The following is a 230,686-nucleotide window of genomic DNA, read 5'->3' on the forward strand; positions in this document are numbered from 1 at the left end:
ATTGCCGACATCGAAACCATCGGCACCGAATTGGCACTGGCCGACTTGGCCAGCGTCGAAAAAGCCATCGTCCGCGAAGAAAAACGCGCCCGCTCAGGCGACAAAGACGCGCAAAAACTGGTCGAACTGTGCAAAAAACTGCTGCCGCATCTGGACGAAGGCAAACCCGTCCGCTCCTTCGGTTTGGACGCGGAAGAACTCGCCATGCTCAAGCCGCTGTTCTTGCTGACCGCCAAACCTGCCATGTACGTCGGCAACGTTTCCGAAGACGGTTTTGAAAACAATCCGCACCTCGACCGCCTGAAAGAATTGGCTGAAAAAGAAAACGCGCCCGTCGTTGCCGTTTGCGCCGCGATGGAGAGCGAAATCGCCGAGTTGGAAGACGACGAAAAAGCCGAGTTCCTCGCCGAAATGGGCTTGGAAGAACCGGGCCTGAACCGCCTGATTCGTGCCGGCTACGACCTCTTGGGCCTGCAAACCTACTTCACCGCCGGCGTCAAAGAAGTCCGCGCCTGGACCATCCACAAAGGCGACACTGCACCGCAAGCCGCCGGCGTCATTCACACCGACTTTGAACGCGGCTTCATCCGCGCCCAAGTTATCTCCTACGAAGACTTCATCGCTTTAGGCGGCGAAGCCAAAGCCAAAGAAGCCGGCAAAATGCGTGTGGAAGGCAAAGAATACGTCGTACAAGACGGCGATGTGATGCACTTCCTGTTTAACGTATAAACCCGGTAAAACGCTTTTTCAGACGGCCTTTTCTAAGATTAAGGCCGTCTGAATTTATTTTCAGACGGCCTCACGTCTTGAAATATCAACAAAACAAGACATTATCTCCATAATAAATACGGACATGGCCCGTAATTTTTCTTTCTTCAAATCTCCCATCTCTTACCGACGCCTCACCTAAAAATAGCGCAAGGTTACATCATCAATAACAATATCATTGATATGACAATAAAAAATTAAACAATACCACATCGTATTGATTCATTATAAAAACAACATATTAAATATTATGTTGAAACTATCAACTTTATTCCTACTCTAATCCATTACTATTCAAACGCATATCATCAGCAATCATTCTAAGAAGGCAAACAAACTGCCCTGTTCCGACAAACGATGGCCGACCTCCGAAATACTGCCATTCTCGGCAGGAATCACTTTTCAGACGACGCCATTAAAATAAACTAATTAAAATCAAAATATTATGAGCAAAGTTTTATCTTACCGCCCAGATATTGATACATTGCGTGCCGTTGCTGTTCTATCCGTTGTCGTTTTCCATATTGAAAAAAACTGGCTGCCTGGCGGCTTTCTTGGTGTTGATATCTTTTTTGTCATTTCCGGCTTTCTGATCACGATGATTATCCATCGTGAAATGAGCAGTGGAATTTTCTCGTTCAAAAAGTTTTACATCCGCCGTATCAAGCGGATACTGCCCGCATTTTTTACCGTATTGGCGGCAACGCTGATATGCGGCTTTCTTTTATTCACCAAAGATGATTTTTCCCTTTTATGGAGGACGGCACTGTCCACCTTGGGGTTCATTTCCAATATCTTTTTTGCAAAGGGTCAGGGCTATTTCGACCCCATACAAGAAGAAAAACCTTTGCTTCACATTTGGTCTTTATCGGTCGAAGAACAATATTATTTCGTCTTCCCGATATTGCTGTTATTGGTTGTCCGCAAAAGCTGGCGCACCCAGTTTGCCTTCCTCATCACGCTATGCGTATTCAGCATTTTGGCTTCTTTTATACCGACTTCGCTGGATAAATATTACCTGCCCCATCTGCGCGCCTGCGAAATGCTGATCGGCTCGTTGACTGCAGTGTGGATGCAATACCGGCAACAACAAGGGCTGGATACCGGCAAACCATATGCGGCGGCAGGCGCATTACTTTCCGTATGCGTACTGTTTGCCTGCCTGTTTGCCTATACGGAAAAAACCGCCTATTTCCCGGGGCCTGCCGCCATCATTCCTTGTTTGGCCGCCGCCGCATTCATTTATTTCAATCAATTTGAACACCGGCTGAAAAAATTTTTCCAATGGAAGATTACAGTCGGCATAGGCTTGATTTCCTATTCACTGTATCTGTGGCATTGGCCTGTATTGGCTTTTATGAGATACATCGGTGCAAACAATCTGCCTTCGTATTCGACTGCGGCCGCGATTGTCTTAATGTTTGCACTCTCCCTGCTTTCTTATTATTTTGTCGAGAAACCGTTTAAAAAGTGGAAAGGCTCTTTTGCCCAATCTGTGGCATGGGTTTATGCCGCCCCCATGCTTGTTTTGGCCATAACGCCTTTTCTTGCCATGAGGCTCCCGTTTATGGAGCAGTACGACCATATGGGATTGGCGCGTTCCTACACTTCTTGCCACAACAATACCGACAAACAATGTGTTTGGGGCGATACCGACAAACAGCCGGAATTACTGATTCTAGGCGATTCGCATGCCGACCAATATAAAACGTTTTTTGATACCGTCGGCAAAAAAGAAAAATGGTCGGCAACAATGGTCACTGCGGACAGTTGTGCCTATGTAGAAGGTTATGCCGCCCCCGTATTCAAGCAAAACGCTTCCTGCCGTGCCGTTTATGAGTATGCCAAAGAGCATCTGCCCCAATACTCAAAAGTGCTTTTAGCCATGCGCTGGGGCAGCCAAATGCCTGAAAACAGCCATTCCCTTGCTTACGATGCCGATTTTTTCAAAAAATTCGACCTCATGTTGCAAAAACTTTCTTCGGAAAAACAAGCGGTTTACCTGATGATAGACAACCCTAATCTATCCTACAACGGTTTGCGCGCCTATATCCTGTCTTACCGCATACCGGGATTTAATCAAAATCTTGTTATTGATGAACAAAACACTTTTAAAGGAAACGAACGCATCAAAAAATTAGCCGAAAAATATGCCAATGTGTATATTATCGATGCCGCCGCCTATATTCCGCAGAATTTCAAAATCAACGGATTGCCGGTTTATTCCGATAGAGACCACATCAACCCTTACGGCGGCAGAGAACTGGCCAAGCGTTTTTCTGAAAAACACACGCTTCTTCAGTAAGCCATAGCCATTCATCCGATGAAATTTGCTACAATTAGCAGTTTGTAAAACTGCTAATTTTTTTGGAAGACATCAATGAGCGTCATCAAAGACCTACAATCGCGTGGCTTAATCGCGCAAACTACCGACATCGAAGCCTTAGACGCTTTGCTAAACGAACAAAAAATTTCCCTCTATTGCGGTTTTGACCCGACGGCCGACAGCCTGCACATCGGCCACTTGCTGCCTGTATTGGCATTGCGCCGTTTCCAACAAGCCGGTCATACGCCGATTGCTTTGGTGGGCGGCGCGACCGGTATGATCGGCGACCCAAGCTTTAAAGCGACAGAACGCAGCTTGAATTCCGCCGAAACCGTTGCCGGCTGGGTAGAAAGCATCCGCAACCAATTGACCCCTTTCTTGAGCTTTGAAGGCGATAACGCTGCTATTATGGCCAACAACGCCGACTGGTTCGGCAGCATGAACTGCCTCGACTTCCTGCGCGACATCGGCAAGCATTTCTCCGTCAACGCCATGCTGAACAAAGAATCTGTCAAACAGCGTATCGAGCGCGACGACGTGGGCATTTCCTTTACCGAATTCGCCTACTCCCTGCTTCAAGGCTACGACTTTGCCGAATTGAACAAACGCCATGGCGCGGTTTTGGAAATCGGCGGTTCCGACCAATGGGGCAACATCACTGCCGGTATCGACTTGACCCGCCGCCTGCACCAAAAACAAGTATTCGGCCTGACCCTGCCTTTGGTTACCAAATCAGACGGCACCAAATTCGGCAAAACCGAGGGCGGCGCGGTATGGTTGAACGCGAAGAAAACCTCGCCATATCAGTTCTACCAGTTCTGGCTGAAAGTCGCCGATGCAGATGTGTATAAATTCCTGAAATACTTTACCTTCCTGTCTATCGAAGAAATCGATGCCATCGAAGCGAAAGACAAAGCCAGCGGCACCAAACCAGAAGCGCAACGCATTCTTGCAGAGGAAATGACCCGCCTGATTCACGGCGAAGAAGCCCTTGCCGCCGCCCAACGCATTTCTGAAAGCTTGTTTGCCGAAGACCAAAGCCATCTCACCGAAAGCGACTTCGAGCAGCTGGCACTCGATGGCCTGCCGACTTTTGAAGTTTCCGAGAGCCTCAACGTGGTGGAGACTTTGGTGAAAACCGGTTTGGCGTCTTCCAACAAAGAAGCGCGCGGTTTTGTCAACAGCAAAGCGGTTTTGCTCAACGGCAAACCTGCTGAAGCCAACAATCCGAACCATGCCGCTGAAAAACCTGACGATGCCTATATGCTGACCGACGAACACAAACGTTTCGGCAAATACACCATCGTCCGCCGCGGCAAACGCAACCACGCTTTGTTGGTTTGGAAATAATCTTTAAACATTAAACGCATCGTTTAAAACAATCATGCCGTCTGAAATCAGCCACGCTTTTTTCAGACGGCATTTCCTATTGATGATATTCAGTTTTCCCAAAAAGAAAGGGCAGGTTTTACACCTGCCCTTCTATTAAATAATCTAATTTTTTAAGCAACTTTTATCGCGCAATTACTGCAAACGCTCATTTTCTTGACGGACGGCATTCACCACGTCCGCACCAAACAAAGCGTTGACATCGGTTTCATCAAACACATATTTGCTATGGCAGAAATCGCAGTCAATTTGAATGCTGCCTTGTTCCGCCACCACGCCGCCGACTTCCTGACCGCCAAGCATCAACAGCATATCGCTGACTTTGCCGCGGGAGCAGGTGCAGGCAAATTCAATGGCTTCCGGTTCAAAAACGCGGGGCGGGGTTTCATGGTAAAGGCGGTAAAGGGCGTGATGAGCGTCCAAACCGGTCAATTCTTGCGGAGTAAGCGTTTGCGCAAGCGTGGTCACATGCTCCCAAGCGGCATCATCCAATTCTTCTTCCGGCAGGCGTTGCAGCAATAATGCGCCTGCGGCGTGGTCGTCGGCGGCAAGCGTAATATAAGTATCGAGCTGCTCGGAACGTTTCATATAGTTGACCAGCATTTGCGCAATGCTGTCGCCTTCCAGCGGCACAACACCTTGCCAAGGGTCGGCATCTTTAGGCTGATGGGTCAAAACGAACACGCTGTTTTCGCCCAACAGCGCAGTCAGGCTTTCATCATCACGGATTTCAGCAGTTTCGTCCCAACGGGCGGTAGCGCGGACAGTATTTTCAGAAGTCGCTTCCACCACCAACATTTTCAGACGGCCCTGACCTTGAACCTGAACAATCAGCGTGCCTTCGTTTTTAAGGTTGGCAGACAATAAAGAGCAGGCGGCCAACAACTCGCCTAAAGCGCGGCGGATGGCGACAGGATAATGTTTTTGGTTGACGATGTGTTGCCAAACCTTTTCGAGGCGGATGTGCATACCGCGGATGGGCATATCGTCAAAGATAAAGCGTGTACGGATATCGCTGTGATTTTGTGTCATGTCAGTCTCTGAAAATAAATCAATGAATGCCGCTTATATGGTTGCAGCGGCGGATAAATCAAGCGAAACCGCGCCTGATGTTTTTCTAGTTCTTTTGGAAACAAGGGTTTAACGCAAAATAACAGCAGTTTTTTTGCCAAAAAGACAGTTTTTTAATACAATCAAGCAGATAACAAGAGAATGATACGGGATAACATCTCAGAAACCGGCAATGTGCCTGCAATCGGCAGGGAATGCCTTCTGAAACGGAAGTTTGTACAATGAATTTTTTACTCCGGCTCGCAGCAGTTTGGACTTCGGTCGCCATGCTCGCGAGCGTCAATTTTTCTTACGCCGATGATTTGGAAAACCTGATTACCACCCGTCAGCGTGTTTTAAACCAATTCAACGACAACGCCAACGTTTACGGCAATACGCGTCAGGCAACCCCTGTCCATCCCATCAATACCTATCCTGCCGCAAGCAACAATACGCGCGCACCTTCGGGCAATGCAGATGAGTTAATCGGCAGCGCCATGGGCTTGCTCGGCGTGGCCTACCGCTACGGCGGCACATCAGCCTCTACCGGCTTTGACTGCAGTGGCTTCATGCAACACATCTTTAAACGCGCCATGGGCCTGAACCTGCCGCGCACTTCTGCCGAACAAGCGCAAATGGGCGTTGCCGTGAGCCGTTCGGAATTGCAGCCGGGCGACATGGTCTTTTTCCGCACCATGGGTCGCGGCCGTATCTCCCACGTCGGCCTCTACATCGGCAACAACAATTTCATTCACGCACCGAGGACGGGCAAACGCATCGAAATTACCAGCCTCGGCCACAAATATTGGAGCGCGAAATACGCCTTCGGCCGCCGTGTAAAGAAAAACGACCCTTCCCGTTTCTTAAACTGAGGTGAGCTATGGGAATGCCGCAAATGCCCAAATGGTATGACGACGACGGTCAGATCGTTTCCTGTACCGAAAAAGTCAAAGTCATGACCGAAAACTTGAACGAACTCTACCAAATGGCGCAGGACGCTTTTGAAGACGCCCTGCTGATGGGTTGCTCCGAAAAACAGTTGCGCGAATACTTCCGCGACTTAATGGCTGGGCTGGAAAACCCTTATCAAAAAAACGGTTAGTTCTTCAATCCATACAAAAAAGGCCGTCTGAAAGTTTTTCAGACGGCACTTTCTTATTCTTACTCCCTTATGGCTGCATAAAATGGCTGTAACCATACATTGATATAATCGTCAGGATTACCATTCCACTCTGCATCAAAACCTTGTTGCCGCAATAAAGAAACAATACGGTCTGCTAATTCGATGATTCCGCTTTCGTCATCTCCAATCATGCCATAGTTCAAATATAAGCAACCATATTCTCTTGCACGGTTTTTATTAGGCTCTGTATAAAAGCAGTAACCCACAAAGCGATTGCGGTCAGGCTGACGCTCTAGCCTATCAAAACATTCAGCAATACATTCACCGACAGTATAACTTGCATTCGGTATCGCAATAATATCTGCGCACTCCAGTTGCGCAAAAGCTTTTTTAATTGCCGCCGTGGTTTTTCTCCATGTTGCGGTATCAGCACGCTGATCGGGAAATTTGGGTGGTGGCGGAGGCTCAGGAAGTGGATACCCTGTCAATTTACTAAGTAGTTGTTGGACAGCTTTTTGCTCACTGAGGTTATCTATACAGTCTATAACATGCTTATGATTTCCGGCTGACTCCAACGTAGCCAAGTCTGCCCCATTATCGATAAGAAATTGTACAATTTCAGTATCAGGACAAAACTCTGCAGCTATCCACAGCGGAGAGCGAGGGTGTTCCCCTTTACTGATTTGATTGATTGGGCAGCCTGCTCCTACTAAAAATTTTACCAATTCAAAATTGACATTCCCGCAACTGTCGGCAATGAGAGCTTCATGTAGTGCGTTAAAACCGTAACTGTTTATAGTAAAAACAGATTTTGGATCGACTTGAACAATATCCTGCACAGCAGCCAAATCGCTAGCACGTGCGGCACTGCAAATGTTAGAGTATTTCGGCATAGGATTCTCCTTTTAATAATATGCAGTATATTTCCAATTCATCATCAACCCAATTTTACGAAGAACATATTTTTAACCATATCTGTTCTTGTATTACAGTAATAAATACTCAATGATTTCAGACGGCCTTTTTTATCGGACAATTGCCCTATTCTATTTCTAACATTCCACCACGCGCACGGATACGGGGACGGCTTTTTTCTGCAAGGTAACGGCCAGGCCGGCGAGTGAGGTTTCTTTGTAGGTTGCCTTCATATCGCGGCCGGTTTGCAGCATGGTTTGAATCACTTCATCAAGTGAAACTTTTTTGTCTGTGCCGTCTTCCAAAAGCGCAAGCGTGGCGAGCTTGAGGGCTTTTTCGGCGGCGATGCCGTTGCGCTCGATACAGGGGATTTGCACCAAGCCGCCGACAGGGTCGCAGGTCAGGCCCAAGTGGTGTTCCATGGCCATTTCGGCGGCGTTTTCCACTTGTTTCGGTGTTCCGCCGATAACTTCGGCGTATGCACCCGCCGCCATGGAACACGCTACGCCGACTTCGCCTTGGCAGCCGACGTCCGCGCCGGAAATCGATGCGTTGGTTTTGTACAAAATGCCGATGGCGCCGGCAGTCAGCAGGAAGTCTTCAACACGCGATTGGTTGGCGTGCGGATTAAATTTGCGGAAATAGTGCAAGACGGCAGGAATAATGCCTGCCGCGCCGTTGGTCGGTGCGGTTACGACGCGGCCGCCGGCGGCATTTTCTTCGTTGACCGCCATGGCGTACACCATCGGCCAAAGTTGGGTATTGACGATTTCGCTCTCGCGCAAGACTTTGAGTTTGGCCGCCAACTGCGGCGCGCGGCGGCGTACGTTCAGGCCGCCAGGCAATTGCCCTTCCGCACCCAAGCCGCGCTTGATGCAGTTTTCCATCACATCGGCTACGGCGGCCACACGGCGGCGAACTTCCGCTTCATCGCAACCTGCCAACGCTGCTTCATTGGCCAACACGACTTCGGAAATATTCAACTGGTTCAGACGGCATTGTGCCAGCAACTCGTCGCAGTTTTTGTAAGGATATGGCACGTCCGAATTTTCCTGCGCTTCTTGTGCAAACCCTTCGTCTGTTACGACAAAACCGCCGCCGACCGAATAATAAATCTGCTCTTTCAGCTTCTGGCCGTCTGAATGGTAGGCGATAAAGTTCAGGCCGTTCGGATGTTTGGGCAACACTTTGTCGCCGCGGATATCCAAATCTTTTTCGGGATTGAAGGCCATTTCACGGCCGTTGAATTTTAAAACGTGTTGCGTGCGGATGCGTTCCAAGCGTTGGGGGATGTCTGCCAGCGGAATATCGTGCGGCAGGCTACCCTCCAAACCAAGCAATAATGCGTCGAATGTACCGTGTCCGATGCCGGTCAAAGCAAGCGAGCCGTACACTTCAATGACAATGCGCGCCACTTGTGTATCCAAGTTTTCGGCATTCAGCAAATCGGCAAAAGCGGCCGCGGCCTTCATCGGGCCGACGGTGTGCGAGCTGGACGGGCCGATGCCGATTTTAAAAATATCAAAGATGCTGATCATAATTTTCCTATCATTGTGTGTGCGGGCTGTGTTTTTCAGACGGCCTTAAGGCCTAAAGAGGAATCTTGTGCGCCGCTTGCCAATGCAAGTACCAAATGTCCGACAGTCATCAAAGGATCGCCTGCTTCCGGCGAGGTGTATTTCAGCGTCAGCGGTTTTTTACGCAAGGGTTCGTAATGGCTGACTTCACACTGTGAGGCCTCTAAACTTGTGGAACCGGCGCGGTATCTGTATGCCAACAGCCGTAAATCGTTCAAGTCCATCTTCATGCCGTTGTCCAACAATTCGCGCAACTGGTTTTCCCAGGCAATATCGGTACTTCCGTCTTTAATGGCAATCAAGATAGACTTTTCTAGGATTTTTTTGATGTGCTGGTTCAAGGAGCGGATTGGGAAATGCCCCAGCCACAACAAATCGGTCTCTGCAAATTGTGCGGAAAACTGCTCGATAAACCAGGAATGTAAACCTCGATAATTCGGCGAATGAAACAGGGTTGATTCAACCTTGTTGCCATCTTTATCCAACATGTAATGGCAGCCGATAATCACGCTGCAAGATTCGGCAGCCCATCTGGGAATAATGACTTTAGGGGTAAAGAGCGTTTCGAGGCGTTGCTCGGTAAATTGAGTGGTGAAATCAGGGTTGTATTGCAACGATGTCGGCAAATAGCCGCGCCAAAGGTACATGCCGATCCTGTTTTCGCCGATGACATCCAAAAGTTGTTCCAGCATGATACGGCTAGGACATGAAATAAATTCGTCCGCATCCAGCGGAAAAACAAAATCTATCGCTTCATCTTTTGCTACAAGCTGCTTCATAAGCAGGTTTACCAATTGGTCTTGATTGAACTTGAGCGCTTGATATTGATAGATAAATACCGGTAAACCTTCTTCTTTCAATTGAATCAGGATTTCCCTTGTACCATCGCTGCTGCCATGATCGATGATGTGCATTTCATCCATCAGCTCGAGATTATGACGGACAAACGATTCGATCACGTCGTTTTCGTTGCGCACCATACTGATGCTGATTAATTTTTTTCCCATAAATTACGCAATGTATTGAGATGTTTTAATATTTTTCAGACGACCTCTATCCAACCGGCAATGCGTTTTTCAACGGCTTCGGCATTCAGTCCCAAATCGGCTAAGAGTTTTTTCGGGTCGCCGTGTTCGGTAACTTTGTCTTCTACACCCAGCAGCAATACCGGTTTGCAGATACCGTGTTTCGCCAACACTTCCAACACCGCGCTGCCTGCGCCGCCTTGTTCGGCGTTTTCTTCAGCAGTAACGATGTAATCGTGGCTTCGGGCGAGACGGACGATCAGCTCTTCATCTATCGGTTTGACAAAGCGCATATCGGCAACGGTCGCGTTCAGCTTGTCGGCAGCGGCCAATGATGGGGCAACCATGCTGCCAAAGGCGATAACGGCAATTTTCTTGCCTTCGCGACGGATGATGCCTTTGCCGATTTCAACGGTTTCCAGGCCGTCTAAAACAGTTGCCCCCGTGCCTGTACCGCGCGGATAACGGACGGCGGACGGCGAATTTGCCTGATAGCAGGTTGAGAGCAGCAGGCGGCATTCGTTTTCGTCGCTGGGTGTGGCAATAATCATGTTCGGCACGCAACGCAAAAAGCTCAAGTCGTATAAACCGGCATGGGTCGGGCCATCTGCACCGACAATACCTGCGCGGTCGATGGCGAACAAAACAGGCAGGTTTTGCAGGGCAACGTCATGTACCAACTGGTCGTAAGCGCGTTGCAGGAAAGTGGAGTAAATCGCCACGACAGGCTTGATGCCTTCGCACGCCAAACCGCCTGCAAAGGTAACGGCGTGTTGCTCGGCGATACCGACGTCGAAATAGCGGTCGGGGAATTGGTGTTCAAACTCAACCAAGCCGCTGCCCTCGCGCATGGCAGGCGTGATAGCAACCAAACGCTCGTCCGCCGTCGCTTGGTCGCACAGCCATTGGCCGAACACTTGCGTATAGGTTGGCTTGGCCGCGGCAGGTTTGACTTCCGGAGCAGGCACTTCGCTCGGCAGCTTGGCAACAGCGTGATATTTGACAGGATCGTTTTCGGCGAATTTGTAGCCGTTGCCTTTTTTGGTGATGACGTGCAGCAACTGAGGGCCTTTGCGGCCGCGTAAGTCTTTTAATACGTCCACCAAATTTTCAACGTTGTGGCCGTCCACCGGGCCGGTGTAACGGAAACCGAAGTTTTCAAACAAAGACAGCGACTGTTTGGCGTGTTCCGCTTCGCCTGCCAAGGTTTTGATTTTATTTTCGACTTTTTGGGCAAGCTCCATCGCGCCGGGCAATTTGTCCAACACTTTGCTCGATTGGGCTTTGATGGTGCTCAACAGGCCGTGCATATCGCGCACGACGTTGCTGGCAAGATATTTCGGCAGCGCGCCGACATTGGGGGAAATCGACATTTCGTTGTCGTTGAGGATGACCAGCAAATCGACATCCATATCGCCTGCGCAGTTCAGGGCTTCAAACGCCTGACCTGCCGTCATGGCGCCGTCGCCGATGATGGCGACGCTGCGGCGGTTGTTGCCCAACTGTTTGTCCGCAACGGCCATGCCCAAGGCCGCGCCGATGGATGTGGAAGAATGTCCCACGCCGAACGCGTCGTATTCCGACTCACTGCGTTTAGGAAAACCCGCCAAACCGCCGTATTGGCGCATGGTGTGCATTTGATTTTTGCGGCCGGTGAGAATTTTGTGCGGATAGCTTTGGTGGCCGACATCCCAGACCAAATGGTCTTCGGGCGTGTCGTACACATAATGCAGAGCCACCGTCAGCTCGACCGCGCCCAAGTTGCTGGCGAAATGGCCGCCCGTCTTACCGACGGAATCCAACAGAAATTCGCGCAATTCGGCGGCGACTTGCGGCAGCTGTTTTTTCTCCAGACGGCGCAAATCCTGAGGCGTATCGATAATATCGAGCAAAGGGCTTGGGTTCATGATTTTTGGCGGTGAATTTTTGTGTAACGGACGATTATATCAAGAGATTGCACAACTTGTTACAAATGCTTTCAGACGGCCCGAACCTTTATCCTTTATAATACTGCCAACTGAAAACACAAGGCCGTCTGAAATGACCCAAAACGCAAACAATCTCTGCTGGCTCGATATGGAAATGACCGGCCTCAACCCGGAACACGACCGCATTATCGAAGTCGCCATGATCATTACCGACTCCGATTTGAACGTACTGGCGCAATCGGACGTATACGTCATCCATCAAAGCGATGAATTGCTCGACAGCATGGACGAGTGGAACACCGCCACCCACGGCCGCACCGGCCTGACCCAACGCGTACGCGAATCCACACTGACCGAAGCCGAAGTCGAGCAAAACCTGCTGGACTTCATGTCCGCATGGATACCCGAGAAATCCACGCCCATGTGCGGCAACTCCATTCATCAAGACCGCCGCTTCATGGTCAAATACATGCCGCGTTTGGAAGCTTATTTCCACTACCGCAACCTAGACGTATCCACGCTGAAAGAATTGGCCAAACGCTGGAATCCGGCCGTTGCCAAAAGCGTGGTCAAACGCGGTTCGCACAAGGCATTGGACGACATCCTCGAAAGTATCGAAGAAATGCGTCATTATCGCGAGCATTTCCTCAAACTCCCTTCCGAACAATAATCTTAAGGCCGTCTGAAACCGGTTTGACACCGTTCAGACGGCCTGATCGGCTTCCTTCATCTCATGAAAATCACCAAAATCTTTACCTTCGATTCCTCGCACATGCTCGACGGGCATGACGGCAAGTGCCAAAACCTGCACGGCCACACCTACAAACTCGAAATCACCGTCTCCGCGCCCGTTATCCAAGGCGGTGCAAAAGACGGCATGGTGATGGACTTTACCGACCTGAAAGCCATCGTCAAACAACACATTACCGACCCGTTCGACCATGCCTTCATTTATCACGGCAACAACGAACGCGAAAGCCAAATCGCCGCACTTTTGGAAGGCTGGAACATGAAAACCCTACGCCTGCCCTGCCGCACCACCGCCGAAAACATGAGCGTAGAAATGTATGGCCGTCTGAAAAACGCCGGTGTCAAAGTGTGCAGCGTGAAATTATGGGAAACGCCGACTTCGTGTGCAGAATATGAAGGGGAATAAACCGGCATTTTGTATTTTTCAGACGGCCTGTTCCCCAAACACACCCATCCGCTAAACATCAAAAGGAATCCTCATGAAACTCCTCTCCACCCTCCTCGTCCTCTTCGTCGCTGTCGAACATTTCTACATCGCCTGGCTCGAAATGACGCAAATCCCAAGCGAAAAAGCGGCAGAACTGTTCAATATGCCTTACGAATTTATGGAACAAAAGCGCGTGCAAACCCTGTTTTCCAACCAAGGCCTGTACAACGGCTTCCTCGCCATCGGCTTGGTATGGGCGCGCTTTGCCGCACCCGACAACGCCGTTTACGGCGCGACCATCCTGTTCCTCGGCTTCGTCCTCATCGCCGCCGCATGGGGCGCATTTTCGTCCGGCAACAAAGGCATTTTGTTCAAACAAGGCTTGCCGGCATTTTTGGCCGCCGCAGCCGTCATTGCCGCTTAAATACACACCAGCCATTCTTTCCTATTGAACTGACAGAAAGAATGGCTGCCTCAACCGATTTCTCAAAACGCTTCACGACAACAATTCAATCCCGCACACCTAATATTCATGACCATTCACATCACGCCGAACAATCCCCAATACCGCATTGTCGAAATCTTTGAAAGCCTGCAAGGCGAAGGTTGGAACACAGGCATGCCCGCCGTTTTCATCCGCCTGGGCAAATGCAATCTTGCGTGCAGCTGGTGCGATACCGACTACCTCAAATTCGGCATGATGAGCCTGTCCGATATTTTGGGCCGTCTGAAAACCTACACGGCGCGCAATATCATTATTACCGGCGGCGAACCCACCATCCAACCGCATTTGGATACCCTGCTCAACGCACTCAAAGCCGAAGGCTATTTTCTGTGTATCGAAACCAACGGCCTCAACCCCGCTCCGCCGCAAATCGACTACGTTGCCACCAGTCCCAAAGCCTGTTACGCTGCCAAATATGAAAAAAGCTGCATCGAAAAAGCAGACGAAGTGCGCATTGTCGCCGACGGCGAAGTCATTGCGTTTTGTCAGGAAATGGAACGCAAAATCCGCGCCCGACATTACTATCTCTCGCCTTGCGAACAAGACGGTGCGATGAATATCTACGACACCATCCGCCAAATCGGCGTGTTAAACAGCCGAGCCGATGCCCCCGTCCATTGGCAACTGAGCGTACAGACGCATAAGTGGGCAGGAATAGAATAATTCGTTTGAAATCAATCAAAAATTAAACCTTTACAAAATATTGAATGTAAATACCATTCGATATTCGACCAAATGCACTACTGGCAAAGCGCTCAGGCCGTCTGAAACCCTATTTCAGACGGCCTTTTTTGTTATAAAACTCTTGACCGATTACATAAGATTACGTAAAGTGTGCAACAGTTTTCATAAATTGGTATAACCAATTTACCTGATAACTAACCGCATCTGAGGATGCAAATATCTATTCGAAAAACATTTATTGCTCAACACATCGTATCAAACCGCCATTACATTGACGGTTATGGTGCTTGTTGCCCCGAGGATATTCCTATGGCTCTCTTTCTCAGCATTTTCCCCATCATCCTGCTGATTTGGCTGATGGTTAAGAAAAACAGTATGCCGTCTTACATTGCGCTGCCGATTACCGCCGCGCTGATTTACGTCATCAAACTGTTTTATTTCGGCGACAACGCCATGTTGCTCAACGCAACGGCAGCGTCAGGCCTCGTCTCTACCCTGACCCCGATTACCGTGATTTTCGGTGCCATTATGTTCAACCGCATGATGGAAACCACCGGCTGTATCGACGTCATCCGCAAATGGCTGGCCACCATCAGCCCGAACCCGATTGCCCAATTGATGATCATCGGCTGGTCTTTCGCCTTTATGATTGAAGGCGCATCCGGTTTCGGTACGCCTGCCGCTATTGCCGCGCCAATCTTGATGAGCTTGGGCTTTAATCCGCTGAAAGTAGCCATCTTTACTTTGGTGATGAACTCTGTACCCGTTTCCTTCGGCGCGGTAGGCACACCGACTTGGTTCGGTTTCGCTCCGTTGAACCTGAGTGCCGAAAACATCCTTGCCATCGGCAGACAAACCGGCGTCATGCACTTCTTCGCAGGTTTCATCATCCCTGTCATCGGCTTGAGCTTCATCGTGCCTTGGGCTGAAATCCGCAAAAACTTGGGCTTCATCGGCATTGCCGTCTTCTCCTGTACCCTTCCTTATGTCGCATTGGCAATGGTCAATGAAGAGTTCCCATCTCTGGTTGCTGGCGCAATCGGCCTGATGGTTTCCGTATTCGCAGCAAACCGCGGCTGGGGCTTGAGCAAAGATTACGCCAAAGACCCGAATGCAGAAAAAGTACCTTTCACCCAAGTTGCCAAAGCACTGGCCCCTTTGGGTATGCTGATCGGCATGCTGGTGGTCACCCGTATCAAACAACTGGGCATTAAAGGCCTGTTGACCAGCAAAGAAGAATGGTTCAGCTTCCAACTGCCGTTTGATTTATCCAAAATCACCGTCAGCGACTCCCTGACCATCACCTTCGGCAACATCTTCGGTCAAGGCGTAAACGCTTCCTATCAAACCCTCTACGTTCCGGCTTGGATTCCGTTTGTCTTCACCGTTTGGATCTGCATCCTGCTGTACAAAACCAAATTCAAAGATGCATGGTCTTTCTACGCTGCAACGTTCAACCAAACCAAAAAACCGCTGCTTGCCCTGATGGGTGCGCTGATTATGGTTCAGCTGATGATGGTCGGCGGCGATGACTCCATGGTGAAAATCATCGGTAAAGAGTTTGCCGCGATGGCAGGCGAACACTGGGTGTACTTCTCCCCTTACCTTGGCGCAATCGGTGCATTCTTCTCAGGCTCCAACACTGTATCCAACCTGACCTTCGGTCCGATTCAACAACAAATCGCGCTTGATACCGGCCTGTCCGTTACCCTCATCCTCGCCCTGCAATCTGTCGGCGGCGCAATGGGCAACATGGTCTGCATCAACAACATCATCGCCGTGTGCAGCGTGTTGAACGTGAACAACGCCGAAGGCGCGATCATTAAGAAAACTGTCATCCCGATGAGCATCTATGGCGTCATCGCCGTGACTATCGCTTCAATTTTCTTCTTGTAAACCACTTCATATCAAAGGCCGTCTGAATATTCAGACGGCCTTTTTTGTATTCTTTCGCTATATTTCTTAAAGAATCATTAATGTATATATTCCGCAACAATCCGCATAGCCACTTTGCAACACCAAATTACAAACAACTTTCTATTAATAAACAATCAGGTAATCATAAGTAAACACTGTTTTGCAATTTACCTAATTGCCACTACCGACAAAACGCCTAAAATACGCTTCATCTGCAAACGGAAACCCTTTCTCACTTTGCAAGATGACACACAACCCTCATATGGAGCTTAGATCATGAAATTACTTTCTGTTATCACTGCAGCCGCATTGGCTACTGTTTCCTTCTCTGCTGCCGCTGCACCTGCCGGCTTCGTTTCTTACCGTTGTGACGGTGGCAAATCACTGAACGTGATGTACGGCTTTGACCGCAGCGGCCGCGCAGTTACTGCCGACGTAAACGCCGGTGGCAAAAAAGCCTCTTTGGTTGTCGACAAAAAACGTTCTGACAGCACTGGCACTACTTTCACCAACCGTCGCGGCTATGTAATGTCTGCCGGTTTCATCGACAAAAACACCCACACTACTTCTGAAGTAGTTGGCGTGAACGCCCCTAACGGCTCATTCCTGGTGAAAAACTGCGAACCACGTCCACGTTAATCCCAGCTTTCCTATTTAACCGAATCATCCCGGTTTAATCAAAAGGCCGTCTGAAAAACAATTTTCAGACGGCCTTTTGATTCAAGCCTATAAAAAAGAGCGTGTACCGTACACGCTCTTTTTGTTTGTTTTCCAAATCAAATACGCATCGGCATTACGATGTATTTGAAGTTCGGATTGTTCGGCATAGTAAACAGCGTTGAGCGGTTGGCATCGCCGAAGGCAAGCTGCATATCGTCGGAGTGGATATTACGCAACACATCCATCAGGTAGCCGATATTGAAACCGACTTCGAGTTCTCCGCCTTGGTAAGCGATTTCCAACTCTTCGCGCGCTTCTTCCTGCTCGTTGTTGCTACATACGACACTCAGCAAACCTGGCTGTAAGAACAGTCGCGCACCGCGGAATTTTTCATTGGCAAGAATGGCGGCACGTTCGAGCGCACCCAAAAGCTGAGTACGGGAAACGAGGAAAATCTTGTCGTTATCCAAAGGAATCACGCGGTTAAAGTCGGGGAACTTGCCGTCGATGACTTTGCTGACAATGGTTGTACCATTGCATTGGAAGCGTACTTGATTGTCCAAAAGCTCAACGGTGATGGATTCGGACGGATTGTTCAACAGCTTGAAGAGTTCCAATACCGTTTTACGCGGCAGGATGACTTCTGTTTTCGGCAGTTCCGCTTCAATTTGGCTGGCCGCATAAGCAAGGCGGTGGCCGTCGGTTGCAACAAGGCGCAGTTGGTTGCCTTCGACCTGCATCAGCAAGCCGTTGAGGTAATAGCGGATGTCTTGAACCGCCATGCTGTATTGCACTTGCGAAAGCATGGTTTTGAAGGTTTCTTGAGTCAGCGAGAAAGTTGCGCTGACATCGTTGCCGACACTCATCAAAGGAAAGTCTTCTGCCGGCAGGGTTTGCAGGGCAAAACGGGATTTGCCCGCACGCAGAGTCAAACGGTTGTCCGCCCAATCTAAGGACACCAGCGCACTGTCGGGCAGGGCGCGCAGGATGTCTTGGAATTTTTTAGCATTGGTCGTAATGCGGAAATCGCCTGCCTGACTTTCAGGGCCGGCGGTATTGATTTGGATTTCCAAGTCGGTTGCCAAAAGTTTGGTTTGTCCGTCTTTGCTTTCCAGCAACACATTGGACAGAATCGGCAGAGTATGACGACGCTCAACGATACCGGTAACGGCTTGCAACGGCTTGAGCAGACTGTCGCGGTCGGCTTGTAAAATCAGCATGTTCCATTCCTTTGAATTTGAAATCGGTTGATTTGGGTATTTTAAAATATTTTTTGTATTCAGACGGCCTCATATCGATATCAGGCCGTCTGAAATTGCATTGGGTCAGTTTTGAATCAAAATCAGCAGCTTTTCGTAGTCTTGCGCCAATTCAGGGTCTTCTTCGCGCAGTTTCGCCACTGCTTTCACGCCGTGCATCACAGTCGTGTGGTCGCGTCCACCAAAGGCATCACCGATAGACGGCAGGCTGAGCGTGGTCAGCTCTTTGGTCAGGCTCATGGCGACTTGGCGCGGTCGGGCGATGTTACGCGTACGCTTTTTTCCCAATATATCGCTGATTTTAATGCGATAATATTTGGCCGTCGCATCGATGATGATGTCGGCGGTAATGACTTTGTGTTTCTCGGCAATAATATCCTGCAAAGCCGTACGCGCCAAATCCATATCGATAACAGGACGGTTCATAAAACGGCTGCTGGCGCTGACACGGTTAAACGCGCCTTCCAGCTCACGCACATTGGAGCGGATCAAATTGGCAATAAATAAAGCGGCTTCGTCTTCGATACTGATACCGGCTGCTTCTGCCTTTTTCTGCAAAATCGCCACGCGCATTTCCAATTCAGGCGGTTCGAGTTCCAAAGTCAAACCCCATGAGAAACGGGACTTGAGACGGTCATCCATACCCTCGATTTTGGCAGGCAATACGTCGCACGTCAGGATCAGTTGTTTTTTCTCGTTGTGGAAATGGTTGTATAGATAGAAGAATTCTTCCATCGTACGGTCTTTACCTTTAATAAACTGAATATCGTCGATAATCAGCAGGTCATATTGCTTGTATTGTTGCTTGAACACATCATAAGTGTTGTTGCGCACAGCCTTCATAAAGCTGCGGATATAGTCGTCCGAGTGCATATAGCGCACTTTGGCATCAGGACGGTTTTTCAGCAATTCGTTGCCGATGGCCTGCACCAAGTGGGTTTTACCCAAACCCGTGCTGCCGTACAGAAAAAACGGGTTGTAGCCCTGCCCCGGATTCTCCGCAATCGCTTGGGCGGCGGCTGCGGCAAGGCGGTTGCCCTTACCTTCCACCAAGGTTTCAAATGTATAGTCGCGCGACAGATTAGTCTGTTCGTAGCGCGCTTCTTCCGCATCGTGTTGCGCGGCGGCTTTAGCTTTGGCAACTGCTTTAGACTCAGCCGGAGCGGCAGTTTGCACTTGAGGCTCATGCGGCAGGTTTTTCATGCGTTGCGCCAAAATCTCGGCAGCCGTCATGGCAGCGGCAGGCTTGGAAACCGTTTCAGACGGCCCATCTTCTTCCACCGCCGCAGCAGTTTGCAAAGGCATTTGAACAGGCTCTACACACTCTTCAACTTCAATGACTTCTTGCACTTGCACCGGAGCAACAGCCTGAGCCGCCATTTCATAATGCGTACCTACGCCCGGCTTAAACGCAAACGCAGCCTGCTGAGGCACCAATTCGGCACGCACGGCGTCAATTTTGGCGGCAAACTGGCTTTTGAGCATATTGCAGGCAAATTGGTTTTTACCATACACCACCCATACGCCGTTTTCTTCGCCCACGGTCAAAGGCGCAATCCATTGCGCAAACTGCCCGGCAGGCAACATTTCGTGAAGGCGGCAAAGGCACAGCGGCCAAAATTCAGCTAACGTCATGAGATTAAGCTCGGAAAATGGAAGATTTGGGAAATACAAGAAGGCAGAGCAGACAGGCAATCCGATAAAAATCAAATTTTTACAATATTCCCGCTGCTTTCAGACGGCCTTGCGCACAGAGAAAAGCAAGGTTGGGCGATTATACCCATTCCGCTCTTTTTTATCCACAACCGCCGCAAAATTTTATCCACAAATTCTATCAACGCATCAAACCCGTTGTCACACTTTAGCCGACGAAAAGTTTTTATATTGATTGACAAAAGCAACAAATTGGAGTGTAATTCACGGTTTAATTATCTACCAATTTTTAGGAAACATCATGAAACGCACTTATCAACCTTCCGTTACCAAACGCAAACGCACCCACGGCTTCTTGGTTCGCTCCAAAACCCGCGGTGGTCGCGCAGTATTGGCTGCCCGTCGCGCCAAAGGCCGCAAACGCCTGGCTGTATAATTTTGAATTACGGCTTCTCGAAGCAGTATCGCTTATTAAAAACGGATGATTTTTCATCCGTTTTTGCGTTGAAAAACCGACGCAGCCGCGATTTGCTGCAAGTCTCCCAGTCCGCAGACAACGCGCTCGGCCATCCGCGACTTGGTTTGGTCGTCAGCAAAAAGACCGCCAAACGTGCCCATGACCGCAATTATATGAAGCGCGTCATCCGCGACTGGTTCAGGCTGAATCAACACCAGCTGCCGCCGCATGATTTTGTTGTGCGCGTGCGTCAGGCGTTTAATCGGGAAACCGCCCCAGAAGCCCGCAACCAACTTGCCCAGCTGATGAAAAAACGCCGATGAACACCCTGCTTTCCAAGCTCCTCCTTGCACTCATCCGCTTTTACCAATACTGCATCAGCCCCCTCATTCCGCCGCGCTGCCGCTATACCCCGACCTGTTCACAATACGCAGTCGAAGCCGTCAAAAAATACGGCGCATTCAAAGGCGGATGGCTAGCCATCAAACGCATCGCACGATGCCATCCTTTCGGCGGACACGGACACGACCCTGTTCCATAATGCTGCTGTCAACCATTTAAAGAACACGATTTCCTTTAATTTCCCGTCGGTTTCTATATAATGCCGTCTGAAGCAGTTTTCATCTCGATTACCTATCCGTCAATTCCAGGAATCTCTTATGGATTTTAAAAGACTAATGGCGTTTTTTGCCATTTCAGTAGCAATTTTTGCCGGCTGGGAACATTTCTTCCCCAGCCCCAAACCTAATCCGGCGCAACAAGCCGCGCAACAGCAAACGGCCGCCGCCCCAGCAAAAGCCGCTGCCGAAGCCGCGCTTGCCCCGGCCTCCCCCATTACCGTTACCACGGACACAGTTAAAGCCGTCATCGATGAAAAAAGCGGTGACCTGCGCCAGCTGACCCTCTTGCAATACAAAGCAACCGGCGACGAACACAAACCTTTCGTCCTGTTTAACGATGGCAAAGAATACACCTACGTTGCCCAATCCGAGCTTTTGGACGCACAAGGCAACAACGTTCTGAAAGGCATCAGCTTTAGCGCCCCGCAAAAACAATACAGTTTGGAAGGCGACAAAGTCGAAGTCCGCCTGAGCGCGCCTGAAACCAACGGCCTGAAAATCGACAAAGTTTATACTTTCACCAAAGGCAGCTACTTGGTTAACGTCCGTTTCGACATTACCAACAGCAAAGGCCAACCCGTCAACCTGAGCGCAGACTACCGCATCGTCCGCGACCACAGCGAACCCGAAGGCCAAGGCTACTTTACCCGCTCTTACGTCGGCCCGGTGGTTTACTCCCCTGAAGGCGGCTTCCAAAAAGTCAGCTTCTCTGATTTGGACGACGATGCCAAATCCGGCAAATCCGAAGCCGAATACATCCGCAAAACGCCGACCGGCTGGCTCGGCATGATTGAACACCATTTCATGTCCACTTGGATTTTGCAGCCTAAAGACGGCCAAAGCGTTTGCGCCGCAGGCGACTGCCGTATCGACATCAAACGCCGCAACGACAACCTGTACAGCGCAAGCGTCAGCGTGCCTTTAGCCGCCATCCAAGCCGGCGCGAAAGCCGAAACCGCCATCAACCTGTATGCCGGTCCGCAAACCACTTCCGTTATCGCCAACATTGCCGACAAACTGCAACTGGCCAAAGACTACGGCAAAGTACACTGGTTCGCCTCCCCGCTCTTCTGGCTCTTGAACCAACTGCACAACATCATCGGCAACTGGGGCTGGGCAATCATCGTTTTGACCATCATCGTCAAAGCCGTGCTGTACCCGTTGACCAACGCCTCTTACCGCTCTATGGCAAAAATGCGTGCCGCTGCGCCTAAATTGCAAGCCATCAAAGAAAAATACGGCGATGACCGCATGGCACAACAACAAGCCATGATGCAGCTTTACAAAGACGAGAAAATCAATCCGCTGGGCGGCTGTCTGCCTATGCTGTTGCAAATCCCCGTCTTCATTGGTCTGTACTGGGCATTGTTCGCCTCCGTAGAATTGCGCCAAGCGCCTTGGTTGGGCTGGATTACCGACTTGAGCCGTCCGGATCCTTTCTACATCCTGCCTTTGATTATGGCGGCAACCATGTTTGCACAAACTTATCTGAATCCGCCGTCAACCGACCCTATGCAGGCGAAAATGATGAAAGTCATGCCTTTGATTTTCTCCATCATGTTCTTCTTCTTCCCTGCCGGTTTGGTTCTGTACTGGGTAGTCAACAACCTCTTGACCATCGCCCAACAATGGCACATCAACCGCAGCATCGAAAAACAACGCGCCCAAGGCGAAGTCGTTTCTTGATAAAAGCTTAGGCAACACAAAGGCCGTCTGTTGTTCAGACGGCCTTTTTTATTTCCCCAAACAAATACAGTTTGAAATTGAACCCAATCCAGTTTTAAGCGGCATGCAACACAAAAATTGTCGGGCGTTTTTTCAAATTCGGCATTTCTTTTCTTTTTCTCCACTGCGCAATCGTCTGGCTGATGATTTCCTGTGTCGGCAAGGTTAAGTCCGTGGCCACGCATAATCGCGTTTCAGGATGCAGGTTTTCCACCGCATCAGCCAACAACGCATCGTTGCGATACGGCGTTTCGATAAACAGCTGCGTTTCATTCTGCTGGCGCGAACGTTGTTCCAAAGCCTTCAAACGCTGAATCCGCTCATTTTTTTCAGACGGCAAATAACCCTTAAACGCAAAGTTCTGACCATTCGCACCCGAAGCCATCAGCGCCAGCAACAAACTGGACGGCCCGACCAAAGGTCGTACTTCAAAACCGTGTTTATGCGCCAACGCCACCAAATTCGCGCCCGGGTCGGCAACAGCCGGGCAACCTGCCTCGCTGACAATACCCATACTGCGCCCTTCTTGCAAAGGTTTCAGCAATTCCGGCAAAGTCTTCAAATCCGTGTGTTCATTCAGCGTTTGCAGATTCAGCTCGCGGATAGGCGTAGTTACGCCCAAGTATTTCAAATGCGCGCGCGCTGTTTTCTCCGCTTCCACGACAAAATCCGTCAGCCCGACAATCGCCTGTTGCTCATGCGGCAACAGGCTTGGCGTATCAGGCGCACCCAAAGGGGTAGGAATCAAATACAAAATCGGTTTCATTCTTGCAGCTCCAAAAAATCTCAGGCCGTCTGAACACATTCAGACGGCTTCAAACTATAAAACTTCCACACCTTCGTTTTTCAAAAAATCAATCAGACGGAAAATCGGAAGACCGATCAAAGCATTCGGGTCCGTACTTTCAATACGCTCCAACAAAGCAGCGCCCAAACCCTCGCTCTTCGCCGCACCTGCACAATAAACCGCATCCGGCTCGCGTTCCAAATATCGGCTGATTTGTTCCTGCGACAACTGGCGCATGGTAACCACCGTATGATCGACATGATGCTGAACCTTGCCCGTGGCAGTATTCAAAAGCACGATTGCACTGTAAAATTCAATCCGTTTTCCGCTCAAGTCCGCCAGCATCTGTTGTGCATTTGCGACGTTCATCGGTTTGCCCAACTGCCGTCCTTCGCACCATGCGACTTGGTCTGCGCCGATAATCAGCGCGGCAGGGAAAGCTGCCGCCAATGAACGGGCTTTGCCTTTAGCCAAACGCAGCGCCGTCTCGCCCGCATGCTCGCCCGCAATAGGCGTTTCGTCAAAATCAGGCGATGCCGTCTGAAAATCGATACCCAAACGGCGAAGCTGTCCGCAGCGGAAAACCGAACTCGACCCTAAAACCAAAGGCAGTTTTACTTCCATATTTTTACTTAAAAACATTGACGTTAGACCGCCGAAATTATATCATACTCCGTTTATGTCATACCCTAATTTGATTGACCCAGAAGTTTTCGCCGCCGAAGGGCAGAATCTGCAAGGCAGCTTCCTGCTCGAAGAATTGGATGAACGAGTCAGTTCGCACGATTATCCGGCCGACAAACAGACGCGCGTGTCGTTTACGCTGCAAGGTGGCCGCGACCGGCTGCAACGTCTGTTTCTCGATTTGAACGTCAAAGCCGACATGCCCCTGATTTGCCAGCGTTGCATTACGCCCATGCCGTTTCTACTCGATGAAACCAGCCGTATCGTCTTGTTTGCCGATGAAGAGAGTTTGGACGAAGCCATGCTTGCCGATGAAGAATTGGAAGGTATGCTGCTCGAAAAAGAGCTAGACGTACGAACTCTGGTCGAAGACCAAATCCTGATGTCGCTCCCTTTCTCCCCTCGACACAAAGACTGCGGCAACAATGGGACACTGGAAGAAGTCAATCGGGACAAACCAAACCCCTTCGCTGTTTTAGCAGGTTTGAAAAGCAGTTAATTAGGACACAGTTTATTTATTTAGGAGCTTGAAATGGCCGTTCAACAAAACAAAAAATCCCCTTCTAAACGCGGTATGCACCGTTCACACGACGCTCTGACTGCGCCTTCTCTGTCTGTCGACAGCGCAACCGGCGAAGTGCATCGTCCACACCACATTTCTCCAAACGGTATGTACCGTGGCCGTAAAGTGGTAAAAGCTAAAGGCGAATAATCCGTTCGTCTGACTGAAAAAGCCAGAATATTGCCATGCAATGACTGGCTTTTTTGCATTGCACCCTGTATTTTCCTCTTCGGAAGCACACCATGAAACGTAAAATCTGGTACACCTACGACGACATCCACCGCGTAATCAAAGGATTGGCGGAAAAAATCCAAAACTCCGGCACCAAATACGATGCCATGATTGCCATTGGCGGCGGCGGTTTTATCCCTGCCCGCATGTTGCGCTGCTTCTTGGAAATCCCGATTTACGCCGTGACCACAGCCTACTACGACAACGATCACGAAGGTCAAGTGACCGAAGAAGTGAAAAAAGTCCAATGGCTCGATCCCGTTCCCGATGTACTGAAAGGCAAAAACGTACTGGTTGTTGACGAAGTGGACGACAGCCGCGTTACCATGGAATTCTGCCTGAACGAATTGTTGAAAGAAGATTTCGGCACCATCGGCGTGGCAGTATTGCATGAAAAAATCAAAGCCAAAGTCGGCAAGATTCCCGAAGGCATCCCTTATTTCAGCGGCATTACCGTGGAAGACTGGTGGATTAACTATCCTTGGGACGCGCTGGACATCGACGAACACAATAAATTGGCCGCGCAAAACCGATAAATCCGGCATAACCGTCGCAACAAGCCTTTCCATCTGATTTTCAATCTATCTCTGAAAATCAGATGAGTGTGCTTGTCCGATGGTCCGAGGCCGTCTGAAACACACAAACCGGAGAACAACATGATTACACTGGCCGTAGATGCCATGGGCGGAGATGCAGGCCTTGCGATTACCGTCCCCGGTGCAGTGGATTTCCTAAAACAACAATCCGACGTACACCTGATTATGGTCGGCGATGAAGCAGCAGTCCGCCAAGCATTAAGCTCGGCAGGCGCGCCCATGGACCGCATTACCGTCTGCCATGCAGCACAAGTTGTTGAAATGGATGAAGCGCCGCAATCCGCGCTGAAAAACAAAAAAGAATCATCCATGCGCATCGCCATCAACCAAGTTAAAGAAGGCAACGCGCAAGCCGCCGTATCGGCAGGCAATACCGGCGCATTGATGGCGACCGCCCGATTCGTCCTCAAAACCATTCCCGGCATTGAGCGCCCCGCCATCGCCAAATTTCTGCCTTCCGACAGCGAACACGTTACCTTAGCTTTGGATTTGGGTGCAAATGTCGATTGCACGCCCGAGCAACTGGTTCAATTTGCCATCATCGGCAGCGAGCTGGTACACGCCCTGCACCCGGAAAAAGGCAGCCCGCGCGTCGCTCTTTTGAACGTCGGTACTGAAGATATCAAAGGTACGGATGCCGTCAAACAAACCTTTAAACTGTTGAGCAGCAGCAAACTCAACTTCATCGGCAATATCGAAAGCAACAGCGTTTTGTATGGCGAAGCCGATGTCGTTGTCGCAGACGGATTTGTCGGCAACGTTATGCTCAAAACCATTGAAGGCGCGGTTAAATTCATGAGCGGTGCCATCCGCCGTGAATTCCAAAGCACCCTGTTCAACAAACTTGCCGCCATTGCCGCCCTGCCCGCGCTCAAAGGCTTGAAAGGCAAACTTGATCCGCGTAAATTTAACGGCGCCATCCTGCTTGGTTTACGCGGTATCGTGATTAAGAGCCACGGCGGAACCGACGAAGTCGGCTTCCGTTATGCTTTGGAGGAAGCCTACCACGAAGCCAAATCCGCCGGCCTCGCCCAAATCGAACAAGGCGTAGCCACCCAGTTGGCCGCTTTAGAAGCCGCCAAAGCAGAAGCAGAGCAGGAAGAAACCGCCGCTCCGGCCACGGAAGCTTAAGGCTGATATACACAGGCCGTCTGAAACTTCAAAACGTTCAGACGGCCTGTTTTTATCTTTGAAACACCAACTTCATGCTTCATATTGGGAATTTCCCCATTTTCGCTTACAATATCCGACTATCCGAATTAACTCTCTAAAAAGGCCGTTCTCATGCAATATGCCAAAATTTCCGGCACAGGCAGCTATCTTCCTGCCAACCGCGTCAGCAATGACGACCTTGCCAAAAAAGTGGACACTTCCGACGAATGGATTACCACGCGTACAGGCATCAAATTCCGCCATATTGCAGACGAGGGCGAAAAAACCAGCGACTTGGCCGCCGAATCAGCACGTCGCGCCTTGGCAGATGCCCATTTACAGGCTGACGACATCGACCTGATTATCGTTGCCACAGCCACTCCCGATATGCAGTTCCCCTCTACTGCGACCATCGTTCAGCAAAAATTAGGCATAACCAACGGCTGCCCCGCCTTTGACGTCCAAGCCGTGTGCGCCGGTTTTATGTATGCCATGACCACTGCCAATGCATACATCAAAAGCGGCATGGCGAAAAACGCTTTGGTTATCGGCGCGGAAACCTTCAGCCGCATCGTCGATTGGAACGACCGCACCACCTGCGTCCTCTTTGGTGACGGCGCAGGCGCGGTTGTCTTAAGCGCATCTGACGAACCGGGCATCATCCACAGCAAACTCAAAGCCGACGGCAACTACCTCAACCTTTTAAACGTCCCCGGACAAATCGCCAACGGCCAGGTTTGCGGCTCGCCCTACATCAGCATGGACGGCCCCGGCGTATTCAAATTTGCCGTCAAAATGCTGGCAAAAATTGCAGATGACGTTATCGAAGAAGCCGGATACACCGCCGATCAAATCGATTGGATTGTGCCGCACCAAGCCAACAAGCGCATTATCGACTCTACCGCCAAACACTTGGGCTTGAGCATGGACAAAGTAATCTTGACCGTCCAAGACCACGGCAACACTTCCGCAGCCTCCATTCCGTTGGCACTGGATGTCGGCATTAAAAACGGCCAAATCAAACGCGGACAAAACCTCTTGCTCGAAGGCATCGGCGGCGGTTTTGCCTGGGGTGCGGTTTTGGTGAAATACTAATGGTTGGACCGTCTGAACACCTCTTTCAGACGGCCTATTCTGCTCAAACCCATGAAATCCCTAACGTTTGCACTCTGCATCAGCAGCCTGTTTTTAAGCATAACGGCTGTAATATTGCCCAAACTGGCAATCGCCTATCTCGCACTGAGTGCATACGTTTTCCTGCTTTACTACCAAGACAAACAGCGCGCACGCAAGCACGACAGGCGCATACCCGAAGCAAAATTGCACCTGCTCAACCTGCTTGGCGGCTGGCCGGGCGGTTATTGCGGCAGCCTCATATTCCGGCATAAAACCAGCAAACCCGAATTTGTCCGCACCTTCCGGCTGAGTGCCGCAACCAATATTGTCGCCACCCTCCTTCTGCTGGCAGACACCCTCAAACATTCAAACCAATAAGGAATTACCATGTCTTTCGCATTCTTCTTCCCCGGACAAGGCTCACAAAGCCTAGGCATGATGAACGGTTTTGCCGAGCAAACCATCGTTAAAGCCACATTTGAAGAAGCTTCCGCCGTATTGGGTCAAGACCTGTGGGCAATGATTAACGGCGAAGATGCCGAATTAATCGGTCAAACCGTCAACACCCAGCCCATCATGCTGGCTGCCGGCATTGCCACCTACCGCGCCTACTTGGAAGCCGGCGGAAAAACCCCTTCCGTCGTTGCAGGCCACAGCCTCGGCGAATACACCGCCCTCGTCGCCGCCGGCGCATTGGATTTTGCAGACGCAGTCAAACTGGTCCGCCTGCGCGCCGAACTCATGCAATCTGCCGTACCGCAAGGCGTAGGTGCAATGGCCGCTATTTTGGGTTTGGAAGACGAACAAGTCAAAGCCATTTGTGCCGAAGCCGCACAAGGCGAAGTCGTTGAAGCCGTCAACTTCAACTCCCCAGGCCAAGTCGTGATTGCCGGCAATACCGCCGCAGTCGAACGCGCCATGGCCGCCGCCAAAGAAGCCGGAGCCAAACGCGCCCTACCGCTGCCCGTTTCCGTTCCCTCACATTGCAGCCTCATGAAGCCCGCAGCGGAAAAACTTGCCGAAGCATTGAAAGACATCACCATCAAACAACCGCAAATCCGCGTCATTCATAACGCCGATGTTGCCTCTTATGATGATGCCGACAAAATCAAAGATGCCCTAGTACGCCAACTGTACAGCCCGGTGCGCTGGACAGAAACCGTCAACGCGCTTGTTTCCGAAGGCATCACCGAATCCGCCGAATGCGGCCCCGGCAAAGTCCTCGCAGGCCTCGCCAAACGCATTAACAAAGAAGCCGTATGCAGCGCATTGACCAATGCCGACCAAGTGGCTGCATTTATCGAAGCCCACTAAAACGTTTTCAGACGGCTTTATCCTGTCAGGCAAGGCCGTCTGAAAAATCAGCTCCACTCCAATCCGAATACATTATGAAAAAAACCATTATTCTTGCCGTTCCCTACATGTACGGACTGGATCAATGTATCGAAAAAAATCTGCGTTTTCTTGGTTTTGAGGTCATCAACCTGTGCTATGACGACCGGGATTCCTATTACCCGAACTTGGGCAGCAGACTCAAAAACCTCTACCACAAACACATCACCAAAGACGGCAACTATAAAAAATACCTCAAATACAGCCGCCACCTCGACGACATTCAGCAAAAATTGGCCTCGCTAAACGGTAAAAAAGCCGACTATGCGCTCTGTATCCGCGCCAATATTTACCCCAAAGAAATCATCGCCACCATCCGCGAATACAGCAATGTTTGCGTGAATTATCAATGGGATGGCGTAGGTCGTTTCCCAGATATTATTGAATATTTGGATTATTTTGACCAATGTTGGGTTTTCGATCCCGACGATATTCAAAAATATCCACAATGCCGTTTCAAAGCCACCACCAATTTTTACTTTGACTTTCCTGTGGCGGAATATGCGCCTACCAACAAACTCTACTTTTTGGGTGGCTATGAACTCCGACGCGAAGAGCAAACCAAACGCTTTATCCAAGAAACCGAACGCCTCAACCTACCCTTGGATTTCCATATCTACTGCAAAGATGACAGGGCCGAAAAAGCCTTCGGACACAACGGCATCCGCTATCTCAACCGCAGCAGCATCCTCAGCTTTGAAGAAAACCTCAGCCAAGTGCAAAGTTGCGGCGCAGTCGTCGATTTTGCACAATTCGAACATTACGGCTTATCATTCCGTATCTTTGATGCGTTGCGTTTCGATAAAAAACTGATTACCACCAACAAACATATCTTGGAGACCGACCTATACCACCCAGACCGCGTGTTCTTATGGGACGGCGGTAGTTTAGACGCATTGCCTGAATTTTTGGCACGCCCGTATCAGCAACCTGCCCCTGAAATCAAAGCCTATTATTCATTTACACAATGGCTGAACCGCCTACTCGGCATTGATTAACCCTATGCCGATAGCAAATATCCCTATCTGACAAAATATTATATTGAATACATTATGAGTAAGAAAAAAGTCATTCTCGCCATGCCGGAACTCTTCAAAATCCACGAACTCATTATTGAGAACTTAGAGAAATGCGGATTTGAAGTGCTGTCTCTGACCTATGAAGAAAAAGAGTTCAAATACAAAAATGTATTTCAACGGCTGAAAAAATCTGGTATCGAAATATTCTTGGACAAAAAGACTTCAAAAAACGGACCATGTTCCACGCCGTAGAAGAACGCCTCAATACCCTGTTAAGCGAACATCCCGAACAAGCGGATTATTGCTTCATGATTTGGCTGGGCGCCTATCCAAAAGACTTTATCGCCAAGCTCAGAGCGCATTCCAAATTAATGGTGTACTACAACTGGGAAGCCCTGACCTTCTTAAAAGAAGACTTCGACAACATCGAATTTTTCGACAAATTTTACTTTTTCGATCCGTTTGACCAGGGCAAACATCCCGAATACACCGAAAAACTCTTTCCAACCACCAGCTTCTACTTTGACTGCTTCAGGCCGTCTGAAAACCCGCAAAACAAAATCTTGTTTATCGGCTCGTACGCTGCCGACCGCAACAACGACATCCGCGCATTTTGCGAAGCTGCACGTTCAATCGGTTTAGAAATAGATTTCCGCTTGGCCAGCAAGAAAATCGAAGAAGAAAAAGCGGCTTTGGGCATTCCAGAAGTCGAGTTTTTCTCCTTTGAAAACGCCCTCTCCTATCGTCAAAACTTAGAAGAAGCGGCCCAATCCTCCGTATTGGTGGATTTCCTCAACCGCAAGCACTACGGCCTCTCTTTGCGGATTTTCGAAGCGATTGGTTTGGACAAAAAACTGATTACAACCAATCCGACCATCGTACATTACGATTTTTATCACCCGAACAATATGTTCTACTGGGACGGAAGCAACCTTAAAGAACTCAAAGCCTTCCTGACCTTGCCGTATGTACCGCTTGCCCCAGGCTTGAAGCACAAATACAGCTTCAGCAACTGGATCAGCTGCGCCTTTAACATCGAACCCAACATCCCCATTACCCTGCCCCAAGCGGACCCGTCCATTTTGGAGAAACAGCATGTTTGAAAAAGAAAAACTACTAACTGCCGTCCTGCCAGTCAGACAAAGGCCGCCTGAAAAAAACACACGGCACATCGTCTATGCAGCCGATCAAAATTACATCCGACATATCGGCACATCTATGCTTTCCGTATTGGAAAACAACCACTTCCCCATCCACTTCCACCTACTGGTCAGCGGATCGGAAAGCTACGACTTCAGCATTTTCAACCATCTCGAAACCATCAACCCCAACTATGCAGTAACGGTTTACCATCTCAACACCGAATACTTTACCACCCTGCAAACCAACGGCTATTTCACCATAGCCATGTACTACCGCATGTGCATACCTGCCATACTTGGCGGCATCAGCGATACTGCTCTTTATCTCGACACCGACGTATTATGCTTGGGTGACATCTCCGAACTCTTTACCATAGACCTTACAGGCCAACTCGTCGCGGCAGCTCCCGATACCATGTTCCGCGCTTATATCTGCAAGCTAAATCCTGTCGGCTTCAACGACACCGCCCCCTACTTCAATTCCGGCGTATTACTGTTCAACATCCAAAACTGGAACGATTCACAAACAGACAATATATTACAAAACAAAATAGAAGCCGTGGAAAATGCCAACATCCGCCTATCATGCCCCGACCAAGACATCCTCAACCTTACTTGTATCAATAAAATCCGCTGGCTTCCCGATACATACAACTGGATACATTGGCAAAAAAAAGCCTATGAATTAAACAAAAACCCAAATGCAATCAAGCTCGTACACTTTACCGGCCACGTCAAACCATGGCACGTCTTAGGTTTCCATCCCGTTTACGACCGCTACTATCAAAAGTCGCCTTGGAACGAAGGATATATCCATCAACCGTTAAACACATGGCTGCCCTTCCCTAAGCCTTACCAAGCCTTCAAACAAGCCGCCAAAAGACTTTCAAAGCAAGGGGATAAAAAACAAGCCTGGGCATATTACAAAGAATACCTGCTCAGAAAAATCAATCCGAACAGATTCAAAGCACCAGATTTTTAACTGTCAAATAGAAAGTTCAGACGGCCTACTTAAGAAAATTAGATTAAAAAACCTATTCGTGGTATAAGGCCGTCTGAAACCATTTTTCCAATCGCAATTAAGGAATAAAACATGAGTACACAAGATTTGAGCGGCAAAATTGCTTTAGTAACCGGCGCATCGCGCGGTATTGGTGCGGCGATTGCCGATACTTTGGCTGCGGCCGGTGCAAAAGTTATCGGCACGGCCACCAGCGAAAGCGGCACGGCTGCAATTAGCGAGCGCTTGGCGCAATGGGGCGGCGAAGGCCGTGCATTGAATTCTGCCGAACCTGAAACCATTGAAAACCTGATTGTCGACATCGAGAAAGAATTCGGCAAACTGGATATTTTGGTCAATAACGCCGGCATTACCCGCGACAACCTCCTGATGCGCATGAAAGAGGAAGAATGGGACGACATCATGCAGGTCAACCTCAAATCCGTCTTCCGCGCTTCTAAAGCCGTATTGCGCGGCATGATGAAACAGCGTGCAGGCCGCATTATCAACATCACATCCGTTGTCGGCGTGATGGGCAATGCCGGTCAAACCAACTATGCAGCCGCAAAAGCAGGCTTGATCGGTTTCTCCAAATCTATGGCGCGCGAAGTTGGCAGCCGCGGCATTACCGTCAACTGCGTCGCCCCCGGCTTTATCGACACCGATATGACCCGCGCGCTGCCTGAAGAAACCCGCAAAACCTTTGAAGCGCAAACTTCTTTGGGCAAATTCGGCGAAGCGCAAGATATTGCCGATGCAGTCTTGTTCTTGGCTTCCGATCAGGCAAAATACATTACCGGTCAGACACTTCATGTCAACGGCGGCATGTTGATGCCTTAAACCGTTTGTTTATTTAAAGGCCATCTGAATATTTCAGACGGCCCTTTTTGTCAATCAAAACACTATTTTACATTCTATCTTGATATAATCTTAATAATCCGTTAGATAACGCTCGAAACAGTAAATCTAAATAGTATGATACGGGAAATCAAATCGCAGGAATAAATTGCGTTCTGTGCGTTTTTATTTGGGTTTGCTGTCGGTTTTCGACGTGTTTCAGACGGCCTCTATATAACAATATTTACTTTTAATGAAAGGCCGCCCACTCTATGCACGAATTTTCCCTTGCTCACATTGTCATTGTTCTGTTGGTTGCCGTCATTACGGTTATCTGCTGTCGCAAATTCAACATTCCTTCCATGCTCGGTTATCTTTTGGTCGGTTTTATTGCCGGTCCGGGTATGTTCAGACTGATTCCGCAAAGCCACGCTACCGACTATTTGGGCGAAATCGGCATTGTGTTTCTGATGTTCAGCATCGGCCTCGAATTTTCCCTGCCTAAACTCAAGGCTATGCGCCGCCTCGTATTCGGTTTGGGCGGTTTGCAAGTCATCGTTACCATGCTCTCGATTATGGGCATTTTGATGGCGATGGGCACGCCGTTTAACTGGGCGTTTGCCACTGCGGGCGCACTGACCATGTCGTCCACCGCCATTGTCAGCCGCATTCTGTCGGAGAAAACCGAGCTGGGTCAGCCGCATGGTCAAATGGCCATGGGTGTTTTGCTGATGCAGGATATTGCCGTTGTACCGCTGATGATTCTGATTCCGGCGCTTGCCGGCGGCAGCGAAGGCAACTTGTGGGTAGAACTGGGCCTGGCCGGTTTAAAAATGTTGCTGACCTTGGGCATTTTGTTTGTTGTTGGCAGCCGTGTGATGTCGCGCTGGTTCAGACTGGTTGCTAAACGCAAATCGTCCGAACTCTTCATGATCAACGTTTTGCTGGTTACTTTGGGCGTAGCCTATCTGACAGAACTTGAAGGCCTGTCTATGGCATTGGGCGCATTCGTCGCCGGTATGCTGCTTTCCGAAACCGAATACCGTATTCAGGTGGAAGACGACATCCGCCCATTCCGCGACATCCTGCTGGGCTTTTTCTTCATCACCGTCGGTATGAAGCTGGATATTCAGGCGCTGATCGGCAATTGGCAGCAAATCCTGATTTTGTTGGTCATCCTGTTGGTCTTGAAAGCACTGGTCGTTTTCGTCATCGCTTTGCGCATGAAAAACCCTGTGGGCGACAGCCTCAAGAGTGCGCTTTATTTAGCGCAAGGCGGTGAGTTCGGCTTTGTGATGCTGGCCATTTCCAGCAAAATCAATATGGTTTCGCCCGAATTGGAACAAGCGGCCACCGCAGCCGTATTGCTCTCCATGATTGCCGCTCCATTCATTTTGGGCAGCAGCGATGCCATCATCGGCCGATTCGTCAAATCCGACTGGGACATGAAAGCCTTGGACTTGCACTCCATGCTGGTGGAAACCATGAGCAAATCCGAACACGTCCTGATTATCGGTTTCGGACGCGGCGGTCAATCGGTTGCCCGTGTATTGGCGCAAGAAGGCATCCCCTACTTCGCCCTCGACTTAGACATTGCCCGCGTACAAGTGGCACGCAACGCAGGCGAACCGGTTTCCTTTGGCGATGCCAAACGCCGTGAAGTTTTGGAAGCCGCCGGATTGGGACGCGCCAAGATGGTGGTCATTACGCTGAACAATATGCACGAGACCCAACATGTTCTCGGCAACATCATGTCCATGCATCCGAGTATGCCGGTTTATGTTCGCGCCACCAATGACGATTACGTCAAAACCTTCACCGAAATGGGCGCGGAAGAAGCCGTTTCCGACACCAAAGAAACCAGCCTGGTGCTGGCAAGCTATGCCATGTTGGGCCACGGCCTCTCCTACAACCACGTTTATCAAACCATAACCCATATCCGTCACAGCCGCTATGCATCGTTGCAAGACTTGTTTATCGGCAGCGACGATGACAGCTTCTCAGACGAAGACAGCAAAGCCATCTCCCGTCACGCCTTCCCGTTGCACGGCGAGGCACATGCCATCGGCAAAACCATCCGCGAATTGCCCTTGTCCGCCCATCATCTGAAGCTATTGTTTATCCGCCGCAAGACCGGAAAAATCCAAGACCTTGATCCTGATTTTGTTTTGGAAAACGGTGATATTTTGGTTGTCGCAGGCAAGCAGGAAGAAATTATTTCCTTTGAAAACTGGTGCTTGCAGGGAGATATCTAATTATCGGCAAATAAATCTTGCGCGCATCAGGATTTTTTGGTTTAATAGCGTCTTCGCAATTTTGCGCATGGGTGATTAGCTCAGTTGGTAGAGCGTCTGCCTTACAAGCAGAATGTCGGCGGTTCGACTCCGTCATCACCCACCAAGTTTCCTTTTCATTGTCTTTGACAGTGGATGCGCGGTGGTAGCTCAGTTGGTTAGAGTACCGGCCTGTCACGCCGGGGGTCGCGGGTTCGAGCCCCGTCCGCCGCGCCATTATTTAAAAATACTGATTTCTCAGTATCTCCCTTTTTCGGGTGATTAGCTCAGTTGGTAGAGCGTCTGCCTTACAAGCAGAATGTCGGCGGTTCGACTCCGTCATCACCCACCACTTTCCTTTTCATTGTCTTTGACAGTGGATGCGCGGTGGTAGCTCAGTTGGTTAGAGTACCGGCCTGTCACGCCGGGGGTCGCGGGTTCGAGCCCCGTCCGCCGCGCCATCAAGTTAAAAATAAAAAATACTGGTTTTTACCGGTATTTTTTTCGTCTGTACCCTATGCCTTTTCGTAAAGAGCCTGATTATTTAGACAAGAGAAGCCGGAAATAAACTTAAAACATACGTCTTCAATACCAAAGATAAAACCATCCATCTCAAGCTGATTCACACCAAACGCTTATTCATCCAATCCCTGAATCATCCTTCAAAATAGACATAAATACTTGCCCCTCTTACACAAAGGCCGTCTGAAACGTCAATACATTTTCAGACGGCCTTTTTTAGCTTATCAAGCCTGATACCTCATCACGCAGGAAACTTTAGCATCAATCCAATGATCCCCGCCCGGCTGAACGATTTTAGACACCAGCTTATCCAAGTCGCGTAGATAATCGGTTGATTTCTGGCTATTGATAATGACGACAACCAACAACGGTTTTTCGCCCAACCAATACCCAGCCAGTGCGCGGACATCTTTGAGCGTACCGGTTTTGAGGCGCAGGTTTTCACCGGGCTGTTTCAAGCGTGTTTTAAGCGTACCGTCTTTACCGGCAATCGGCAGCGTACTGATAAACTCGTTTTTAAACGGGCTGAAGTAGGCTTTTTCCAACATTTGCGCCATCATTCGCGCATTGAGCCGTTCTACACGGGACAGGCCTGAGCCGTTTTCCAACACCAGCCCTTCCGTATTGATGCCGGCAACCGCCAACTCGCTTTTTACGATAGAGGCAGCCTTGGCCTGCGCCTGCTTGTAATCAGATATATGTCCGGCAAATTTAAGGAAAACCGAACGGGCAATCAGATTATTGGAATGCTTGTTCATATCGGTGAGGATATCGGCAAGCGGTTTGGATAGATGGCTCGCCAACACATGCGCGTCATGAGGCGCGACACCTGTCGTCAGGCCGTCTGAAACCGTACCGTCTTGTTGGCGCCATTGGTTGACAAAACTTTTGCCAACAAATTCTTTCATGCTGTACATATTCAGATACAGCTCTTTACCCAAACAACTTTCCGGCAGCTTGCCCGATACGGTCAGCGTATTGTTTTTATAGGAAGTCTTCATGTGGTTTTTTAAAACGCTGCACTTCCCTTCCTTATCTTCAAGCGTCAATTTGTTTTGAATGTTCAGATTCGGCAGCGGCGGATTGGTACGGATGACCAAGCGTCCGTCTTCTTCTTTTTCAGCGCTAAGTTCAACGGTTTTATACGCCAACATATTGGGGTCGGGCGGCGTCATAAAGCTTTCGGCAGAATCGGAAGCAAAATCATCCGGATTCTTCACATCGCCCCAGAGGCTGCGGTCGAGTATCAGATGTCCGTCAATATGGCGTATGCCCTTATCGCGCATCTGTTGCTGCATTTGCACCAAATCATGCTGGTCAAACACAGGATCACCGCTCCCTACCCAATAAACATTGCCTTTCAGCGTATCGCCTTTGATTGCGCCGTTGGTTTTAAACTCGGTTTTCCAACGATAATCGCCGCCCAACATACGAAACGCGGTAAACGCCGTTACCAGCTTCATGGTTGAAGCAGGATTGCGCAACTCATCGGCACGGTGTTCCACAATCACTTTGCCGCTGTCCAGTTCCTGCACATAAACGGAAATCTCATTTTCAGGAATACGGCCGAAATCCAAAGCCCATGACGGACACGCCGCCACCATCAGGCTGATTAATAAAATATTTTTTAACTTCATTGTGTTACGAAAAATTGATACATCTGTACGAGGTACTGAGGCCGTCTGAACATTTCAGACGGCCTGTTATTTATTTCTGATGCGCTTTCAAACGCAAAGCAAACATAACGACAACGACACCGACAACCAAAGCGCAACCCATCGCCAAATGGATACCGTCCAGCATTGCCTGTTGCGGCATATCTGCACTGGAAAGTTTCTCGCCGATATTGGTTGCACCGACGAAAAACGCCGCGCCGATGGCACCGGCAATCGGATTGATGGTGGTCAGAATCGCCGCGCCGTGCGGATTGAGCGTTTTCGGTAATGAATTCAGACCATGGGTTTCACCAGTTACGCAAGCAGACACGGATACCGCCAACAGCGTAAACATTGCCGTCAGCATCATCACTTGCGTGTCAATCCGTAAAAACAGCCACAATACCGCCAACGACACCACCAGCATCACGGTTGCCGGCAAGACGACAAAGCGTCCGCCCTTTTTGTCCAACAATTTGCCGAACAAAGGCGCGGCAACCGCTTGGGCAATGCTGGCGGGCATCAGAATCAGGCCGGTTGCCGTACCGGTCAGCATCAGCACTTGCTGCGTGTACATCGGCACCATCAGTTCCAATCCCAAAAACAGGAATACCGCGCCGGCCAAAATCACAACGCAATATCCGAACTGCTTGTATCCAAATGCGCGAAGGTTCAGCAAAGGCGTCGCCAAACGGAACTGACGGTGCGCAAACCAACCCACCAGTACAACGGAAGCGGCAAAGAGCAGGATGAATTCCACCAGCGACAGGTGGGCGAAATTACTGCTCGCATACACCAGCCCGCCGAAACCAGCGATCGACAAAACGGCCGACAACACATCAATCTTCGGACGGCTGATGTTGCTCAAATTGACCGTCAAATATTTGCCCACCAATACCATCGCCGCCAGCATAAACGGCGCGGTAAAGCCGAACAGCACGCGCCAATGCGTGTGGTCGATGATAATGCCCGACAGCGTCGGCCCCATCGCGGGCGCGGCGGTGAACATCATGGTAATCACGCCCATCGCTGTTCCGCGCTTATTGGGCGGATAAATCGATAAAATGCCGTTAAACAGGAGCGGGACGAAAAACGCGGCAGACACCGCCTGCACCATCCGCCCCACAACCAGAATTCCGAAAGTCGGCGCAAACGCGCAAATCAGCGAACCGGCCAAAAACGTTGCCTGCGTAAACAGCACCATTTTGCGCGTTTCAAACCATTGAATCACGCCTGCCGTAATCGGCGTAAACGCGCCCATCACCAGCAAAAAGCCCGTCGTCAGCCATTGAACCGTGGTCTTATCGACTCCGAAATCCTTCATAATCGGCGTAAGCGCGACATTCAGCAGGGTATCGTTGAGATAGCCGAAAAATGCGCCGATAAACAGCGTCGCTACAATGGTTTTAGCAGGAAAATCAGGATTGTCGGCGTGGTATTCGTGCGCCGTATCATTTTCTTGAAAATCAGAAGCGTGCATAATAATTTGAAATATCAGCGAAACTGTTATTTTAGCATAAACCGTTTTGACAGGCCGTCTGAAACCTTGACCGCTTCCCTAGACAACACTAAAATCTAGAATAGTTTTCATTTTTATTATCAAACAGGAGAAAAACATGTCAAAAAAAGTCAGCATCTTGGTCGGCAGCCTGCGTAAAGGTTCGTTCGCACGAAAAATCGCACAAAACATCATTTCCACGTTCCCCGAAGGCTACGAAGCACAAATCGTCGAAATCGGCCATTTGCCTTTGTATAACTTCGACTACGACGATCCTGCCGTTACCGACTTCCCCACTCCGCCCAGCTATACCGAATTCCGCGAAACCATCAAAGCCTCTGCCGGCGTATTGTTCGTGACTTCCGAAAACAACCGTACTGTCCCTGCCTGCCTGAAAAACGCCATCGACATTGGCTCCAAACCCAATGCCGATGTTGCCTGGAAAAAAACACCGGCCGGCATCATCAGCCATTCTGTCGGTAAAATGGGCGGTTATAGCGCGCAAAAAAATCTGCGCCTTGCCCTCTCATATTTCGATATGCCGCTGACCGGCCAGCCGGAAGTGTTCCTCGGCAACTCACCCACCCTGTTTGACGACAACGGCCGACTCATCGAATCCGCGCGTGAATTTGTCCAAGGCTATATCGACCAACTGGTTGCCTTGATTGAGAAAAACCCTAAATAATCGGGATTGAAGCATACAGGCCGTCTGAAAACCGAATTTCAGACGGCCTCATCGTTTGCAAAAAATCAGTTTTTCAACCCTTCCTAAATTTTTACTAATTGAGTGCGGTTATAATCACTGTCCGCCCATCCTTTGGAGAACTTCCATGCGCGTATTATTGGTTGAAGACGATGCCATGATTGCCCAAGCCGTCAGTGCCAATCTGAAAGACGCCGGCTACGCTGTTGATTGGGTCAGCCGCGGTTCGGAAGTGGCCGCGGCAGTGGCGGCACAAGCATACGATTTGCTGCTCTTGGATTTGGGTTTGCCCGGCAAAGACGGTTTGGACGTATTGGCGCAAATCCGTAACGGCGGCTGTACCGTTCCCGTCTTAATCGTAACCGCGCGCGATGATTTGCACAGCCGGCTCAACGGCCTAGACGGCGGCGCAGACGACTACATCGTCAAACCCTTCGACATGGCGGAACTGCAAGCCCGTATGCGTGCCGTATTGCGCCGACACGGCGGACAGGCGCAAACGCTGCTGACCAACGGCATCATCACGCTCAACCCTTCCACCCATCAGGCGGAAGTAGTCGGGCAGGAACAGGCCGTCATGCTCAGCAACAAAGAATTTGCCGTCCTCCAAGCCCTGCTGCTGCGTCCGGGCATGATTCTGTCGCGCAGCGATTTGGAAGACAAAATTTACGGCTGGGGCGAAGAAGTCGAAAGCAACGCCGTTGACTTCCTGATTCACGCCTTACGCAAAAAACTCGGCAAAGAAGCGATTCAAAACGTCCGCGGGGTCGGCTGGCTGGTTGCACAAAACAATCAGGCCGTCTGAAAAATCACAACAATATCAATACACAAACCATGCAACGCCTTATCCACACCATCAAACAATCCCTGCAAGTCCGAATCAGCCTTGCCCTGATCTGCATGCTCCTGCCCCTCTCCATTCTTGCAGGCATATTTTCATATTACGATACTTATCACGAGACCCAAGAGGTTCAAGACGACCTGTTGCGCCAAGTCGCTAATTATCTCGACCCGAGCGATGCCGATGACGAGAAACACTCGCTCGACAACGACAACAAGATTTCCGTTCAATTTCCCAATACGCCCAACCCCATTATCAGCCTGCCTGAGAAGATTTCAGACGGCCTGCACACCATTCAGGCCGATGACGACGACGATTACTACCGCGTTTACACCCGCACCACCAAACAAGGCCGCATTGCCGTCATGCAGGAAAGCGACTACCGCGAAGAGCTGGCCGAAATGGCCGCCGTGCAGAGCATCCTTCCCATGCTCCTCGCCCTGCCCCTGATTATCCTGCTCACCGTCTGGATTACCCACCGCACCATGCGTTCCGTCAAAACCCTGTCCAACGATTTAGAGCAGCGCCAAATCAACGACCTCTCGCCAATGGACACGCAAGACATTCCCAGCGAAATCCAAGGCTTTGTCGTCGCCATCAACAACCTGTTGCAACGTACCGATGAAAACGTCCGCCAACAGCAACGCTTTATCGCCGATGCCGCACACGAATTGCGCAGCCCCATGACCGCCCTTTCCCTTCAGGCAGAGCGGCTCAACAATATGCAGCTGTCCGCCGAAGCGCGCGAGCAGTCCGCCCTGTTGCAACAAAGCATACAGCGCAACCGCCACCTGCTCGAGCAACTCCTCTCCCTCGCACGCGCCCAAGCGCCCGAAATCCAACGCCCCAAAACCCTGATCAGCCTGCAAAACCAGTTTCGCCGCGTATTGCAAGAACTCATGCCGCTGGCGCTGGCCAAAGGTCAAGACATCGGCGTTGCCGTTGAAAACGACTGCCAAATCCACGCCGACGACACCGAAATCTACACCCTCATCAAAACCTTGACCGACAACGCCATCCGCTATACTCCCAAAGGCGGCCGCATTGATTTGGGCTTTGACGAAACCGCCGAATACCTCAACATCTGGGTGGAAGACGACGGTCCCGGCATTCCCCCAAGCGAACGCCAACGCGTTATCGACCCTTTCTACCGTATTCTCGGCACCGAACAACAAGGCACCGGCTTGGGGCTGTCCATCGCAGACACCATCGTCAAACGCCATCAAGGCCGTCTGAAACTGGCCGACAGCCGACGCTTTGACAGCGGCTTGTTGATTATTGCCGAGTTGGATAAAAAGACGCTTTAAATAATTGACCCGCCCAAATTGGTTTATCTAGCTTTAAGCCGATGAATCAAAACGCTTTAAAACCAAAGGCCGTCTGAAAATGACTTTCAGACGGCCTTTGGTTTTAAAGCAAACCTACTTCATTCCTCACAAATATGGCTGCAAGGTTTGGCGGAGGATTTCCATATCGGTAATTTCAGTGATATTGGCTTTGCCCAAGTATTCCAAGCCGACAAAACGCATGATGCCGCTGCTGACTTTTTTGTCGTGGCTCATGTGTTCAATCCATTTTTCAAAGGAGAAAACGGGCGGCGCAGACGGGAGGGAGGCGGCTTTCATTAAAGCGGCAATGCGTTCGGTGTCGGCTTGTCGGGTTTTGCCCAAGATTTGCGACAAACGGGAAGCAAGGACGCAACCGGCGGCAACGGCTTCGCCATGCAGCCATACGCCGTAGCCCATTTCGGCTTCGATGGCATGGCCGAAAGTATGGCCGAGATTAAGCCATGCGCGGATGCCCTGCTCGGTTTCGTCTTGGGCAACAATATCGGCCTTCATTTTGCAGCAATGGTAAACGGCTTCCGCCATTTTTTCTTGATGTTGCGCCATCAGGTCGGCCATATTTTCTTCCAACCAGGCAAAAAATTCGGCATCGCCCAATGCGCCGTATTTGATGACTTCGGCCATGCCTGCGGAAAGTTCGCGCTGCGGCAGCGTTTGCAGGGCGGTCAAATCGGCCAGAACGGCTTGCGGCTGGTAGAACGCGCCAATCATGTTTTTACCGAGCGGATGGTTGATGGCGGTTTTACCGCCGACCGAGGAATCAACCTGGCTGAGCAATGTGGTCGGTACTTGGATAAAAGGTGCGCCACGCTGATAAGTTGCTGCGGCAAAGCCGACCATATCGCCTATCACGCCGCCGCCCAAAGCGATTAAAGTGGTTTTGCGTTCGGCACGGTTTTGCATCAGGCCATCGTAAATCAGGTTAAGCGTCTGCCAGTTTTTATATTCTTCGCCGTCGGGAAGGATGATGCTGAAATGCGGCACGCCCAGTCTGTCTAAGGCCGTCTGAAGCTGTTTGAGGTAAAGCGGCGCAACGGTTTCGTTGGTAATGATGGCCGCTTTTTTGCCTAAATAGGGCTGAAGCAGCGTATCGGCCTGCTCGATCAGTTTATGCCCGATAAAGATGGGGTATTGATGGGACGGGGTTTGGACAGTCAGGGTGCGCATGGTGTTCCTTTGTAAAGCGTGTTATTCGCTCAATATTTCAATCAGCCGTTTGAGCGTTTTGTGGCAGCTGTCGGATTCGATGACGAAATGGGCGGTTTGACGGTACAGCGTATCGCGCTGGTCATACAGCTCTTGCAGTTTGGCCAAAGGGTTGGCAACTTGCAACAGCGGCCGGTTGCTGTCGTAACGGGTACGCTCCAGCAAGGTTTCAGGGCTGGCATGCAGATAAACAACCGTGCCGTTTTGGCGCAGAATCTGTCTGTTTTCACTGCGTAACACGGAGCCGCCACCGGTCGATAAAACGATGTTGCGCCGGGAAGCAAGCTTTTTCAGCATATTGGTTTCGCGGTTGCGGAAGCCTTCCTCCCCTTCCATCTCAAAAATGGTCGGAATGGATACGCCCGATGAAGTGCAGATTTCGTAGTCGCTGTCGTAAAACGGGCATTCAAACATTTGGGCAAGCTGCTTGCCCAAAGTGGTTTTGCCCGCGCCCATCAGCCCGATTAAAATTAAATTGCCGTTGATTTTTTCCATGAGGGTCATTTTATACGATATGGTGGTTTCGTGGAAAAGTTCGTCGTTTTTCAGACGGCCTTTTCATCTCAGGCCGTCTGAAAACCAAAACAGGCATACCTTTACAGATATGCCTGTTTGTCATTTTAAAAATCAGTAACGCAGATTGTTACCCACATTATCCATAATGCGCGGCGTGATGAAGATCAACAGCTCGCGGCGGTTTTCACGTTTACCGCGTGATTTGAACAAATTGCCGACAACAGGAATATCACCCAAAATAGGTACTTTGTTCACCGCATTGGTGCTTTCTTCCTCGTAAATACCACCGACAATCAGCGTACCTCCATCTTCAACCATGGCTTGGGTATTCAAGTGTTTGGTGTTGATACACTTGGTTGTCAGAGAATCTACGGTACAGTCAATCGGGGTATCACGATTAATCTTCACAGTCATGATGATTTGACCGTCAGGCGTAATGTTCGGCGTTACGGTCAAGCCCAAAACGGCTTTCTTGAAGGTAATCGAAGTCGCACCGCTGGAAGAAGCCTCTTGGTAAGGAATTTCCGTACCGGATTCAATTTTGGCTTCTTTGCGGTCTTGTGTCAGCACGCGCGGATTGGAAATGGTTTTGCTCTTACCTTGCTCTTCAGACGCGCTGATTTCCAAACCCAATGCGCCAGACGAGAACGCACGCACCAGCGCAATGCTGTTGACTGCGGCTGCGGTCGGCAGGCTGACGTTTGGATCCAAGGACCAAGTAGGATAGCCGACATCACCACGGTTAAACGAAGCATTGGTGTTATGGTTGGCTTGCGCATTGCTCCAGTTGCTACCCCATGCCGTACGGCCGCTCGCACCACCGGAACCGAATTTAACGCCCAAGTTGCGGAAGAAGGTATCTTCTGCCTCCACAATACGCGCTTCCACCATTACTTGACGGGTTGGAACATCCAATTCATCAATCAGTTTGCGGAATTTCTCAATCACGCCGCGGTTGTCGGTTACGATCAGCGTATTGGTGGCCGGATCGATTAAGGCGCTGCCTCGGTTGCTCAACAGAGTGTTGCGGGTATTGGAATTATTGCTGTCGTATTCTTCCAAACGCAAAATTTTGCGGAATTCTTCCACGTTTTTGTATTTCAACTGGAAGGTTTGAGAATACAGCGGACCCAATTCGGCAATCTCTTTTTCCGCCTGCAAGAAGGCTTTGTCTTTTGCCAACAATTCATCGCGAGGTGCGATATTGATGATGTTGCCTTGACGGCGCATATCCAAATTGCGCGCCTGCATGACCAAGTCCAAAGCCTGATCCCAAGGTACCTCTTTCAGGGACAGGGTCATGGTGCCTTTGACGGTATCGCTGGCAACAATATTCACGCCGGATTCTTTTGCCAAAATCTGCAAAATGGTACGGACTTCTACATCTTGGAAGTCCAAGGAAATTTTACGGCCTTTGAACGATTTGTTTGCATTTTGGTTCAAACCGCCGGATTCGGTATTGGCGGCTTTAGGCGATACTTCAAATACAAAGCGTCCGGAAGAAGCTTTGGTATTGATGTCCCAATTTGCATTATTGTTGCGGATAATGAGCTGGGTAGAATTGCCGATACGTTTGAGCGTAACGTTTTGTACAGGCGTATTGAAGTCAGCCACATCCAAACTGCGTTGCGCTTGTGTCGGCAGCGTATGGTTTTTCAAGGTTACAACGACGCGGTCACGCTGCTGTTTAATGTCCGGCTGTCCGCTGAAACCAGGGGCGGACAATTCAATAATGCCGGAATTGCGTGCGCCTTTGCGAAAATCAATATTGGCTGCTGAAACGGCTTGATAAGTCTGAGCAGCACGCGCGGTAGACGGCGTAGCCGCACGTTCATTTGCAACGGCCGCATTGGTTTGGTCAGTAGATTCGTTTACAAATACCCAAACTTCGTTGTCGCGAATTTCGGTATTGTATTGGCTGATTTTGTTCAAACCCAAAACCACGCGTGCGCGGTCATTGTTTTGCGCCGCAGTAATTTGATGCAGCAATGGGTCGGCATATTCCAAAACAGGCTGAGGCAAACGGATATTGGTATTGGCAAAATCCAATGCAATACGCGCCGGAGTAGATGTTACAAAACCATGAGGTGTGGTGACGTCTTTGTCGAAACGGATTTTGATGATTTTTTGGTTGTCAGGCAAAGTGGAAACGTTGATATCGGTAATATTGCCTGCAAAGGCCGTCTGAACAGCGAGGGCAACGCTGAAGCCGGCAAATAATTTTGTCATGTGCTTGGTTTTCATAATCGAGTGAGACCCCTAAATTAATTTGTATTCGAACTATCTGAGCTATCGGAAGAATCCGCGTCTTTGTTGCTCAACGGCAATTCGGCCTTCCGGTACACCCAGTTGCCGTAGCTGTCTTCAACTTGCTCGGTCAGGATAATTTTATCTTCAGTAATACTTTGGATTCTGCCGTAATTCTGACCGATGTAGTTTCCGGGATAAACGGTATAAACATGGTCGTTGACTTTGATAAATCCGGAAACTTTGCCGCCGCTTTGCAGCGTTCCGACAAAAGCCATATTTTCCAAACTGAAGGCTTCCAAGGTTTCTTTCGGACGGTTTACATCCGGCGCATTGCCGCCTTTAGGGGCAGTGTCCAAACGGCGTGAATCAAACGCATTCATGCCTTTAAAGTTCGGCGGGCTATACGGCTTAGGCAATGTAACCGTCGGCTCTTCAAACGGAATAATCTTGGATTTTGCTTCCTGACGGGTTTGCGTCATCCATTGAGTCAAATCTTCATAGCTTTGCGTACAGGCTGCCAAGGGAAGAAGACTTAAGAGTAAGATGATTTTTTTCATGATTTCCCTATTCTTTTATTTTTGCTCATTCTCGGCAGGTTTGCCTTCTTCTTGTGCCTGTTGCGCAGCCAATTCGGCAGCAATCTCTTCGGCCGGACGTGCTTTGTAAGTCGTTGCAATCGCGCTCAATGTCAACTCGCCTTTATTACCTTTGCCTTCTTTGTCCTCGCCTGCGTTCACGAGTTTTAAAGAATCTAAAGTAATAATGCGCGACAAATCGCCTACATCACGGGTAAATTGGCTGATCTGTGAGTATTTGCCTGTGATGGAAATCTGATACGGCAATTTTTGGATCGGACCATCGTTTTCAGGTTGGAGCGGTGCAACGCTGTCCAAACGCAGTCCGTTGGTTGAACCTGCCTGATGCAGCTCTTGAATCAGGTTCGGAATTTCCGCGTCGGTCGGAAGTTGTTTCAACAAAACGTCAAATGCAGAACGGATCGAAGCCAATTCAGCCTTCAGATTGTTCAAGCTTGCCGCCTGAATGCTTTTACGCGTAAAGGTTTCCTTCAGCTCATCTTCTTTGGCTTCCTGCGTATTCAAGGTTTCAATCTGATCTTTAAATACGCCGACATAGCCCAAAGCCAACATACCGACAATCAATAAACCTGCCAGCAAAAGTTTTGAAGGCATATTGAGCAGGTACAGGTTTTGTACGTCCAATTGTTTCAGGTTTTTAGATGCCATTATTGAGCCTCCGGAGCAGGTTCGGCCACAGGTTCGGCCATTTCACCGCTGCTTTGGGCAGTCGGTGCAGGAGCCGGCGTATTCACTTGGTTGATTGAAGATTTCAAAGTAAATTCTTGGTAGTTATCTACTTTTTTAATGCTCAACAATTCAGGCTGCAAGAAAATACCTGTACTTGGCAGGGAGCGCATCATAACAGCGATTTTATTGTCGCTGATGGCATGGCCGCTGATTTTATAGCTGGTCGGGCTTTCGGCTTCCAACGCGGTCAAATAAGTATTATCGGGCGTAAGCGTATTCAAAGAATCAAGGATATAGGCCGCTTGATAGCGTTTTTCCTGCAATTCTTCCACTTTCAGCTTTTTAGCCAAGAAGGCTTCTTTTTCTTGCTGAAGTTTATCGATTTCGCCCAATTCCCTATCGAGTCTGTCGATTTCGGTTTGCAGGAAGTTGTTGCGCCCTTCTTGATTACTGATGGCGTTGTCAATACCGAGATAGGTTGCGGCCGCCAAGCCCAAACCCACTGCAAAGGCGCCAAACATCAATACTTTGAATTGCTGCTGCTTGCGCTGTTTAATCTCCTCCCGATACGGGAGAAGGTTGATTCTGGTTAATTCAATCATGTTCTCAAAGTCCCCTTAATGCCAATCCGAACGCCAAGGTCAGTGACGGCGCATCAATTTGAAGCTGCGGCAATTCTACTTTTGCACTGCGTTCCACATATGAAATCGGATGCAGATATTCTGTCGCCGTATTGGTTTGCGAGAAAATGCTTTCCGCCAAACCTGCCTGCTGCGCGGTAAAGCCGGTCAGCAGGATGTGTTTGATATTGGAGAAGGAATCAGTGGCTTGCGTGGTATAGTAAAATTGCAAAACACGCTGAACTTCTTGTGCAACCTGTACGTTAAAACGGTCGGCAATCTGAGATTGGTAGTCAGAAGGCTTGTTTTGAGAAGCCATCATTTGCGCGGCTTTTTCTTCCGTTACCTGATAAGTCCGCTGAATCAGCTGATTGAGCTGCTCAGTGCTGACCGGCGTTTCTTGTTTGTAAAGAATACGGCCGTTTTGCAGGATCAGGGCATACATTTGCGTCGCATGAATGCCGAACACAGCAACTTTTTCATCTGCCATCTCGGGGGCATGCGTATTCATCCAATAAACGAAGGCATTGCGTTGCGCCAGCAAGTCCAAATCCAAAGCAGACAAAGGCAGGCCCGCATTCTCAAACATTTCAATGCGCGGCTCGACATCGTCTTTTTTGGCGGCAACCGCTAAAACATGCTGACCCGAACCGACTTCTTCGGCTTGAAAGTCGTAGTTCATTTCTTCAATCGGCGCAAATTGGCCGACTTCCGCCTCGACAAACTCTTCCAAGTCCAAATCGGTATCACGCGGGTTGTAAATAATTTGTTCGACTGTCGCCAAATTTTGTGGCACGGCCGCAACAATATTTTTGCAAGAACTGCGTAATTGTGCGTAAGTATGCTGGATGTAGGTAGCAAGCTGATCGTAGTCTTGAATTTTGTTGCCTTTGACAATATTTTTAGGCAATTTGGTAATAACGTATTTTTCCAGCTGAATTTGGTTTAAACTACGGCCTGTCAGTTGTACCATCTTAATGGCATGTTGGCTGATGTCGACGCCGATGGCAGAGCGGTTGTTCAATCCGCTAGAAGCCTTGCCTGTTTTGGTATCTTTCGTGCTTTTAAATAAGCGCATGATTTGACTTCCCTGTATCATTTAGGAGTGAGTAACTGTTTCGTTATCCATAAAGGACTTCTTATTCTTTGCACAGTATTGACTGTGGCTGATAGAAATCGTTTCCCATTTTACTTTATTTATCGCCATTAATGGCAAATTATTACTTAGTCATGATTAAAAAGATTATAACGACCTGCCTGGGTCTCTTATTGGGACTGGCTCTTTTCGGTGTGGGGCTGCTTGCAATTGCAATTTTGGTCACCTATCCGAAGCTGCCGTCTTTGGACACTTTACAACACTACAAACCCAAAATGCCGCTGACGATTTATTCTTCAGACGGCCAAGTGATTGGCGTTTACGGCGAGCAACGGCGTGAATTCACCAAAATCGGTGACTTTCCCAAAGTTTTGAAAAATGCCGTGATTGCAGCCGAAGACAAACGCTTCTACGACCACTGGGGCGTGGACGTTTGGGGTGTGGCGCGCGCCGCGATCGGCAACGTCATGGCCGGCGGCGTTCAATCCGGTGCCAGTACGATTACGCAGCAGGTTGCCAAAAACTTCTACCTGAGCAGCGAGCGTTCGTTTACCCGTAAATTCAACGAAGCCCTGTTGGCTTACAAAATCGAGCAGTCTTTGAGCAAAGACAAGATTTTGGAGCTGTACTTCAACCAAATCTATTTGGGTCAACGCGCTTATGGTTTCGCATCTGCAGCCCAAATTTATTTCAACAAAAATGTTAACGAGTTAACATTGGCCGAAGCCGCCATGTTGGCCGGCTTGCCCAAAGCCCCTTCCGCCTACAATCCGATTGTAAACCCTGAACGCGCCAAACTGCGTCAGGCTTATATTCTGAACAATATGCTGGAAGAAGGCATGATTACCCTGCAGCAACGTGATCAGGCTTTGAAAGAAGAGTTGCATTACGAGCGTTTTGTACAAAACATCGATCAAAGCGCCCTGTACGTTGCCGAAATGGTGCGTCAAGAGCTGTTTGAGAAATACGGCGAAGATGCCTACACGCAAGGCTTCAAGGTATACACCACCGTCGATACTGCACACCAACGCGTGGCCACCGAAGCCCTGCGTAAAGTCCTGCGTAATTTCGACCGCGGCAGCAGCTACCGCGGCGCAGAAAACTACATCGACCTGAGCAAAAGCGACAACGTAGAAGAAACCGTCAGCCAATACCTTTCTACACTTTATACCGTCGATAAAATGATTCCGGCGGTTGTATTGGAAGCCTCCCGCAAAGGTGTACAGATTCAGTTGCCGAGCGGCCGTAAAGTCACGTTGAACAGCCACGCTTTAGGCTTTGCCGCCCGTGCCGTCAACAACGAAAAAATGGGCGAAGACCGCATCCGCCGCGGCTCCGTCATCCGCGTTAAAGGCAGCGGCGATACCTTTACCGTCGTTCAAGAGCCTTTGCTGCAAGGCGCATTGGTGTCTTTAGATGCGAAAACCGGCGCAGTCCGCGCATTGGTCGGCGGCTACGACTACCACAGCAAAACCTTCAACCGCGCAACTCAAGCCATGCGCCAACCCGGCTCGACGTTCAAACCGTTCGTTTATTCCGCCGCCTTGGCAAAAGGCATGACTGCTTCCACCATGATTAACGATGCGCCGATTTCCCTGCCGGGCAAAGGTGCAAACGGCAAAGCGTGGAACCCGAAAAATTCAGACGGCCGCTATTCCGGTTACATCACGCTGCGCCAGGCTTTGACCGCTTCGAAAAACATGGTGTCCATCCGCATCCTGATGTCTATTGGTATCGGTTACGCGCAACAATACATCCAACGCTTCGGCTTCAAGCCGTCTGAAATCCCTGCCAGCCTGTCTATGGCTTTGGGTACAGGCGAAACCACGCCGTTGCGTATTGCAGAAGGTTACAGCGTCTTTGCCAACGGCGGTTACAAAGTGTCCGCCCACGTCATCGACAAAATCTACGACAGCCAAGGCCGTCTGAGAGCGCAAATGCAGCCTTTGGTAGCCGGTGAAAACGCGCCTCAGGCCATTGACCCGCGCAACGCCTACATCATGTACAAAATCATGCAAGACGTTGTCCGTGTCGGTACCGCACGCGGTGCAGCCGCACTCGGCCGCGCCGACATCGCCGGTAAAACCGGTACCACCAACGACAACAAAGACGCATGGTTTGTCGGCTTCAACCCTAGCGTTGTGACTGCCGTCTATATCGGCTTTGACAAACCGCGCAGCATGGGTCGTGCAGGTTACGGTGGTACAATCGCCGTACCGGTATGGGTAGAATATATGCGCTTCGCCCTGAAAGGCACCAGCGTCAAACCGATGAAAGCCCCTGAGGGCGTGGTTTCGAACGGCGGCGAAGTGTATATGCGCGAACGCATGACCACCAGCTCCGACCTGGCCTTGGACAACAGCGGCGTTGCACCGCGTCCCGCTCAACCTACCCGTCGCGCGGTTCCGAATGAAAACCGCCGCCGCACTGAGAGCGGCAATGCGCCAGCCCGTGAAGAATTAGACGAAACCCCAGTTCTGCCAAGCAATACCGGCAACAATAACAAACAACAACTGGACTCTCTGTTCTAACAAATCAAGGCCGTCTGAAACGTTCAGACGGCCTTTTTTGAGAAAATTCAAAGCAAAACCATGATTGATTTACACTGCCATTCGACCGTTTCAGACGGCATGCTCTCCCCAACCGAAGTCGTCCGACTCGCCCGTCAAAACGGTTGCACCCTGCTCGCCCTGACCGACCACGACCATACCGGCGGACTGGCCGAAGCTCGCGCCGAAGCCGATACCCTCGGCCTCCCCTTCATCAACGGCGTAGAAATATCCGTCACTTGGCGCGGCCGCACCATCCACGTTGTCGGCTTGGACTTTGACGAACACAACGAAACCCTGCAAAACCTGCTTGCCGAAGTCCGCAAAGGCCGTCTGAAACGATTGGAAGCCATCGCGGCCAAACTGGAAAAAAAAGGCATCACAGGCGCGTATGAAGGCGCACTGGCATTGGCCGCCAACAAAGAAATGGCCAGCCGCACCCACATTGCCGAATTCCTCATCCGCGCAGGCCATGTCAAAAACAAACAGCAGGCGTTTACCAAATACCTGGGCGACGGCAAATCCTGTTCCGTCAGACATGAATGGGCCACACTGGAAGACTGCGTAGCCGCGATTACAGGCGCGGGCGGCATGGCCATTATTGCCCACCCGATGCGCTATGAATTATCCGCCACCGCCAAACGAAACCTGTTTCAAGAATTTAAAAACCTCGGCGGCGCAGGGATTGAAGTACACAGCGGCAACTGCTGCAAAAACGACCGCCTCAACTATGCCCTGCTTGCCGACCGCTTCGACTTTCTCGCCAGCGCAGGCAGCGACTTCCACCGCCCCAACGACTTCAGCGGCGGCATACTCGGCGCCTGCCCCGACTTACCCGAACAATGCCGCCCGGTCTGGGAACACTTTAAGGCCGTCTGAATTTTTGACAGCAATTTTTCAGACGGCCCGCCAAGTATGAGACAGTTATAAACATATCACACTCTACATATTGAAACTGCCTGCCCGATACACCATAATAACCCTATAAATACCCCAAAAATAAAGGTTAACACCATGTGCCAACTGCTCGGCATGAATTGCAACACTCCCACAGACATCATGTTTTCTTTTGAAGGCTTCCGCCGTCGCGGCGGCATTACCGACCACCACGCCGACGGCTTCGGTATCGGCTTTTTCGAAGGCAAAGGCGTGCGCTTGTTTCACGACGACAAACCCAGCGCCAACTCGCCCGTTGCCGACTTGGTACGCGCCTACCAAATCAAATCTAAAAACGTTATCGCCCATATCCGCAAGGCCTCACAAGGCCAGACCTCATTGGCAAACACTCATCCCTTCATGCGCGAGATGTGGGGCGAATATTGGCTGTTTGCCCACAACGGTCATTTAATTGATTTTTTTCCCGAGCAGGGCGAGTACTACCATGCCGTCGGCTCAACCGATTCCGAACGCGCGTTCTGCTTTATTCTCAACCGCCTGCGCAGCCGCTTTGCCACCAAGCCCGAACCTGAAGTTTTGTTTGACGCCATTGCCGGCCTGACCCATGAAATCCGCCGCTACGGCTTGTTTAATTTCGTGATGTCCAACGGCGACTGCCTGTTTGCCCACGCCAGCACCTTGCTGCACTACATCGTGCGCAAAGCCCCGTTTGGCAAAGCACGCCTGCTGGACGATGATGTCATGGTCGATTTTTCAGAAGTGACCACCCCGAACGATAAAGTTTCTGTCATCGCCACCCTGCCCCTGACGCGCGATGAAACCTGGTCGCAATTGGCAGTCAATGAATTGGTGATGTTTCAAGACGGCGACATTGTCCTCAGCGACCGCCCCGACAATCCGGTTTACATGAGCGCGGAAGAAGGTTTGGAAATCGCCCGTGCCGTCGGCGTATCGGTTTGACGTGTGATTGACTGAAAAACACAAGGCCGTCTGAAAAGCCCGACTTCGCCAAAGCTGCCCTTTCAGACGGCCTTTTTATACCTAAATTCTACGCAAAAGCCTTTACTATACGAAAATAACGCAATCCGCTACAATAATAGTTCACAAACAATAAATTCAATTGCTTAGCGACCTTGCCGAGCGTATGACAAGGAAACCCGATGAAGTGCCCGTTTTGCCAACACCCCAACACTCAAGTAACCGACTCGCGATGGCTGGAAGACACCAACAGCATCCGTCGCCGCCGCAAATGCTTGGAATGCGGACAACGCTTCAGCACTTTTGAAACCGTTGAAATGCGGATGCCGCAAGTCATCAAATCCAACGGCACACGGGTTCCCTTTAATCCGCACAAACTGCAGACCAGCCTTGAGCGCGCGCTGCACAAACGCCCTGTCACGCAAGAACAAATCGACGAAACCGTTGCCCTGATCGAGCAGCGCCTCTACCGTTTGGGCAAAAAAGAAGTCGCTTCGCGCATCGTCGGCGAAATGGCGATGGAGGAGCTGGCAAAAATCGACCAAGTCGCTTATGTCCGCTTCGCGTCCGTCTATAAAAGCTTTAAAGACGTTTCCGAATTCACCCAAGTCATCGCCGAATGCAAAGCCAAATAAGGCCGTCTGAAACCATGTTTTCCGCACTTGATACCCAAATGATGCAAACCGCCCTCGAGCTGGCCAAGCTTGGGCGGTTTTCTACTTCCCCCAATCCCCGCGTAGGTTGCGTGATTGCACACGGCGCCCAAATCGTCGGACAAGGTTTCCACGTCAAAGCAGGCGAGCCGCACGCTGAAGTTCACGCCTTGAGGCAGGCCCAAGCGGCGGCAAAAGGCGCAACAGCCTATGTCACGCTGGAGCCTTGCAGCCATTACGGCCGCACGCCGCCATGCGCCGAAGCGCTGATTCATTCCGGCGTAGCACGTGTGGTCGCCTCCATGACTGACCCTAACCCATTGGTCGCAGGCAAAGGTTTGTCCATGCTGGAAGCCGCCGGAATCCGTACCGAAAGCGGTTTGCTGGAAGCGCAGGCGCGCGAGCTCAACCGCGGTTTCCTATCGCGTATCGAACGCGGCAGACCGTTTATCCGCCTCAAATGCGCCGCCAGTTTGGACGGCAAAACCGCTCTTTCAGACGGCCGCAGCTTTTGGATTACCGGCGAAGCGGCGCGCGAAGACGTACAAATTCTCCGCGCCGAAAGTTGCGCCGTTTTGACCGGTATCGGCACCGTACTTGCCGACAACCCGAAACTCAACGTCCGCAGCTTCCCCACCCTGCGCCAGCCTGCGCGCATCGTCTTAGACAGCCGTCTGCAAATCCCTTTGGACTGCCACCTCGTGACCGATACCGACAGCCCGACCGTTATCGTTACCCTTTCCTCAGACGAAAAACGTTTGCAGGCGCTGGGTAAATTTGAACATATCCGCATCATCAGGCCGTCTGAACACATCAACGGCCGCATCAATCTTCCTTCCCTCATGCCGCAACTGGCAGAGCTTGGCTTTGGCGAAGTTCTGGCAGAAGCCGGCTCAACACTTGTCTCAGCCTTCCTGAAGGATGACTTGGTGGATGAAATCGTCCTCTACCAAGCGCCGAAACTGTTAGGCGCAGGCAAACCTCTATTCTCCCTCCCTGAAAATCCGGCCGCCCTACTTTCAGACGGCCCCTGGCTGAGTCAATCGGTAGAAATCATCGGGCAGGACATTAAATGGGTTCTACGGAAAAAATCCGTCTGATTGCTTGTCATAAATAATTTAATTATTTTCAATAGAGTTATTCTATTGTTTATATAGCAATAAATGTGATTTATTCATCAATCTATTATAATGACTATAGCGTATTTCAATTTAAAACTTTGACTTAGGCTCATTATAATTAACCTGATTGTCAACAAAATTCTTTTTTCTTCACAAAACAATAAACTTTTAAAATAAGTTAAGCCGAGAAAATTTATTAAAAGTTTTTATTCTAGAAGGGTTTTAAACGGCATAACCGACAGCTTGATTTCATGAACCAAGCATTTGACAGAAAAATATCCAAAATTAAAACATGTAGTTGCATAAAACCTTTTAAAATTAAATATTCGAAAATACCGTTTCCATACCTCAGAGGCCGTCTGAACGACCGTTAAACTTTTTTGATTGAGACGAATCTGATAAATGCTTATGATTTCGTCTGCTGGGATTATAAGTACGGTTTTGAGGCTTCACACGATACGGCAGCAGCAAACAACTCAGGCATCGGGCAAACACTCCCGATTTACTCATTCATTACACGAAAGACATCATGAAAAACATTACGATACAAAAATTTGCCGATAAGACCGCAAAAATCGGCATCGTCGGCTTAGGCTACGTCGGTTTACCACTGATGCTGCGCTATGTGGACATCGGTTACCAAGTTTTGGGTTTCGACATCGACAAAACCAAAGTTGACAAGCTCAACAAAGGCGAAAGCTACATCGAGCATATTCCTGCCGAAAAAATCGCCGCCGCTTCAAACAGCCTGTTTGAAGCAACGACCGACTTCTCCCGTATCGGCGAAGTAGAAGCCGTGATTTTGTGCGTACCGACTCCGCTGAACAAATACCGCGAACCGGACATGAGCTTCGTTATCGACACTACCGACGCGGTCAAACCTTACCTGCGCGCCGGTCAAGTGCTGTCCTTGGAATCCACTACCTACCCCGGCACTACCGAAGAAGAATTGCTGCCACGCATGGAAGAAGGCGGCTTGAAAGTCGGTCAAGACGTGTTCTTGGTTTACTCTCCTGAGCGCGAAGACCCGGGTAACCCTAACTTTGAAACCCGTACCATCCCCAAAGTCATCGGCGGCCATACCCCTGCTTGTTTGGAAGTCGGCCTGGCACTGTACCAACCCGCCATCGATAAAGTTGTTCCGGTAAGCTCCACCAAAGCGGCCGAGCTGACCAAACTTTTGGAAAACATCCACCGCGCCGTAAACATCGGCTTGGTGAACGAGATGAAAATCGTTGCCGATAAAATGGGCATCGACATTCACGAAGTCATCAATGCCGCCGCAACCAAACCGTTCGGCTTCGTTGCTTATTACCCGGGCCCCGGCTTGGGCGGCCACTGTATCCCTATCGACCCGTTCTACCTGACTTGGAAAGCCCGCGAATACGGCGTAAACACCCGCTTCATCGAGCTGGCAGGTGAAGTGAACTCCCACATGCCCGACTACGTTATCGAAAAAGTCGGCCTGGCTTTGAACGACCACAACCGTTCCATCAAAGACAGCAAAATCTTGGTATTGGGTATCGCCTACAAGAAAAACGTGGACGATATGCGTGAAAGCCCCTCTGTGGAAGTGATGGACCGCCTGCACAAATTGGGCGCTGTGGTTTCCTACTCCGACCCGCACGTTCCAGAGTTCCCACACATCCCCGGCCACCACTACTTCGATTTGAAGAGTGAAGCGCTGACCCCTGAAACTGTCGCCCAATACGACTGCGTGGTTCTGACCACCGATCACGACAAATTCGACTATGACATGATCACCGAACATGCCAAACTGATTGTCGATACGCGTGGCAAATTCCCAGTGAAAAATCCTAAAGTCATCAAAGCATAATCTTGCTTCAGACGCATCCGGCTGCCTCCGGTTTCCCCGACTGGGACGGCGGCCGGTTTCCCAAGGCCATTTGTTTTTTCAGACGGCCTTGGGAAACCGGCAACGGTAACAACGCATCTCTTACGAAAAACGCTCAGCTCGAACTTCCGGCCGTCTGAAAACAAATAATATGAACGCGAAAAAAATCCTCGGCTACGCATTGGGCCCGATAGGAAGCGCCGCTTTCGGCCTGCTTTCCCTGCCGCTCATCTCATGGTACTTCCCTGCGGAAGACATCGGCCGTATCGTACTCTTGCAGACCATTGCCGGACTGAGCATCCTGTTGCTGGGCCTGGGGCTGGACCAATCCTATATTCGCGACTATTACGCCGTTAAAGACAAGGCCGCGCTGTTCAAATCCGTTTTTTTATCGCCATTGATTCTGACGGTGGCGGTTGTGGTTTTAGTGTTGCTGATAAACGCATCATGGCCGTCTGAAATCATTTTCGACATCCCCAGTGCGAATTTGGGGATTCTTTTCCTGATTTTCTTGGCCACCACGCTGATTATCCGTTTTTTAGCCTTGATTTTGCGAATGAAAGAGCAGGCATTGGCTTTTTCACTTAGCCAGCTTGCGCCGAAATTTTTGATTTTGGTATTGGTTTTTGCCGTGATCGCTTCCGGCCTGCCCGCCAATACGACTTCGCTGGTTTTTGCCTACACCGCCGCCCAAGTGCTGACCGTTGCGCTGTTGATCTATCAACTGCGCCGAGACCTGCAAGCCGTTTCCCATGCGAAATGGTCGCCTGAGCTGCATCGGGACGGCCTGCGCTACGGCCTGCCGCTGGCATTCGGCAACTTGGCCTATTGGGGTTTGACTTCGATTGACCGTTTTGTCCTCAAAAATATCTCGGGCTTGGACGAGTTGGGTATTTATTCGATGGCAGTCAGCTTTGGCGCCGTCGCCTTGATTTTCCAAAGCGTGTTCTCCACCATTTGGGCGCCTTTGGTGTTTAAATGGGTGGAAGAAAAAACCAATCTGGACAAAATTGGCGACATCACGCTTTCCATGACCGTCTTCATCAGTGCAATGATTTGCCTTATCGGGATTTTCTCGCCGATGGCGACTTGGATACTGCCGGAAAAATACACGCAGGTTCAATTTATCCTGCTCTCGTGTATGCTCTTCCCCCTGTTTTACACGCTGACCGAAGTCAGCGGCATCGGTTTGAACGTCGTCCGCTCGACTTGGCTGATTACCGCCATCAACATCGTTGCCTTTATCGCCAATACCGCCCTGCTCTATCTGCTGGTGCCGAAATTCGGTGCAAAAGGTGCGGCTATGGCCAGCGCAACGGCTTTTTGGCTGTTTTTCATCTTGAAAACCGAATTCTCTTCACGCCTGTGGCAGCCTTTGCCGCGCCTGAAGATTTATACCAACTCAACGCTCTGTCTGATGATCTGCCTTGCCTACACTTGGCTGGGTACGCGCGACAACTATATTTGGTTTGCGCTGGCATGGGCAGTCGGACTGGGTTTCCTGTTCCTAAAATACAAACACGCATTATTTGCCGCGACCGAAAAAATCAAAGTCAAATTAAACCGTTCGGCAAAATAGCCAACCTGAGATTCACGTCTCTACGATAACAACAGCACGACTATGAAAATAAAACGTCTGAACTTATACACTTACATCCTCTACATCATGCTCGCAGCCTATATGCTGGGGCCCGCGCTGTCCTTTAAGGTCGGCGTGCCGCGTATCGACAACCCCTTGACCCTGATATTTGTACTGCTTGGTTTTGTCGTATTTTTTCTGGAAAGCAAGCATATTCCGCGCAAGATTTTCGCTATGCTCTGCGCCCTGACCGCCATGTGCATCTGGCCTGCCATCCACATGGGCATTACGTCGCTGACGCCGACGCAGTACATGGATATTTTGTTTTTTATGGCGGTTCCGGCTTTCTTCTACTTGTTTTACCAAGTATTGAAGCGCGCCGACGACCCTTTGAGGACAATTCAGAAGTTCCTCGTCGTATTTACGCTGTTTATCGCCGTGCCGCCGTTTGCAGAGCTGGCCACCGGTATTCAGTTTGTGAGTGCCAGCGATGAGTTGGCTATTGATGAAGGCTCGCTCAAAGGCTTGTTCTTTAACCCGAACAACCTTGCCGCCACCGCAGTCTGCCTTGCGCCTGCCATTTTGTTTTTCTTCCAACTCCAAGGACGGAAACACAAAGAAAAACTGCTGGGCTGGGGCTTGTTCCTGCTGTTGGGCATGGCCATTTTCGCCAGCGTATCGCGTACCGCCATCGGCTGTTACCTGTTGATTTTGCTGGTTTATACGGCCTATCGCAAAAACGGTTTTATTACGGTCGGCGTGGCAGGCCTGCTGGCGTTGGTATTGTCGATGATTCCGTCTCGCGCGATTGCGGAATTTTTGCTCTCACTCAACGGCAACCAGTTTTTGGAACGCTTTTCCAGCCGCGTGTACCTCTTCCTGTACGACTTGGGCAGCGACAACTCCGTGTCCTACCGTCAGGAGATTTACAACTACTTCTGGAACAATCCGCCCCTGCTGCTGACCGGCTATGGTCCTAAAAACTTCCGTGAATATTTCGGCGGCCATTTGAGCGGCAGCTTGGGCTTTGAAAACCCACACAGCTTCATCATCGAGCTGTATCTGGGTTTCGGCATGATTTCCCTGCTCGGCTTTATTGCCTTTGTGGCGTGTTATTTCCTCTACACCGCCTCAAACCGCGCAATAACCGGCAAATCGCGCGTTTTGGCTTGGGTTGCCTTGGGCATTTTCCTGCTGGCCGGTTTTATTCCGTCCACCATTTTGCGTATGCCGTTTATCTGGCTGCCCTGCCTGCTGATTTTTATTTACAGCGTATTTGTCGCGCCCAAGCTGAAAGATATGGCCGCTTACGCATACGACGAAACACTATACGATACGAAGAAACCATCATGAAAATCATCCTGACTACCTCCATGTCCGGCCTCGGTGGCACTGAAAACGCCACTTTCCGCCTCGGCCGCCTGCTCAAACAACGCGGACACGATATCGTATTGGCCTCTTCAGACGGCCCTTTGATTCAGGAAGCGCAAGCATTGGGCATCCGTTGGCAGCCGATTGATTTTTACCAAGGCGGTCTTTTGGGTTACATCAAAGGCATGTTTGCCTACATGAAACTGCTGAAAAAAGAGAAACCTGATGTGATTCACTGCCAAATGGCGCGTATCGTTCCGGCCTGCGCCATTGCGGCCAAGTTTGCCTCGCCGAAAACCAAAGTGTTCTACCACGCACGCGGCCTTGATCCGGAAACTTATCCGAAAATTGCCAAGCTTTTCGACAAGCTGGGCGTGTACATCATCGGCAACTGCAAACACGAACGCGAAAAACTCATCCGTTACGGTTTCCCTGCCAACCGCATCACCTACACTTACAACGCCCTGCACAAAGCGGATTACGTTCCTGAAAAAACAGTCAAAGACTATGTCCAACTGGGCACGCTTTCCCGTTTGGACACCGTCCGCGCCGTGCATTTAATGCTGGATATTTTGAAGAAAATGGTTGACCGCGGTATGCCTGTACGCCTTAACGTTGCAGGCATCGGCGAAGAAATGGACAACCTCAAAGCCCAAGCCAAACGTTTGTGCATCGAAGACAAAGTTACCTTCCTCGGCGGCGTCCGCGACTTGACCGGCTACTTCAAAGATGTGGATATTTTGGTGAACACGCCGCATTGCGTGGGCGACCACGGCGCAGGCGTCGGCAACAATATTTTGGAAGCCGGCCTTTACGACACACCTGTCGTGACCTACAACATGGCGGGCATTTCCGAAATGGTCATCACCGGCCAAACCGGCTACTGCATTCCTTTCGGCGATGAAGAAGCATTTATCGAAGCCGTCGATACACTCATCAAGCATCCAGAGCTGCGCGGTCAAATGGGCAAAGCCCTGCACAAACACGTCGAAACTTTATGCTCCGACGACGAAATCTACCGCACCACCATGGCTGCGTACGAAATGTAAGGCCGTCTGAAACATGAACATTACCATCGTCGCCCCTTATTGCTCGCTGCCGTCCGAGCCGCATTTCAACCGCTTCTGGTATCTTGCCGAGCTGTTGTCGCAGTCGCATGACGTGTTGCTGATTACCAGCAACTTCAAGCACTACGACAAATCTTTCAGACGGCCCGAAGATGCCGAGGCCGCCTCACAAGGCCGTCTGAAAGTCATGCTGTTGGAAGAAAGCGGATACAGCAAAAACGTGTCTTTAGGGCGCGTGACCAGCCATCACCGCTTCGTCAAACATTTTGAAAAATGGTTGGAAAACTGCCGTCCGGGAGAACAAGACGTCGTCTTTTCCGCCTATCCGCTGATTGCCACCAACCTGCTCTTGGGCAAACACAAAGCGCGTTTGGGCTACAAGCTGATTATCGATGTGCAGGACGTATGGCCGGAGTCCTTCTCCTCGGTCGTACCTTTTTTGAAAAAAGTACCGCACAACCTGCTGCCTTTTGCTTCACGCGCCAACCAAGCCTACCGCTACGCCGACGCGCTGGTTGCCGTATCGCAGACTTATCTCGACCGCGCCAAAGAAGCCAATCCGAATGTACCCGGCGAAGTCGTCTATATCGGCGCGGATTTTCCGAAACTCGATGCCGCGCCTGCCAAAGATTTCGGCGACGACAAAACCCGCTTCTTCTACTTGGGCACGCTCAGTTACAGCTATGACGTGGAAACCGTGTGCAAAGGTGTTCGCAAGCTGTTGGATGCCGGCGAAAACGTCGAGTTGCACATCATGGGCGGCGGCCCCGATTTAGACAGGCTCAAACAATATGCCTGCGACGGCATCAAGTTTTACGGCTACATTCCTTACGCCGAAATGATGTCGGTCGCCAAGGGCTGCGACATCTCCGTCAACGCCATCCACTCTTACGCCATGCAGTCGATTACCAATAAACTGTCCGACTATATGGCTTTGCAAAAACCGATTCTGAACAGCCAGGTCAACGACGAAGTTGCCGAAGTCCTCACCCTGCTGCCGCATGCAAACTACCGTTCCGGCGATGTGGAAAGCTTCGTTAAAGCCGCCAAAGATATTTTGAAGCGCAAAGACGATCCTGTTCAGTCCGAAGAAATCGTCCGCTGCTTCAAGCGCGACGTTGCCTATCAAAAAATCGTCAACCTGATTGAAAGATTAGCTCATGAATAAATTTTTCAAACGCCTGTTTGACATTGTTGCCTCCGCCTCAGGGCTGATTATCCTGTCGCCTGTGTTTTTGATTTTGGTGTACCTCATCCGCAAAAACTTAGGCTCGCCCGTGTTCTTCATCCAAGAGCGGCCGGGTAAAGACGGCAAGCCGTTTAAAATGATTAAATTCCGCTCCATGCGCGATGCAATCGATAAAGACGGAAATCCACTCCCGGACAGCGAACGCCTGACCGATTTCGGCAAAAAATTACGTGCCACCAGCTTGGACGAACTTCCTGAATTATGGAATGTCTTAAAAGGCGAGATGAGTCTGGTTGGCCCTCGTCCGCTGCTGATGCACTACCTGCCGTTGTACAACGACTTCCAAAACCGCCGCCACGAAATGAAACCGGGCGTGACCGGTTGGGCGCAAGTCAATGGCCGCAACGCCATTTCATGGGACGAAAAGTTCGCCCACGATGTTTGGTATATCGACCACTTCAGCTTCTGGCTGGATATTAAAATTTTGTTCCTGACGGTTAAAAAAGTCTTCGTCAAAGAAGGCATCTCAGCCGAAGGAGAAGCCACTATGCCTTATTTCACGGGTAATAAAACTGATGAAAAAAAATAACATACTGATTCTGTCGGCAGGCCGCCGCGTCGAATTGGTGCAGGACTTCCAAACCGAAGCCGCACGTTTTTCAGACGGCATCGGCGTATTTGCCACCGACCTCAATCCCCACATGTCTTCAGCCTGTCATGTCGCCGACCGCGCTTTCAGCGTACCGCGCATCGACGCAGCCGAATACATCGACAGCATTTTCGAACTGGCCAAACAACACAACATCGGCCTGATTGTGCCGACCATCGATACCGAACTGCTCAAGCTGGCCGAAGCACGCGACCGTTTTGAAGCCGAAGGAATACACATCGTCATTTCCGACGCCAAACTGATTACCCTGTGCCGCGACAAGCGCCTGACCGCAGGCCTGTTTGCACAATACGGCATCCGTTCGCCTGAAATTTACGAACGGGACCGCCTGGCCTTCCCGTGTTTTGCCAAGCCTTATGACGGCAGCCGCGCCATCGGTGCGAAAAAAATCAACACACCGGCCGATCTGACTGCCGACATTGCCGAAGATCCGAAAATGATGTTCGCCCAATACATCGATATTGAAAATACTTTTTCCGAGTTTACCGTCGATATGTATTACGACCGTCAAGGCCGTCTGAAATGCGCCATTCCTCGCGAACGCTTGGAAGTGCGCACCGGCGAAGTCAGCAAAGGCGCGACCCGGCGCAATGCCCTGTACGAAGAGTTGGTTGAAAAAATGGCCGTATTGGAAGGCGCACGCGGTTGCATTACCGCGCAATTCTTCGTCAGCAAAACCGACAATACGACCTACGGCGTGGAAATCAATCCGCGTTTCGGCGGCGGTTTCCCACTGACCTACGCCGCAGGCGGCAACTATCCGGGCTGGCTGATTCAAGAATACATCGGCGGCCAAGACATTCCCTTCTCCGACGACTGGGAAAACAATTTAATCATGCTTCGTTATGATGCTAAGGTTTTGGTAAGAGAACATGATTAAGCCGGAAGAATCCGTCATCGTTTTTGACCTTGACGATACGCTTTACTCCGAACATGACTACAAATGCTCCGGAATACGGGCAGTTGTAGAGATGATTACGTCGCTTTATCCGCAATACAATGCCGGCGTACTATATGAAATTGCCGACAATAAAAGTAAAGACTGGCTCGACAATTTGTGTCATCATTGCAAATTAAACGAATCAGAGAAACAATCACTCTTGTGGCAATATCGACTGCATCGGCCTGCCATCCGACCCTATGTCGAACCGTCTTTTTTACGGAAGCTGATGCGCCCTTTTGCCGCACGCGCCCTGATTACAGACGGCCGCAGCCTGACACAGCGGTTGAAAATACAGGCCTTGGGCCTGACCGATTTGTTTGACGACATTTTGATTTCGGAAGCCACACAATCGGAAAAGCCCGACGACAAGCGTTTCGTTTTCCTGCAAAACAAATATCCGGCCGCAAAACGTTTTATTTACATCGGCGACAACATCAAAAAAGATTTTGTCGCACCCAACAAACTGGGTTGGCTCTCCATAGGCATCATGCCTAAGCCGCACAATATTCATCAAGCCGAGCCCGAGCAATACGGCCGCGAATACCAGCCCACCCTTTGGATAAACACCCTGGAAGAATTGACTACACTGACAACTTCCGCCACCGAAAAAGCAAATGCATAAGGGACATTTCTCCATGAAAATCTTATTTATGGGTCGTAAACAGGTTTCCGCCAACCTGCTTCGTTTTTTGACCAAACAAGACCATATCGAAATCGTCGGCGTTTTGACCGACAGCCATCTGCAAGGCTCGCCGACCGCGGCTGCCGCGCAGGAATTGGGTCTGCCCCTGTACACCTTCGATACGGCTTTGGAAGCAATGCGTGAAGGCCGTCTGAAATACGATTTGGGCTTGTCCGTCCTTTACTGGCGCAAGCTGCGTGATGAATTCCTGAGCATTCCGACTTTGGGCACGATCAACTTCCACCCTGCGCTGTTGCCCGAATACAAAGGCACAGGCGGCTACAACCTGGCCATCATGGACGAACTGGACCAATGGGGCAACACCGCCCACTACGTTGATGCCTCCATCGACACTGGCGAAATCATCGAAGTGGACCGCTTCCCCATCGACGCCGAAACAGAAACCGCCCAATCGCTCGAACGCAAAACCATGCAGGCGCTGGAGCCGTTCGCACAACGCATCATCGCCCGCGCCATCGAGTCGAAAACCAAATTGCCGACCACGCCCAACATCGGCGGCCGCTACGTCAGCCGCGACGAAATGGAAGCCATGAAGCAAATCCTCGACGGCGACAATATCGAGAAGAAAATCCGCGCCTTCTGGTTCCCCCCTTACGACGGCGCATACGTCGAAATCAACGGTCAGAAATACACCCTGATCAACCGCCAACTGCTGGAAGAAATCGCCCCCAAAGGCTCAACCAGTCTTTTTGCAGGAAAAACAAATGCTTAATACATCACTCTCCCCATGGCCAAGCTTTACTCAAGAAGAAGCCGATGCCGTTTCCAAAGTCCTGCTGTCCAACAAAGTCAACTACTGGACAGGTACGGAATGTCGCGAATTTGAAAAAGAATTTGCTGCCTTTGTCGGCACGCAATATGCCGTCGCCCTTTCCAACGGTACGTTGGCTTTGGACGTAGCCCTCAAAGCAATGGGTATCGGCCAAGGCGATGATGTGATTGTCACTTCGCGCACCTTCTTGGCTTCCGCATCCTGCATCGTGACCGCCGGCGCCAATCCGGTTTTCGCCGATGTCGATTTAAACAGCCAAAACATCAGCGCCGAAACCATCAAAGCCGCTTTGACGCCAAACACAAAAGCCATCATCGTGGTTCACCTGGCCGGTATGCCTGCCGAAATGGACGACATCATGGCTTTGGCCAAAGAACATAACTTGTGGGTTATCGAAGACTGCGCCCAAGCGCACGGCGCGAAATACAAAGGCAAATCCGTCGGCTCTATCGGCCATGTCGGCGCATGGTCGTTCTGCCAAGACAAAATCATGACCACCGGCGGCGAAGGCGGCATGGTGACCACCAACGACAAAGAGCTGTGGAGCAAAATGTGGTCGTACAAAGACCACGGCAAAAGCTATGACGCCGTGTACCACCGCGAACACGCACCCGGTTTCCGCTGGCTGCACGAAAGCTTCGGTACCAACTGGCGCATGTTGGAAATGCAGGCGGTCATCGGCCGCATCCAGCTCAAACGCATGCCCGAATGGACGGCGCGCCGCCAAGAAAACGCCGCCAAACTGGCTGAAAGCTTGGGCAAATTCGCCAGCATCCGTTTGGTTGAAGTAGCCGACTACATCGAACACGCGCAATACAAGTTCTACGTTTTCGTCAAACCCGAACACCTGAAAGACGGCTGGACGCGTGACCGCATCGTCAGCGAACTGAACGCGCGCAAAGTCCCCTGCTATCAAGGCAGCTGCTCCGAAGTGTATTTGGAAAAAGCCTTCGACAACACGCCTTGGCGTCCGAAAGAGCGGCTGAAAAACGCTGTCCAACTGGGCGACACCAGCCTGATGTTCTTGGTGCACCCGACCCTGACCGATGAAGAAATTGCGTTCTGCAAAGAAAACATAGAAGCCGTATTGACTGAAGCCACGGCATAATCATTTTCAGACGGCCTGCAACTTCAGGCCGTCTGAAAAAAACAAAACAGCCTGCTTCAAACAATCCGTACCAAGCCACATTACAACACTCAGACACGTAAAAAATAAAATGAACTTGGAAACCCTGCTGGCTCTGCCGCGCAATCTAAAAAAAACCTTCTTCGTCATTCACGATATCTTGATGATCTTCGTGGCATTTTGGTTTGCCCAAAGCCTTAAAGTGCAATACTCCGACGAATGGTTGAGTATCGCCAACTGGCTGGCTTTCGGCAGCACCGCGTTGCTGACCATCATCCTTTTCATCCGTATCGGCCTCTACCGTGCCGTTACGCGCTTCGTCAGCGTCCGCGTCCTGACCGCCGCCGCATTCGGCAGCATTATTTCAGCAGTCTTGTTCTGCCTGACCACCCTGGTTTTTGAGCAAAAACTGCACCTTGCCCTGCCCATCGTCTATTTCTTGGTCTTGGTGGTCGGCGTAACCAGCTCGCGCATGATCCTGCGCGCGATTCTGACCGACCACCACCGCAAGCAGATGACCCCCGTCATCATCTACGGCGCAGGCCAATCCGGCCGCCAATTGTTGGAAGCCATCAAACAGGTTAACGAATATTCGGCCATCGCCTTTGTCGATGACAACCCGAAAATCCAACGCACCGTCATCTATGACCTTGCCGTCTACAACCCCAACGAAATCCCGATGCTGATCAGCCGCTACGGCGTCCGCAAAATTCTGCTGGCGATTCCAAGTTCTACGCCTGAAGAACGCAAAGACATCATCCGCCGCCTCGAAGCCTACAAATGCGAAGTCCTGACCATTCCGGGCATGAAGGACTTGGTGGACGGCAAAATCAGCGTCAGCTCATTGAAAAAAATCTCCGTGGTCGATTTGCTCGGCCGCGCCCCTGTGGCACCGCGCCCTGAATTGATGAGCGCCGACATCAGCGACAAAGTCGTGATGGTAACCGGCGCAGGCGGCTCTATCGGCTCCGAACTTTGCCGTCAAATTCTCAACTGCCGTCCGACCAAACTGCTGTTGTTTGAATTGTCCGAATTCGCCCTGTACAGCATAGACAAAGAATTGCGCGAAACCCAAGCCGCGCAAGGCAGCCAAGTCGAAGTCGTACCGCTTCTGGGTTCGGTTCAAAACAAAGAACGCCTCAGCAGCGTCATGAAGGCCTACCAAGTCGATACCGTCTATCATGCCGCAGCCTACAAACACGTCCCTATGGTCGAATTCAACACCATCGAAGGCATTCAAAACAACGTGTTCGGCACACTCTGCTGCGCGCAGGCTGCCGTAGATGCGGGCGTTTCCACCTTTGTTTTGATTTCCACCGACAAAGCTGTCCGTCCGACCAATACCATGGGTGCCAGCAAACGCATGGCCGAACTCTGCCTGCAAGCGCTTGCCGCCGAGCCGGAACAAAAAACACGCTTCTGCATGGTGCGTTTCGGCAATGTATTGGGTTCGTCCGGCTCCGTTGTCCCGGTATTTGAAAAACAAATTGCCGAAGGCGGTCCGATTACCCTGACCCACCAAGACATTACCCGCTACTTCATGACCATTCCCGAAGCGGCGCAACTGGTTATCCAAGCCGGCGCAATGGGTAAAGGCGGCGACGTCTTCGTCCTCGACATGGGCGAATCCGTCAAAATCATCGACCTTGCCCGTCAAATGATTGTCCTCAGCGGCCTCAAAGTCAAAGACGAGCAACACCCGCACGGCGACATCGAAATCAAGATTACCGGCCTGCGCCCGGGCGAGAAACTTTATGAAGAACTGCTCATCGGCGACGAGGTGCAAAAAACCACTCATCCCCGGATTATGACCGCCAGTGAAGTAATGCTTCCATGGACGCAATTATCTGACATACTGTCGGAACTCCAAACCGCTTGTCTCCAAAGCGACCAAAACAGCCTGCGCCAGCTTCTGTTGCGCGCACCGACAGGCTTCGTACCTAAAGACGGTATCTGCGACTTGGTTTGGCAACAAAACAACAAGGCCGTCTGAACATTTTCAGACGGCCCGGACACCATACTGCAAGGACTACTACATGAAAAAAACGCTCTCCCTGCTTACTCTATTTGCACTGGCTGCCTGTAACAGCACGACAGTCATTCCCGGTTCGACCATCAAAACCCGAACCAAAACCATTGTTTACACCGACAACGACACCGCCGCCAATACCAACCTCGACAGCCGCGTTGCCGTTTACCCCATCACGCCCAACCTGATTGAAAAAATGCGTACGCCGCCCGTACTTTCCCAAGCCAACCAAGGCTTGGAACAAAGCAAAAGCGCTTACCGCTACCGCATCGGCAGCGGCGACGTCCTCAACATCATGGTTTGGGCGCACTCCGACCTCAATTCCCCCATCCAACAAAGCAACCCGCAAACCAACCAAGTCAGCCGCGGCGCCTGGGTGGATGAGGGCGGTTACATCACTTACCCGTTGGCAGGCAAAATTCAAGCCAAAGGCAAAACTTTGGACGAATTGCAAAACATCTTGACCAACCTTTTAAGACGCTACATCAAAAACCCTCAAGTCGCCATCAACGTTACCGAGTTCCGCTCGCAACGCGTTTCCGTTTCCGGTGCCATCAACCAAGCCGGCCAATTGCCGATTACCAATATCCCGATGACCATTTTGGATGCTATCAACCAAGCCGGCGGCGTTACCCAAAGCGCCGACACCCAGCACATCAAATGGACGCACAACGGCGTTGACCGCACCATTTCCCTGCAAAATATGCTGCAATACGGCGATATGTCGCAAAACCACCTCCTCAGCCATGGCGACATCGTTTACGTTCCTAACAGCAGCAACAACAAAATCTACATCATGGGCGAAGTCGGCAAACAAGCGACCCTGCCGATCGGCAACCACGGCCTCAACCTGACCCAAGCGCTCGGCGAAGTGGGGGGCATGAACCAAGCCTATGCGGATGCAACCGGCGTATTCGTGATCCGCCGCGTACCTGAAGATGCGGCCAAACCTATCCACATCTACCAGCTCAACCTGAAAGATGCGACCTCTTACGCAATGGGCAGCGAATTCAAACTGCGTTCCGAAGACACCGTTTACGTTACCTCCGCCCCGGTTACCCGTTGGAACCGCGTAATGTCACAAATTACCAACTCCATCAGCAACGTCAACACCCTCGACAATACGTTTAAATAAGCAGTGGCTCCTGCTGTCAGACCTTGTTTGACAGCAGGATACAAAATCACGCACAATCCGACCAAATTACATAAACGGCATATAAAAGCCGTACACACCGCACAAACGGAAAAGCAGTACCTTATAGTCTGACTCACGCTTTTTTCAGACCATAAACCGAAACAATATCATGTACCACAACATACTCATTGTCTGCCTAGGCAACATCTGCCGCTCCCCCACCGCAGAGCGGATTATGCAGAAAAAACTACCCGGCTATCAAATCAGCAGCGCCGGCATAAAAGCACTGGCAGGTAAGGATGCCGATTTCCAAGCCATTAAAACCGCACTCAAACACGGCGTTATCGTTGCAGGCCATACGGCACGCCAACTGACCGCCCAAATGTGCGAACAGGCCGATTTGATTCTCGTCATGGAGCCCAGTCAAATCGACATGGTGGCCGACATCCATCCGCCGGCACGCAGCAAAACCATGCTGTTTGCCCAATGGTTGCCGAAGAAAACCGTACCTGACCCATACAAACAAAGCAGTGAAATGTTTGAAGCCGTTTTCGAACAACTCAATGCTGCCGCAGACACTTGGAAAACCAAACTAAACGGAAAAACTCAACCGGTATAAAACCGGCATGAACAAGAAAGCAAGCAATGAAAAAAACGACCTACACACCTTATAGCGCAGACAACGACGAAATCGACTTCGGCCAACAGCTCCGCGTCATTTGGATGCACAAATACAAAATCCTCGCCGCCCTGCTTGCAGGCGGCATACTCGGCGCAGCCTTCAGCCTGGCATCCACCCCGCAATACCGCGCCGACGCCATGCTGGAAATCGAAACGCGGCAAAACCAAATCCTGACCGAAATCAACAGCATCTTCAACAACCAAACCACGCCGTCTGAAGCAGAAGTCGAGCTGGTTCAATCACGCCTGGTGCTGGGTAAAACCGTTGACGACCTCCAACTCGACCAAGAAGTCAAAGCCAAATACACGCCCGTTATCGGCAGCCTGATGCACAATCTCAGCGGCAACCCCGATCCCAAACTGACCGTCGGCAACTTTACCGTACAAGAAGAATGGTTCAACAAAACCTTCACGCTGACCGTCAAAAACAACAAAGCCTATACCCTCACCCTTCCCGACAAACACGTTGTCGAAGGCAAGGTCGGCGTGCCTCTGAAAATCAACAACCAAACCACCCTCAAAATCGATCAAATCCTGGCCGATCCGGGCCAAGAGTTTGCGTTGACCAAGTTCTCACGCATCAGCGCCATTGAAAACATCCAAAGCAAACTGGCGGTCATCAGCAAAGGTAAAACCAGCCCCATCATCAACCTTACCTTTACCGGCACCGACCCTAAACGCACCAGCGTCATTCTCAACAGCATTGCCGACAACTATGTTGCGCAAAACCGCGAACGCGACGTCCAAGTCGCATCCAGCGGCTTGGCTTTCATCAGCGAAGAATTGCCACGCTTGAAAGAAACCTTGCAAGACGCTGAAAACAAACTCAATGCCTACCGCCAACAATCAGGCTCCCTCGACATCCCACTTGAGTCCAAAGGCGCATTGGAAAGCCTGACCGGCATCGAAACCCAAATTACCCTGCTCAAAACCGAAGAAGCAGGTTTGGCCGAACTGTACACGCAGGAACACCCTTCCTATAAAGCCGTATTGGACAAACTCTCCGTCCTCGAGCGCGCTAAAAACAAAATCAACCAACAAATCGCCGAATTGCCCAATACCCAACAAGAAGTCATCCGCCTGACCCGCGACGTAGAAACCAACCAAGCAACCTACGTCCAACTGTTGAGCAAACAACAAGAGCTCAACATCATGAAAGCCAGTGCGCAAGGCAATGTCCGCATCGTCGATTATGCCTACGTCCCTGAAAATCCGGTTGCACCGCGCAAAGCCGTCATTACACTTCTGAGCGCACTTGCCGCAGGCTCGTTGACCGCTTTGTGGCTGATGATCCGCAACCGCATGAAAAACGGCATTACTTCTTCCGAAGAAATCGAAAACCTCAATTTGGAAGTCGTCGCTCTTGTTCCGCATTCCAAAACCCAGCAAAAACGTGACTTCTTCAAAAACAAATTCAAGAAGACCGGCGGCCGTTCCAACTATCTGCTGGCCAGCGAAGACCGTACCGACACGGCCGTCGAAGCCATCCGCGCCCTGCGTACCAATATCTACTTCTCCATGCTGGACGCACCCAACAACGTCCTCATGATTACCGGCGCCGCGCCTGAAGCAGGCAAGTCCTTTATCTCCGCCAACCTAGCCGCCGTAATGGCGCAATCGGGCAAACGCGTCCTGCTTATCGATACCGATATGCGCAAAGGCTATCTTGACCGACTCTTCGGCCTTACCCCCGAGTTCGGCTTGTCCGACATCCTAAGCGGTAAAGCGGCTCCGGCCAAAGCCGTACAAGAAACCGGCATTGAAAACCTCCACCTCATCAGCAGCGGCAACTATCCCAGCAATCCGTCCGAGCTTTTGATGGACAACCGCTTCAACGAGTTGCTCGCCCACGCGCGCCAACGCTACGATTACGTCATTTTGGACACGCCGCCCGTATTGGCCGTGACCGACGCCGTCATCATCGGCCAACATGCCGGCACCGTCCTGATGATCAGCCGTTATGCGCACACCCGCGCACGAGAGCTTGAGGCCAGCGTCGAACGCCTCAAACAAAACCACATCAACATCAAAGGTGTCGTCCTCAACGGCATGAAGCGCGAAGCCAACAACAGCTACGACTACTACGCCTACGATGCCTACCATTCCGGCAACAATAAATCATAAACTGAAGCAGGCCGTCTGAACTTTCAGACGGCCTGAGGCTTTTTAAACAGTACAAAATGTTTTTCACAAACGCCGCCCTTGCACCCCAAAGCCGTTTGTTTTAAAGTAAGCCCCGTTCCCATATGGAAGAGAAACATGAAAATTACCGTCATCGGCGCAGGTTCGTGGGGTACAGCTCTCGCGTTGCACTTTGCGCACCACAACAATGAAGTCGCCCTTTGGACACGCAATCCCGACCAAATCCGCACCCTGCAAGCAGATCGCGAAAACAAACGCGGCCTGCCCGGCTTCCCTTTCCCCGAGTCCCTGACCGTTTATGCCGATTTGGGCGAAGCGCTGAAAGACAGCCAACTTGCCCTGATCGTTACCTCCGTAGCCGGACTCAGAAGCAGCGCCGAGCTGCTCAAACAACATAACGCCGCCGACATTCCCGTTCTCGCCGCCTGCAAAGGTTTTGAACAAGATACCGGCCTCCTGACTTTCCAAGTACTGAAAGAAGTCCTGCCAAACAATAAAAAAATCGGCGTTCTCTCAGGCCCGAGCTTTGCCCAAGAACTGGCCGCCCAACTGCCTTGCGCCGTCGTTCTCGCCTCCGAAAACAAAGAATGGGTGGAAGAAACCACCGCCCAACTGAACACCAACGTAATGCGCCTGTACGGCAGCACCGACGTCATCGGCGTTGCCGTGGGCGGTGCCGTTAAAAACGTCATGGCGATTGCCACCGGCCTTTCAGACGGCCTCGAATACGGCCTCAATGCACGCGCAGCCCTAGTAACGCGCGGCCTTGCCGAAATCACCCGCCTTGCCATCGCCATGGGCGCGCAACCCAAAACCATGATGGGTTTGGCCGGCATCGGCGACCTTATCCTGACCTGTACCGGCGCACTCTCGCGCAACCGCCGCGTCGGCCTCGGCCTCGCAGAAGGCAAAGAATTGCATCAAGTGCTTGTCGAAATCGGCCACGTTTCCGAAGGCGTCAGCACCATCGAAGAAGTCTTCAATACCGCCGCCAAATACCAAATCGATATGCCCATCACCCAAACCCTGCTGCAACTCATCCGCAAAGAAATGACCCCGCAGCAAGTCGTTGAACGACTGATGGAACGAAGCGCGCGCTTCGAATAAACGGTCGCGCCGTCTGCCATTCAGACGGCCTGACACACAATATGACGGCCATAAGGCCGTCTGAAGGGAAACACATGAACCAATCACTGAACAATCTGGAAATCAACGTTTACCAACTTGTCCAAAAATTTGAAACGCTGGTTTCAGAAAACCGCCGTCTCAACGAAGAAATCGACAGACTCAAACTCGAGCAAGAGCAACAAAAACGCCAACACGACGCGGCCATTGACGAACTCAGCGAAGCCTTGCTGGTTCAAGTCGGCAAACTCAAAGAAGACCTGCAAAGCAAAATTGACAACCTGACTGCCGAAAAAGAAAACTACCGCAACGCGCTGGCCCAAAGTGCAGACCAAATCCGCAGCCTCATTGCCCGATTGCCCCAAGAAACACAACAATAAAAGGATGCCCCGTGAGTATCGAACAAGTCAATCTCGACATCATGAATGTCAACTTCACCATCAATACGCCGAGTGAAGAAAAAGCAACCCTCCTGCAAGCCGTTGAAATGCTCAACAAAAAAAGCGATGCGATTAAAGAAAGCGGCCGCATCGTCGGCACGGACAAAATCGTCGTCATGGCAGCCCTCAACGTCGTACACGACCTCTTGAAAACCACCCTCAACGACGATTTGGCAATCGGTGAATTTGAGCGTAAAATAACCGACATGAACAACGCGTGCCAAAAAGCACTGGCGCGCTTGGAGCAAAACTAATTTCCCCTTTTCCCTGCGGTGTTCGCGAAGGCATATATTCCTTTGAACCAATACGTTCGCTTTAGGTTGCCGGGAGTTGTAGTGGGCGCGAGCGTCCGTTTGCCGGACGCACCCGAAACTACCCGAGGTGACCGCCTTGTCAGCAAGGTTCAAGCGGATTCAGCCTAAACGGCACTCGTGGGGATTCCCTAAAAAAGCCATACCGAAAGGTGTGGCTTTCCCCTTTCTAGGTAAAGACTTTCGTAAAGATTTCCGGCCGTCTGAAAAAACCGCATATTCATGCATCAAACACGCTCAATTAAGATTGACAAAAACCAATCTCCTCTTTAAAATCCATAACTTTCTATATATATCTGGATTCCAACCATGAAAACCTTCTCTGCAAAACCCCACGAGGTGAAGCGCGAATGGTTCGTCATTGACGCAGAAGACAAAGTTCTGGGTCGTGTCGCAGCCGAAGTCGCACACCGTCTGCGCGGCAAACACAAACCCGAATACACCCCTCACGTTGATACCGGCGACTACATCATCGTCATCAATGCAGACAAACTGCGCGTGACCGGTGCTAAATTCGAAGACAAAAAATACTTCCGTCACTCTGGTTTCCCAGGTGGCATCTACGAGCGCACTTTCCGCGAAATGCAAGAGCAATTCCCTGGCCGCGCTTTGGAGCAAGCCGTAAAAGGCATGTTGCCTAAAGGTCCTCTGGGCTACGCCATGATCAAAAAACTGAAAGTGTACGCCGGTGCCGAACACGGCCACGCTGCACAACAACCTAAAGTTTTGGAACTGAAATAATAAGGACACGACATGAACGGTAAATACTACTACGGCACAGGCCGCCGCAAAAGTTCAGTGGCTCGTGTATTCTTGACTAAAGGTACCGGCCAAATCATCGTAAACGGCCGTCCCGTTGACGAATTCTTCGCACGTGAAACCAGCCGCATGGTTGTACGTCAACCCCTGGTTCTGACTGAAAATGCCGAATCTTTCGACATCAAAGTTAACGTAACCGGCGGCGGCGAAACCGGTCAATCCGGCGCTATCCGCCACGGCATTACCCGCGCCCTGATCGACTTTGACGCAGCCCTGAAACCAGCTCTGTCTCAAGCAGGCTTCGTTACTCGCGATGCTCGTGAAGTTGAACGTAAAAAACCAGGTTTGCGCAAAGCACGTCGTGCAAAACAATTCTCCAAACGTTAATACGTTTTCAGAATCGAATCAAAAGCCTTGCTCTGCAAGGCTTTTTTCATTTATCAAACAATCATTCAATCTTTTTTCACGGCAAATACATGACGAAAACCCTACTCCACTACGCCAAATCATTGCTTCAGGCCGTGATTATTTTCATTTTTCTCTCCTTGATTGTCGACTGGGTACGCAAACCCGACCAACCATTGCAATCAGCAGCGCAAACCCTCACGCTAACCAACGGACAAACCACCTCCCTCCAATCCTTCAGCCAGAACCGTGTTGCCGTTGTTTACTTTTGGGGTAGCTGGTGCGGTATTTGCTCATACACATCACCGACCATAGAAAAACTGCATCAAGACAATATTCCGACTCTGGGCGTAGCCTTACGCTCAGGAAGCGACAATGATATTGCCCGCCATATGCAAGAAAACAATCTATCCTTTCCAAACGTCAATGATTCAGACGGCCTGATGGCTCAAAAATGGAACATAGCCGTCACACCGACCATTATCATATTAAAAGATGGAAAAATGATTCATCACACATCCGGACTTTCCAGCTACATCGGCTTAAAAATCAGAATTTACTTAGCAGACATCTTCGGCTAAATTCATTGAAAATCCACTAAAAATAGAAAATCCAAAGAATTATCTCTGCCGAATATATTTACCCTATTCCACTTCATAAATAAATAAACTATCTCTTTCCCAATAACATATGATTTTGTTGAGATTATAAAGAAAATAGACTAAGATATAACCATAAGAACAATTGGAAACATTATTATCAAAACAAACTGTTAGAGACCTTCATCTAATATTGTGGCCGTGATGCTTTTGTTCCCATAGACCCGGTTGCCGACGGCAGCCTTAAAACAGCAATATTCGCCTTTATTAATTTACCTCACGCTTCAACGGTTTGATTTTTGATAACCCCGGAGACTTAGTAATGCCCAACCAATCTAAACATGCATCTATCAATATCGGTCTGATTCAGGCAAGGGAAGCATTGATGACCCAATTCCGCCCTATTCTGAACCAAGCCAATATTACTGACCAGCAATGGCGTATCATCCGGCTCTTAGCGGAAAACGGCACACTCGACTTCCAAGACTTGGCCAATCAGGCCTGCATCCTCCGTCCCAGCCTGACCGGCATTCTGACCCGCTTGGAAAAAGCAGGTTTGGCCGTGCGCCTGAAGCCTTCCAACGACCAACGCCGCGTTTATCTGAAACTGACGCCCGAAGGCGAGAAACTCTATGAGTCCACCGGCGCATTGGTTGACGAGCGCTATGACGCAATTGAAAAAGTCCTTTCCAAAGAAAAAATGGCACAACTCAAAGAACTCTTGGCAGAGCTGGCAAAAATCGAACAGGTATTAAAATAAAGCGAGCCGGATGACAGATTCAACACACACACTCAAGAGATCCTTCCGAGATGCCATGGCCTCCTGTGCCGCCGGTGTACACGTTATCACGACAGACGGTGAAGCAGGGCGCTATGGCATTACCATGACTGCCGTCACTGCCGTTACCGACGAGCCGCCGACGGTCATGCTGTGCATCAACCGCCAATCCGCCATCATCCCCATCCTGCAGGGCAACCGCAATTTGTGTATCAACACGCTCAACGACAGCCAGCAGGATGTTGCCGAACACTTTGCCGGACTGACCGACCTCTCGCCCGAAGAACGCTTCGAATACCATATTTGGCATAGAGGGCAAACCGGACAGCTCGAAGTTGAAGGCGCGCTGGCGCACCTGCACGGCAGTATTGTCGAGCAACGCGAAATCGGCACACATTACGTCTTTTTCGTCCAGATCAACGAAATCCGCAATACCGACGCGCAAGCGCCGGCATTGTTGTATTTCCGCAGGCAATTCAAATCTTTGGCATAAAAAGGAATTAATTTTTAGGTGAGAATAGCAATCCTAGGACTCGGAGTTATCGGAACAACTTATGCCTATGCTTTTCAAAAAGCAGGCCATCAAGTAAAACACATACTTAGAAACAGTAGGCGGAACAATGCTCCAAAATCTATCTCGGTTAATTTGCTAGATGGTCGCTGTAATTCCAAAGGGGAAAGCAAACATGATACCTATGAGGTTCAAGTGGCTGAAGCTCATTCAGAATATGATTTTATTTTTCTGAGTGTGCGTTATGGTTTTGTTAAAGAAGCCGTGAAAACCTTGCAAGAAAATAATATCAAAGGAACTCTAGTTTTCTTCTGCAATTTCTGGAATACTCGAAAAGAGATCCAGGAGTGGGCAGGAGAGTACGACTATATTTTAGCTTTTCCGACAGCTGGTGGACATATGACCGAGGATCATTTGGACGGTGTTCTGTTCGACCATTTAATGCTAGAAGGTGAGCAAAAAGCAAAAATTCTTAATTATGTCAATCTGACGACTTTACTGACCTCTGTAGATTTGAAGTGGGAAGTTCCTCATGATATGGTCGAGTGGATTTGGATTCATATGGCGATTAATGCGGGTGTTACTTCAACAGCTGCACGTTCGGGAAAACTGGAAAACCCGGAAGAGTTAGCCCTAAACTTGATGAATAGTTCTTCAGAATTATCATTAGCTATCAAAGCCATTCGAGAGGCTTTGAAAGTCGTTGAAGCACGTGGCGTAAATTTGAAGCTTTATAAAGCTGAGCTCTTACCTTACAAAATTCCCGCTTGGCTTGCCGGAAGAGCTATGAAAGTCATGTTTGCTAAAAATGAAATGACCCGAAAGATTATGACATTACACAATGACAAACAAGATATCTTCTATTGTTGTCAAAGTGTCTTTCAGACAGGTCAAGAGTTAGGTATTGAGATGCCCATTCTGGAAGCAAATATGAAGGGGATTTCGATCTAGAAGGTTTTAAGGGTCTCAGGCCGTCTGAAACATCGGTTTCATTTTTTCAGACGGCCTGAGACTTTTTCTGTTTCACACATTATAGGCACACCCATGAAAGCAATGATATTGGCCGCCGGTCGCGGCGAGCGTATGCGCCCGCTGACCGACCACACGCCCAAACCTTTACTCGAAGTAGCAGGCACGCCGCTTATCGGCTGGCACTTGCGCCGCCTGCAGCAGGCCGGATTTACTGAAATCGTCATCAACCATGCCTGGCTTGGCCAACAAATTGAAGACACCTTGAAAGACGGTGCGGACTACGGCGTGTGCATTGCCTATTCTCCCGAGCGTGCCGGAGGCCTGGAAACCGCCGGCGGCATTGCCACCGCCCTGCCGCTTTTGGGCAACGATCCGTTTTTAGTCATCAATGGCGATGTGTTGACTGACATTGATTTCCAAGCTGCACGACTGGCTGCCCAGCGCATACAGGAACACAACCTTCTTGCCCATTTGTGGCTGGTGGACAATCCACCCCATCATCCCGAAGGCGACTTCGGCCTGCTTTCAGACGGCCTGGTATCTGCATCATCCGCAGACGGCCAAGCCCTTACTTTCAGTGGTGTGGGCGTTTATCATCCTGCGCTTTTCAAAGACACCCCGGCACACCAGGCTGCCAAGCTTGCCCCTCTGTTGCGTCAAGCCATGAGCCAAAATCAAATCAGCGGCGAATACCACAACGGCCTTTGGTTGGACGTCGGCACAGTCGAACGCCTGCAAGAAGCCGACCGTATCGCCCAAAGCTGGTAAAACAAAAGGGACGTATCCGATACGCCCCTTTTAATACTCAAGGCCGTCTGAAAACATTGATCAAACCATTTTCAGACGGCCTCAATCCATCAATCAAATTTTGCCAATTTCTTTTCTTTCTTCATCCCCAACAGGCCATTGGCAATCATCACGCACAATCCCGACCAAATCAATCCGTAGCCGATCAATGCGCCGCCCTGCACCGGCTCGCCCAGCCACACAATCGACACAATAAAAAGCAATACAGGCTCCAAATAGCTCAACATGCCGAACACTGCCACCGGCAGCAACTGATTTGCCTTCAAATTCAAATGCATGGATATTGCACTATTAAAACCCAGCAACACAATAAAAAAGATTAAAACCGGTTTGGCCGCAATCATCGCCGGCGTATCCGTTGCCAACACAATATATGCCAACGCAAACGGCGTAATCATCATCAAATCAAAGGTCAGCCCGATTAAGGAAGGCACGCCCAGCTTGCGGCGCAGCAGATAATAAAACGGATAAGTACCGAACACCCATACAGTCGTCCACGAAAACGCGCCCGACCGCACCAATTCGCATGCCACGCCTGCACACGCCAAGATTACCGCCACCCTCTGCAACCGGTTCAAACGCTCTTTAAACCAAATCCGTCCGCCCAGCATCATCGCCAAAGGAAACAGGAAATAACCCATGGCAATGTTTACCCCTTCCCCATTGACCGGCCCCCAGACAAACAGCCACAACTGGCTGGCAAATATCGGCGTCGGCAATACAATCAGCAGCCATCGTTTCCAATCCCGGCCGACGCCATAAGCAAAACGCATTGCCGCCTGCCAACCGTTGACCATGGTCATCAGCACGCACAAAGCCGACAGCATGGCAACCATGCGCCAGGCAAACACCTCCGTCCCCGTCATCGGCCTCATCCACATACCGTACAGAAACAGCATGGAAAATAACAAATTGGACGCTACCGCAGCCAGCAAACCTTTGGATAAATTCGTCATTTCAGACTGCCTTTTGCAATCAATCAAAGTTAATATTGTAGAAAAAACGGATGAAAAAATTACTCATCTTTTTGAATGAAGTTGTACCGCAAACATCTATTTCATTAAAGGCCGTCTGAAAACCCTGTCTTCAGGTTTTCAGACGGCCTTTCATTACATCGAAGCAGTCTAATGTATCAACCCTGCTTCACAATATCCGACAGCGGCCAGCGCGGCTTAACATTGAATGCACCGACAGCCTGACGCTCGGCAAGACGCATCGCGCCGGCAAAGGCAATCATTGCGCCGTTGTCGGTACAGTATGCCATCGGTGGGAAATAGACGTTGATTTTTTCTTCCTGCGGCTTGGGTTTGCCTTTTTCAGACGGCATTTTGACGGTCAAGCGCGAAAATTCATCGCGCAATTTCCAGTTTGCACCCACACCGCCGGCAACCACCAAAGTTCTGAAGCCGGTATCCAACAACGCTTTTTTGGCTTTGGCCGCCAACACGTCAACCACCGCATCTTGGAAAGCGCGGCAAATGTCGTTGCGTGTTTGTTCCGGAATTTCATCGCAACCGGTTTCGGCACGGACTTTTTCGACAGCGGTCAAAACGGCGGTTTTCAAACCGGAAAAGCTCATCTGCAAATCGTGCGAATGCAGCATGGGGCGTGGGAACGTGAAGGCATCAGGCGTGCCGAGTTTGGCCAGCTCGGATAATTTGGCACCGCCGGGATAAGGCAGCCCCAACAGCTTGGCCGTTTTGTCGAACGCTTCGCCTGCCGCATCGTCCACGCTCTCACCCAGCAAGGTGTAATCGCCGATACCGCGTACAGCCATAAATTGCGTATGTCCGCCCGACACCAGCAAAGCGACAAATGGAAACTCAGGCTTGTCGTCTGCCAACAAGGGTGAGAGCAAATGGCCTTCAAGATGGTGGACGGGGATAACGGGCTTGCCGATGGCAAATGCCAACGCATTGGCGAAGCCCGAACCGGCCAGCAATGCGCCGCCCAAGCCCGGGCCTTGCGTAAAGGCAACCGCGTCGATGTCGGCATAGCCTACGCCTGCTTCCTTCAAGCAACCTTGCGTCAACGGCACGACACGGCGGATATGGTCGCGGCTGGCCAATTCGGGGACAACGCCGCCGTATTCGGCGTGCATCGCCATCTGGGTGTGCAAATGATGCGCCAACAGGCCGCGCTCGGTGTCGTAGAGCGCAACGCCGGTTTCGTCGCAAGATGATTCAATTCCTAATACCAACATGGTTTGAGGCCGTCTGAAAAAATGATTAAAAACGATTCAGACGGCGTTTTCTCCGAAAACGGAAAAAGGCCGTCTGAAATAAAGTGCGGAATAAGCGGTTTACAAAGTGCCGTAAGAGTGCAGGCCGCTCAAAAACATATTCACGCCGATAAAGGCAAAGGCGGTAATGACCAGGCCGATGACCGCCCACCAAGCCAACACTTTGCCGCGCCAGCCTGCCACCAGCCGCAAATGCAACCAGACCGCGTAATTCAGCCAAACGATAAATGCCCAAGTTTCTTTCGGGTCCCAGCTCCAATAGCGGCCCCACGCATCGGCCGCCCACAATGCGCCGAGAATGGTGGCAATGGTGAAGAATAGGAAACCGACGGCAATCGCTTTGTACATGACTTCTTCAATGACTTGAGATTGCGGCAGCCATGATTTTTTGCCCGCATCTTCTTTTCTGAGCGCCAAAAGTTCGGCAATACCCAGCATGGCGGCGATACAGAATGCGCCGTAGCCGATAAAGTTGGCCGGAACGTGGATTTTCATCCACCAAGACTGCAAAGCAGGAATCAGCGGCTGAATGGTATGTGCCTCGCGCGAAACGCTGTACCACAAGACAAATCCGACTACGACCGCCATAAAGCTGAAGACAAATCCGCCCAGTTTTTGTACGGCAAAACGGCCTTCGTAATAGAGGTACATCAGTGCCGTAATGACCAAGAACAAGATGAATACTTCGTAAAGGTTGGAAACCGGAATATGGCCGGCATCGGGACGCAACAGATAGCTTTCATGCCAGCGTACCAGCAGGCCGACAAAGCCCGCCATCGCGGAAACCCACGCAAACACGCTCCCCATGCCCAAAAGCGTATTGGTCGGCACATTCTTGCGCACCGCCGCTATCGCGCCGACGATATAGGCAAACAAGGCAAAGAACACAAACGCGCATTGCCACATAATCGCCGACTGGCTGCTTAACAGGTATTTGAGCAGGAAGCCGTCTGCGCGTTTGATATCGCCGCCATACAAATCAACGGCCAAATACGCCAGGCACACGCCCACAGGGATAAACCAGCGCATCGGTTTGAAAAACCAACCCAGAAAAACGGCAATACCGGCACTCGCCCACAAAATCACCATTTCGTAGATGTCCATGTGCAGACCGGCCTGGGTTTGGGCAATAAACGCACCGATGGCAATCAGCAGTGCGAATGCCCAGTCGAAGAGGTTGAGGTTTCGGATAAATGATTTGTGTGTCAGAAGCTCATGCTCGGGCAAGGCCTGATGTTTGTTATTCATGGTTCAAATCCTTGGCAAGCTGCTGCAATTGCCGTGTGTGTTGCGGAAATTCTTTCTGCAAGTCGCGTTCGTTGCGGCTGGAAGACATGGCAAAACGGATACGGCCGTCTGAAAACAGCAGCCAAGCGCGTTTTTCACGAATATAGAACATAAACACCGTACCCAACACCAGCAATACCGAACCCAGATACACCAAGAATGCGCCCGGCGAACGGGTCATCTGCAATCCGGAAGAGCGCACTTCGGAATAGCCGTCCAATTGCAGCAACATCGGCGCAGGATACTCGGTCAAACCGGTGTACGCATCCATTGCATGCAGCAGGAAGCGGTTGCGCTTTTCGTCTTGCGGCCAAGCCGGCAGGTTGTATGTACTGATCGTGTCTTCCAAAGCGGCATTCATCACGCCATAGAGCATCTCGTAGAAATAGCCCTGCATTTTTTCCTGCTGGTCTTTGGGAATATTGGTGGTAACAAATTTGTCCAAAGCCAAATAGCCGCCTTTGGCAAAAATCGACAAGGTGTTTTCCGCCGCCGCCATGAATTGTTCGCGGATTTCGGCGGGGGCGCCTTTGACGGCATTGGCAACGGTTTTACGGCGTGCCGCATCATCTTTCAGATATTGGCGCAAAGCCATAAAGGTATCGATTTGGCCGTTTTTATCCATCGGAATGCGCAACCAGCGGTATTGCTGCGCCAAGCCGCTGCGCGTGCCGGTAATGAAGAAATAGTCTTCATCTTGTTTCAGCGGCAACATATAGTTTTTATATTCGACCGCCTGCCCCGCTTTGTCGCGGATGCGGTAAACGATAGACGGGCCGATATTGGTGTATTTTTTGCCTTCTTGACGGACGGAACGAACATCGTTGATGGCGGATTTTAAGTTTTGCTCTTTTTCAGACGGCTCGCTCATGTCTTCGACGTTCATCGAAGTAAACTGGTCAAATTCCAGCTTATAAGAAGTCTTGCCCAAATCCAGCGGAAACTCGCGCATGGAAGTTGCTTTGAGTTTGACCGGAGCACGGTCGGCATCAGCCAGATTCCACGCTTTAAACGTCAAGTCCGAGCCGCCGTCGGCGAAACTTGCCTGATAAACCGTAATACCGTGCAGCGTCAAAGGATGATTGACGCGGATGGTATGTTCGCTGACTTTGCCGGTTGCCTTGTCCGTGACTTCCAAGTCGCTGGCAAAATCGCGCGGCATACCGGTATCGTAAAAGTCGATATGGAATTTCTTCAATTTGACCGAAAACGGCAGGTCTTGCACCAGCATGCCGTTATCCGCATTCAGAAACACCACGTCCGCGCTCTGCCCTTCCGAAATATTGACATTGCCCCTAAACGACAAATTGGACGCGCCCAACACGCTTTCGGGCTTAAAGTCTTTGGCGTAAACCGCCGTATTGTCCGGCACAACCCGGCCGGTGAGCATACCGATTTTCAGCAGGATGTTGCTGTCTATCAAACCACCCAAACAAATCACAATCAGCGCGGCATGGGCAAAGATATAGCCCCATTTGTTCATCGCGCCTTTTTTCGCCGCCACCAAAACCGAACCGTCTTCACGCGTAACGGTTTTGCAGCCGTAGCCCTGCACTTCCAAATAACGTTGCGCAACTTCGGGCGTTACCTGTCCGTCTAAAACGATGGAATGGCGCATTGCCGCCAGTGATTTTTCCTTGGCGTTTTCACGGAAGGAACGAATCTCACGCAAAAACGGCGGAACATTGCGAATCAGGCACAATCCGGTGGAAATCACCAAAAACATCATGATGACAACGAACCACGCCGAGGCGTACACGTCGTACAGGCCCAAAAAGCCGAAAATCTGCGACCAAAACGGGCCGAATTTCACCAAATAATCGACTTGCGGCTGGTTTTGCTGCAAGACCGTACCGATAATCGAAGCCACGCCCAACAGGCTGAGCAGGGCGACGGCAAAACGCATGGAGCTGAAAAAGGCAAACCACGGTCTGCGGATGAGTGGGACGGATGAAGAAGATTTACTCATGTCTCAAATGTCGGCTTGGGGCAACCCGATTGATGGAACGGACTGCAATGACGTGTGATGCGAAAGGAAGAATACTGCATATTGCAGTAAAAATCTTGCCGTCGCTATTTGAAAAAACCAATCAGGCTTATCGGTTTATATTGGCTAAGGCCGTCTGAAGGGTTTTCAGACGGCCTGTATCAATAAACTCGTTTCAGAACGAAATTTAGTGCAAACCTTGAATAAAGTTGGCTACTGCGTTCAACTCTTCTTCGCTCAGGCGGTTGGCAATATCGGCCATGATGGCGTTTTTACGTTGGCCGGATTGGTAAGCTTTCATTTGCTCGACAACGTAAGCTTTGTGTTGGCCGCCCAGACGAGGATAGGCTTGGATTTCAGTACCGCCGCCAGGGATACCTGCGCCGCTAGGACCGTGGCAAGACATACATGCCGGCAGTTTTTTAGCGCTCAGGCCGCCGCGATAGATTTTCGCGCCCAGCTCCGGGTTTTCTTTAGGATTGGCTTCGCCCGGTTTACCTTGTTGTTTGGCGTAGTAGGCGGCAGCGTCGCGGATGTCTTGTTCGGACAAGTTCATCACCATCGGTTTCATCACGCCGGCAGCACCGTGGGTACGGGTACCGTCTTTGATGGCCATGGTTTGGCCGTAGACGTAGGCCGCAGCCTGACCTGCCAGTTTAGGATAAGTTGCGATACCGCTGTTACCATCGGCTGCGTGACACGCCGCACAGATAGTAGTCGCTACCTGTTTGCCTTTTTCAGCATCTGCTTTAGGGGCAGCGGAAACCGCACCGGCAGCCAATACCAAGGCCAATAAAGTCAATCGTTTCATGGAGTGCTCCTGATTACAGCATTGCGTACCGCGTCAATGCCTTTTTTATACTCAAATACCGGGGAATTTTCCCGATTAAAACCGATAATTCTATAAACGTGCTATTCTATACCAAGTTTACATTAAATTACTACTCAAATTACCAAACTGCTGCAACATAAATGCCCGATACAAATTATGATGTTGCAGTTTTGTTTCCATGCAAGGGAATACTGATGAACCTTTTTCAAAACGCCAAATTCTTTACAACGGTCAACCATCTGAAAGACCTGCCCGACACGCCGGCCGAGATTGCCTTTGTCGGCCGAAGCAATGCCGGCAAATCCAGCGCCATCAATACCTTAACCAATCACGTGCGCCTAGCCTACGTTTCCAAAACACCGGGCCGCACCCAACACATCAATTTCTTTGAGCTGGAAAACGGCAACTTCATGGTTGACTTGCCCGGCTACGGCTACGCGCAAGTACCGGAGGCCATCCGTGCGCACTGGGTCAAACTCTTGGGCGACTACCTGCAACAACGCCGCCAGCTGATCGGCCTGATTCTGATTATGGACTCGCGCCATCCGCTCAAGGCTTTAGACATTCAAATGCTGGACTTTTTCCACATTACCGGCCGTCCTGTGCATATCCTGCTGTCAAAAGCAGACAAGCTGTCTAAAAACGACCAGATTAAAACTTTGGCGGCGGTAAAAAAATCACTCAAACCCTACACCGACCGCCAAAAAATCAGCGTTCAACTGTTTTCCAGCTTGAAAAAACAAGGCATGGACGAAGTCAATCAAGTGGTCGGCTCATGGTTTGACGCGCATCGCGAAGAAATCGAGAATTTTGCAGGCGAAACATCGCCTGAGTGATTGTAAAACAAGACGGAATAAGATGAATTGACCAACCGCAAATCTTATTCCGTCATTTGTTTTTCTATCATGCCGTTTTCTATCTGACTTTCAAAGGGTATGTATGCGCATCCCCTTTTTTATTGCGTTTTTTCTTATCGCAAACTCAAAACGCCATAACGATATATCAGTAAGATTCTCAAAGATATGCGGTTTCTATTCAACCAAACCATTTTTCAGACGGCCTTTGCACCATCTTCGCCGTCTACCCAACCTGATTCTTTCAACTTCCGCCGTTGCGCATCATATCGGGCTTTTTCCGCCCAATACATTGTCTGAATACAGGCATCGCCGCACTCGCTGCCGCAACACTCCCACGACTCGGGGCGGACAGGTTCATCTAAAATCGGCTCGCCCAAAATGGCTTCGGCCTTATTCTTCAGGGTCGTATCCATCGGCGATTTCCAAGCGCGCACCGTCAAACTCAATCACTTCGCCGCCACGGATTTTGGCGGTTTTACGGGTTTCGGTTTCGCCGTTGCGCAACACCAGCCCTTCGGCAATAAACGCTTTTGCCTGTCCGCCACTTTCGGCAAGACCGGCCAGTTTCAACAGGTCGCACAAAGCGATGTATTCGTTGTCTTCAAGATAGACAGTGGCTTCCATAATTCAATCCTTTTTAATGATGGCGATATTTTAACATGGCCGTCTGAAAGAAAATCCTCCTCCTGTTTTATTCATTCTGATAAACCCAAGAGCTTTGCAAAATCCTCACGCTTGGCTATCTCTCAAATTCCTTTTTCAAAATTCCTTCCAGTATTTCAAAGACTTTCAATACCCTTGGTGGTGTAACAGTTTCGTATGGGCGGTATAAAAACAGTTGCCATTTTTGAATCTCCACTTCAGGAAATAAACGAACAAGCTGTCCTGATTTTAGATAAGGCTCACACAAGAAATCACTCAACATTCCTGCTGATTTTCCTTGCAATACAGCCTGTAAATAGCTGTATACATCTGTACTTAAAAAATTAATACGGCGGGGGGGCAAGACTTGCTCACTGTTAATCGGGAAATGCCATGCTCTCCCTGTGCTGAGGTTGATTTGTCCGGCAAAAGGATAGCGTTCTGCCAAATCATCTAATGAAGTAGGTTTGCCTAGTTGTGCTATGAGCTCCGGTGAGGCAACTAATATATCGCCAATGTCCGTGATTTTTTTAACAATAAAATTTTCATCTGGTTGTAAACCAATGCGCAGACCGATGTCAACACGGTGCGTTACGGTATCAAGTTTGCTCATATCGTCACGCCAATCAATAATCAGCTCAGGATAAGGCGAAAGTGCGGTCAGTAATTGCGACAGAACACTATCATTAATTCGCCAGCTCGGCACAGTAATGCGTACCAAACCTGTCATGTCATTTTCTTGACGTTGTTTTCTGGATATAAATAAGCGTTCGCTTTGTGCCAATAAAGCTTGCGCCTCAGGTAAAAATTGCTCACCAAAATCGGTCAGCCTAACCTGTCTAGTATTACGTTGAAAAAGCGGCTCGCCTAAATAATCTTCCAATTCAGCAATGATTCGTGTAATCACGGGTGGTGAAACAGCTAAGCGATTGGCGGTTTCTTTAAATTGTAAGGTTTCCGCCAGCGAGCAAAAAATTTTTAGGCTTTCAAAGCGATTTTTCATACAGTTAATTATTCCATTTTTAGAAATTATAAATTTGTATTTTATAAATTTACTGAAAATAGTTCAATTCCTATAATGCCCACATCAACGAAACAATCACTCTCAAATTAAAGGAGAACACATGGGCAAAAAAACATTTTTCAAAACAACCGCACTTGTAGCAGTTTTAGGTTCAACATTATTAGGAGGAAACGCCATGGGCGCATTACCACAAAATGCCACAGCCGTTGAAGTACCGGCTCAAACGATTCAATTAACACAAGAATGGGACAAAATTTTCCCTAAATCCGATAAAGTAGATCATCGCAAAGTGACCTTTAAAAACCGCTACGGTTTGACTTTGGTTGGTGATTTATATGTACCGAAAAACGCCAAAGGTAAATTACCTGCTATTGCAGTAAGCGGTCCATTTGGTGCGGTAAAAGAGCAAACATCTGGTCTTTATGCCCAAACGTTAGCTGAACGTGGTTTCGTTACTATTGCCTTTGACGGCTCATACACTGGCGAAAGTTCAGGCACACCACGCAATGTACCATCACCTGAAATCAACACTGAAGACTTCTCAGCAGCGGTAGATTTTTTAGGCTCTTTAGATAATGTTAATCGTGATGAAATCGGGATTTTAGGCGTATGCGGCTGGGGAGGATTTGCCTTGAATGCAGCGGTATCAGACCCTCGCATCAAAGCCGTAGCAGCCAGTACGATGTACGATATGACCCGTGTTACAGCAAACGGCTATGAAATCAAAATGCAAGCGAATGCTGATGGTTCATACGACCGCGCACCTGCGCAAAGTGCTGATGCACGTTATAAAATGAAATTGGATATGAGCAACGCACGTTGGGAAACATCAAAAAACGGTTATGCTGACTTGTTACCACCCATCAACCTTGATCCGAAAAAAGATTTCACGGCGGAAACCCCTAAATTCGTTAAAGAATACGCCAACTTCTACCGTACCGAACGCGGCTACCACCCTCGTAGCGTAAACTCAAACCCTGATGCGTCTTGGACTGTAACGGGTATGTTACCGCTGATTAATATGCCAATTTTGAAATATGCGGCAGAATTGAAAGCGCCAGCTTTAGTGGTTCACGGTGAAATTGCTCACAGCCGTTACTTCGGTGAAGATGCTTACAAAGCATTAGGTAGCAAAGATAAAGAGCTGTACATCGTACCAGGTGCAACACACACGGATTTATACGACAACAGCACGAATAAAATTCCGTTTGATAAATTCGAGCAGTTCTTCAAAGCGAAATTGAAATAATGTGAATAAATAAAAGGCCGTCTGAAATGAGTGTTTCAGACGGCCTTTGTCAACCCTGCTACAATACAGCTTTTCTTTTTTCGCCGATTTTGCCATGACCGAGCCGACCTATATCCCCCTGCGCCTGCATACCGAATTCTCGATTACCGACGGTATGGTGCGGATTAAAAAACTGATTGCCAAAGCGCAGGAATACGGTTTGCCTGCTTTGTGCATCAGCGATTTGATGAACGAATTCGGCTTAGTGAAATTCTATAAAGCCTGCCGCGGCGCAGGGATTAAGCCCATCGGGGCGGCAGATGTATGGATAGGCAATCCGAATGCGCCCGACAAGCCGTTCCGCGCCATGCTGATTATCCGCAACGATGCGGGCTATCTGCGCTTGAGCGAGCTTTTGACGGCGGCTTATGTCGGCAAAGACCGCAATGTCCATCATGCGGAACTCAATCCCGAATGGCTGGAAAACGGCGACAACAGCGGCTTGATTTGTTTGAGCGGCGCGCATTACGGCGAAGTGGGCGTGAATCTCTTAAACAGCAATGAAGACGCGGCACGTGCGGCGGCGTTGAAGTATGCGGCGTGGTTTCCTGATGCATTTTATTTAGAGCTGCAACGCCTGCCCGAACGCCCTGAATGGGAGGCTTGCGTTTCGGGCAGCGTGAAGCTGGCGGAGGAGTTGGGTTTGCCGGTGGTGGCGACGCATCCGACACAGTTTATGAACCGCGACGATTTCAACGCGCACGAGGCGAGGGTGTGTATCGCAGGCGGCTGGGTATTGACGGACAAAAAACGTCCGCGCGATTTCACGCCAAGCCAGTTTTTCATTCCGCCGGAAACGATGCTGGAGCGTTTCGCCGACTTGCCCGAAGCCTTGGAAAACACGGTGGAAATCGCCAAACGCTGCAATTTGCACATCACATTGGGCAAAAACTTCCTGCCGCTCTTCCCGACTCCGGACGGCCTGTCGCTGGACGATTATTTGGTGAAACTGTCCAACGAAGGTTTGCAGGAACGCATGGTTCAGCTTTATCCCGACGAGGCAGAGCGTGCGGCAAAAATGCCGGAATATCAGGAACGGCTGGATTTTGAGCTGAACATCATCATCCAGATGAAATTCCCCGGCTATTTCCTTATCGTACAAGACTTTATCAACTGGGCGAAAACGCACGGCTGCCCGGTCGGGCCGGGACGCGGTTCGGGCGCAGGCTCGCTGGTGGCGTATTCATTGAAGATTACCGACCTTGATCCGCTCAAATATGCGCTGCTGTTCGAACGTTTCTTAAACCCCGAACGCGTTTCCATGCCCGACTTTGACGTCGACTTCTGTCAGGCAAACCGCGGCCGCGTGATTGAATATGTGCGCGAAAAATACGGCGCGGATGCGGTAAGCCAGATTGTTACCTTCGGCACGATGTCGTCCAAAGCAGTGATTCGCGACGTCGGACGCGTGCTGGAACTGCCGTTTATGCTGTGCGACAAACTGTCGAAGCTGATTCCGTTGGAAGCCAACAAACCCCTGAGTTTGGAAAAAGCCATGGAGGCCGAGCCGCAGATTCAGGAATTAATCGAAGCGGAAGAAGCGGACGAACTGATTACGCTGGCGAAAAAGCTGGAAGACCTGACGCGCGGTTTGGGTATGCACGCAGGCGGCGTGTTGATTGCGCCGGGCAAGATTTCCGATTACAGCCCCGTGTATCAGGCGGATGAATCCGCCTCGCCCGTATCCATGTACGACAAGGGCGACGTGGAAGACGTGGGTTTGGTGAAATTCGACTTTTTGGGTCTGCGCAACCTGACCATTATCGAAATGGCGCAGAACAACATCAAAACCACCACCGGCGATATCGTCGATGTCGGCAAGATTCCGCTTGACGACCAGGCCGCCTACCAAATCTTCCGCGATGCGAACACCACCGCCGTGTTCCAGTTCGAGTCGACCGGCATGAAAAAAATGCTGAAAACGGCGCACACCACCAAGTTTGAAGAACTCATCGCCTTCGTATCGCTCTACCGCCCCGGCCCGATGGACAACATCCCCGACTTCGTCGCGCGTATGAAGGGGCAGGAATTCCAATACATCCACCCGCTGCTCGAAGGCATCCTCGCGCCGACCTATGGGATTATGGTGTATCAGGAACAAGTGATGCAGGCGGCGCAGATTATCGGCGGCTACTCGCTCGGCGGTGCGGACTTGCTGCGTCGTGCCATGGGTAAGAAAAAGCCCGAAGAAATGGTGAAACACCGCGAAATCTTCGCCGAAGGCGCGGCAAAACAAGGCATTTCGCGCGAAAAATCCGACGAAATCTTCAACTACATGGAAAAATTCGCCGGCTACGGTTTCAACAAATCCCACGCCGCCGCCTACGCCCTGATTTCCTACCAGACCGCATGGCTCAAAGCCCATTACCCCGCCGAATTTATGGCGGCGACCATGTCGTCTGAATTGGACAACACCGACCAGCTCAAACATTTCTACGACGACTGCCGCGCCAACGGCATCGAGTTCCTGCCGCCCGACATCAACGAATCCGACTACCGCTTCACGCCGTATCCGAACATGAAAATCCGCTACGCACTCGGCGCGATTAAAGGCACGGGCGAAGCCGCCGTCGAATCCATCATCGCCGCGCGGCAAAGCGGCGGCAAGTTTACCGGCCTGTTGGACTTCTGCGAGCGCGTCGGCAAAGAACACATGAACCGCCGCACCCTCGAAGCCCTGATACGCGGCGGCGCGTTTGACAGCATCGAACCCAACCGCGCCATGCTCTTGGCAAACATCGACCTCGCCATGAACAACGCCGACCAAAAAGCCGCCAACGCCAATCAGGGCGGGCTGTTTGACATGATGGAAGACGCCATCGAACCGGTGCAGCTCATCGACGCGCCCATGTGGAGCGAATCGGAAAAACTCGCCGAAGAGAAAACCGTCATCGGCTTTTACTTGTCCGGCCACCCGTTCGGCCCGTATGCCCAAGAAGTCCGCCAAATCGCCCCGACCAAATTAGGCCGTCTGAAACCGCAAGACAGCGTGCGCCTCGCCGGATTCGTGACCGCCGTGCGCACCATGATGGGCAAGCGCGGCAAAATCGCCTTCGTCAGCCTCGAAGATTTGAGCGGACAAATTGAAATCATGGTCAGCGGCCAGACGCTGGAAAACTGCGCCGACTACCTCAAGTCCGACCAAGTGCTGATTATCGAATCCAAAGTCAGCCGCGACGACTACGGCGGTGGCGACGGTCTGCGCATCATGGCAAACCAAGTCATGACCCTGCAAATGGCGCGCGAACGCTACGCCCGCAGCCTCAGCCTCGCCCTCTCCCCCGGCCACGACATCGAACGCCTCGCCGCCATCCTCACCGCCCACCGCCTGCCCGATACGGCGCACATCCCGCTGCAACTGTCGTACAGCAACGGCAAAGCATCGGGCAAATTGAAAATTGCGCCCAAATGGATGGTAACGCCAAGCACCGCTTTGTTTGAAGAACTGGAAACATTGCTCGGCAGCAGGGCAGTCCGCGTGAATTGGTAACACTAAAGGCCGTCTGAAACCATACGTTCAGACGGCCTTTTTCAATTTCATTACAAAAGCTATTTTCCTTTATGATTTTTCTAGAATGAAAGTATTGCCATAAAATAAATACCCTGTAGTTTTAACAAATTCTATCCGGCGTATTCATTCCTAAATCAAAATATTGTACCCAAACATAAGGCTATACCATCACTGCAATAAATGTTGCAAGCACCAATATACAGAAAATCTGTCGTCGTTTGGTTTTTTGTGTAGAAATCACGACATAGCCTAGCTTTCCCGACGCGGTACTTTCAACCCCATACTCTTCACGACACCGTTCTGATCGGTTTCTTTAACCGTCAATGAAAACCCGTCAACGACAATGCGGTCGCCCTCGACGGGCTGCGCGCTGCCTCCTCTGGATTGAAACCATTCGAGCAGGCTCATACCGGCTTCGCCGTCTTCCAGCTTCAACCCGTACGCCGCTGCCAAATCGCCGGTATTGGCATACGGGTCGACGGCAAATTCGCCGAAGAAATCAAAATTTTCGCGCACATTCTGCCCGGTTTCACTGAAGTATTTCGCCATTTTGTCCACTTGGCTGTCAGGCAGGATATACCAAGCCGTATCGCCTTCCCTCAAAACCGTATCATTCTGCATTTCGATTTTCCGCCCGTCACGTATCAGCGCGAAACAGCGCAAGTCAAACGACTCCGAAATGGGGGCGACGGCATCGGGATGCTTGCCTTCCGCCTCAGATTCCTTCGTTACCTTAAAAGAAAACAAAGCCACGGCTTCGCGTTCCGACAGCCAAATGTCGTGCATTCCTTCCGGCTCGGGTTTGGGCGGCATGGCGACCTTGAGCAGACGCGCCATGACGGGTATCGTCGTTCCTTGAATCAGCAGGGAAAGTACGACGACGGCAAAGGCGACATTGAACAACAGTTCAGAATTCGGCACGCCCATGACCAAAGGCATCATCGCCAAAGAAATCGGTACTGCGCCGCGCAACCCGAGCCAACTGATGTAGGCTTTTTCACGCACACTGTATCCAAATTTCCACAAGCCGCTGAAAACGGCAAGCGGACGGGCGACCAGCATGAGGAATACGGCGATAACCAAGGCATCGACGCTTTTTTCCCAAACGCTGCTGGGCGTTACCAACAAACCCAGTACGACGAACAAAGTCGCCTGCGCCAGCCACGCCAGGCCGTCCATCACACGCCAAACGTGTTCGGTTGCGCGGGTATGCTGGTTGCCGACGATAATCCCCGCCAGATAAACCGCCAAGAAGCCGCTGCCGCCGATGGTATTGGTAAATGCGAATACCCACAGGCCGCCTGACACAATCATCAGCGCGTACAATCCTTCCGCAAGGTTCAGACGACGTACGAGTTTCGCCAACACCATTCCGCCCGCCCACCCCATCAGCAGGCCGAAGCCGATTTGGAGCAGCAGCATCCATAAAAACGCCAACACACCTGATTGTTCGGGGTTGGTAATCATGGTAATCAGGGCGGTAACTAAAAAAATCGCCATCGGATCGTTCGCACCGGATTCGATTTCCAAAGTCGCCTGTACCCTGTCATTTAGGCGCACGCCGCTGTGGCGCAGCAGACTGAACACGGCCCCCGCATCGGTTGAGCCGACAATCGCCGCCATCAGTACACCGAATTTCCAATCCAAACCCAAATAAAATGTGGCGAACAAGCCCAAAGGCAACACGGTGGCAAACACGCCCCATGTCGCCAATACCGCAGAAGGCTTCAATGCAATTCGGAAACTTGAAAGCTGGGTCCGCAACCCGCCGTCAAGCAAAATGACGGCTAACGCAAGCTGGCTGATGACGTTGGCCAAAACGAAATTGTCAAAATCGATGCGCCCGATACCGTCCTCACCCGCCAACATTCCAACCGCCAGAAACACCAACAAAAGCGGCATCCCCAGCCTTGCCGACAAAGTGGTCGAAACCACGCTTAAAAACAATAACGCCCCGCCGAGCAAAAATAGATTGTTCATCCAGTCCACGTTGCAAAAGTCCTACCGTTAATAAAAACGAGGCGAAATTGTATCATAAAATCAATAAGATTTACTGAAGGCCTAACCATTATACAGAAATAAAAAAACCGTCTGAAAGACGGCTTCGTTCATACAGAAAACCGCTTTACCCAAACGGCTTTTTCTGCCAATAAAACTTATCCCTTTTTAGACGGCCTTATTGAATAGAGCAATCATCTGAAAAGTTTATTGCAAAAAGCATTTGACTAATAAGGAAAGATAGCCAACAACAAAGAGGAGCGACAATGCCGAAACAATGCCAAGCACCCAGTAAATACATTGGTTCAGTACAGATTTTGCGGCGGTAAGCCGCAGCAGTTTGAAATTTAGGGAAAACCAAGCAAAAGGGGTGAAAATACACCCCCTTTCCCTACAGATGCCCCATATCAAAGGCCGTCTGAAAAACAGTTTTATTTAACGATTTCAACCGGGCCGTGGTCGTCGCAGTGGTCGCCGTGTTGGTGATGCAGGCGGCCGTTGACGATGTAGTCGACATGATCGCCGTGCGGTACGGCTTCGTGGCCGCAACCTTCACCGTGAACGTGGCCGTGGCAGGTGTCAACCGGATGGCAGCCGTCAGGATTGGTTTCATTGACGCTCAGGGCATGCTCGTCGTAGTGGCCGTTGTGCTCATGGTGCAGGTGGCCGTCGTGCAGATAATCGACGTGGCCTTCGTGTTTGATGGCAGTGTGGCCGCAGTTTGCGCCGTGAACGTGGTCATGATGTTCGTGGGTTTTACAGGTCATTTTTCTCTCCTAATGTTCAGTGAATAGCAATCTTTCTCGATTGATTTTTTCATCTTATCTTTTTTTGATACAAACGTAAAAAAATTTACAGTTATTAATATATTGTTACGATATATCATCTATTGATATATCAGCCTATTTTGTTTTTCAGACGGCCTTTTATTTATCATTCATTTATTTTCAGCGGGTAATTTAACCCTTTCCGCCTATGCTGAATATCGAATTTTTCAGCCGTAACGGGTAATATTGAAACCAAGGGATAAATCCTTCAAACAAACAGGTACTGCAATGGGAAAACAAGCCAGACTTTATATGGTTCGCAGCACGCAAGGTGCGCTTTATGATGTATTTTTTGAACGCGGTGTGGCGGCATTGGCCTGGCCCATGCTGGCCGAAGCGGCGGCCAAGGGTTTTGGCCGTGAGGAGCTGACGGATATTTACCGTTCGGCCGTGCCGGATGTGAAGTTGAGAACGGCGCAATCGGGTGCGGCTCAGATGTGGCGGTTTGTCAACGAGTTGGCCGATGGAGATGCCGTACTGACCTACTCGCCTGCCCTGCGCCGTTATCGGGTCGGCAGGATTACGGGCGGCGCGGTGCATTGTCCGCAATGGGACGATGAAAAAATGTCGCTGGTGCGGCCGGTTGAGTGGCTGGGCGAAGTGTGCCGTGACGATTTGAGTGCGGCGGCGCAACGGGCTTTGGGCAGCGTGGCGACTTTGTTTGCGGTATCGGAAGCGTGTGCGGCAGAAATTTTTGAACGCGTGGGTTTTCAGACGGCCTAAGAAGGGAAAGGAAACAGGATTATGTGGAACACCATGCATGAATGGCTGAACGCTTTGCCTGTCAGTGAAGAAATCATCAAATCGGCATTGATGTCGGTATTGATGATTGTGGCCGTTATTGCCGGGCGCAGCATTTTGCTCTCGGCGCATTTTCGCAGCCATCCGGATTTGAGCATTGAAAACAAACGCCGCTCGCTGGTGTTCAGCCGCAACGTAACCATGTTGCTGATCCTGCTCGGGCTGGCGATGATTTGGGCGGCGCAGATTCAAACTTTGGCCTTGTCGATGTTTGCAGTGGCCGCGGCGATTGTGGTGGCAACCAAAGAGCTGATTATGTGTTTGTCCGGCAGCATCCTGCGCTCGGTAACCAAACAATACTCCATCGGCGACTACATCGAAATCAACGGCCTGCGCGGACGGGTGGTCGATATCAATATGCTGAACACGCTGATGATGCAAATCGGCCCTAATCCGTTGATCGGCCAGCTTTCCGGCAAAACGCTCTCGTTTCCCAACAGCCTGCTTTTGAGCCATACCGTGCGCCGCGACAATATTTTGGGCAATTATGTGATTCATACGGTGGAAATCCCCGTGCCGATTCATTTGGATTCGGACGAAATCATAGGCCGTCTGAAAGATGTGCTTGAGCCGTTGTGCGCGGCCTATGTTCCCGTTATCCAACAATATTTGGAAAACGTCCAAGCGCAAAAACTCTTTATTACCCCCGCCGCCCAGCCGCGCGTGTCCCGCGTGCCGCACGATGACAAGGTGTACCACATTATCGTACGCTTCGCATCCCCCGTTTCCAAACGGCTGGAAATACAACAGGCCGTCTTAGACGAATTTTTGCGCACGCAATACCGACTGATCAACCAAACAAAATAGTACGGTGTGTTTATTGATACAATCAAATCCCTTACAATAATAAAGTTCACAATCAACAATAAGGAAAAGTCATGTTGCCCGAATCAGCCCTTGCCGAAATGTACCCCGTCATTATGACCCCCAGCCATGACGGCAAATATTTCCACAACTACACCCTCTCGCTTCTGAACATCGTCCACACCAACGCCTCCCTCGGCCTGCCGCTGCAAGTAATGATGCAGCGCGGCGAAAGCCTGATTACGCGCGCGCGCAACAACTGCGTGGCCAAATTTTTGGAAAACAAAGAATGGACGCATTTATTCTGGATTGACTCCGACATCGGCTTCTCTCCCGATTCATTCTACCGCCTGCTCTTGGCCGATAAAGACGTTGTGGCCGGCGTTTATCCGCTCAAACGCGAAAACTGGCCCCAAGCAGGCCTTCCTGCCGGCATGACCCAAGCCGATTTCGAACGTATGTACACTTCTTACACCGTCAACACCAACGACAAAAATAAAAACGGCGAAATCGTCCTGAAAGTCGATGAAGAAGGCTTTATGAAGGTTCATGACGCACCAACCGGCTTCATGGTCATCAAGCGCAGCGTATTTGAAAAAATGATAGAGGCTTATCCCGAGTTGAACTACGTCTCCGACAGCGACTACAGCCCGGAAAACAAAGGCCTGCACTACCGCTTCTTCGACTGCATGGTCGATCCCGAAAGCAAACGCTACCTGTCCGAAGACTACACCTTCTGCCACCTCTGGCGACAAATCGGCGGCGAAGTGTACGTCGATGTACAATCCAACCTGACCCACCAAGGCGCAAAAGTGTATCACGGCTCGTTTGCCGAATCCCTGCAAACCAATGTTGCCAATGCGGTTTACGCCCCCGAAGGCACCACCATGCGCCTCGAACTGGCCGCCCCGTTGCACGCCAATCCGCGCGGTCCGGAATAAGGTTGGCCGACAGGCAGGCAAAACACTTTAATTCTGCCTGTCTGCCACCATATAACGCCTATCGTTTTCTTTTCAGACGGCCTAAAGGCCGTCTGAAACCATCTTATTCAGGAGAAACCATATGAGCGACAACGTCCTGCTCCACTTGGGCGAAGAACCCCGTTTCGACCAAATCAAAACCGAAGACATCAAACCCGCCCTGCAAACCGCCATTGCCGAAGCGCGCGAACAAATCGCCGCCATCAAAGCACAAACGCACACCGACTGGGCCAACACTGTCGAAAAACTGACCGACATTACCGAACGCGTCGGCCGCATTTGGAGCGTGGTTTCCCATCTCAACTCCGTGGTCGATACGCCCGAATTGCGTGCCGTATACAACGAATTGATGCCAGAAATCACCATCTTCTTCACCGAAATCGGTCAAGACATCGAGTTGTACAACCGCTTTAAAATCATCAAAAACTCTGCCGAATTCGACACCCTCTCCCCGGCGCAGCAAACCAAGCTCAACCACGACTTGCGCGATTTCGTCCTCAGCGGTGCCGAATTGCCGCCCGAACAGCAGGCAGAACTGGCGCAACTGCAAACCGAAGGCGCGCAACTGGGTGCCAAATTCGCACAAAACATCCAAGACGCAACCGACGCTTTCGGCATTTACTTTGACGATGCCGCGCCGCTTGCCGGCATTCCCGAAGACTCCCTCGCCATGTTTGCCGCCGCCGCGCAAAGCGAAGGCAAAACAGGCTACAAAATCGGCCTGCAAATTCCGCACTACCTCGCCGTCATCCAATACGCCGACAACCGCGAACTGCGCGAACAAATCTACCGCGCCTACGTTACCCGTGCCAGCGAATTGTCCGACGACGGCAAATTCGACAATACGGCCAACATCGACCGCACCCTCGAAAACGCATTGAAAACCGCCAAACTGCTCGGTTTCAAAAACTACGCCGAGCTGTCGCTGGCAACCAAAATGGCCGACACGCCCGAACAGGTTTTAAACTTCCTGCACGACCTCGCCCGCCGAGCCAAACCGTTTGCCGAAAAAGACTTTGCCGAAATCAAGGCCTTTGCGTGCGAAAACCTGAATATCGAAGACCCGCAATCGTGGGATTTGAGCTACGCCGCCGAAAAACTGCGCCAAGCCAAATACGCCTTCAGCGAAGCCGAAGTGAAAAAATACTTCCCTATCAGCAAAGTCTTGGCAGGCCTGTTTGCCCAAATCAAAAAACTCTACGGCATCGAGCTGGCTGAAAAAACCGTCCCCGTTTGGCACAAAGACGTGCGCTATTTCGAGCTGAAACAAGACGGCCAAACCATCGGCGGCGTTTACATGGATTTGTACGCACGCGAAGGCAAACGCGGCGGCGCATGGATGGACGGCTACAAAAGCCGTCGCCGTTTCGCCGACGGTACGCTGCAACTGCCGACCGCCTACCTCGTCTGCAACTTCACCCCGCCTGTAGGCGACAAAGAAGCGCGTTTGAGCCACGATGAAATCATCACCCTCTTCCACGAAACTGGCCACGGCCTGCACCACTTGTTGACCCAAGTTGACGAAGTGGGCGTATCCGGCATCAACGGCGTCGAATGGGACGCGGTCGAGCTGCCTAGCCAATTCATGGAAAACTTCGTCTGGGAATACGACGTATTGGCGCAAATGTCCTCGCACGAAGAAACCGGCGCGGTATTGCCGAAAGAGCTGTTCGACAAAATGCACGCCGCCAAAAACTTCCAACGCGGTATGTTCCTCGTCCGTCAAATGGAATTTGCCCTCTTCGACATGGAAATCTACCATCAGGAAGATGAAGGCCGTCTGAAAGAATGGCCGCAAATCTTGGACAAAGTGCGTCAAGAAGTCGCCGTAACCCAACCGCCGGCATACAACCGCTTTGCCTTGAGCTTCAGCCACATCTTCGCCGGCGGCTACGCCGCAGGCTATTACAGCTACGCATGGGCGGAAGTTTTGAGCGCAGACGCTTACGCAGCGTTTGAAGAAAGCGACGACGTGGCCGAAACCGGCCGCCGCTTCTGGAAAGAAGTGCTGGCCGTCGGCGGTTCGCGCAGCGCAGCAGAATCCTTCAAAGCCTTCCGCGGCCGCGAACCAAGCCTGGATGCCCTGCTCCGCCACAGCGGTTTCGACAACGCAGCTTGATTTGAAAATCCGCCGTTTTAAACAGAACGGTTGCTGATTCAACACTAAAGGCCGTCTGAAATGTTTCAGACGGCCTTTTTATAATTAATTCAATATTTTCAGCAAAACAAATAAAACCATTCAGCCGATAAAACCACCCGGCACGGAACGCCGCAGCGGTTGCCATGCTCAATATTTTCCCAATGCGGAAGCCGCCCATAAAAACAGGGCATGTTCCCATGCCCTATCATTTGAATTTCAGACGGTCTTTCGGTTATCAAAACTTATTAGGAACAATGAGTGCGCCCTGCCCCTAACAAAATTTTCGAGAAAACAGAAGTCCGCATTTCAAACTCCTATCTCCCCCGGCCCATCGCTCAAATCAATTTTTGCCCTTTTTATCGCCGGCGGCCAAACGCATATTGATAAATTCCATCATCAAATCTTTTTTCGCCCAGAAAAAGGTTTTCATTTTTTCCAAAGAATAGATTTTCCGAATCATCGTCGGCAATCCTGCGTGAACAATGGCCGCGACTTCGCCATTGGTTGTTTCATTGTCCATGGCGGCTTTGAGGTTTAGATTGTGCGTATTCAGGTAGTCGCAAAGCGCTTTTCTGACGCTGCTGCTGATTTCAAATTGTTTCATGTTTTCCGTCCATAATGCTTTTATAGTTAAATAGCATAGGATTCTAGCAAGTTTTTTGCATTATGCATATCTCAATGTGCATATTATTGCGGAATTTACAATTTGGCTTTTGGGTAAAATCATGCCTGCAACACATTGTTGCGGCGCACCCTGTCGGATTGTTTTGACTATTTTGTTTCGGCCTGGGCCGCATTGCGGATAAAATAACGGTTTTAGGTGTTGAGGCCGTCTGAAATGTATTTGTGGTTTAAGCTGTTGCACATATTTTTTGTGATTTCTTGGTTTGCAGGACTGTTTTATCTGCCGCGGATTTATGTGAATCTGGCGCAATTGGAACCCGGCAGCGCGGAATATGTACGGCTGACGGATATGTCGCAGCGGCTGTACCGCTTTATGTCACCTTTGGGCTGGGGAACGCTGATATTCGGCGCGGCCATCGGCTTTGTCAACAATTGGTGGGGCAACGGCTGGCTGGCGGTTAAATTATTGTGCGGCCTGCTGCTCTTGGCCTACCAGCTTTATTGCGGCCTGCTGCTGCGCCGTTTCCAAAACGGCAGCAATGTGTATTCGCACCGCTGGTATCGGGTATTCAACGAACTCCCCGTTTTAATGATGGTGGCCGCGCTTTATATGGTGGTTTTCAAGCCGTTTTAATCTTCAGACGGCCTGTTTGGTAAATAAGGAAAGAATTCATGACGGTCGAAATTGAACGCCGCTTTTTGCTGGCGGATGACAGTTGGCGCGAAGCGGCAGGCGAGCCGCTGGTATTGCAACAGGGCTATTTGAGCGTGGAAAAAGAGCGCACCATCCGTGTGCGGATTATCGGTTCGCAAGCCTGGCTGACCCTGAAAGGCTATATTTCCGACATGACGCGCAGCGAATTTGAATACGAAATTCCTCTGGCTCACGCGCAAGCGATGATGGCGGATATGTGCCCGTTTAAAATGGAAAAATACCGCTATCGTGTCGAATTTGAAGGCTTTGTGTATGAAATCGACGAATATTTCGGCGACAATGCGCCCTTGATTGTGGCGGAAATCGAATTGCCGTCTGAAGATACCGAGTTCCCCAAACCGTCTTGGTTGGGCAAGGAAATCACGTCAGACGGAAAATTCACTAATGCGTATTTGAGCAAACATCCGTATTCGTCTTGGACGGAATAACGGGTACAACCCACATACAAAAAAGGCATGTATCAAACATGCCTTTTTTCTTTCTTTTCAGACGGCCTGATTTGCCTTACCGATATTTGCATCGAGCTGCTTTCGACATACCGTTTCAAATATCGGGCAAGCCCGTGTATTTTATCCGTGTAGTCTTATGCCGGACGGCAGGCCACCATGTAGTTAACTTCGGTCGAGTCGCACAGGGAATAACGGCCGCTCAACAAATTGTAGGTCATGCCCTTGCTGCCGACGGTATCCAATCCGGCTTGGCGGCACATGCGCGCGAGTTCTGCCGGCGTGATGAATTTTTTCCAGTCGTGCGTGCCTTTGGGGACGAATTTCAACAGATATTCCGCACCGACTATCAGATGCAGATAAGATTTGGGATTGCGGTTGATGGTGGAGAAAAACACCATGCCGTCTGGTTTGACCAGTTTCGCACAGGCTTGAACGATGGCGGCCGGATCGGGAACGTGTTCCATCATTTCCATACACGTTACCACATCGAAGCTGTGCGGCTGCTCGGCGGCGAGGTCTTCGACGCGGATGCAGCGGTAATCGATATTGGCAACGTGTTGGCTGGCCGCATGGGCAGCGGCGGTTTGCAGGGATTTTTCCGCCATATCGATGCCGGTCACGTGTTCTGCGCCGCGTTTGGCCATGCTTTCGGACAAAATACCGCCGCCGCAGCCTACATCCAACACACGTTTGCCTGCCAATCCGGCATAGCCGTCGATATAGTCGAGGCGCAAGGGGTTGATGTCATGCAGGGGCTTGAATTCGCCGTTTTTATCCCACCATTTGTCGGCGATTTGGCTGAACTTGGCGATTTCGCCGGCATCTACGTTGTCGTGTTGATTGCTCATGGTTTGCTCCTGCATAAAATCATTCGCCTGATTTTAGCCGATTGTGCTTCAAAATAAAATGTTTCAGACGGCCTTTGCCCGTTTATCGGCCCTATTTCAACTTTCATCCGCCTGCCCATAAAAAACGCACCTTGCGGCAAGGTGCGTTTCAATCGGCATGATTTAGAATTTAGCGCCAGATTCGTTGGCCATGTAGTCAACTGCGGCTTTCACTTCGTCGTCGCTCAAGCTGCTGTTGCCGCCTTTGGCAGGCATGGAATTAAAGCCTTCGAGGGCGTGCTTGTGCAAGGTGTCTTTGCCTTGTTTAATGCGAGGCGCCCAGTCTTCTTTTTTGCCTACGGCCGGAGCGCCGGGAATCAAGCCGCCGTGGCATGCTTTACAGTTCGCTTCAAAAACGGCTTTGCCGTCCACTTTGGCGGATTCGGCAGGCTTGGCTTCAGCGGCAGGTGCTTCGGCTTTCTCTTCGGGCTTGGCGGCTTCTTCAGGTTTGGTGACTTCCTCTGCTTTGCTGGCGGCGGCTTCAACCTTATCGGCAGCTTCTTGAGCAGCAGATGCAGTCGCATCGGCAGCAGAAGCGGCTTCGTTTTTCACTTCAGATGCAACGGCTTGAGCAGTCTCTTGTGTCTCCTGTTTAGCCTCTTGGGAACAAGCTGTCAAACCAGCCATCATCATTACGGCAATCAGTAATTTGTTCATGTTCTGTCTTTCCTTAATTTTATTTAAATCACTGTTTTATATAAACAGCTCAAAAATTCTAACACAGAAACTAATACTTTCGACCTACACTATAATAAATATTGGTATAAATCAGATTTTGTCACAAAAACTGAAAAACATATTGACACCACCTCTCTACTCGGATAGAAATTACCCCATTTGTCATGAAGCGCAATAACTTTCATTTTATTGTTCAAGCAGTTACTCATCTTATTTTCAAAGTTTCTTTTAAAATTCAACTTTTTACCGACTTCTCCATGAATAGCGTCAACCTGAAAGTCATCCCCATCCCAACCAGGCCGTCTGAACCCCAATCAGGTTTCAGACGGCCTTTTTGAATCATGTTAATAAACATTTGCCGCTTGGCCATGCAAAAGACACCGGCAGGCCTACTTGTTTATAGAGTTTTTCATATTCCGACTACGATTTAATCCAATACCATTAGCCTTTTGCCAAGGTTTCAGCTTCAGCCCACAAGCCCCGCTTCTGCTCCGCTGTCAATTTCTTAATCCCGATTTCCCGTTTCAGCGCCTCACTTTTAGTCAGGCCGTCTGAAACGATGCGCATCTCGACAGGCTTGTTCAAACGCGTGTATTTCGCGCCTTTTCCTGACAAATGCGCCGCAAACCGCTCTTGCGGACGGTTGCTGATGCCGCAATAAAACGCGCCGTTTTCGCACAAAATCAGATAAACACACCAATTTTCCGCGTTCATAAATTCCCTTCCTTGGCAAAACTCTCGGTAAAAATGCGCACGGCGGCTTCGGTTTTGGCAGACTGCACACGATAAGGCGTTACCAAATAAAGGCTGACCGGCGGCAATGTCCATTCGGGTAAAACGCTTTTCAGACGGCCTTGCGCAATTTTCTCCCTCACTTCGCCGCTCACCTGCAAAGACAAACCGAAACCGCTTTCGGTCAGGCTGCGCACAGCGGCCAAATGCGTGCAGGCAATGCTGTCGGCAATATCGAGAAAATAGCTTTCCCCTCCGTGTTGTAAGGTTGTGCGGACGGGCAGGAAGTGCAGCCAGCGGTGGGCATGAAGCTGCGAGGGATGGGTAATAGGCGGATGGCGGTCGAGATAATCGGGCGCGGCGCAAATGGTGTACGGCCAAGTAACAAGATGACGCGCGACCAGATTGGGATCGTCCAAAGCGCGGTCGCCGCCGCGTATGGCGATGTCGGTCTGATTGTGTTGCAGATCGTCCAAAGTATCGCTGAAATTAAGGATAGGACGGATTTTGGGAAACTCGGTTTGCAATCGCGAAAACGCCGTCTGAAAAGCGCGGGATTCGATGACCGTAGAAGTCAGGGCAATCCGCAATTCGCCGACGGGTTCTGTTTTCAGATTGTCGATAACGGTACGCGTATCGGACAAGGTAGCGGCGAGGCGGCGGCAGTATTCGCCCAGGGCGCGGCCGGCATCGGTCGGCGCAAGGCTGCGCGTGCTGCGGTTTAACAGCTTGATGCCGTGCAGGGTTTCGAGGCGGTTGATGTGCTGGCTGACCGCCGACGGGGTCATGCCCAGCGCGGCAGCGGCGGCGTTCATGCTGCCGTGTTCAAGGACGGTAGCGAAAACAAGCAGGGGTTTGATGTCTTGCATTTCGACTGATTATGTAGTTCAACTTCACAATCATAACAGCAAAACAGGGATTATCAAGCGTTTCAGACGGCCTTACAATGCACTCATCTAATCAATCACATCCCCACAAGGAGTCAAACATGAAAATCGCAGTTATCGGTGCAACTGGTTATGTCGGCAACGCAGTCGTGCAAGAATTGGCAGGCCGCGGTCATGAAGTAACCGCTTTCGCCCGCAACACGGACAAAGTGTTCCAAGCGCAAAATGTTGCCGCAGTCTCTGCAGATGTCAACGCAGCAGATTTTGCCGACAAACTGGCCGGTTTTGATGCCGTGGTCAGCGCGTTCAACCCGGGCTGGACCAATCCCAACATCGGCGCGGATTTCACGCGCGGCGCAAACAGCATCGTCGAAGCGGCAAAAGCGGCGCAAGTGCCGTATCTCTTGATTGTCGGCGGCGCAGGCAGCCTGTATGCCGCGCCCGGTTTGCAAGTTGTCGATACGCCCGACTTCCCGAAAGAAATTTACGACGGCGCCAATGCCGCACGCCATCTCTTGGCAGAACTCCTGCCGCGCCGCGACGTGAACTGGTCTTTTGTTTCCCCTCCGGCACGACTGGGCGCGGACGGCGGATTCGGCGAAGACAAAACCGGCAAATACCGTTTGGGCAAAGACGATTTGCTGATGGACGGTGAAATTCCGGCAGGCATCAGCGTGACCGATTTGGCAGTCGCCATCGCCGATGATGTGGAAAACAAAGCGCATTTGTTTGAACGCTTTACCGTCACCGCTGTTTAATCGTCTCAATTTAAAGGCCGTCTGAAACCCAAAGTTTCAGACGGCCTTTTGCTATAATACGCCCATTAAATTTACCTATACGCGAGTTCCCATGTCCGCATCCCAACCCACCATCGCCGCCATCGCCACCGCACCCGGACGCGGCGGCGTCGGTGTGATCCGTCTTTCCGGCAAAAACCTGCTGCCTTTGGTGCAAACCCTCAGCGGCGGCAAAACGCCCAAACCGCGCACCGCGCTTTACACCGACTTTCTCGGCGGCGACGGGCAGCCGATAGACAACGGCATCCTGCTCTACTTCGCCGCGCCCGCCAGCTTCACCGGTGAAGACGTGATTGAATTGCAGGGACACGGCGGCCCCGTGGTGATGGACATGTTGCTCTCGCGCTGCCTCGAACTGGGCGCACGCATGGCCGAGCCGGGCGAATTTACCAAACGCGCCTTCCTCAACAACAAACTCGACCTTGCCCAAGCCGAAAGCGTCGCCGACCTCATCGACGCCTCCAGCAAGTCCGCCGCACGCATGGCGTTGCGTTCGCTCAAAGGCGCGTTTTCCCAACACATACACGAGCTGGTGGACGACCTTATTACTTTGCGGATGCTGGTTGAAGCCACGCTGGACTTCCCTGAAGAAGACATCGACTTTCTCGAAGCCGCCGACGCGCGCGGCAAGCTCCAAGCCCTGCAAGGCCGTCTGAAAACCGTCCTCGCCAGCGCGGAACAAGGCGCGATTTTGCGCGAAGGCATGAACGTCGTCCTCGTCGGCGCGCCCAATGTTGGCAAATCCAGCCTGCTCAACGCCTTGGCGGGCGACGACATCGCCATCGTAACCGACATCGCCGGCACCACCCGCGACACCGTGCGCGAACAAATCACTCTCGACGGCGTGCCCGTCCACATTATCGACACCGCCGGCCTGCGCGAAACCGACGACGTGGTCGAGCAAATCGGCATCGAACGCAGCCGCAAAGCCGTCTCCGAAGCCGATGTCGCCCTGATTCTGATTGACCCGCGCGAAGGCGTGAACGCCAAAACCCAAGCCATTTTGAACAGCCTGCCCGAAGGTTTGAAAAAAATCGAAATCCACAACAAAGCCGACCTGACCGGCGAACCCGTCGCCGTCCGTTCAGACGGCCTCGCGCAAACCGGTGCGGACACCGTCATCAGCCTGTCCGCCAAAACCGGCGCGGGTCTCGACTTGCTCAAACACGCGCTGTTGCAGGAAGTCGGCTGGCAGGGCGAAAGCGAAAGCCTGTTCCTCGCTCGCAGCCGCCACCTCAACGCCCTGCACGAAGCCGAAGCCGAGCTGGAAAACGCCGCCCTCTGCGACAACAACCAAATCGAGCTTTTCGCCGAACACCTGCGCCTCGCCCAAAACGCGTGCAGCGAAATCACCGGCGAATTCACCGCCGACGATTTGCTGGGCGTGATTTTCTCGCGCTTCTGTATTGGCAAATAAAACGGTTTGCCATCAAATAAAAAGGCCGTCTGAATGTTCAGACGGCCTTTTTTATCACCAAAACAAGCTTTGTTTTACTCGTATTTATTTATCGGCAGCTTCTGCCATATTCTTGACGATATTGGTCGCACCCACTGTCAAACCGGACATGCCGATCAGAGAAGCCGCGGCCAATTTGATTAATTTTTTCATTCTGACTCTTTTCTGTGTATTGATTGAGGAAGCGTTGTGTGTTTTTATTTGTCGGCATCAGCCATATTGTGGGCAATATTGGTTGCACCGGCGGTCAGGCCGGACATGCCGATTAAAGAGGCTGCAGCCAGTTTGATTAAAGTTTTCATTGTTTGTCTCACTTTCTTGTCTGTCGGCCGAAAAACGGCCTAAGTTGCGTTTTCTAAAGTATTGTAATTAATTCGTTTATAATTGAATTATTTGTGTACAGCCGTTTCAATATTACGGGAGATACCGATAGCAGAAGCGGATATTCCGGACATACCGATTAAAGAAGCGGCAGCAAGCGTTATTAAATTTCCCATTTTCATTAATCCTTTTTCATAGAAACAAAATGTTATTTAACAACATACACATTTTTTCATCGGCATCTGCGCTACCGACAGGGCGAATCATACCGTTTTAAATGTAAACTAATACAGCTTAATCGTAAATATATAGCGCAAAAATCAAACATACCAATATTTTTTGTTAATTTCCATTATTTTTTGAAAATGACACCGATGTCTTACCAAATGACACCGATGTCTTGATTACATACGCACTACAAATGTGTTTCATTTCCCCCATAAAATCGCGCCTTTTTTGTTGCAAAATTGCACTATAATTAAAATATATTTTAAGATTCAATATCTTATGAATTTATATTTTTTACAACAAAAATATTTAATTAGTCAAAACCAATACCTTTGATAGCTTCTTTTAAAGAAAACACACGTTTCTAGCGCATATCCGACCATAAAATGCGTTGCAAATATATGATATAGTGAAACATTCCGTGTATTGACTATTTCCAGCATGAACACCACCCTAATCCTGACCGGCGCGGCCGCATTTTTTATCGGCGCGCTGTTTGCTTGGCTGATAACACGCTACCAAGCTCAAAGCCGACACTTTACCGTTTTGCAAGAATTGGCCGAAGCCCGCCGCCTGCATGAGTTTGCCGAGCAGGTACAGGCTCAAACTACGGCAGACTTGGCGCAAAGCCGCCATACCGTGCAGGAATTGCAAGATGAATTGCAGGAGACGGGCAACCGCTTTGCCGCGGCCGAAAAACAAATTGCCTATCTGCAAGATTGCGAGGCCGAAGCCGAAACCTTAAAACACGAATGTGCAAAATGGCAGCAAAGCGCGCAAAACCTGCAAATCAACAATGAGCGCCTAAACACGCAGCTGGTTCAAGAACAGGCCTTGAGTGCGGATAAAAATACGCTTTTGCAACAGCAGGAAACGGAAAAAGGCCGTCTGAAACAAGACTACGACACGCTGTTAGAGCAAAACCATGCGCTGCAAGTCCAAAACGAACGCCTCTCCACACAACTGACCCAAGAAAAAGCCAATATCGACGACAAAAACAGCCTTTTACAGCAACAGGAAGCCGAAAAAGGCCGTCTGAAACAAGAATACGCCGCCCTTTTGGAGCAAAACCACGCACTTCAAGTCCAAAACGAGCGCCTCAACACCCAATCGGAAAAAGACCGTCAGGCCGCCGAAGAAAAATTGGCCCTGCTGGCAGATGCGCGTCAAAACCTGAGCGACCAGTTCCAAAACCTCGCCAACACTATTTTGGAAGAGAAAAGCCGCCGCTTTACCGAGCAAAACCACGACCATCTCCAGCAACTGCTCAATCCGCTCAACGAACGCATCCACGGCTTCAGTGAGCTGATTCAGCAGACTTATGAAAAAGAAGCCAAAGAACGCCTGACTATCGAAAACGAGCTCAAACGCCTGCAAACCCTCAACACTCAGCTCCACCACGATGCTAAAGCGCTGACCACCGCGCTGACCGGCACGCAAAACAAAACCCAAGGCAACTGGGGCGAGATGATTTTGGAAAGCGTATTAGAAAATTCCGGCCTGCAAAAAGGCCGCGAATACATCGTTCAAGCCTCCAGCGTCCGCCACGAAGCAGACGGCACCCAGCGCCGCCTCCAGCCCGACGTCCTCATCAATCTGCCCGACAACAAACAAATCGTCATCGACTCCAAAGTATCGCTGACCGCCTACGTCCGCTATACGCAAAGCACCGGCGCAGAAGCAGAGCGCGAGCTTGCCAACCACGTCGCCAGTATCCGCGCCCACATCAAAAGCTTGGCAGCAAAAGATTACACCGACCTTGAAGGCGTCAAAACGCTGGACTTCGTCTTTATGTTCGTCCCTGTCGAACCTGCCTACCTCCTCGCCCTGCAACACGATCCGAACCTCTTCCAAGAGTGTTTCGACAAACGCATCATGCTGACCGGCCCCAGCACCCTGCTCGCCACCCTGCGCACCGTTGCCAATATCTGGCGCAACGAGCAGCAAAACCAAAACGCGCTGGCCATTGCCGAGGCCGGCAGCAAACTCTATGACAAATTTGTCGGCTTTGTCGAAAGCATGGACGGCATCAATAAAGCGCTTGGTCAGGCACAATCCCAGTTTCAGACGGCCTACAGCCGCTTGGTTTCCGGCAGGGGCAACCTCATCAGCAGCACTGAAAAACTGCGCAAATTGGGCATCAAAGCCGGCAAACAACTGCAACGGGATTTAGTAGAAAAGGCCGTGTCGGAAACCGAAGACCACGCCGCTTTACCCACCACACAAAATCAAGAAAATGACTGAAAAAATTTAAGACATTGCAAATAAAGGGAATTTAATCAATGAGCAACATCACCATCGTCCTTGCCGCCGATACCGGCTACGCCGAGCAGGTTCATACCCTGATGAAGTCCGTCTGTACGCACAATACAGGTGTCAATTTCTACCTTATGCACAACACCTTCAGGAAAGAATGGATCAACTATACCAACCAAAAACTCGCCGCCAGCGGCAGCCGTCTGAATGACGTCAAAATCGAAATGGACTTCAGCCAATATCGCCGCCTGTCCCATATTTCGGATGCCGCATTTTTCCGCCTGATGATGCAGCACCTGCCCGTCGACCGCGCCCTTTATCTCGACAGCGATATGGTGGTTACCCAATCCCTGCACGATTTGTTCAACCTCGATATGCGCGGCTATCCCGTTGCGGCGGTACAAGATTCCTTTCTTGCCCATACCGAATGGAGTCACCCGACCGGCCTGCACACCACACCCTATTTCAATTCCGGCATGCTGCTGGCCGATTTGTGTCAATGGCGCAAACACAATATCGCGGAGCAACTGCTGCAAACCGCCGCCACCATTGATAAAGCCGTCCCCTTTGGTGACCAATGCTTTCTAAACACCGTATTTCAAGAAAACTGGCTGCAATTGGAAGAATCTTGGAATTTCCAAACAGGCGCAGTCGAATACTTCCAAAAACGAAACCTCAGCGAAGTATTCCCCAAACCCGACACCGTCCCGCCCGTTATCCACTACACCACACGCGCCAAACCGTGGTTGTGCGATTATGGCGAAATTCCTTTTATCGAAGTCTATTGGCAATACTATTGCGCCGATTGGCCGAAAGCGTAACTTCAGGTAGGAACTTCCATTCTCTACAATTATCTTTAAACAACCCATCATCAAAAACAAAAGGCCGTCTGAAATCGTTTCAGACGGCCTTTGAGCCATAAAAAACAGGCAGAACATTCTGCCTGTTTTGTGTTCAAACCCGACCGTAAAGCAGGCTTTTTCACCTACCCTCAACCGGCGTCATCGTTATCCGATTAAATACCGCGCAACAATTCATTCACGCTGGTTTTCGCACGGGTTTGCGCGTCCACGCGTTTGACGATAACTGCGCAGTAGAGGCTGTGGCTGCCGTCTTTGGAAGGCATGCTGCCAGATACGACAACCGAACCAGCCGGTACGCGGCCTTGATAGATTTCGCCGGTAGTGCGGTCGAGGATTTTGGTGGATTGACCGATGAACACGCCCATAGAAATCACGCTGCCTTCTTCGACAATCACGCCTTCGACGATTTCAGAACGCGCGCCGATGAAGCAGTTGTCTTCAATGATGGTCGGGCTGGCTTGCAAGGGTTCGAGTACGCCGCCGATGCCGACGCCGCCGCTCAAGTGAACGTTTTTACCGATTTGTGCGCAAGAGCCGACAGTCGCCCAAGTGTCGACCATCGCACCTTCGTCAACGTATGCGCCGATGTTGACATAAGAAGGCATCAACACGACATTTTTCGCCACAAAGCTGCCGCGGCGGGCAACCGCACCCGGAACTGCGCGGAAGCCTGCGCTGCGGAATTCGTCTTCAGACCAGTCGGCAAACTTGGTCGGCACTTTGTCAAAATATTTGTTCACGCCGTCGTTGAGGATTTCATTATCCTGAATGCGGAAAGACAGCAATACGGCTTTTTTCGCCCATTCGTTGACTTTCCATTCGCCCACACCCAAACGCTCGGCAACGCGCAGTTTGCCGGAGTCGAGTTGATGAATGGTTTCCAAAACCGCTTCACGCACTTCCGGGGTAACGGTATTCGGATTGATTTCGGCACGGTTTTCAAAAGCCGTTTCAATGATGTTTTGCAAAGACATGTTGATTCCTTCAAGAGATCAGGGCCGTCTGAAACCTATTCAGGCCGCCCTATTACAAATATTTAACTCGTTATTTTGCCATGTAAAAGCGATTTCGTCAGCTATTAACATGATGAGTGCCGCGCGTTACACGGCCGGATTTCGGCTAGGCCAAGATTTTCAGACGGCCTGTTCAAGTGAATGGAATAGCATTTATTTTCTAACTAATTTTCCAGCTACGATATGCAAGCTGTCGATTCTACCGACACGCCGTGCCGATAAATCAATTACCACCAATCTTTTGTAGAAGATTTTCAGCCACCACGCCACATTCAATATTCCGCTTTAACGGTTTCGCATTTAAATCCTTCAAGGCCGTCTGAAAATCGGCAAAATCCATCAACTGCGAACCGAAACGGCGCATATGTTCCGTATCCTGCTGACAGTCTATCAGCGCAACGCCCAAATCCGCCAAAAATGGGACGGCGCAGGCAAACGCAATCTTTGACGCATCGGGACGCAAAGCAAACATCGACTCGCCATAAAACACACAGCCGATTTGCACGCCGTAAAACCCGCCAGCCAACTGCATTTCGCCTTGTTCATCCGGCAGCCAGCATTCAAACGAATGCGCATACCCCTGATGGTGCAACTTCAAATAGGCCGTCTGAAACGCAGGTTCTATCCACGTTCCGTCCTGTTCCGGACGCGGCACATCGGCGCAATGGGCAATCACTTTTTCAAAACAGCAGTTGACCGTTACCCGATACGGCTTGTTACGCAAAGTTTTGGCGAGCGAACGGCCGATATGCAGGCTTTCCGGCACAATCACGGCTCGCGGCGCAACCGCATACCAGAAAAACCAACCGTCGCGGCTAAACCACGGAAAAATCCCCTGCCCATACGCCGACAACAGCCGCCCCGTATCCAAATCGCCGCTGACACCGACCAAGCCGTCGCATTCTGCCAAAGCGTAAGACGGTTCGGGGAAACGATAATCCCGTGGCGCAAGTAAAGGAATTTTCATCGTAAAGCCCATAAAGTTTCAGACGGCCTCAAGCTGAAAACGCCCAAGGCCGTCTGAAAAATCAACATACAAACTGATTAACGTTTGGTTTTGGTTTGGCATTCGCCGCATACGCCGTACATATACAGCGCGTGATCGACGATGCGGTAGCCGTTTTCTTCGGCGATTTTGTCTTGCAGCGCTTCGATTTCCGGATTGTGGAATTCGGTTACTTCGCCGCATTTCACGCAAACGATGTGGTCGTGATGATCGCCTTTGTCCAATTCGTAAACCGCTTTACCGGTTTCAAAATGGTGGCGTTGCAAAATGCCGGCCTGTTCAAACTGGGTCAGCACACGGTAAATCGTCGCCACGCCGATTTCCACGCCCTCTTCCAACAGGATGCGGTACACATCTTCCGCACTCAAATGCTCCTCGGCATGAGTCTCGAACAAGTCCAAAATTTTCAAACGCGGACCCGTAACTTTCAAACCACTGTCTTTCAATTGCGCAATGTTGCTGAATTTTTCCATAATATTCAATATCCCTGTAAGGTAATAACCGTTATAATACGCACTTTCCGCCCGTTTGCCCACTATTGGGCCGTTAAAGGGCGGCAATCTGCCGCCGGTCTTGCAATTGAAAATCGGCGAAAAGAAAAATTAAGAAGATGATTATCGTTTGCTTTTTAAAAATATTCAAGCGATGATAAACATCTTTTCCGAAATGACACAGAAAGGTAAGCCCGTGAATAAAGCCTTATGCCTTGCCATCGCCGCTATTTTAGGTCTGGCCTCATGCAGTGCCGAGCGCGTATCCAACTTTCCATCCTACAAACTCAAAATCATTCAAGGTAACGAGCTCAATCCTCGCGCCGTGGTTTCCCTGCGCCAAGGTATGACCCGCGACCAAGTCCAACTGCTGCTCGGTACGCCGCTCCTGCGCGACGCCTTCCATGCCGACCGCTGGGATTACACTTTCAACACCAGCCGCAACGGCATCATCAAAGAACAAAGCAACCTGACCCTGTACTTTGAAAACGACGTCCTCGCACGCGCCGAAGGCGATGCCATTCAAAAATCCATCGAAGCAGTTCAAGCCGGACAAAACATCGTTCCGACCACCGAAACCAAGCCGAAATAAGGAAGCCCCATGAGCGCATTGAAAATCGCCATTGCCGGCGTCAACGGCCGCATGGGCCGCGTCTTGGTTGAAGCAGTCAACAACCATCCCGATGCCGTCCTCTCCGGCGCACTCGAGCATTCCGGTTCGGAAGTATTGGGTTTGGATGCAGGCTTCGCCTCCGGCCTCAAAACCGGCGTTGCCATTTCAGACGACGTGGATGCCGTACTGGCTCAAAGCGATGTCCTTATCGACTTTACCCGCCCCGAGCCAACCCTGAAACACCTGCAAAAATGCGTGGAAAAAGACGTCAACATCATCATCGGCACCACCGGTTTTGACGACGCAGGCAAAGCCGCCATCCAAGCCGCAGGCGAAAAAATAGGCGTTGTCTTCGCCGCCAACTTCAGCGTCGGCGTCAACCTGACCTTCCACATCCTCGACACCGTCGCCCGCGTGTTGAACGAAGGCTACGACATCGAAATCATCGAAGGCCACCACCGCCACAAAGTCGATGCCCCAAGCGGTACCGCATTGCGCATGGGTGAAGTCATTGCCGACGCCCTCGGCCGCGACCTCAAAGAATGCGCCGTTTACGGCCGCGAAGGCCACACCGGCCCGCGCGATCCGTCCACCATCGGTTTTGCCACCGTCCGCGCAGGCGACATCGTCGGCGACCACACCGCCCTCTTCGCCACCGACGGCGAGCGCGTGGAAATCACCCACAAAGCCAGCAGCCGCATGACCTTTGCCGCCGGCGCCGTACGCGCCGCAGTTTGGGCAAACGGCAAAAAAGGCCTGTACGATATGCAAGACGTATTGGGTTTGAAAAACCGATAAACCCGCATTATCAGGTTTCATCCCTGACAAGGCCGTCTGAAAGCACAACGTCGATTTTCAGACGGCCTTATTAAAAAGAAAGCCCCACCATGTCCTATCAACAAATTACCATCAACGTCAACGATGCCGTCGCCGAACGCCTTGCCGACGCGCTGATGGAACACGGCGCATTGTCCGCCGCCATTGAAGATGCCTACGCCGGTACAGAAAACGAGCAGGCCATTTTCGGCGAGCCGGGCATGCCGACCGAGCAAATCTGGCAACAAAGCAAAGTCATCGCCCTTTTCGGCGAAAGCGACGACGCCGCTTCCATTATCGAAGCCGCCGCGCAGGAATGCGGTTTGAACGATTTGAAATACACCGGCGAAATCCTTGAAGATCAAGACTGGGTACGCCTGACCCAAGCGCAATTCGACCCGATTCAAATTTCCGACCGCCTGTGGATTACCCCGTCTTGGCACGAAGCGCCCAACGGCAACGCCGTCAACCTGCAACTCGACCCGGGCCTTGCCTTCGGCACCGGCAGCCATCCGACCACCCGCCTCTGCCTCAAATGGCTCGACACGCAGCTCAAAGGCGGAGAAAGCGTATTGGACTACGGCTGCGGCTCCGGCATTTTGGCCATTGCCGCCCTCAAACTCGGCGCAGGCTCCGCCATCGGCGTAGACATTGACGAACAAGCCATCCGCGCCAGCAAAGACAATGCCGCGCAAAACAACGTCGACGCGCAGTTCTACCTGCCGGACGGCCTGCCGCAAGGCCAATTTGATGTCGTTGTCGCCAACATTCTGGCCAACCCGCTGCGTATGCTCGGCGAAATGCTTGCCGCACGCACCAAACAAGGCGGCCGCATTGTCTTGTCCGGCCTTTTGGACGAACAAGTCGAAGAACTCAGCGGCATTTACAGCCAATGGTTCGACATCGAGCCTGCCGAAATCGAAGAAGGCTGGGCGCGATTGAGCGGCGTCAAACGCTAAAGCTGTTTTCCGATACAAAGGCCGTCTGAAATTTAAGCTTTCAGACGGCCTTTTTGTACTTAAAACGCTGAATATTCCAGCAAAATCAGGTATAATTGCCTATTATTTTGACCTTTCGGAACACATCCGCCGCGCCCGTTTGACATTTCATTGCGCGCACGGAAAAATTCCTTGAAATTCAGCAAGAAAAGACCATGACTGACCAAAAACACGAAGAATACGGCGCCGACAGCATACAAGTGCTGGAAGGCTTGGAAGCGGTACGCAAACGCCCCGGTATGTATATCGGCGACACGCAGGACGGCAGCGGCCTGCACCACATGGTGTTCGAGGTGCTCGACAACGCCATTGACGAAGCGCTCGCCGGACATTGCGACAAAATCACCGTAACCATCCATGCCGACAATTCCGTCAGCGTGGCCGACAACGGCCGCGGCATGCCGACCGGCATCCACCCGAAAGAAGGCCGCTCCGCTGCCGAAGTCATCATGACCGTCTTGCACGCAGGCGGCAAATTCGACAACAACAGCTACAAAATCTCCGGCGGCCTGCACGGCGTAGGCGTCTCCGTCGTCAACGCACTGTCCGACTGGGTAACGCTGACCATCTACCGCGACGGCAAAGAACACTTCGTCCGCTTCGTACGCGGCGAAACCGAAGAGCCGTTGAAGGTTGTCGGCGATTCCGACAAAAAAGGCACGACCGTACGCTTCCTTGCCAGCGCGGAAACCTTCGGCAATGTCGAATACAGCTTCGACATCCTTGCCAAACGCATCCGCGAACTTTCCTTCCTGAACAACGGCGTGGACATCGAACTGACCGACGAACGCGACGGCAAACACGAAAGCTTCGCCCTTTCCGGCGGCGTGGCCGGCTTCGTGCAATACATGAACCGCAAAAAAACACCGTTGCACGAAAAAATCTTCTACGCGTTCGGTGAAAAAGACGGCATGAGCGTCGAATGCGCGATGCAATGGAACGACAGCTACCAAGAAAGTGTGCAATGTTTTACCAACAACATTCCGCAACGCGACGGCGGCACCCACTTGACCGCACTGCGCCAAGTGATGACCCGCACCATCAACAACTATATCGAAGCCAACGAAGTGGCCAAAAAAGCCAAAGTGGAAACCGCCGGCGACGATATGCGCGAAGGCCTGACCTGCGTGTTGTCCGTCAAACTGCCCGATCCAAAATTCTCATCGCAAACCAAAGACAAACTGGTTTCCAGCGAAATCGGCCCCGTCGTCAACGAAGTCATCAACCAAGCCCTGACCGACTTCCTTGAAGAAAACCCGACCGAAGCCAAAATCATCACCAGCAAAATCGTCGATGCCGCACGCGCACGCGAAGCCGCACGAAAAGCCCGCGAAATTACCCGCCGCAAAGGCGTGATGGATGGTTTGGGCCTGCCGGGCAAACTGGCCGACTGCCAAGAAAAAGACCCTGCCCTGTCCGAACTCTACCTCGTCGAGGGCGACTCCGCAGGCGGTTCCGCCATGCAGGGCCGCGACCGCAAATTCCAAGCGATTTTGCCGCTCAAAGGTAAAATTTTGAACGTCGAAAAAGCACGTTTTGAAAAAATGCTGGCCAGCCAAGAAGTCGCCACGCTGATTACCGCTCTAGGCGCTGGCATCGGCAAAGAAGAATTCAATGCCGAAAAACTGCGCTACCACCGCATCATCATCATGACCGATGCCGACGTGGACGGCGCGCACATCCGCACCCTGCTCCTGACCTTCTTCTACCGCCAAATGCCCGAGCTGGTCGAACGCGGCTACATCTACATCGCCCAGCCGCCTTTGTACAAAGCCAAATACGGCAAACAAGAGCGCTATCTCAAAGACGAATTGGAAAAAGACCAATGGCTGCTCGGTTTGGCCTTGGAAAAAGCCAAAATTGTTTCAGACGGCCGTACCATCGAAGGCGAAGAGCTTGCCAATACCGCCAAACAATTCCTGTTGGCCAAAACCGTCATCGAGCAAGAAAGCCGCATTATTGACGAACTCGTCCTGCACGCCATGCTGCACGCTTCGCCGGTCGACCTCAGCACGGCAGAAAGCGCAGACCGCGCCGTTGCCGAATTGAGCGGCCTCTTGGACGAAAAAGAAGTCGCACTCGAACGCATCGAAGGCCACGAAGGACACCAGTTCATCAAAATCACACGCAAGCTGCACGGCAATGTGATGGTGAGCTACCTCGAGCCTAAGTTCCTCAACAGCAAAGCCTATCAAACCCTTACCCAAACCGCCGCCGCACTCAAAGGCATGGTCGGAAAAGGGGCGAAGCTCTACAAAGGCGACAACGAATACGACATCGACAGCTTTGAAGCCGCTTTGGACATCTTGATGAGCGTTGCCCAAAAAGGCATGTCCATCCAACGATACAAAGGCTTGGGTGAGATGAACCCGGAACAACTTTGGGAAACCACGATGGATCCTACCGTCCGCCGCCTCCTGAAAGTCCGCATCGAAGACGCCATCGCCGCCGACGAAGTGTTCGTCACCCTGATGGGCGACGAAGTCGAACCGCGCCGCGCCTTCATCGAAAACAACGCCCTGCTGGCACAAAACATCGACGCCTAAGCATGGAAAGATAAAAGGCCGTCTGAAAAACGATTTTCAGACGGCCTTTTTGTTTTTTTGTATTTTATTCACAATATTCTTTTTATAATCCAAAGTCCGATAACTTTTTGTGTTTACTTTCAAGTAAATCATGAATAAATTGCGGTTCTATTTCTAATAATGATTTTACAGTATCATGGATTTCCCAATACTGTTTACTTGGATAGTCAATAATATGCTGTAGATACTCCTTAACGAGCGGTACATACTCTATAAACTGCATTTTCGTGACCAGCCAAAACAACTCACTGATAGAAAAATCTGCCGATGATGCTTTACGAATAATTCTAGCCACAGGAGGAAAGATTTTCTGACGTGCATCATCACCTTTTTGCTGACTCTGATCTGCTTTAGATGCCCAGTAACTGATAAAAGCAGACAAGATATGCCGATCTGTATCATCATAACCATGTAAACGATGATCAATCATTCCCTCTGCCTCCCCTTTCTCAAACATCAAAACCAAAGTATCAAAGCCTTCATCAATACCCCAGTGAGCAAGCAGGCGCGCTGAATCAAATTGCAATACCTCATTTTCATTGGATAGCAATTCGATTAATCCATCTATCCTCTCTTGCGGCACATCCTCCAAGTCAAGCTCTTCTGGAATCGTCGTATAGTCCACATTTTCCGGTACGCTATACAGCAAAAAATCTATTTTTTTCTCATCCATTAATTTGACCCTTAGGCAACTTACTTAAGCCGCGTATTCTAGTAGAACGTTCCAACTGATTCAGATTCGGGACAACCCAAATACCCCATTTGAAACGCTCCAATCCGTTTCCGATTTATTCCGCTTTTCCCAAAATCATCGCATCGCCATAGCTGAAAAAGCGGTATTCCTGTTCCACGGCATGGCGGTAAACGCTGCGGATATGTTCCATGCCCGAAAACGCGCTGACGAGCATCAGCAAGGTTGATTTGGGCAGGTGGAAGTTGGTAATCAATCGGTCGGCAACATTGAAGCGGTAGCCCGGCGTAATGAAAATATCGGTATCGCCGCGACCGGCTTCCAGACGGCCTGTTTCGCATGCGGCGGATTCCAAGGCGCGCATGGAGGTTGTGCCCACTGCCCACACTTTATTGCCGCGCGCTTTGGCGGCTTCAACGGCGGCAACGGTCTCGGCCGGTACGTCAAACCACTCGCTGTGCATTTTGTGTTCTTCAATTTTATCGACGCGCACGGGTTGGAATGTACCGGCACCGACGTGCAGGGTTACTTCTGCGGTTTCTACGCCTTTGGCTTTCAGACGGCCCAATAATTCATCGGTAAAGTGCAAGCCTGCCGTCGGTGCGGCCACTGCGCCTTGATATTTGGCGTACACGGTCTGATAGCGGCTGTCGTCTTCATCATCGGCCGCGCGTTCGATATAAGGCGGCAAGGGCAGATGGCCGTTTTGCTCTAAAAGTTCGTAAACGGTTTGCGCGCCTTCAAATTTCAGGTAAAACAATTCTTCCGCGCGCTCCAGCATGACGGCGCGGATATCGCCTTCAAAAATCAATTCTGTACCCGGTTTCGGCGATTTGGACGAACGGATATGCGCCAATGCGGTATGCGCGTCCAATACCCGTTCAATCAGGGCTTCGATTTTGCCGCCGCTGGCTTTTTGGCCGAACAGGCGCGCCTTCATCACTTTGGTATTGTTAAACACCAGCACATCGCCCGGTGCGACATAATCGGGTAAATCGCCGAAATGTTTGTCTTCAATCGGCAATGTGGGCAAGGCAACCAGAAGCCTGCTGCTGCCGCGCACTTCCGGCGGATGCTGGGCAATCAGTTTTTCGGGCAATTCAAAATCAAAATCGGAAATATCCATCGTCGTGCATAATTTAAAAAAACAGGCGCCATTATACGCGCAAAGTAGGTTTTCAGACGGCATGTTTTGTCGAAAAACCAATAAATTAGAATAAACGCTCTTGGGGAAATCACTTTTTAACGAAAATCAGCGTTCCTTTCTTTTTTCGCCGAAAAACGCCTTTTTTCTATCTTTTACTGGACATTTACCGACAAGTTCGGGAAAATAACCGGATTCATTTTTCAGGCTCCGCCCTGTTCCGACATTATTTAAACGCCGGATGGCAAACCTGCCTTCCGACGTATCAGGAAATCATCTAAAACCACTGCGGCGCATACCTAATATGCACTTTATATGCCGCGCAAAAAAGGAAAAGCAATGGATTTGCGTAAATTAAAAAAACTGATTGATTTGGTCGAAGAATCAGGCATTGCAGAAATTGAAGTTACCGAAGGCGAAGAAAAAGTCCGCATTACGCGCACCACTGCCGCCGCAGCTCCCGTTTATGCTGCTCCGGCACCTGCCGCAGCCGCTCCGGTTGCCGCGCCTGCCGCTGCTCCGGCTGCAGCCGCTCCGGCCGCCGCCCCTGCCACTCGCGATTTGTCCAACGCGCAAAAATCGCCTATGGTCGGTACGTTCTACCGCGCCCCCGGCCCGAACGCCGCCGCTTTCGTCGAAGTCGGCCAACAAGTCAAAGCCGGCGATACTTTGTGCATCATCGAAGCCATGAAGCTGATGAACGAAATCGAAGCCGAGAAATCCGGTGTCGTTAAAGAAATTCTGGTTGAAAACGGTACTCCGGTCGAATACGGCGAGCCGCTCTTCATCATTGAATAATCCGTTTTTTCAGACGGCCTTTATCTTTAAGGCCGTCTGAAATTCCTTTTTCTGTTCATCAAGGACAAACCATGCGTCTGATTTTGGCTATTTTCTTGCCATGGCTTCAGTTTTTCACCATCGGCCGTCCGTTTGCAGGCATCATCTGTCTGATTCTGCAATGTACGCTGATCGGCTGGATACCCGCAGCCATGTGGTCGGTTTACGCCTTGAGCCAATACAAAACCGACCAAAAAATCCGCAACGCATTAGGCGGCCGCTGAGACCGTCTGAACCATCCGGAAAGATTATCATGCTGAAAAAAGTATTGATCGCCAACCGGGGCGAAATCGCCCTGCGCGTCCTGCGTGCCTGCCGTGAAATGGGCATCGCCACCGTCGCCGTCCATTCCGAAGCCGACAAAGACAGCCTGCACGTCAAACTCGCCGACGAATCCGTGTGCATCGGCCCTGCCGCATCCGCACAAAGCTACCTCAACATTCCCGCTCTCATTGCTGCTGCCGAAGTAACCGAAGCCGACGGCATCCACCCCGGCTACGGCTTCCTCGCCGAAAACGCCAATTTTGCCGAACAAGTCGAACAATCCGGCTTTGTCTTCATCGGCCCTAAAGCCGACACCATCCGCCTGATGGGCGACAAAGTATCCGCCAAACACGCCATGATCGAAGCCGGCGTGCCTTGCGTTCCCGGCTCTGACGGCGCATTGCCGGACGACGGCGAAGAAATCCTCAAAATCGCCGATAAAGTCGGTTATCCCGTCATTATCAAAGCCTCCGGCGGCGGCGGCGGCCGCGGTATGCGCGTCGTCGAGAAAAAAGAAGACCTCCTCCAGTCTGTCGAAATGACCAAAGCCGAAGCAGGCGCGGCATTCGGCAACCCGATGGTTTACATGGAACGCTACCTGCAACGTCCACGCCACGTCGAAATCCAAGTGATTGCCGACGAACACGGCAACGCCATCTACCTCGCCGAGCGCGACTGCTCCATGCAGCGCCGCCACCAAAAAGTCATCGAGGAAGCACCTGCTCCGTTCATTACTGAAGAAGAACGCGCCAAAATCGGCAAAGCCTGTGCCGACGCTTGCAAACGCATCGGTTATCGCGGCGCAGGTACATTTGAATTCCTGTACGAAGACGGCGAATTCTTCTTTATCGAGATGAACACACGCGTTCAGGTTGAGCATCCGGTTACCGAGCTTATCACCGGCGTGGACATCGTCCAAGAACAATTGCGCATCGCATCCGGCCTGCCTTTGCAATACAAACAGGAAGACATCCACGTTGAAGGCCACGCGTTTGAGTGCCGTATCAACGCCGAAGACCCGTACAACTTCATTCCAAGCCCGGGCCTGATTGAAAGCTGCCACCTGCCCGGCGGCTTCGGTGTCCGCGTCGACAGCCATATTTACCAAGGCTACCGCATCCCTCCTTACTACGACAGCCTGATCGGCAAAGTCTGTGTCGTCGGCAAAAACCGCGACCAAGCCATGGCCAAAATGCGCGTAGCCCTCGATGAGCTGGCGATTACCGGTATCAAAACCAATACGCCGCTGCACCGTGACTTGTTCAGCGATCCGGGTTTCCAAAAAGGTGGTGTCAGCATCCACTACTTGGAACACTGGCTGGAAGAACGCAAAGCCAAACAGGCTAAATAATCCCTTGTCTTGACTAAAAATCAGGCCGTCTGAAACGCAAAATAAAGTTTCAGACGGCCTTTTTTATAACACCATCATTTATAAAAACAAACAATATTAGATTATTAATTAATAATATTTATTCTAAATCGGTTTCATAGTTCCAATAGTTAAAACCTTTCTGTATACTTCAATTCATAGCTTAACGCAAACTATATTTAAATATCGATATTGAAAATTTATTATATTTTGTATAGAAGCATTCCATCCTGGAAACCATTTCATCAACCTATAACAACTTCACAAAGGAAATCACTATGTCTATCTCTAAATGCCCAGTCACCCATCTGACCATGAACAACGGCGCCCCTGTTGCCGACAATCAAAACAGCCTGACCGCCGGCCCACGCGGCCCTCTGCTGGCGCAGGATTTGTGGCTGAATGAAAAACTCGCCGACTTCGTGCGCGAAGTCATCCCCGAACGCCGTATGCACGCCAAAGGTTCGGGCGCGTTCGGTACGTTTACCGTGACGCACGACATCACAAAATACACCCGCGCCAAAATCTTCAGCGAAGTCGGCAAGAAAACCGAAATGTTCGCCCGTTTCACCACTGTGGCAGGCGAGCGCGGCGCAGCCGATGCGGAACGCGACATCCGCGGCTTTGCGTTGAAGTTCTATACCGAAGAAGGCAACTGGGACATGGTCGGCAACAACACGCCTGTGTTCTTCCTGCGCGACCCGCGTAAATTCCCCGACTTGAACAAGGCGGTCAAACGCGACCCGCGCACCAATATGCGCTCCGCTACGAACAACTGGGACTTCTGGACGCTGCTGCCCGAAGCCCTGCACCAAGTTACCATCGTCATGAGCGACCGCGGTATCCCCGCCAGCTACCGCCATATGCACGGCTTCGGTTCGCATACTTACAGCTTTTGGAACGAAGCGGGCGAACGTTTTTGGGTGAAATTCCATTTCCGCAGCCAGCAAGGCATTAAAAACCTGACCAACGAAGAAGCCGCAAAAATCATCGCCGACGACCGCGAAAGCCATCAGCGCGACCTGTACGAAGCCATCGAGCGCGGCGAGTTTCCGAAATGGACGATGTATATCCAAGTCATGCCTGAAGCCGATGCGGAAAAAGTGCCGTATCATCCCTTTGATCTGACCAAAGTTTGGCCGAAAAAAGACTATCCGCTGATTGAAGTGGGCGAATTCGAGTTGAACCGCAATCCCGAAAACTTCTTCGCCGATGTGGAACAATCCGCCTTCGCGCCGAGCAACCTGGTTCCCGGTATCGGCGCCAGCCCCGACAAAATGCTGCAAGCCCGCCTGTTCAATTACGCCGACGCGCAACGCTACCGCCTGGGGGTGAACTTCCGCCAAATCCCCGTCAACCGCCCGCGTTGCCCTGTTCACAGCAACCAGCGTGACGGACAAGGCCGTGCTGACGGCAACTACGGCAGCCTGCCGCACTACGAACCCAACAGTTTCGGCCAATGGCAGCAACAGCCCGACTTCGCCGAACCGCCTTTGAAAATCAGTGGCGACGCGGCGCACTGGGACTACCGCCAAGACGATGACGACTATTTCAGCCAACCGCGCGCCTTGTTTAACCTGATGAACGACACGCAGAAACAGGCTTTGTTCGGCAATACCGCCGCAGCCATGGGCGACGCCCCCGACTTCATCAAATACCGCCATATCCGCAACTGCTACCGTTGCGATCCGGCATACGGTGAAGGCGTGGCGAAAGCCTTGGGGCTGACTGTCGAAGATGCCCAAGCGGCACGAGCCAACGACCCGGCTTTAGGTCAACCTGGTTTGCTGTAAGGAGGCATTATGTGGATAGAAATTGAAGAAATCTTGTCTCAAGCTGTCCGATACAGCCGTTTGAGCAAAAAGTAACGAACGGTTTAGATCATTAATCAGGCCGTCTGAAACACAAAATAAAGTTTCAGACGGCCTTTTTTGATGATGAAGTTTATTTAACTGCTTCTGATTCAATGGAACTGGCTACCCTTATTTCTCCGTAAATCATGGCATGCCCCTCACTATCTCACGCCTCTACCGGCAAATAAAAAAACCGCACGGCTGCTTGCCGTGCGGTTTTGCTTTTTGTCTGAAGGTTTCAGACGGCCTTACATCATGCCGCCCATACCACCCATGCCGCCCATATCAGGCATAGCAGGTTTTTCTTCAGGGATTTCAGCGATCATGCAGTCTGTGGTCAGCATCAGGCCGGCGATAGATGCGGCGTGTTGCAGCGCGGAACGGGTTACTTTGGCAGGGTCGAGTACACCCATTTCGATCATGTCGCCGTATTCGCCGGAGCCTGCGTTGTAACCGTAGTTACCTTCGCCTTCCAACACTTTGTTCACAACCACGCTAGGTTCGCCGCCTGCGTTGGCAACGATTTGGCGCAGCGGAGATTCAACGGCGCGCAAGACGATTTGTACGCCTGCGTCTTGGTCGGCATTGCCGGTGTGCAGGTTTTCCAAAGCAGCACGGGCGCGCAACAGGGCTACGCCGCCGCCTGCAACCACGCCTTCTTCAACGGCTGCGCGGGTAGCGTGCAGCGCGTCTTCCACGCGGTCTTTTTTCTCTTTCATTTCCACTTCGGTAGCGGCACCGACTTTGATTACTGCCACGCCGCCGGCCAATTTGGCAACGCGCTCTTGCAGTTTTTCTTTGTCGTAATCGCTGGTTGCGGTTTCGATTTGTTGGCGGATTTCGGCAACACGCGCTTCGATTTGGGCTGCGTCGCCGAAGCCGTCGATGATGGTGGTGTTTTCTTTACCGATTTCGATGCGTTTGGCTTGACCCAAGTCTTCCAAAGTGGCTTTTTCCAAAGACAGGCCGACTTCTTCGGCGATTACAGTACCGCCGGTCAGAATGGCGATGTCTTGCAGCATGGCTTTACGGCGGTCGCCGAAGCCTGGGGCTTTCACGGCAACGGTTTTCAGGATGCCGCGGATGTTGTTCACCACCAAAGTCGCCAAGGCTTCGCCTTCTACGTCTTCAGCAATAATCAAGAGCGGACGGCTGGCTTTTGCCACTTGTTCCAAAACAGGCAGCAGGTCGCGGATGTTGCTGATTTTTTTGTCGAACAGCAATACAAACGGATTGTCCAGCGCGGCGATTTGTTTTTCTGCGTCGTTGATGAAGTAAGGGGACAGGTAGCCGCGGTCGAACTGCATACCTTCGACGACATCCAATTCGTTTTCCAAAGATTTGCCGTCTTCAACGGTAATCACGCCTTCTTTGCCGACTTTTTCCATCGCTTCGGCAATAATCGCGCCGACTTGTTCGTCGGAGTTGGCGGAAATCGAGCCGACTTGGGCGATTTCTTTGGAAGTGTCGCAAGGTTTGGCGATGTTTTTCAGCTCTTCAACCAAAGCGGCGACGGCTTTGTCGATACCGCGTTTCAGGTCGGTCGGGTTCATGCCGGCGGTCACGTATTTCATGCCCTCGGCAACGATGGATTGTGCCAATACGGTTGCAGTAGTGGTACCGTCGCCGGCTACGTCGTTGGTTTTAGACGCAACTTCTTTCACCATTTGCGCGCCCATGTTTTCGAATTTATCTTTCAATTCGATTTCTTTTGCAACAGACACACCGTCTTTAGTGATGTGCGGGCCGCCGAAAGCGCGGTCGAGTACCACGTTGCGGCCTTTAGGGCCCAAAGTTACGCGTACGGCGTTTGCCAATACATTGACGCCGTTTACCATTTTTTGGCGAACTTCATTGCCGAATTGTACGTCTTTTGCTGCCATTTAAATTCTCCAAATCAATATTAAAAATCTGTTCGAGGCCGTCTGAAAACTTCATGTTTGATTCAGACGGCCTTTGGTTCTGAAACTTAATTCAACAATTATTCAACGATACCGAAGATGTCTTCTTCACGCATTACCAACAGCTCTTCGCCGTCGGCTTTTACAGTTTGACCGCTGTATTTGCCAAAGATCACTTTGTCGCCGACTTTGACATCCAGCGGACGGCGCGCACCGTCTTTACCGATTTTGCCCGCACCCACGGCGATTACTTCGCCCATGTCGGGTTTTTCAGCAGCCGCACCCGGCAAAACGATGCCGGAGGCAGTTTTTTCTTCAGCTTCTAAGCGTTTGACGACTACGCGGTCGTGTAAAGGGCGGATGGTCATGTCTTAATGCTCCGATAAATAAATAGATTGAAAACAATTGTCTGTCGGACATGACAGACACGGTTTGCTTGGAAATAGCGACACGCTTATGGAAAGCCTGCCGTAATGGCGGATAGATTTGGGTTGTTTGCGACAAATTCAAGGGAAAAAGTAAAAAATTCTATGCAGTCTTTCCAAATATTTTCATACGCAAAAATGCCCGATCACTTATTTTTCAGACGGCCTGATATACCAACTGCAAAGTTCGTTTAAAAACAACCCACTTCCTTAACAAATTCAATACAACTCTTTACAACTGTTTCTTTTATATGCATTATTATAAATGATGATTATTCTTAATTGCATATTTTAAAGATAATTTCTCTTTATTTGCTTTTATTTTTTTATTACTGTCATTTTATTAAGGACATTTCTCAATGAATACGCCCCTGTTTCGACTGAGCCTGCTGTCACTGACACTGGCAGCCGGTTTTGCACACGCAGAAAATGAAGCCAAAGACAATGTTGTACTCGATACCGTTACCGTCAAAGGTCAAGCCACAAGCGCCACACACCGCGTAACGACGAAACGTATGGAAGAAACGACTTCCACTGATTTAAAAGACGTATTGTTCAACGAACCCTCTATCAGTTTCGGCGGCGGCAACGGTCAGTCGCAGTGGGTGACCATCCGCGGCATGGGACAAGACCAAATAGACTATAAAGTTGACGATACTTACACCGACAGCCAGATTTTCCACCACAACGGCCGCTTTATGCTTGACCCCGCATTGGTAAAAGTCGTTGCCGTGCAAAAAGGTACGGGTTCGGCCTCCGCAGGTATCGGCGCAACCAGCGGCGCGATTGTTGCCGAAACGGTTGAAGCCAAAGACTTACTGAGAGAAGGTCAAAACGTCGGTTTCAAAGTCAATGCCGGCATCAGCAGCAATAAAGGCTATTCACGCGGCGCAAGCGTTTACGGTCAGGCAGGCGGTTTTGATGCTTTGGTTTCAGGCAATTTCGTACGCGACAAAGAATACACGGCAGGCAAAGGCTACCGTAATCTGCTCGGAAGCGATAAGGTTTTAAACAGTGGATTGGGTTCACGCGGTTTGCTGGGCAAAATCGGCTATCGTTTCAACGAGGACAACCGTATTGAATTAAGCCACCGCCAAGAAAAACAATATGGAGAACGCGCCCTACGCGAAGAGTTCGATTTCTCGCAAGTCTTCCAAACCGACCGCCGCACAGGTCAATACGTTTTGGATGCCAACGGCAACCGCATTCCGAATACCGCCAACAACTCGCCGCGTTACCGCACGCTGACCCAAGACACCACCAACTTGGAATTCAAAGGCGGAAACTTGGGCTTTATCGACAAAATCAAAGCCAATGTTTACCGTTTGAATACCAAACGTGATGAAGTCCCCAATCCAAATTATGAATTGGACGGCGAAGTACGGACATACGGAGCCAATCTGAATCTCGACAGCCGTCTATTTGACCGCCATACCCTGAAATACGGAGTAAACTGGCGCACTCAAAAAAGCAGCTCAAACGGAGAAAACAGCGAGAAGAAAAACGATGCCGGCGTATATGTAGAAGGCATTTGGGATTTCTCTCCGGTTACGCTGACCACAGGTTTGCGCTATGACCGTTGGAAAATGAAAACCAGCAGTAATACAGAAAATTCAGACGGCAACCTCAATCCAAGCATCGGGTTGGTTTATGACATTACTCCTGATTTCTCCATCAACACCAGCCTGAACTATGCAACCCGCAGCCCCCGCCTGTACGAAGCAGCTTTAGCAAACAACAGGCCGATTGTTTCATCGCCTGATTTGAAAGCAGAACGCTCGCGAAATGCAGAAATCGGCTTTAACTACCACTGGAATTCTGCCCTGACGCTCTCCGGCAGCTATTTCCATCAGCAAATCAAAGATGTACAGGCCATTCGTCAAGAAGGACGAAACTACGTCTGGTATAACGGCGGCAAGCTGAAAAACAGAGGTTACGAACTGAACGCAGCCTACCGCTGGAAAGGTCTGACCGCCCGTGCAGGCGTAGCATACAGCAGACCGAAACTGAACGGCGACACCGCCGACATCGTGACAACCGCCATCCCGATGGGACGTACATGGACGACAGGTCTGTCTTACCAATTCGACAATCCGAATCTGGAAATCGGCTGGCGCGGACGTTATGTCCAAAATGCAGGCTATGCGCCGACCTCGCGCGGCTCTGACGTGGCTCTGAATGTCGTCCGTGCAGGCTACGGCGTCAACGATATCTTTGCCAACTGGAAGCCGACAGGCAAAGACGATTTGAACGTCAACTTCTCCGTCAACAATGTCTTTGATAAAAACTACAAGCCGCACAGCCAACGCGCAGGTGCCAATTCTCTGCCTGAACCAGGCCGCGATGTCCGCCTAAGCGTGAACTACCGCTTCTAAGCAATCAGCTTGAAAAAGCCGTCTGAAAACAAAAGTTTTCAGACGGCATCTAGCTTTATAATCCGATACAAGTTATCATTTCGATTTACTTTATTCCCGACCACGGAGAAACCCCATGTTACGTTTGACCGCTTTAGCCGTATGCTGCACCCTTGCTTTGGGTGCGTGTTCACCGAAAGATTCTGCTTCCAACCAAGCCCAAACTGCTTCCGCTTCTGCCGCCCAAACCGAAGGCGCAGGCCTGACCGTGAAAACGGCGCGCGGTGAGGTGAAAGTACCGCAAAATCCGGAGCGTATCGCCGTTTACGATTTGGGTATGCTCGACACTTTAAACAAACTGGGCGTAAAAACCGGTTTGTCCGTCGACACAAACCGCCTACCCTACTTGGACGAATATTTCAAAACGACCAAACCTGCCGGCACGCTGTTTGAGCCTGACTACGAAGCCTTAAACGCTTACAAACCGCAGCTCATCATCATCGGCAGCCGTGCAGCCAAAGCGTTTGATAAGTTGAACGAGATCGCGCCGACCATCGAAATGACCGCCGAAACCGCCAATCTGAAAGAAAGCTCAAAAGAGCGCATCGACGCGCTGGCGCAAATCTTCGGCAAACAGGCCGAAGCGGACAAGCTGAAAGCGGAAATCGATGCTTCGTTTGACGCGGCGAAAACTGCGGCACAAGGCAAAGGCAAGGGTTTGGTGGTATTGGTCAACGGCGGCAAGATGTCGGCTTTCGGCCCTTCTTCACGTTTGGGCGGTTGGCTGCACAAAGACATCGGCGTTCCCGCTGTCGATGAATCGATTAAAGAAGGCAGCCACGGCCAGCCCATCAGCTTTGAATACTTGAAAGAGAAAAACCCTGATTGGTTGTTCGTCCTTGACCGCGGCGCGGCCATCGGCGAAGAAGGCCAGGCGGCAAAAGATGTGTTGAACAATCCGCTGGTCGCTGAAACGAACGCCTGGAAAAAAGGACAGGTGGTTTACCTTGTTCCTGAAACTTATTTGGCGGCCGGCGGCGCGCAAGAATTGCTGAACGCTTCCAAACAGGTTGCCGACGCATTCAACGCGGCGAAATAGTTGTTTCGGCGGGCGGCAATGCCCACCCTTCCGTTTCACGGCATCCGGACGGCCTTTGCCCAAGCTGTATTTTGGTCATCAGGCCGTCTGAAACGGGCAAGAATGCCCGTTTGCTTCGTTATCTTTTAAAACGATACAACTATAAAATAATGCCTTTGTTTCTTTTACGACCTTATCGTTTATGTTTCACAAGCCCTTTTATTTGAACCTTATCAACGGCATCGCGCTTCTGATATTGTTTGCCGTCAGCCTGTCGGTCGGGGTCGCCCAATTCGACTGGTCCGCCCTGTTTTCGCTCTCCGACAGCCAACAGGTTATGTTCATCAGCCGCCTGCCGCGCACGTTTGCCATTGTGCTGACAGGCGCATCGATGGCCGTGGCCGGCATGATTATGCAGATTTTGATGCGCAACCGTTTTGTCGAGCCGTCAATGGTGGGCGCAAGCCAAAGCGCGGCTTTGGGTTTGCTGTTGATGACCCTGCTGCTTCCGGCCGCGCCGCTGCTGGCAAAAATGTCAGTTGCCGCCGTTGCCGCGCTGATCGGGATGTTGGTCTTTATGCTGCTGATCCGCCGCCTGCCACCGACCGCGCAACTGATGGTGCCTTTGGTCGGGATTATTTTCGGCGGCGTGATTGAGGCGGTGGCCACCTTTATCGCGTATCAAAACGAAATGCTGCAAATGCTGGGCGTGTGGCAACAGGGCGATTTTTCCGGCGTGTTGCTCGGGCGGTATGAGCTGTTGTGGGCAACGGGGGTTTTGGCTTTGTTTGCCTATTTGATTGCCGACCAGCTGACGATTTTGGGTTTGGGCGAAACGGTGAGCGTGAACTTGGGGCTGAACCGGACGGCGATTCTGTGGTCGGGGCTGATTATTGTGGCGCTGATTACGTCTTTGGTGGTCGTGACGGTCGGCAATATTCCGTTTATCGGCCTGGTCGTGCCGAACATCATCAGCCGCCTGATGGGTGACAAGCTGCGCCAAAGCCTGCCGGCAGTGGCCTTGCTGGGCGCGTCTTTGGTGTTGCTGTGCGACATTGTCGGACGCGTGATTGTGTTTCCGTTTGAAATTCCGGTCTCTACGGTTTTTGGCGTAATGGGGACGGTTTTATTTTTGTGGCTTTTATTAAGGAAACCAGCTCATGCCGTCTGAAAAAAATATCGATTTTATGGCAGGAAGCAGCCGTCCGTTGTGGGTCGCCTTTGCGCTGCTGCTGGTTTCCTGCGCCCTGTTTATGACGCTCAACGTCAAAGGCGATTGGGACTTTGTTTTAAACCTGCGCCTGACCAAACTTGCCGCGCTGCTGATGGTCGCCTATGCGGTCGGCGTGTCCACGCAACTTTTCCAAACGCTGACCAACAACCCGATTCTGACCCCTTCGATTTTGGGTTTCGATTCGCTGTATGTGTTTTTGCAGACCTTGCTGGTGTTTACGCTCGGCGGCGTGGGCTATGCTTCCCTGCCGTTGACGGGCAAATTCGGCTTTGAGCTGGTCATCATGATGGGCGGCTCGCTGCTGCTGTTTTACACGCTCATCAAACAGGGCGGACGCGATTTGTCGCGCATGATTTTAATCGGCGTGATTTTCGGGATTTTGTTCCGCAGCCTGTCGTCGCTGCTTTCGCGCATGATTGACCCCGAAGAATTTACCGCCGCGCAGGCGAATATGTTTGCCACCTTCAATACCGTCCACTCGGAATTGTTGGGCATCGGCGCAGTCGTGTTGCTCATCAGCGCCACCGTGATCTGGCGCGAACGCCACCGCCTCGACGTTTACCTGCTCGGCCGCAATCAGGCCATTAATTTGGGCATCAACTACACGCGCAATACCTTATGGCTGCTGCTATGGATCGCCGCGCTGGTTGCGACCGCGACCGCCGTTGTCGGCCCCGTGAGCTTTTTCGGCCTGCTGGTTGCCGCGCTGGCCAACCATTTCTCCCCGTCGGTCAAACATTCCGTCCGCCTGCCGATGACTTTTTGTGTCGGCGGCATCCTGCTGGTCGGCGGGCAAACCATCTTCGAACACTTCCTCGGCATGCAGGCCGTATTGAGCGTGGTCGTCGAATTTGCAGGCGGATTAGTATTTTTATATTTGGTGTTGAAAAAGAAATAAATTAAATGTGCCCAAACAGCTTCAGGCCGTCTGAAACCCGTGTTAAAAAATATTTAACCATTGAAATGAAACTAAATTTCTGACATGTACTCATAGTAAACATCACTAAATTTACTAAAATTACAAAAAATGAGTACGACATTAAAATACCGTCCCGACTTGGACGGCATCCGAGCTTTGGCCGTCTTGGCCGTTATTATTTTCCACATCGACGCCGCTTGGCTGCCCGGCGGCTTTCTCGGCGTGGATATGTTTTTCGTTTTGTCCGGCTATCTGATTACCACCATTATCAGCCGCGAAATGCAAAACGGCAGTTTTTCGTTTTTAGAGTTTTACAAACGACGCGCGAAACGCATTTTGCCCGTTTTCTCTTTTGTACTTGTGTGTACAACCGCGGCGGCCGCCCTTTTCTTTTTGGCATTCGACCTGCGCCAATACGTCAAATCGGCAGTGTTTGCGTTGCTGTTTTCGGCCAACCTGTTTTTTGCACGGCGCGGCGGTTATTTTGATGCCGACGCGGCAGAAAAACCTTTGCAACACATTTGGTCTTTATCGCTGGAAGAGCAGTTTTACTTTGTTTTTCCGGTTTTGCTGATTGCCTTTTTCCGCTTCAGCAAAGGGCGCAGCATCCGCCAATTCATCCTTTTGCTGATTGTATTGAGCCTGCTGTCCGTCTTTTTGCCCACCTTCGGCATGGACCCTTATTTCCTGCCTTATGTGCGCGCATACGAGCTGCTGATCGGCGCGCTTTTCGCCTTTATTCCGCCCTCGCAAAACAACGACCGCTTCAGCACGCCTTTGGTCGGCTGGGCGATGATGGCGGTGATTGCCGCCATGTTGCTGCTTCCTTACGGCGTGTTGCCCGGTGAAGGTAATATCGAACGGCTGCTGTGCTGTACGGCGGTCGGCGGCTTGATTTACTCGGGCAAAACCCTGCAGACGCAAAACGGCTTCAATACCGCCAAACTGTTGAGCCTCAAGCCTGTTGTGTTTATCGGTTTGATTTCCTATTCGCTGTATTTGTGGCATTGGGTGGTCTTGGCCGTCATGCGCTATGTTTACATGGACAATGCTTTGCCGATGTCCGCGATTGTATTGGCCGTGGTGCTGATGTCGGGCTTGTCCGTTTTGTCCTATTACTTCGTCGAAACACCGGCGCGACGGATAAAGAATTTCACCACCCCAAAATTCATCGGGGTAATCGCCGCCTATTTCGCTCTGCTGATTCCTGCCGCCGGCTACCTGCTGACGGCCAAACCGGCCGCATACGAGGCAAACCTATATACAGTTGACGAAAGTAAAATCTGCGCGGATACCTTGATCAAAACCGACTGCGCTGTCGGCGCGGAAAACCAAAGCAGCAAAGTCCTGCTGATGGGTGATTCCCACGCCGCCCACCTGACGCCCTTTATCGATATGGTGGGCAAACGGGAAGGCTTTGCCGCCGACGTTATCTCGTCCAACAGCTGCGGCGTTGCCTTCGGCTTTATGTTGCCGCAAAGCGACCGCCGTGCCGACCGTTGCAACCCTTACAACCGCTTTATCGCACAAAAGATCGAAAACTATCCGGTGGTCTTTATCTCGCAACGTTGGTTCCTGCATACCGACAAGCCCGGTTTTACGGAGCATTTCGGCAAAATGCTCGACACCCTGATTCAACAGGGCAAGCAGGTTTACGTCTTTGCCGACACGCCGATGAACGCGCAACTGCCCCTGCGCCATTATTACCTGAAACAACGCCTCGGCCTCGACATGCAATACGTTTCCGAGCATAAAAAAGCCGAAATCGCCCGCTCCGCCGAAGCCGACAAGACCATAGAAAACATTGTCAAACAGCGGCCTGCCGTGCATTGGGTCAACATCATGGGGCCGATTCCGGCAGATAAAACCATAGACGGCCTGCCGATATATTTCGACACCAACCACCTCAACACCCACGGTGCGACAAAACTGGCCGAAAAATTTATACAGGACAAACAAATACTCTTAAAATAACATTCATGCCCAAGGCCGTCTGAATATTTCAGACGGCCCGGGCAAACCCGCAAAGGACAACCCTCATGACACAAGAACATTTCCCATCATTCTTCAACCAAGCCCCGACCGTCACCGTCCAAGACGCATTGGCCGACTTCCTCGGTGCAGCCGAACACGGCATCCTCACTTACCACTACGCCGATGCCGTACGCCTGTGCGGCCACTCCTGCCCGACTGTCGCCGGTGCCTACCTGATGGTCATCAAAGGCCTGGAAGCCCTTTACGGCGAAGAGTTGCCGCAACGCGGCGACATCGAAGCCTTCATGCAGGGCGAGCGTGACGAAGGCACAACCGGCGTTACCGCTTCCGTTGTCCAACTCCTTACCGGCGCAGCACCCGAAACCGGCTTTGGCGGCGTAGGTCCTGCCGGACGCTTTGCCCGCCGCCATTTATTGTCCTTTGGTGCAGGCGAAATCAACGGCACACTCGCACTCCGCCGCCGCGATACCGGCAAAACCGTTGCCGTCAGCCTCAACGCCGCGCTCCAACCCTTCGCGCCGCAAATGCGCGACATCATGCCCAAAGCCGTCAGCGGCAGCGCAAGTGCCGACGAACTCAAACAATTCGGCGAGCTTTGGCAAGAACGAGTCCGCGCCTTCCTGATAGATCAAGCCGACAATCCCGAATTTGTGACCGTCAGCGAAATCTAACCATTCCATACAGAAATAAAATTCAGACGGCCTCACGCTGAAAGGCCGTCTGAAACCCCAAGTTTTCCATACTCGAATCCGCCTATGATTACCATCCGCAACGTCAGCCACACCATCGGCAGCAACCCCATCCTCAACGACGTCAGCCTCGACATCCCCGAAGGCGGCATTACCGCGCTAATCGGCCCGAACGGCGCAGGCAAGTCCACCCTCCTCTCCTTTATGGCGCGCCTACAGCCCTTGGTACACGGCGACATCAGCTACGCAGGCAAAGACATCAAAACCACCCCCACCGCCGAACTCGCCCGCACGCTCTCCATCCTCACCCAAGAAAACAGCATCATGAGCCGCATTACCGTGCGCGACCTGCTCATGTTCGGCCGCTATCCCTACCACCAAGGCAGGCCGTCTGAAACGGATAAAACCATCGTCGAAGAAGCACTCGCCGAGTTCCACCTGCAAGGCTTCGCCGACCGCTACCTGACCGAGCTTTCCGGCGGTCAACGCCAACGCGCCATGATTGCCATGGTATTCTGCCAGCGCACCGACTACGTTTTATTGGACGAACCGCTGAACAACCTCGACATGTATCATGCCCGCTCCCTCATGCAGATCCTGCGCCGGCTGACCGACGAGTACAAACGCACCACCGTCGTCGTCCTGCACGACATCAACCAGGCCGCCGCCTACGCCGACCACGTTGTCGCCATGAAAAACGGCCAAGTCGCCATGCAGGGCGCACCCAACGACATTTTCACCGCCGAAAACATCAAATCCCTATTCGATATGGACGTCAACGTCCTCGATTACGAAGGCAAAAAACTGGTTATCCACCACGTTTGAATCCAATAAAAAAGGCCGTCTGAAACCCGATTCTCCACGTTTCAGACGGCCTTTGCCTATTCAAAGCATTTATTTTTTATCGTACAAACCGCGCACCACGCGACCGATCGCGGCGATGCCTTTTTCCAGCGTTTCCGCGTCCTGCGCAATGCTCATGCGGATGCACTCGCCCGCGTGCGGATAATCTTGCGTATCGATGCCGACAAAGAAATGCTCGCCCGGAATAATCAGCGTGCCCTCAGCCTTGAGCATTTCGTACAAGGTTTGCGACGAAACCGGCAGGTTTTCAAACCAAAGCCACAAGAAAATCGCACCTTCGGGCTTGTGGATTTTTAACGGATACGCACCCAATTCGCGTTTGAGCAGGGAAACCGCCGTTTGCGCCTGCCGACGGTAAAACGGCTGAATCACTTGGTCGGCCAACTGTTTCAGACGGCCGTCGTTTAACAGCGGCGCCGCAATCGCCGCGCCGAAACGGGTTGGCGACAGGTTCACAATCGCATTCAAACTGCTGACGGCTTTAACCACTTCCGGCGCAGCGACAATAATGCCGGTACGCACGCCGGGCAGGCCGATTTTAGAAAGGCTGAAGCAGAGGATGATGTTTTCGTGCCAGTTGAGCGTCACATCGCTGTAAATAATATTCGGGAACGGCATTCCGTAAGCGTTGTCGATAATCAGCGGAATCCCGTGTTCCTGCGCCAACGCGTCCAAACGCGCCATCTCGCCGTCAGTCAGCACATTACCGGTCGGGTTGGTCGGGCGAGAACAGCAAATCGCACCGATTTTGCCCGCTTTCAATTCAGGCAGGCTCTCCAGCGCGTCAAAGTCCACGCGGTATTTGAAGAAACCTGCTTCGCCTTCGTGTTCGACAGCTTCGATTTTCGGTTTGACGGAAACAAAGTGCTGCCCTTCGACATGCACGTCGGCATAGCCGATGTATTCGGGCGCGAGCGGCAGCAGGATGGCTTTCTCTACGGAAAGGTCGTCTGAAACCTTGAATTTGCCGCCGAAGAGGTTGAATAAATAGAAAAACGCGTTCTGCGAACCGTTGGTCAGCGCGATATTGTCGGCGGTCAGGTTCCAGCCGTATTCGCGGTTGAGAAAGGCGGTCAACGCGTCAATCAGCGCCGCATCTCCCTGCGGATTGGAATAATTGCCGATATTCTCAACAGCATGTTCCGCCGCCAGTTTGGAGAACACATCGGCGAACACGGCATTGACTTCCGCAATTTTCGCCGGATTGCCACCGCCAAGCATATTGACGGGTTTGTCGCTTTTGAGCGCGTCGCCCAAATCGTCCATCAATTGCAAAATACCACTGTGTTGCGTGAATTTTTCGCCGAATGCTGAAAACTGCATGGAAACTCCGTTGCTGGGTGTGTGAAAACAATAAACCGCTATTATAAGAACAAAGGCCGTCTGAAAACCAGTTATCCTGATTTTTCAGACGGCCTTTACTATCCAATCTTTCCTTCAACGGCCAAAATTCTCACGGCGTTCGCGCCAGTCTTGGCGGATGGAGCTGCTTTTGCCGACCGGTGTATCTTGTTCGACTTCCCAAATAAAATTCGTTCCACCGCCTATCGGATGCGAGCCGCGCAGGCCGATGTGGCTGCCTTGGTCGGCAATGGCGGTGCTGCTGCGTGTTTGGCCGCCGAAATGGGTTTGCGAGGTTTCGATGCCGCTTTTGATGCTGCCGTAAAGCTGTACGTCGGCATGTGCGGCGAGTGCGGCGGTGGAAAGTGCGGCAGTGAGGAGAAGTTTCAAGTTCATGGTTTATCCTTTTTTGGAGAGGAATTGTGGGGCGATTGTATCGGCCTTGTGCGTAAACAAGTTACAATTCTTGCAAAATCTGACAGGAGTTTTGATGATGCGCTCTTTACGCGCCGCCGCTGTGCAAATGGTGTCGTCCACCGACCCCGAAACCAATATTGCCACGATGAAACGCCTTGTCCGCGAGGCGGCCGAACAAGGGGCGGATTGGGTGTTGTTGCCCGAATATTGGCCGCTGATGGGCAAAAACGATACGGACAAGCTGGCATTTGCCGAGCCTTTGGACGATGGACGCGTTGGCGAAACCTACGACACCCGTTTTCAGACGGCCTTAAGCGAAACGGCAAGGGAATGCGGCGTGGTGTTGTTTGGCGGTACGGTTCCGCTGCAAAGCCCAGACGCGGGCAAGGTGATGAACACGATGCTGGTGTATGACCGCGACGGCAACCGAATCGGGCTTTACCACAAAATGCACCTTTTCGGCTTTTCCGGTTTGGGCGAACGCTACGCCGAAGCCGATACGATACTGGCGGGCAGCGATGTGCCGAAGTTAAGCGTGGACGATGTTCCGCTGGCGGCCGGGGTCTGCTACGATTTGCGCTTTCCTGAGTTTTTCCGCGCGCAGCAGCCGTTTGATGTTTTGCTGTTGCCGGCTGCGTTTACCTACACGACCGGCAAGGCGCACTGGGAATTGCTGCTGCGCGCCCGCGCGGTGGAAAACCAATGCTACGTCATTGCATCGGCACAAGGCGGACTGCATGAAAGCGGCCGCCGCACATTCGGCCACAGTATGATTATCGACCCTTGGGGCGATGTGTTGGCGACGTTGCCCGAAGGCGAAGGCGTGATTTGTGCCGATTTGGATACCGCGCGCCTGCAAAGCGTGCGCACGCGCCTGCCTGCCCTGAAACACCGATTACTTTAAACACGCACTATGTCCCACTCCCAACCCACACGCATTCTCGGCATCGACCCCGGCAGCCGCGTGACCGGCTTCGGCGTTATCGATGCCCACGGCCGCGAGCATCATTATGTTGCTTCCGGCTGTATCAAAACGCCAACCGGCGCGTCGCTTTCCGAACGCATCGCCGTGATTGTCCGCCATATCGACGAAATTATCCGCCACTATCAGCCGCATCAGGCGGCCATCGAACAAGTGTTTGTCAACGTCAACCCGGCCGCGACTTTGATGCTCGGTCAGGCGCGCGGAGCGGCGATTGCCGCTTTGGTCATGCACGGCTTGCCCGTGTTTGAATACACCGCGCTTCAGGTCAAGCAGGCGGTGGTCGGCAAGGGCAAGGCCGCTAAAGAGCAGGTGCAGCATATGGTGGTTCAAATGCTTGCACTTTCAGGCACGCCGCAAGCCGATGCCGCCGACGGACTCGCCGTCGCCCTCACCCACGCCCTGCGCAATCACGGATTGGCTTCGCAACTCAATCCCGACGGCCTGCAGGTCAAACGCGGCCGTTTCCAATGGTAAGCCGACATTCAGGCCGTCTGAAATCGTGTTCCAGCCCGTTTTCAGACGGCCTTTCGGTTATAATAGCCCTTTGCCCACATACAGCGAGCCTGCATGAAAGCCGCCTTCCTTTTTCTCTACCTTATCCGCCTGCTGCCCTTTTGCGTGTTGCACAAAATTGCCGACGCGATCGGCATTCTCGCTTATTACGCAGTCAAACCGCGCCGCAAAGTCGGCGAGGTCAACCTCAAAAAATGCTTTCCTGAGTTGAACGACAGCCAGCGCACCGCCCTGCTCAAACGCCATTTTCAACACATGGCAAAGCTGATGCTCGAATACGGCCTCTACTGGTACGCGCCTGCGGACAAACTGCGCTCGTTGGTGCGCTATCAAGACAAACACCATCTCGACGAAGCCCTCGCCGCCGGCGAAAAAGTCATCATCCTCTATCCGCACTTTACCGCATTTGAAATGGCGGTTTACACGCTCAATCAGGATGTACCGCTGACGAGTATGTATTCGCACCAAAAAAACAAAGCCCTGGACGAGCAAATCCTGAAAGGCCGCCACCGCTACAACAATGTTTTCCTGATCGGCCGCACAGAAGGCCTGCGCGCCATCATCAAACACCTGCGCAAAAGCGATGCGCCCTTTCTTTATCTGCCCGACCAAGACTTCGGCCGCAACGATTCCATTTTCGTCAATTTCTTCGGTATTCAGACGGCCACGATTACCGGCCTCAGCCGTATCGCCGGCATGACCAAAGCCAAAATCATTCCCGCCATCCCCACGCGTGAAGCCGACAATACCGTAACCCTGCGCTTCTATCCGGCTTGGGACAATTTCCCGACCGAAAATGTCGAAGCCGACACCCAGCGCATGAACGACTTCATCGAAGAGCGGGTACGCGAGCATCCCGAACAATATTTCTGGCTGCACAAACGCTTCAAAACCCGTCCCGAAGGCGAAAGCAGCTTTTACTGACTACATAAAATTACAATTTAAGCATGAAAAAGCGGCAAAACCTTTCTTTTGCCGCTTTTTCATTTTAATTGTATCAAACCCAATCTCGGCTTCAATTTCAAACAATCAAATCAAATTCCACTTTAAATGCTTTAAAAACAACTTTTTTCAAGGCAATTGAAACTTTCAAACAACCTTATATTTTTTCTCAAATAAAAAATGCTCTATTCAATACCCTTTTCATTTATATGTTAAATTTAATTTCATTTAAAAACAAAATGTTATAAAATAACCTTTAAAATAAAACAAATTTTAATCATTCAAAATATGAAATTAAATTAAATTTAAAACAAGAAACACAAAATAAACATCTAATTTTAAATTAATTATGAAATTTAATTGCAAAAATATGACAATAACCGCAATTTACCCTAAACCAAATCTTCAGAAAAAAATACTTGGCAAACTGTAAAATTTCGCGTAAATTTCACTACATCAAATTACAAAGCATTCAGACGGCCTCAGCCGGTTTTAGATGTTTTTGTAAGCAGTTTTCTGATATTGCAAGCAATTGCAGTATTTTTAGAGGATTTCGGCGCAATACCCGAAATGAAAGTTTACCGGTGCAGAGTTGAGCTGCATCTGTAAAGCCGCAGGTGAAAGCCTGTATTGTTTGTGAAGCGTAAATCTCTGATTTGAGGTATTGGGGCAATCCTGTGGGGGATTGCCTCTTTTTTTATCTGCGCCGTCATGCCACAATGGCATCATTCCTTATCCAACCCGATCACGCCATGACCCCGATACTCGCCTTCGACATCGAAACCATTCCCGACGTAAACGGCATCCGCCTGCTTTACGATTTGCCTGCCGATTTGCCCGACAACGAAGTCGTCCTGTTTGCCCAACAGCAACGCCGCGCCAAAACCGGCAGCGACTTTATGCAACACCATCTGCACCAAGTCGTCGCCATCTCCTGCTGTATGCGCTGGGGTCAGGACAAAATCCGCGTCAGCACCATCGGCGATCCCGAAGACAGCGAAGAAGTCATGATTGCCAAGTTTTTCGAGGTCATCGAAAACTATACGCCGCAACTCGTCAGCTGGAACGGCGGTGGTTTCGACCTGCCCGTCCTCCACTACCGCGCCCTGATACACGGCATCAGCGCCGCCCGCTATTGGGACATGGGCGACGGCGATTTTGGCGACAGTCGCGACTTTAAGTGGAACAACTACATCAGCCGCTACCACACCCGCCATTGTGACCTGATGGATTTGCTCGCCCTCTACCAACCGCGTGCCAGCGTGCCTTTGGACGATATGGCCAAACTCTGCGGCTTCCCCGGCAAACTGGGTATGGACGGCAGCAAGGTTTGGGACGCTTATCACGCAGGCCGTCTGAAAGACATCCGCGACTATTGCGAAACCGATGCCGCCAATACCTACCTGATGTATATGCGCTTTCGCATGATGAGCGGCGCGCTCGATGCCGACGAATACGAAGTCGAAATCAAACGCATCAAACACTATCTGGCCGCACAAGCCGAAGAAAAACAACACTGGGCGGAGTTCGTCGCTGCTTGGCGTTAAACCAGGCCGTCTGAACAGACAAACCAGAAAACCAAAAGGGCGTGATCGACACGCCCTTTTTTATATTCCGACAAACCATGCCCGCTAAGCAGGCAAACGCCCCAGCGTAACCCTGTCCAATCCTGCCAAATCCTGTTCGGTTGCCACTTCGGCAAAACCGTTCTCCAGCATAATGTTCCGCACCGCTTCGCCTTGGTCATAGCCGTGTTCAAACAGCAGCCAACCGTTGGCTTTCAGGTATTTGGGGGCTTCTTGGGTAATGTGGCGTATATGGCTGAGGCCGTCTGAAAAGTCGGTCAGCGCGTTTTGCGGTTCAAACCTCAAATCGCCCTGCGACAAATGTTCATCGCCATCCTCAATATACGGCGGATTGGAAACAATCACATCGTATCGGCCTTCAGACGGCCTGTCGGTATCAAACCACGAACCCTGCGCAAATTCAACTTTTGCACCCAATTCTGCCGCATTTTGACGGGCGGTATCCAAAGCACCGACGCTGATGTCGGATGCGCGAACATCGGCATCAACGCGTTCAAGCGCGACGGTCACGGCAATGGCGCCGCTGCCCGTTCCCAAATCCCACACGCGGCCTTGCGGCGGCAAGCGTTTGAGCACGGCTTCCACCAAATGCTCGGTTTCAGGACGTGGAATCAGCACATGCGGATTGACGGCAAAGCGTCGTCCGTAAAACTCGCGTTCGCCCAACAGATAGGCCATCGGCTCGCCTTTCAGACGGCGTTGCGCCAAAGTCTCCAAGGTTTGCAGGGCAGATTCTGCCAAATCGTCCGTACCGCGTGTAACCAGCTGCGCGCGCGTGTAACTCAGCGCATATTGCAACAACATCCGCGCTTCGTTTTTGGGCAGTGCCGATTGGCGCAACCATTCATCAAGCGTCATTTTTCGTCCCATCTGCCAGCGTTGCGGCTTTTCTTTCCTTATTCTTTCCGGCAAACGTGCCGATGGTGGCAACAGCAAATGCGGCATACCACAAATAAAATCCTGCACCGTAACGCACGATATCCGCCGTATTTCCTGCTTCATCGACGTGTACGGCTTTCACACTAAAAGCCACCAGCGCCAAGCCCCAAAGCGCCGCATGGACAGGCACGACCTTCTTCCGCAATGCCAGCAACACAATGGCCGCCAACCAAACATAATTTGCATAGGCCGCACAATACCTGATATCCAAAGAAGCAAATATCGACCCCAAAATCAAAACGGTCAAACCCTTCATGCTTTCATGATTGCCCAAATAAAATGCAACATTGGACAAAGACGCCATCCAAAGGGCAACCGACACCAGCAACATTACTATGGGAAAACTTGATTTCCGATTCTCTTCCTGCATGGTTTTATCCTAATGTAAAAGGCCGTCTGAAACCTTTCAGACGGCCTGCCGTTTAAATTTCGCTACCGCCGACGGTCAGTCCGGCATCAATCCTCAGGGTCGGTTGTCCGACGCCGACGGGAACGCTCTGCCCTTCTTTGCCGCAGACGCCGATGCCGCTGTCGAGCGCGGAGTCGTTGCCTATCATGGAAACGTGTTTCAGCACTTCGGGGCCGTTGCCGATGATGGTTGCACCTTTGACAGGGTATTGCAGCTTGCCGCCTTCCACCCACCACGCTTCAGATGCGCTGAACACAAACTTGCCACTGGTAATGTCCACTTGTCCGCCGCCGAAGTTGACCGCGTAAATGCCCTTGTCGATGGACGCGATGATTTCTTCCGGATCATAGCCGCCGTTTTCCATAAAAGTATTGGTCATGCGCGGCATAGGCGCGGAAGCGTAACTTTCGCGGCGGCCGTTGCCGGTTGATTGCGTGCCCATCAGGCGGGCGTTGGTCTCGTCCTGCATATAGCCGACCAAAATACCGTCTTCAATCAATACCGTGCGGCGGGTTTCGTTGCCTTCGTCGTCGATATTGAGCGAACCGCGTCTGTCGGCAATATCGCCTTGATCCACAACGGTCACGCCTTTGGCGGCCACGCGCTCACCGATTCGGCCGGAGAAAACGCTGGTTTCTTTGCGGTTGAAATCGCCCTCCAAACCATGTCCGACCGCTTCGTGCAACAACACGCCCGGCCAGCCGTTGCCCAAAACGACGGTCATCTCGCCGGCAGGCGCAGGACGGGATTCGAGATTGGTCAGCGCTTGTTTGACGGCGGAATCGACAAACCGATGCACCAAGTTTTCATCGAAATACGCCAAATCATAACGTCCGCCGCCGCCCGCGCTGCCCTGCTCGCGACGCTCGCCCTGCTTGGCAATGACGGTTACATTCATGCGCACCATCGGGCGGATATCGGCAGCGTGTTTACCGTCCAGACGGGCGATGTACACCATATCGTATTCGCAGGTCAAACCGGCCATCACTTGCACGATACGCGGATCGGCGGCTTTGGCCAGCGTTTCGACTTTGTTTAACAGCGCAACTTTGGCAGCGGAATCGAGGCTGGCAATAGGGTCAATCGCCATGTGGACAGGCTTGCCGTAGGCAGGTGTCGGCACTTTGACGCTGGCCTCGCCACCGGCCGCACCAATCACGCGAACGGCTTTGGCAGAGCGGTTGATCGAATCGATACACAGGCTGTCGGCGTAGGCAAAAGCGGTTTTATCGCCCGAAACGGCACGCGCACCCACGCCCTGATCGATTTGGAAGCTGCCCGATTTGACGATGCCTTCTTCCAAATGCCAGCTTTCATAGGCAGTACGCTGACAATAGATGTCGGCATAATCGACATGGTTGGCGCCGATAATGCTCAGGCTTTGGGCGAGCAAATCGGGGGAAAGGTGGTTGGCTTCGAGCAAATCTCGCTGTACAGCGGCATAGGTTTGTTGCATAATTTTTCAGACGGCCCGACAAACAGGCAAAGTTAATTTGGCCTTGATTATACGGTATTTTATATGGCTTTGGATATGTTGATTGCTTGGGTTTATGAGTGATTGAAACAAATCAAAAGGACGTCTGAAACATAGGAATATAGGGCTAAAACGTTTGCCTTGCCCTATTTCAACGTCAGCCGCGTAAAGAAGATAACAAATCATCGTATGATTGATGCAGCGGCAGGCTGATAAAGATTCAAATAATAAATAGATTGGACTTAAAATGAAAAAATTACTTGTTGTATTGCTAGGACTGGCAAGTCTTAATGTTTGCGTTGCCAATCCTACCTATGATGCGACTAGGGGCGCATTACAAAATGACCCTGGTTTATGTCAATACGGATACAATCCTAACTGCGCGTCATCTCGTCAGCACCAACGGAACCAGCCTACGGAAATTATTCATATTAAAGTCCCTTCAAAATATGGAGCATGGGCAAATAATCCCAAAACAGGTATGTCAGGTGGAGCACTTGAGATGGATTCACTTGCTGCCGCGAAAAGACAAGCTATTAAAACCTGCGAACGAGATGGACAAAATAAACCATGTAAAGTTGAGGCCTGGGTTCGAAATGGCTGTATCGCTGTCGCTCAAGGAAAAGATGGTAAAAAATGGAGAAATTTTTTCGGTATAACCGATCCAGGACTTGCTGAAGCAGAAGCCTTAAAGAAATGCCAAGAGTCTGGGCTACCACAATGTAGGATTACCACTACCGAAGGCTGCTCACTACCTAAATTCTAATAGTCAAAAGGCCGTCTTTATTCAGACGGCCTTTTCAATCACAGCAAAGCCGATACCGAAATTTAACTTCCAAAAGAAGATAACAAATCATAGTATTATTTATGTAACATCAGACTAATAAAGATTCAAATAATAGATTGGAATTGAAATGAAAAAGTTACTTGTTGTATTGCTAGGACTGGCAAGCCTTAATGTTTATGCCAACGGCTGTGGCGGTGAATACCAACCTGCAACTGGAACTTGCCGTATTATCGACAGCTCAGGCAGACAAATTCTATATAACGTTGGCAGACCTCAATCTTCTAATAATGGTTCGGCTCAGAGCCAACCAAGCGTTGTCAATATCGATGTTCCTTCAAGATACGGTGCATGGGCTATTAATCTTAAAACAGGCATTTCTGCAGATGCCATAAATGCTCCCTCTCTTGAAGTAGCAAAAAAAGGAGCAATTAAGGCCTGTGAGCAAAATGGGAAAAACGCACCATGTAAAGTAAAGGCATGGGTAAGAAATGGGTGTCTTGCTGTTGCAAAAGGAAAGTTAAATGGCCAATGGATGTCTTTTCCTCGCTCAGAAGCTCCCGGTCTTGTAGAGGATAAAGCCTTAAAAGCCTGCCAAACTTCAGGATACTCACAATGTACCATAGCAGTTCCAGAAGGTTGCTCACTACCTAAATTCTAATAGCCCCATAAGCCGTCTGTTATTCAGACGGCCTTTTCAATCACAGCAAAGCCAATACAGAAACTTAATTTCCATATAAAACAATCTATTATAGAAAAACCCCTTATTTTTTTAGTTTTGCTATTGATAATAGTTATTATTAGCGTATAATCAAACCCACTCGGAAGACGTCCTAATCCGAGCCATTAAACGACAGATTTTATCCCCCTCTTCCCCATTATCTCTTGATACTCGGAGTGCGCATATACGAAACATACCTGTTCCCCTTTATATCAGATACTCAAAACCGAAAAACACGAAACCCACTGCCGATACAGTGGGTTTCGTGTTTTGTGGCGTTCGGTTTATCAGGCTTGGCCGACTGCTGATCAGGCCGTCTGAAACTGAATAGACCTGATTATCGGCAGGTTTTCATGTTCAACTTGCCATAACGGCCGACAATGTTTCTGATGTCTTGGGCATCGCGCTCGTCGACCGCCATAAAGACCACGGTCATGCGCGCTACGCTCAAACCGGTATCGGGTGCGCTTCTGTCTTCCTGTTCGACAATGCGCGCGCCGCCGAAACCTGCGCTGGACAAGCGTGAAATCAAAACTTGGGCGGAAGAGCGGCTGCGTGTTACGTCAATGCTGATTTCGCCGTTGTGAATGCTGCCGCTAAAACCACGGCTGCCCAAGGCATCAAGCTGGGCGGAAGTGTCGCCGTCGGCAGGCAAGACCACGCGGAAGGTTTTGGAAGAAGTTTCGCCACCGGATGCGCCGTTGCGTTTTTCGATACTGCGGCTGGCCGCATGGGGCCATTTGCCCAACAGGCCTTTGATGCGGTGGTAATCGTCTTCATCCATCACCACGGTGGCGCTGCTGGTACACAAGCGTTCCACACCGGCCGCGTCCATCTCTTCTTCGGCTGCGCGGCGTTCTTGCGCCTCTTTCTCGCGGCGCATTTTTTCTTTTTTCTCTTTCAACTGCTGCGCTTCTTGCTTTTTACGCAAAGCTTCCGCTTCTTCGGATTCGGGTTCTGCCATCATCAGGCCGTCTGATTCATCCGCCACCCAATCGGGTTGCGATGCCTGCTGAGGCTCGGCTTTGGGCGCGTCCAAAGAAGACGGGCGCAATAATTCGTGCGTGCCGCCTTCCAAGGCCGATTCGGGTTTGGCGGTTTTATGTTGTGTCCGATAGGCAACCATGCTGCCAAAAACAATGATGTTGAGTGCGACCAAGACCGCAAACAGCCATTTCATGATGCGTTTTCCTTTTTATTGTCCGTTGCGATGGGCAATCCAATGCAAGAGCCCGTGAATCACGAGATTATCGACGATTTTCACTTGATTGTCATGAACAAATGCCTCGGGCAAGGCTTGCACGACTCTGGCCGCGCCGCCGCCCGTGATAATAATATCGACCGGTTTGCCCCCGCCCGTTTTGTCTTTCAGACGGCCATGCATCATCATCAGCGCGCCGCAAACGGCATCCATCATGCCGCTGGCAATGGCGTTCGGCGTTGTGGTTGGGAACGGATATACCTTGCCGATGGGGCGGTTGAGGTTGGCGGTTTTGAGCGCCATCGCCTCTTTCATCAAGTGGAAACCGGGCATGATGGTGCCGCCGAGATAATGATTGTCTTCCGTCAGCGCGTCGGTGGTTACGGCAGTACCGCAGCTGACGACGACGCAGGCGTTTTGCGTAAAGCGGCGGCTGCCCAGCGCATTAAACCAGCGGTCGGAACCATGTTCTTCAGGGCGGCGGTAATGGTTGCGGATGCCCAAAGCCTGCGGCATGGAAGACAGCCATTCGACCGGACGGGTTAATTGTTCTTCAACCATCGCTTTTTTTACCGAACCGCACACGGCGCAACCGACAATCTTCACACCTTCATCGGCAAATCGCAGCCATTCTTCGCCCAGCTGGGTCAAATCACGATACGGCGCGCGGCCGACTTCAGAAAATGTGCCGTTCTCCACCCACGCCCATTTCAACTGACTATTGCCGCCGTCCAGCAACAAAAAGCGTTCCGGTTTCGCAGCGGCAGGTTGTGCCGGGCGGTTATCCGGGCGCAAGCTGATTTCGCCGCTGACGATGGTTTTCTCACCCTCGCCCGTCAGTAAACGCAACGCGCCTTGTGCGTCCACGCCTTTGACTATGCCTTCGTGGACAACGCGCCCTTCTTGAAGCAGCAAGACCGGCCTGCCTGTGTCGCGGTTGGCGGCATCGTATTCGCCGACACATGACGCGAATCCGTTTTGCGCGTATTCGTTCAGCAGCGCATCGAGTTGCGCCAACACCGCATTCAATAAGGCTTCGACGCTTACGCCCTGCTTAGAGGCCGTCTGAAACAAAGCCTGCACGGAAGTAGCGTTTTCCACTTCTTTCGGCAATACAAAATTAATGCCGATGCCGATGACGGCGACGGTTTTATTCTCCACCCGCGTCGTTTCAATCAACACGCCGGCCAATTTATCGTTGGCCACGACCAAATCGTTCGGCCACTTGATGTTCACGTTCAAACCGATATCGGCAAGCGCGCGGCGGCAAGCCAATGCCACCACCAACGCCAGCGAACCCAGCTCATACTGCGGCTTGTCAAACGCCCAGCCCAAGCTGAACATCAAGCATTCGCCCTGTCGGTTGACCCAGCTTCGCCCCTGCCGTCCGCGCCCTTTGGTTTGAAAATGCGCCACACACAAGGCCTTGTGCGCCAAACCTGCCGACCGGCGCGCCAACGCCATGATTTCATCGTTGCTGGACGAGCATTCGTGTTTCAACTGCGCGCGAAAACCATGTTTCCCGGCCATTTGTTGCAGAGATTCTTCGGCAAACACAGCCAATGGGCGCACCAAGCGCCATTGCCCGTCATGCTGGCGCAGCAAACCGCGGATATGTCCCGGCATCTGCTGCCAAAATCCGTTTAATTGTTGCGGCTTCATCCCGGCCGCACGCGCCAGCTGAGAAACGTGTTGTGGCAGGCCGTCTGAAAGCGCGGCGAGCAAGGCCCAATGGCGGCTGTTCAAATCCGTCATGCGCCTCCTCCGGCTTCGCGGATTTTCGCCAACGTTTTGGTGGTCGAAGTCTGGTGTAAAAACGGAATCGAAAATACTTTGCCACCGCGCGCAAACGTCTCGGCCGCACCGACAATTTTATCCACAGGCCAATCACCGCCTTTAATCAATACATCGGGTTTGACCATTTCAATCAGCGCGGCCGGCGTGTCGTCATCAAACCATGTAACCAAATCCACGCTCGCCAATGCCGCAGCCACTGCCGCGCGGTTTTCCAAAGGATTAATCGGACGATCGTCCCCTTTGCCCTGACGGCGCACCGAAGCATCGGTATTCAACGCCAATACCAAAGCCGCACCGGCCGATCGCGCCTGTGCCAGATACGTTACATGGCCTCGGTGGAGAATATCGAAACAGCCGTTGGTAAACACCAGCGGACGGGGCAACGCCGCCAAACGCTCCGCCAGCTTTTCGGGCGGACAAATTTTGGATTCGAATTCTGGAGCTGACCATTCGGACATGATGCGGTTCCTTTGGAAATAAAACAGAAAATAATCGGGGTATTATAAAGGATAACGGCGAAACGCCATAAAAAGATACCGAACGGTACGATATTCGGGTTTGACTGCGTATTCATCGGCATTTGACAGACACCGCAGACGCCGTTTTTGCCGCTGCCATGATGGAACGGTTTGATGAACACTGTTTTTGAAAACCAATAAACTTGAATAAAATTCAGGGTATAAACGGAAAAAAGCCTGCATATAATATGCAGGCTTTCATCTGGGGTGGCTGATGGGGCTCGAACCCACGACAACTGGAATCACAATCCAGGGCTCTACCAACTGAGCTACAGCCACCGTAAAAATTGGCACGCCCGACAGGAATCGAACCTGTAACCCCCGACTTAGAAGGTCGGTGCTCTATCCGGTTGAGCTACGGGCGCTCATGCCGATTCGTGCTTAGAATTTTGTGGTCGGGGCGGTGGGATTCGAACTCACGACCCTCTGCTCCCAAAGCAGATGCGCTAACCGGGCTGCGCTACGCCCCGACTGAAGACCCGAACTATACAGACCCTTTTCAGCCCGGTCAACACTTACTTTGCTTTATTTTTCTATTTTTTATTTATCTTATTATTTTTAATCATTATTTATTTTTATGTTTCGTCATCGGGGTCACTCTTTTGTGTCAGGCCGTCTGAAAAATGCGATAATTTGAACGCAATATTTGTCCCTATTTAGAAGGAAAATCATGACTGCTCAACTTATAGACGGAAAAAAAATCTCCCAGCAACGCATCGAGGCGGTCGCGCAGGCGGTAAAGGCGCGCCAGGAAAAAGGTTTGCACACGCCTTGTTTGGCGGTGGTATTGGTCGGCGGCGATCCTGCCAGCGCGGTTTATGTACGCAATAAAAAACTGGCCTGCCAAAAAAGCGGCATTGAATCGCGCTCTTACGAGCTGCCGTCTGAAACCACGCAGGACGATTTGTTGAAACTGGTGGACGAATTGAACGGTGATTCTGCCGTCGACGGTATTTTGGTGCAACTGCCGCTGCCGGCCCACATCGACAGCCAGGCGGTTTTGGAACGTATCGTGCCGCATAAAGATGTGGACGGCTTCCACCCTTACAACGTCGGCCGCCTGGTCGTCAAAATGCCGCTGATGCGCCCGTGCACACCCAAAGGCGTGATGACTTTGTTGGAAGCCTACGGCATCGACCCGAAAGGCAAAAAAGCCGTGATTGTCGGCGCGTCCAATATTGTCGGCCGCCCGCAGGCGTTGGAATTGCTGCTGTCCCGCGCGACGGTAACCATCTGCCACAGCGCTACGCAAAACCTTGCCGATGAAGTTGCCGCCGCCGATATTTTGGTGGTCGGCGTGGGCATTCCGAATTTTGTTAAAGGCGAATGGGTCAAACCCGGCGCCGTCGTTATCGATGTGGGCATCAACCGCTTGGAAGACGGCAGCCTGTGCGGCGATGTGGAGTTTGATGTCGCCAAAGAACGCGCGTCCATGATTACGCCCGTTCCCGGCGGTGTCGGCCCGATGACGATTGCCACTTTGTTGGAAAACACGCTACACGCGGCCTCATTGCACGATTAACCGCCGTCATTAAATTAGGCCGTCTGAACATGGTTTTCAGACGGCTTGACCTGCTTTTTTGTTTTTTACCTTATCGGCTTCACATGTCCTTACTCGCTTCACACACCGACAACCCGAATTTCCGCAACGCTTCCTATATCCTGATGGGTTTGGCTTTGCTGATTGTCTTGCACTACCATTTGCTGCCGCTGCTGCTGTCGGTTATCCTGACCTATATCTTTATTACGCGCACCAACGGCGTCATCCTCAAACTCCGCCGCCGTGTTTTGCCGCGCAACACGCGGCTGCATAAATCGCTCAATGCGCACAATATCAACCTGATTTCCACTACGCTGACACTGGCCATCGTGTTCAGCATCATCACGATGATGTCTTTGGGCATTTACCACCTGATACACGGCGGCCATGTCGGTTTTATGCTGGCAAAACTGGCGGCGATTTTGGAAGACACCAAAAACAGCCAAGACCTGCCTGCGGCCATTCTCAATATGCTGCCCAACAATATGGCCGAAATCAAAGCCTCGGCGATCAAGCTGATTGACGAATACCGCGCCGCGCTGACCCGCATCAGTAAAAACAGCATCACGTCCTTCGTGTACATCCTCATCGGCATCATCATCGGCGCCATGCTCAGCTTCCACCGCCTGAAAATGCGTAAAAACCGCCGTAAAATGCCATTGTTTAAAGCCGAATTGGTGCACCGCATCGTCAATTTTGAAACCAGCTTTGAACGCGTGTTCCTCGCCCAAGTCAAAATCTCGCTGATCGACACTTTCCTGACCGGCCTGTACCTTTACTTGGTTTTACCGCTGTTCGGCGTTGAGCTGCCGTTTAAAATGACCGTCCTGATCGTCGCCTTTATCGTCGGCCTGATTCCGGTGGCGGGCAACCTGATTTCCAACACCATCATCATTATTTTGAGCCTCGGCGCATCGCTTTACGTCGCACTCGCCTCGCTGGTGTTCCTCGTTGTCATCCACAAGCTCGAATATTTCCTCAACGCCAAAATCATCGGCTCGGAAATCGAATCCAGCGCATGGGAATTGCTGGTGGCAATGGTCGTCTTTGAACGCATTTTCGGCATCGGCGGCATCATCGTCGCGCCGGTTTATTACGCCTATTTGAAAAACGAATTGAAACTGCGAAAATTGATTTAATCAGTTGCATTTATACACATCAAAGGCCGTCTGAAAACGACAATCGGGTTTTCAGACGGCCTTTGCTTTACCTTTTCTTACACTTTACGGCATAATGGCAGCCACGCATTTCTAGAAGAAAGACAAACAATGTCAACCAAAACCCCTTCCCTATTCGGCGGCGCGATGATTATCGCCGGTACGGTTATCGGCGCAGGCATGCTTGCCAACCCGACCGCCACGTCCGGCGTCTGGTTTGCCGGCTCGCTGGTCGTGTTGCTGTACACCTGGTTTTCCATGCTCTCCAGCGGCCTGATGATTTTGGAAGTCAACACCCATTATCCGCACGGCGCCAGCTTCGACACCATGGTCAAAGACCTGCTCGGCCCGGCTTGGAACATCATCAACGGCGTTGCCGTCGCCTTCGTTTTATACCTGCTCACTTACGCCTACATCTTCGTCGGCGGCGACCTGACCGCCAAAGGCATCGGCAGCGCGGTAGGCGGCGAAATCTCGCTCACCGTCGGCCAACTCGTCTTCTTCGGCATCCTCGCCTTTTGCGTTTGGGCATCCGCACGCTTGGTTGACCGCTTCACCAGCATCCTCATCGGCGGCATGGTATTGACCTTTATTTGGGCAACCGGCGGCCTGATTGCCGACGCCAAAATGCCTGTCCTGTTCGACACCCAAGCCCCTGCCGGCACCCACTACTGGATTTATGCCGCCACTGCCCTGCCCGTCTGCCTTGCCTCATTCGGCTTCCACGGCAACGTCTCCAGCCTGCTCAAATACTTTAAAGGCGACGCGCCCAAAGTGGCCAAATCCCTATGGGCAGGAACGCTGATTGCGCTTGTGATTTACATCCTCTGGCAAATCGCCATCCAAGGCAACCTGCCGCGCAGCGAATTCGCACCGGTTATCGCCGCAGAAGGACAAGTTTCCGTCCTGATCGAAACGCTGTCCAAGTTCGCCCAAACCGGCAATATGGACAAAGTGTTGACCCTGTTCTCCTACATGGCGATCGCAACCTCCTTCCTCGGCGTAACGCTCGGCCTGTTCGACTACATTGCCGACATCTTCAAATGGAACGACAGCATCTCCGGCCGCACCAAAACCGCCGCGCTGACCTTCCTGCCACCCCTGATTTCCTGCCTGCTCTTCCCCACCGGCTTCGTTACCGCCATCGGCTACGTCGGCCTGGCCGCCACCATCTGGACAGGCATCATCCCAGCCATGCTGCTCTACCGCTCGCGCAAAAAATTCGGCGTCGGCAAAAACTACCAAGTTTACGGCGGATTCCGGCTGATGGTTTGGGTTTTCCTCTTCGGCGTCATCAACATTGCCGCCCAAATATTGAGCCAAATGGAGCTTGTTCCCGTATTTAAAGGTTAAATTCCCTTAAGGCCGTCTGAAACACCCTCTTTCAGACGGCCTAATTCATTATTTTCCGCTACAATACCCCCTTTCCCCCAACGAACCCCGTCCATGTACGACAATATCCGTTTCCACCTCGACGAAGACTATCCCGACCAGCTCCCGCCCGAAAACGCCGCCACCCACATCGGCATGTACTGGCAGTGGGCGGCAAAATCAGGCCTCGTCAACCCCGTCTGGCAAACCGCCCCCGAAACCGCGGCCGACTTCGCCGCCATGACTGCAGGCACAATCAGCGGACGGCACTTCCTGCTCAAACACATGGACGGCGCATTGACGGCGGACGACTTTACCGAACTCGGCCAACGGTTTACCGAGTTCTACTACACCGACGAAGAAGACGGCTACGGCGCATTTATGGAAGACTACGTCCTCGCCCTCGACACGCCCTCGCTCGGCGGCTTCTACCACGTCAAAAACACCCCGGAAACCTTCGCCAAACTGACACCCGTTTTTCAGACGGCCTTTGAAAAATGGCAAAGCAGTTTGAAAGCAAAAAAATAAGGGCCCGAACCATGAAACTCATCATCCTCGACCGCGACGGCGTCATCAACCAAGACCGCGACGATTTCGTCAAATCCGTTGACGAATGGATTCCCATCGAAGGCAGCATGGATGCCATCGCCTTTTTAACGCAGGCAGGCTACACCATCGCTGTGGCCACCAACCAATCCGGTATCGGCCGCAAATACTTTACCGTGCAAGACCTGACCGAAATGCACGCGAAAATGCACCGCCTTGCCGTTCAAGCCGGCGGCACCATCGACGGCATATGGTTTTGCCCGCATACCGCCGTTGATAACTGCGAATGCCGCAAACCCAAACCCGGCATGATTCTCGACATCATCGAACGCTTCAAGGCCGATGCCGCCGAAACCTGGCTGGTCGGCGACAGCCTGCGCGACCTGCAGGCCATTGATGCCGCTGGCGGCAAATCTGCGCTCGTCCTGACCGGCAAAGGCAAAAAAACGCTGGCCCAACATGAGCAAGACCTGCCCGAACACACCCAAATCTTCGACAACCTGCTCGCTTTCTCGCAATACATCATGCGCGAAAACACACAAATCGAAGAAACCGCGCAAGCCATCTTATAAACAAACAACAAGGCCGTCTGAAACCTGATCACACCGGCGTTCAGACGGCCTTCCAACGACAGACTTTTCCCCGATATGCTGATTATCCGCAACCTGATTTACTGGTTCATCCTTTCCTCCAGCATTATTTTGCTGTTCCCCTTTATGCTGCTTGCCCTGCCCTTCCAAGGCGGCGCACACAAAATGGCGCAAATTTGGGTACGCATCCTCAACTGGTCGCTCAAGCACGTCATCGGCTTAAACTACACCTTAAGCGGCGCGGAAAACATTCCCGACCACCCCGCCATCATTTGCGCCAAACACCAAAGCGGCTGGGAAACCCTCGCCCTGCAAGAAATTTTTCCGCCGCAAGTCTATGTTGCCAAACGCGAACTTTTCAAAATCCCTTTCTTCGGCTGGGGCTTGAAACTGGTTAAAACCATCGGCATCGACCGCAGCAACAGCCGCGAAGCCAACAGGCAGCTGATAGAGCAAGGCCTTGCGCGTAAAAACGAAGGCTATTGGATTACCATTTTCCCCGAAGGCACACGCTTGCCGCCCGGCGAAAAAGGCCGCTACAAACTCGGCGGCGCGCGTATGGCCAAAATGTTTGAGATGGACATCGTCCCCGTCGCGCTCAACAGCGGCGAGTTTTGGCCGCGAAATTCCTTCCTCAAATACCCCGGCACGGTCAGCGTCATCATCGGCAAACCCATTGCCTACAGCAGCGGCAACGAAGCCGAACTCATGGCCCAATGCGAGCAATGGATAGAAAGCCAACAGCCCCTGATTACCGGACAAGGTCCGTTCGCGCCACAAACCAAATAAATCATTCCATCGGGTGGGTCGCCATGCCCGCCCCTTTCCCTCAAACACCATGCCCCGCCTCCATACCCACACCCTTTCAGACGGCCTGACCATTCATATCCAGCTCAAACGCAGTGCCAAGAAAAACCTCATCTTGCGCCCCGTTTCCGCCGATACCGTCAGCATCAATATCCCGCCGTTTGTGACCCAGCGCAACTTTACCCAATGGCTGAACGACAACGAGGCCATCCTGCGCCGCACCCTAAACAAAACACCAGCCCAGCAAAAATCCACCGACACGCTTCCCGAATGGATTTGGTATCAAGGCGTTCAGACGGCCTTGTCCGTCCACACAGCAAACCACATCCAAATCAGGCCGTCTGAAATCCTGTTGCCCGAAAAAGAAACCGCCGCCCAACTCACCCATTTGCGCCGCTTCCTGCTCGAACGTGCGCACGAATATCTACTGCCGCGCCTCGAAAGCCATATCCGAAGCACCCGCCTGACCCCGAGCGCCATTTCCCTTTCCAACGCCAAAACCTTCTGGGGCGTATGCCGCCACACCACCGGCATCCGCCTCAACTGGCGGCTCATCGGCGTGCCCGAATATGTCGCCGACTACGTCTGCCTGCACGAACTCGCCCACCTGCGCCACCCCGACCACAGCCCTGCATTTTGGGCGCTGACCCGCTCGCTCACACCGTATGTCGATCAAGCCAAACAATGGCTGAAGGCACACGGCGGCGAATTGTTCTTTCTCGGCTAAGCCTTTACTTTCAGTATTTTTCTGCAAGCAAACACCGGCCCAAAGCAAAGAATCAACGCCTTCCAAACAAATCATGTAGCCGCGCGTAAAATCGAGTTTATCCGCTTGCCGCCCTACAGGCATGCCGATAAGATGATGTCGTTCTCCAAACCCTTTTCAGAAAGGAAAACCGATGACCAAAGCAAAATCGTTACTGGCCACCGGCATTTTGGCTCTTTTCTCCGCCACGGCATTCGCCTCCCCGCTGCCTTCCGAAATCTACCGTCCGGCAGGCTCACACACCATCAAAGCCGACCATCAAGGCGACGGCGAGTTTGAATACGAAGCCGAACTTTCCGGCCGACACAATTCCATTCCTTCCCTGGCCAAAAAAGTGATCGCCCACGCGCGCAGCAAAGGTTTCCATGTGGTCGAGTCCGAAATCAAACACGACGATGCCGATCTGAAATTCAAACGCGGCAAACAAGAGCTGGACGTTTCCATCGAAGACAAAGGCCAAGGCCGTATCGAATACAAAGCTGATTTAGATTTGGACAAAAACTAAATCCAAACCGTAAACAAAGGCCGTCTGAAATCCCATCAGGTTTCAGACGGCCTTTTGTCGCCTTGATTCAGATAAAATGACCGTCAGTTTACAAAATTTCCAACTCAAAACATTGTACAATCTGCCCACTTATACCGATAACATCCCCAACATTGCCATGAAAAAACGTCTGCTCCTCCTTACCATCCTGCCCCTTTCCCTTTACGCCGCCGATGTGCCGCCCAACGTAAAACCCGAGCTTCAAGTCAACACAGCCGAACCCCTGCAACCCGAAGCGCACAACATCCCTGCCGAACAGACAAACAGGCCGTCTGAAAAAATCATCAACGTCGATGCCGACACCCTGCTTGCCAACACCGAATTACTGGCACGCGCCATGTATTCCGCCGTCGTCGCCCACAATATCCCCGGCATCAAAGCCGTTTTGCCAATTTACGAACAATGGCCAGAACACGACCGCGCCATGGCGCGCTATGCCAAAGGTTTGCTTGCCCAATCCGAAGGGCGAGCCGCCGAAGCCATCGGCCATTACCGCCGCTTTATCGCCGAGCAGCCCGACGCTTCCGCCGTCCGCTGGCAGCTTGCAACCGCCTTGTTTGAAGACAAACAAAACGAAGCCGCGGCCGACCAGTTCGACAAACTGCAAACCGAATCCCTCCCGCCCGCCTTGCAAGAACGCATCGAAACCTACCGCAAAGCCCTGCGCGAACGCGACTCATGGCAATTCAACGCCGGCCTGAACATCACGCGCGAACAAAACATCAACCAAGCTCCCGGCCAACGCCGTCTGGGCAACCACCTGAACGACGAACAATGCCGCGCCGTGCGCCTTGTCTATCCTGACGACGACTGTTTCCGAGGCTGGACATTCCCCGAACCCATCGATGCCACCGCCGTCCATTACCAAATCGGTGCAGAAAAAAAATGGTCGCTGCCCCGCGGCTTCTATGCCACGGCAGGTGCAGACCATTACGGCAAAATCTATCCCAAACACACCAACTACAACGACCTCACCACACGCTTCTCGGCAGGCATCGGCTACGCCGACCAGCGCAGCGATATCGGCATTACTCCGTTCCACGAACGCCGCTTCTACGGCAACGACCCCTACACCTACACCAACGGCGCACGCCTTCACTACAACCATTGGTGGCAACCCAAGCTGCAAACCCTCAGCGCATTTGAAGCAGGCCGTCTGAAAAACAGCCGCCGCGAACATTCCGACAACACCAGCCAACTGCTCAGCAATTCCATCATTTACTACCGCAACGCGCGCCAATACTGGGTAGCCGGTATCGACCTCTACCGCGAACGCAACCGCGACGACAAAAGCGACAGCTTCAACCGCTACGCCCTGCGCGGCACATGGGGACAAGAATGGCCCAAAGGCCTCTCCACCGTCCTACGCCTCAGCGCCGCCCAACGCCGTTACCAAGCCCCCGGCTTCTTCAGCAACGAACAAAACCGCCGCGACAAAGAAGCCTCCGCCTCCCTGAGCGTATGGCACCGCGCCCTCCATTTCAAAGGCATCACCCCGCGCCTGACCATTGCCCACAACAAAACATGGAGCAACGACAAATTCTACGAATACGGCAAAACCAAAATGTTTGTCGAATTGAGCAAAACGTTCTGACAAGTAGAAACCAAAGCCATATTGCCCACACTGTGATGCAATCTCTATTTTGACTGTTTTAAACTCACAAGGCCGTCTGAACTTTTTCAGACGGCCCATATTTTCGATAAACCCTTAATTTTTCCATTGTATAAACGAAATTTTATAACAGCATTAAATATCAATTTGAACAAATAAACTGATTTTAAATTTCATAAAATAATTAAAATAAAGAAATTTTAGAATAAAATTGCTAAAACAAAAAATCAAGCCTTGTTTAATTCTGCTAAAACCTGTAACCTGTATCAAAAATAAACAAGAGAGTCCATCATGTCCCAACACCACCCTACTGACGATATTAAAATTAAAGAAGTCAAAGAGTTATTACCTCCAATCGCGCATTTGTATGAGCTGCCTGTTACGCCTCAGGTTGCCAATTTGGTTTATAAAACACGTCATGAAATTTCGGATTTGGTTCACGGCCGCGACAACCGTTTGCTGGTCATCATCGGCCCATGTTCGATTCACGATACCAAGGCGGCGGTAGAATATGCGCAAAAATTGCTGCCCTTGCGCAAAAAATATGAGAAAGAGCTGCTGATTGTGATGCGCGTGTATTTTGAGAAACCGCGTACAACCGTTGGCTGGAAAGGCCTGATTAACGATCCGCACTTGGACGGTACGTTTGACATCAACTACGGCCTGCGCCAAGCGCGTCAATTGTTGCTGACTTTGAACGAAATGGGTATGCCTGCTTCGACTGAATTCTTGGACATGATTACGCCGCAATACTACGCAGACCTGATTTCTTGGGGCGCGATTGGTGCGCGCACGACTGAAAGCCAGGTACACCGCGAATTGGCCAGCGGCCTCTCCTGCCCTGTCGGTTTTAAAAACGGTACGGACGGCAACCTGAAAATCGCCATCGACGCCATCGGCGCCGCCAATCATCCGCACCACTTCCTGTCTGTAACCAAAGCCGGTCATTCCGCGATTGTCCACACCAGCGGCAACCCTGACTGCCATGCGATTTTGCGTGGCGGTAAAGAGCCTAATTACAGCGCGGAACACGTTAAAGACGCGGTTGCGCAGCTTCAAAAAGCCGGCGTGAGCAGCAAACTGATGGTGGACTGCAGCCATGCCAACAGCCGTAAAGACTTCCGCAAACAAATGGATGTGGCGCGCGATGTTGCGGCACAGTTGAAAGCCGGTGAAGAAAACATCATGGGCGTGATGGTGGAAAGCCACTTGGTTGAAGGCCGCCAAGACAAGCCTGAAGTTTACGGTCAAAGTATTACGGATGCCTGCATCGGTTGGGATACGACCGAAGAATTGCTGGCCCTGCTTGCCGAAGCGAAAGGTTACCAAGCGTAAGTGCGAAAACATTAAAAAGACCGGATATGTTCCGGTCTTTTTTGTGTCTGTCATTTTGATTTCTTCACTCGAGATACCGAGCAAATTTTAGTCAGGTTTAACATCAAAACAGTATGTTAGAGAATATTCAGGCCGTCTGAAAACCCGATCATTCAGGTTTTCAGACGGCCTCTACTACTTTTCTTTTCAATTAAAACGTGTGTTTAACCGTCGCAGTCACACTACGCGGCGTGCCGTAGACGTGAATATCCGGCATGGTGCGGTAGCGTTTGTTGAACACGTTTTCAAAGTCCAAACCGATGCGGGTGGATTTGCCGATTTTGTAATGCGCGGTCAAGTCCAGCGTGGCGTATGGGCGTTGGGTCAACGCGGCCGCGGCAGCCGGATTGATGTCTGCAGGGTATTCGTCCAGTGTGTGGCTGCGGCTTTGCCAGTTGACGTTGGCACCCAAGTTCAAACGGTCGGTCACGTCATACGCGGTAAAGAGTTTAAACAAATGAACCGGGTAAGACGGATGCAGTTGAACCCCTTCGCTGTCTTTGATTTTGGAACGTGCATAAGACGCATTCAACAGCCATTTATCGCTCAGGCGGCCACCGACAGAGAGTTCCACACCTTTTGTCGTGGTGTTGTCGGCTGCACGGTAGTATTCCTCGCCATTTGCGAATTTACCTGCGACAACGCCCAAATGGTCGCGTTTGTTCATAAAGACGGAGGCGGAAGCATTCAGACGGCCGTCAAACCATGACGCTTTCAAACCGGTCTCGTAGGTTTTGCCGCGCTGCGGTTTGAGCGCCGCGCCGTCCTTAGTCAGGTAACGCACTTGCGGACGGAAAATGGTGGTGTAGGATGCATAGGCGGTCAGATTGTCGCCGATGTCGTAGGTTACGCCCAAATAAGGAATGAAAACGTTTTGTTTGTGGCTGCTGTGTGCGAATTTGTTACGGCTGGTGCTGTAACGGTAACGCCAATCCACAAAACGGCTGCCGCCGATAAAGGCGAGTTTGTCGGTCAGTTTGAAACGGGTCGAGCCGTAAACCGACAGGTTTTTCATGCGTGAAAAACCATCGCGCAGATACGGCATATCGGGTTTGGCGATGTTGCCGTCAAATTTACGCAAATCGGGAATCATCGACTCGCCTTCTTCATAGAAAGACAGGTTTTCTTTGTTGTCCTGATAGCTGATGCCGACATTGAACTCGTGCGAGCGGCCCAGCGCTGGATAATTGCCGTCCAAGGCCAGCGCAAAATTCTGATCGCGGTATTTGCTGCGGTCGCGGTCTGAAGTGAAAAGTGCAGAGTAATCGGGATTGATTTCAAATGTACCGGCAATGCCTGAAACGATGTCGTTTTTACCCGAAACATGGCTGTAATCACCAGTCAGTTTCCAGCCGTTGTCAAACTCATGGCTAAGGGAAGTGAATACTTCGGCACTGTTGTCTTTGCCGTATGCCCAGCGTGCGGAAGAATTGCTGCGTGGCGAAGATTCAAACGGTTTGAATCCGTCTTTGCGATTACCTGCTGCTGTCAGATAGCTGAAACGCGAGCTGCCGGTATTGCGGAAACGATGCAGCTCCGTACCGAGGCGCCATTGGGTTTGCGGCGTGATATCGTAAGACAACGTACCGTAGAAAGTGTGATTATGGCGCGATGTGTTCGGCAGGTAATCGCCTCCATGGTCGCTGACCAAAATAGCGCGGCCGCGCAAGGTATTGTCTGCATTCAGAGGATGATTGGCATCAAGGACGAAGCGGTAGTGGTTCCACAAACCGACACCGGCTTCTACGCTGATGGCAGGTTTGGCAGTCGGTTTTTTGCGTTCCAACGCAACCGTACCGCCCGGCTCGCCCATACCGCCGTTGGACAAACCGCTTGCGCCGCGCACGACGACGACTTGTTCGTACAACGTGCTGTCCAGATTATTGGTGCCGCGGCGGATGGCTTTACCGTCGTAAAGGAATTTGGGCGCGCCATCCACGGAAATGCTGTCAATCGCCTGACTGCGCGAAATAAATTGGCTATGGCCGGAGACGTTGTTGCCCATTTTGCTGTGGAACACGCCCGGTGTTTGTTTCAATACGTCCTGCAGGCTGTCCAAGCCTTGGTCTTCGATTTGTTTTGCCGTTACGACAGACAGGGACTGTGGCGTTTCACGCTGGGTCAGGCGGATGCCTGTCGCGGCGGAAGATGCGGGAATGGTGTAGTTGGAAGTAGTCTGTTTTCCGACACCTTGGACGGTAACTGTCGGCAAATCGACATGTTCTTGCAGCTGGGTATTTTCTACTTCAGTTGCGAAAGAATACGCCGAACACAAAGCCAGACTGACGGCAAAGCTTAATTTGCCATAGGGAAATACGGGTAGTGACATAGCTTCTCCAGTTAGCTGATGTTTTAATTTAGTGGCAGATTCTATCAAAAAGATGTAGTCCGATGAAACTATGTTCCAATCCCTATTTTCTAAGTAGTTTGTTTAATTAGAAATATTTATTTGTTTGCTAGTTATAAATAACTAAAAAGGCCGTCTGAAAACTGAATCATCAGGTTTTCAGACGGCCTCAATCTTTTTATCACAAAAAATCAGTCTGCCAATTTTCGTGCCAATTCTGCCAAACGTTTACCTTGTGCAAAGGCAATGTCGTTTTCTTCGGCGGTCAATGCCGGCTTGCTGTCGTGGCCGGAAACATGGCTTGCGCCGTAAGGCGTGCCGCCGCTTTGGGTATTGCTGAGCGCTGACTCGGTATAGGGAATGCCGCTGATGACCATGCCGTGGTGTAACAGGGGCAGCATCATGGTCAGCAGGGTGCTTTCTTGGCCGCCGTGCAGAGAAGATGTGCTGGTGAATACGGTGGCAGGTTTGCCGACGAGTTCTGCACCGAGCCAAAGGGGAATGGTGCCGTCGATAAAGTATTTCATCGCGGCGGCCATATTGCCGAAACGTGTCGGGCTGCCGAGCGCGAGGCCGGCGCAATTTTTGAGATCTTCGGCAGTCGCGTAGGGCGCGCCTTCGTCGGGAACGGCTTTTTCAACGGCTTCGCAAACGGTGGAAACTTTGGGAACGGTACGCAACACGGCTTCGCAACCGTCCACGCTTTCGATACCGCGCGCGATTTGGCGGGCAAGGTTGCGCGTGCTGCCGTTTTGGGAATAAAAGAGGACGAGGATTTTCAGGGGATTTGGGTTCATTTGGAGTTTCCGTTACAATGCTGTCAGGTTTCAGACGGCCTTTTGAATACTCGGGCCGTCTGAAAAGAAAAATTTCTATTCAAAAGTGGGAAAAGGTTATGCCGTTTTCGCAATGGTGGCAAGATTTTTTGAAAAGTAAGGGCGTGGCGTTTGCTTGGTTTGTCGTGCGCCGTTTTGATGACGAGCGTGTGCCGCAGGTGGCGGCAAGCATGACGTTTACGACGCTTTTGGCTTTGGTGCCCGTGTTGACGGTGATGGTCGTCATCGCTTCGGCCTTCCCCGTTTTCGACCAATGGTCGGGGGAATTTGTCTCTTTTATCAACCGCACCATTGTGCCGCAGGGCGCGGATATGGTGTTTGACTACATCAATGCGTTCCGCGATAAGGCCACCAAGCTGACGGCCATCGGCAGTGTGATGTTGGTCGTAACCTCGCTGATGCTGATTCGGACGATAGACAATGCGTTCAACCGGATTTGGCGCGTCAATTCGCAACGGCCTTGGATGATGCAGTTTTTGGTGTATTGGGCGTTGCTGACGTTTGGGCCTTTGTCTTTGGGCGTGGGGCTGTCGGTCGTAATCGGCCAGGTGCAATTGGTGGGCGGCTCGGAATGGCTGAGGGTTATCACTGCGGTTTCATTTATTACGGTGCTGCTGTGGGGCTTGTACCGCTTTGTGCCCAACCGTTTCGTACCGGCCAGCCATGCTTTGGTCGGCGCGGCCGTAACGGCGTTTTGCTTGGAAACGGCACGCTTTTTGTTCGCTTGGTACATGGGCAACTTTGACGGCTACAAATCGATTTACGGCGCATTTGCCGCAGTACCGTTTTTCCTGTTGTGGCTCAACCTGTTATGGACGCTGGTATTGGGCGGCGCGGTTTTAACCTCGTCCCTGTCCTACTGGCGCGGCGAAGCGTTCCGCCGCAGTCTGGATGCGCGTGGCCGCTTTGACGATGTATTGAAAATCCTGCTGCTGCTCGATTCTGCCCAACAAAACGGCAAGGCGTTGCCGGTGCAGGAGTTCAGACGGCATATCAATATGGGCTTTGACGAATTGGGCGAGCTTTTGGAAAAACTGGCGCGACACGGTTATGTCTATTCCGGCCGCCAAGGCTGGGTCTTGAAAACTGGGGCGGAGTCCATCGACTTGGCGGAGCTGTTCAAACTCTTTGTCTACCGCCCGCAAACGCTCAACAAAGACAAGGTCAATCAAACGGTTGACCACATCATGCAGCCCTGCTTGGAAACCTTGAACATGACGCTTGCCGAGTTCGGCGCCCATACAAAAAAACAATCCTCTTAAACCTGATGCCGTCTGAAAGCAAAAATATCAAGTTTCAGACGGCCTTTGCTATAATCGGCACACTACTGAATACAATATTCAACCTACAAGGAAAAATAGATGAAAACACCAGCCCTACTCTCTCTGCTCGGTTTGATTCCATCTGCCGCCTTTGCCGCCCACGGCGTAGGCCTCGGCCAACCGCCCAAATATCCGGCCAACTTCACCGCTTTCGAATACGTCAACCCCAACGCCCCCAAAGGCGGCACATTTACCACGCCTTTCCTCGGTGCTTTTGACACGCTCAACCCCTTTACCCTCAAAGGCAACCACGAATACGGCATCAGCATGCTGACACTCGACACCCTGACCGAGCAAAGCATGGACGAACCTTACGCCGTTTACGGCCTGATTGCCGAAGACATCGCCCTGGCGCCTGACGGCCTTTCCGTTACCTTCAAAATCAACCCCAAAGCCAAATTCCACAACGGCGACCCTGTTTTGGCCAAAGACGTTGCCGCTTCATTTAATATCCTGACCAAAGACAAAGCCGCCGCCCCCATGTACCACTTCTACTGGAGCGACGTGGCCAAAGTAGAAACGCCCAACGACCGCACCGTCGTGTTCCGCTTCAAGCAACGCAACTCAGAATTGCACATGATTCTCGGCAGCCTGCCCGTCTTCTCGCATAAAAGCTATCCCAAAGGCCTGGCCGCCGCGCCCAACAGCCTGCCCATCGGCTCCGGTCCCTACCGTTTTGCCAAAGCCGAAAATGGCCGCATCAGCGAGTTTGTCCGCGACAAAAACTACTGGGCGCAAAACCTGCCCGTACGCAAAGGCCGCTACAACTACGACCACATCCGCATCAAATACGTCAAAGACGAAGTCGTCCGCATCGAAGGGTTAAAAGGCGGCCAATATGACTTCGTACAAGAAAACGTCGCCCGCAACTGGGCGCGCGCCTACTCCGACGAAGTCCTCAAAAAACGCAACCTGTCCAAACACGAATGGCTGCAAAACAGCACCGCCGGCATGCAAGGCTTCGTCATCAATATGCGCCACAAGCCCTTGGACAATATTTACGTCCGCCGCGCCTTGATTGAAAGTTTCGACTACGAAAGCGTCAACAGCCGCATCTTCTACGGCGCATACCGCCGCACCGACAGCTTCTTCACCAACAGCACCATGGCCGCAACCGGCAAACCCGACCGTGCAGAAACCGCATTGCTCAAATCATTGGGCACCAAGCTGCCCGACGGCGTATTGGATCAAGACGTTCCTATGCCGCCGGTTACCGACCCCAAACTGGGCGTGCGCCCGAACCTGCTCAAAGCACGCGCCCTGCTTGAAAAAGGCGGCTATCAATACAAAAACGGCAAAGCAGTCGACAAACAAGGCAAACCGCTGACCTTTGAATTCCTCGCCCCAAGCAAAAACTACGAACGCATTACCGCCAAATGGCAGCGCGACCTCGCCAAAATCGGCATTACCATGAACGTGCGCACCGCCGATTCCGCCGTGTACCAAAAACGCATGAACGACTTCGATTTTGACGTAACCACCGGCTACTACGGCAACAGCGAAAGCCCCGGCAACGAGCAATACGACTACTTCAGCTGCGCCGCCGCCAAAACCGAAGGCAGCCGCAACCTGTCCGGCGTCTGTCATCCCGCGGTTGAAAAACTGCTGACCCATTTCAACAGCTTCACCAACCGCCAAGAGCTGCAAACCACCTCGCGCGCGCTCGACCGACTGATCCGCCACCAATACACCATCGTTCCAAACTGGTTCGCCGACCGCTACCGCGTCGTGTACCGTAACGATGTGGGCATTCCGTCCAAGCTGCCGAAATACTACGATCCCATCACCTTCGCCATGACCGCAGGCTGGAAGAAAAAGTAGTCGCATTTCGACAACACGCCCAAGCGGCCGAAGCCCTTGACGCATAGCTTTTGGCATAAAAACCCATTATTCGTTTAAAACCAATTAATCCATCCAAACCAAATAACCGCAAAAGAAAAAACAACTTAAAGCCAAATCAAAGGCCGTCTGAAACATCCGTCAGCAAAATCATCTGCAACGGAACATTTCAGACGGCCTTTTCGTCTCTTTTCAATCCAGTTTCGCAACCGAAACAAAATATCAAAAATTAACAAAAAAATTGCAACACAATACCCTCAAAATTTACAGAACCGTGTACACTTCCAACTTAAGATTTTGAATTATAAGAATAATCGTAATAAGAACTACAATCATCCCAATTTAACCAATATCAAGCGTTCATATAATAAAAGGAACAAAAACATGGAAATCAAACGTCTCTCTACCATTCTCAAACTGATTGCCAACCCCGAACGCATGGCCATCCTTTTCCTGCTGCTCGACGACGACCGCAGCATTACCGAACTGGCACAAGCACTCGGCTCTTCCCCGACCGGCATCGCCAACCACCTCGCACGCCTGCGCACCGAAGGCATCATCGATTTCACGCGCTACCACCGCATCATCGAATATCACCTCATCTCCGAAGAAGCCGCCACCATCCTCAATACCCTGCGTACACTCAAAGACCCAGCCGAATAAACAAATTATTCCACATCACAACAACAAGGCCGTCTGAAACATCAGCTTTCAGACGGCCTGCCCCTTTCAGCCCATATCGAAAAATAAACCAATCCGCTATACAATACCGCCCATGCCCACAGGCGCAATCCACCGCCCTCCCACCCAACAGCACACACGGAAACATCATGAAAATCGCCACTTGGAACGTCAATTCCCTCAACGTCCGCCTGCCCCAAGTACAAAACTGGCTGGCCGACCACCAAGCCGACATCCTCGCCTTACAAGAACTCAAACTCGACCAAGACAAATTCCCGGCCGCCGCCCTGCAAATGATGGGCTGGCACTGCGTCTGGAGCGGCCAAAAAACCTACAACGGCGTCGCCATCATCAGCCGCCACGAACCGCAAGACGTACATTGCGGCCTGCCCGCCCTCCCCGACGACCCGCAACGCCGCGTCATTGCCGCCACCATCAACGGCGTGCGTGTCATCAACGTCTATTGCGTCAACGGCGAAGCACTGGACAGCCCCAAATTCCAATACAAAGAACAATGGTTTGCCGCACTGACCGAGTTCGTCCGCGCCGAAATGGCCGCCCACCCCAAACTCGTCCTGCTCGGCGACTTCAACATCGCCCCGGCCGATGCCGACTGCTACGACCCCGAAAAATGGCACGAAAAAATCCATTGTTCCTCCATCGAAAGACAATGGTTTAAAAACCTGCTCGACCTCGGCCTGACCGACAGCCTGCGCAAAGTCCACCCCGAAGGCGCGTTCTACACCTGGTTCGACTACCGCGGCGCCATGTTCCAACGCAAACTCGGCCTGCGTATCGACCACATCCTCACCAGCCCCGAACTTGCCGCCAACCTTACCGACGTCACCGTCGACCTAGAAACCCGCGCCCAAGAACGCCCCAGCGACCACGCACCGGTAATCGCCGAGTTTGACTGCTAGATTTTGAAGCAATATAAACAATAAGGCCGTCTGAAAACTTTAAATGGTTTTCAGACGGCCTTATTGTTTGGCGTAGCCACTCAAGCATGGTTAGCAGAAATACATGGCTAATGAGTACCCACTTTACCTCACTGTGTTTTACTTATGCCACCATTTAAAGCGTATCTTCTCCCTCACTTTCCACGCAACGGATGATCCAATCTTCAAACTGTCGCCATTGGGCCTCTTCGGCATAGGTGGCGGGATTGGCAGCATCGTGGATAAAAATATCGAAGTTAGGTTCGGTACGGGAAAGGTCGAAGCCGAACCAATCTCCCATGCTGTGATGCGCTCCGATAATAAAGATTTCGCCTATGTCGGGGTGTTCGTCAGGCGGCAGGTCGTCAAGTTCTTCGCGCAATAGTTGTTGGTAATAGAGATTTTGTTCTTGCAGTTGGACGAGATTGTAGATTTCTATTTTGGGCGTTTGCGATACGGTTTGATCGATCATGCTGATGTACCACGAATAGAAAAAATCCCCCGTGCCACATTGCTGTAAAAATAAATAATAGCTTTCAGGCAGCTTGTTCTGCGTATATCCGCGTATCGCCTGCAATTCATCAGTTGAAAGGGGATGTACATTAAAATTCAGATGGTTGGCGTGAGATGCTTGGCTGTTTGCGAGCCAATATTGAAGTTGTTGCAAGGCTTGCGGATAGGTCATGATGGTCGGATTCTTTTTTTAAATGGATTATCGTTGGGCTTTGAATCAACTGGTGGGAATCAGCCTATGCGTTATTATATTCGTTGCCTGAAATGAAACAAAGGTCGTTTGAAAACGGATTCACGGTTTTCAGACGACCTTTGCTCTAAGAGTTTTTCAGACGACGTTTGAGGTCGTCTGAAAGTTTGAACCAATGGTTTGAACGGCAAAAAACGCGTGCGTGCGTACCGCACACACCCTACACCTCGGTTTTAAAGTTTGTGCCGTTCGCAGGTAGGGTGGCACGCGGTTGGTAGAGAAGCGGACTACGGCTTGCTGCTTTTTAATAACAAGTTACAAATGCTAATTCATCAATCACAATATATTTTTTATTATTTTGCGATATTTTTAAATTTCCCAAACATAAAATATAAGATCCCACTAAATCTTCCACATCATTGATATCAAATCGTTCGAAGAAAATTCGTTGCATTTGTGACGGCAAGCATAGACTAACATCATCTCGCGTACCAGAATTAAGCCAAATAGCCTCATAATTTCCCTCTTTAACATCAGCAATTTGCCCCCAGTATCCACAAAACCGGCCTATATGAGTTTGGTTAATCTCATGGAATGAGACAAAAAAATTAGATATAGTTCGAATTTCATCTTCAATTTCAATCTCTTGTTCTGAAACTCGAAACACTGGATTAATAACTAGGCTTCTTAACATAGTACTTAAACGGCGATGGGCTACTGCATTAGGACGATTACCATTTCCTCTAAATCGTACTCCTCTCCCTGCTCCATTTTCATTCATATCATCATTAATATGATTTACTGCTTCTGCTGCACCATAGTTAAGGTCTAATACAATCCGCTGCCCATCATTATGCAAAACATCTTCATCATCATTTTCTCCATTGATCAATCTACTTAATGGAGCACTTTCAATACACCCATCATTATGAGGGCGAGCTCCAAAACAGGCAGCCTGCCCATTTCTAGCCGCTTTTCTAAAAAAAGCGGGAGCATGGCAAGTCGGACATTCAAGGAATCTCCTTAATTGAGAGATAGTCCCTATATCAAGTTGAGAAAATTGATACGCATTGTAAGTTTGGTTATTTATAGTACAAAAAGCATTATCCATCACAGCTCCTCTAATTTATTTAGATTGAAGATCATCTGTATATAAATTGGACTATTTACATAAATTTCAAGAATAATATCAAACTTATCCGTCACTCTGCCCCAAACAACAAATTCTCTTTAATCCCCCGAATCCTATCCCGCAACACAGCAGCCTCTTCAAACTGCAAATCCCTAGCCGCCTGCTGCATGGCTTTTTCGAGTTTGGCGATTTCTTTAATCGCGTCTTCTTCGTTGTGGATTTCGCCGACTTTAACCTTGTTTTTGCCTTTCAGACGACCTTTACCGCTGTCTTCTTCGTGGTACACGCCGTCGATGATGTCTTTGACTTGTTTTTTAATCTGCTGCGGCACGATGCCGTGTTCTTCGTTGAATTTAATCTGTTTTTCGCGTCGGCGTTCGGTTTCGTCGATGGCGGCTTTTATGGAGTCGGTGATTTTGTCGGCGTACAGGATAGCGACGCCGTTCACGTTGCGCGCGGCGCGGCCCATGGTTTGAATCAGGCTGCGGTGGGAGCGCAGGAAGCCTTCTTTGTCGGCGTCGAGGATGGCGACGAGGGAGACTTCAGGGATGTCCAAGCCTTCGCGCAAGAGGTTGATACCGACAAGTACGTCAAACAGGCCGAGCCGCAAATCTCTAATGATTTCAACGCGCTCTACGGTGTCGATGTCGCTATGCAGGTAGCGCACTTTGATGCCGAGTTCGCTGTAATAGTCGGTGAGTTGCTCCGCCATGCGTTTGGTGAGGGTGGTAACGAGCACGCGTTCGCCTTTTTGGATGCGGTCGTTGATTTCGCTCATTAAGTCATCGACTTGGGTGGCGACGGGGCGGATGATGATTTGGGGGTCGACCAGCCCTGTGGGGCGGACGACTTGTTCGACGACTTGTCCAGCGTGTTCTTCTTCGTATTTGGCGGGGGTGGCGGAAACGAAGATGGTTTGCGGCATGACTTTTTCAAATTCGTGGAATTTGAGCGGTCGGTTGTCGCGTGCGGAAGGCAGGCGGAAGCCGTAATCGACGAGGTTTTGCTTGCGCGATGCGTCGCCTTTGTACATGCCGCCGATTTGGGTAACGGTAACGTGGCTTTCGTCGATGAACATGATGGCGTTGTCGGGCAGGTAGTCCATCAACGTGGGAGGCGGTTCGCCTTCTTTTTTGCCGGAGAAGTGGCGGGAGTAGTTTTCGATGCCTTTGCAGAAGCCCATTTCGTAGAGCATTTCGAGGTCGAATCGTGTGCGCTGTTCGATGCGTTGTTGTTCGACGGGGCGTTGTTCGCGGGCGAAAAATTCGATGCGTTCGCGCAGCTCTTCTTTGATGGACTCGCAGGCGCGCAATACGGTTTCGCGCGGGGTAACGTAGTGGCTGGACGGGAAGACGGTATAGCGGCCGACACGTTGGATAAGGCTACCTGAAAGCGGATCGAACATATCGAGGCGGTCAATTTCGTCGTCAAACAGGCTGATGCGTAGGGCATTTTCGGAGCTTTCGGCGGGGTACACATCAATCACGTCGCCGCGCACGCGAAAGCTGCCGCGTTTGAAGTCTAAATCTCCGCGTTCGTACTGCATGGAAACGAGCGTAGCGATGATGTCGCGCTGCTCGATGGTGTCGCCTTCTTTGACGGACAACACCATTTGTTGATATTCGGTCGGGTCGCCGATACCGTAAATGGCGGACACGGTGGCGACGATAATCACGTCGTCGCGCGTCATCAAGTTCTTGGTGGCGGAAAGGCGCATTTGTTCGATGTGTTCGTTGATCGCGCTGTCTTTTTCGATGAACAAATCGCGGCTGGGCACATAGGCTTCGGGCTGATAATAGTCGTAGTAGGAGACGAAATATTCCACTGCGTTTTCGGGGAAAAATTCACGCATTTCGGCGTAGAGCTGGGCAGCAAGGGTCTTGTTGTGCGCCATAATGATAGCGGGTCGGCCGCTTTGGGCGATGACGTTCGCCATGGTATAGGTTTTGCCCGAACCGGTTACGCCGAGCAGAGTTTGATAGGCCAGGCCGTCTGAAAGCCCTTCGAGCAGGCCGGCAATGGCAGTAGGCTGGTCACCGGCTGGGGGGAAGGGTTGGTGGAGTTTGAAAGGGGAATTTGGGTATTGGATGACTTCCATAAGACGACCAGTTTTATGTTCAGGGAAAGAGAAGATTATAACAAAGGGCCGTCTGAAAATTGATAGTGTGCCAATCTGATAAGACTAAATATTTCATCTCCTCTCTTTGCTACTTGAGGTTTATTCTGTTAGATCTCTCCTCTTCAATTCTCCTACCCCATAAAAGGCTTACACTCCGCATCATTACCCCTAAATATCTCCTCGCCGTCCGTACAACTGCCCTTCCCTTTCATCTTCCCGCACACCACCGCCGTCAACGACTCGTTCAAGCGCAGCACCCTCGGCTCCGCCTCCCTGTCCAGCGCCACCGCCTTCAAGGTAAACTTACCCTCCAGGATACCCTTAGCCTGGCCGCTCATCCTGATACAGAAACCGCCCGCCTCCTTCACCGGCAATTCCGGCCACTTCGTCGACGTCAGCTTAAAGCTGCCCTTTTTCGCATAGAACTGCTCCATAAAGCGCGCATTTTCCAGCAGCGCGGCATGCGCCGCACGCAGGTTGGCCGAGCGGACCGATTCCCGATAGGCCGTAAAGGCCGCCGCCGCCAAGATCGAAACCAGCAGCATCACCACCAACAGCTGTACCAAAGAATACCCCCTCTGCACAGTTGCCCCATTCCGTTTTCCGTCAAATGCCTTTAAGTACATATCTTTCTTCCCTTTATCTTTTATATCCCTATCCAATAGGCGTCCTATCCGTTTATCCCTTTACCCAACGGAAGCCCCCACTGGTTCAAGCTTCATCCCCGCCCCCAAACAAAGCCGCCCCGGGCCCAACCGGCAAACGGTTCGGCCGCAGGGCGGCATATAGGCAGAGTCCGGCTTATTTTTTCACGGCAGGCTGGGCGGCCTTAGGCGCGGCAGAAGAAACCGTCGCCTCCGCCTTCAACTTGTTCAGCACCGCATCACCGATGCCCTTCACGTTTTTCAGCTCCTCCACCGATTTGAACGCACCGTTCTTCTGACGGTATTCCACAATCGCCTTCGCCTTAGCCGGGCCGATACCCGGTAATGCCTCCAGTTCCGCAGAAGAGGCGGTATTGACGTTCACGGCAGCCAAAGAGAACGCCGTACACATGGCGGCAAATACACCAAATAAAAATTTCTTCATCAGGGTTTTCCTATAACGTGTCAGATTGAATCAACCGGGCCGTCTGCAGGACGGTTTTACCCACCCCGCCGACACTGCCACATCGACAGTAGAACACGGCCCCATTCCATATAAATGCATACGACATATTAACGCAAATACCGTTCGATTTCAAACATTCCAAACGGTTAACCGTAACTTTCGGTACTTTTGTGCAAGAATAACAACAGGATAAATATTTCCGATTCCAATACCAAGATGCACAAATACTCCATAAACACCGGTACATCACTATCCCAATGTTTGACCCCAACACCCATTATCCCAATTCTGCCGCCAAACCGACAGAAACGACAGGCATGTAAAAAGCCCCCGACATCAGTCGGGGGCTTCGGAATGGGTGTTTGGCGGTGACCTACTTTCACATGGAAGAACCACACTATCATCGGCGCTGAGTCGTTTCACGGTCCTGTTCGGGATGGGAAGGCGTGGGACCAACTCGCTATGGCCGCCAAACTTAAACTGTTACAAATCGGTAAAGCCTTAATCGGTATAAATGGTGATGACTGAATCAGTCAGTAAGCTTTTATTATTTGAAGTTCTTCAAATGATAGAGTCAAGCCTCACGAGCAATTAGTATGGGTTAGCTTCACGCGTTACCGCGCTTCCACACCCCACCTATCAACGTCCTGGTCTCGAACGACTCTTTAGTGTAGTTAAACCACAAGGGAAGTCTCATCTTCAGGCGAGTTTCGCGCTTAGATGCTTTCAGCGCTTATCTCTTCCGAACTTAGCTACCCGGCTATGCAACTGGCGTTACAACCGGTACACCAGAGGTTCGTCCACTCCGGTCCTCTCGTACTAGGAGCAGCCCCCGTCAAACTTCCAACGCCCACTGCAGATAGGGACCAAACTGTCTCACGACGTTTTAAACCCAGCTCACGTACCACTTTAAATGGCGAACAGCCATACCCTTGGGACCGACTACAGCCCCAGGATGTGATGAGCCGACATCGAGGTGCCAAACTCCGCCGTCGATATGAACTCTTGGGCGGAATCAGCCTGTTATCCCCGGAGTACCTTTTATCCGTTGAGCGATGGCCCTTCCATACAGAACCACCGGATCACTATGTCCTGCTTTCGCACCTGCTCGACTTGTCGGTCTCGCAGTTAAGCTACCTTTTGCCATTGCACTATCAGTCCGATTTCCGACCGGACCTAGGTAACCTTCGAACTCCTCCGTTACTCTTTGGGAGGAGACCGCCCCAGTCAAACTGCCTACCATGCACGGTCCCCGACCCGGATTACGGGTCTGGGTTAGAACCTCAAAGACACCAGGGTGGTATTTCAAGGACGGCTCCACAGAGACTGGCGTCTCTGCTTCAAAGCCTCCCACCTATCCTACACAAGTGACTTCAAAGTCCAATGCAAAGCTACAGTAAAGGTTCACGGGGTCTTTCCGTCTAGCAGCGGGTAGATTGCATCTTCACAACCACTTCAACTTCGCTGAGTCTCGGGAGGAGACAGTGTGGCCATCGTTACGCCATTCGTGCGGGTCGGAACTTACCCGACAAGGAATTTCGCTACCTTAGGACCGTTATAGTTACGGCCGCCGTTTACTGGGGCTTCGATCCGATGCTTGCACATCTTCAATTAACCTTCCAGCACCGGGCAGGCGTCACACCCTATACGTCCACTTTCGTGTTAGCAGAGTGCTGTGTTTTTAATAAACAGTCGCAGCCACCTATTCTCTGCGACCCTCCGGGGCTTACGGAGCAAGTCCTTAACCTTAGAGGGCATACCTTCTCCCGAAGTTACGGTATCAATTTGCCGAGTTCCTTCTCCCGAGTTCTCTCAAGCGCCTTAGAATTCTCATCCTGCCCACCTGTGTCGGTTTGCGGTACGGTTCGATTCAAACTGAAGCTTAGTGGCTTTTCCTGGAAGCGTGGTATCGGTTACTTCATGTCCGTAGACACTCGTCGTCACTTCTCGGTGTTAAGAAGACCCGGATTTGCCTAAGTCTTCCACCTACCGGCTTAAACAAGCTATTCCAACAGCTTGCTAACCTAACCTTCTCCGTCCCCACATCGCATTTGAATCAAGTACAGGAATATTAACCTGTTTCCCATCGACTACGCATTTCTGCCTCGCCTTAGGGGCCGACTCACCCTACGCCGATGAACGTTGCGTAGGAAACCTTGGGCTTTCGGCGAGCGGGCTTTTCACCCGCTTTATCGCTACTCATGTCAACATTCGCACTTCTGATACCTCCAGCACACTTTACAATGCACCTTCATCGGCCTACAGAACGCTCCCCTACCATGCCAGTAAACTGGCATCCGCAGCTTCGGTTATAGATTTGAGCCCCGTTACATCTTCCGCGCAGGACGACTCGACCAGTGAGCTATTACGCTTTCTTTAAATGATGGCTGCTTCTAAGCCAACATCCTGGCTGTCTGGGCCTTCCCACTTCGTTTACCACTTAATCTATCATTTGGGACCTTAGCTGGCGGTCTGGGTTGTTTCCCTCTTGACAACGGACGTTAGCACCCGCTGTCTGTCTCCCGAGGAACCACTTGATGGTATTCTTAGTTTGCCATGGGTTGGTAAGTTGCAATAACCCCCTAGCCATAACAGTGCTTTACCCCCATCAGTGTCTTGCTCGAGGCACTACCTAAATAGTTTTCGGGGAGAACCAGCTATCTCCGAGTTTGTTTAGCCTTTCACCCCTATCCACAGCTCATCCCCGCATTTTGCAACATGCGTGGGTTCGGTCCTCCAGTACCTGTTACGGCACCTTCAACCTGGCCATGGATAGATCACTCGGTTTCGGGTCTACACCCAGCAACTGTTCGCCCTATTAAGACTCGGTTTCCCTACGCCTCCCCTATTCGGTTAAGCTCGCTACTGAATGTAAGTCGTTGACCCATTATACAAAAGGTACGCAGTCACACCACAAGGGTGCTCCCACTGTTTGTATGCATCAGGTTTCAGGTTCTATTTCACTCCCCTCCCGGGGTTCTTTTCGCCTTTCCCTCACGGTACTGGTTCACTATCGGTCGATGATGAGTATTTAGCCTTGGAGGATGGTCCCCCCATATTCAGACAGGATTTCACGTGTCCCGCCCTACTTTTCGTACGCTTAGTACCACCATTGAGATTTCGAATACGGGACTATCACCCACTATGGTCAAGCTTCCCAGCTTGTTCTTCTATCTCGACAGTTATCACGTACAGGCTCCTCCGCGTTCGCTCGCCACTACTTGCGGAATCTCGGTTGATTTCTTTTCCTCCGGGTACTTAGATGGTTCAGTTCTCCGGGTTCGCTTCGCTTATCCTATGTATTCAGATAAGGATACCTCCTAAGAGGTGGGTTTCCCCATTCGGACACCGCGGGATCATAGCTTTATTGCCAGCTCCCCCGCGCTTTTCGCAGGCTTACACGTCCTTCGTCGCCTATCATCGCCAAGGCATCCACCTGATGCACTTATTCACTTGACTCTATCATTTCAAGAACCTCTCTGACTTCGTTTGCCTACCCGTTGACTAGGGAAGCAAACTTGAAATTCCTACTTTGATAAAGCTTACTGCTTGTTGTGTCTTAATCCTGCCTTTTGTGTTTCAGGATTAAGTCGATACAATCATCACCCAAATACTGTGTTTGTTTTCTTTTCTCTTGCGAGAGATTCTTTATCCTTTGCAAAGAATAAAAAATCAAAACAAACGCATTGTCTTTGTTTGTTGATTTCGGCTTTCCAATTTGTTAAAGATCGATGCGTCGATATTTCACTTCGCAAATCAAAATAAGCTGCTAAGTATAGCAGGCTTCCTTTAATTTGTAAAGTGCTTGGTGGAGGCAAACGGGATCGAACCGATGACCCCCTGCTTGCAAAGCAGGTGCTCTACCAACTGAGCTATGCCCCCGTTCTTGGTGGGTCTGGGAGGACTTGAACCTCCGACCCCACGCTTATCAAGCGTGTGCTCTAACCAGCTGAGCTACAAACCCGGATTCTCTTCTTAAGCGAATCTTGTCTTCACTCAAGCTTTCCTCTTCCGCATCTTTACAGTTTACCGATAAGTGTGAATGCATCAGACCTCTTCTTTCTCTAGAAAGGAGGTGATCCAGCCGCAGGTTCCCCTACGGCTACCTTGTTACGACTTCACCCCAGTCATGAAGCATACCGTGGTAAGCGGGCTCCTTGCGGTTACCCTACCTACTTCTGGTATCCCCCACTCCCATGGTGTGACGGGCGGTGTGTACAAGACCCGGGAACGTATTCACCGCAGTATGCTGACCTGCGATTACTAGCGATTCCGACTTCATGCACTCGAGTTGCAGAGTGCAATCCGGACTACGATCGGTTTTGTGAGATTGGCTCCGCCTCGCGGCTTGGCTACCCTCTGTACCGACCATTGTATGACGTGTGAAGCCCTGGTCATAAGGGCCATGAGGACTTGACGTCATCCCCACCTTCCTCCGGCTTGTCACCGGCAGTCTCATTAGAGTGCCCAACTTAATGATGGCAACTAATGACAAGGGTTGCGCTCGTTGCGGGACTTAACCCAACATCTCACGACACGAGCTGACGACAGCCATGCAGCACCTGTGTTACGGCTCCCGAAGGCACTCCTCCGTCTCTGGAGGATTCCGTACATGTCAAGACCAGGTAAGGTTCTTCGCGTTGCATCGAATTAATCCACATCATCCACCGCTTGTGCGGGTCCCCGTCAATTCCTTTGAGTTTTAATCTTGCGACCGTACTCCCCAGGCGGTCAATTTCACGCGTTAGCTACGCTACTAAGCAATCAAGTTGCCCAACAGCTAATTGACATCGTTTAGGGCGTGGACTACCAGGGTATCTAATCCTGTTTGCTACCCACGCTTTCGAGCATGAACGTCAGTGTTATCCCAGGAGGCTGCCTTCGCCATCGGTATTCCTCCACATCTCTACGCATTTCACTGCTACACGTGGAATTCTACCTCCCTCTGACACACTCTAGTCACCCAGTTCAGAACGCAGTTCCCAGGTTGAGCCCGGGGATTTCACATCCTGCTTAAGTAACCGTCTGCGCTCGCTTTACGCCCAGTAATTCCGATTAACGCTCGCACCCTACGTATTACCGCGGCTGCTGGCACGTAGTTAGCCGGTGCTTATTCTTCAGGTACCGTCATCAGCTGTCGGTATTAGCAACAGCCTTTTCTTCCCTGACAAAAGTCCTTTACAACCCGAAGGCCTTCTTCAGACACGCGGCATGGCTGGATCAGGCTTGCGCCCATTGTCCAAAATTCCCCACTGCTGCCTCCCGTAGGAGTCTGGGCCGTGTCTCAGTCCCAGTGTGGCGGATCATCCTCTCAGACCCGCTACTGATCGTCGCCTTGGTAGGCCTTTACCCCACCAACTAGCTAATCAGATATCGGCCGCTCGAATAACGCAAGGCCCGAAGGTCCCCTGCTTTCCTCCTCAGAGAATATGCGGTATTAGCTAATCTTTCGATTAGTTATCCCCCATTACTCGGTACGTTCCGATATGTTACTCACCCGTTCGCCACTCGCCACCCAAGAAGCAAGCTTCTCTGTGCTGCCGTCCGACTTGCATGTGTAAAGCATGCCGCCAGCGTTCAATCTGAGCCAGGATCAAACTCTTATGTTCAATCTCTAACTTATAACTTCTGGTCTGCTTCAAAGAAACCGACAGGACAATGTCTAAAACATCATCTTGTCTGTCTTTCAAACAGTGTGAGGCCTAATGCACTCACACTTATCGGTAATCTGTTTTTTAAAGAGCGAATCGAATTATACAGTACAATTTTCAAAAGTCAACTAAAATTATCGAAAATTTCAACCAACTGTGTTATACTGTCTGCTTCGTTTTCTTCACCGCGTCAGCAGCGAAAAACCGAACTATACGCCTCCCAACAAAACCAGTCAACACCTTTCGCAAAATTATTTTCAAAAATTTAATCACTCCCCTGTTTTAACAGGTTTTTTATTTTTCTAAAAACACCTCAAATCTTCCCTATTCGCTTCCCAAATCCAACCCGGTTCAATACTAAGGCCGTCTGAAAGAGTATTTCAGACGGCCTTTTTGTATGGTTTCTATTTATCCAATACGGTGCAGGATAATTTCTAAGACAAATTTACTGCCTATATAGGCAAAAATCAGACTGACAAATCCGACAATAGTCCAAACGGCAGCTTTTTTACCCCGCCATGCGGTCATGCTGTGTTTCAACAATAATGCGCCATAAATCAGCCACGACATAATACTGAAGATGGTTTTATGCGTGAAGGTCATGGGTTTGCCGAAAACAGCTTCTGCAAAAAACGTACCGCTGATAACGGAATAGGTCAATAAAATGAAACCTGCCCAAATACCTTGGAACATAAGTTTCTCCAAACTCAATAAAGGCGGCAAGAAGCTGACCAATGCGGAAAAACGGCGTTTGTGCAAATTACGGTTGATTAAAAGGATTAGGATGGCAAATAAGGTAACGATGCCAAACAATCCGTATGCGAGCAATGATGATGCAATGTGCGACAGCGGCAATAAGTCTACGATTTGACGGCCTGTGAAATCTCCCGGGAAAAGGAAACCCAGCAATAAGGTCAATGCGGCACAGGGATACAATAGGAGTTGCACACCGCGCAGACAATAAAAGAAGCTGCCCAAGCAGTACATCATCAGCATCAGCCAGACTATCAGACTGAGCGAATAGCCGAAACCGGTAATCAATACCCTATCCTGCAATACCGGGAACATCAATGCTGCGCCATGTACCAATAATGCGCCGCTCAAAATCAGCAGCTCGGTTTTCAGCGGGTAAGATTTATTATTGTGCTTTTTATGTTGCAACCAGGAAAATGCGCCCAATCCGGCATACACCAGCATCAGGCAGATTAAGACAATCGGCATAAATATCTTTCTCAATAGATACTATGAACACTTGACGTACGGCCGGCAGGGTTTCAGACGGCCTGTGCGTGTTTGTGTTCTTGAAGCATAACTTCGGACTATCGTGTAAAATAATCCCAATTTTATTTTAACAAAGAATGCCCTGTATTGGGCAGCTATTCTCATTATCAAGGATAAGTATGTTAGACAACCTGACCAACCGCTTCAGCAAGGTACTTAAAAATATTCGCGGCCAATCAACGCTGACCGAAGACAATATTAAAGAAGCCTTGCGCGAGGTTCGTCTTGCCCTGCTGGAAGCCGACGTTGCATTGCCCGTCGTTAAAGAATTCGTCAACACAGTCAAAGAACAGGCCCTCGGTCAAGAAGTCGTCGGCAGCCTGACACCTGACCAAGCCTTTATCGGCGTGGTCAACCAAGCCTTAGTCGAACTGATGGGCAAGGAAAACAAAACGCTGGATTTGTCGGTTTCACCGCCTGCCATCGTTTTAATGGCCGGTTTGCAGGGTGCCGGTAAGACAACAACCGTCGGCAAACTCGCGCGCCTACTGAAAAATGATCAGAAGAAAAAAGTTTTGGTGGTATCTGCCGACGTTTACCGCCCTGCCGCAATTGAACAGCTGCGTCTGTTGGCCGAACAGGTCGGCGTGGACTTTTTCCCATCCGATACCAACCAAAAACCAGTTGAAATTGCAACTGCTGCCGTCGATTACGCCAAAAAACATTTTTACGATGTATTGATGGTCGATACCGCCGGCCGCCTGGCAATCGATGAAGAGATGATGAACGAAATCAAAGCGCTTCATGCGGCGGTCAACCCGGTTGAAACTTTGTTCGTTATCGATGCCATGCTGGGTCAGGATGCTGTGAACACTGCTCAGGCATTTAATGAAGCCCTGCCACTGACCGGTGTCGTATTGACCAAGATGGACGGCGACTCGCGCGGCGGTGCGGCATTGTCCGTACGCCATGTGACCGGCAAACCGATTAAATTTATCGGTGTCGGCGAAAAAATCAACGGCCTCGAGCCTTTCCACCCCGACCGTCTTGCCAGCCGTATCCTCGGCATGGGCGACGTATTGACCCTGATTGAAGATGTTCAAAAAGGTATTGATGAAGAAGCCGCCGCCAAAATGGCGAAAAAGCTGCAAAAAGGCAAAGGCTTTGACCTCAACGACTTTAAAGAACAAATTCAGCAAATGCGCAATATGGGCGGCTTGGAAAACCTGATGTCGAAAATGCCGGGCGAACTGGGTCAAATCTCGAAACAAATCCCCGAAGGAACGGCTGAAAAAGCGATGGGCAAAGTAGAAGCCATCATCAACTCGATGACTCCAAAAGAACGTGCCAACCCTGCCCTGCTCAAAGCCAGCCGCAAACGCCGTATTGCGGTGGGTGCGGGCACGACCGTGCAGGAAGTGAACAAATTACTCAAACAGTTTGAACAAATGCAACAAATGATGAAGATGTTCAGCGGCAACGGTTTGGGCAAACTGATGCGTTTGGCCAAAGGCATGAAGGGAATGAAAGGCATGTTCCCAGGTTTGTAAGCTAATTTGACAGAAAACGCCGTCTGAAAAGTTTCAGACGGCGTTTTTATTTTTACTCTAGCAAGAATTACTATTCACATATAACTATGAAATCTATTCCTTTTAAGGATTTTCATAGCGTACCGATGCCTCTTCCAACATTTCCCATTGGCCACCACTACCATGGTAGGTTTCGGCATCAAGCCTGAAAACGGCATTGCAGTGCGTACATTGAAAATAATGTACCACGAAATCGTTCCAACCATATATGTCACGATTACCCTGAGAATCAGTATGGGTAATGTAACCGCTATTGGCAATGGTTTTAGCAAAATCAAGGCTGGGACCATAAACTTTGCCGTAGGCTGGGGTAATGTCGATGAGCGTGCCGTCTGCTAAACGATCAGAGGCTCGCAGTAACATTTGCGATAATTCTTTCGGAACCCTGATACGAACAGTAGATCGCAGGTCAGAACAGTAATCACACATAATTTGGATCTTTCAGCACAGTAAAGGAAAAAGAGATAAGGGATGCAAAACCTTTACTCATTCAGCCTTCAACTTATTGCGGTTTTTTCTGCTCTTCGCGTACTTTGTCCACCAACTGGTCAATCGTGGTCATGCCGGACTGCCAGTCTTTAAATTCGACTTGGTATTTGCCGCCGACGATCACGGTCGGTGTGCCGCTGATTTGGAATTTATTGGTCAATTCTTCCATTTGAGCCGCACGTGCTTGGCTTTCGGGCGCTTCAAATGCAGCCAATACTTTTTTGCCGTCAAACGCAGTTTGCTCGGACAACCATTTTTTCAGGGTATCGGTATCGGCCAAGTTGATTTTTTGGTTAACCATCGCATCGAAAATATGGCTGTTGGCTTTATCTGATTCACCGGCCATTTCCACTGCGGCCGCCAAACGTGCCAAAGGTTTCATTTCATCACCCCACACAACATGCTCCCGGCGCATATAGGTATCGTCTTTAAACGTTTTGATGTGTTCGCTCAAAACCGGCTCCAAATGGGCACAATGCGGGCAGAAGTAGCCGAAGAATTCCAATACTTCGATTTTGCCGGCCTGCTGTTGCGGAATCGGGTTGGACAAGACGGTGTAATTGACACCTTCAGTCAATGCGGCAGGGGCTGCCGGAGCGGATGTGTTGCTTTGGGCGCTGTCTGCCGGAACGCTGGTTTCCGCCTGTTTGCCGCAAGCGGCCAATGCCAACAGGGTCAATGAAGTCAAGGCTAAGGTTTTCAGTTTCATAGGTATCTCTTTACATTCAAATCAATGGGCGGATTTTATGGCATTTTGTTGGAGGTGTGTTCGATTTGAGTGAAAAAATGTGTTTAGTTTTATTTCAACCTTTATAAAGGCCGTCTGAAATACATATCGGTTTCAGACGGCCTTCGTTTATTAATATTAATAGATATTGCTACACTACTTACTCAACAACATTTCCTGCATCAGCTTCATGCCCCATTGCCAACCGCCGAGTGCGCCGTTTAACCGGCCGGAATGCGGCGATTGAAGCAGGCGCGCCTGCCAGCGGTCGGCCTGTTCTTGCGCCCAATCGCGTGGCGTACCGTTTGTTTCAGCGATGACCAACGCCGTACGGCAAGGGCAACGGACGCGTTGGAACGTATGGATTTCGTCTTCGGGAAAAGCTTCGGGACGCGGCGAGACCAAAATAATATTGGTCAGGCGTTTTTGCGTCAGGATGTCGGCTTGATACAGCCATGCCAAAAATGCGGACACACCAACACCATGAGCCACGACGGCAATATTTCTGCTGACGATATGGTCAAAGGCCGTCTGAATGGCGTGTTGCCATTCGGAAACGGTTTGCCGACTATCGGCTTCGGCAGTTTGAACAATCGGATAGCTGACCGCCCAGCGGTCTATCCACATTTCCGCTTCATCCGCATCGCGTATCAGAAACAAAGCCATTTCTTCGAGTTCGAAGCTCTGCATTTTCAGACGGCCTATTTGAGCAAGTCGTTGAGTGTAAATGCGATCAACAAGGCGGCAGGCACGCTGAGAATGGCACAAGTCGCCAGACAAAGTACGATGTTGGCAATCAGCCGCCAGCCCTTCCAAGCAAAGCATTTGGCCGCAATCAGCAGGCAAGGTAGGGAAAACAGCAGCCATACCAACGCCCATGTCGGATTGGCCTTGGTCGGCGCAACCCAACCGGACATCCGCGCCAGCATGAATATTGCCCACACCAGCATGGGCAGCACAAATGCCGCCACAACCCAAACCGCACCTACGCCGGTTTTACTGTTTATATTCCAGTCGTACTTACCAAAAAACTTATTCGGCAACATAGTCATACTCCACAACTAAAGGGGCGTGATCCGAGAATTTTTCATCTTTATAAACATGTGCGGAAACGGCTTTGGCGGCCAACTCCGGCGTAACCATCTGATAATCGATGCGCCACCCGACATCTTTCGCATACGCTTGTCCGCGGTTGCTCCACCAGGTATAGCCCGGCACATCGGGATAAAGTGTGCGCCACATATCCGTCCAACCGAGCTTGTGGATGACTTTGCCTATCCATTCGCGCTCTTCTGGCAAGAAGCCCGAATTTTTCTGATTGCCCTTCCAGTTTTTCAAGTCGATGTTTTGGTGGGCAATATTCCAGTCGCCGCAGACGACGATGTCGCGCCCTTCGTTTTTCATGGCTTCGAGCATGGGATAAAACGCGTCCAAAAAGCGGTATTTCACTTGTTGGCGCTCTTCCGCGCTGCTGCCGCTGGGCAGATACAGCGAAATTACCGACAACTTGCCGAAATCGCAACGGACAAAACGGCCTTCCCTGTCAAATTCTTCAATGCCCATGCCGATTTGCACATTGTCAGGTTTGCGTTTGCTGTACACCGCCACGCCGCTGTAACCGCGCTTTTCGGCGCAATGCCAGTAGCCGTGCATACCGTGCGGATTTTTCATATCGTCTGACAGATCGGCTTCTTGAGCTTTCAGTTCCTGCACGCAGACAATGTCCGCGCCCGATGCGGCGATATATTCGTAAAAACCTTTTTTATAGGCGGAGCGGATGCCGTTGACGTTGGCAGAGATGATTTTCAACATAAGATTTGAGTGATGTTTAAAAACGGATAATAGGATTGAAGTTTTCAGACGGCCTGCAAGTCATAAACAAATACTTTGGAATTGCGGCCGTTGGCATTGTATTCCTGCCGGCGTTCGGCAGGCAGGTCATCGGCCGAGGCCGTCTGAAAGCCCCGTTCGACAAACCATTCGCCCGTGTGCGTGGATAAGGCGAAAAGCGTTTTGATATTTAAGGCGCGCGCTTTTTGGAATAAATGTTCCAACAGCAATTCGCCGTAGCCGCCGTCACGCGCTTCGGGCGACACCACCAGACAGGCCAATTCGCCGCAGTCCGGCTCGGCAAAGATTTTCAGCGCCACGCAGCCGTAAATGTTTTGATCGTGTTCCAATACGGAAAAACTGGAAATATGGTTTTCCAAATACTCGCGGCTGCGGTGTAACAAGATGCCTTGTTCCGCCAACGGACGGATTAAGGCAATGATGTGCGGAATGTCGTCGCTGCGTGCCTGACGGATGGAAACAAACGGCCCTCGGGCAATAGACGTACCGCTGCCCTCTCGGGTAAACAGCTCGCGCAACAGGCTGCCGTCTTCGCGGCCGTTGAGAATCTGCACCCGCGATACGCCGTTTTCCAACGCGCCTACCGCCGCATGCAACAAATCGGCCGGCGCATCGGGATTGTCGTGTATCAGTTCCCGCACTTCACCGACAGACAAAGTATTGGCCAACGAGCCGTCGGCACGGCGGATACCGGCTTCTTCGGTCAAGAAAACCAGCTTCTCCGCCTGCAAAGCCATGGCCACTTCCTGCGCGGTTTCGCACATACTCAGATTAAAGGTTTTGCCGCTGTACGAATGCCCCAAAGGACTGATCAGCACCACGGCGCCGCTATCCAAGCGCAAACGGATTTCTTCCGCGTCGATTTTGCGGACGGTACCGGTATAGCCCATGTCCACGCCGTCGATAACGCCTAACGGACGGGCGGTAATAAAGTTGCCGCACGCGATAACCGGCGGCTTGCTCCGTTGCTGTGCAGATACGCTGCTGAACAAAGCTGCTTCAACATCGCTGCGGATAATCCCCGCCACCTGCTTCACTTCCATCAGGGTCGCTTCATCGGTAATCCGTCGGCTGCCGCTGTATTTCGGAACAAAATTCCGACCCGAAGCCAATTTGTCGAGCAAATGCCGCGAACCGTGCACCAAGACCAAACGCAAGCCCAAGCTGGCCAACAGGTTCAAATCTGCGGCCAAACGGATCAGGGTTTCGCCTTCCAACAGGCTGTCGGTCACGCCGACCACCATGGTTTTGCCGCGCAAATATTGGATATAGGGCGCGGCTTCGCGAAAGCTGGCGACAAAATGGGCGATATTACTCATAGCAGGGCAAGATAAAAGAGTTGCATAATCAAAACCGTCAGCGCAATCAACGATGCCAACGTCCAGTTGAACCCGTCCTTGCGCGTTTTGACCGCTACCTGCTCTTCCACCTTAGGCTCTTCCTTGAGCGCGCTGTTGAGCAAATCGGAAATTTCTTTGCGCGAGAGTTTGGAATGCTTGAGGATTTGCGCGCCGATGTTATGCACGAGGCGCACATCCGTTACCGCCACAGGCAGATGGGCCGGATCGGCCGGCAGGTTGCCCGACAGATAATCCTTGGCCTTAAACATCCCCGAACAACGCGTGCAGACCACGAAACCCTGCGCCACGTTCAACTGGGCATCTTTCACCCAATGCGGTGTTTTACAATGAGGACAAGAACAAGCAGGCATGAGTATTTTCCGTAAGTGTATTGAATCAAAAATATATTTTAGCCAATGTTTCAGGCCGTCTGAAACAGTTTTCAGACGACCTGAGCATGATGTTATGGTTTAAACCGCGCCGTAACGTTCGCGATAGGCTTTGACCGGCTCGAAGAAGCCGCCAAATTCGGCATTGTTTTGCAAGAGCGTGAACAAGTCGTTCAGGTTGGCAATCGAAACCACCGGCAGGCCGTATTGTTTTTCGACTTCCTGCACCGCCGACAATTCGCCCGTGCCTTTTTCCATGCGGTCGAGCGCAATGGCCACTGCGGCAGGCGTTGCGCCTTCGGCCTCAATCAGTTTGACCGACTCGCGCACGGATGTACCGGCGGAAATCACATCATCGATAATCAGCACGCGGCCTTTCAAAGGCGCGCCTACCAACACACCGCCTTCGCCGTGGTCTTTGGCTTCTTTGCGGTTGTAGGCAAACGGTACGTTTACGCCTTTTTCCGCCAACATCATCGCTGTCGCCGCCGCCAAAATAATGCCTTTATAGGCTGGGCCGAACAGCATATCGAACTTCACGCCGCTGGCAATAATGGCTTCGGCGTAAAACTTCGCCAGCTGCAAAGTCGATGCGCCGTCATTGAACAAACCGGCATTGAAAAAATAAGGCGACTGACGGCCGGCCTTGGTCGTAAATTCGCCGAATTTCAACACGTTTTGTGCCAAAGCGAATTTGAGGAAGTCTTGACGGAAATCGGACATTTGGGTTCTCCCGAAAGATGTTGATTTATCAAAGAAACGATTATAAAGGATTCATGCGGAAAAATCAGGCCGTCTGAAAGCAGGTTCAACCCCACGTTAAACCGACCTGCCCTATTTTCTTTCAAACCGACAAGGCGGCATTACCTTTTTATCCCAGCAATCAAAACGGATTATTCCCGATGATAAGGATGGTTGTGCAAAATCGAAACGGCACGATAAAGCTGCTCGGTCAGCAAAACGCGCACCATGCCATGCGGCAGGGTCAGGCTGGAAAGGCGCATCATCATGTTTGCCTGTTGTTTCAAACGGTCGGTCATGCCGTCTGCGCCGCCGATAATAAAGCAGACGTGTTCGCCGTTTTGCTGCCAACTTTTCAAATGTTGCGCCAATTCGACCGAAGTCGGCGCTTTGCCGCGTTCGTCCAATACCACCAAAAATGCACCCTGTGGTATGGCTTCCAGCAGGCGTTTTTCTTCAGCCACCATGCCCTGAGCCGCATTCACACCCGCGCCGCGTTTTTCCGGCTTGATTTCTTTCAGCGCATAATTGACATCGCGCCCGAAGCGTTTGGCGTACTCGCCGACGGCTTCATCGACCCAACGCGGCATTTTCGTGCCGACAGCCAAGACGGTGATATTCATGGGGTATCCTTTTACTATCGAATTGTCGGTTGGGCATTATGGTCAAGCAAGTTCTCAACCTTTTCAAACCATGAGCCAATGCCCACGCAACCGACTGAAAATAAAAGGCCGTCTGAAAGCCGAATGTATCCCGTTCGGCTGTTTCAGACGGCCTTTCAATGATTAGCAGTGAACCAGCGTACCTTCGTTTTCGCCGGTTACCACGCGTTTGAGCGAGCCTTCTTTAGCAATACCGAAAACCACGATATTGAGTTTGCGTTCGCGGCAGAGGGCGAAGGCGGTGGCATCCATCACTTTGAGGTTTTTCAACAAGGCTTCGTCAAAAGTAATGGTTTCATAGCGTGTTGCCGATGGATCTTTTTTCGGGTCTGCGGTGTATACGCCGTCCACGTTAGTAGCTTTGAGCATCACGTCGCAGTTCATTTCCGCACCGCGCAATGCGGCGGCAGTGTCGGTTGTGAAGAACGGATTACCGGTACCGGCGGCAAAAATCACGACTTTGCCTTCTTCCAAATATTGAATGGCTTTAGGACGGGCGTAAGTTTCAGCGATTTGCTGCATAGACAGTGCGGATTGTACGCGCGCTTTAATGCCCAAGGTTTCAAATGCGTCTTTGAGTGCCAACGCGTTCATCACGGTTGCCATCATGCCCATGTAGTCGGCAGTGGCGCGGTCCATGCTGCCTGCTTGTGCAGATACGCCGCGGAAAATGTTACCGCCGCCGACAACGATACCGACTTGCACGCCCATTCTCACGATTTCGGCAATTTCGCCGACAGTTTGAACGATGGTATCGTGATTGATGCCGAATGGATCAGAGCCCATCAGGGATTCGCCGGAGAGTTTCAGTAATACGCGTTTGTATTTGATTTGCTGTGTCATGGGATACCTTGCTTTCTTGAATGTCGTCGGTCGGAGTTCGGGCCGTCTGAATTTTCAAACGGTCGGAATATTAATGATAGAGTGTGTCGGTTTATTATTGTTTTGGTTTTCAGACGGCCTGAATATTCGGCCGTCTTAAATTAGGTACCGTAAACGGTTTTCTCAAAAAAAAGCACCCTGATTCGTTTGGAATCTAGGTGCTTTCTTTTTCATAAGTGCCTTACACTTTAGCAGCGGCAGCAACTTCGGCCGCGTAGTCAACAACGGCTTTCTCGATACCGTCGCCTACTTTGTAGCGTACGAAGCTGATTACTTCAGTGCCGTTTTCTTTAGCGAATTGGGCAACAGTTTGGTCAGGGTTCATCACGAATGCTTGGCCGTTCAGAGTGATTTCAGCCAAGAATTTGCGGATACGGCCTTCAACCATTTTAGCGGCGATTTCGGCAGGTTTGCCGGAAGCAATGGCTTGCTCGGTGTAGATGTGGCGTTCTTTTTCGATGGTTTCGGCATCTACTTCGGCTTCAGATACGCATTGAGGTTTGGCGGCAACGATGTGCATACCGATTTTGCGTGCTACGTCTTCAGAGCCTTTGTACTCAACCAATACGCCTTCGGTAGCCAAAGCACCGTGGATGTAGGCAACCAGTTGGTTGGCAGTGTCGATCACTTGGAAGCGGCGAACAGACATGTTTTCGCCCAATTTAGCGATGATGGCTTTACGTTCTGCTTCAACCAGTTCGCTCAGTTCTTCAACAGAAGCCGGTTTTTTCTCGGCAGCAGTTTTAGCAACGAAGTTGGCAAATTCTACGAAGCCCGCGTCTTTGGCAACGAAGTCGGTTTCGCAGTTTACTTCAACCAATGCGCCGACATTGCCGTTGATCGCGTAAGCCAATACGCCTTCGGCAGCAGTACGGCCGGCTAGTTTACCGGCTTTCGCACCGGATTTAATACGCAGGATTTCTTCGGCTTTGTCGAAGTTGCCTTCGGCTTCAACCAAGGCTTTTTTGCATTCCATCATGCCCAGGCCGGTAGCGGCGCGCAGGTCGGCAACCATTTTTGCAGTAATTTCTGCCATTTTGAATCTCCTAGATTTTTGGGAACACGGCCATTGCCGTGTTTGGAAATAGTGGCCGTCTGAAACGGATTTCAGAACGGGATTTGAGAAAAGGGGCATAACGCCCCTCTTCCGTGTACCGAATTACTCGGCAGCAGCTTCTTGGGCAGCGGCTACAGTTTCTTGCAGCGCTTGGTTTTTACCTTCCAAAACTGCGTCGGCGATGCCGCGGCAGTACAGGCGGATGGCTTTGGCGGAGTCATCGTTACCAGGGATAACGTATTTCACGCCGTCAGGGCTGTTGTTGGTATCGACTACGGCGATAACAGGGATGCCCAGTTTTTCAGCCTCAACCAGAGTACCTTTTTGGTAGCCGGTATCGATAACGAAAATCGCGTCAGGCAGGCCTTTCATGTTTTTGATACCGCCCAAAGAACGTTCCAGTTTTTCAACGTCGCGTTGCATTTCCAGAATTTCTTTTTTGTTGAAACCGCCTTCAGCAGCGTTTTCCAGGGCAGCAGTTTTTTCTTCCAGGCGTTTGATGGATTGCTTAACGGTTTTGTAGTTGGTCAGCATACCGCCCAACCAACGGTGATCAACGAAAGGCATACCGGCACGGGTAGCTTCTTCGCGGATGATGTCGCGGGCTTGGCGTTTGGTACCTACGAACAATACTGTACCTTTGTTGGCAACCAGACGGCGTACGGCTTCTTGCGCCTCTTGGAACATCGGCAGGGTTTTTTCCAAGTTTACGATATGGATTTTGTTGCGCGCACCGAAAATGTATTGGGCCATTTTCGGGTTCCAGAAACGGGTTTGGTGACCGAAGTGAACACCGGCTTCAATCATCTGACGCATAGTAATTTGAGACATGTTATTTCCTTGAAAGGGTTAAAGAGCACACATTCAATCGCATAGAACTTGATAGGCGGCGCCTATTGTCAAGCACCCTTCGGCGAAAGTGGGCATAAGTTTTAAAAAAATAAAAGCGTGTTTCCGAAATGGAAAACTGACGGATTATAGCGGATAAGAGGCCGTCTGAAAAGGGATTTTATACCTTCCCGTCCTGTTTTTCACCCGCTTGTACCGCCTTTTGGCGGGCCGCTTCAAACTCCGCCTGCTCCTGCCGTTTCATCAGGCGGTTGCGGCGGCGGATGGTCACGACAAAGACCGTAAACACAGTGGGTAACACTGCCCAAAAAACCAAATAAATCAACGCGCGCGCAATACTCGGCTGCGCGGCGGAAAACATCACGGCAACAAAAAGATAGCCGATGGCGACAATGTGCCACATCGTGTGCGTCCTGTTTGAATGTTAACAAAATCGTTATAATCGCAACATTCTACCGCAATCCCGAAAGGCCGTCTGAAAATGAGGAATCCCGAAAAATCGGCACTACGCAAACAGTTCCGCCGCGCACGCGCCCAAATGAGCGCCGACGAGCGTAACGCCGCCACCGAAACCATCAACCGCCTGCTCAAGCCCTACATCAAAAAAGGACGGAAAATCGGCGTGTATTGGCCGATGGGCAAGGAATTGCGATTGGACGGCTTTGTCCGTGCCGCACAAAAACGCGGCGCAAAACTCTACCTGCCCTATATCGAACCTCACACGCGGCGGATGTGGTTCACCCCCTACCCTGCCGACGGCGCCAAACAAGAACGCAAACGCGGCCGCGCCAAATTGCACGTCCCCCAATTCACCGGCAAAAAAATCCGCGTCCACCAACTCAGCCTATTGCTGGTCCCCATCGTCGGCATCGACAAACGCGGCTACCGCCTCGGACAAGCCGGCGGCTATTACGACGCCACCCTCTCCGCCATGAAATACCGCCTGCAAACCCAAACCCTGGGCGTAGGCTTCGGCTGCCAACTGACCGACACCTTGCCGACCGAACCCCACGACATCCCCCTAAACGACTTTGTCTCCGAGCTTGGCGTATTGAAATTCAGACGGCGTCGATAGGACAATTATCGGTTTATTAAAATGATTAGAGGCCGTCTGAAACCTGATTTTTGGGGTTTCAGACGTCTTTTTATCTTTAGTTTTTTTCAAGATTTAAAATCTGGATAGTATCTTTTAAGGCAGATACAACATCAGCCTCATCGCTAAACTCACAATCATTTTCTATGTTGAAGAATTTCTTACGTATGCATTCTCTCCACATTTCTTCATCAGGAAATCTTTCATAATTAGAATATTTACTTTCTTCTTTATAACTTACTAATTCTCCCATCTTCGCTGCATATAGAATTAACATTGCCGCAAGTATGTTTGCCGTTGTAAATGCAGAATCAATATTCCATTCATTAAAATACTCTAAAGAATTAATGTTAAATAATTGGGCAAAGTCTCTAGCATATATTAGATCTTTATCAAGATTATTAGCTATTTTTGGAAAAAAACAAAAAATAAATACACCTGTAAAACGTATAATTGCATCTTTCCGTACAGTTTCGCTACTGAATTCACCATTCAAAGAGTAATATATCTCTAAAAACCGGACTAATCGTTCCGTTTCCCTAAGCGATATATTGTTCCGTTCTATCATATCGCTAATAAAATATATTGTTTCATTATGTTCTTCAATTAAACCTCGTAGTTTATCAGCCATATGACTATTCCGTATCAACTGTTTGAAATATTCAACTGAAACCAACGCCCATCCTGCCTCAACCTGAGCCACAACCTTCTCTGGCAAGGCAAAGCTATATTTTAAAAACTTATCCAAGTATTTTTGCGCATCCACCTCTGCGCCGTACCGATGATTAATCGCCGCGCGCAGTTGCTTGGTATTCGTAACCAGCACGACTTTGACGTTTTCAATATCAAAGACATGCTTGATAACTTCCAGCATATCAACCGCATAATCGGGACGGCAACGATCGAGTTCATCGATAAACAGGATAATCGGTTTGTCCGCTGCCAATTCTTTCAGGCAGGCTTTGAGCGTTTCCAGATTTTTTTCCGCTTCGATTTGCTCTTTCAATAAGGCTTCGACGGTTGCATCAATAGTCACATCAATGGAATGACTGGCAAGTGCGGTGGCAGCGCCAGCTACAGTTGCTGCCGCATTTTTTGCTTCTTGCCCATCATTTATAATTTGGCTCATTCCTTCCTCTAAATCTTCCAAATTTTGCTTTAGGACATGACCAACCGCTGCTTTAGCAACGGTTTTCATCACGAATCCTGCTGCTCTTGCAACTTTCCTCGTAATATTTTTGCGTTTTTCAGACGGCTGTCCGTCGGTATCTTCAGGTGTACAGGTTTTGATGATTTCAGCAAGCAATGCCAGCAGAGGCTCTCCGCTGTGGTCTGAACGGAAGGCATCGATATAGACAGGCTGGTAATCGGGATGTTGCTGCTGCATAAGCCGAATCAGTTTTTGGCAAAATTCGGTTTTGCCCGTTCCCCAACCACCGTCGATAACCATAGGAGAAAGGTCGATGGGCGATGTCAGCAACTTGATGATGTTTTCGGCTATCGGCTTACGGTTAAATTCGTCATGTGTATCAAACGTTTTTTCTAAAATTTGAGTTTCCATATTATCCCTTTGTCTGTCATAGGTTTTGTGCAACGTATTTTACCCTGTCATCAGTTTTTATGTTTTTGCTCTTTAAAATTCAAAAAGGCCGTCTGAGACTTTCAGACGGCCTTTATTCAAATTAACCCTTACTTGGCATCTTTAAACCCGCGTTTCAAATGCACCATCAGCAACGCCACCGCCGCAGGGGTTACGCCGGAAATTCGGCTGGCTTGGCCGACGGTTTCGGGTTTGTGCTGGTTGAGCTTTTGCTGCACTTCTGCCGATAGACCTTTGACTTTGCTGTAATCGATGTCGTCGGGCAGCTTTAAGGTTTCAATGTCGCGGCGGCTGTCGATTTCTTCGTTTTGGCGGTCGATATAGCCTTGGTATTTGACTTGAATTTCTACTTGTTCGACCACGCTGTCGGCAAGTGCGGTTTCAGGTTGTGCGTCGGGCAGGGTCATCAGTGCGGCGTAGTCGAGGTTCGGGCGGCGCAGGAGGTCGTGCAGGTTGGCTTCGCGGCTGAGTTTTTGGCCGAATACGCGGATTTGCTCGTCTTCGGCGAGTTTTTGCGGCGTGTACCACGTTGTTTTCAAACGTTGGATTTCGCGTTCGATGGCTTCGCGTTTTTCGTTGAACATGCGCCATTGTTCTTCGCCCACCAAGCCGATTTTGTAGCCGTCTTCGGTCAGGCGCATGTCGGCGTTGTCTTCCCTGAGTTGCAGGCGGTATTCGGCGCGGCTGGTGAACATGCGGTAGGGTTCGTTCACGCCTTTGGTGATGAGGTCGTCCACCAATACGCCGAGATAGGCTTGTTCGCGGCGCAGCAGGAGCGGGTCTTGTTCGCGGACGTATTGTACGGCGTTCGCGCCTGCGAGCAGGCCTTGCGCTGCGGCTTCTTCGTAGCCGGTCGTGCCGTTGATTTGTCCGGCGAAGAAGAGGCCTTGGATGGTTTTGGTTTCGAGGCTGGCTTTGAGGTTGCGCGGGTCGAAGTAGTCGTATTCGATGGCGTAGCCGGGGCGCAGGATATGGGCGTTTTCGAGGCCTTTCATGCTGCGCACGAGCGCAATTTGGATGTCGAACGGCAGGCTGGTGGAGATACCGTTTGGATAGTATTCGTGCGTGGTCAGGCCTTCGGGTTCGAGGAAAATCTGGTGGCTGTCTTTGTCGGCGAAGCGGTTGATTTTGTCTTCGATAGACGGGCAGTAGCGCGGGCCGACACCTTCGATTTTGCCGGTGAACATGGGGCTGCGGTCGAAGCCTGAGCGGATGATTTCGTGGGTTTGCGTGTTGGTATGCGTAATCCAGCAGGACACTTGGCGCGGGTGCATATCGGCGCTGCCGCGTACGGACATTACGGGCACAGGCGTGTCGCCGGGCTGTTCGGTAAGCTGGGAGAAGTCAATCGTGCGTCCGTCGATGCGTGGCGGCGTGCCGGTTTTCAGACGGCCTTGAGGCAGGTTCAATTCGCGCAAACGGCCGCCCAAGGATTTGGCGGCAGGATCGCCGGCGCGGCCGCCTTCGTAGTTTTCCAAACCGATGTGGATTTTGCCGGACAAAAACGTGCCGGCGGTCAACACGACGGCGCTTGCTTTAAACTCCACGCCCATCGCGGTGACCACGCCGCTGATGCGTTCTCCGTCGAGCGTTACGTCTTCGACGGCTTGTTGGAAAAGCTCCAGATTTTCTTGGTTTTCCAGCATTTCGCGGATGGCGGCTTTATATAGGATACGGTCGGCCTGCGCGCGCGTGGCTCGCACGGCCGCGCCTTTGCTGGCGTTCAAGCGGCGGAACTGGATACTGGATTTGTCGGTGGCCAACGCCATTGCGCCGCCCAATGCGTCGAGTTCGCGCACAAGGTGGCCTTTGCCGATGCCGCCGATGGAGGGGTTGCACGACATTTGACCGAGGGTTTCGATGTTGTGCGAAAGCAGCAGGGTTTGCGCACCCATGCGTGCGGCGGCAAGCGCGGCTTCGGTACCGGCATGGCCGCCGCCGACGACAATCACGTCGTAGGTTTTGGGGTAAATCATGTAAGTCATTTTTATGTGTTCTGTAAAGGTTTCAGACGGCCTTTTGTTGATCAGGCCGTCTGAAAAGTGGAATCAAATCTTAAAAAACCAAGCTTAGAAGGTATAGCCTGTTTCCAATTCGTCATCGCCGACCAATTCGACCAGCAATGCATAAAGCGGCGCCAAATCGTTGTAACGGCGGGATACGCGGCGCAGGTAGTTCAAGAAGCGCGGGATTTCCGGGCGGTATTTGTCTTTGCCGTCGCGGTAGTACAGGCGGGCAAAAATACCGGCCACTTTCAAATGGCGTTGTACGCCCATCCATTCAAACCAACGGTAGAACTCGTCAAACTCGGCAGGCACAGGCAACTCGGCAGCGCGTGCTTTTTCCCAGTAACGGATGACCAAGTCCAATACAAATTCTTCTTCCCATTCGATAAACGCATCGCGCAGCAGCGACACCAAATCATAGGAAATCGGGCCGTAAAGCGCGTCTTGGAAGTCCAACACGCCCGGGCGACCTTTTGCCAGCATCAGGTTGCGGACGATAAAGTCGCGGTGGACATACACTTTGGGCTGCGCCAACAGGGGCGGCAGCAGCGTATCGACGGTTTGCTGCCACAACTGGCGTTGCTTGAAGGTCAGCTCGCGGCCCAATTCTTTGGCCACAAACCATTCGGGGAACAAGTTAATCTCGCGCAGCATGACTTCGCGGTCGTATTCCGGCAGTTTGCCGGGCTGGCTGGCCTTTTGCAGCTCGATCAGTTCGTCGATGGCTTCGAGCAGCAGGGCTTTGTGGGCGGTTTCGCTGTTTTCCTGATTCATGGCGGTCAGGAATGTGGTGTTGCCCAAATCGTTCAACACCATAAAGCCCAATGCTTCATCCACATGAAGCACTTGCGGCACATTGACCATATTAAACAATTTTTGCACTTTCAAATACGGTGCAACACTCATCTTCTCAGGAGGCGCATCCATACAGATGACGGTTTGGCCGTCTGAAAACGTCGCGCGGAAATAACGGCGGAAGTCGGCATCGGCTGCCGCAAAGCTCAATTCGAACGGCTGGTTCGGGTAAACAGACTCCAGCCAGTTTTGTAATTCGGTTTGTCGTTGCATAGCGGTATCGCAGAATTTCAGGTTACAATAACCGCTATTCTAACTGGCAAACCGATTTAAGGGGCGATTTTGGCTCGTTTATTTTCACTCAAACCCTTGGTACTCGCCTTAATTATGGGCTTTGGCGCAACAACCGTGCGCGCGGAAGATGCTTCTGTTCCGCAGGCGGAAGACTATACCCCTGCCCACACCGCCGCATCCAAACCGGCAAAAACCGGCCAAAGCGAAGCCGATCCGCTTTCCTTGGGCAGCACTTGCCTGTTTTGCGACCACAAAGATGCCAAGCCGGCCGAAACCGCCGAAATCAAACGCAGCGGCGAGCCTGCCCTGCCTGCCGATTACACCCGCGTCAACGCCGATAAAATAGAAGGTCAGACCCAAGTCGGCGTCCGTGCCGAAGGCGACGTCATTGTCGAGCGCAATGCCGATGTTCTCAACGCCGATTGGGCGCAATACGACCAAGCCGCCGATACCGTTACCGCCGGCGACCGCTTTACCCTGTATCAAAACGGTTCGACCGTATCCGGCGACCAATTGGTTTACAACCTCAAAAACCAAACCGGTTCCGGCACTGCCGTGCGCCTCAATACCGAGCAAGGCAGCAGCCGCCTTCAAAGTGTCAGCGAAAAAGCCGAACTCAAAGGTAAAGGCCTCTACAAACTCATCAACACCAAATTCAATACCTGTTCGCCCGGCGATGCCAGCTGGTATATCCAAGCGCAAAGCATCGAAGCCGATGAATCGACAGGTATCGGCGTGGCCAAACACGCTTCGCTGGTATTCGGCGGCGTACCCGTCCTCTACACGCCTTGGGCGGACTTCCCCATCAACGGCAACCGCAAAAGCGGCCTGCTCGTTCCGACCATTGCCACCGGTTCAGACGGCCTTGAGCTGAGCCTGCCCTACTACTTCAACCTTGCGCCGAATTTGGATGCCACCATCCGCCCGGGCATCATCAGCAAACGCGGCGTGCAACTGGGCGGCCAAGTCCGTTATCTGCAACCGAATTACAGCGGCGAAGTCGATGGCGACTGGATGCCGAACGACCAAAAAAGCGTCCACAACAACCGCTACCAGTTCAAATGGAAACACCAGCAGCAGCTGAACAGCAAAATCAGCGGCGGCATCAACTACAACCAAGTTTCCGACGACGATTACTACCGCGACTTCTACGGCCGCGAAGACATCGCGCGCAACGTCAACCTCGACCGTCAGGCATGGCTCAATTACAGCGACAAACTGCTAGGCGGCAGCTTTGACGGCTCGTTGCGCGTACAAAAATACCAAACGCTGGCCAACCAAGACGGCTATAAAGACGAACCTTATGCCATCATGCCCCGCCTGACCGGCCGTTGGCAAAGCCATCTCGGCAAAGCGCAACTCAACGTGTTCGGCCAATTCACCCGTTTTGACCACGATACCAAGCAAGACGGCAGCCGCGTGGTACTCTACCCGAGCGTCAAATGGGATTTCCACAACCAATGGGGCTACATCCGACCTAAAGTCGGCGTACACGCCACTTATTACAGCCTCAACAGCTTCAACGGTCAAAGCGGCCGCAATGTCAGCCGCGTCCTGCCGATTATCAACGTCGACAGCGGCCTGACTTTCGAGCGCAGGGCCCGGCTCTTCGGCGGAGAATACCTGCAAACACTCGAACCACGCCTGTTTTACAACTACATTCCGACCAAGTCCCAAAACGACCTGCCCAATTTTGACAGCTCCGAAAACAGCTTTACCTATTCGCAACTGTTCCGCGAAAACCTGTATTCCGGCAACGACCGCATCAATTCGGCCAACAGCCTGACGCTGGCCACACAAAGCCGCATCCTCAACCCCAACACCGGTGCGGAACTCTTCCGTGCAGGTATCGGCCAAAAATTTTATTTCAAAAAAGACAACGTCCTGCCTGACGGCAACGTCAGCAATTATCCGCGCAGCCAATCCGACTGGGTAGCCTTTGCACACGGCAACATTACCCCGAGCATCCGCATCGACTTGGACATCCACTACAACCAAAACCAAAGCCGTGCCGAAAGCTACGCCGCAGGGATTGCCTACAACCCCGAACCCGGCAAAGTCTTAAGCGCGCGCTACAAATACGGACGCAACGAGCGTATCTATCTGCAAGCCAACGGCGACTATTTCTATGACAAACTCAGCCAAGTCGACCTTGCCGCCCAATGGCCGTTGAGCAAAAACCTGTACGCCGTCGCCCGTTACAACTACGAAATAGAAGCCAAAAAACCGCTGGAAATGCTCATCGGTGCAGAATACAAAAGCAACTGCGGCTGCTGGAGCGCAAGCTTGGTCGGCCAACGCTATGTTACCGGCGAAAACAGCCACAAAAACGCCGTATTCTTCAACCTCCAACTCAAAGACTTGAGCAATATCGGCAACAACCCATTCGAAAAACTCCGCTTAGCCATTCCCGGTTACAGCAAAACCAACGAGGTAGTCAAACAATGAACTTCAAACCCCTGATTCTCGTCGCCGCACTCACTCTCGCAGTAGGCGCACACGCCGCCCCTAAAGCCAAAGTAGGCAAAGCGCGCGCAGCCAAAGCCCCTGCCGTCAGCGCCACCACCATGCCTGCCGTACAAAGCGGCGTACATCTTTCAGACGGCATTGCCGCGGTTGTCGATAATGAAGTCATTACCCACCGTCAAGTAGAACAAGCCGTGGCACAAGCGCGTCAAACCATGCCGAAAGGCACACAAATGGACGCCAACGAGCTGCGCCAACAGGTCTTGGCACAAATGATCAACCAATCCCTGATCCTCCAAGCCGGCAAACGCCGCAACATCCAAGCGACCGATAGCGAAATCGAAGCCGTCATCGCGCACAACCCCAACATCAAAAATCCGTCTGCCGCCGTCCGTCAAGACATCGCCGACAGCATTATTGTTGAAAAAGTGCGCCAACAGGCCATCATGCAAAACAGCCGCGTGAGCGACTCCGAAGTGGCACGCTACATCGAGCAGGCCAAACAACAAGGCATCACCCTGCCCGAAGCCGACCCTGTGCGCCAATATCATGCCCAACACATCCTCATTAAAGCCGACAACGACAATGCCGCCGTCGGCGCAGAAAGCACCATCCGCAAAATCTACTCACAAGCCCGCAGCGGCGCAGATTTCGGCGGTTTGGCACGCCAATACTCGCAAGACAGCAGCGCCGGCAATGGCGGCGATTTAGGCTGGTTTGCCGACGGCATGATGGTTGCCCCATTTGAAGAAGCCGTCCACAAACTCAAACCCGGCCAAATCAGCGCCCCTGTCCGCACCCAATTCGGCTGGCACATCATCAAGCTGAACGACGTCCGCGAAGCAGGTACGCCTGAAGAGCGCCAACAAAACGCCGTCCGCCAATACCTGTCCCAACAAAAAGCGCAACAGGCGACCACCAACCTCCTGCGCGAACTGCACAGCAGCTCCTACGTTGACGTACGCTAATTGCGCGTATTGTTAAAAAGGCAGAAATCCGTACAATAAGGCCGTCTGAAAACCATTGTTCAGACGGCCTTTTCCCTTAAGCAACCATTGATTAAAGCACCCCATCATGTCCATCCGTCCTAACTGGCAAGCCGCCACCCTGCTGCAAGCCGAAGAAACCGCCCTTACTTCCGCCCACACCGGCCGCACCTACCGCATTCAAGCCGCGGCACTCGGCGAACGTCCGGCAAGCGGCTATCCCGTGCTGTATATTCTTGACGGGGATGCCTTTTTCCCCGCCATCCTCAATATGGCGCAATCCCTGCTCATCAACCCCATCACCAAAAGCCATGCCGCCTGTCTGATTGTCGGCATCGGCTACACCGGCGGCACCATCCGCGACTTAAGCCAACGCGCCCTCGACTACACGCCGCCGCTGCCCGATAACGCGCCCGAATCCGAACGCAAACAATACGGCCAGGCCGACCGCTTCAGCCACTTTATCGATGACGAACTCTCCGCCCTGCTCGACAGCAAATACCGCATCGATACCCAAAACCAAGCCGTCTTCGGCCATTCGTTCGGCGCACTGTACGGCCTCTATTCCCTGTTCACCCGTCCCGAACGATTCCGCCATTATTTACTGGTTTCGCCGTCTATCTGGTGGCAAGAGCGCCGCGTACTCGATTGGCTGCCCGACGCTTTGCCGCAAGGAATCGGCATCCGCCTTGGCGCAGGCGAACATGAAGGCAGAAACAACCGTCCCGACCAAACCAGCCGCGGCATGGTCGCACAAGCCAAAATCCTTGCCGGCACTTTGCACCACCTCGGCGCAGATGTCCGCTTCACCCTCTACCCCAACGCCAATCACGGCAACGCCCCGTTTTACGCCCTGACCGACTGCATCGAATATTTGCGCAGCGCATGGCAGCGTTGAAGCAGGTTTGCCAAACATCGCGGCCGTCTGAAACGCAAACTTAGAAGCGTATTGAACCTATTGGATCAATCTAAAATCCAATTATAAAAAGGCCGAGACCTTTGCAAAGGTCTCGGGGCATGAAAAAGGGAGAGGCTACCTGAAAAATAGATTTTCAGGTAGCCTCAAACTGGTTTGGCATGCATCCGAAACGGAAAATTTGAGCGGTTACATACCTTGGGTTGGTGGCAGTGTTATTTCAACTTGGCTGCCAATTCGTCGAATTTTTGTTTGATGTCGGCCTTGAAGGCTTCCACTTTCTCTTTGCGTTCGGCTTTGCGCTGTTTTTTCCACGCTTCGTGTGCCTGACGTGCCACTTCTTCCTGCGCTTCTATTGCTGCCAATACGTCCTGTTGGGCAACGGCTACATCTTGTCGGAGAATAACGGTTTTGAAACGGTGGAAGAAAGCATCCAATACAGCTTCGTTGGATTCTTGCGCCAAAATAATGATCGCAGTACTGCCGTTATCCAGTTTTTTGGCTGTATTTTCTAGCAACGCCCCCTCTCCCAATGTTTGGGCAGTGCCTACATCACTGCCGATGAGTGCGCCAGTAGCTCCACCCAACAGAACACCGATAGGACCGCCGAGGATGCCGACCAGCGAACCAATGAGGCCGCCCGTCCATGTGCCTTCGACCGTATTGGCGGTAAAGTCGGTGCTTTCTGCTGGGATAATCAGACCATTTTCCTTTTTAACCAAAACGGCTTGTGCCACCAAAGCATCTGTTGTCTGCGAGTAAGCTTTCAATTCAGAAAAGGCTTGATAAGCTTCGCTGGAGATGTTGAATAAAGCAACGATGATGTTTTGTTTCATAAGTCCACTCCCGTAGATTGAAAGATTTAAGAACATACTAGTTGTATGCAGTGTCATTGTAAATTACAAGGGGGGGGGAGCAATGCGGCAAACAGAACTTTACCTATATAAAGCCTGTAGAACCGGCAAACGGATAACGAACAATACCCAGCCTTTTGCCTGTAGGAAATCGTCGCATTGTTCACACCACAAGTTGAGAAAAATAAGCCTGCAAGACCTCAAGCGTCGTCTGAAATCCGTTTCCACTCCAACGCTAAATCGTACAAGGTTTTTTTGCTTTCGCCGGTAATCTTGGCGGCAAGCTCGGCGGCTTGTTTGGTCGGCAACTCGGCCGCAAGGATTTTCATGGTATTTTGCGCCGCCTCGGGCAAATCGCTGTGCTTCTCTTTCACGGCAGGATGCAACACCAGCACCATCTCGCCACGTGTTTGGTTGCTGTCGTTTTTGAGGGCGGTTTGGATTTCGGCAACCGTGCCGCTGAGGAAAGTTTCAAATGTTTTGGTGATTTCGCGCGCCAAAGTCAAACGGCGTTCGGGGAACTGCGCGGCCATATCCGCAAGGCTTGCTTCGATACGGTGCGGCGTTTCAAACATCACAATCGGAAAATTGGCTTCCGCCCATTTGGCCAGCAGCTTTTGGCGTTCGCCGGCCTTAGGCGGCAGGAAACCATTGAAATAAAAATCGGATTCCGTCACACCGGCCACGCTCAACGCCCCCATGACCGCGCTTGCGCCGACCACAGGCACTACTTTAAATCCGGCTTCGTGCACGCGGGCGGCAAGTTTCGCACCGGGATCGCAAACAGCAGGCGTACCCGCATCCGAAACTTGGGCGACGCTCAGGCCGTCTGAAAGATGGGCGATGATTTTATCGGCCATTTGTTGCTCGTTGTGTTCGCGCACGCTCACGAGTTTGCCCTGAATGCCGTACGCACTCAAAAGCTGGGCGGTAACACGGGTGTCCTCGGCGCAGATAATGTCAGCCTTTTGCAGCACGGCCAGCGCGCGCAACGTTATGTCGGCTAAATTGCCGATGGGTGTGGCGACAACGTATAATGTCTGTTTTTCGATGCTGTCGACGGCTTTTTGCAGGTGTTTTGTGTACATAGATTCAAGGCCGTCTGAAACGGCGTCTCTTTAAAAACAATAATTATATAACGGGTAAACTTTTCATGCGCTTAAACCACAAACAGGGGGCGGCGGCCGAAGATGCGGCGCTGGCATTCCTGCTGGGCAAAGGCTGCTCGCTGCTGGCGCGGAACTGGCATTGCGCCTACGGCGAAATCGATTTAATTGTCAAAAACGGCGGTATGATTGTGTTTGTTGAAGTAAAATACCGCAAAAACCGAGGTTTCGGTGGTGCCGCATACAGCATCTCGCCGTCCAAATTATTGAAATTGCAACGAAGTGTAGAGTATTATCTGCAAAAGCACGGGTTAAACCATGCGCCCTGCCGCCTGGACGCGGTACTGATCGAGGGCGACGGCCAACCCGAATGGATTCAAAATATTACAGGTTAACCTCATGACAACATTACAAGAACGCGTTTCCGCGCATTTTGCCGAGAGCATCCGCGCCAAGCAGGAAGCCGAAAAAGTACTGGTCGAGCCGACCGCACAGGCTGCCGAGCTGATGCTGCAATGCCTGATGAACGACGGCAAAATCCTGGCCTGCGGCAACGGTGGTTCGGCTGCCGACGCACAACACTTCGCCGCAGAAATGACCGGCCGTTTTGAAAAAGAACGCATGGAATTGGCCGCTGTCGCGCTGACGACAGACACTTCCGCCCTGACCGCCATCGGCAACGACTACGGTTTCGACCATGTATTCAGCAAACAAGTGCGCGCGCTCGGACGTGCCGGCGACGTATTGGTCGGCATCTCCACCTCCGGCAATTCCGCCAACGTCATCGAAGCCATCAAAGCGGCACACGAGCGCGACATGCACGTCATCGCCATGACCGGCCGCGACGGCGGAAAAATCGCCGCCATGCTCAAAGATACCGACGTTTTGCTCAACGTCCCTTATCCGCGTACTGCCCGCATTCAGGAAAACCATATTTTGCTGATTCACGCCATGTGCGACTGCATCGACTCCGTCCTGCTTGAAGGCATGTAACCCTTTCTTTTCAGACGGCACATCCCTTAAAGGCCGTCTGAACGCCCAACCGTCCATACCCAAGGAAAAGGATATGAAGAATATCAAACGCTACGCCCTCCCCGTTCTGACCGCGACCCTCTTGAGCCTGAGTCTGAGCGGCTGCGTCGGCGCACTGATCGGCGGTGCAGCCGTCGGCACCAAATCCGCCGTCGACCGCCGCACCACAGGCGCGCAAACCGACGACAACGTTATGGCACTGCGCGTCGAAACCACCGCACGCTCCTACCTGCGCCAAAACAACCAAGTCCAAGGCTACACGCCCAAACTGAACGTTGTCGGCTACAACCGCCACCTGCTCCTGCTCGGCCAAGTGGCTACCGAAGGTGAAAAACAATTTGTTGAACGCATCGCCCGTTCCGAACAAGCCGCAGAAGGCGTGTACAACTACATCACCGTGGCCTCACAAGCGCGTTCGCTCGGTGACGTGACCAACGATACTTGGGGCACATCCAAAGTCCGCGCGACCCTATTGGGCCTCAGCCCGGCCACCCAGGCACGCGTTAAAATCGTGACTTACGGCAACGTGACCTATGTGATGGGTATCCTCACCCCTGACGAGCAAGCCCGCGTGACCCAAAAAGTCAGCACGACCGTCGGCGTACAAAAAGTCGTGACCCTCTATCAAAACTACGTTGCCAACTGATTCACAGGCAACCCGGGGCCGTCTGAATATTCAGACGGCCATTCCTCCAACGATTACCCAACCCATCATGTCAAAGAATAATAAAACCCCTTTCCAACTTAAGCCCAAACACCTAATCCGCGCTTTATTCCTTGTCAGCTTTATCGCCGTTGCCGCCCTTGTCGCCGGCGTATTCAGTACCCTAAACTCAGGCAAAACCGACGTACCCGAAAAAAGTCCTGCCGAACAAACCGACACACGCATCGAAGTTTGGCGCCCCAACGGCGCAGTCGAACCTGAAACCGTTCAGCCTACCAAAGACGGCGACGCAAAAACCGCCTCCGGCAATCCTGTCGTTCCACAAAACGAAAAAGGCGAAAAAGCGGAAGAAGGTGTAAAAAACGACCGCCCCGCTGCACACCGCGGCAAACGCACAGAAAACAAACGCACTGAAACCGACAAATCAGAAAACACACAATCCGACAACAACAGCTCTGCCACTCAAAACAAACCTAAAGCAGACAGCCAGCCGGTAGAAAACAAAGCCGCAAGCAACAAACCTACCGCACAAGCAGCAGAAAACAAACCGGCAAAAGCCAAAGCCCCCGAGTCCAAACCGACTCCGAAAGCCGAGCCTGAGGCCAAACCACAAGCCAAACCGCGCAATAAAGACAATCTCGACAACCTGTTTTAAACAGACGGCATACCCGTCCCGTTCAGACGACCTCCATGCCGTCTGAAACAAGAAGGAAACCTCATGGACAAAGTCATCATCAAAACCCCCGAAGAAATCGAAAAAATGCGCGAACTCGGCCGCTTGGTCGCCGAAGCCCTCGATTACATCGGCCAATTCGTCAAACCCGGCGTAACCACCAACGAAATCGACAAACTCGTTTACGACTACCACGTCAACGTCCAAGGCGGTTATCCGGCCCCCCTCAACTACGGCAACCCGCCCTACCCGAAATCCTGCTGCACCTCCGTCAACCACGTCATCTGCCACGGCATTCCCGATGACAAGCCGCTGAAAGAAGGCGACATCGTCAACATCGACCTAACCATCAAAAAAGACGGTTTCCACGGCGACTCCAGCCGTATGTTTACAGTCGGCAAAGTCTCCCCGATTGCCCAACGCCTGATCGACGTGACCCACGCCTCCATGATGGCAGGTATCGAAGCGGTCAAACCCGGCGCTACCCTCGGCGATGTCGGCTATGCCTGCCAACAGGTTGCCGAAAATGCCGGCTACTCCGTAGTACAGGAATTCTGCGGACACGGCATCGGCCGCGGTTTCCACGAAGCGCCGCAAGTGGTCCACTACGGCCGCAAAGGTGAGGGCCTCGTCCTCAAACCGGGCATGATTTTCACCATCGAGCCGATGATCAACCAAGGCAAACGCCATCTGCGTATCCTGAACGACGGTTGGACAGTGGTCACCAAAGACCGCTCCCTCTCCGCCCAATGGGAACACGAAGTTTTGGTTACCGAAACCGGCTACGAAATCCTCACCGTCAGCCCTGCCAGCGGTAAGCCTTAACCTTGAAAAAACCTTCAGGCCGTCTGAAAACATAGATTCAGACGGCCTAAAATTTATTCGCATTCTCAATCCAGAAAACCGAATAAAAACTCGAAATTAAGTTTTTACCCATATTGAATTGTTTAATTATGTAAAAATTTGCTTATGCCATATCTAAGATAAACGCATAATTTAATGATTTATATAACAAAATTTTACTGAAATAATGAATTAAGAAATATTTACACAAATTATGGCAGACAGCAGAAAACTTCTTTCGAATATACTGTCTAATTATCTAGATCAGCCATTTGCAATACGCCCACATATCACCCCAAAAAACAATAGGGAAAAGGATGCCGGCATTCTTGCAGACCTTTTTTATGCCTAATGGCATACACTAAATACCACAATAAGGAAGATTCATGAAATCGTTCGAAAAAATTGAAAATATCCGCGATATCCGTAAAAAACTCGGCCTGAACCAAATGGACTTCTGGAGTCGCATTGGTGTGACTCAATCCGGTGGTTCCCGTTACGAATCCGGCCGCAATATGCCTAAACCTGTACGCGAATTGCTGCGTTTGGTACACATCGAGCGCGTAGATTTGGCTAAAGTCAACCGTGACGACTTGGCCGTTGCGTCCTTGCTGAAAAACCGCGACCCTGAGTTGTACGCTTCTCTGAAAAAAGAAGCCAAAGCCGACAACAAAGGCAAATAATCAAGCCATTCAAAAGGCCGTCTGAAACTTGTTTTCAGACGGCCTTTTTACTTTCTACACTCTAAGGACATGTCGCATACATGTCCTTTTCCATTTACGGCTGATACTGTTTGAAATAGTCCAACACGGTTTGCGGCAGCCATTGCAGATTCAGACGGCCCCGATCGCGGCTGACAAAGCCGACATGACCGCCATATGCCGGTTGCAGCAGCGTAACGGCCGAGGACACGTCCCGCCCGGTCGGCAGGACTTCCGGCGGCAGGAAGGGGTCGTTGACGGCATTGAGCAGCAGCAACGGCGTATCCACGCCTTTCAGAAACGGCTTGCAGGAATTGCGGCGGTAGTAATCGTGGCGGTCGGCAAAACCGTGAAGCGGCGCGGTAAAGCGGTCGTCAAAATCGCCAAGCGTTTTGCAGTTTTGCCGGCTCAAGGCCGTCTGAAACTGAGGAATCGCTCGGGCTTTCGGCAGCAGCGAATTCAAAAAATAACGCGTGTAAATCAGTCGCGTCATGCCCTGATCAAAACGCGTACCGGCCGCCACGGCATCAACCGGCGCGGAAACGACGGCAGAAGCGCGCGGAACGGCATTGCTGCCCTGCTCACCCAAATATTTGGCCAAGGCATTGCCCCCCAAAGAAACGCCGACGGCGTAAATGGTTGAATAGCGTCGGGCAAGCGTGTTGAGCATAAAGGCGATTTCGGGCGTATCGCCGAGGTGGTAGAACACGGGCGCGGTGTTTGCGATGCCGCCGCAACTGCGGAAATGGGCAACCACGCCGTTCCAACCGCGCTGCTGCACGGCTTTCATCAGCTCGACCGCGTAATGGCTCTCGCTGCTGCCTTCCAATCCGTGGAACAAAACCACCAGCGGCGCATCGGGGTCGGCGCTGTCGACAAAATCGTAGGCAACTTGGGTTTTGCCGGTGCTGTCGGGCAGAAGCTCGCGGCGGTAGTCGGGCGCCTTGCCTTGCAGCAACTTGGCAAACAGAGTGTCGGCGTGGCCGTTTCTGAGCCAATAAGGCGTGTTGGGTGAACGTGTATTCATAATTATTTCTTCTATTTTTCAGACGGCCTGAAGATGAGCATATACACCAGCAAAGCAGTCAGCGTGCCGTTTGTCCAGCCCGCCCAAACGTCGGTGGGATAATGCACGCCCAAATAAACGCGTGAAAACCCGGTCAACAGGGCAAAGGCAATACCGGCCACCCAAGCGGCGCGGCGGTAGCACGTGCGGCGGCAAAGCAATATCAGCATGACGGCAATGGCGGCGGAAAACGTACTGTGGCCGCTGGGGAAGGAAAAATTGCTCTCTTCAATCAGGCGCGGCCAAAGCAGCGGGCGTTCGCGGGCAAACCATACCTTCACAATCAGCATGTTCACAGTCGGCACCAATGCCGCCAACACGCAAAACAGTGCTTCGCGCTTCTTATCGGCAAAATACAGGGCGGCGGCAACCGCGCCGATCAGCGGCACGGCAATCGCGGTTTTGCCCAGATAGTGCAACACGGTGGCAATCGGATCAAACCATGTGCCCGCATGGGCATGGACAGCGTGCATCAGCGGCGGCTCGAAAGCAAAGCCGCCATATTGCGCCAGCCAAATGCCGATGATGAGGGTCGGCGGCAAAAACAGCAAAGAGGCAAAAGTCAGTGCGCGTCTGGATTGGGCTGGGGATAAGTGCATTATTCCACCGTTTCTTTCAAAGTCGCGCCAATCGCCTGCAAGCCCTGCAACGCATCTTCCCACGCAGCATCCAGCAAGCGGCAGGCCTCGCCTTCCGCTTTGATGCCGAACTCGATATGCGGCGGAATATAACGGCCGTCTGAAGCGGTACGGCCCACGGTGGGCAGACTGTACGAACGGATACCGGCGTAGGTATGTTCAAGATGTTCCATAATCGGCGTAATGCGCGATTCGGGTTGGTCGAACACATACACGCTGCGGCTGCCGCGTTCGGTTTGGTTGAAGCGGTCGGCGTAATAAGTCTCCAATACCCATTCGGCCATCGGGTGCGCCATCACGGGGAAGCCGGGGAAGAAATAATGCCCGCGGATGGAAAATCCGGCGATGTTGTTAAACGGATTGGGCACCAATTCCGCGCCTTCGGGAAAATCCGCCATTTTCAGGCGTTGGGCGTGTTCCGGCGAATCAAGCGGCTCGCCGCGTTTCAGGGTTACGCCTTCGATAAACTTGGCGGCTTCAGGATGACGGACGACGGGCAAATCCAAAGCAGCCGCGGCGGCTTGGCGCGTGTGGTCGTCAGGCGTAGAGCCGATGCCGCCGGTAACGAAAGTCGGCAGGCCGTCTGAAAAGCTGCGGCGCAGTTGTTTGACCAGCAAATCGGGCTCGTCAGGCAGGTATTGCACCTGATTGAGTTTCAGCCCGTGCGATTCCAATAAAGATTTGAAAAAGGCGAAATGCTTGTCTTGGCGGCTGCCGTGCAGGATTTCGTCGCCGATGATGATGAGGTTAAAAGCGTTCATGATGAGGTTTCTTTAATGCGGCCTTCGAACATTCAGACGGCCTATTGCTGACAATGTATTCCATTTATAAGATAATGGTTTCAACTTTTCAAGTCTGGAGAAATTCCCATGAGCCAAAACCATACCATTTTACAAAATCTCCCCATCGGCCAAAAAGTCGGCATCGCCTTCTCCGGCGGCCTCGATACCTCCGCCGCGCTGTTGTGGATGAAACTCAAAGGCGCGCTGCCTTATGCCTACACTGCCAACCTCGGCCAGCCCGACGAAGACGACTACAATGCCATTCCCAAAAAAGCGATGGAATACGGTGCGGAAAACGCCCGCCTGATCGACTGCCGCGCGCAGTTGGCACATGAGGGCATTGCCGCCATCCAATGCGGCGCGTTCCACGTTTCCACCGGCGGCATCGCCTATTTCAACACCACGCCTCTAGGCCGCGCCGTTACCGGCACCATGCTCGTTTCCGCCATGAAAGAAGATGATGTGAATATCTGGGGCGACGGCAGCACCTACAAAGGCAACGACATCGAGCGTTTCTACCGCTACGGCCTCTTGACCAATCCCACGCTGAAAATCTACAAACCTTGGCTCGACCAACAATTTATCGACGAACTCGGCGGCCGCCACGAAATGAGCGAATTTCTGATTGCCAACGGCTTCAACTACAAAATGTCGGTTGAAAAAGCCTACTCTACCGACTCCAATATGCTGGGTGCCACCCACGAAGCCAAAGACTTGGAATTCCTCAACAGCGGCATCAAAATCGTCAAACCCATCATGGGCGTTGCCTTCTGGGACGAAAACGTCGAAGTCAAACCTGAAGAAGTCAGCGTGCGCTTTGAAGAAGGCGTGCCGGTTGCATTAAACGGCAAAGAATACGCCGACCCCGTCGAACTCTTCCTCGAAGCCAACCGCATCGGCGGCCGCCACGGCTTGGGCATGAGCGACCAAATCGAAAACCGCATCATCGAAGCCAAATCGCGCGGCATCTACGAAGCCCCGGGCATGGCGTTGTTCCACATCGCCTACGAACGCTTGGTAACCGGTATCCACAACGAAGACACCATCGAACAATACCGCATCAACGGCCTGCGCCTCGGCCGCCTGCTCTACCAAGGCCGCTGGTTCGACAGCCAAGCCCTCATGTTGCGCGAAACCGCCCAACGCTGGGTTGCCAAAGCCATTACCGGCGAAGTAACCCTCGAACTGCGCCGCGGCAACGACTACTCGATTCTGAACACCGAATCGCCTAACCTGACCTACCAACCCGAACGCCTGAGTATGGAAAAAGTCGAAGACGCAGCGTTCACCCCGCTCGACCGCATCGGCCAACTGACCATGCGCAACCTCGACATCACCGACACCCGCGCCAAACTGGGTATTTACTCGCAAAGCGGTTTGTTGTCCTTGGGCGAAGGCTCCGTATTACCGCAGTTGAATAATAAGGAGTAGAATAAGGGGGCTTTAAAGCCCCCTTATTTTCAAGGAATAAAATGAAAGAATATAAAGCCGTCATTTATCAAGAGAACCTGCTGTCCAGTTTGGTTTTCGGCAGCGCCAAAATCAATCCGGTCAAATTCAGCGATTTCCTCAACAGCCACGCTTCGCAAGGCTGGAAGGTCGTTACCATGGAAAAAGACCAGCGCCGCATGCTGCTGTTTTTCGTGCGTGAAGCCTACGTCGTCATTTTGGAAAAAGAACGTGTTTAAACTCGGCGTCTATGCCTGTCTCGGATTGTTCGGAAGATTGGAGCCATGACAATCAACGATTTTTGGAACATCATTGATCAAGCACGTCCTGAATCTCGCAATATTGGAGAATTCAACCAAAATTTGAATCGGTTATTGGAATCTTTACCAGATGAGGATTTATTATATTTTGATTATTTCTTTAAGATGTACGAATGCACAATTATTGCCAGTCCCAATAGATTAATTTGGTCTGCGCTATCTTTGGTGTACGGTGGTAAGCATAAATACAATACTTATGGCTTCGCAGCTTGGCTGATTTTGCAAGGTAAAAGCCACTATCTTGCTGTTTTACACGATGCCGATCGGCTGGCTGATACTGAAGCTACTCAAAACTATTGCAGTGGTAACTTGAAGGGGCATGAGCATGAGTTTCCTGAACAACGTTACTTGGCAGGCAGAATATACAGCAAGAGAAACCGTATCGGTATTCGCGCATTCGAAAAAACTACCAAAGAATTCGCCCCAAAAGCCAACACAGAGTGGCAAAAAATCGAACAGCAAGAATTAAACTCTCCCACCTTTCAGTCCAATAGAAATTGGACACTGGAAGATCTTGCCGTGATACTACCCAATACCTATCAAAAATATATATGTGTATGAATGTACAATTAAATACATATCCGAAAAGAAAATGAAAGACGACGGATTTATCAACTGATACTACTTCGGGAAGCACCATGTGTGCTTTATCCGAAACCTTGACACAACATTCTTGTTTAATAGACAAGGCCGTCTGAAATATAAGTTTCAGACGGCCTGATTACCCCCTCATATTTATCAAATACCATGAAATTCTTTTCCCACTTTTATCTTGAAAACCATATGTATTTCAACGACTACTTGAAATACATCCTGATTTTCGCCGCCCTCGTCGTCCTACTGCTCGCCGTATCGCAATATCTGCGCCACCGCATGGACACCAAATACCGCGACCTGAGCATAATTGCACTGTTGCTGCTCATCCTCATCTGCGGCACGCAATATCTTTCGTACAGCGAACGTCAAAACTTCGCCGCCGACACTTCGCGCATGGTTGGCTTTCTCGATGCCTTGATTGAAAACCAAAAGGTTAAAAAACAAGACATCATCGTCAACAGCACGCGCCTGTCCAACGGCATGATTATCGGCATCAAAAGCCAATACTATGAAGTCCATTTCAATCAAGACTTCTCCGCCTATACGCTGACGCCCATCAATTTGGTCAACAACAATATCGAACTCATCGATAAAGAATAACAGGATACACACATGGAAGCATACTCCCTGCTCGCCCTCAAACTGCTGATGGGTATTTTAGGTTTGATTTTGCAAATCAACCTCTTAGGCAAAGGCAACCTCGCGCCGACCTCCGCCATGGACCAAGTGCAAAACTTTGTACTCGGCGGCATCATCGGCGGCGTGATTTACAGCGACAGCGTCGGCCTGCTGCAATTTTTCCTCGTACTGATTTTGTGGACGCTGTTGGTCTTGAGCCTGAAATTCATCAAAAACCACAACCGCTGGGTCAAATCCGTGATTGACGGCAAATCCGTTTGGATCATCGTCAACGGCAAAGTCCAAGCAGAAGAATGTATGAAAAACGGCATCAGCGCACACGACCTCATGTTCAAACTCCGCGCCGCCGGCATCTACGAAATCTCTGCCGTCAAACGCGCCGTGATGGAACAAAACGGCCAGCTCACCGTCATCCAGTACGGCGACGAGAGCCTGCGCTATCCGTTGATTACAGACGGCCAAGTCGACCCCGACATCCTCGAAATCATTAAGCGTGACGAAGAATGGCTGCAACAAGAACTCGACCGCCTCCACCTTGAAGCCTCGCAAGTCTATATCGGCGAATACATAGACGGAAAATTGGTGGCACACCCTTATCCTTCTTGATTTGAAAATAGCAGGCCGTCTGAAACCTTGATTTCAGACGGCCTTTTTGTATCCGGTGCAAATACTGTTTTTCAATCGCGATATTCAAACGATGCGCCCAAAAATTGAGCCAGTGCGGAGACGTGGGAATGTCGGGGATCTTTGACGGCGGTCAGCAACAAAATATTGCCGTGTTGTTTTTCCAAATCCAGCAGCCGCTTGATGGCGGCCTGCTCGACATCGCCTTGCAGCTCTTCGTGATAACGGCTGACAAAACCGTCAAAATTTTGAGCCGGATTTTCATGATACCAGCGGCGCAGGTTTGCACTGGGCGTAATGTCTTTCAGCCAAAGCGCAGTGGAGAAAATCTCTTTGCGGACGCCGCGTGGATAGAGGCGGTCGATAAAGACGGCGGTTTGTTTAGAATCGGATTGATAGGCGTAAATGCGCTGTACGGTAAACATTTTTTCTCGTCTCCAATGGATTCAGGCCGTCTGAAAATTCAGACGGCCTGATGTTTTTTAGTTTAAAACAGTTTTTTGACTTCGGCTTCGATGTCGTCGGCACGCATAAAGGTTTCGCCGATCAGGAAAGTATGCACGCCGTGGCCGCGCATGAAATCGACGTCTTCTTTGTTGCGGATGCCGCTTTCGGTGACAACGGTTTTGCCGTTTAATTCGGGCAAGAGGTCGAGGGTTTGTTGCAGGGTCACTTCAAACGTACGCAGGTTGCGGTTGTTGACGCCCCACAACGGCGTGGCCATGTTGCGGCATTTTTCCAGCTCGGACGCATCGTGCAATTCCAACAATACGGTCATGCCCAATTCGTGGGCAACGGCTTCAAAACGCTCAAGCTGCCCGGCTTCCAGTGCGGCGGCAATCAGGAGAATTGCATCCGCACCCCACGCGCGCGCCTGATAGATTTGGTATTCGTCGATGATGAAATCTTTACGCAAGACCGGCAGCGCCACGGCCGCACGCGCCTGTTTCAAATACTCGGGCGAACCTTGGAAGTAAGGTTCGTCCGTCAACACGGACAAGCAGGCCGCGCCGGCTTTTTCATAGGCGGCGGCGATTTCGGCAGGATGAAAATCAGGGCGGATCAGGCCTTTGCTCGGGCTGGCTTTTTTGACTTCGGCAATAATGGCGGGCAGGTTCTGCGCGTGTTTTTCACGGATCGAGCCGATAAAGCTGCGAACCGGCGCGGCTGCCTGCGCTTGGGCTTTGATGTCTTCCAAGGAAACGGCGGCTTTTTGGGCGGCCACTTCTTCTGCTTTGGTGGCAAGGATTTTGTTGAGAATATCGGTCATGGCGTTTTTCTACTGAGCTGATTTTCGGGTTTGAATCGTGCAACATGCTGTTGCCGATTAGGTTTCAGACGGCCTGAATGCCGTTATTTTAATGGTTTGAAAAAAGGCGGGCAAGAATGCCCGCCTTTGTGCTTGCTTCAATTAGTGGTGGATGCCCAAAACGGTCGCGTTGTGGCTGATGATTTCGTCTGCCAAAGACGGATTGTCGTTCAGCTTGATGCCGTAACCGGGCACCAATTCTTTCAGACGGCCTGACCATGATTCGGCATGATCGGGGAAGCATTGGTGGACAAGTCTGATCATCAGCGGAACTGCTGTCGATGCACCGGGAGACGCGCCCAGCAATGCGGCCAGCGAGCCGTCGGCATGGGCGACGATTTCGGTACCGAATTGGAGTACGCCGCCTTTTTTCGGGTCTTTTTTGATGATTTGCACACGCTGACCGGCGGTAATCAGTTCCCAATCGTCAGGGTTGGCTTCGGGATAGTAGTCGAGCAGCGAGGCGAAGCGTTCTTCTTTGGTTTTGCGCAATTCGCCCAAGAGGTATTTGGTCAGCGGCATATTGTCCCAACCGGCGCGGAGCATGGGGTAGAGGTTGTCCATGTGGATGGACATCGGCAAATCCATGAGCGAGCCTTGTTTGAGGAAGTTGGGGCGGAAGCCTGCATACGGGCCGAACATCAAATGGCGTTGGCCGTCGACGTTGCGGGTATCCAAGTGCGGAACGGACATTGGGGGCGCGCCGACGGAGGCTTGGCCGTACACTTTAGCGTTGTGTTGCGCGGCCGTTTCGGGATTGCTGTTGCGGAAGAAGAGGCCGGAAACCGGAAAGCCGCCGTAGCCTTTGCCTTCGGGGATACCGGATTTTTGCAGCAGGGTCAGTGCGCCGCCGCCTGCGCCGAGGAAGACGAAACGGGTGCGGAGTGTCAACGGGTCGTCATCGTCTTTAGTGCTGCTGGTTTTCAGCACCCATGCGCCGTCCGATTCGCGGTTGAGGTCGTCGACATGGCGGTTGAATTTGATTTTTACGCCTTTGTCGCTCAAGTATTTGACCATCTGGCGGGTCAGGCTGCCGAAATCGACGTCTGTACCTTCGGCGGAGTAGTTGGCGGCGATAGATTGGTTTTCATCGCGGCCGTTGATGACCAGCGGCGCCCATTCGGCGATTTTGGCGCGGTCGGTAGAAAACTCCATTTTTTCGAAGAGTTTTTGGTTTTTGAACACGTCGAAACGTTTTTGCAGATAATCGCAATGATCGGCGTTCATCACCAGCGACATGTGGGGGACGGAATTGATGAAAGAGCGGTCGGCCAGTTTGCCTTCCTCGACCAAACTCGCCCAAAACTGGCGGCTGATGTGGAATTGTTCGGCAATATTGAGGGCGCGGGTCGGATCGATCGTACCGTCGGCAGTCAGGGGGGCATAGTTCAATTCGCACAGGGCAGAGTGTCCCGTACCGGCGTTGTTCCATGCATTTGATGATTCCAACGCTACATCTTCCAAGCGTTCGATCAGGGTAATTTCCCAAGATGGTTCGAGCTCCTTGAGCAATACGCCCAAAGTGGCGCTCATAATGCCGCCGCCTACTAATACGACATCGGTTGCTTCAGCCATGGTTTTACTCCTACTAAAGTCAGGCATGGTTTGCCTTGTGGTTATCTATCATTATAAACAACTGATTTCAGAGGAATTGTTTTGTTTTTGTTGTGTGTGAAACTTTTTTGCCTGCTGAGTTTCCGAGCGTAAAGGGCGGGAGGCAGTTTCGGTTTGGGTTCCAGATTTCAGGTCTTTATAATATGTTATTGAGAATTTAGTAGATTTTACGGAGAAATGCAAAGATTTTCTGTTCGGTTCATATAAAAATAAGAGATTAGGCCGTCTGAAAACGTTTTCTTACCCTTTATCCGCCAAGGTTTACCAAGAAAAAAGAATTTTTCATTTCTTTTTTAATTGACCGTTTTTGTCAGCAATTTCAGCGCTAACAAACGTGAATCAACCGCCAATCTGCTATCATTTCGACTTATCCCACAACAAGGCAAACCGCCATGTATCTGACACAAGAAAAACCCTACCGCCCCCTATTGGTCGCACTGATGTTCCTCACCCTGCCGCTGGCGATGATATTGCACAATATCGTGCAAATCGCCTTTTCAGACGGCCAAGGCCTGCTGGTCACGGTCAAAGACGGCGCATGGGCATGGCAAAGCGGCTGGCAGGATTCCGTCGCATGGTTTGTCTGCGGCATGTTTGCCTTCCTCAATCTGCCGATTGCCGGCGGGCTGACCAAGCTGGCGTATAAAAAAATGATGCGCCGGCATTCGCGTTACGCCATCTTCCTTGCCGGTGTCGCAGCGTGTGCCTCGGCGGCGGCAGGCTTGATTTTTGAAGCCATCTTAGGCAATGCCGCATTGGCCGGTATGCGCGGGCAAGGCGTGTTTTACTACACCCTCTCCGTATGGATCATCGCCATGCTGACCCTGCCCAAACAACTCACACGCGCACCGGAGCAGCCCATCGTCTTTCACAAGATGAAACGTTGATTCAACAAGCACAAACATTTTCAGACGGCATGCTTTCCGTTACCATTACATCCAACGCGTTTTAACCAATAAGGAATAACAAATGAATCAGGCGCAACAGCTCCGCGACGGCATACAGGCACTGGGTTTAGACATCGACGAAGCCAAACAGGCCAAACTGCTAGACTATGCCGCCCTGCTGCAAAAGTGGAACAAAACCTACAACCTGACCGCCCTGCGCGATCCCGCCCAAACCGTCAGCCACCACCTGCTCGACAGCCTGACCCTCTTGTCCTATATCGAACACGCGCAAACCATGCTCGACGTCGGCTCCGGCGGCGGACAGCCCGGTATACCCACCGCCATCTGCCGCCCCGACCTCGACATCACCCTCCTCGATGCCAACACCAAAAAAACCGCCTTTCTGCAACAAGCCGTCATCGAACTCGGCCTTAAAAACGTCCGCGTCATCAGCGGCCGCGTAGAAGCCGCCGCCGACTGCCGCACCGACGTCATCACCAGCCGCGCCTTTGCCGAACTCGCCGACTTCGTCAACTGGACCGAGCACCTCCTCAAAGACGGCGGCTACTGGGCGGCCATGAAAGGCGTATACCCGCAAGAAGAAATCGACAAACTGCCCGAAAGCGTCGCCGTCGAAAAAGTCGAAGCATTGCACGTCCCCCAACTCAATGCCGAACGCCATATCGTCATCATCCGCAAAAAGGCCGTCTGAAAACAACCCAAGCATACCGAATAACGGTACAATCCAGCCATCCACACTTAACACGACAGCAAAGCAAATGAGCGCACAAATCCTCGCCGTCGCCAACCAAAAAGGCGGAGTCGGCAAAACCACCACCACCGTCAACCTAGCCGCCTCCCTGGCCTCCAAAGGCCGCCGCGTCCTCGTCGTCGACCTCGACCCCCAAGGCAACGCCACCACAGGCAGCGGCATCAACAAAGCCACCATCGAAAACGGCGTTTACCAAGTCGTCCTCGGCGAAACCGACATCCCCAACGCCGTCGTCCGCAGCAAAGAAGGCGGCTACGACGTATTGGGTGCCAACCGCACACTGGCCGGCGCAGAAGTCGAACTCGTCCAAGAAATCGCACGCGAAATCCGCCTCAAAAACGCCCTGCAGCTCGTTGCCGACAACTACGACTACGTCCTCATCGACTGCCCCCCGTCCCTGACCCTGCTCACCCTCAACGGCCTGGTCGCCGCCAACGGCGTCATCGTCCCCATGCTTTGCGAATACTACGCCCTCGAAGGCATTTCCGACCTCGTGGCCACCGTCCGCAAAATCCGCCAAGCCATCAACCCCGACCTCGACGTAACCGGCATCGTCCGCACCATGTACGACAGCCGCAGCCGCCTCGTCGTCGAAGTCAGCGAACAGCTCAAACAACACTTCGGCAACCTGCTCTTCGATACCGTCATCCCCCGCAACATCCGCCTCGCCGAAGCCCCCAGCCACGGCCTCCCCGCCCTCGCCTACGACGCCCACGCCAAAGGCACCCAGGCTTATCTAGACTTGGCCGACGAACTGATTGCACGGTTGGAAAAATAAACAGGGATATGAAACAGGGATATGAATATAAAAAGGCCGTCTGAAAGTTGGGGAATACTTTCAGACGGCCTTTGGTTTAGTTGGAAAGAACATTTTTAAAAAAGACTGCGTGCGTGCTACACTCACTTAATTTGAAACAAATTAATTGAAGAAAGTCCAACCTAGCAGTAAAATCGGGCATTATAATGCCCGATTTTACTGCTAGGTTGGACTATATTATGAATCACACAATGTATACAAACCCAATACCTCTATATGCGAAAAAAAAGAGAGTGGAAGAGTTTGCGCAAGAAATATCGACTAAACTGCAATTCAACTATACAGACGACCTTTTTGTACTAGTAAAAAAATTAGGAGGGAAAATTTCTATTGGGCATACTAGCCAAGAAGATGTGCACAGTGGCTCAATTTTGGTGGATAAGGATGCTAAATTTGAAATATTTATTTCCCCTTTCACATCCATTGAAAGGGATAGATTCACAATTGCCCATGAATTAGGTCACTTTTTTTTACATTACCCTAATGTTCGGGAAAAGATGGGAAATAATGAAATTTTTAGGGCTACTAGATATGTAGATTTAGATGACAAGGATCAACAAGTTGCTGAAAGAGAAGCTAATTGGTTTGCAGCTTCTTTATTAATGCCAGAAGAAAAATTTAAGCAAATATATAAAAAAGGAACAGTAGATGCTGAGCTAGAGTTTCAGGTTAGTACATCTGCAGTAAATATTCGAGCCAAATCACTTGGCTTGTTGTAATTTAGGATTTTTATGACTCCCCATGAAAGTGTAAAACCTACAATACAGGAATCTACATCTTATGAGGTTCCTGCATATAGAGTCCGATTGTTTTTATCAGTTGATTTAACGGGTTCGACCGCATTTAAACATAGTAAGAGTAGTCCACTGGAATGGCTAAAGGCCTTTCAGCAGTTTTATGGAACATTTCCAAGAAAATTGTCAGAACTTTATCAGCAAATAGGACAGTCTGCCGGCTTATCCGATGAAGAGTTAGAATCAGGTTCTCCTAAACTTTGGAAAACTGTAGGTGATGAAATCTTATTTTGCTGTAAAATAGAAAGCGTACATCATGTGTCAGTTTGTATTGAGGCTTTCATACAAACATTACAACAATTCGGAGAGGTTATACAACAATTTAATCTTAATACGAAAGGAAATGCATGGGTTGCCTCATTTCCCACTCCTAATAGTAGTATTATGCCAATATCTGCTGAAGATTCTGCTACCGACTCCTTGAGTGGAAACAACGATTTGGTTTCGGAGGAAATGGAAGAACAGGCTGATCTGCACCCTAATAAATTTGATTTTTTAGGGAAGGGGATTGATTCAGGTTTCCGAATATCTAAGAACTCATCAATTGACACACTAACTATTTCTCCAGGTTTAGGTATTTTGTTGCTAGATGCGTGTCAAAATAAAAAACTTACTAAATTTGAACGGAAAATAAGGTTAGCAGAAATGCAATGCTTCAAAGGTGTTGCTGATGGTAACTTATATCCAGTATTAGTAATTGATGTTTTTAGGAATAAAGACTATGAAGAGCTTGTAAATGCTCAGAATAATCTTTTAGGTGTGCGATATAAACAGGACCATGAAGAATTACAAAATTTCTTGAAAGAATTTTTAAATTTTTATAAGATCGAAATTCCAGAAGTCAAGCTTTATGCAGCAGATAGTACTCCCATTTGTCCAAGCTTTTATGAAATATATAAAAATGAATGGGAACGTAGTAAAGAGGAGCTTGTAGCAAAAAATAGTCTTGAAGAGGAATCTATTAACGATATTGATGAAAAGGAGTCTAAAGAAAATCTACAGTTAGATCAGAGTGAAAAATTCGTAGCAGAATTGAGTGAAAACCTAAAAGATCAGTAGTGTAATTTCTTTATATGCCTAAAGCCGTCTGAAAATTTTCAGACGGCTTTTTTATCCTTTATTTAATTCCCTCCCACTCCTTCAACAACCTCTTCACCGACACCGGATAAGGTGTCTTCAATTCCTGCGCGAACAGCGACACTCCCAATTCTTCAATCATCCATTTAAACGCGGCGAGGTCGTCTGAAATGGGTTGTCCTTGTTTCACCAAGCTATCTGTTTTTTCCAGCCACATTTGTTCCAATTCCTGTATATCGGCTTCGCGGGCTGCGTCGCGGGCGGGGTTGCCGCTGTATTTTTCGAGGCGCAGGGTCATGGCTTTGAGGTAGATGGGGAGGCGCGGCCATTGTGCCCATGGGGTATGACTGGCAAAGCCGGGGGCAAGCAGGGTTTGCAGGCGTAGTCTTAGAAGGTGGGTCAATGGGTGTTTGCCGAGTTTGCCGTTGAGTTCGGCGTAGGCGGCGGCGGTTTCCTGCAAGTAGCGGCTGAGGGCTTCTTTGACGGCGGGCAGGCGGCTGCGGGCGCGTTTGATTTGCTCTTTAAAGGCTTTTTCGTTGCGCGGCAGCTCATCTTCGCCGATAAAGGCGCGGTCGCAGACGGCTTGGGTGAGGTCGTCGCGCAGGGTGTCGGCGTTGATGTGTTTGAGCAGCATGGCGGCTTGGGTAAAGCCTTGGATGCCTTTGTTCAAATCTTTTACCTGCTCTTTTAATTGCAGCTTCATCAATTCGATCACGCCTTGACGGTGTGCCTGCTCTGCGGCGGCGGACGTGTCGAACAGGCGCAGGGCGATGCGGCCGTCTTTTTCTTTTTGCAGGCCGAGGTAGCCGGTGAGCTGTTGTTTGCCGCGGGCGAATTTGATGGATTCAGGCAGGGTGCCGATGTCCCATGCGGTAACGTTGTCGCGCTCGAATTCTTGGGTGTTGTCGCGGAAGGTAACGGCGGCGGCTTGGCCGAGTTGTTGCTGCAACTCATGCAGTTTGCGGCCGCCGGCGAGTTCTTGTCCGCCGTCGTCGATAATGCGCAGATTCAGATAGCAGTGTTCGGGCAATTCTTGCACCGCCCATGCGTCTTGGTCGATTTGCTCGAGAATCCGCATATCGCCGGCGCTTTTGGCGATAAAGTGCGCCAACTGGGGAATGATGGCCGCTTGGCGGTCGGGATTGCTTTCGAGGAATTTGGTGATGAAATCGGGTACGGGCACGCAAATGCGGCGGATTTGCTTCGGCAGGGCTTTAATCAGCAGCTGGATTTTTTCGCGCAACATACCGGGTACCAGCCATTCGAGCGACGGCGCGTGCAGGCGGTTGAGGACGGTCAGTGGCACGGTCATGGTCACGCCGTCGAGCGGATGGTGCGGCTCGAAGCGGTAGGAAAGTTTGAACTTGCCGTCTGCGGTTTGCCAAAATTTGGGGAACTGCTCTTCGGTGATGTGTGCGGCGGCGTGTTGCATCAGATCGTCGCGGCTAAGGAACAGCAGGCGCGGATTGTCGCGCTCGGCGGTTTTGAGCCAGGCTTCAAAGGTGCGGATATCGGCAAGGGGTAGGGGTTTCAGACGGCCTTTTGGGGATATGGGCTGCTTTTTGGGTTTGGGGTCGTCTGAAACATTTTGTAGGGTGTGTGAACTCGGTTCGCGCTCGCGGTTGGACGCATCTTTGGAATCCGCGTGCGCGGCTTGCTCCACACGCCCTGCGTTGCGCTGGTTTGCTTGTCCGTTTTGTCCGGTTGTCTTGTCCGACTGGGTTTGTCCGCCCTCTTCGCTTCCCCAAACGCCGCCTTTCTCGTCTTTCCACACCAGCTCGGGCAGGCGTTCGTTATAAAACGCAAACAGTGCTTCGTCGTCGACCAATACGTCTTGCTTGCGCGATTTGTGTTCGAGTTCGGTAATTTCTTTAATCAGCTTTTTATTGTGTGCAAAAAAGGCCGTCTGAAGATTGCTTTCCTGCGCCACCAATGCGCCGCGGATAAAGATTTCACGCGCTTCTTCAGGCGCAACTTTGCCGTAAGACACGGGACGGCGCGGCAATACGGTCAGGCCGTAAAGCGTTACGCGTTCGCTGGCGACGACTTCGCCGCGTTTTTGTTCCCAGTGCGGCTCGAAATAATGGTAGCGGACAAGGTGCGGCGCTTCCTGCTCTATCCATTCGGGCTGGATAACGGCGACGTCGCGCGCGTAAAGGCGCGTGGTCTCAACCAATTCTGCCGCCATCACCCATTTGGGTTTGGCTTTGAACAGGGCTGAGGCGGGGAACAGGTGGAAACGGCTGCCGCGCGCGCCGGTGTAGTCGTTGCCGTCGGGCGACTTCATGCCGACGTTGGCGATAAGGCCGGTCAGCAGGGCGCGGTGGATTTGTTCGTAGCCGGCTTCTTTTGCGGCGCGGATTTGGGCGCGGTGTTGTTTCTTGTCCAGTTGTTTTTGTTTGAGTTTGGCCGCCAAATCTTGGTCGCCTTGACTTTCAGACGGCCTTAATTGTTCTTGGGAAGGAGGTTGTCTAAACGCGGCTTCTTTGGTGGTCAAGCCCATTTCAATCGCGGTTTGGGCAAGCTGGTGGTGCAGCTCGCGCCATTCGCGCATCCGCAGGTGCGACAGGAAATATTGGCGGCACCATTGCACCAGCTGCTTGTTGGACAAGCCTTTGTCGCGCTCGCGCTGGAAGCTGTCCCAAATATTCAGATAGGCAAGGAAGTCGGATTGCTTGTCGGTAAAGCGTTCATGCGCCTTGGCCGCGGCATCGCGCGCTTCCAACGGCCGCTCGCGCGGGTCTTGAATCGACAGCGCGGACGCAATTACCAATATTTCCGCCATGCAGTCGTGCTTCTTCGCCGCCAGCAAAATACGCGCGATTTTCGGGTCGATAGGCAGGCGCGCCATTTGTTCGCCGAGTTTGGTTAAGCGGTAGCGCGTGTTGGCACCGATATGGCCCGAACTGTTTTGCAGGCCGTCTGAAACATTGGCTGGGTTGGATCGGGCATCCATACCTGATCCGCGTACTTGGTTTTTCATATTTTGCATAGTCTTGTCGGTCGGGCATTTTCCCCGACATCATCTTAATTTGTCTTTATTGGTTTGCACGCCGCTTATTGCGGATAAACATATTCCGCCTTGCCGTCGCGAATGTTCAAGCTGCCTGCATCGCCTGTAATCAGGTTGCCCGTTACCGAGCCTTCGCTACAACCTGAAACCGGCATATCGTAGCCCAGCGTGTGAATCAGGAACGTTGAAAGCTGCTGATGGAAGGCAATCTCGCAAGGTGCAAAAGCTTGGTTGGCAGTCTGTTGCACGGCCTTATCCGGGCTGTACAACACCAGCGGCACAAGATAGCTGTCAGGCTGCACCGTGCCTTGATTGTAGGTATCTTGGCGCACATACTGGCCATGATCGGAGGTATAGGCAAACAGCCAGTTGCCGTCAGGCTGCTTTTGCAGCTGCTCGAATACGGTTTGAATCATTTGGTCGGTTTTGTGGATGGTGTTGTCGTACTTATCCACAATACTGGCTTCGCCGAATACTTTATCTTGAGGCTGCAACAATGCGCCGTATGGGACGTGCGAACCGCGTTGGTGCAACACAATAAAATGCTTGCCCTGTTGCAAATTGATTTTGTCGAACAGGGGCAACAGTTTATCGTCGGGCATATTGTCGCCGTTGCGGTAACCGAGTTGGGTCGGCTGAATCAGATGGTCGATCCACTTTTTACCGATTAAGTTCAAAATCGCCATCTCGTTTTCCGCCTGCGCGCTGTAAAAATACGTTTCATAGCCCTGCTCTTTGGCGAGGCGGAACATATTGGTATCGCCGCTGCTGATTTGTTCGTAGCCGTTGGCATGCGGTATCGCATTAAAAAAGCTGGGCAGGGACACAGCCGTCATCAAAGCGGCGGAATAGCTTTGTTTCACAATCGGCTTAAATTCGGCTTGCGACAGCTGGGTCAAAAACGGCGAAGTTTCACGCCCGTAGCCAAACAATTTCAAATGCGCCGCGCTTTCGCTTTCACCCATAATCAAAACGATATTTTGAACACTGCCCTGCCCGATTTTGCTTGGCGCAGACTGTTTGAACACAGGAATCTTGCTTAAATCAAACAACTGATACGGCAATACGCGCCCGACAAAATAGCCGAAGCTGAAATAATTGGCTTTGACGCGGCTGTATGTCGGCTTAGGCGAAATACCGTGTTCCTGCGTTGTACTGAATGAACGTCCAAAAATCAGCAACATCGCCGCAATAAATACAATATCGGCAGAAAAATGCGTCTTACGGCGGAACTTGGCAAGGCTGCAAAACAGCACGACTTCCAACACGCCCCACACCACAGGCAGCCACAACTTATCCAACATCGACGCGCCCGCGCTGCCGACTTCGGTAACCTCTTTCAGCATCAGCCAATAATTGATGCCCGTCATCCAACTTTGATAAACCGCGTAATGCACATTGTTGGCAATGATGCTGAGCGCAAAAAACAACGCAATCAGCAAACGCGTTGCCTTATAACGCGCAAACAGATACAGCGCAGCAATCACAAATGTCAGCGCAAACGTTTCCGCCATTTTCGCAGCCGGCAGGGTTTCAATCCCAAATACAAAGCGATAGGCAATTTCGCTGGCAGTCAGCAAAGACGAATACAGAAAGAGAACGAAAAGGGATTTTTTCATAATGGGAAGTTCACAATAAAAGTTGCCTGACTTCGGGAGGTCGTCTGAAAGCGGCTTCCTTGGTGGTTAAACCCATTTCAATCGCGCGCGACTTACGCATCCGCAGGTGCGACAGGAAATATTGGCGGCACCACTGCACCAACTGCTTGTTGGATAAGTCTTTGTCGCACTCGCGCTGGAAGCTGTCCCAAATGTTCAGGTAGGCAAGGAAATCAGACTGCTTGTCGGTAAAACGCTCGTGTGCTTTGGCTGCCTCCTCGCGCGCCTCTAGCGGCCGCTCGCGTGGATCTTGAATCGACAGCGCGTACGCGATCACCAATATTTCTGCCATGCAGTCATTTTGTTGTGCAGCAATCAGTATTCAGCTGACTTTGGGGTCAATTGGTAGTTGACCCATTTGTTTGCCAATAGGGGTTAATTGATAGTGCGGTTTTGGGGCTTTTAGGCTGCCTGAAAAATAACAGATAATGTTGTCTTAAAGCAATATTTAAGACGGTATTCGTTCTATCCTAAGTTATAATTCTGCTTTTTCAGGCCACCTGAAATCTTATTTTTGAAAATATGATGAATAACACACACCAACCTACTGTTTTAGATTTATTTTGCGGCTGTGGCGGCTTATCGCTCGGTTTTATTCAAGCTGGTTTTGATGTCAAATTGGGCATAGATTATTGGCAAGACGCGATTACCACCTACACCGCCACACACAAAGGCACACAAGGCATTGTCGCCGATTTATTCAACATCACACCCGAACAAATCTCCCAACAAACTCAAATTAAACAATTAGATGTGATTATTGGTGGGCCACCATGTCAAGGTTTCTCTATCGCCGGCAAACGCATGATTGATGATGAACGCAATCAACTTTATAAAGCGTTTGTGGATTTTGTCCGTTTTTATCAGCCCAAAGCATTTCTAATGGAAAATGTCCCTAATATAATGTCAATGGGAAAAGGGGCGATTAAACAACAAATTACTCAAGATTTTGAGCAACTAGGCTATATCGTCAAAAGTCAAATTTTAATGGCTTCTGATTATGGGGTACCGCAAAATCGTAAACGCGCATTTTTTGTGGGGTTTAAAAATGGCACAATATTTGAATTTCCAAAACAAACGGTTAATCAATATGTTACTGTCAAACAAGCCATTTCTGATTTACCTGATTATTCGGTTGATGATGGCGCGGCTTATCCACTTTTAGGCAGCAGCGAATATCAACACATGATGCGCCAAAATTCAACTGGCTTGTTTAATCATCAAATCACGCAACATAATGACAAGACGAAAGAAATTATCGCACTTGTCCCCGATGGCGGCAATTACAAAAGCCTACCTGAACATTTGCGCCAAACGCGAAACGTCAATATTGCATGGACACGCTTAAACAGCCAAAAGCCAAGTTTTACGATTGATACGGGACACAATCATCATTTTCACTATCAATTTAACCGTGTACCAACAGTTCGAGAAAGTGCGCGTATTCAATCATTTCCCGATGATTTTATTTTTTTAGGAACAAAAACCAGTCAATTACGCCAAGTTGGCAATGCTGTTCCGCCTATGCTTGCAAAAGCGATTGCCGAAAAAATGAAATTGTTTTTATAAGGATATAACATTATGTTTAACCCCGATATTCAATATCGTTGCGACATTATTCGCGGTAAAGCACAAAAAGAATTAGATGATTTATTGCCAACTTATTCCACGATTGTGGCGGATATTTGTCCAGCCGATGAAAACATCTTTAATCAACAATTTAACAATAGATTATCGCAATCTTTTTATCAGAAAAATTACAATGAATTAGGCAAAAATCAACAGAAAACCATTAGAAATCATATTACTGAAATTGCAGGTAAATTATTTGGTTTGTACTTCAAAAAAAATGGTTTGGTATATGAAAGCCCAAGTAATAGTAAATTAGTAAACGACCAAGACCAACCTGCATTTTTTAAAAATTTATGCTTAAATTTTCAATTCCCAAACGGTACACAAAAAATTCAAACCATCGCAGAACGTATTAACAAGCAGATTAAATTCAAACCGTTTCATTTTATTTTGGCGTTATTGGCAGAAGCGGAACAGGTAAAATTTACCATAACTACTTACCATATTGGCTATTATGTATTGAATGCGTTGGAAGTGCTGCAAGGCAAAGTTACACCAAAAGAAGTATTGGATACGATTATTTCTAATAGTCAAAAGAATTCATTAAAACGTGTTCCTGTAACATCTCACGATTTTCAGCACATTAGAGAATTGTTGAATTTATTGGTATTGGCGAATTTGATTGTGATTGATGAAAACCGAAGCAGCAAAGCCATACAATTAAATCATTATGAAAATCAGTTAATTAAATTATTTATCAAAGAATACAATACGCCACTTCAATTTGATATTTACCAATTTGATTTAAATGCAGAACACATTGGCAAACGCATTGAAATGGAATGGGCAGAATATTTTGCTCAAATCGCTCTACAAAATGCTCAAGTTTTGAATACAGTTTTGCCATATCAACATCAGGTAAGTAAAAAAATAGACAAAAATGAATTAGGTAAAATGGGCGAAAAATTGGTATTTCAGTTAGAGCAAGAACGTGTGAGAAAATACAATCAACGCTTAATCAATCAAGTTCAGCTTGTAGGTGAAATTCGTGGTTTGGGCTATGATGTAAAATCAGTTGCCGCTGATGAAAGTCCAAATAATCCTGATTTTGATAGATTTATTGAAGTGAAATCAACCATTCGTGTTACTTCACCTGATTTAGATAATCACGATTGGATAGACACTGTTAATTTAACACGCAAAGAATGGGTTGCTGCGGAGCAATTTCAGGCAGCCTACATGATTTATCGTGTGTATTTTACAGCTCACAAAATTTATATTCGCAAAATAATCAATCCTTTTGAGAAGAATAAACAGGGGATTATTTACGTTATGCCAACCATGTATCGCATCGATTTTGGGGCAAATAGCGTAGATGATTCGGTTGAAGTGGATAATGTTTTATGAGTGAAAAATTAAAAGTTGTATCGTTGTTTTGTGGTTGTGGTGGTTCTGATTTGGGATTATTGGGCGGATTTGAATACTTGGGGCAAACTTATCCTAAATTGCCGTTTGAAATTGTTTACGCTTTGGATTTTGATAAATTTGCTGTGCAAACGTATAACGCTAATTTTGAACACCCTGCGATTTGTGATGATATTAAGAATTTAAATATTCAAGAGCTTGATGATTTTGATTTATTATTAGGCGGTTTCCCATGCCAATCTTTCAGCACAGTTAATCCCAGTAAAGACACCAATGACGCACGTGCTAATTTATATAAAGAATTGGTAAAAGTATTGCAAACCAAACAGCCTAAATATTTTATTTTTGAAAATGTTAAGGGTTTGATGACTTTACAAAAAGGGAAAATTTTACAAAAAGTATTAACCGAATTTAAACAAGCAGGATATGAAGTTCAATATAAATTATTGTTGGCAGCAAATTTCGGTATTCCGCAAAAACGTGAACGTGTATTTATGGTAGGTGTTCGCAAAGATATTCAGAAACACTATACATTCCCTATGGAAACTCATGCCGAACAGCCTAATTTATATCAAAAACCTTTTGTAAAATTAGAAAAAATCATTACTACCTTGGCGATTGATAATCCTAAATATTATTTTTCAGAAAAAGCTGTTTTAGGCATGAAAAATGCGAAAAATAACATGAAACGCGGTTTATATCAGGATTTGCAAGGACAATGCTTAACTATTACGGCACATTTGGCAAAAACCAGTTTAAACTCACGAGACCCAGTTTTATTGGTTGATAAAGACAAAGAATTATATCGCCGTTTTACACCGCGAGAAGCGGCTGGTATTCAATCATTCCCTGATACCTTTCAATTTCCTGTGAGTGATATTCAGGCATATCGGCAAATTGGCAATGCCATTCCGCCTGTATTGATGTGGCACGTTGCCAATGCGTTAGCGGAAATTGTGTAGTATTCAGACAGTCTGAAAATGCAAAATACCATCTGAAATTTATTTTCCAAGCGGTATTTTTGTGTAATTTCTTTTTCTAGTTGTTTGAAATCACATTTCCTCCACCGCTCCCAATTCCAGCAATACCTGAAAACCGTCATTGATATACCGTGAATCGGGCATTTCTAAAAATGGGAATGCCGCTACGTCGCCCAGGTTCAGCGATGCCATGCGCAGGATGACGGCGGCGAGGTTGCTGCGGACGATTTCCGGGTCGGTAAATTCGGGGCGGCTATTGAAATCTTCTTCTGAAAATAAGCGGATACACACGCCTGCGGAGACGCGGCCGCAGCGGCCGGAGCGTTGGCGGGCGGCGGCTTGGGAGATTTTTTCGACATGAAGCTGCTCCACTTTCGCCCGCGCGGAATAGCGTTTGACGCGCGCGAGGCCGGTGTCGATGACGTATTTGATGCCCGGCACGGTGAGCGAGGTTTCGGCGACGTTGGTTGCCAACACGATGCGGCGTTTCGCACCGGAGGGGTGGAAGATTTTGTGCTGTTCGGCGTGCGACAGGCGCGCGAACAGGGGCAGGATTTCGTCGTTGCGGCGCAGCGTGGATTTGCGCAGGGCTTCTGCCGCTTCGCGGATTTCGCGTTCGCCCGGCAGGAACACCAAAATATCGCCTTCGCCGTAGCGCGCCAATTCGTCGGCCGCATCGACAATCGCGTCGGTCAGCTCGACTTCTGCCTCGTCTTCGTCTTTGCTGGTCAGCGGTCGGTAGAGGATTTCGACGGGATAGGTGCGTCCGCTTACTTCTAAAACGGGCGCGCCGTTGAAGTGTTGGGAGAAGCGTTCTGCGTCTATCGTGGCCGAGGTAATGATGACTTTCAAGTCGGGGCGGCGCGGCAGGAGTTGTTTCAGGTAGCCCAAGAGGAAGTCGATGTTCAGGCTGCGCTCGTGCGCTTCGTCGATGATGATGGTGTCGTAGGCGGCGAGATAACGGTCGGTCTGGGTTTCCGCCAGCAGGATGCCGTCGGTCATCAGCTTGACGCAGGCATCGCGTGAGGTGTGGTCGGTAAAGCGCACCTTATAGCCCACCGCGCTGCCGATTTCGGATTTCAGCTCTTCGGCAATCCGCTCCGCCACCGAACGCGCGGCCAAACGGCGCGGCTGGGTATGCCCGATCAAGCCTGCCGCCCCACGTCCGAGTTCCAAACAAATCTTGGGCAGCTGCGTGGTTTTGCCCGAACCGGTTTCGCCGCAAATAATCGTTACCTGATTCTCGGCAATGGCTTTTTTGATTTCGTCGAGCTTATCGTGAACAGGCAGCGTGTTGTCGAACTCAGGCTTGGGCAGTTTGGACAGGCGTTGCAGATAGAGGTCGTGCGATTTTTTGTATTTTTCCTCAACCTTGGCCAAGCCGCCGTATTTATTGGGGTTTTTAAAGGCAGAACGCAGAAAATGGCGGTCTTTGGAAAGGGTTTGGGTGAAATCGGGTTGCGGCATGATGGTGCAATAAATTGAATAATGTGAAAAGAATGGAATTATAGCAAAAGGCCGTCTGAAACTTGCTTGCTTTCAAGTTTCAGACGGCCTTTGTATGGATAAACCGTTTTAGTCGGCGGCGTGCCAAGGTTTTTGCATACCGGCGTGGAAACTCGGTTTTTCTCCGCCCCACAAGGTGTCGATGTCGTAGAAGTCGCGCACGGTAGGGAGCATGACGTGGACAACGAGGTCGCCTGCGTCGACGAGCGTCCATTCGCCGCTG

Annotated in this window: 216 protein-coding genes, 9 tRNA genes, 3 rRNA genes, 1 other RNA gene and 1 pseudogene (2 of these 230 cut by a window edge); 137 read left to right on the forward strand and 93 right to left on the reverse strand. The window is 51.0% G+C overall.

The window, feature by feature from the left end; all coding sequences use genetic code 11:
* The 3 genes from ychF to tyrS all read left to right on the forward strand — a co-directional run.
* On the forward strand, positions 1 to 729 hold the 3' portion of the coding sequence (gene ychF, locus FOC66_RS06740; RefSeq protein ID WP_003748877.1) for a redox-regulated ATPase YchF. The gene continues 363 nt to the left of window position 1, outside the view; the window shows 729 of its 1,092 coding nt (coding positions 364-1,092); the start codon falls outside the window, past its left edge; it ends in the stop codon at positions 727 to 729.
* A 484-nt stretch (positions 730 to 1,213) separates the two neighbouring features.
* A complete protein-coding gene (locus tag FOC66_RS06745) occupies positions 1,214 to 3,073 on the forward strand; it encodes an acyltransferase family protein (RefSeq protein WP_003748880.1) in 1,860 nt (619 codons plus the stop codon).
* A gap of 75 nt (positions 3,074 to 3,148) precedes the next feature.
* Positions 3,149 to 4,444, forward strand: a complete 1,296-nt coding sequence (gene tyrS / locus FOC66_RS06750) for a tyrosine--tRNA ligase (protein WP_003748882.1) — start codon at positions 3,149 to 3,151, stop codon at positions 4,442 to 4,444.
* Between the two features lie 174 nt (positions 4,445 to 4,618).
* Here tyrS and hslO read toward each other — a convergent pair whose 3' ends face one another.
* Complete coding sequence (gene hslO, locus FOC66_RS06755) at positions 4,619 to 5,515, reverse strand: Hsp33 family molecular chaperone HslO (RefSeq protein ID WP_003748884.1); 897 nt, start codon at positions 5,513 to 5,515, stop codon at positions 4,619 to 4,621.
* Between the two features lie 260 nt (positions 5,516 to 5,775).
* Between hslO and FOC66_RS06760 the strand changes: the two genes are divergently transcribed.
* Entirely contained in the window at positions 5,776 to 6,405 is a 630-nt protein-coding gene (locus FOC66_RS06760) for a C40 family peptidase (RefSeq protein ID WP_003748886.1), read from the forward strand.
* An 8-nt stretch (positions 6,406 to 6,413) separates the two neighbouring features.
* Positions 6,414 to 6,635: a hypothetical protein gene (locus FOC66_RS06765; protein WP_003748889.1), complete on the forward strand. Its 222-nt coding sequence runs from the start codon at positions 6,414 to 6,416 to the stop codon at positions 6,633 to 6,635.
* Between the two features lie 59 nt (positions 6,636 to 6,694).
* Here FOC66_RS06765 and FOC66_RS06770 read toward each other — a convergent pair whose 3' ends face one another.
* The 4 genes from FOC66_RS06770 to dxs form a co-directional block, all read right to left on the reverse strand.
* Entirely contained in the window at positions 6,695 to 7,549 is an 855-nt protein-coding gene (locus FOC66_RS06770) for an ankyrin repeat domain-containing protein (RefSeq protein WP_003748891.1), read from the reverse strand.
* A 159-nt stretch (positions 7,550 to 7,708) separates the two neighbouring features.
* Entirely contained in the window at positions 7,709 to 9,109 is a 1,401-nt protein-coding gene (locus tag FOC66_RS06775; RefSeq protein ID WP_003748892.1) for an L-serine ammonia-lyase, read from the reverse strand.
* A 35-nt stretch (positions 9,110 to 9,144) separates the two neighbouring features.
* Positions 9,145 to 10,155 (reverse strand): glycosyltransferase family 2 protein, encoded by a 1,011-nt coding sequence (locus FOC66_RS06780; RefSeq protein WP_003748894.1) that lies wholly within the window; start codon positions 10,153 to 10,155, stop codon positions 9,145 to 9,147.
* A gap of 35 nt (positions 10,156 to 10,190) precedes the next feature.
* On the reverse strand, positions 10,191 to 12,080 hold the full coding sequence (gene dxs, locus FOC66_RS06785; RefSeq protein ID WP_003748896.1) for a 1-deoxy-D-xylulose-5-phosphate synthase: 1,890 nt from the start codon (positions 12,078 to 12,080) through the stop codon (positions 10,191 to 10,193).
* A 133-nt stretch (positions 12,081 to 12,213) separates the two neighbouring features.
* Between dxs and orn the strand changes: the two genes are divergently transcribed.
* From orn to FOC66_RS06815, 6 genes are all read left to right on the forward strand, one after another.
* A complete protein-coding gene (gene orn, locus FOC66_RS06790) occupies positions 12,214 to 12,771 on the forward strand; it encodes an oligoribonuclease (protein WP_003748898.1) in 558 nt (185 codons plus the stop codon).
* Positions 12,772 to 12,834: 63 nt separating this feature from the next.
* Entirely contained in the window at positions 12,835 to 13,257 is a 423-nt protein-coding gene (gene queD / locus FOC66_RS06795) for a 6-carboxytetrahydropterin synthase QueD (RefSeq protein WP_003748900.1), read from the forward strand.
* 73 nt (positions 13,258 to 13,330) lie between these two features.
* Complete coding sequence (locus tag FOC66_RS06800; RefSeq protein ID WP_003748902.1) at positions 13,331 to 13,702, forward strand: DUF1304 domain-containing protein; 372 nt, start codon at positions 13,331 to 13,333, stop codon at positions 13,700 to 13,702.
* 108 nt (positions 13,703 to 13,810) lie between these two features.
* Positions 13,811 to 14,446: a 7-carboxy-7-deazaguanine synthase QueE gene (locus FOC66_RS06805; RefSeq protein ID WP_003748903.1), complete on the forward strand. Its 636-nt coding sequence runs from the start codon at positions 13,811 to 13,813 to the stop codon at positions 14,444 to 14,446.
* A gap of 330 nt (positions 14,447 to 14,776) precedes the next feature.
* Positions 14,777 to 16,363 (forward strand): L-lactate permease, encoded by a 1,587-nt coding sequence (locus FOC66_RS06810; protein WP_003748905.1) that lies wholly within the window; start codon positions 14,777 to 14,779, stop codon positions 16,361 to 16,363.
* Between the two features lie 297 nt (positions 16,364 to 16,660).
* On the forward strand, positions 16,661 to 17,023 hold the full coding sequence (locus tag FOC66_RS06815) for a DUF7606 domain-containing protein (protein WP_003748906.1): 363 nt from the start codon (positions 16,661 to 16,663) through the stop codon (positions 17,021 to 17,023).
* 137 nt (positions 17,024 to 17,160) lie between these two features.
* Here FOC66_RS06815 and dnaN read toward each other — a convergent pair whose 3' ends face one another.
* Entirely contained in the window at positions 17,161 to 18,264 is a 1,104-nt protein-coding gene (gene dnaN / locus FOC66_RS06820) for a DNA polymerase III subunit beta (protein WP_003748908.1), read from the reverse strand.
* A gap of 105 nt (positions 18,265 to 18,369) precedes the next feature.
* Entirely contained in the window at positions 18,370 to 19,938 is a 1,569-nt protein-coding gene (gene dnaA, locus FOC66_RS06825) for a chromosomal replication initiator protein DnaA (protein ID WP_036494014.1), read from the reverse strand.
* Positions 19,939 to 20,257: 319 nt separating this feature from the next.
* Here dnaA and rpmH point away from each other — a divergent pair, with 319 nt between their 5' ends.
* From rpmH to yidC, 4 genes are all read left to right on the forward strand, one after another.
* A complete protein-coding gene (gene rpmH, locus FOC66_RS06830; protein ID WP_002214728.1) occupies positions 20,258 to 20,392 on the forward strand; it encodes a 50S ribosomal protein L34 in 135 nt (44 codons plus the stop codon).
* A 2-nt stretch (positions 20,393 to 20,394) separates the two neighbouring features.
* Complete coding sequence (gene rnpA / locus FOC66_RS06835) at positions 20,395 to 20,736, forward strand: ribonuclease P protein component (RefSeq protein ID WP_003748912.1); 342 nt, start codon at positions 20,395 to 20,397, stop codon at positions 20,734 to 20,736.
* Positions 20,733 to 20,954: a membrane protein insertion efficiency factor YidD gene (gene yidD / locus FOC66_RS06840; RefSeq protein WP_003682178.1), complete on the forward strand. Its 222-nt coding sequence runs from the start codon at positions 20,733 to 20,735 to the stop codon at positions 20,952 to 20,954. Before rnpA ends, yidD begins: the two co-directional genes overlap by 4 nt.
* Before the next feature lie 118 nt (positions 20,955 to 21,072).
* Complete coding sequence (gene yidC / locus FOC66_RS06845; RefSeq protein ID WP_003748915.1) at positions 21,073 to 22,719, forward strand: membrane protein insertase YidC; 1,647 nt, start codon at positions 21,073 to 21,075, stop codon at positions 22,717 to 22,719.
* Between the two features lie 94 nt (positions 22,720 to 22,813).
* On the opposite strand, the gene FOC66_RS06850 is transcribed toward yidC, so the two are convergent.
* Positions 22,814 to 23,524 carry an SAM-dependent methyltransferase gene (locus FOC66_RS06850; RefSeq protein WP_003748918.1) on the reverse strand — a complete coding sequence of 237 codons (711 nt, stop codon included), beginning with the start codon at positions 23,522 to 23,524 and terminating at the stop codon, positions 22,814 to 22,816.
* Between the two features lie 54 nt (positions 23,525 to 23,578).
* On the reverse strand, positions 23,579 to 24,169 hold the full coding sequence (locus FOC66_RS06855) for a Maf family protein (RefSeq protein ID WP_172884824.1): 591 nt from the start codon (positions 24,167 to 24,169) through the stop codon (positions 23,579 to 23,581).
* 55 nt (positions 24,170 to 24,224) lie between these two features.
* On the opposite strand from FOC66_RS06855, the gene FOC66_RS06860 reads away from it, so the two are divergent.
* The 17 genes from FOC66_RS06860 (at position 24,225) to FOC66_RS06935 (ending at position 36,010) form a co-directional block, all read left to right on the forward strand.
* On the forward strand, positions 24,225 to 24,728 hold the full coding sequence (locus tag FOC66_RS06860) for a YceD family protein (protein WP_003748922.1): 504 nt from the start codon (positions 24,225 to 24,227) through the stop codon (positions 24,726 to 24,728).
* Positions 24,729 to 24,761: 33 nt separating this feature from the next.
* Complete coding sequence (gene rpmF, locus FOC66_RS06865) at positions 24,762 to 24,941, forward strand: 50S ribosomal protein L32 (RefSeq protein WP_002240035.1); 180 nt, start codon at positions 24,762 to 24,764, stop codon at positions 24,939 to 24,941.
* A gap of 92 nt (positions 24,942 to 25,033) precedes the next feature.
* Positions 25,034 to 25,558: a phosphoribosyltransferase gene (locus FOC66_RS06870; protein ID WP_003748924.1), complete on the forward strand. Its 525-nt coding sequence runs from the start codon at positions 25,034 to 25,036 to the stop codon at positions 25,556 to 25,558.
* A gap of 120 nt (positions 25,559 to 25,678) precedes the next feature.
* Positions 25,679 to 26,749, forward strand: coding sequence for a phosphate acyltransferase PlsX (gene plsX, locus FOC66_RS06875; RefSeq protein ID WP_003748926.1), 1,071 nt, complete (start codon positions 25,679 to 25,681; stop codon positions 26,747 to 26,749).
* A gap of 153 nt (positions 26,750 to 26,902) precedes the next feature.
* Positions 26,903 to 27,865, forward strand: a complete 963-nt coding sequence (locus tag FOC66_RS06880) for a beta-ketoacyl-ACP synthase III (RefSeq protein WP_003748928.1) — start codon at positions 26,903 to 26,905, stop codon at positions 27,863 to 27,865.
* Between the two features lie 51 nt (positions 27,866 to 27,916).
* Positions 27,917 to 28,264: a DUF1294 domain-containing protein gene (locus tag FOC66_RS06885; protein WP_036494016.1), complete on the forward strand. Its 348-nt coding sequence runs from the start codon at positions 27,917 to 27,919 to the stop codon at positions 28,262 to 28,264.
* 9 nt (positions 28,265 to 28,273) lie between these two features.
* Positions 28,274 to 29,200, forward strand: coding sequence for an ACP S-malonyltransferase (fabD, locus tag FOC66_RS06890; protein WP_003748931.1), 927 nt, complete (start codon positions 28,274 to 28,276; stop codon positions 29,198 to 29,200).
* 74 nt (positions 29,201 to 29,274) lie between these two features.
* The gene (locus tag FOC66_RS06895; protein WP_003748933.1) at positions 29,275 to 30,276 is read left to right on the forward strand and encodes a hypothetical protein; all 1,002 of its coding nucleotides are present in this window, start codon (positions 29,275 to 29,277) and stop codon (positions 30,274 to 30,276) included.
* A gap of 54 nt (positions 30,277 to 30,330) precedes the next feature.
* Positions 30,331 to 30,549 carry a hypothetical protein gene (locus FOC66_RS10750; protein WP_003748935.1) on the forward strand — a complete coding sequence of 73 codons (219 nt, stop codon included), beginning with the start codon at positions 30,331 to 30,333 and terminating at the stop codon, positions 30,547 to 30,549.
* Entirely contained in the window at positions 30,534 to 31,400 is an 867-nt protein-coding gene (locus tag FOC66_RS06900; protein ID WP_003748938.1) for a hypothetical protein, read from the forward strand. Before FOC66_RS10750 ends, FOC66_RS06900 begins: the two co-directional genes overlap by 16 nt.
* On the forward strand, positions 31,393 to 32,421 hold the full coding sequence (locus FOC66_RS06905) for a glycosyltransferase family 8 protein (RefSeq protein WP_003748940.1): 1,029 nt from the start codon (positions 31,393 to 31,395) through the stop codon (positions 32,419 to 32,421). Before FOC66_RS06900 ends, FOC66_RS06905 begins: the two co-directional genes overlap by 8 nt.
* A 111-nt stretch (positions 32,422 to 32,532) precedes the next feature.
* A complete protein-coding gene (gene fabG, locus FOC66_RS06910; RefSeq protein WP_003748942.1) occupies positions 32,533 to 33,279 on the forward strand; it encodes a 3-oxoacyl-ACP reductase FabG in 747 nt (248 codons plus the stop codon).
* 269 nt (positions 33,280 to 33,548) lie between these two features.
* The gene (locus tag FOC66_RS06915; RefSeq protein ID WP_003748943.1) at positions 33,549 to 35,531 is read left to right on the forward strand and encodes a monovalent cation:proton antiporter family protein; all 1,983 of its coding nucleotides are present in this window, start codon (positions 33,549 to 33,551) and stop codon (positions 35,529 to 35,531) included.
* A 69-nt stretch (positions 35,532 to 35,600) separates the two neighbouring features.
* Positions 35,601 to 35,676 (forward strand) — tRNA-Val (locus tag FOC66_RS06920).
* Positions 35,677 to 35,709: 33 nt separating this feature from the next.
* Positions 35,710 to 35,786 (forward strand) — tRNA-Asp (locus FOC66_RS06925).
* Positions 35,787 to 35,825: 39 nt separating this feature from the next.
* A tRNA-Val gene (locus FOC66_RS06930) sits at positions 35,826 to 35,901 on the forward strand.
* A gap of 32 nt (positions 35,902 to 35,933) precedes the next feature.
* A tRNA-Asp gene (locus tag FOC66_RS06935) sits at positions 35,934 to 36,010 on the forward strand.
* Between the two features lie 285 nt (positions 36,011 to 36,295).
* On the opposite strand, the gene dacB is transcribed toward FOC66_RS06935, so the two are convergent.
* Positions 36,296 to 37,708, reverse strand: a complete 1,413-nt coding sequence (gene dacB / locus FOC66_RS06940; RefSeq protein ID WP_003748946.1) for a D-alanyl-D-alanine carboxypeptidase/D-alanyl-D-alanine endopeptidase — start codon at positions 37,706 to 37,708, stop codon at positions 36,296 to 36,298.
* Between the two features lie 70 nt (positions 37,709 to 37,778).
* Positions 37,779 to 39,206 (reverse strand): MFS transporter, encoded by a 1,428-nt coding sequence (locus FOC66_RS06945; RefSeq protein WP_003748948.1) that lies wholly within the window; start codon positions 39,204 to 39,206, stop codon positions 37,779 to 37,781.
* Positions 39,207 to 39,342: 136 nt separating this feature from the next.
* Between FOC66_RS06945 and FOC66_RS06950 the strand changes: the two genes are divergently transcribed.
* From FOC66_RS06950 to FOC66_RS06960, 3 genes are all read left to right on the forward strand, one after another.
* Positions 39,343 to 39,909, forward strand: a complete 567-nt coding sequence (locus FOC66_RS06950) for an NADPH-dependent FMN reductase (RefSeq protein WP_003748949.1) — start codon at positions 39,343 to 39,345, stop codon at positions 39,907 to 39,909.
* A 145-nt stretch (positions 39,910 to 40,054) separates the two neighbouring features.
* Positions 40,055 to 40,732 carry a response regulator gene (locus tag FOC66_RS06955; RefSeq protein WP_003748951.1) on the forward strand — a complete coding sequence of 226 codons (678 nt, stop codon included), beginning with the start codon at positions 40,055 to 40,057 and terminating at the stop codon, positions 40,730 to 40,732.
* A 29-nt stretch (positions 40,733 to 40,761) separates the two neighbouring features.
* Complete coding sequence (locus FOC66_RS06960) at positions 40,762 to 42,075, forward strand: sensor histidine kinase (protein WP_003748954.1); 1,314 nt, start codon at positions 40,762 to 40,764, stop codon at positions 42,073 to 42,075.
* Positions 42,076 to 42,201: 126 nt separating this feature from the next.
* Here FOC66_RS06960 and aroB read toward each other — a convergent pair whose 3' ends face one another.
* The 7 genes from aroB to pilM all read right to left on the reverse strand — a co-directional run bounded on the left by aroB (position 42,202) and on the right by pilM (position 49,049).
* The gene (gene aroB / locus FOC66_RS06965; RefSeq protein ID WP_003748957.1) at positions 42,202 to 43,281 is read right to left on the reverse strand and encodes a 3-dehydroquinate synthase; all 1,080 of its coding nucleotides are present in this window, start codon (positions 43,279 to 43,281) and stop codon (positions 42,202 to 42,204) included.
* Between the two features lie 21 nt (positions 43,282 to 43,302).
* Positions 43,303 to 43,815, reverse strand: a complete 513-nt coding sequence (locus tag FOC66_RS10755; protein WP_036494019.1) for a shikimate kinase — start codon at positions 43,813 to 43,815, stop codon at positions 43,303 to 43,305.
* 132 nt (positions 43,816 to 43,947) lie between these two features.
* A complete protein-coding gene (gene pilQ, locus FOC66_RS06975) occupies positions 43,948 to 46,080 on the reverse strand; it encodes a type IV pilus secretin PilQ (protein ID WP_003748961.1) in 2,133 nt (710 codons plus the stop codon).
* A gap of 20 nt (positions 46,081 to 46,100) precedes the next feature.
* The gene (locus tag FOC66_RS06980; RefSeq protein ID WP_003748964.1) at positions 46,101 to 46,643 is read right to left on the reverse strand and encodes a pilus assembly protein PilP; all 543 of its coding nucleotides are present in this window, start codon (positions 46,641 to 46,643) and stop codon (positions 46,101 to 46,103) included.
* A gap of 15 nt (positions 46,644 to 46,658) precedes the next feature.
* Positions 46,659 to 47,330: a type 4a pilus biogenesis protein PilO gene (locus tag FOC66_RS06985; RefSeq protein ID WP_003748967.1), complete on the reverse strand. Its 672-nt coding sequence runs from the start codon at positions 47,328 to 47,330 to the stop codon at positions 46,659 to 46,661.
* On the reverse strand, positions 47,330 to 47,953 hold the full coding sequence (locus FOC66_RS06990) for a PilN domain-containing protein (protein WP_003748969.1): 624 nt from the start codon (positions 47,951 to 47,953) through the stop codon (positions 47,330 to 47,332). The genes FOC66_RS06985 and FOC66_RS06990 overlap by 1 nt, the downstream gene beginning before the upstream one ends.
* A 4-nt stretch (positions 47,954 to 47,957) precedes the next feature.
* Positions 47,958 to 49,049, reverse strand: coding sequence for a type IV pilus assembly protein PilM (gene pilM / locus FOC66_RS06995; RefSeq protein ID WP_003748971.1), 1,092 nt, complete (start codon positions 49,047 to 49,049; stop codon positions 47,958 to 47,960).
* A gap of 152 nt (positions 49,050 to 49,201) precedes the next feature.
* On the opposite strand from pilM, the gene FOC66_RS07000 reads away from it, so the two are divergent.
* The 30 genes from FOC66_RS07000 to murU all read left to right on the forward strand — a co-directional run bounded on the left by FOC66_RS07000 (position 49,202) and on the right by murU (position 79,195).
* On the forward strand, positions 49,202 to 51,598 hold the full coding sequence (locus FOC66_RS07000; protein ID WP_036494021.1) for a penicillin-binding protein 1A: 2,397 nt from the start codon (positions 49,202 to 49,204) through the stop codon (positions 51,596 to 51,598).
* 60 nt (positions 51,599 to 51,658) lie between these two features.
* Entirely contained in the window at positions 51,659 to 52,495 is an 837-nt protein-coding gene (locus FOC66_RS07005; RefSeq protein WP_003748974.1) for a PHP domain-containing protein, read from the forward strand.
* 135 nt (positions 52,496 to 52,630) lie between these two features.
* Complete coding sequence (locus FOC66_RS07010) at positions 52,631 to 53,473, forward strand: class II glutamine amidotransferase (RefSeq protein ID WP_003748976.1); 843 nt, start codon at positions 52,631 to 52,633, stop codon at positions 53,471 to 53,473.
* A gap of 200 nt (positions 53,474 to 53,673) precedes the next feature.
* Positions 53,674 to 54,126, forward strand: a complete 453-nt coding sequence (gene nrdR / locus FOC66_RS07015; protein ID WP_003748978.1) for a transcriptional regulator NrdR — start codon at positions 53,674 to 53,676, stop codon at positions 54,124 to 54,126.
* Positions 54,127 to 54,140: 14 nt separating this feature from the next.
* Positions 54,141 to 55,244: a bifunctional diaminohydroxyphosphoribosylaminopyrimidine deaminase/5-amino-6-(5-phosphoribosylamino)uracil reductase RibD gene (gene ribD / locus FOC66_RS07020; protein WP_003748981.1), complete on the forward strand. Its 1,104-nt coding sequence runs from the start codon at positions 54,141 to 54,143 to the stop codon at positions 55,242 to 55,244.
* A gap of 550 nt (positions 55,245 to 55,794) precedes the next feature.
* A complete protein-coding gene (locus tag FOC66_RS07025; protein ID WP_003748983.1) occupies positions 55,795 to 57,102 on the forward strand; it encodes a nucleotide sugar dehydrogenase in 1,308 nt (435 codons plus the stop codon).
* 169 nt (positions 57,103 to 57,271) lie between these two features.
* Positions 57,272 to 58,699, forward strand: a complete 1,428-nt coding sequence (locus FOC66_RS07030; RefSeq protein WP_003748985.1) for an oligosaccharide flippase family protein — start codon at positions 57,272 to 57,274, stop codon at positions 58,697 to 58,699.
* 42 nt (positions 58,700 to 58,741) lie between these two features.
* Positions 58,742 to 60,052, forward strand: coding sequence for an O-antigen ligase family protein (locus FOC66_RS07035; protein WP_003748987.1), 1,311 nt, complete (start codon positions 58,742 to 58,744; stop codon positions 60,050 to 60,052).
* Positions 60,049 to 61,119: a glycosyltransferase family 4 protein gene (locus tag FOC66_RS07040; protein WP_003748989.1), complete on the forward strand. Its 1,071-nt coding sequence runs from the start codon at positions 60,049 to 60,051 to the stop codon at positions 61,117 to 61,119. Before FOC66_RS07035 ends, FOC66_RS07040 begins: the two co-directional genes overlap by 4 nt.
* A gap of 13 nt (positions 61,120 to 61,132) precedes the next feature.
* On the forward strand, positions 61,133 to 62,305 hold the full coding sequence (locus tag FOC66_RS07045) for a glycosyltransferase (protein ID WP_003748991.1): 1,173 nt from the start codon (positions 61,133 to 61,135) through the stop codon (positions 62,303 to 62,305).
* A complete protein-coding gene (locus FOC66_RS07050) occupies positions 62,298 to 62,915 on the forward strand; it encodes a sugar transferase (protein WP_036492790.1) in 618 nt (205 codons plus the stop codon). Before FOC66_RS07045 ends, FOC66_RS07050 begins: the two co-directional genes overlap by 8 nt.
* Complete coding sequence (locus FOC66_RS07055; protein ID WP_070615868.1) at positions 62,902 to 63,876, forward strand: ATP-grasp domain-containing protein; 975 nt, start codon at positions 62,902 to 62,904, stop codon at positions 63,874 to 63,876. The genes FOC66_RS07050 and FOC66_RS07055 overlap by 14 nt, the downstream gene beginning before the upstream one ends.
* Entirely contained in the window at positions 63,869 to 64,561 is a 693-nt protein-coding gene (locus FOC66_RS07060; RefSeq protein WP_003748994.1) for an HAD family hydrolase, read from the forward strand. The genes FOC66_RS07055 and FOC66_RS07060 overlap by 8 nt, the downstream gene beginning before the upstream one ends.
* Positions 64,562 to 64,574: 13 nt before the next feature.
* On the forward strand, positions 64,575 to 65,354 hold the full coding sequence (locus FOC66_RS07065; RefSeq protein WP_003748995.1) for a methionyl-tRNA formyltransferase: 780 nt from the start codon (positions 64,575 to 64,577) through the stop codon (positions 65,352 to 65,354).
* Positions 65,347 to 66,522, forward strand: a complete 1,176-nt coding sequence (locus FOC66_RS07070; RefSeq protein ID WP_003748998.1) for a DegT/DnrJ/EryC1/StrS family aminotransferase — start codon at positions 65,347 to 65,349, stop codon at positions 66,520 to 66,522. Before FOC66_RS07065 ends, FOC66_RS07070 begins: the two co-directional genes overlap by 8 nt.
* Positions 66,523 to 66,631: 109 nt before the next feature.
* Positions 66,632 to 68,533: a polysaccharide biosynthesis protein gene (locus tag FOC66_RS07075; RefSeq protein WP_003749000.1), complete on the forward strand. Its 1,902-nt coding sequence runs from the start codon at positions 66,632 to 66,634 to the stop codon at positions 68,531 to 68,533.
* Between the two features lie 43 nt (positions 68,534 to 68,576).
* Positions 68,577 to 69,704, forward strand: a complete 1,128-nt coding sequence (locus tag FOC66_RS07080) for a polysaccharide export protein (RefSeq protein WP_003749002.1) — start codon at positions 68,577 to 68,579, stop codon at positions 69,702 to 69,704.
* 169 nt (positions 69,705 to 69,873) lie between these two features.
* Complete coding sequence (locus tag FOC66_RS07085; protein ID WP_003749004.1) at positions 69,874 to 70,323, forward strand: low molecular weight protein-tyrosine-phosphatase; 450 nt, start codon at positions 69,874 to 69,876, stop codon at positions 70,321 to 70,323.
* Between the two features lie 26 nt (positions 70,324 to 70,349).
* Positions 70,350 to 72,509 carry a polysaccharide biosynthesis tyrosine autokinase gene (locus FOC66_RS07090; RefSeq protein WP_003749006.1) on the forward strand — a complete coding sequence of 720 codons (2,160 nt, stop codon included), beginning with the start codon at positions 70,350 to 70,352 and terminating at the stop codon, positions 72,507 to 72,509.
* 135 nt (positions 72,510 to 72,644) lie between these two features.
* Positions 72,645 to 73,634: an NAD(P)H-dependent glycerol-3-phosphate dehydrogenase gene (locus FOC66_RS07095; RefSeq protein WP_003749007.1), complete on the forward strand. Its 990-nt coding sequence runs from the start codon at positions 72,645 to 72,647 to the stop codon at positions 73,632 to 73,634.
* Positions 73,635 to 73,708: 74 nt separating this feature from the next.
* Positions 73,709 to 74,032, forward strand: coding sequence for a hypothetical protein (locus tag FOC66_RS07100; protein WP_036494022.1), 324 nt, complete (start codon positions 73,709 to 73,711; stop codon positions 74,030 to 74,032).
* Between the two features lie 11 nt (positions 74,033 to 74,043).
* On the forward strand, positions 74,044 to 74,346 hold the full coding sequence (locus tag FOC66_RS07105; RefSeq protein ID WP_003681511.1) for a cell division protein ZapA: 303 nt from the start codon (positions 74,044 to 74,046) through the stop codon (positions 74,344 to 74,346).
* 7 nt (positions 74,347 to 74,353) lie between these two features.
* Positions 74,354 to 74,534: non-coding RNA, 6S RNA (gene ssrS / locus FOC66_RS07110), on the forward strand.
* Between the two features lie 178 nt (positions 74,535 to 74,712).
* Positions 74,713 to 75,144 (forward strand): 50S ribosomal protein L13, encoded by a 432-nt coding sequence (gene rplM, locus FOC66_RS07115; protein ID WP_003684605.1) that lies wholly within the window; start codon positions 74,713 to 74,715, stop codon positions 75,142 to 75,144.
* Between the two features lie 12 nt (positions 75,145 to 75,156).
* A complete protein-coding gene (gene rpsI, locus FOC66_RS07120) occupies positions 75,157 to 75,549 on the forward strand; it encodes a 30S ribosomal protein S9 (protein ID WP_003681515.1) in 393 nt (130 codons plus the stop codon).
* A gap of 89 nt (positions 75,550 to 75,638) precedes the next feature.
* Positions 75,639 to 76,148: a protein disulfide oxidoreductase gene (locus FOC66_RS07125; protein ID WP_003749012.1), complete on the forward strand. Its 510-nt coding sequence runs from the start codon at positions 75,639 to 75,641 to the stop codon at positions 76,146 to 76,148.
* A 340-nt stretch (positions 76,149 to 76,488) separates the two neighbouring features.
* Positions 76,489 to 76,926: a homoprotocatechuate degradation operon regulator HpaR gene (hpaR, locus tag FOC66_RS07130; RefSeq protein WP_003749014.1), complete on the forward strand. Its 438-nt coding sequence runs from the start codon at positions 76,489 to 76,491 to the stop codon at positions 76,924 to 76,926.
* A gap of 10 nt (positions 76,927 to 76,936) precedes the next feature.
* Positions 76,937 to 77,437, forward strand: a complete 501-nt coding sequence (hpaC, locus tag FOC66_RS07135; protein ID WP_003749016.1) for a 4-hydroxyphenylacetate 3-monooxygenase, reductase component — start codon at positions 76,937 to 76,939, stop codon at positions 77,435 to 77,437.
* Between the two features lie 18 nt (positions 77,438 to 77,455).
* Positions 77,456 to 78,406, forward strand: coding sequence for a ketopantoate reductase family protein (locus tag FOC66_RS07140; protein ID WP_003749018.1), 951 nt, complete (start codon positions 77,456 to 77,458; stop codon positions 78,404 to 78,406).
* 93 nt (positions 78,407 to 78,499) lie between these two features.
* On the forward strand, positions 78,500 to 79,195 hold the full coding sequence (gene murU / locus FOC66_RS07145; RefSeq protein ID WP_003749020.1) for an N-acetylmuramate alpha-1-phosphate uridylyltransferase MurU: 696 nt from the start codon (positions 78,500 to 78,502) through the stop codon (positions 79,193 to 79,195).
* Positions 79,196 to 79,284: 89 nt separating this feature from the next.
* On the opposite strand, the gene rarD is transcribed toward murU, so the two are convergent.
* From rarD to FOC66_RS07170, 5 genes are all read right to left on the reverse strand, one after another.
* On the reverse strand, positions 79,285 to 80,190 hold the full coding sequence (gene rarD, locus FOC66_RS07150; RefSeq protein ID WP_003749022.1) for an EamA family transporter RarD: 906 nt from the start codon (positions 80,188 to 80,190) through the stop codon (positions 79,285 to 79,287).
* Positions 80,191 to 80,366: 176 nt separating this feature from the next.
* A complete protein-coding gene (gene tsaD, locus FOC66_RS07155) occupies positions 80,367 to 81,437 on the reverse strand; it encodes a tRNA (adenosine(37)-N6)-threonylcarbamoyltransferase complex transferase subunit TsaD (protein WP_003749024.1) in 1,071 nt (356 codons plus the stop codon).
* Between the two features lie 99 nt (positions 81,438 to 81,536).
* On the reverse strand, positions 81,537 to 82,724 hold the full coding sequence (gene ccsB / locus FOC66_RS07160) for a c-type cytochrome biogenesis protein CcsB (protein WP_003749026.1): 1,188 nt from the start codon (positions 82,722 to 82,724) through the stop codon (positions 81,537 to 81,539).
* A complete protein-coding gene (locus tag FOC66_RS07165; protein WP_036494025.1) occupies positions 82,717 to 84,669 on the reverse strand; it encodes a cytochrome c biogenesis protein ResB in 1,953 nt (650 codons plus the stop codon). The genes ccsB and FOC66_RS07165 overlap by 8 nt, the downstream gene beginning before the upstream one ends.
* A gap of 268 nt (positions 84,670 to 84,937) precedes the next feature.
* The gene (locus FOC66_RS07170; protein WP_003749030.1) at positions 84,938 to 85,561 is read right to left on the reverse strand and encodes a c-type cytochrome; all 624 of its coding nucleotides are present in this window, start codon (positions 85,559 to 85,561) and stop codon (positions 84,938 to 84,940) included.
* 215 nt (positions 85,562 to 85,776) lie between these two features.
* Here FOC66_RS07170 and yihA point away from each other — a divergent pair, with 215 nt between their 5' ends.
* The gene (gene yihA, locus FOC66_RS07175) at positions 85,777 to 86,418 is read left to right on the forward strand and encodes a ribosome biogenesis GTP-binding protein YihA/YsxC (RefSeq protein ID WP_003749033.1); all 642 of its coding nucleotides are present in this window, start codon (positions 85,777 to 85,779) and stop codon (positions 86,416 to 86,418) included.
* Between the two features lie 215 nt (positions 86,419 to 86,633).
* On the opposite strand, the gene FOC66_RS07180 is transcribed toward yihA, so the two are convergent.
* The 3 genes from FOC66_RS07180 to FOC66_RS07190 all read right to left on the reverse strand — a co-directional run bounded on the left by FOC66_RS07180 (position 86,634) and on the right by FOC66_RS07190 (position 88,084).
* Positions 86,634 to 86,852 (reverse strand): hypothetical protein, encoded by a 219-nt coding sequence (locus tag FOC66_RS07180; RefSeq protein WP_003749035.1) that lies wholly within the window; start codon positions 86,850 to 86,852, stop codon positions 86,634 to 86,636.
* Positions 86,830 to 87,063 carry an RNA-binding S4 domain-containing protein gene (locus FOC66_RS07185; protein ID WP_002221492.1) on the reverse strand — a complete coding sequence of 78 codons (234 nt, stop codon included), beginning with the start codon at positions 87,061 to 87,063 and terminating at the stop codon, positions 86,830 to 86,832. The genes FOC66_RS07180 and FOC66_RS07185 overlap by 23 nt, the downstream gene beginning before the upstream one ends.
* 115 nt (positions 87,064 to 87,178) lie before the next feature.
* The gene (locus FOC66_RS07190; protein WP_003749036.1) at positions 87,179 to 88,084 is read right to left on the reverse strand and encodes a LysR family transcriptional regulator; all 906 of its coding nucleotides are present in this window, start codon (positions 88,082 to 88,084) and stop codon (positions 87,179 to 87,181) included.
* A gap of 121 nt (positions 88,085 to 88,205) precedes the next feature.
* Here FOC66_RS07190 and FOC66_RS07195 point away from each other — a divergent pair, with 121 nt between their 5' ends.
* Together FOC66_RS07195 and dnaE are read left to right on the forward strand one after the other, a co-directional pair.
* A complete protein-coding gene (locus FOC66_RS07195) occupies positions 88,206 to 89,354 on the forward strand; it encodes an alpha/beta hydrolase (RefSeq protein ID WP_003749038.1) in 1,149 nt (382 codons plus the stop codon).
* 94 nt (positions 89,355 to 89,448) lie between these two features.
* On the forward strand, positions 89,449 to 92,883 hold the full coding sequence (dnaE, locus tag FOC66_RS07200; protein ID WP_003749040.1) for a DNA polymerase III subunit alpha: 3,435 nt from the start codon (positions 89,449 to 89,451) through the stop codon (positions 92,881 to 92,883).
* Between the two features lie 270 nt (positions 92,884 to 93,153).
* Here the strand turns inward: dnaE and FOC66_RS07205 are convergent, their stop codons facing one another.
* Positions 93,154 to 94,884 carry a potassium/proton antiporter gene (locus FOC66_RS07205; protein WP_155811708.1) on the reverse strand — a complete coding sequence of 577 codons (1,731 nt, stop codon included), beginning with the start codon at positions 94,882 to 94,884 and terminating at the stop codon, positions 93,154 to 93,156.
* A gap of 449 nt (positions 94,885 to 95,333) precedes the next feature.
* Positions 95,334 to 95,669: a hypothetical protein gene (locus FOC66_RS07210; protein WP_003684489.1), complete on the reverse strand. Its 336-nt coding sequence runs from the start codon at positions 95,667 to 95,669 to the stop codon at positions 95,334 to 95,336.
* A gap of 288 nt (positions 95,670 to 95,957) precedes the next feature.
* Between FOC66_RS07210 and FOC66_RS07215 the strand changes: the two genes are divergently transcribed.
* From FOC66_RS07215 to FOC66_RS07230, 4 genes are all read left to right on the forward strand, one after another.
* Positions 95,958 to 96,452, forward strand: a complete 495-nt coding sequence (locus FOC66_RS07215; RefSeq protein ID WP_003749044.1) for a restriction endonuclease — start codon at positions 95,958 to 95,960, stop codon at positions 96,450 to 96,452.
* A 21-nt stretch (positions 96,453 to 96,473) separates the two neighbouring features.
* Entirely contained in the window at positions 96,474 to 97,337 is an 864-nt protein-coding gene (locus tag FOC66_RS07220; RefSeq protein WP_003749046.1) for a mechanosensitive ion channel family protein, read from the forward strand.
* 71 nt (positions 97,338 to 97,408) lie between these two features.
* On the forward strand, positions 97,409 to 98,275 hold the full coding sequence (locus FOC66_RS07225; RefSeq protein ID WP_003749048.1) for a hypothetical protein: 867 nt from the start codon (positions 97,409 to 97,411) through the stop codon (positions 98,273 to 98,275).
* A gap of 121 nt (positions 98,276 to 98,396) precedes the next feature.
* A complete protein-coding gene (locus FOC66_RS07230) occupies positions 98,397 to 100,433 on the forward strand; it encodes a M3 family metallopeptidase (RefSeq protein ID WP_003749050.1) in 2,037 nt (678 codons plus the stop codon).
* Positions 100,434 to 100,794: 361 nt separating this feature from the next.
* Here FOC66_RS07230 and FOC66_RS07235 read toward each other — a convergent pair whose 3' ends face one another.
* A complete protein-coding gene (locus tag FOC66_RS07235; RefSeq protein WP_003749052.1) occupies positions 100,795 to 101,058 on the reverse strand; it encodes a hypothetical protein in 264 nt (87 codons plus the stop codon).
* A gap of 234 nt (positions 101,059 to 101,292) precedes the next feature.
* Between FOC66_RS07235 and FOC66_RS07240 the strand changes: the two genes are divergently transcribed.
* On the forward strand, positions 101,293 to 101,712 hold the full coding sequence (locus FOC66_RS07240; RefSeq protein ID WP_003749054.1) for a CopD family protein: 420 nt from the start codon (positions 101,293 to 101,295) through the stop codon (positions 101,710 to 101,712).
* 38 nt (positions 101,713 to 101,750) lie between these two features.
* Positions 101,751 to 102,221: a CYTH domain-containing protein gene (locus FOC66_RS07245; protein ID WP_003749055.1), complete on the forward strand. Its 471-nt coding sequence runs from the start codon at positions 101,751 to 101,753 to the stop codon at positions 102,219 to 102,221.
* A 155-nt stretch (positions 102,222 to 102,376) separates the two neighbouring features.
* On the opposite strand, the gene ubiG is transcribed toward FOC66_RS07245, so the two are convergent.
* From ubiG to FOC66_RS07265, 4 genes are all read right to left on the reverse strand, one after another.
* Positions 102,377 to 103,090 (reverse strand): bifunctional 2-polyprenyl-6-hydroxyphenol methylase/3-demethylubiquinol 3-O-methyltransferase UbiG, encoded by a 714-nt coding sequence (gene ubiG / locus FOC66_RS07250; RefSeq protein ID WP_003749057.1) that lies wholly within the window; start codon positions 103,088 to 103,090, stop codon positions 102,377 to 102,379.
* Positions 103,091 to 103,252: 162 nt separating this feature from the next.
* A complete protein-coding gene (locus FOC66_RS07255; RefSeq protein ID WP_003749061.1) occupies positions 103,253 to 103,786 on the reverse strand; it encodes a c-type cytochrome in 534 nt (177 codons plus the stop codon).
* Between the two features lie 462 nt (positions 103,787 to 104,248).
* Positions 104,249 to 104,521, reverse strand: coding sequence for a GIY-YIG nuclease family protein (locus FOC66_RS07260; RefSeq protein ID WP_003749065.1), 273 nt, complete (start codon positions 104,519 to 104,521; stop codon positions 104,249 to 104,251).
* On the reverse strand, positions 104,518 to 105,408 hold the full coding sequence (locus FOC66_RS07265) for a LysR family transcriptional regulator (RefSeq protein ID WP_003749067.1): 891 nt from the start codon (positions 105,406 to 105,408) through the stop codon (positions 104,518 to 104,520). Before FOC66_RS07265 ends, FOC66_RS07260 begins: the two co-directional genes overlap by 4 nt.
* Positions 105,409 to 105,527: 119 nt before the next feature.
* On the opposite strand from FOC66_RS07265, the gene FOC66_RS07270 reads away from it, so the two are divergent.
* The 4 genes from FOC66_RS07270 to FOC66_RS07285 all read left to right on the forward strand — a co-directional run bounded on the left by FOC66_RS07270 (position 105,528) and on the right by FOC66_RS07285 (position 111,305).
* On the forward strand, positions 105,528 to 106,184 hold the full coding sequence (locus FOC66_RS07270) for an NAD(P)-dependent oxidoreductase (RefSeq protein WP_003749068.1): 657 nt from the start codon (positions 105,528 to 105,530) through the stop codon (positions 106,182 to 106,184).
* Between the two features lie 91 nt (positions 106,185 to 106,275).
* Positions 106,276 to 107,640: a tRNA uridine-5-carboxymethylaminomethyl(34) synthesis GTPase MnmE gene (gene mnmE / locus FOC66_RS07275; protein WP_003749070.1), complete on the forward strand. Its 1,365-nt coding sequence runs from the start codon at positions 106,276 to 106,278 to the stop codon at positions 107,638 to 107,640.
* Positions 107,641 to 108,669: 1,029 nt separating this feature from the next.
* Positions 108,670 to 110,472, forward strand: coding sequence for a DNA recombination protein RmuC (gene rmuC, locus FOC66_RS07280; RefSeq protein ID WP_003749072.1), 1,803 nt, complete (start codon positions 108,670 to 108,672; stop codon positions 110,470 to 110,472).
* A 38-nt stretch (positions 110,473 to 110,510) separates the two neighbouring features.
* Complete coding sequence (locus FOC66_RS07285) at positions 110,511 to 111,305, forward strand: glycosyltransferase family 8 protein (protein WP_003749074.1); 795 nt, start codon at positions 110,511 to 110,513, stop codon at positions 111,303 to 111,305.
* A gap of 194 nt (positions 111,306 to 111,499) precedes the next feature.
* Here FOC66_RS07285 and dapD read toward each other — a convergent pair whose 3' ends face one another.
* The 3 genes from dapD to fur all read right to left on the reverse strand — a co-directional run bounded on the left by dapD (position 111,500) and on the right by fur (position 113,902).
* A complete protein-coding gene (dapD, locus tag FOC66_RS07290; RefSeq protein ID WP_003749076.1) occupies positions 111,500 to 112,321 on the reverse strand; it encodes a 2,3,4,5-tetrahydropyridine-2,6-dicarboxylate N-succinyltransferase in 822 nt (273 codons plus the stop codon).
* Between the two features lie 262 nt (positions 112,322 to 112,583).
* Positions 112,584 to 113,327: a leucyl/phenylalanyl-tRNA--protein transferase gene (gene aat / locus FOC66_RS07295; RefSeq protein WP_036494039.1), complete on the reverse strand. Its 744-nt coding sequence runs from the start codon at positions 113,325 to 113,327 to the stop codon at positions 112,584 to 112,586.
* A gap of 77 nt (positions 113,328 to 113,404) precedes the next feature.
* Positions 113,405 to 113,902, reverse strand: coding sequence for a ferric iron uptake transcriptional regulator (gene fur, locus FOC66_RS07300; RefSeq protein ID WP_003682812.1), 498 nt, complete (start codon positions 113,900 to 113,902; stop codon positions 113,405 to 113,407).
* Positions 113,903 to 114,053: 151 nt separating this feature from the next.
* On the opposite strand from fur, the gene FOC66_RS07305 reads away from it, so the two are divergent.
* From FOC66_RS07305 to gyrB, 4 genes are all read left to right on the forward strand, one after another.
* Complete coding sequence (locus FOC66_RS07305) at positions 114,054 to 114,449, forward strand: outer membrane protein assembly factor BamE (protein WP_003749079.1); 396 nt, start codon at positions 114,054 to 114,056, stop codon at positions 114,447 to 114,449.
* A gap of 9 nt (positions 114,450 to 114,458) precedes the next feature.
* A complete protein-coding gene (gene dapB, locus FOC66_RS07310; RefSeq protein ID WP_003749081.1) occupies positions 114,459 to 115,268 on the forward strand; it encodes a 4-hydroxy-tetrahydrodipicolinate reductase in 810 nt (269 codons plus the stop codon).
* 89 nt (positions 115,269 to 115,357) lie between these two features.
* Positions 115,358 to 116,245, forward strand: a complete 888-nt coding sequence (prmA, locus tag FOC66_RS07315; protein WP_003684134.1) for a 50S ribosomal protein L11 methyltransferase — start codon at positions 115,358 to 115,360, stop codon at positions 116,243 to 116,245.
* A 194-nt stretch (positions 116,246 to 116,439) separates the two neighbouring features.
* Positions 116,440 to 118,830, forward strand: a complete 2,391-nt coding sequence (gene gyrB / locus FOC66_RS07320; protein WP_003749083.1) for a DNA topoisomerase (ATP-hydrolyzing) subunit B — start codon at positions 116,440 to 116,442, stop codon at positions 118,828 to 118,830.
* A gap of 82 nt (positions 118,831 to 118,912) precedes the next feature.
* On the opposite strand, the gene FOC66_RS07325 is transcribed toward gyrB, so the two are convergent.
* Entirely contained in the window at positions 118,913 to 119,542 is a 630-nt protein-coding gene (locus FOC66_RS07325) for a hypothetical protein (protein WP_003749084.1), read from the reverse strand.
* A 115-nt stretch (positions 119,543 to 119,657) separates the two neighbouring features.
* Positions 119,658 to 120,686 (reverse strand): tRNA preQ1(34) S-adenosylmethionine ribosyltransferase-isomerase QueA, encoded by a 1,029-nt coding sequence (gene queA / locus FOC66_RS07330; RefSeq protein WP_003749086.1) that lies wholly within the window; start codon positions 120,684 to 120,686, stop codon positions 119,658 to 119,660.
* Positions 120,687 to 121,043: 357 nt separating this feature from the next.
* Between queA and accB the strand changes: the two genes are divergently transcribed.
* The 4 genes from accB to katA all read left to right on the forward strand — a co-directional run bounded on the left by accB (position 121,044) and on the right by katA (position 124,967).
* Positions 121,044 to 121,502: an acetyl-CoA carboxylase biotin carboxyl carrier protein gene (gene accB, locus FOC66_RS07335; protein ID WP_070615885.1), complete on the forward strand. Its 459-nt coding sequence runs from the start codon at positions 121,044 to 121,046 to the stop codon at positions 121,500 to 121,502.
* A 71-nt stretch (positions 121,503 to 121,573) separates the two neighbouring features.
* Positions 121,574 to 121,765, forward strand: coding sequence for a YqaE/Pmp3 family membrane protein (locus tag FOC66_RS07340; RefSeq protein WP_003749093.1), 192 nt, complete (start codon positions 121,574 to 121,576; stop codon positions 121,763 to 121,765).
* 29 nt (positions 121,766 to 121,794) lie between these two features.
* Entirely contained in the window at positions 121,795 to 123,156 is a 1,362-nt protein-coding gene (gene accC, locus FOC66_RS07345) for an acetyl-CoA carboxylase biotin carboxylase subunit (protein ID WP_003749095.1), read from the forward strand.
* A gap of 296 nt (positions 123,157 to 123,452) precedes the next feature.
* The gene (katA, locus tag FOC66_RS07350; protein ID WP_003749098.1) at positions 123,453 to 124,967 is read left to right on the forward strand and encodes a catalase KatA; all 1,515 of its coding nucleotides are present in this window, start codon (positions 123,453 to 123,455) and stop codon (positions 124,965 to 124,967) included.
* 308 nt (positions 124,968 to 125,275) lie between these two features.
* Here the strand turns inward: katA and groL are convergent, their stop codons facing one another.
* Positions 125,276 to 126,910 carry a chaperonin GroEL gene (groL, locus tag FOC66_RS07355; protein ID WP_003749101.1) on the reverse strand — a complete coding sequence of 545 codons (1,635 nt, stop codon included), beginning with the start codon at positions 126,908 to 126,910 and terminating at the stop codon, positions 125,276 to 125,278.
* 98 nt (positions 126,911 to 127,008) lie between these two features.
* Positions 127,009 to 127,296 carry a co-chaperone GroES gene (gene groES / locus FOC66_RS07360; RefSeq protein ID WP_003744509.1) on the reverse strand — a complete coding sequence of 96 codons (288 nt, stop codon included), beginning with the start codon at positions 127,294 to 127,296 and terminating at the stop codon, positions 127,009 to 127,011.
* Between the two features lie 416 nt (positions 127,297 to 127,712).
* On the opposite strand from groES, the gene FOC66_RS07365 reads away from it, so the two are divergent.
* From FOC66_RS07365 to FOC66_RS07395, 7 genes are all read left to right on the forward strand, one after another.
* The gene (locus FOC66_RS07365) at positions 127,713 to 129,728 is read left to right on the forward strand and encodes a TonB-dependent receptor domain-containing protein (protein WP_003749103.1); all 2,016 of its coding nucleotides are present in this window, start codon (positions 127,713 to 127,715) and stop codon (positions 129,726 to 129,728) included.
* A 115-nt stretch (positions 129,729 to 129,843) separates the two neighbouring features.
* On the forward strand, positions 129,844 to 130,806 hold the full coding sequence (locus FOC66_RS07370; RefSeq protein ID WP_003749104.1) for a siderophore ABC transporter substrate-binding protein: 963 nt from the start codon (positions 129,844 to 129,846) through the stop codon (positions 130,804 to 130,806).
* A gap of 181 nt (positions 130,807 to 130,987) precedes the next feature.
* Complete coding sequence (locus tag FOC66_RS07375; protein ID WP_003749107.1) at positions 130,988 to 131,956, forward strand: ABC transporter permease; 969 nt, start codon at positions 130,988 to 130,990, stop codon at positions 131,954 to 131,956.
* Entirely contained in the window at positions 131,946 to 132,917 is a 972-nt protein-coding gene (locus tag FOC66_RS07380; RefSeq protein ID WP_003749109.1) for an iron chelate uptake ABC transporter family permease subunit, read from the forward strand. The genes FOC66_RS07375 and FOC66_RS07380 overlap by 11 nt, the downstream gene beginning before the upstream one ends.
* Before the next feature lie 129 nt (positions 132,918 to 133,046).
* Complete coding sequence (locus FOC66_RS07385; protein WP_003749112.1) at positions 133,047 to 134,912, forward strand: acyltransferase family protein; 1,866 nt, start codon at positions 133,047 to 133,049, stop codon at positions 134,910 to 134,912.
* A 65-nt stretch (positions 134,913 to 134,977) separates the two neighbouring features.
* On the forward strand, positions 134,978 to 135,604 hold the full coding sequence (locus FOC66_RS07390) for an FmdE family protein (RefSeq protein WP_003749113.1): 627 nt from the start codon (positions 134,978 to 134,980) through the stop codon (positions 135,602 to 135,604).
* A gap of 84 nt (positions 135,605 to 135,688) precedes the next feature.
* Complete coding sequence (locus FOC66_RS07395; protein WP_003749115.1) at positions 135,689 to 136,447, forward strand: ABC transporter ATP-binding protein; 759 nt, start codon at positions 135,689 to 135,691, stop codon at positions 136,445 to 136,447.
* A gap of 69 nt (positions 136,448 to 136,516) precedes the next feature.
* On the opposite strand, the gene FOC66_RS07400 is transcribed toward FOC66_RS07395, so the two are convergent.
* On the reverse strand, positions 136,517 to 137,809 hold the full coding sequence (locus FOC66_RS07400; protein ID WP_003749117.1) for a valine--pyruvate transaminase: 1,293 nt from the start codon (positions 137,807 to 137,809) through the stop codon (positions 136,517 to 136,519).
* Between the two features lie 114 nt (positions 137,810 to 137,923).
* Positions 137,924 to 138,223, reverse strand: a complete 300-nt coding sequence (locus FOC66_RS07405; RefSeq protein ID WP_003749120.1) for a porin — start codon at positions 138,221 to 138,223, stop codon at positions 137,924 to 137,926.
* A 94-nt stretch (positions 138,224 to 138,317) separates the two neighbouring features.
* Between FOC66_RS07405 and FOC66_RS07410 the strand changes: the two genes are divergently transcribed.
* The 4 genes from FOC66_RS07410 to FOC66_RS07425 all read left to right on the forward strand — a co-directional run bounded on the left by FOC66_RS07410 (position 138,318) and on the right by FOC66_RS07425 (position 142,231).
* Positions 138,318 to 139,148 carry a carbon-nitrogen hydrolase family protein gene (locus FOC66_RS07410; RefSeq protein ID WP_003749122.1) on the forward strand — a complete coding sequence of 277 codons (831 nt, stop codon included), beginning with the start codon at positions 138,318 to 138,320 and terminating at the stop codon, positions 139,146 to 139,148.
* Between the two features lie 9 nt (positions 139,149 to 139,157).
* A complete protein-coding gene (gene ruvC / locus FOC66_RS07415; protein WP_003749123.1) occupies positions 139,158 to 139,703 on the forward strand; it encodes a crossover junction endodeoxyribonuclease RuvC in 546 nt (181 codons plus the stop codon).
* Positions 139,704 to 139,781: 78 nt separating this feature from the next.
* A complete protein-coding gene (locus tag FOC66_RS07420) occupies positions 139,782 to 140,666 on the forward strand; it encodes a lipid A biosynthesis lauroyl acyltransferase (protein ID WP_256388400.1) in 885 nt (294 codons plus the stop codon).
* 770 nt (positions 140,667 to 141,436) lie between these two features.
* Positions 141,437 to 142,231 carry a 3'-5' exonuclease gene (locus FOC66_RS07425; RefSeq protein ID WP_003749126.1) on the forward strand — a complete coding sequence of 265 codons (795 nt, stop codon included), beginning with the start codon at positions 141,437 to 141,439 and terminating at the stop codon, positions 142,229 to 142,231.
* Between the two features lie 84 nt (positions 142,232 to 142,315).
* Here FOC66_RS07425 and prmC read toward each other — a convergent pair whose 3' ends face one another.
* The 3 genes from prmC to tldD are packed head-to-tail and all read right to left on the reverse strand — an operon-like array spanning position 142,316 to position 145,074.
* Positions 142,316 to 143,128, reverse strand: a complete 813-nt coding sequence (gene prmC / locus FOC66_RS07430) for a peptide chain release factor N(5)-glutamine methyltransferase (protein WP_003749128.1) — start codon at positions 143,126 to 143,128, stop codon at positions 142,316 to 142,318.
* Positions 143,118 to 143,579, reverse strand: coding sequence for a hypothetical protein (locus tag FOC66_RS07435; protein WP_003749130.1), 462 nt, complete (start codon positions 143,577 to 143,579; stop codon positions 143,118 to 143,120). Before FOC66_RS07435 ends, prmC begins: the two co-directional genes overlap by 11 nt.
* A gap of 52 nt (positions 143,580 to 143,631) precedes the next feature.
* Positions 143,632 to 145,074, reverse strand: coding sequence for a metalloprotease TldD (gene tldD, locus FOC66_RS07440; RefSeq protein WP_003749133.1), 1,443 nt, complete (start codon positions 145,072 to 145,074; stop codon positions 143,632 to 143,634).
* Between the two features lie 265 nt (positions 145,075 to 145,339).
* Between tldD and FOC66_RS07445 the strand changes: the two genes are divergently transcribed.
* Together FOC66_RS07445 and FOC66_RS07450 are read left to right on the forward strand one after the other, a co-directional pair.
* Positions 145,340 to 145,858 (forward strand): DUF4189 domain-containing protein, encoded by a 519-nt coding sequence (locus tag FOC66_RS07445; protein ID WP_081456516.1) that lies wholly within the window; start codon positions 145,340 to 145,342, stop codon positions 145,856 to 145,858.
* A 148-nt stretch (positions 145,859 to 146,006) separates the two neighbouring features.
* Positions 146,007 to 146,537, forward strand: coding sequence for a DUF4189 domain-containing protein (locus tag FOC66_RS07450; protein ID WP_081456517.1), 531 nt, complete (start codon positions 146,007 to 146,009; stop codon positions 146,535 to 146,537).
* A gap of 397 nt (positions 146,538 to 146,934) precedes the next feature.
* Here the strand turns inward: FOC66_RS07450 and FOC66_RS07455 are convergent, their stop codons facing one another.
* The 6 genes from FOC66_RS07455 to FOC66_RS07480 all read right to left on the reverse strand — a co-directional run bounded on the left by FOC66_RS07455 (position 146,935) and on the right by FOC66_RS07480 (position 150,583).
* Positions 146,935 to 147,777: a hypothetical protein gene (locus FOC66_RS07455; protein WP_003749135.1), complete on the reverse strand. Its 843-nt coding sequence runs from the start codon at positions 147,775 to 147,777 to the stop codon at positions 146,935 to 146,937.
* A gap of 15 nt (positions 147,778 to 147,792) precedes the next feature.
* Complete coding sequence (locus FOC66_RS07460; RefSeq protein ID WP_003749137.1) at positions 147,793 to 149,553, reverse strand: bifunctional biotin--[acetyl-CoA-carboxylase] ligase/type III pantothenate kinase; 1,761 nt, start codon at positions 149,551 to 149,553, stop codon at positions 147,793 to 147,795.
* The gene (locus FOC66_RS07465) at positions 149,550 to 150,056 is read right to left on the reverse strand and encodes an adenylyltransferase/cytidyltransferase family protein (RefSeq protein WP_107723979.1); all 507 of its coding nucleotides are present in this window, start codon (positions 150,054 to 150,056) and stop codon (positions 149,550 to 149,552) included. Before FOC66_RS07465 ends, FOC66_RS07460 begins: the two co-directional genes overlap by 4 nt.
* 260 nt (positions 150,057 to 150,316) lie before the next feature.
* Positions 150,317 to 150,392, reverse strand: a tRNA-His gene (locus FOC66_RS07470).
* A 9-nt stretch (positions 150,393 to 150,401) separates the two neighbouring features.
* Positions 150,402 to 150,478, reverse strand: a tRNA-Arg gene (locus FOC66_RS07475).
* A 27-nt stretch (positions 150,479 to 150,505) separates the two neighbouring features.
* Positions 150,506 to 150,583 (reverse strand) — tRNA-Pro (locus tag FOC66_RS07480).
* A 200-nt stretch (positions 150,584 to 150,783) separates the two neighbouring features.
* Here FOC66_RS07480 and folD point away from each other — a divergent pair.
* The 10 genes from folD to aroG all read left to right on the forward strand — a co-directional run bounded on the left by folD (position 150,784) and on the right by aroG (position 160,381).
* On the forward strand, positions 150,784 to 151,635 hold the full coding sequence (folD, locus tag FOC66_RS07485) for a bifunctional methylenetetrahydrofolate dehydrogenase/methenyltetrahydrofolate cyclohydrolase FolD (RefSeq protein ID WP_003749140.1): 852 nt from the start codon (positions 150,784 to 150,786) through the stop codon (positions 151,633 to 151,635).
* Between the two features lie 83 nt (positions 151,636 to 151,718).
* A complete protein-coding gene (locus FOC66_RS07490) occupies positions 151,719 to 152,792 on the forward strand; it encodes an AI-2E family transporter (protein ID WP_003749143.1) in 1,074 nt (357 codons plus the stop codon).
* 129 nt (positions 152,793 to 152,921) lie between these two features.
* Complete coding sequence (locus FOC66_RS07495; protein ID WP_003749145.1) at positions 152,922 to 154,163, forward strand: aromatic amino acid transporter; 1,242 nt, start codon at positions 152,922 to 152,924, stop codon at positions 154,161 to 154,163.
* A 93-nt stretch (positions 154,164 to 154,256) separates the two neighbouring features.
* The gene (locus FOC66_RS07500; RefSeq protein ID WP_003749149.1) at positions 154,257 to 154,709 is read left to right on the forward strand and encodes a hypothetical protein; all 453 of its coding nucleotides are present in this window, start codon (positions 154,257 to 154,259) and stop codon (positions 154,707 to 154,709) included.
* An 11-nt stretch (positions 154,710 to 154,720) separates the two neighbouring features.
* The gene (gmhB, locus tag FOC66_RS07505) at positions 154,721 to 155,299 is read left to right on the forward strand and encodes a D-glycero-beta-D-manno-heptose 1,7-bisphosphate 7-phosphatase (RefSeq protein WP_003749152.1); all 579 of its coding nucleotides are present in this window, start codon (positions 154,721 to 154,723) and stop codon (positions 155,297 to 155,299) included.
* Positions 155,300 to 155,374: 75 nt separating this feature from the next.
* Positions 155,375 to 156,106, forward strand: a complete 732-nt coding sequence (locus FOC66_RS07510) for a lysophospholipid acyltransferase family protein (RefSeq protein WP_003749154.1) — start codon at positions 155,375 to 155,377, stop codon at positions 156,104 to 156,106.
* Between the two features lie 49 nt (positions 156,107 to 156,155).
* Positions 156,156 to 156,851: a M48 family metallopeptidase gene (locus tag FOC66_RS07515; RefSeq protein ID WP_003749156.1), complete on the forward strand. Its 696-nt coding sequence runs from the start codon at positions 156,156 to 156,158 to the stop codon at positions 156,849 to 156,851.
* A gap of 172 nt (positions 156,852 to 157,023) precedes the next feature.
* Entirely contained in the window at positions 157,024 to 157,395 is a 372-nt protein-coding gene (locus FOC66_RS07520; RefSeq protein WP_003749158.1) for a hypothetical protein, read from the forward strand.
* 157 nt (positions 157,396 to 157,552) lie between these two features.
* The gene (locus tag FOC66_RS07525; protein WP_172884836.1) at positions 157,553 to 159,028 is read left to right on the forward strand and encodes a surface lipoprotein assembly modifier; all 1,476 of its coding nucleotides are present in this window, start codon (positions 157,553 to 157,555) and stop codon (positions 159,026 to 159,028) included.
* 309 nt (positions 159,029 to 159,337) lie between these two features.
* Positions 159,338 to 160,381, forward strand: coding sequence for a 3-deoxy-7-phosphoheptulonate synthase AroG (gene aroG, locus FOC66_RS07530; RefSeq protein WP_003683923.1), 1,044 nt, complete (start codon positions 159,338 to 159,340; stop codon positions 160,379 to 160,381).
* 190 nt (positions 160,382 to 160,571) lie between these two features.
* On the opposite strand, the gene FOC66_RS07535 is transcribed toward aroG, so the two are convergent.
* Together FOC66_RS07535 and wrbA are read right to left on the reverse strand one after the other, a co-directional pair.
* The gene (locus tag FOC66_RS07535) at positions 160,572 to 162,749 is read right to left on the reverse strand and encodes a TonB-dependent siderophore receptor (protein WP_003749165.1); all 2,178 of its coding nucleotides are present in this window, start codon (positions 162,747 to 162,749) and stop codon (positions 160,572 to 160,574) included.
* Positions 162,750 to 162,958: 209 nt separating this feature from the next.
* Entirely contained in the window at positions 162,959 to 163,564 is a 606-nt protein-coding gene (gene wrbA, locus FOC66_RS07540) for an NAD(P)H:quinone oxidoreductase (protein ID WP_003749167.1), read from the reverse strand.
* Positions 163,565 to 163,662: 98 nt separating this feature from the next.
* On the opposite strand from wrbA, the gene FOC66_RS07545 reads away from it, so the two are divergent.
* From FOC66_RS07545 to xth, 4 genes are all read left to right on the forward strand, one after another.
* Entirely contained in the window at positions 163,663 to 164,865 is a 1,203-nt protein-coding gene (locus tag FOC66_RS07545) for a YihY family inner membrane protein (protein WP_003749170.1), read from the forward strand.
* Positions 164,866 to 164,964: 99 nt separating this feature from the next.
* Complete coding sequence (locus tag FOC66_RS07550; RefSeq protein WP_003749172.1) at positions 164,965 to 166,746, forward strand: extracellular solute-binding protein; 1,782 nt, start codon at positions 164,965 to 164,967, stop codon at positions 166,744 to 166,746.
* A gap of 402 nt (positions 166,747 to 167,148) precedes the next feature.
* Positions 167,149 to 167,427 (forward strand): ArsR/SmtB family transcription factor, encoded by a 279-nt coding sequence (locus tag FOC66_RS07555; RefSeq protein ID WP_003749174.1) that lies wholly within the window; start codon positions 167,149 to 167,151, stop codon positions 167,425 to 167,427.
* 167 nt (positions 167,428 to 167,594) lie between these two features.
* Entirely contained in the window at positions 167,595 to 168,365 is a 771-nt protein-coding gene (gene xth, locus FOC66_RS07560) for an exodeoxyribonuclease III (protein WP_003749180.1), read from the forward strand.
* A 154-nt stretch (positions 168,366 to 168,519) separates the two neighbouring features.
* Here the strand turns inward: xth and FOC66_RS07565 are convergent, their stop codons facing one another.
* From FOC66_RS07565 to FOC66_RS07615, 11 genes are all read right to left on the reverse strand, one after another.
* Positions 168,520 to 169,068, reverse strand: coding sequence for an SMI1/KNR4 family protein (locus FOC66_RS07565; RefSeq protein WP_003749181.1), 549 nt, complete (start codon positions 169,066 to 169,068; stop codon positions 168,520 to 168,522).
* A 322-nt stretch (positions 169,069 to 169,390) separates the two neighbouring features.
* The gene (locus FOC66_RS07570) at positions 169,391 to 170,197 is read right to left on the reverse strand and encodes a hypothetical protein (RefSeq protein ID WP_003749184.1); all 807 of its coding nucleotides are present in this window, start codon (positions 170,195 to 170,197) and stop codon (positions 169,391 to 169,393) included.
* 91 nt (positions 170,198 to 170,288) lie between these two features.
* Positions 170,289 to 172,316 carry an excinuclease ABC subunit UvrB gene (gene uvrB, locus FOC66_RS07575; protein WP_003749186.1) on the reverse strand — a complete coding sequence of 676 codons (2,028 nt, stop codon included), beginning with the start codon at positions 172,314 to 172,316 and terminating at the stop codon, positions 170,289 to 170,291.
* Positions 172,317 to 172,468: 152 nt separating this feature from the next.
* Positions 172,469 to 172,963 (reverse strand): type IV pilin protein, encoded by a 495-nt coding sequence (locus FOC66_RS07580; RefSeq protein WP_081456519.1) that lies wholly within the window; start codon positions 172,961 to 172,963, stop codon positions 172,469 to 172,471.
* Positions 172,964 to 173,138: 175 nt separating this feature from the next.
* Complete coding sequence (locus FOC66_RS07585) at positions 173,139 to 173,426, reverse strand: ComEA family DNA-binding protein (RefSeq protein ID WP_003747589.1); 288 nt, start codon at positions 173,424 to 173,426, stop codon at positions 173,139 to 173,141.
* Positions 173,427 to 173,807: 381 nt separating this feature from the next.
* Positions 173,808 to 173,921 (reverse strand): 5S ribosomal RNA (rrf, locus tag FOC66_RS07590).
* A gap of 96 nt (positions 173,922 to 174,017) precedes the next feature.
* A 23S ribosomal RNA gene (locus FOC66_RS07595) occupies positions 174,018 to 176,906 on the reverse strand.
* Positions 176,907 to 177,253: 347 nt separating this feature from the next.
* Positions 177,254 to 177,329, reverse strand: a tRNA-Ala gene (locus FOC66_RS07600).
* A 5-nt stretch (positions 177,330 to 177,334) separates the two neighbouring features.
* Positions 177,335 to 177,411, reverse strand: a tRNA-Ile gene (locus FOC66_RS07605).
* Positions 177,412 to 177,515: 104 nt separating this feature from the next.
* Positions 177,516 to 179,056, reverse strand: a 16S ribosomal RNA gene (locus FOC66_RS07610).
* The 16S, 23S and 5S rRNA genes sit together here with 2 tRNA genes alongside, the layout of an rRNA operon.
* A 450-nt stretch (positions 179,057 to 179,506) precedes the next feature.
* Positions 179,507 to 180,319 (reverse strand): cytochrome C assembly family protein, encoded by an 813-nt coding sequence (locus FOC66_RS07615; RefSeq protein ID WP_003749434.1) that lies wholly within the window; start codon positions 180,317 to 180,319, stop codon positions 179,507 to 179,509.
* A gap of 179 nt (positions 180,320 to 180,498) precedes the next feature.
* On the opposite strand from FOC66_RS07615, the gene ffh reads away from it, so the two are divergent.
* The gene (gene ffh / locus FOC66_RS07620; protein WP_003749431.1) at positions 180,499 to 181,869 is read left to right on the forward strand and encodes a signal recognition particle protein; all 1,371 of its coding nucleotides are present in this window, start codon (positions 180,499 to 180,501) and stop codon (positions 181,867 to 181,869) included.
* Between the two features lie 102 nt (positions 181,870 to 181,971).
* On the opposite strand, the gene FOC66_RS07625 is transcribed toward ffh, so the two are convergent.
* The 13 genes from FOC66_RS07625 to FOC66_RS07685 all read right to left on the reverse strand — a co-directional run bounded on the left by FOC66_RS07625 (position 181,972) and on the right by FOC66_RS07685 (position 191,298).
* A complete protein-coding gene (locus FOC66_RS07625; protein WP_003749429.1) occupies positions 181,972 to 182,271 on the reverse strand; it encodes a hypothetical protein in 300 nt (99 codons plus the stop codon).
* Between the two features lie 139 nt (positions 182,272 to 182,410).
* Complete coding sequence (locus tag FOC66_RS07630) at positions 182,411 to 183,106, reverse strand: thiol:disulfide interchange protein DsbA/DsbL (RefSeq protein ID WP_003749428.1); 696 nt, start codon at positions 183,104 to 183,106, stop codon at positions 182,411 to 182,413.
* A 174-nt stretch (positions 183,107 to 183,280) separates the two neighbouring features.
* Entirely contained in the window at positions 183,281 to 183,814 is a 534-nt protein-coding gene (locus tag FOC66_RS07635; RefSeq protein ID WP_003749426.1) for an alpha/beta hydrolase, read from the reverse strand.
* Between the two features lie 11 nt (positions 183,815 to 183,825).
* Complete coding sequence (locus FOC66_RS07640) at positions 183,826 to 184,170, reverse strand: hypothetical protein (RefSeq protein WP_003749424.1); 345 nt, start codon at positions 184,168 to 184,170, stop codon at positions 183,826 to 183,828.
* Entirely contained in the window at positions 184,157 to 184,936 is a 780-nt protein-coding gene (locus FOC66_RS07645) for an exodeoxyribonuclease III (protein ID WP_003684015.1), read from the reverse strand. The genes FOC66_RS07640 and FOC66_RS07645 overlap by 14 nt, the downstream gene beginning before the upstream one ends.
* 44 nt (positions 184,937 to 184,980) lie before the next feature.
* Positions 184,981 to 186,294 (reverse strand): amino-acid N-acetyltransferase, encoded by a 1,314-nt coding sequence (gene argA, locus FOC66_RS07650; RefSeq protein WP_003749422.1) that lies wholly within the window; start codon positions 186,292 to 186,294, stop codon positions 184,981 to 184,983.
* Positions 186,291 to 186,686, reverse strand: a complete 396-nt coding sequence (locus FOC66_RS07655) for an MJ0042-type zinc finger domain-containing protein (protein ID WP_003749421.1) — start codon at positions 186,684 to 186,686, stop codon at positions 186,291 to 186,293. Before FOC66_RS07655 ends, argA begins: the two co-directional genes overlap by 4 nt.
* 99 nt (positions 186,687 to 186,785) lie before the next feature.
* On the reverse strand, positions 186,786 to 187,427 hold the full coding sequence (gene pyrE, locus FOC66_RS07660; protein WP_003682682.1) for an orotate phosphoribosyltransferase: 642 nt from the start codon (positions 187,425 to 187,427) through the stop codon (positions 186,786 to 186,788).
* A gap of 170 nt (positions 187,428 to 187,597) precedes the next feature.
* The gene (gene rlmH, locus FOC66_RS07665) at positions 187,598 to 188,068 is read right to left on the reverse strand and encodes a 23S rRNA (pseudouridine(1915)-N(3))-methyltransferase RlmH (protein ID WP_003749419.1); all 471 of its coding nucleotides are present in this window, start codon (positions 188,066 to 188,068) and stop codon (positions 187,598 to 187,600) included.
* A gap of 162 nt (positions 188,069 to 188,230) precedes the next feature.
* Complete coding sequence (pyrH, locus tag FOC66_RS07670; protein ID WP_003708812.1) at positions 188,231 to 188,950, reverse strand: UMP kinase; 720 nt, start codon at positions 188,948 to 188,950, stop codon at positions 188,231 to 188,233.
* A gap of 220 nt (positions 188,951 to 189,170) precedes the next feature.
* Positions 189,171 to 190,025, reverse strand: coding sequence for a translation elongation factor Ts (gene tsf, locus FOC66_RS07675; protein WP_003749417.1), 855 nt, complete (start codon positions 190,023 to 190,025; stop codon positions 189,171 to 189,173).
* A 123-nt stretch (positions 190,026 to 190,148) separates the two neighbouring features.
* A complete protein-coding gene (gene rpsB / locus FOC66_RS07680; RefSeq protein ID WP_002258397.1) occupies positions 190,149 to 190,877 on the reverse strand; it encodes a 30S ribosomal protein S2 in 729 nt (242 codons plus the stop codon).
* A gap of 178 nt (positions 190,878 to 191,055) precedes the next feature.
* Positions 191,056 to 191,298 (reverse strand): hypothetical protein, encoded by a 243-nt coding sequence (locus tag FOC66_RS07685; RefSeq protein WP_003749415.1) that lies wholly within the window; start codon positions 191,296 to 191,298, stop codon positions 191,056 to 191,058.
* A gap of 78 nt (positions 191,299 to 191,376) precedes the next feature.
* Here FOC66_RS07685 and FOC66_RS07690 point away from each other — a divergent pair, with 78 nt between their 5' ends.
* Positions 191,377 to 191,970: a 5-formyltetrahydrofolate cyclo-ligase gene (locus FOC66_RS07690; protein WP_003749412.1), complete on the forward strand. Its 594-nt coding sequence runs from the start codon at positions 191,377 to 191,379 to the stop codon at positions 191,968 to 191,970.
* 76 nt (positions 191,971 to 192,046) lie between these two features.
* Here FOC66_RS07690 and FOC66_RS07695 read toward each other — a convergent pair whose 3' ends face one another.
* The 3 genes from FOC66_RS07695 to amgK all read right to left on the reverse strand — a co-directional run bounded on the left by FOC66_RS07695 (position 192,047) and on the right by amgK (position 196,662).
* Entirely contained in the window at positions 192,047 to 193,549 is a 1,503-nt protein-coding gene (locus FOC66_RS07695; RefSeq protein ID WP_003749410.1) for a KAP family P-loop NTPase fold protein, read from the reverse strand.
* 128 nt (positions 193,550 to 193,677) lie between these two features.
* Positions 193,678 to 195,573: a tRNA uridine-5-carboxymethylaminomethyl(34) synthesis enzyme MnmG gene (gene mnmG / locus FOC66_RS07700; RefSeq protein ID WP_003749408.1), complete on the reverse strand. Its 1,896-nt coding sequence runs from the start codon at positions 195,571 to 195,573 to the stop codon at positions 193,678 to 193,680.
* 84 nt (positions 195,574 to 195,657) lie between these two features.
* A complete protein-coding gene (gene amgK, locus FOC66_RS07705) occupies positions 195,658 to 196,662 on the reverse strand; it encodes an N-acetylmuramate/N-acetylglucosamine kinase AmgK (protein ID WP_003749406.1) in 1,005 nt (334 codons plus the stop codon).
* Positions 196,663 to 196,731: 69 nt separating this feature from the next.
* Here amgK and FOC66_RS07710 point away from each other — a divergent pair, with 69 nt between their 5' ends.
* From FOC66_RS07710 to FOC66_RS07720, 3 genes are all read left to right on the forward strand, one after another.
* Positions 196,732 to 199,131, forward strand: coding sequence for an LPS-assembly protein LptD (locus FOC66_RS07710; protein ID WP_430224958.1), 2,400 nt, complete (start codon positions 196,732 to 196,734; stop codon positions 199,129 to 199,131).
* Positions 199,128 to 200,117 carry a peptidylprolyl isomerase gene (locus FOC66_RS07715; protein ID WP_003749403.1) on the forward strand — a complete coding sequence of 330 codons (990 nt, stop codon included), beginning with the start codon at positions 199,128 to 199,130 and terminating at the stop codon, positions 200,115 to 200,117. The genes FOC66_RS07710 and FOC66_RS07715 overlap by 4 nt, the downstream gene beginning before the upstream one ends.
* A 106-nt stretch (positions 200,118 to 200,223) precedes the next feature.
* Positions 200,224 to 201,033, forward strand: coding sequence for an alpha/beta hydrolase (locus FOC66_RS07720; protein ID WP_003749400.1), 810 nt, complete (start codon positions 200,224 to 200,226; stop codon positions 201,031 to 201,033).
* Between the two features lie 233 nt (positions 201,034 to 201,266).
* On the opposite strand, the gene FOC66_RS07725 is transcribed toward FOC66_RS07720, so the two are convergent.
* Entirely contained in the window at positions 201,267 to 201,887 is a 621-nt protein-coding gene (locus FOC66_RS07725; protein ID WP_003749398.1) for a DUF1269 domain-containing protein, read from the reverse strand.
* Positions 201,888 to 202,105: 218 nt separating this feature from the next.
* Positions 202,106 to 202,993 carry a 16S rRNA (cytidine(1402)-2'-O)-methyltransferase gene (gene rsmI / locus FOC66_RS07730; protein ID WP_003749396.1) on the reverse strand — a complete coding sequence of 296 codons (888 nt, stop codon included), beginning with the start codon at positions 202,991 to 202,993 and terminating at the stop codon, positions 202,106 to 202,108.
* Between the two features lie 65 nt (positions 202,994 to 203,058).
* On the opposite strand from rsmI, the gene FOC66_RS07735 reads away from it, so the two are divergent.
* The 6 genes from FOC66_RS07735 to FOC66_RS07760 all read left to right on the forward strand — a co-directional run bounded on the left by FOC66_RS07735 (position 203,059) and on the right by FOC66_RS07760 (position 206,906).
* The gene (locus FOC66_RS07735; protein WP_003749393.1) at positions 203,059 to 203,406 is read left to right on the forward strand and encodes a YraN family protein; all 348 of its coding nucleotides are present in this window, start codon (positions 203,059 to 203,061) and stop codon (positions 203,404 to 203,406) included.
* A gap of 4 nt (positions 203,407 to 203,410) precedes the next feature.
* On the forward strand, positions 203,411 to 204,004 hold the full coding sequence (locus FOC66_RS07740) for a phosphoheptose isomerase (protein WP_003749391.1): 594 nt from the start codon (positions 203,411 to 203,413) through the stop codon (positions 204,002 to 204,004).
* 73 nt (positions 204,005 to 204,077) lie between these two features.
* Complete coding sequence (locus tag FOC66_RS07745; RefSeq protein WP_003749389.1) at positions 204,078 to 204,689, forward strand: BON domain-containing protein; 612 nt, start codon at positions 204,078 to 204,080, stop codon at positions 204,687 to 204,689.
* Between the two features lie 67 nt (positions 204,690 to 204,756).
* Positions 204,757 to 205,362, forward strand: a complete 606-nt coding sequence (locus tag FOC66_RS07750) for a hypothetical protein (protein WP_003749387.1) — start codon at positions 204,757 to 204,759, stop codon at positions 205,360 to 205,362.
* A 42-nt stretch (positions 205,363 to 205,404) separates the two neighbouring features.
* Positions 205,405 to 206,205: a type I methionyl aminopeptidase gene (gene map, locus FOC66_RS07755; protein ID WP_225905510.1), complete on the forward strand. Its 801-nt coding sequence runs from the start codon at positions 205,405 to 205,407 to the stop codon at positions 206,203 to 206,205.
* 404 nt (positions 206,206 to 206,609) lie between these two features.
* Positions 206,610 to 206,906 carry a helix-turn-helix domain-containing protein gene (locus FOC66_RS07760; RefSeq protein ID WP_003680641.1) on the forward strand — a complete coding sequence of 99 codons (297 nt, stop codon included), beginning with the start codon at positions 206,610 to 206,612 and terminating at the stop codon, positions 206,904 to 206,906.
* A gap of 94 nt (positions 206,907 to 207,000) precedes the next feature.
* Here the strand turns inward: FOC66_RS07760 and FOC66_RS07765 are convergent, their stop codons facing one another.
* The 3 genes from FOC66_RS07765 to FOC66_RS07775 are packed head-to-tail and all read right to left on the reverse strand — an operon-like array spanning position 207,001 to position 209,389.
* Positions 207,001 to 207,951 carry a YheT family hydrolase gene (locus FOC66_RS07765; protein ID WP_003749383.1) on the reverse strand — a complete coding sequence of 317 codons (951 nt, stop codon included), beginning with the start codon at positions 207,949 to 207,951 and terminating at the stop codon, positions 207,001 to 207,003.
* Positions 207,952 to 207,962: 11 nt separating this feature from the next.
* Positions 207,963 to 208,589, reverse strand: coding sequence for a phosphatase PAP2 family protein (locus tag FOC66_RS07770; RefSeq protein WP_003749381.1), 627 nt, complete (start codon positions 208,587 to 208,589; stop codon positions 207,963 to 207,965).
* Positions 208,589 to 209,389 carry a competence/damage-inducible protein A gene (locus FOC66_RS07775; protein WP_003749379.1) on the reverse strand — a complete coding sequence of 267 codons (801 nt, stop codon included), beginning with the start codon at positions 209,387 to 209,389 and terminating at the stop codon, positions 208,589 to 208,591. The genes FOC66_RS07770 and FOC66_RS07775 overlap by 1 nt, the downstream gene beginning before the upstream one ends.
* Positions 209,390 to 209,497: 108 nt before the next feature.
* Between FOC66_RS07775 and argG the strand changes: the two genes are divergently transcribed.
* The 5 genes from argG to FOC66_RS07800 all read left to right on the forward strand — a co-directional run bounded on the left by argG (position 209,498) and on the right by FOC66_RS07800 (position 213,021).
* On the forward strand, positions 209,498 to 210,841 hold the full coding sequence (gene argG, locus FOC66_RS07780) for an argininosuccinate synthase (RefSeq protein ID WP_003749378.1): 1,344 nt from the start codon (positions 209,498 to 209,500) through the stop codon (positions 210,839 to 210,841).
* A 41-nt stretch (positions 210,842 to 210,882) separates the two neighbouring features.
* Entirely contained in the window at positions 210,883 to 211,098 is a 216-nt protein-coding gene (locus FOC66_RS07785; RefSeq protein ID WP_003749376.1) for a DUF4177 domain-containing protein, read from the forward strand.
* A gap of 45 nt (positions 211,099 to 211,143) precedes the next feature.
* Positions 211,144 to 211,740, forward strand: coding sequence for a DUF4240 domain-containing protein (locus FOC66_RS07790; protein ID WP_003749374.1), 597 nt, complete (start codon positions 211,144 to 211,146; stop codon positions 211,738 to 211,740).
* Between the two features lie 186 nt (positions 211,741 to 211,926).
* Complete coding sequence (locus FOC66_RS07795) at positions 211,927 to 212,376, forward strand: DUF3290 family protein (RefSeq protein WP_003749372.1); 450 nt, start codon at positions 211,927 to 211,929, stop codon at positions 212,374 to 212,376.
* Positions 212,377 to 212,388: 12 nt separating this feature from the next.
* Entirely contained in the window at positions 212,389 to 213,021 is a 633-nt protein-coding gene (locus FOC66_RS07800) for a DUF421 domain-containing protein (RefSeq protein ID WP_003749371.1), read from the forward strand.
* A gap of 71 nt (positions 213,022 to 213,092) precedes the next feature.
* Here the strand turns inward: FOC66_RS07800 and FOC66_RS07805 are convergent, their stop codons facing one another.
* The 3 genes from FOC66_RS07805 to FOC66_RS07815 form a co-directional block, all read right to left on the reverse strand.
* Complete coding sequence (locus FOC66_RS07805) at positions 213,093 to 213,464, reverse strand: DUF488 domain-containing protein (RefSeq protein ID WP_003749369.1); 372 nt, start codon at positions 213,462 to 213,464, stop codon at positions 213,093 to 213,095.
* A gap of 62 nt (positions 213,465 to 213,526) precedes the next feature.
* Positions 213,527 to 214,309 carry an indole-3-glycerol phosphate synthase TrpC gene (trpC, locus tag FOC66_RS07810; RefSeq protein WP_003749367.1) on the reverse strand — a complete coding sequence of 261 codons (783 nt, stop codon included), beginning with the start codon at positions 214,307 to 214,309 and terminating at the stop codon, positions 213,527 to 213,529.
* 141 nt (positions 214,310 to 214,450) lie between these two features.
* A complete protein-coding gene (locus tag FOC66_RS07815) occupies positions 214,451 to 215,923 on the reverse strand; it encodes a malate:quinone oxidoreductase (RefSeq protein WP_003749365.1) in 1,473 nt (490 codons plus the stop codon).
* A gap of 431 nt (positions 215,924 to 216,354) precedes the next feature.
* Between FOC66_RS07815 and FOC66_RS07820 the strand changes: the two genes are divergently transcribed.
* The 5 genes from FOC66_RS07820 (at position 216,355) to FOC66_RS07840 (ending at position 220,291) form a co-directional block, all read left to right on the forward strand.
* On the forward strand, positions 216,355 to 216,849 hold the full coding sequence (locus FOC66_RS07820) for a hypothetical protein (protein WP_003749363.1): 495 nt from the start codon (positions 216,355 to 216,357) through the stop codon (positions 216,847 to 216,849).
* An 82-nt stretch (positions 216,850 to 216,931) separates the two neighbouring features.
* Entirely contained in the window at positions 216,932 to 217,561 is a 630-nt protein-coding gene (rsmG, locus tag FOC66_RS07825) for a 16S rRNA (guanine(527)-N(7))-methyltransferase RsmG (RefSeq protein ID WP_003749361.1), read from the forward strand.
* A gap of 67 nt (positions 217,562 to 217,628) precedes the next feature.
* On the forward strand, positions 217,629 to 218,399 hold the full coding sequence (locus FOC66_RS07830) for a ParA family protein (protein WP_003681348.1): 771 nt from the start codon (positions 217,629 to 217,631) through the stop codon (positions 218,397 to 218,399).
* Between the two features lie 230 nt (positions 218,400 to 218,629).
* The gene (locus FOC66_RS07835) at positions 218,630 to 219,157 is read left to right on the forward strand and encodes an ImmA/IrrE family metallo-endopeptidase (protein WP_168162751.1); all 528 of its coding nucleotides are present in this window, start codon (positions 218,630 to 218,632) and stop codon (positions 219,155 to 219,157) included.
* 12 nt (positions 219,158 to 219,169) lie between these two features.
* Positions 219,170 to 220,291, forward strand: a complete 1,122-nt coding sequence (locus FOC66_RS07840; protein WP_003749356.1) for a hypothetical protein — start codon at positions 219,170 to 219,172, stop codon at positions 220,289 to 220,291.
* A 58-nt stretch (positions 220,292 to 220,349) separates the two neighbouring features.
* Here the strand turns inward: FOC66_RS07840 and FOC66_RS07845 are convergent, their stop codons facing one another.
* The 3 genes and pseudogenes from FOC66_RS07845 to FOC66_RS07855 all read right to left on the reverse strand — a co-directional run.
* Positions 220,350 to 223,265 carry a DUF3418 domain-containing protein gene (locus tag FOC66_RS07845; RefSeq protein WP_036494048.1) on the reverse strand — a complete coding sequence of 972 codons (2,916 nt, stop codon included), beginning with the start codon at positions 223,263 to 223,265 and terminating at the stop codon, positions 220,350 to 220,352.
* A 101-nt stretch (positions 223,266 to 223,366) separates the two neighbouring features.
* Positions 223,367 to 224,944 (reverse strand): phosphoethanolamine transferase, encoded by a 1,578-nt coding sequence (locus FOC66_RS07850; RefSeq protein WP_172884837.1) that lies wholly within the window; start codon positions 224,942 to 224,944, stop codon positions 223,367 to 223,369.
* Between the two features lie 16 nt (positions 224,945 to 224,960).
* A pseudogene (locus FOC66_RS07855) lies at positions 224,961 to 225,338 on the reverse strand (ATP-dependent helicase); the annotation flags it as partial.
* A 164-nt stretch (positions 225,339 to 225,502) separates the two neighbouring features.
* On the opposite strand from FOC66_RS07855, the gene FOC66_RS07860 reads away from it, so the two are divergent.
* Genes FOC66_RS07860 through FOC66_RS07870 form a run of 3 tightly spaced genes read left to right on the forward strand, consistent with a single transcriptional unit; the run spans position 225,503 to position 228,939 of the window.
* Complete coding sequence (locus tag FOC66_RS07860) at positions 225,503 to 226,549, forward strand: DNA cytosine methyltransferase (RefSeq protein ID WP_003749350.1); 1,047 nt, start codon at positions 225,503 to 225,505, stop codon at positions 226,547 to 226,549.
* A 12-nt stretch (positions 226,550 to 226,561) separates the two neighbouring features.
* The gene (locus FOC66_RS07865) at positions 226,562 to 227,959 is read left to right on the forward strand and encodes a protein NO VEIN domain-containing protein (protein WP_003749349.1); all 1,398 of its coding nucleotides are present in this window, start codon (positions 226,562 to 226,564) and stop codon (positions 227,957 to 227,959) included.
* The gene (locus FOC66_RS07870; protein WP_003749346.1) at positions 227,956 to 228,939 is read left to right on the forward strand and encodes a DNA cytosine methyltransferase; all 984 of its coding nucleotides are present in this window, start codon (positions 227,956 to 227,958) and stop codon (positions 228,937 to 228,939) included. Before FOC66_RS07865 ends, FOC66_RS07870 begins: the two co-directional genes overlap by 4 nt.
* Before the next feature lie 90 nt (positions 228,940 to 229,029).
* Here the strand turns inward: FOC66_RS07870 and hrpA are convergent, their stop codons facing one another.
* Entirely contained in the window at positions 229,030 to 230,424 is a 1,395-nt protein-coding gene (gene hrpA, locus FOC66_RS07875) for an ATP-dependent RNA helicase HrpA (protein ID WP_003749344.1), read from the reverse strand.
* A gap of 108 nt (positions 230,425 to 230,532) precedes the next feature.
* Positions 230,533 to 230,686 carry the final stretch of a ribosome silencing factor gene (rsfS, locus tag FOC66_RS07880; RefSeq protein WP_003749342.1) on the reverse strand. 233 nt of this gene lie beyond the right edge of the window, so the window shows 154 of its 387 coding nt (coding positions 234-387); its start codon lies beyond the right edge, outside the window — the gene reads right to left on this strand; its stop codon occupies positions 230,533 to 230,535.

It is taken from the genome of Neisseria mucosa (assembly GCF_013267835.1).
Taxonomy (GTDB): Bacteria; Pseudomonadota; Gammaproteobacteria; order Burkholderiales; family Neisseriaceae; genus Neisseria.

Bases quoted from the DNA above. Each gene is read 5' to 3' on its own strand.
- pilM (WP_003748971.1), bottom strand. From the start codon at position 49,049: ATGCGCTTATTTAAAAGCACGAAAGATACCAAAACAGGCAAGGCTTCT.
- pyrH (WP_003708812.1), bottom strand. From the start codon at position 188,950: ATGACACAGCAAATCAAATACAAACGCGTATTACTGAAACTCTCCGGC.
- FOC66_RS07235 (WP_003749052.1), bottom strand. From the start codon at position 101,058: ATGAAACAATTTGAAATCAGCAGCAGCGTCAGAAAAGCGCTTTGCGAC.
- FOC66_RS10755 (WP_036494019.1), bottom strand. From the start codon at position 43,815: ATGGAAAAAATCAACGGCAATTTAATTTTAATCGGGCTGATGGGCGCG.
- FOC66_RS07220 (WP_003749046.1), top strand. From the start codon at position 96,474: ATGTGGAACACCATGCATGAATGGCTGAACGCTTTGCCTGTCAGTGAA.
- hslO (WP_003748884.1), bottom strand. From the start codon at position 5,515: ATGACACAAAATCACAGCGATATCCGTACACGCTTTATCTTTGACGAT.
- FOC66_RS07640 (WP_003749424.1), bottom strand. From the start codon at position 184,170: ATGTTGCCGAATAAGTTTTTTGGTAAGTACGACTGGAATATAAACAGT.
- FOC66_RS07240 (WP_003749054.1), top strand. From the start codon at position 101,293: ATGTATTTGTGGTTTAAGCTGTTGCACATATTTTTTGTGATTTCTTGG.
- aroG (WP_003683923.1), top strand. From the start codon at position 159,338: ATGTCCCAACACCACCCTACTGACGATATTAAAATTAAAGAAGTCAAA.
- FOC66_RS06745 (WP_003748880.1), top strand. From the start codon at position 1,214: ATGAGCAAAGTTTTATCTTACCGCCCAGATATTGATACATTGCGTGCC.
- FOC66_RS07405 (WP_003749120.1), bottom strand. From the start codon at position 138,223: ATGAACTTGAAACTTCTCCTCACTGCCGCACTTTCCACCGCCGCACTC.
- dxs (WP_003748896.1), bottom strand. From the start codon at position 12,080: ATGAACCCAAGCCCTTTGCTCGATATTATCGATACGCCTCAGGATTTG.
- dapD (WP_003749076.1), bottom strand. From the start codon at position 112,321: ATGTCTTTGCAAAACATCATTGAAACGGCTTTTGAAAACCGTGCCGAA.
- fabD (WP_003748931.1), top strand. From the start codon at position 28,274: ATGTCTTTCGCATTCTTCTTCCCCGGACAAGGCTCACAAAGCCTAGGC.
- FOC66_RS07695 (WP_003749410.1), bottom strand. From the start codon at position 193,549: ATGGAAACTCAAATTTTAGAAAAAACGTTTGATACACATGACGAATTT.
- tyrS (WP_003748882.1), top strand. From the start codon at position 3,149: ATGAGCGTCATCAAAGACCTACAATCGCGTGGCTTAATCGCGCAAACT.
- folD (WP_003749140.1), top strand. From the start codon at position 150,784: ATGACTGCTCAACTTATAGACGGAAAAAAAATCTCCCAGCAACGCATC.
- FOC66_RS07095 (WP_003749007.1), top strand. From the start codon at position 72,645: ATGAAAATTACCGTCATCGGCGCAGGTTCGTGGGGTACAGCTCTCGCG.
- rlmH (WP_003749419.1), bottom strand. From the start codon at position 188,068: ATGAATATCACCGTCTTGGCTGTCGGCACGAAAATGCCGCGTTGGGTC.
- accC (WP_003749095.1), top strand. From the start codon at position 121,795: ATGCTGAAAAAAGTATTGATCGCCAACCGGGGCGAAATCGCCCTGCGC.
- FOC66_RS07435 (WP_003749130.1), bottom strand. From the start codon at position 143,579: ATGCAGGAAGAGAATCGGAAATCAAGTTTTCCCATAGTAATGTTGCTG.
- FOC66_RS07205 (WP_155811708.1), bottom strand. From the start codon at position 94,884: ATGAACAATCTATTTTTGCTCGGCGGGGCGTTATTGTTTTTAAGCGTG.
- FOC66_RS07460 (WP_003749137.1), bottom strand. From the start codon at position 149,553: ATGACGGATTTGAACAGCCGCCATTGGGCCTTGCTCGCCGCGCTTTCA.
- FOC66_RS07570 (WP_003749184.1), bottom strand. From the start codon at position 170,197: ATGGATAATGCTTTTTGTACTATAAATAACCAAACTTACAATGCGTAT.
- FOC66_RS07425 (WP_003749126.1), top strand. From the start codon at position 141,437: ATGACCCCGATACTCGCCTTCGACATCGAAACCATTCCCGACGTAAAC.
- FOC66_RS07565 (WP_003749181.1), bottom strand. From the start codon at position 169,068: ATGACCTATCCGCAAGCCTTGCAACAACTTCAATATTGGCTCGCAAAC.
- FOC66_RS06905 (WP_003748940.1), top strand. From the start codon at position 31,393: ATGTTTGAAAAAGAAAAACTACTAACTGCCGTCCTGCCAGTCAGACAA.
- FOC66_RS07000 (WP_036494021.1), top strand. From the start codon at position 49,202: ATGATTAAAAAGATTATAACGACCTGCCTGGGTCTCTTATTGGGACTG.
- FOC66_RS07625 (WP_003749429.1), bottom strand. From the start codon at position 182,271: ATGTTACTGCGAGCCTCTGATCGTTTAGCAGACGGCACGCTCATCGAC.
- dnaN (WP_003748908.1), bottom strand. From the start codon at position 18,264: ATGCTGATTTTACAAGCCGACCGCGACAGTCTGCTCAAGCCGTTGCAA.
- FOC66_RS07100 (WP_036494022.1), top strand. From the start codon at position 73,709: ATGAACCAATCACTGAACAATCTGGAAATCAACGTTTACCAACTTGTC.
- wrbA (WP_003749167.1), bottom strand. From the start codon at position 163,564: ATGAACCCAAATCCCCTGAAAATCCTCGTCCTCTTTTATTCCCAAAAC.
- FOC66_RS06760 (WP_003748886.1), top strand. From the start codon at position 5,776: ATGAATTTTTTACTCCGGCTCGCAGCAGTTTGGACTTCGGTCGCCATG.
- FOC66_RS07030 (WP_003748985.1), top strand. From the start codon at position 57,272: ATGAACGCGAAAAAAATCCTCGGCTACGCATTGGGCCCGATAGGAAGC.
- FOC66_RS07255 (WP_003749061.1), bottom strand. From the start codon at position 103,786: ATGAACAAATTACTGATTGCCGTAATGATGATGGCTGGTTTGACAGCT.
- FOC66_RS06870 (WP_003748924.1), top strand. From the start codon at position 25,034: ATGAAACGTAAAATCTGGTACACCTACGACGACATCCACCGCGTAATC.
- FOC66_RS07260 (WP_003749065.1), bottom strand. From the start codon at position 104,521: ATGAACGCGGAAAATTGGTGTGTTTATCTGATTTTGTGCGAAAACGGC.
- FOC66_RS07840 (WP_003749356.1), top strand. From the start codon at position 219,170: ATGACTCCCCATGAAAGTGTAAAACCTACAATACAGGAATCTACATCT.
- FOC66_RS07815 (WP_003749365.1), bottom strand. From the start codon at position 215,923: ATGGCTGAAGCAACCGATGTCGTATTAGTAGGCGGCGGCATTATGAGC.
- FOC66_RS07555 (WP_003749174.1), top strand. From the start codon at position 167,149: ATGGAAATCAAACGTCTCTCTACCATTCTCAAACTGATTGCCAACCCC.
- FOC66_RS07740 (WP_003749391.1), top strand. From the start codon at position 203,411: ATGACAACATTACAAGAACGCGTTTCCGCGCATTTTGCCGAGAGCATC.
- FOC66_RS07690 (WP_003749412.1), top strand. From the start codon at position 191,377: ATGAGGAATCCCGAAAAATCGGCACTACGCAAACAGTTCCGCCGCGCA.
- FOC66_RS06980 (WP_003748964.1), bottom strand. From the start codon at position 46,643: ATGAAAAAAATCATCTTACTCTTAAGTCTTCTTCCCTTGGCAGCCTGT.
- FOC66_RS07045 (WP_003748991.1), top strand. From the start codon at position 61,133: ATGAACATTACCATCGTCGCCCCTTATTGCTCGCTGCCGTCCGAGCCG.
- gmhB (WP_003749152.1), top strand. From the start codon at position 154,721: ATGAAACTCATCATCCTCGACCGCGACGGCGTCATCAACCAAGACCGC.
- FOC66_RS07580 (WP_081456519.1), bottom strand. From the start codon at position 172,963: ATGTACTTAAAGGCATTTGACGGAAAACGGAATGGGGCAACTGTGCAG.
- FOC66_RS07835 (WP_168162751.1), top strand. From the start codon at position 218,630: ATGTATACAAACCCAATACCTCTATATGCGAAAAAAAAGAGAGTGGAA.
- rpmH (WP_002214728.1), top strand. From the start codon at position 20,258: ATGAAACGCACTTATCAACCTTCCGTTACCAAACGCAAACGCACCCAC.
- FOC66_RS07050 (WP_036492790.1), top strand. From the start codon at position 62,298: ATGAATAAATTTTTCAAACGCCTGTTTGACATTGTTGCCTCCGCCTCA.
- FOC66_RS07055 (WP_070615868.1), top strand. From the start codon at position 62,902: ATGAAAAAAAATAACATACTGATTCTGTCGGCAGGCCGCCGCGTCGAA.
- FOC66_RS07725 (WP_003749398.1), bottom strand. From the start codon at position 201,887: ATGAAACAAAACATCATCGTTGCTTTATTCAACATCTCCAGCGAAGCT.
- FOC66_RS07585 (WP_003747589.1), bottom strand. From the start codon at position 173,426: ATGAAGAAATTTTTATTTGGTGTATTTGCCGCCATGTGTACGGCGTTC.
- FOC66_RS07165 (WP_036494025.1), bottom strand. From the start codon at position 84,669: ATGCGTTTTGCCGTCGCCCTGCTCAGCCTGTTGGGCGTGGCTTCGATT.
- dacB (WP_003748946.1), bottom strand. From the start codon at position 37,708: ATGAAGTTAAAAAATATTTTATTAATCAGCCTGATGGTGGCGGCGTGT.
- FOC66_RS06780 (WP_003748894.1), bottom strand. From the start codon at position 10,155: ATGGGAAAAAAATTAATCAGCATCAGTATGGTGCGCAACGAAAACGAC.
- hrpA (WP_003749344.1), bottom strand. From the start codon at position 230,424: ATGCCGCAACCCGATTTCACCCAAACCCTTTCCAAAGACCGCCATTTT.
- FOC66_RS07655 (WP_003749421.1), bottom strand. From the start codon at position 186,686: ATGCCTGCTTGTTCTTGTCCTCATTGTAAAACACCGCATTGGGTGAAA.
- FOC66_RS06950 (WP_003748949.1), top strand. From the start codon at position 39,343: ATGTCAAAAAAAGTCAGCATCTTGGTCGGCAGCCTGCGTAAAGGTTCG.
- murU (WP_003749020.1), top strand. From the start codon at position 78,500: ATGAAAGCAATGATATTGGCCGCCGGTCGCGGCGAGCGTATGCGCCCG.
- orn (WP_003748898.1), top strand. From the start codon at position 12,214: ATGACCCAAAACGCAAACAATCTCTGCTGGCTCGATATGGAAATGACC.
- FOC66_RS07005 (WP_003748974.1), top strand. From the start codon at position 51,659: ATGATTGATTTACACTGCCATTCGACCGTTTCAGACGGCATGCTCTCC.
- argA (WP_003749422.1), bottom strand. From the start codon at position 186,294: ATGAGTAATATCGCCCATTTTGTCGCCAGCTTTCGCGAAGCCGCGCCC.
- tldD (WP_003749133.1), bottom strand. From the start codon at position 145,074: ATGCAACAAACCTATGCCGCTGTACAGCGAGATTTGCTCGAAGCCAAC.
- FOC66_RS06895 (WP_003748933.1), top strand. From the start codon at position 29,275: ATGAAAAAAACCATTATTCTTGCCGTTCCCTACATGTACGGACTGGAT.
- rpmF (WP_002240035.1), top strand. From the start codon at position 24,762: ATGGCCGTTCAACAAAACAAAAAATCCCCTTCTAAACGCGGTATGCAC.
- FOC66_RS06860 (WP_003748922.1), top strand. From the start codon at position 24,225: ATGTCATACCCTAATTTGATTGACCCAGAAGTTTTCGCCGCCGAAGGG.
- FOC66_RS07630 (WP_003749428.1), bottom strand. From the start codon at position 183,106: ATGAAACTGAAAACCTTAGCCTTGACTTCATTGACCCTGTTGGCATTG.
- FOC66_RS07375 (WP_003749107.1), top strand. From the start codon at position 130,988: ATGTTTCACAAGCCCTTTTATTTGAACCTTATCAACGGCATCGCGCTT.
- dnaE (WP_003749040.1), top strand. From the start codon at position 89,449: ATGACCGAGCCGACCTATATCCCCCTGCGCCTGCATACCGAATTCTCG.
- queA (WP_003749086.1), bottom strand. From the start codon at position 120,686: ATGGATATTTCCGATTTTGATTTTGAATTGCCCGAAAAACTGATTGCC.
- dapB (WP_003749081.1), top strand. From the start codon at position 114,459: ATGAGCGCATTGAAAATCGCCATTGCCGGCGTCAACGGCCGCATGGGC.
- rarD (WP_003749022.1), bottom strand. From the start codon at position 80,190: ATGACGAATTTATCCAAAGGTTTGCTGGCTGCGGTAGCGTCCAATTTG.
- yihA (WP_003749033.1), top strand. From the start codon at position 85,777: ATGAACCTTTTTCAAAACGCCAAATTCTTTACAACGGTCAACCATCTG.
- FOC66_RS06805 (WP_003748903.1), top strand. From the start codon at position 13,811: ATGACCATTCACATCACGCCGAACAATCCCCAATACCGCATTGTCGAA.
- FOC66_RS07400 (WP_003749117.1), bottom strand. From the start codon at position 137,809: ATGCAGTTTTCAGCATTCGGCGAAAAATTCACGCAACACAGTGGTATT.
- FOC66_RS07615 (WP_003749434.1), bottom strand. From the start codon at position 180,319: ATGCCGATTGTCTTAATCTGCCTGATGCTGGTGTATGCCGGATTGGGC.
- FOC66_RS07065 (WP_003748995.1), top strand. From the start codon at position 64,575: ATGAAAATCTTATTTATGGGTCGTAAACAGGTTTCCGCCAACCTGCTT.
- queD (WP_003748900.1), top strand. From the start codon at position 12,835: ATGAAAATCACCAAAATCTTTACCTTCGATTCCTCGCACATGCTCGAC.
- FOC66_RS06885 (WP_036494016.1), top strand. From the start codon at position 27,917: ATGAAATCCCTAACGTTTGCACTCTGCATCAGCAGCCTGTTTTTAAGC.
- FOC66_RS07075 (WP_003749000.1), top strand. From the start codon at position 66,632: ATGAACTTGGAAACCCTGCTGGCTCTGCCGCGCAATCTAAAAAAAACC.
- argG (WP_003749378.1), top strand. From the start codon at position 209,498: ATGAGCCAAAACCATACCATTTTACAAAATCTCCCCATCGGCCAAAAA.
- FOC66_RS07185 (WP_002221492.1), bottom strand. From the start codon at position 87,063: ATGGAAGCCACTGTCTATCTTGAAGACAACGAATACATCGCTTTGTGC.
- accB (WP_070615885.1), top strand. From the start codon at position 121,044: ATGGATTTGCGTAAATTAAAAAAACTGATTGATTTGGTCGAAGAATCA.
- FOC66_RS10750 (WP_003748935.1), top strand. From the start codon at position 30,331: ATGAGTAAGAAAAAAGTCATTCTCGCCATGCCGGAACTCTTCAAAATC.
- rplM (WP_003684605.1), top strand. From the start codon at position 74,713: ATGAAAACCTTCTCTGCAAAACCCCACGAGGTGAAGCGCGAATGGTTC.
- FOC66_RS07395 (WP_003749115.1), top strand. From the start codon at position 135,689: ATGATTACCATCCGCAACGTCAGCCACACCATCGGCAGCAACCCCATC.
- rmuC (WP_003749072.1), top strand. From the start codon at position 108,670: ATGAACACCACCCTAATCCTGACCGGCGCGGCCGCATTTTTTATCGGC.
- FOC66_RS07215 (WP_003749044.1), top strand. From the start codon at position 95,958: ATGGGAAAACAAGCCAGACTTTATATGGTTCGCAGCACGCAAGGTGCG.
- rpsI (WP_003681515.1), top strand. From the start codon at position 75,157: ATGAACGGTAAATACTACTACGGCACAGGCCGCCGCAAAAGTTCAGTG.
- FOC66_RS07445 (WP_081456516.1), top strand. From the start codon at position 145,340: ATGAAAAAATTACTTGTTGTATTGCTAGGACTGGCAAGTCTTAATGTT.
- FOC66_RS07865 (WP_003749349.1), top strand. From the start codon at position 226,562: ATGTTTAACCCCGATATTCAATATCGTTGCGACATTATTCGCGGTAAA.
- FOC66_RS07270 (WP_003749068.1), top strand. From the start codon at position 105,528: ATGAAAATCGCAGTTATCGGTGCAACTGGTTATGTCGGCAACGCAGTC.
- FOC66_RS07800 (WP_003749371.1), top strand. From the start codon at position 212,389: ATGGAAGCATACTCCCTGCTCGCCCTCAAACTGCTGATGGGTATTTTA.
- mnmE (WP_003749070.1), top strand. From the start codon at position 106,276: ATGTCCGCATCCCAACCCACCATCGCCGCCATCGCCACCGCACCCGGA.
- hpaC (WP_003749016.1), top strand. From the start codon at position 76,937: ATGACAGATTCAACACACACACTCAAGAGATCCTTCCGAGATGCCATG.
- FOC66_RS07750 (WP_003749387.1), top strand. From the start codon at position 204,757: ATGTCAAAGAATAATAAAACCCCTTTCCAACTTAAGCCCAAACACCTA.
- FOC66_RS06850 (WP_003748918.1), bottom strand. From the start codon at position 23,524: ATGAAACCGATTTTGTATTTGATTCCTACCCCTTTGGGTGCGCCTGAT.
- FOC66_RS06985 (WP_003748967.1), bottom strand. From the start codon at position 47,330: ATGGCATCTAAAAACCTGAAACAATTGGACGTACAAAACCTGTACCTG.
- prmC (WP_003749128.1), bottom strand. From the start codon at position 143,128: ATGACGCTTGATGAATGGTTGCGCCAATCGGCACTGCCCAAAAACGAA.
- FOC66_RS07545 (WP_003749170.1), top strand. From the start codon at position 163,663: ATGCCGTTTTCGCAATGGTGGCAAGATTTTTTGAAAAGTAAGGGCGTG.
- ruvC (WP_003749123.1), top strand. From the start codon at position 139,158: ATGTCCCACTCCCAACCCACACGCATTCTCGGCATCGACCCCGGCAGC.
- FOC66_RS07685 (WP_003749415.1), bottom strand. From the start codon at position 191,298: ATGTGGCACATTGTCGCCATCGGCTATCTTTTTGTTGCCGTGATGTTT.
- prmA (WP_003684134.1), top strand. From the start codon at position 115,358: ATGTCCTATCAACAAATTACCATCAACGTCAACGATGCCGTCGCCGAA.
- FOC66_RS07770 (WP_003749381.1), bottom strand. From the start codon at position 208,589: ATGCACTTATCCCCAGCCCAATCCAGACGCGCACTGACTTTTGCCTCT.
- amgK (WP_003749406.1), bottom strand. From the start codon at position 196,662: ATGCAACGACAAACCGAATTACAAAACTGGCTGGAGTCTGTTTACCCG.
- FOC66_RS06955 (WP_003748951.1), top strand. From the start codon at position 40,055: ATGCGCGTATTATTGGTTGAAGACGATGCCATGATTGCCCAAGCCGTC.
- fabG (WP_003748942.1), top strand. From the start codon at position 32,533: ATGAGTACACAAGATTTGAGCGGCAAAATTGCTTTAGTAACCGGCGCA.
- nrdR (WP_003748978.1), top strand. From the start codon at position 53,674: ATGAAGTGCCCGTTTTGCCAACACCCCAACACTCAAGTAACCGACTCG.
- FOC66_RS07390 (WP_003749113.1), top strand. From the start codon at position 134,978: ATGACACAAGAACATTTCCCATCATTCTTCAACCAAGCCCCGACCGTC.
- FOC66_RS07010 (WP_003748976.1), top strand. From the start codon at position 52,631: ATGTGCCAACTGCTCGGCATGAATTGCAACACTCCCACAGACATCATG.
- FOC66_RS07225 (WP_003749048.1), top strand. From the start codon at position 97,409: ATGTTGCCCGAATCAGCCCTTGCCGAAATGTACCCCGTCATTATGACC.
- FOC66_RS07245 (WP_003749055.1), top strand. From the start codon at position 101,751: ATGACGGTCGAAATTGAACGCCGCTTTTTGCTGGCGGATGACAGTTGG.
- FOC66_RS07285 (WP_003749074.1), top strand. From the start codon at position 110,511: ATGAGCAACATCACCATCGTCCTTGCCGCCGATACCGGCTACGCCGAG.
- pilQ (WP_003748961.1), bottom strand. From the start codon at position 46,080: ATGAAAACCAAGCACATGACAAAATTATTTGCCGGCTTCAGCGTTGCC.
- tsf (WP_003749417.1), bottom strand. From the start codon at position 190,025: ATGGCAGAAATTACTGCAAAAATGGTTGCCGACCTGCGCGCCGCTACC.
- FOC66_RS07170 (WP_003749030.1), bottom strand. From the start codon at position 85,561: ATGAAACGATTGACTTTATTGGCCTTGGTATTGGCTGCCGGTGCGGTT.
- FOC66_RS07645 (WP_003684015.1), bottom strand. From the start codon at position 184,936: ATGTTGAAAATCATCTCTGCCAACGTCAACGGCATCCGCTCCGCCTAT.
- FOC66_RS06960 (WP_003748954.1), top strand. From the start codon at position 40,762: ATGCAACGCCTTATCCACACCATCAAACAATCCCTGCAAGTCCGAATC.
- FOC66_RS07340 (WP_003749093.1), top strand. From the start codon at position 121,574: ATGCGTCTGATTTTGGCTATTTTCTTGCCATGGCTTCAGTTTTTCACC.
- FOC66_RS06900 (WP_003748938.1), top strand. From the start codon at position 30,534: ATGTTCCACGCCGTAGAAGAACGCCTCAATACCCTGTTAAGCGAACAT.
- FOC66_RS07500 (WP_003749149.1), top strand. From the start codon at position 154,257: ATGTACGACAATATCCGTTTCCACCTCGACGAAGACTATCCCGACCAG.
- FOC66_RS07410 (WP_003749122.1), top strand. From the start codon at position 138,318: ATGATGCGCTCTTTACGCGCCGCCGCTGTGCAAATGGTGTCGTCCACC.
- FOC66_RS07230 (WP_003749050.1), top strand. From the start codon at position 98,397: ATGAGCGACAACGTCCTGCTCCACTTGGGCGAAGAACCCCGTTTCGAC.
- FOC66_RS07025 (WP_003748983.1), top strand. From the start codon at position 55,795: ATGAAAAACATTACGATACAAAAATTTGCCGATAAGACCGCAAAAATC.
- FOC66_RS07845 (WP_036494048.1), bottom strand. From the start codon at position 223,265: ATGGATGCCCGATCCAACCCAGCCAATGTTTCAGACGGCCTGCAAAAC.
- yidC (WP_003748915.1), top strand. From the start codon at position 21,073: ATGGATTTTAAAAGACTAATGGCGTTTTTTGCCATTTCAGTAGCAATT.
- FOC66_RS07180 (WP_003749035.1), bottom strand. From the start codon at position 86,852: ATGGATACGACCCTGAAGAATAAGGCCGAAGCCATTTTGGGCGAGCCG.
- gyrB (WP_003749083.1), top strand. From the start codon at position 116,440: ATGACTGACCAAAAACACGAAGAATACGGCGCCGACAGCATACAAGTG.
- FOC66_RS07735 (WP_003749393.1), top strand. From the start codon at position 203,059: ATGCGCTTAAACCACAAACAGGGGGCGGCGGCCGAAGATGCGGCGCTG.
- FOC66_RS07325 (WP_003749084.1), bottom strand. From the start codon at position 119,542: ATGGATGAGAAAAAAATAGATTTTTTGCTGTATAGCGTACCGGAAAAT.
- trpC (WP_003749367.1), bottom strand. From the start codon at position 214,309: ATGACCGATATTCTCAACAAAATCCTTGCCACCAAAGCAGAAGAAGTG.
- FOC66_RS07380 (WP_003749109.1), top strand. From the start codon at position 131,946: ATGCCGTCTGAAAAAAATATCGATTTTATGGCAGGAAGCAGCCGTCCG.
- FOC66_RS07820 (WP_003749363.1), top strand. From the start codon at position 216,355: ATGTATCTGACACAAGAAAAACCCTACCGCCCCCTATTGGTCGCACTG.
- plsX (WP_003748926.1), top strand. From the start codon at position 25,679: ATGATTACACTGGCCGTAGATGCCATGGGCGGAGATGCAGGCCTTGCG.
- FOC66_RS07455 (WP_003749135.1), bottom strand. From the start codon at position 147,777: ATGAAATGGCTGTTTGCGGTCTTGGTCGCACTCAACATCATTGTTTTT.
- hpaR (WP_003749014.1), top strand. From the start codon at position 76,489: ATGCCCAACCAATCTAAACATGCATCTATCAATATCGGTCTGATTCAG.
- FOC66_RS07085 (WP_003749004.1), top strand. From the start codon at position 69,874: ATGTACCACAACATACTCATTGTCTGCCTAGGCAACATCTGCCGCTCC.
- FOC66_RS07520 (WP_003749158.1), top strand. From the start codon at position 157,024: ATGACCAAAGCAAAATCGTTACTGGCCACCGGCATTTTGGCTCTTTTC.
- FOC66_RS07535 (WP_003749165.1), bottom strand. From the start codon at position 162,749: ATGTCACTACCCGTATTTCCCTATGGCAAATTAAGCTTTGCCGTCAGT.
- FOC66_RS07070 (WP_003748998.1), top strand. From the start codon at position 65,347: ATGCTTAATACATCACTCTCCCCATGGCCAAGCTTTACTCAAGAAGAA.
- groES (WP_003744509.1), bottom strand. From the start codon at position 127,296: ATGACCATCCGCCCTTTACACGACCGCGTAGTCGTCAAACGCTTAGAA.
- FOC66_RS07370 (WP_003749104.1), top strand. From the start codon at position 129,844: ATGTTACGTTTGACCGCTTTAGCCGTATGCTGCACCCTTGCTTTGGGT.
- FOC66_RS07860 (WP_003749350.1), top strand. From the start codon at position 225,503: ATGATGAATAACACACACCAACCTACTGTTTTAGATTTATTTTGCGGC.
- mnmG (WP_003749408.1), bottom strand. From the start codon at position 195,573: ATGACTTACATGATTTACCCCAAAACCTACGACGTGATTGTCGTCGGC.
- dnaA (WP_036494014.1), bottom strand. From the start codon at position 19,938: ATGACGTTAGCTGAATTTTGGCCGCTGTGCCTTTGCCGCCTTCACGAA.
- FOC66_RS07495 (WP_003749145.1), top strand. From the start codon at position 152,922: ATGTCAACCAAAACCCCTTCCCTATTCGGCGGCGCGATGATTATCGCC.
- ccsB (WP_003749026.1), bottom strand. From the start codon at position 82,724: ATGAATAACAAACATCAGGCCTTGCCCGAGCATGAGCTTCTGACACAC.
- FOC66_RS06880 (WP_003748928.1), top strand. From the start codon at position 26,903: ATGCAATATGCCAAAATTTCCGGCACAGGCAGCTATCTTCCTGCCAAC.
- FOC66_RS07090 (WP_003749006.1), top strand. From the start codon at position 70,350: ATGAAAAAAACGACCTACACACCTTATAGCGCAGACAACGACGAAATC.
- FOC66_RS07060 (WP_003748994.1), top strand. From the start codon at position 63,869: ATGATTAAGCCGGAAGAATCCGTCATCGTTTTTGACCTTGACGATACG.
- FOC66_RS07870 (WP_003749346.1), top strand. From the start codon at position 227,956: ATGAGTGAAAAATTAAAAGTTGTATCGTTGTTTTGTGGTTGTGGTGGT.
- rsmI (WP_003749396.1), bottom strand. From the start codon at position 202,993: ATGTACACAAAACACCTGCAAAAAGCCGTCGACAGCATCGAAAAACAG.
- FOC66_RS06815 (WP_003748906.1), top strand. From the start codon at position 16,661: ATGAAATTACTTTCTGTTATCACTGCAGCCGCATTGGCTACTGTTTCC.
- pyrE (WP_003682682.1), bottom strand. From the start codon at position 187,427: ATGTCCGATTTCCGTCAAGACTTCCTCAAATTCGCTTTGGCACAAAAC.
- groL (WP_003749101.1), bottom strand. From the start codon at position 126,910: ATGGCAGCAAAAGACGTACAATTCGGCAATGAAGTTCGCCAAAAAATG.
- ribD (WP_003748981.1), top strand. From the start codon at position 54,141: ATGTTTTCCGCACTTGATACCCAAATGATGCAAACCGCCCTCGAGCTG.
- FOC66_RS07745 (WP_003749389.1), top strand. From the start codon at position 204,078: ATGAAGAATATCAAACGCTACGCCCTCCCCGTTCTGACCGCGACCCTC.
- FOC66_RS06765 (WP_003748889.1), top strand. From the start codon at position 6,414: ATGGGAATGCCGCAAATGCCCAAATGGTATGACGACGACGGTCAGATC.
- rsmG (WP_003749361.1), top strand. From the start codon at position 216,932: ATGAATCAGGCGCAACAGCTCCGCGACGGCATACAGGCACTGGGTTTA.
- FOC66_RS07525 (WP_172884836.1), top strand. From the start codon at position 157,553: ATGAAAAAACGTCTGCTCCTCCTTACCATCCTGCCCCTTTCCCTTTAC.
- katA (WP_003749098.1), top strand. From the start codon at position 123,453: ATGTCTATCTCTAAATGCCCAGTCACCCATCTGACCATGAACAACGGC.
- FOC66_RS07785 (WP_003749376.1), top strand. From the start codon at position 210,883: ATGAAAGAATATAAAGCCGTCATTTATCAAGAGAACCTGCTGTCCAGT.
- FOC66_RS07790 (WP_003749374.1), top strand. From the start codon at position 211,144: ATGACAATCAACGATTTTTGGAACATCATTGATCAAGCACGTCCTGAA.
- FOC66_RS06915 (WP_003748943.1), top strand. From the start codon at position 33,549: ATGCACGAATTTTCCCTTGCTCACATTGTCATTGTTCTGTTGGTTGCC.
- ubiG (WP_003749057.1), bottom strand. From the start codon at position 103,090: ATGAGCAATCAACACGACAACGTAGATGCCGGCGAAATCGCCAAGTTC.
- FOC66_RS07715 (WP_003749403.1), top strand. From the start codon at position 199,128: ATGAACTTCAAACCCCTGATTCTCGTCGCCGCACTCACTCTCGCAGTA.
- FOC66_RS06855 (WP_172884824.1), bottom strand. From the start codon at position 24,169: ATGGAAGTAAAACTGCCTTTGGTTTTAGGGTCGAGTTCGGTTTTCCGC.
- FOC66_RS07515 (WP_003749156.1), top strand. From the start codon at position 156,156: ATGCCCCGCCTCCATACCCACACCCTTTCAGACGGCCTGACCATTCAT.
- FOC66_RS07795 (WP_003749372.1), top strand. From the start codon at position 211,927: ATGAAATTCTTTTCCCACTTTTATCTTGAAAACCATATGTATTTCAAC.
- FOC66_RS07265 (WP_003749067.1), bottom strand. From the start codon at position 105,408: ATGCAAGACATCAAACCCCTGCTTGTTTTCGCTACCGTCCTTGAACAC.
- FOC66_RS07190 (WP_003749036.1), bottom strand. From the start codon at position 88,084: ATGAAAAATCGCTTTGAAAGCCTAAAAATTTTTTGCTCGCTGGCGGAA.
- aat (WP_036494039.1), bottom strand. From the start codon at position 113,327: ATGAAAATTCCTTTACTTGCGCCACGGGATTATCGTTTCCCCGAACCG.
- FOC66_RS07760 (WP_003680641.1), top strand. From the start codon at position 206,610: ATGAAATCGTTCGAAAAAATTGAAAATATCCGCGATATCCGTAAAAAA.
- FOC66_RS07365 (WP_003749103.1), top strand. From the start codon at position 127,713: ATGAATACGCCCCTGTTTCGACTGAGCCTGCTGTCACTGACACTGGCA.
- FOC66_RS06810 (WP_003748905.1), top strand. From the start codon at position 14,777: ATGGCTCTCTTTCTCAGCATTTTCCCCATCATCCTGCTGATTTGGCTG.
- rpsB (WP_002258397.1), bottom strand. From the start codon at position 190,877: ATGTCTCAAATTACTATGCGTCAGATGATTGAAGCCGGTGTTCACTTC.
- FOC66_RS06800 (WP_003748902.1), top strand. From the start codon at position 13,331: ATGAAACTCCTCTCCACCCTCCTCGTCCTCTTCGTCGCTGTCGAACAT.
- ffh (WP_003749431.1), top strand. From the start codon at position 180,499: ATGTTAGACAACCTGACCAACCGCTTCAGCAAGGTACTTAAAAATATT.
- FOC66_RS07040 (WP_003748989.1), top strand. From the start codon at position 60,049: ATGAAAATCATCCTGACTACCTCCATGTCCGGCCTCGGTGGCACTGAA.
- FOC66_RS07035 (WP_003748987.1), top strand. From the start codon at position 58,742: ATGAAAATAAAACGTCTGAACTTATACACTTACATCCTCTACATCATG.
- FOC66_RS07385 (WP_003749112.1), top strand. From the start codon at position 133,047: ATGAGTACGACATTAAAATACCGTCCCGACTTGGACGGCATCCGAGCT.
- FOC66_RS07490 (WP_003749143.1), top strand. From the start codon at position 151,719: ATGTCCTTACTCGCTTCACACACCGACAACCCGAATTTCCGCAACGCT.
- FOC66_RS06770 (WP_003748891.1), bottom strand. From the start codon at position 7,549: ATGCCGAAATACTCTAACATTTGCAGTGCCGCACGTGCTAGCGATTTG.
- FOC66_RS07125 (WP_003749012.1), top strand. From the start codon at position 75,639: ATGACGAAAACCCTACTCCACTACGCCAAATCATTGCTTCAGGCCGTG.
- FOC66_RS07210 (WP_003684489.1), bottom strand. From the start codon at position 95,669: ATGACCTGTAAAACCCACGAACATCATGACCACGTTCACGGCGCAAAC.
- FOC66_RS07510 (WP_003749154.1), top strand. From the start codon at position 155,375: ATGCTGATTATCCGCAACCTGATTTACTGGTTCATCCTTTCCTCCAGC.
- yidD (WP_003682178.1), top strand. From the start codon at position 20,733: ATGAACACCCTGCTTTCCAAGCTCCTCCTTGCACTCATCCGCTTTTAC.
- FOC66_RS07550 (WP_003749172.1), top strand. From the start codon at position 164,965: ATGAAAACACCAGCCCTACTCTCTCTGCTCGGTTTGATTCCATCTGCC.
- FOC66_RS07450 (WP_081456517.1), top strand. From the start codon at position 146,007: ATGAAAAAGTTACTTGTTGTATTGCTAGGACTGGCAAGCCTTAATGTT.
- FOC66_RS07805 (WP_003749369.1), bottom strand. From the start codon at position 213,464: ATGTTTACCGTACAGCGCATTTACGCCTATCAATCCGATTCTAAACAA.
- FOC66_RS06775 (WP_003748892.1), bottom strand. From the start codon at position 9,109: ATGATCAGCATCTTTGATATTTTTAAAATCGGCATCGGCCCGTCCAGC.
- FOC66_RS07775 (WP_003749379.1), bottom strand. From the start codon at position 209,389: ATGAACGCTTTTAACCTCATCATCATCGGCGACGAAATCCTGCACGGC.
- FOC66_RS07195 (WP_003749038.1), top strand. From the start codon at position 88,206: ATGGGCAAAAAAACATTTTTCAAAACAACCGCACTTGTAGCAGTTTTA.
- FOC66_RS07830 (WP_003681348.1), top strand. From the start codon at position 217,629: ATGAGCGCACAAATCCTCGCCGTCGCCAACCAAAAAGGCGGAGTCGGC.
- aroB (WP_003748957.1), bottom strand. From the start codon at position 43,281: ATGCGCACCCTGACTGTCCAAACCCCGTCCCATCAATACCCCATCTTT.
- FOC66_RS07720 (WP_003749400.1), top strand. From the start codon at position 200,224: ATGTCCATCCGTCCTAACTGGCAAGCCGCCACCCTGCTGCAAGCCGAA.
- tsaD (WP_003749024.1), bottom strand. From the start codon at position 81,437: ATGTTGGTATTAGGAATTGAATCATCTTGCGACGAAACCGGCGTTGCG.
- FOC66_RS07635 (WP_003749426.1), bottom strand. From the start codon at position 183,814: ATGCAGAGCTTCGAACTCGAAGAAATGGCTTTGTTTCTGATACGCGAT.
- FOC66_RS06945 (WP_003748948.1), bottom strand. From the start codon at position 39,206: ATGCACGCTTCTGATTTTCAAGAAAATGATACGGCGCACGAATACCAC.
- xth (WP_003749180.1), top strand. From the start codon at position 167,595: ATGAAAATCGCCACTTGGAACGTCAATTCCCTCAACGTCCGCCTGCCC.
- FOC66_RS07765 (WP_003749383.1), bottom strand. From the start codon at position 207,951: ATGAATACACGTTCACCCAACACGCCTTATTGGCTCAGAAACGGCCAC.
- FOC66_RS07080 (WP_003749002.1), top strand. From the start codon at position 68,577: ATGAAAAAAACGCTCTCCCTGCTTACTCTATTTGCACTGGCTGCCTGT.
- FOC66_RS06990 (WP_003748969.1), bottom strand. From the start codon at position 47,953: ATGATTGAATTAACCAGAATCAACCTTCTCCCGTATCGGGAGGAGATT.
- uvrB (WP_003749186.1), bottom strand. From the start codon at position 172,316: ATGGAAGTCATCCAATACCCAAATTCCCCTTTCAAACTCCACCAACCC.